The organism is Pseudomonas sp. LBUM1652 (assembly GCF_059716105.1).
This window is the reverse complement of sequence record NZ_CP166804.1, coordinates 1,280,929-1,508,245: the sequence shown is the minus strand read 5'-3', so window position 1 is coordinate 1,508,245 and position 227,317 is coordinate 1,280,929. Positions and strand designations below refer to the sequence as shown.

The 227,317-nt window shown below is 59.3% G+C and carries 224 protein-coding genes and 3 tRNA genes (2 of these 227 running past the window's edge); 84 read left to right on the top strand and 143 right to left on the bottom strand.

The genetic code is table 11. The annotated features are described in order from the left end of the window. From uca to ACA069_RS06760, 7 genes are all read left to right on the top strand, one after another. On the top strand, positions 1-1,760 hold the end of the coding sequence (gene uca, locus ACA069_RS06790) for an urea carboxylase (RefSeq protein WP_497616806.1). The gene continues 1,873 nt to the left of window position 1, outside the view; only the last 1,760 of its 3,633 coding nucleotides appear in the window; the start codon falls outside the window, past its left edge; it ends in the stop codon at positions 1,758-1,760. A gap of 24 nt (positions 1,761-1,784) precedes the next feature. Beyond that, positions 1,785-3,557 (top strand): allophanate hydrolase, encoded by a 1,773-nt coding sequence (gene atzF, locus ACA069_RS06785; RefSeq protein WP_497616805.1) that lies wholly within the window; start codon positions 1,785-1,787, stop codon positions 3,555-3,557. A 151-nt stretch (positions 3,558-3,708) separates the two neighbouring features. Further along, the gene (locus ACA069_RS06780; RefSeq protein ID WP_497616804.1) at positions 3,709-3,939 is read left to right on the top strand and encodes a cysteine-rich CWC family protein; all 231 of its coding nucleotides are present in this window, start codon (positions 3,709-3,711) and stop codon (positions 3,937-3,939) included. Positions 3,940-3,972: 33 nt separating this feature from the next. Beyond that, a complete protein-coding gene (locus ACA069_RS06775; RefSeq protein ID WP_497616802.1) occupies positions 3,973-4,665 on the top strand; it encodes a pseudouridine synthase in 693 nt (230 codons plus the stop codon). A gap of 315 nt (positions 4,666-4,980) precedes the next feature. Continuing rightward, positions 4,981-5,865, top strand: coding sequence for an alpha/beta fold hydrolase (locus ACA069_RS06770; protein WP_187680138.1), 885 nt, complete (start codon positions 4,981-4,983; stop codon positions 5,863-5,865). Between the two features lie 159 nt (positions 5,866-6,024). Then, a tRNA-Gly gene (locus ACA069_RS06765) sits at positions 6,025-6,098 on the top strand. Between the two features lie 216 nt (positions 6,099-6,314). Then, on the top strand, positions 6,315-6,719 hold the full coding sequence (locus ACA069_RS06760; protein ID WP_497618200.1) for a type II toxin-antitoxin system HicB family antitoxin: 405 nt from the start codon (positions 6,315-6,317) through the stop codon (positions 6,717-6,719). 85 nt (positions 6,720-6,804) lie between these two features. On the opposite strand, the gene ACA069_RS06755 is transcribed toward ACA069_RS06760, so the two are convergent. Continuing rightward, positions 6,805-7,167: a DUF6124 family protein gene (locus ACA069_RS06755; RefSeq protein ID WP_497616801.1), complete on the bottom strand. Its 363-nt coding sequence runs from the start codon at positions 7,165-7,167 to the stop codon at positions 6,805-6,807. Positions 7,168-7,738: 571 nt separating this feature from the next. Here ACA069_RS06755 and ACA069_RS06750 point away from each other — a divergent pair. Next, the gene (locus ACA069_RS06750) at positions 7,739-8,467 is read left to right on the top strand and encodes a class I SAM-dependent methyltransferase (protein WP_497616799.1); all 729 of its coding nucleotides are present in this window, start codon (positions 7,739-7,741) and stop codon (positions 8,465-8,467) included. Positions 8,468-8,602: 135 nt separating this feature from the next. Here ACA069_RS06750 and tam read toward each other — a convergent pair whose 3' ends face one another. Continuing rightward, a complete protein-coding gene (gene tam, locus ACA069_RS06745; RefSeq protein WP_497616798.1) occupies positions 8,603-9,373 on the bottom strand; it encodes a trans-aconitate 2-methyltransferase in 771 nt (256 codons plus the stop codon). 165 nt (positions 9,374-9,538) lie between these two features. Here tam and ACA069_RS06740 point away from each other — a divergent pair, with 165 nt between their 5' ends. Then, a complete protein-coding gene (locus tag ACA069_RS06740) occupies positions 9,539-9,949 on the top strand; it encodes a low affinity iron permease family protein (RefSeq protein ID WP_187680130.1) in 411 nt (136 codons plus the stop codon). 46 nt (positions 9,950-9,995) lie between these two features. On the opposite strand, the gene ACA069_RS06735 is transcribed toward ACA069_RS06740, so the two are convergent. From ACA069_RS06735 to ACA069_RS06710, 6 genes are all read right to left on the bottom strand, one after another. Beyond that, positions 9,996-10,499 carry a DUF4142 domain-containing protein gene (locus ACA069_RS06735; RefSeq protein ID WP_497616797.1) on the bottom strand — a complete coding sequence of 168 codons (504 nt, stop codon included), beginning with the start codon at positions 10,497-10,499 and terminating at the stop codon, positions 9,996-9,998. Positions 10,500-10,574: 75 nt separating this feature from the next. Further along, entirely contained in the window at positions 10,575-10,733 is a 159-nt protein-coding gene (locus tag ACA069_RS06730) for a KGG domain-containing protein (protein ID WP_080762009.1), read from the bottom strand. A gap of 126 nt (positions 10,734-10,859) precedes the next feature. Beyond that, entirely contained in the window at positions 10,860-11,498 is a 639-nt protein-coding gene (locus ACA069_RS06725) for a LysE family translocator (protein WP_497616795.1), read from the bottom strand. 60 nt (positions 11,499-11,558) lie between these two features. Then, the gene (gene fos, locus ACA069_RS06720; protein ID WP_497616794.1) at positions 11,559-11,975 is read right to left on the bottom strand and encodes a fosfomycin resistance glutathione transferase; all 417 of its coding nucleotides are present in this window, start codon (positions 11,973-11,975) and stop codon (positions 11,559-11,561) included. A 4-nt stretch (positions 11,976-11,979) separates the two neighbouring features. Then, complete coding sequence (locus ACA069_RS06715; RefSeq protein WP_497616793.1) at positions 11,980-12,696, bottom strand: PA3715 family protein; 717 nt, start codon at positions 12,694-12,696, stop codon at positions 11,980-11,982. 37 nt (positions 12,697-12,733) lie between these two features. Next, positions 12,734-13,453 carry a PA3715 family protein gene (locus ACA069_RS06710; RefSeq protein WP_497616792.1) on the bottom strand — a complete coding sequence of 240 codons (720 nt, stop codon included), beginning with the start codon at positions 13,451-13,453 and terminating at the stop codon, positions 12,734-12,736. A 177-nt stretch (positions 13,454-13,630) separates the two neighbouring features. Here ACA069_RS06710 and relB point away from each other — a divergent pair, with 177 nt between their 5' ends. Beyond that, on the top strand, positions 13,631-13,870 hold the full coding sequence (gene relB / locus ACA069_RS06705; protein ID WP_401266189.1) for a type II toxin-antitoxin system RelB family antitoxin: 240 nt from the start codon (positions 13,631-13,633) through the stop codon (positions 13,868-13,870). After that, entirely contained in the window at positions 13,860-14,144 is a 285-nt protein-coding gene (locus tag ACA069_RS06700; RefSeq protein WP_497616791.1) for a type II toxin-antitoxin system RelE/ParE family toxin, read from the top strand. Before relB ends, ACA069_RS06700 begins: the two co-directional genes overlap by 11 nt. A 308-nt stretch (positions 14,145-14,452) precedes the next feature. Here ACA069_RS06700 and yiaY read toward each other — a convergent pair whose 3' ends face one another. Next, the gene (yiaY, locus tag ACA069_RS06695) at positions 14,453-15,601 is read right to left on the bottom strand and encodes an L-threonine dehydrogenase (RefSeq protein ID WP_489878392.1); all 1,149 of its coding nucleotides are present in this window, start codon (positions 15,599-15,601) and stop codon (positions 14,453-14,455) included. A 155-nt stretch (positions 15,602-15,756) separates the two neighbouring features. Here yiaY and ACA069_RS06690 point away from each other — a divergent pair, with 155 nt between their 5' ends. After that, entirely contained in the window at positions 15,757-16,776 is a 1,020-nt protein-coding gene (locus tag ACA069_RS06690; protein WP_497616790.1) for a DUF4917 family protein, read from the top strand. Between the two features lie 102 nt (positions 16,777-16,878). Here the strand turns inward: ACA069_RS06690 and ACA069_RS06685 are convergent, their stop codons facing one another. The 3 genes from ACA069_RS06685 to ACA069_RS06675 form a co-directional block, all read right to left on the bottom strand. Further along, complete coding sequence (locus tag ACA069_RS06685; RefSeq protein ID WP_401266114.1) at positions 16,879-17,223, bottom strand: YegP family protein; 345 nt, start codon at positions 17,221-17,223, stop codon at positions 16,879-16,881. 165 nt (positions 17,224-17,388) lie between these two features. Continuing rightward, entirely contained in the window at positions 17,389-17,694 is a 306-nt protein-coding gene (locus ACA069_RS06680; RefSeq protein WP_187680118.1) for a ribbon-helix-helix domain-containing protein, read from the bottom strand. A 13-nt stretch (positions 17,695-17,707) separates the two neighbouring features. Continuing rightward, positions 17,708-18,289, bottom strand: coding sequence for a DJ-1/PfpI family protein (locus ACA069_RS06675; RefSeq protein WP_497616789.1), 582 nt, complete (start codon positions 18,287-18,289; stop codon positions 17,708-17,710). Positions 18,290-18,558: 269 nt separating this feature from the next. Here ACA069_RS06675 and ACA069_RS06670 point away from each other — a divergent pair, with 269 nt between their 5' ends. Beyond that, entirely contained in the window at positions 18,559-19,449 is an 891-nt protein-coding gene (locus ACA069_RS06670; RefSeq protein ID WP_497616788.1) for a DMT family transporter, read from the top strand. Between the two features lie 3 nt (positions 19,450-19,452). Here the strand turns inward: ACA069_RS06670 and ACA069_RS06665 are convergent, their stop codons facing one another. The 4 genes from ACA069_RS06665 to ACA069_RS06650 all read right to left on the bottom strand — a co-directional run bounded on the left by ACA069_RS06665 (position 19,453) and on the right by ACA069_RS06650 (position 23,051). Next, a complete protein-coding gene (locus ACA069_RS06665; protein ID WP_187680115.1) occupies positions 19,453-20,670 on the bottom strand; it encodes a class I SAM-dependent methyltransferase in 1,218 nt (405 codons plus the stop codon). Between the two features lie 349 nt (positions 20,671-21,019). Further along, the gene (locus ACA069_RS06660; protein WP_489878388.1) at positions 21,020-21,637 is read right to left on the bottom strand and encodes a TPM domain-containing protein; all 618 of its coding nucleotides are present in this window, start codon (positions 21,635-21,637) and stop codon (positions 21,020-21,022) included. A 33-nt stretch (positions 21,638-21,670) separates the two neighbouring features. After that, a complete protein-coding gene (locus ACA069_RS06655) occupies positions 21,671-22,429 on the bottom strand; it encodes a TPM domain-containing protein (protein ID WP_401266122.1) in 759 nt (252 codons plus the stop codon). Between the two features lie 13 nt (positions 22,430-22,442). After that, on the bottom strand, positions 22,443-23,051 hold the full coding sequence (locus ACA069_RS06650) for a LemA family protein (RefSeq protein WP_187681176.1): 609 nt from the start codon (positions 23,049-23,051) through the stop codon (positions 22,443-22,445). Between the two features lie 261 nt (positions 23,052-23,312). On the opposite strand from ACA069_RS06650, the gene bglX reads away from it, so the two are divergent. Beyond that, positions 23,313-25,604, top strand: coding sequence for a beta-glucosidase BglX (gene bglX, locus ACA069_RS06645; RefSeq protein ID WP_401266124.1), 2,292 nt, complete (start codon positions 23,313-23,315; stop codon positions 25,602-25,604). A 131-nt stretch (positions 25,605-25,735) separates the two neighbouring features. Here the strand turns inward: bglX and ACA069_RS06640 are convergent, their stop codons facing one another. The 5 genes from ACA069_RS06640 to ACA069_RS06620 all read right to left on the bottom strand — a co-directional run bounded on the left by ACA069_RS06640 (position 25,736) and on the right by ACA069_RS06620 (position 30,055). After that, positions 25,736-26,893 (bottom strand): phospholipase D-like domain-containing protein, encoded by a 1,158-nt coding sequence (locus ACA069_RS06640; RefSeq protein WP_401266127.1) that lies wholly within the window; start codon positions 26,891-26,893, stop codon positions 25,736-25,738. A gap of 1 nt (position 26,894) precedes the next feature. Continuing rightward, the gene (locus tag ACA069_RS06635; protein WP_497616786.1) at positions 26,895-27,485 is read right to left on the bottom strand and encodes a YceI family protein; all 591 of its coding nucleotides are present in this window, start codon (positions 27,483-27,485) and stop codon (positions 26,895-26,897) included. A gap of 151 nt (positions 27,486-27,636) precedes the next feature. Beyond that, a complete protein-coding gene (locus ACA069_RS06630) occupies positions 27,637-27,933 on the bottom strand; it encodes an amidase (RefSeq protein ID WP_497616785.1) in 297 nt (98 codons plus the stop codon). Further along, on the bottom strand, positions 27,930-29,009 hold the full coding sequence (locus tag ACA069_RS06625; RefSeq protein ID WP_497616784.1) for a serine hydrolase domain-containing protein: 1,080 nt from the start codon (positions 29,007-29,009) through the stop codon (positions 27,930-27,932). The genes ACA069_RS06630 and ACA069_RS06625 overlap by 4 nt, the downstream gene beginning before the upstream one ends. Before the next feature lie 167 nt (positions 29,010-29,176). Then, entirely contained in the window at positions 29,177-30,055 is an 879-nt protein-coding gene (locus tag ACA069_RS06620) for an acyl-CoA dehydrogenase middle domain-containing protein (protein ID WP_497616782.1), read from the bottom strand. Positions 30,056-30,208: 153 nt separating this feature from the next. Here ACA069_RS06620 and olsB point away from each other — a divergent pair, with 153 nt between their 5' ends. Together olsB and ACA069_RS06610 are read left to right on the top strand one after the other, a co-directional pair. After that, positions 30,209-30,964, top strand: coding sequence for an L-ornithine N(alpha)-acyltransferase (gene olsB, locus ACA069_RS06615; RefSeq protein WP_187681165.1), 756 nt, complete (start codon positions 30,209-30,211; stop codon positions 30,962-30,964). Then, positions 30,964-31,755, top strand: coding sequence for a lysophospholipid acyltransferase family protein (locus ACA069_RS06610; protein WP_187681164.1), 792 nt, complete (start codon positions 30,964-30,966; stop codon positions 31,753-31,755). The genes olsB and ACA069_RS06610 overlap by 1 nt, the downstream gene beginning before the upstream one ends. Before the next feature lie 172 nt (positions 31,756-31,927). On the opposite strand, the gene ACA069_RS06605 is transcribed toward ACA069_RS06610, so the two are convergent. Beyond that, a complete protein-coding gene (locus ACA069_RS06605) occupies positions 31,928-32,512 on the bottom strand; it encodes an acyl carrier protein phosphodiesterase (protein ID WP_489878378.1) in 585 nt (194 codons plus the stop codon). A 170-nt stretch (positions 32,513-32,682) separates the two neighbouring features. Between ACA069_RS06605 and ACA069_RS06600 the strand changes: the two genes are divergently transcribed. The 3 genes from ACA069_RS06600 to ACA069_RS06590 are packed head-to-tail and all read left to right on the top strand — an operon-like array spanning position 32,683 to position 35,266. Next, entirely contained in the window at positions 32,683-32,985 is a 303-nt protein-coding gene (locus ACA069_RS06600) for an ArsR/SmtB family transcription factor (protein ID WP_497616780.1), read from the top strand. A 34-nt stretch (positions 32,986-33,019) separates the two neighbouring features. Beyond that, positions 33,020-34,186: an MFS transporter gene (locus ACA069_RS06595; RefSeq protein WP_187681162.1), complete on the top strand. Its 1,167-nt coding sequence runs from the start codon at positions 33,020-33,022 to the stop codon at positions 34,184-34,186. A gap of 30 nt (positions 34,187-34,216) precedes the next feature. Next, positions 34,217-35,266, top strand: a complete 1,050-nt coding sequence (locus ACA069_RS06590; RefSeq protein ID WP_187681161.1) for an alkene reductase — start codon at positions 34,217-34,219, stop codon at positions 35,264-35,266. Positions 35,267-35,484: 218 nt separating this feature from the next. On the opposite strand, the gene emhR is transcribed toward ACA069_RS06590, so the two are convergent. After that, positions 35,485-36,117 carry an efflux system transcriptional repressor EmhR gene (gene emhR, locus ACA069_RS06585; RefSeq protein WP_187681160.1) on the bottom strand — a complete coding sequence of 211 codons (633 nt, stop codon included), beginning with the start codon at positions 36,115-36,117 and terminating at the stop codon, positions 35,485-35,487. Positions 36,118-36,382: 265 nt separating this feature from the next. On the opposite strand from emhR, the gene emhA reads away from it, so the two are divergent. From emhA to ACA069_RS06565, 4 genes are all read left to right on the top strand, one after another. Next, positions 36,383-37,540 (top strand): efflux RND transporter periplasmic adaptor subunit EmhA, encoded by a 1,158-nt coding sequence (gene emhA, locus ACA069_RS06580; protein ID WP_401266152.1) that lies wholly within the window; start codon positions 36,383-36,385, stop codon positions 37,538-37,540. 3 nt (positions 37,541-37,543) lie between these two features. Further along, complete coding sequence (gene emhB / locus ACA069_RS06575) at positions 37,544-40,693, top strand: efflux RND transporter permease subunit EmhB (protein ID WP_401266154.1); 3,150 nt, start codon at positions 37,544-37,546, stop codon at positions 40,691-40,693. Further along, positions 40,690-42,150 carry an efflux RND transporter outer membrane subunit EmhC gene (gene emhC / locus ACA069_RS06570; protein WP_401266156.1) on the top strand — a complete coding sequence of 487 codons (1,461 nt, stop codon included), beginning with the start codon at positions 40,690-40,692 and terminating at the stop codon, positions 42,148-42,150. Before emhB ends, emhC begins: the two co-directional genes overlap by 4 nt. A 343-nt stretch (positions 42,151-42,493) precedes the next feature. Further along, a complete protein-coding gene (locus ACA069_RS06565) occupies positions 42,494-43,753 on the top strand; it encodes an OprD family porin (RefSeq protein ID WP_489878374.1) in 1,260 nt (419 codons plus the stop codon). Positions 43,754-43,915: 162 nt separating this feature from the next. On the opposite strand, the gene pcaC is transcribed toward ACA069_RS06565, so the two are convergent. The 11 genes from pcaC to pcaR form a co-directional block, all read right to left on the bottom strand. After that, on the bottom strand, positions 43,916-44,308 hold the full coding sequence (pcaC, locus tag ACA069_RS06560) for a 4-carboxymuconolactone decarboxylase (RefSeq protein WP_187679425.1): 393 nt from the start codon (positions 44,306-44,308) through the stop codon (positions 43,916-43,918). Between the two features lie 10 nt (positions 44,309-44,318). Then, complete coding sequence (gene pcaD / locus ACA069_RS06555) at positions 44,319-45,110, bottom strand: 3-oxoadipate enol-lactonase (RefSeq protein WP_497616777.1); 792 nt, start codon at positions 45,108-45,110, stop codon at positions 44,319-44,321. An 11-nt stretch (positions 45,111-45,121) separates the two neighbouring features. Continuing rightward, positions 45,122-46,486: a 3-carboxy-cis,cis-muconate cycloisomerase gene (locus tag ACA069_RS06550; RefSeq protein ID WP_497616775.1), complete on the bottom strand. Its 1,365-nt coding sequence runs from the start codon at positions 46,484-46,486 to the stop codon at positions 45,122-45,124. Between the two features lie 46 nt (positions 46,487-46,532). After that, the gene (locus ACA069_RS06545; protein WP_497616774.1) at positions 46,533-47,828 is read right to left on the bottom strand and encodes an MFS family transporter; all 1,296 of its coding nucleotides are present in this window, start codon (positions 47,826-47,828) and stop codon (positions 46,533-46,535) included. Between the two features lie 266 nt (positions 47,829-48,094). Then, positions 48,095-48,661 (bottom strand): protocatechuate 3,4-dioxygenase subunit alpha, encoded by a 567-nt coding sequence (gene pcaG, locus ACA069_RS06540; protein ID WP_497616772.1) that lies wholly within the window; start codon positions 48,659-48,661, stop codon positions 48,095-48,097. A 1-nt stretch (position 48,662) separates the two neighbouring features. After that, positions 48,663-49,367 carry a protocatechuate 3,4-dioxygenase subunit beta gene (pcaH, locus tag ACA069_RS06535; protein WP_187679430.1) on the bottom strand — a complete coding sequence of 235 codons (705 nt, stop codon included), beginning with the start codon at positions 49,365-49,367 and terminating at the stop codon, positions 48,663-48,665. A 36-nt stretch (positions 49,368-49,403) separates the two neighbouring features. Next, a complete protein-coding gene (gene pcaF / locus ACA069_RS06530) occupies positions 49,404-50,609 on the bottom strand; it encodes a 3-oxoadipyl-CoA thiolase (RefSeq protein ID WP_187679431.1) in 1,206 nt (401 codons plus the stop codon). Then, positions 50,606-51,385, bottom strand: coding sequence for a CoA-transferase subunit beta (locus tag ACA069_RS06525; RefSeq protein WP_187679432.1), 780 nt, complete (start codon positions 51,383-51,385; stop codon positions 50,606-50,608). The genes pcaF and ACA069_RS06525 overlap by 4 nt, the downstream gene beginning before the upstream one ends. Next, on the bottom strand, positions 51,385-52,242 hold the full coding sequence (locus ACA069_RS06520; protein WP_103307044.1) for a CoA transferase subunit A: 858 nt from the start codon (positions 52,240-52,242) through the stop codon (positions 51,385-51,387). Before ACA069_RS06520 ends, ACA069_RS06525 begins: the two co-directional genes overlap by 1 nt. A gap of 264 nt (positions 52,243-52,506) precedes the next feature. Then, positions 52,507-53,853, bottom strand: coding sequence for a 4-hydroxybenzoate transporter PcaK (gene pcaK, locus ACA069_RS06515; protein WP_497616771.1), 1,347 nt, complete (start codon positions 53,851-53,853; stop codon positions 52,507-52,509). A gap of 293 nt (positions 53,854-54,146) precedes the next feature. Next, the gene (gene pcaR / locus ACA069_RS06510; RefSeq protein ID WP_187679434.1) at positions 54,147-54,989 is read right to left on the bottom strand and encodes a pca regulon transcriptional regulator PcaR; all 843 of its coding nucleotides are present in this window, start codon (positions 54,987-54,989) and stop codon (positions 54,147-54,149) included. Between the two features lie 653 nt (positions 54,990-55,642). Between pcaR and ACA069_RS06505 the strand changes: the two genes are divergently transcribed. Together ACA069_RS06505 and ACA069_RS06500 are read left to right on the top strand one after the other, a co-directional pair. Beyond that, the gene (locus tag ACA069_RS06505; RefSeq protein ID WP_008080067.1) at positions 55,643-55,843 is read left to right on the top strand and encodes a hypothetical protein; all 201 of its coding nucleotides are present in this window, start codon (positions 55,643-55,645) and stop codon (positions 55,841-55,843) included. A 373-nt stretch (positions 55,844-56,216) separates the two neighbouring features. Beyond that, positions 56,217-57,692: an inorganic phosphate transporter gene (locus ACA069_RS06500; protein WP_187679435.1), complete on the top strand. Its 1,476-nt coding sequence runs from the start codon at positions 56,217-56,219 to the stop codon at positions 57,690-57,692. A 923-nt stretch (positions 57,693-58,615) separates the two neighbouring features. Here ACA069_RS06500 and ccoM read toward each other — a convergent pair. From ccoM to ACA069_RS06485, 3 genes are all read right to left on the bottom strand, one after another. Beyond that, a complete protein-coding gene (ccoM, locus tag ACA069_RS06495; protein ID WP_003222396.1) occupies positions 58,616-58,729 on the bottom strand; it encodes a cytochrome c oxidase subunit CcoM in 114 nt (37 codons plus the stop codon). A 147-nt stretch (positions 58,730-58,876) separates the two neighbouring features. Beyond that, the gene (locus tag ACA069_RS06490; protein WP_187679436.1) at positions 58,877-59,038 is read right to left on the bottom strand and encodes a hypothetical protein; all 162 of its coding nucleotides are present in this window, start codon (positions 59,036-59,038) and stop codon (positions 58,877-58,879) included. 100 nt (positions 59,039-59,138) lie between these two features. After that, on the bottom strand, positions 59,139-59,480 hold the full coding sequence (locus ACA069_RS06485; protein WP_497616770.1) for an aspartate-semialdehyde dehydrogenase: 342 nt from the start codon (positions 59,478-59,480) through the stop codon (positions 59,139-59,141). A 230-nt stretch (positions 59,481-59,710) separates the two neighbouring features. Between ACA069_RS06485 and rapA the strand changes: the two genes are divergently transcribed. Further along, positions 59,711-62,557 (top strand): RNA polymerase-associated protein RapA, encoded by a 2,847-nt coding sequence (rapA, locus tag ACA069_RS06480; RefSeq protein ID WP_187679438.1) that lies wholly within the window; start codon positions 59,711-59,713, stop codon positions 62,555-62,557. Between the two features lie 172 nt (positions 62,558-62,729). On the opposite strand, the gene ACA069_RS06475 is transcribed toward rapA, so the two are convergent. Continuing rightward, positions 62,730-64,079, bottom strand: a complete 1,350-nt coding sequence (locus ACA069_RS06475; protein ID WP_489878365.1) for a spinster family MFS transporter — start codon at positions 64,077-64,079, stop codon at positions 62,730-62,732. Between the two features lie 301 nt (positions 64,080-64,380). Here ACA069_RS06475 and ACA069_RS06470 point away from each other — a divergent pair, with 301 nt between their 5' ends. Then, positions 64,381-64,749: a YkgJ family cysteine cluster protein gene (locus ACA069_RS06470; RefSeq protein ID WP_497616768.1), complete on the top strand. Its 369-nt coding sequence runs from the start codon at positions 64,381-64,383 to the stop codon at positions 64,747-64,749. A gap of 148 nt (positions 64,750-64,897) precedes the next feature. After that, positions 64,898-67,180: a putative bifunctional diguanylate cyclase/phosphodiesterase gene (locus tag ACA069_RS06465; RefSeq protein ID WP_489878364.1), complete on the top strand. Its 2,283-nt coding sequence runs from the start codon at positions 64,898-64,900 to the stop codon at positions 67,178-67,180. On the opposite strand, the gene ACA069_RS06460 is transcribed toward ACA069_RS06465, so the two are convergent. Continuing rightward, complete coding sequence (locus ACA069_RS06460) at positions 67,071-67,967, bottom strand: NAD(P)-dependent oxidoreductase (RefSeq protein WP_497616766.1); 897 nt, start codon at positions 67,965-67,967, stop codon at positions 67,071-67,073. The genes ACA069_RS06465 and ACA069_RS06460 overlap by 110 nt on opposite strands. Positions 67,968-68,161: 194 nt before the next feature. Between ACA069_RS06460 and ACA069_RS06455 the strand changes: the two genes are divergently transcribed. After that, positions 68,162-70,360, top strand: a complete 2,199-nt coding sequence (locus ACA069_RS06455; RefSeq protein WP_497616764.1) for a hypothetical protein — start codon at positions 68,162-68,164, stop codon at positions 70,358-70,360. A gap of 293 nt (positions 70,361-70,653) precedes the next feature. Here the strand turns inward: ACA069_RS06455 and ACA069_RS06450 are convergent, their stop codons facing one another. After that, positions 70,654-70,959, bottom strand: a complete 306-nt coding sequence (locus ACA069_RS06450; protein WP_187679443.1) for a DUF2288 domain-containing protein — start codon at positions 70,957-70,959, stop codon at positions 70,654-70,656. 352 nt (positions 70,960-71,311) lie between these two features. Between ACA069_RS06450 and ACA069_RS06445 the strand changes: the two genes are divergently transcribed. The 5 genes from ACA069_RS06445 to ACA069_RS06425 all read left to right on the top strand — a co-directional run bounded on the left by ACA069_RS06445 (position 71,312) and on the right by ACA069_RS06425 (position 76,313). Beyond that, positions 71,312-72,439 (top strand): branched-chain amino acid ABC transporter substrate-binding protein, encoded by a 1,128-nt coding sequence (locus tag ACA069_RS06445; RefSeq protein ID WP_401272245.1) that lies wholly within the window; start codon positions 71,312-71,314, stop codon positions 72,437-72,439. 231 nt (positions 72,440-72,670) lie between these two features. Continuing rightward, positions 72,671-73,594, top strand: coding sequence for a high-affinity branched-chain amino acid ABC transporter permease LivH (gene livH, locus ACA069_RS06440; protein WP_007918526.1), 924 nt, complete (start codon positions 72,671-72,673; stop codon positions 73,592-73,594). Next, positions 73,591-74,847, top strand: a complete 1,257-nt coding sequence (locus ACA069_RS06435; protein ID WP_187679445.1) for a high-affinity branched-chain amino acid ABC transporter permease LivM — start codon at positions 73,591-73,593, stop codon at positions 74,845-74,847. Before livH ends, ACA069_RS06435 begins: the two co-directional genes overlap by 4 nt. Further along, on the top strand, positions 74,844-75,611 hold the full coding sequence (livG, locus tag ACA069_RS06430) for a high-affinity branched-chain amino acid ABC transporter ATP-binding protein LivG (protein WP_497616762.1): 768 nt from the start codon (positions 74,844-74,846) through the stop codon (positions 75,609-75,611). Before ACA069_RS06435 ends, livG begins: the two co-directional genes overlap by 4 nt. Beyond that, positions 75,612-76,313 (top strand): ABC transporter ATP-binding protein, encoded by a 702-nt coding sequence (locus ACA069_RS06425; protein WP_187679447.1) that lies wholly within the window; start codon positions 75,612-75,614, stop codon positions 76,311-76,313. Positions 76,314-76,487: 174 nt separating this feature from the next. Here the strand turns inward: ACA069_RS06425 and ACA069_RS06420 are convergent, their stop codons facing one another. Further along, positions 76,488-77,726 carry a DUF2599 domain-containing protein gene (locus tag ACA069_RS06420; protein WP_401270518.1) on the bottom strand — a complete coding sequence of 413 codons (1,239 nt, stop codon included), beginning with the start codon at positions 77,724-77,726 and terminating at the stop codon, positions 76,488-76,490. A gap of 34 nt (positions 77,727-77,760) precedes the next feature. After that, positions 77,761-79,482: a DUF2599 domain-containing protein gene (locus ACA069_RS06415; RefSeq protein WP_497616760.1), complete on the bottom strand. Its 1,722-nt coding sequence runs from the start codon at positions 79,480-79,482 to the stop codon at positions 77,761-77,763. 451 nt (positions 79,483-79,933) lie between these two features. Here ACA069_RS06415 and ACA069_RS06410 point away from each other — a divergent pair, with 451 nt between their 5' ends. From ACA069_RS06410 to ACA069_RS06395, 4 genes are read left to right on the top strand one after another with little or no spacing between them, the layout of a single operon-like run. Then, the gene (locus tag ACA069_RS06410; protein WP_187679448.1) at positions 79,934-80,239 is read left to right on the top strand and encodes a BufA1 family periplasmic bufferin-type metallophore; all 306 of its coding nucleotides are present in this window, start codon (positions 79,934-79,936) and stop codon (positions 80,237-80,239) included. Between the two features lie 25 nt (positions 80,240-80,264). Continuing rightward, positions 80,265-81,152, top strand: coding sequence for an MNIO family bufferin maturase (gene bufB, locus ACA069_RS06405; protein WP_497616759.1), 888 nt, complete (start codon positions 80,265-80,267; stop codon positions 81,150-81,152). Further along, entirely contained in the window at positions 81,149-81,907 is a 759-nt protein-coding gene (locus tag ACA069_RS06400; RefSeq protein WP_497616757.1) for an HvfC/BufC N-terminal domain-containing protein, read from the top strand. The genes bufB and ACA069_RS06400 overlap by 4 nt, the downstream gene beginning before the upstream one ends. Further along, positions 81,904-82,377: a DoxX family protein gene (locus ACA069_RS06395; protein ID WP_497616755.1), complete on the top strand. Its 474-nt coding sequence runs from the start codon at positions 81,904-81,906 to the stop codon at positions 82,375-82,377. The genes ACA069_RS06400 and ACA069_RS06395 overlap by 4 nt, the downstream gene beginning before the upstream one ends. On the opposite strand, the gene ACA069_RS06390 is transcribed toward ACA069_RS06395, so the two are convergent. Continuing rightward, positions 82,374-83,282 carry a LysR family transcriptional regulator gene (locus ACA069_RS06390; RefSeq protein ID WP_497616754.1) on the bottom strand — a complete coding sequence of 303 codons (909 nt, stop codon included), beginning with the start codon at positions 83,280-83,282 and terminating at the stop codon, positions 82,374-82,376. The genes ACA069_RS06395 and ACA069_RS06390 overlap by 4 nt on opposite strands. Positions 83,283-83,386: 104 nt before the next feature. Here ACA069_RS06390 and ACA069_RS06385 point away from each other — a divergent pair, with 104 nt between their 5' ends. The 3 genes from ACA069_RS06385 (at position 83,387) to ACA069_RS06375 (ending at position 86,410) form a co-directional block, all read left to right on the top strand. Beyond that, positions 83,387-83,986, top strand: a complete 600-nt coding sequence (locus ACA069_RS06385) for a short chain dehydrogenase (RefSeq protein WP_497616753.1) — start codon at positions 83,387-83,389, stop codon at positions 83,984-83,986. 59 nt (positions 83,987-84,045) lie between these two features. Continuing rightward, complete coding sequence (locus ACA069_RS06380) at positions 84,046-84,699, top strand: COG3650 family protein (protein ID WP_497616752.1); 654 nt, start codon at positions 84,046-84,048, stop codon at positions 84,697-84,699. A gap of 97 nt (positions 84,700-84,796) precedes the next feature. After that, positions 84,797-86,410, top strand: coding sequence for an NAD(P)/FAD-dependent oxidoreductase (locus ACA069_RS06375; protein WP_401270532.1), 1,614 nt, complete (start codon positions 84,797-84,799; stop codon positions 86,408-86,410). Positions 86,411-86,525: 115 nt separating this feature from the next. Here the strand turns inward: ACA069_RS06375 and ACA069_RS06370 are convergent, their stop codons facing one another. After that, positions 86,526-87,620 (bottom strand): PLP-dependent cysteine synthase family protein, encoded by a 1,095-nt coding sequence (locus tag ACA069_RS06370; protein ID WP_257357222.1) that lies wholly within the window; start codon positions 87,618-87,620, stop codon positions 86,526-86,528. Between the two features lie 251 nt (positions 87,621-87,871). Here ACA069_RS06370 and nhaA point away from each other — a divergent pair, with 251 nt between their 5' ends. The 3 genes from nhaA (at position 87,872) to ACA069_RS06355 (ending at position 90,684) form a co-directional block, all read left to right on the top strand. Next, complete coding sequence (nhaA, locus tag ACA069_RS06365; protein ID WP_401270536.1) at positions 87,872-89,062, top strand: Na+/H+ antiporter NhaA; 1,191 nt, start codon at positions 87,872-87,874, stop codon at positions 89,060-89,062. 182 nt (positions 89,063-89,244) lie between these two features. After that, positions 89,245-90,417 (top strand): S-type pyocin domain-containing protein, encoded by a 1,173-nt coding sequence (locus ACA069_RS06360; protein WP_497616751.1) that lies wholly within the window; start codon positions 89,245-89,247, stop codon positions 90,415-90,417. An 18-nt stretch (positions 90,418-90,435) separates the two neighbouring features. Then, positions 90,436-90,684: a pyocin S6 family toxin immunity protein gene (locus tag ACA069_RS06355; RefSeq protein WP_489878350.1), complete on the top strand. Its 249-nt coding sequence runs from the start codon at positions 90,436-90,438 to the stop codon at positions 90,682-90,684. 90 nt (positions 90,685-90,774) lie between these two features. On the opposite strand, the gene ACA069_RS06350 is transcribed toward ACA069_RS06355, so the two are convergent. Then, positions 90,775-91,239 carry an outer membrane lipoprotein gene (locus ACA069_RS06350; protein WP_007969461.1) on the bottom strand — a complete coding sequence of 155 codons (465 nt, stop codon included), beginning with the start codon at positions 91,237-91,239 and terminating at the stop codon, positions 90,775-90,777. A 167-nt stretch (positions 91,240-91,406) separates the two neighbouring features. Here ACA069_RS06350 and ACA069_RS06345 point away from each other — a divergent pair, with 167 nt between their 5' ends. Next, entirely contained in the window at positions 91,407-91,643 is a 237-nt protein-coding gene (locus ACA069_RS06345; RefSeq protein ID WP_401270545.1) for a hypothetical protein, read from the top strand. 5 nt (positions 91,644-91,648) lie between these two features. Here ACA069_RS06345 and pdxH read toward each other — a convergent pair whose 3' ends face one another. The 5 genes from pdxH to dinG form a co-directional block, all read right to left on the bottom strand. Further along, positions 91,649-92,296, bottom strand: a complete 648-nt coding sequence (gene pdxH, locus ACA069_RS06340) for a pyridoxamine 5'-phosphate oxidase (protein WP_305441765.1) — start codon at positions 92,294-92,296, stop codon at positions 91,649-91,651. Between the two features lie 24 nt (positions 92,297-92,320). Then, positions 92,321-93,424, bottom strand: coding sequence for an OmpA family protein (locus ACA069_RS06335; protein ID WP_497616749.1), 1,104 nt, complete (start codon positions 93,422-93,424; stop codon positions 92,321-92,323). Positions 93,425-93,537: 113 nt separating this feature from the next. Beyond that, positions 93,538-94,683, bottom strand: a complete 1,146-nt coding sequence (locus ACA069_RS06330; protein ID WP_497616748.1) for a serine hydrolase domain-containing protein — start codon at positions 94,681-94,683, stop codon at positions 93,538-93,540. Between the two features lie 182 nt (positions 94,684-94,865). Beyond that, complete coding sequence (locus tag ACA069_RS06325) at positions 94,866-97,361, bottom strand: beta-galactosidase (RefSeq protein WP_497616746.1); 2,496 nt, start codon at positions 97,359-97,361, stop codon at positions 94,866-94,868. A gap of 95 nt (positions 97,362-97,456) precedes the next feature. Beyond that, positions 97,457-99,601, bottom strand: coding sequence for an ATP-dependent DNA helicase DinG (dinG, locus tag ACA069_RS06320; RefSeq protein ID WP_187679466.1), 2,145 nt, complete (start codon positions 99,599-99,601; stop codon positions 97,457-97,459). A gap of 99 nt (positions 99,602-99,700) precedes the next feature. On the opposite strand from dinG, the gene ACA069_RS06315 reads away from it, so the two are divergent. Beyond that, positions 99,701-100,165, top strand: a complete 465-nt coding sequence (locus tag ACA069_RS06315) for a CopD family protein (RefSeq protein ID WP_497616745.1) — start codon at positions 99,701-99,703, stop codon at positions 100,163-100,165. Between the two features lie 220 nt (positions 100,166-100,385). Here the strand turns inward: ACA069_RS06315 and ACA069_RS06310 are convergent, their stop codons facing one another. The 4 genes from ACA069_RS06310 to ACA069_RS06295 form a co-directional block, all read right to left on the bottom strand. After that, complete coding sequence (locus ACA069_RS06310) at positions 100,386-101,144, bottom strand: collagen-like protein (RefSeq protein WP_497616743.1); 759 nt, start codon at positions 101,142-101,144, stop codon at positions 100,386-100,388. Continuing rightward, positions 101,137-101,418 carry a DUF1145 domain-containing protein gene (locus ACA069_RS06305; protein WP_489878345.1) on the bottom strand — a complete coding sequence of 94 codons (282 nt, stop codon included), beginning with the start codon at positions 101,416-101,418 and terminating at the stop codon, positions 101,137-101,139. Before ACA069_RS06305 ends, ACA069_RS06310 begins: the two co-directional genes overlap by 8 nt. Positions 101,419-101,579: 161 nt before the next feature. Next, a complete protein-coding gene (locus ACA069_RS06300; RefSeq protein WP_401270565.1) occupies positions 101,580-102,302 on the bottom strand; it encodes a PA1041 family peptidoglycan-binding anchor lipoprotein in 723 nt (240 codons plus the stop codon). 89 nt (positions 102,303-102,391) lie between these two features. Beyond that, complete coding sequence (locus ACA069_RS06295) at positions 102,392-103,087, bottom strand: PA1041 family peptidoglycan-binding anchor lipoprotein (protein ID WP_489878343.1); 696 nt, start codon at positions 103,085-103,087, stop codon at positions 102,392-102,394. Between the two features lie 199 nt (positions 103,088-103,286). Here ACA069_RS06295 and ACA069_RS06290 point away from each other — a divergent pair, with 199 nt between their 5' ends. From ACA069_RS06290 to ACA069_RS06275, 4 genes are read left to right on the top strand one after another with little or no spacing between them, the layout of a single operon-like run. Next, on the top strand, positions 103,287-103,784 hold the full coding sequence (locus ACA069_RS06290; protein ID WP_187679472.1) for a DUF6231 family protein: 498 nt from the start codon (positions 103,287-103,289) through the stop codon (positions 103,782-103,784). A gap of 4 nt (positions 103,785-103,788) precedes the next feature. Further along, on the top strand, positions 103,789-104,265 hold the full coding sequence (locus ACA069_RS06285; protein ID WP_210700995.1) for a YchJ family protein: 477 nt from the start codon (positions 103,789-103,791) through the stop codon (positions 104,263-104,265). Between the two features lie 41 nt (positions 104,266-104,306). Beyond that, positions 104,307-104,801, top strand: a complete 495-nt coding sequence (locus ACA069_RS06280) for an LEA/WHy family protein (RefSeq protein ID WP_489878342.1) — start codon at positions 104,307-104,309, stop codon at positions 104,799-104,801. Continuing rightward, positions 104,798-105,007, top strand: a complete 210-nt coding sequence (locus tag ACA069_RS06275; protein ID WP_008083915.1) for an SEC-C metal-binding domain-containing protein — start codon at positions 104,798-104,800, stop codon at positions 105,005-105,007. The genes ACA069_RS06280 and ACA069_RS06275 overlap by 4 nt, the downstream gene beginning before the upstream one ends. A 140-nt stretch (positions 105,008-105,147) precedes the next feature. Here the strand turns inward: ACA069_RS06275 and ACA069_RS06270 are convergent, their stop codons facing one another. Next, on the bottom strand, positions 105,148-105,705 hold the full coding sequence (locus ACA069_RS06270) for a cysteine hydrolase family protein (protein ID WP_497616741.1): 558 nt from the start codon (positions 105,703-105,705) through the stop codon (positions 105,148-105,150). A gap of 192 nt (positions 105,706-105,897) precedes the next feature. Here ACA069_RS06270 and ACA069_RS06265 point away from each other — a divergent pair, with 192 nt between their 5' ends. The 10 genes from ACA069_RS06265 to pdeM all read left to right on the top strand — a co-directional run bounded on the left by ACA069_RS06265 (position 105,898) and on the right by pdeM (position 119,166). Next, on the top strand, positions 105,898-108,348 hold the full coding sequence (locus ACA069_RS06265; protein WP_497616740.1) for a penicillin acylase family protein: 2,451 nt from the start codon (positions 105,898-105,900) through the stop codon (positions 108,346-108,348). A gap of 191 nt (positions 108,349-108,539) precedes the next feature. Further along, positions 108,540-109,574 (top strand): ligase-associated DNA damage response exonuclease, encoded by a 1,035-nt coding sequence (locus ACA069_RS06260; protein WP_497616738.1) that lies wholly within the window; start codon positions 108,540-108,542, stop codon positions 109,572-109,574. Next, the gene (locus ACA069_RS06255; protein WP_497616737.1) at positions 109,571-111,259 is read left to right on the top strand and encodes an ATP-dependent DNA ligase; all 1,689 of its coding nucleotides are present in this window, start codon (positions 109,571-109,573) and stop codon (positions 111,257-111,259) included. Before ACA069_RS06260 ends, ACA069_RS06255 begins: the two co-directional genes overlap by 4 nt. Before the next feature lie 390 nt (positions 111,260-111,649). Beyond that, on the top strand, positions 111,650-112,432 hold the full coding sequence (locus tag ACA069_RS06250) for a transporter substrate-binding domain-containing protein (protein ID WP_187679479.1): 783 nt from the start codon (positions 111,650-111,652) through the stop codon (positions 112,430-112,432). Positions 112,433-112,488: 56 nt separating this feature from the next. Further along, positions 112,489-113,217, top strand: a complete 729-nt coding sequence (locus tag ACA069_RS06245) for an ABC transporter permease (protein WP_187679480.1) — start codon at positions 112,489-112,491, stop codon at positions 113,215-113,217. Continuing rightward, the gene (locus ACA069_RS06240; protein WP_305441743.1) at positions 113,214-113,924 is read left to right on the top strand and encodes an ABC transporter permease; all 711 of its coding nucleotides are present in this window, start codon (positions 113,214-113,216) and stop codon (positions 113,922-113,924) included. The genes ACA069_RS06245 and ACA069_RS06240 overlap by 4 nt, the downstream gene beginning before the upstream one ends. 10 nt (positions 113,925-113,934) lie before the next feature. Beyond that, positions 113,935-115,053 (top strand): succinylglutamate desuccinylase/aspartoacylase family protein, encoded by a 1,119-nt coding sequence (locus ACA069_RS06235; RefSeq protein WP_497616735.1) that lies wholly within the window; start codon positions 113,935-113,937, stop codon positions 115,051-115,053. A 13-nt stretch (positions 115,054-115,066) separates the two neighbouring features. Continuing rightward, positions 115,067-115,831 (top strand): ABC transporter ATP-binding protein, encoded by a 765-nt coding sequence (locus ACA069_RS06230; RefSeq protein WP_497616734.1) that lies wholly within the window; start codon positions 115,067-115,069, stop codon positions 115,829-115,831. 192 nt (positions 115,832-116,023) lie between these two features. Next, entirely contained in the window at positions 116,024-118,513 is a 2,490-nt protein-coding gene (locus ACA069_RS06225; protein WP_497616733.1) for a ligase-associated DNA damage response DEXH box helicase, read from the top strand. Further along, positions 118,510-119,166, top strand: a complete 657-nt coding sequence (pdeM, locus tag ACA069_RS06220) for a ligase-associated DNA damage response endonuclease PdeM (RefSeq protein WP_187679485.1) — start codon at positions 118,510-118,512, stop codon at positions 119,164-119,166. Before ACA069_RS06225 ends, pdeM begins: the two co-directional genes overlap by 4 nt. A gap of 46 nt (positions 119,167-119,212) precedes the next feature. Here pdeM and ACA069_RS06215 read toward each other — a convergent pair whose 3' ends face one another. Next, positions 119,213-119,422, bottom strand: coding sequence for a hypothetical protein (locus tag ACA069_RS06215; RefSeq protein WP_497616732.1), 210 nt, complete (start codon positions 119,420-119,422; stop codon positions 119,213-119,215). Between the two features lie 107 nt (positions 119,423-119,529). Then, the gene (gene dcd / locus ACA069_RS06210) at positions 119,530-120,096 is read right to left on the bottom strand and encodes a dCTP deaminase (RefSeq protein WP_007904652.1); all 567 of its coding nucleotides are present in this window, start codon (positions 120,094-120,096) and stop codon (positions 119,530-119,532) included. A gap of 353 nt (positions 120,097-120,449) precedes the next feature. Here dcd and ACA069_RS06205 point away from each other — a divergent pair, with 353 nt between their 5' ends. Then, positions 120,450-120,659 carry a cold-shock protein gene (locus ACA069_RS06205; protein WP_002554837.1) on the top strand — a complete coding sequence of 70 codons (210 nt, stop codon included), beginning with the start codon at positions 120,450-120,452 and terminating at the stop codon, positions 120,657-120,659. Positions 120,660-120,785: 126 nt separating this feature from the next. On the opposite strand, the gene ACA069_RS06200 is transcribed toward ACA069_RS06205, so the two are convergent. After that, positions 120,786-121,793, bottom strand: coding sequence for a DUF481 domain-containing protein (locus ACA069_RS06200; protein WP_187679486.1), 1,008 nt, complete (start codon positions 121,791-121,793; stop codon positions 120,786-120,788). A gap of 163 nt (positions 121,794-121,956) precedes the next feature. Here ACA069_RS06200 and ACA069_RS06195 point away from each other — a divergent pair, with 163 nt between their 5' ends. The 4 genes from ACA069_RS06195 to ACA069_RS06180 all read left to right on the top strand — a co-directional run bounded on the left by ACA069_RS06195 (position 121,957) and on the right by ACA069_RS06180 (position 126,729). Next, positions 121,957-122,310 (top strand): MGMT family protein, encoded by a 354-nt coding sequence (locus ACA069_RS06195; RefSeq protein ID WP_187679487.1) that lies wholly within the window; start codon positions 121,957-121,959, stop codon positions 122,308-122,310. A 43-nt stretch (positions 122,311-122,353) separates the two neighbouring features. Then, the gene (locus ACA069_RS06190; protein ID WP_497616731.1) at positions 122,354-123,913 is read left to right on the top strand and encodes an AmpG family muropeptide MFS transporter; all 1,560 of its coding nucleotides are present in this window, start codon (positions 122,354-122,356) and stop codon (positions 123,911-123,913) included. Between the two features lie 129 nt (positions 123,914-124,042). After that, positions 124,043-125,758: a proline--tRNA ligase gene (locus ACA069_RS06185; protein WP_497616730.1), complete on the top strand. Its 1,716-nt coding sequence runs from the start codon at positions 124,043-124,045 to the stop codon at positions 125,756-125,758. Positions 125,759-125,775: 17 nt separating this feature from the next. After that, positions 125,776-126,729, top strand: coding sequence for a hypothetical protein (locus ACA069_RS06180; RefSeq protein WP_305441728.1), 954 nt, complete (start codon positions 125,776-125,778; stop codon positions 126,727-126,729). Between the two features lie 119 nt (positions 126,730-126,848). Here the strand turns inward: ACA069_RS06180 and dinB are convergent, their stop codons facing one another. After that, positions 126,849-127,910 carry a DNA polymerase IV gene (gene dinB / locus ACA069_RS06175; RefSeq protein WP_497616729.1) on the bottom strand — a complete coding sequence of 354 codons (1,062 nt, stop codon included), beginning with the start codon at positions 127,908-127,910 and terminating at the stop codon, positions 126,849-126,851. A 280-nt stretch (positions 127,911-128,190) separates the two neighbouring features. Here dinB and ACA069_RS06170 point away from each other — a divergent pair. The 6 genes from ACA069_RS06170 (at position 128,191) to ACA069_RS06145 (ending at position 138,399) form a co-directional block, all read left to right on the top strand. Beyond that, positions 128,191-128,267, top strand: a tRNA-Met gene (locus ACA069_RS06170). Positions 128,268-128,488: 221 nt separating this feature from the next. Further along, positions 128,489-128,565, top strand: a tRNA-Met gene (locus ACA069_RS06165). 279 nt (positions 128,566-128,844) lie between these two features. Then, positions 128,845-131,484, top strand: a complete 2,640-nt coding sequence (gene mprF / locus ACA069_RS06160; protein WP_489878333.1) for a bifunctional lysylphosphatidylglycerol flippase/synthetase MprF — start codon at positions 128,845-128,847, stop codon at positions 131,482-131,484. After that, a complete protein-coding gene (locus ACA069_RS06155; protein WP_497616728.1) occupies positions 131,484-132,779 on the top strand; it encodes a virulence factor family protein in 1,296 nt (431 codons plus the stop codon). The genes mprF and ACA069_RS06155 overlap by 1 nt, the downstream gene beginning before the upstream one ends. Positions 132,780-132,962: 183 nt before the next feature. Further along, on the top strand, positions 132,963-135,695 hold the full coding sequence (locus ACA069_RS06150; protein ID WP_497616727.1) for a P-loop NTPase fold protein: 2,733 nt from the start codon (positions 132,963-132,965) through the stop codon (positions 135,693-135,695). 70 nt (positions 135,696-135,765) lie between these two features. Further along, positions 135,766-138,399, top strand: a complete 2,634-nt coding sequence (locus tag ACA069_RS06145) for an adenosine deaminase (protein WP_497616726.1) — start codon at positions 135,766-135,768, stop codon at positions 138,397-138,399. A 135-nt stretch (positions 138,400-138,534) separates the two neighbouring features. On the opposite strand, the gene ACA069_RS06140 is transcribed toward ACA069_RS06145, so the two are convergent. The 3 genes from ACA069_RS06140 to ACA069_RS06130 all read right to left on the bottom strand — a co-directional run bounded on the left by ACA069_RS06140 (position 138,535) and on the right by ACA069_RS06130 (position 141,129). Then, the gene (locus ACA069_RS06140) at positions 138,535-138,753 is read right to left on the bottom strand and encodes a type II toxin-antitoxin system RelE family toxin (RefSeq protein WP_497616725.1); all 219 of its coding nucleotides are present in this window, start codon (positions 138,751-138,753) and stop codon (positions 138,535-138,537) included. 11 nt (positions 138,754-138,764) lie between these two features. Beyond that, positions 138,765-139,055 carry a type II toxin-antitoxin system Phd/YefM family antitoxin gene (locus ACA069_RS06135; RefSeq protein ID WP_187679495.1) on the bottom strand — a complete coding sequence of 97 codons (291 nt, stop codon included), beginning with the start codon at positions 139,053-139,055 and terminating at the stop codon, positions 138,765-138,767. Positions 139,056-139,227: 172 nt separating this feature from the next. Further along, the gene (locus ACA069_RS06130; protein ID WP_489878327.1) at positions 139,228-141,129 is read right to left on the bottom strand and encodes a potassium transporter Kup; all 1,902 of its coding nucleotides are present in this window, start codon (positions 141,127-141,129) and stop codon (positions 139,228-139,230) included. A gap of 290 nt (positions 141,130-141,419) precedes the next feature. On the opposite strand from ACA069_RS06130, the gene rimO reads away from it, so the two are divergent. From rimO to tsaA, 6 genes are all read left to right on the top strand, one after another. Further along, positions 141,420-142,757 carry a 30S ribosomal protein S12 methylthiotransferase RimO gene (gene rimO / locus ACA069_RS06125; RefSeq protein ID WP_401270030.1) on the top strand — a complete coding sequence of 446 codons (1,338 nt, stop codon included), beginning with the start codon at positions 141,420-141,422 and terminating at the stop codon, positions 142,755-142,757. A 223-nt stretch (positions 142,758-142,980) separates the two neighbouring features. After that, positions 142,981-143,454 (top strand): GNAT family N-acetyltransferase, encoded by a 474-nt coding sequence (locus ACA069_RS06120; protein WP_497616724.1) that lies wholly within the window; start codon positions 142,981-142,983, stop codon positions 143,452-143,454. A 102-nt stretch (positions 143,455-143,556) separates the two neighbouring features. Next, positions 143,557-144,267 (top strand): rRNA pseudouridine synthase, encoded by a 711-nt coding sequence (locus tag ACA069_RS06115; protein ID WP_221732514.1) that lies wholly within the window; start codon positions 143,557-143,559, stop codon positions 144,265-144,267. 72 nt (positions 144,268-144,339) lie between these two features. Then, positions 144,340-144,810, top strand: coding sequence for a YehS family protein (locus tag ACA069_RS06110; protein ID WP_497616723.1), 471 nt, complete (start codon positions 144,340-144,342; stop codon positions 144,808-144,810). A gap of 129 nt (positions 144,811-144,939) precedes the next feature. After that, the gene (locus ACA069_RS06105) at positions 144,940-145,710 is read left to right on the top strand and encodes an SDR family oxidoreductase (protein ID WP_489878325.1); all 771 of its coding nucleotides are present in this window, start codon (positions 144,940-144,942) and stop codon (positions 145,708-145,710) included. Positions 145,711-145,794: 84 nt separating this feature from the next. Beyond that, the gene (tsaA, locus tag ACA069_RS06100) at positions 145,795-146,493 is read left to right on the top strand and encodes a tRNA (N6-threonylcarbamoyladenosine(37)-N6)-methyltransferase TrmO (protein WP_497616722.1); all 699 of its coding nucleotides are present in this window, start codon (positions 145,795-145,797) and stop codon (positions 146,491-146,493) included. A gap of 165 nt (positions 146,494-146,658) precedes the next feature. Here tsaA and fpr read toward each other — a convergent pair whose 3' ends face one another. Continuing rightward, positions 146,659-147,438 (bottom strand): ferredoxin-NADP reductase, encoded by a 780-nt coding sequence (fpr, locus tag ACA069_RS06095; protein ID WP_002554680.1) that lies wholly within the window; start codon positions 147,436-147,438, stop codon positions 146,659-146,661. A 142-nt stretch (positions 147,439-147,580) separates the two neighbouring features. Between fpr and ACA069_RS06090 the strand changes: the two genes are divergently transcribed. Continuing rightward, the gene (locus ACA069_RS06090) at positions 147,581-148,507 is read left to right on the top strand and encodes a LysR family transcriptional regulator (RefSeq protein WP_187679092.1); all 927 of its coding nucleotides are present in this window, start codon (positions 147,581-147,583) and stop codon (positions 148,505-148,507) included. Here the strand turns inward: ACA069_RS06090 and ACA069_RS06085 are convergent. The 3 genes from ACA069_RS06085 to ACA069_RS06075 all read right to left on the bottom strand — a co-directional run bounded on the left by ACA069_RS06085 (position 148,504) and on the right by ACA069_RS06075 (position 150,560). Continuing rightward, complete coding sequence (locus ACA069_RS06085; RefSeq protein ID WP_129390014.1) at positions 148,504-148,866, bottom strand: diacylglycerol kinase; 363 nt, start codon at positions 148,864-148,866, stop codon at positions 148,504-148,506. The two genes, ACA069_RS06090 and ACA069_RS06085, sit on opposite strands and share 4 nt — an antisense overlap. Before the next feature lie 74 nt (positions 148,867-148,940). After that, positions 148,941-149,591 carry a response regulator transcription factor ErdR gene (gene erdR, locus ACA069_RS06080; RefSeq protein WP_042557931.1) on the bottom strand — a complete coding sequence of 217 codons (651 nt, stop codon included), beginning with the start codon at positions 149,589-149,591 and terminating at the stop codon, positions 148,941-148,943. 222 nt (positions 149,592-149,813) lie between these two features. After that, positions 149,814-150,560 (bottom strand): tRNA-uridine aminocarboxypropyltransferase, encoded by a 747-nt coding sequence (locus tag ACA069_RS06075; RefSeq protein ID WP_187679093.1) that lies wholly within the window; start codon positions 150,558-150,560, stop codon positions 149,814-149,816. Positions 150,561-150,749: 189 nt separating this feature from the next. Between ACA069_RS06075 and ACA069_RS06070 the strand changes: the two genes are divergently transcribed. Continuing rightward, the gene (locus ACA069_RS06070; RefSeq protein WP_187679094.1) at positions 150,750-151,175 is read left to right on the top strand and encodes a PA3611 family quorum-sensing-regulated virulence factor; all 426 of its coding nucleotides are present in this window, start codon (positions 150,750-150,752) and stop codon (positions 151,173-151,175) included. Here ACA069_RS06070 and ACA069_RS06065 read toward each other — a convergent pair whose 3' ends face one another. Then, positions 151,176-151,370, bottom strand: a complete 195-nt coding sequence (locus tag ACA069_RS06065; RefSeq protein ID WP_401270014.1) for a hypothetical protein — start codon at positions 151,368-151,370, stop codon at positions 151,176-151,178. It abuts the gene before it with no gap. A gap of 351 nt (positions 151,371-151,721) precedes the next feature. Here ACA069_RS06065 and ACA069_RS06060 point away from each other — a divergent pair, with 351 nt between their 5' ends. Continuing rightward, positions 151,722-152,840, top strand: a complete 1,119-nt coding sequence (locus ACA069_RS06060; RefSeq protein WP_497616719.1) for an LOG family protein — start codon at positions 151,722-151,724, stop codon at positions 152,838-152,840. A gap of 57 nt (positions 152,841-152,897) precedes the next feature. On the opposite strand, the gene recX is transcribed toward ACA069_RS06060, so the two are convergent. From recX to ACA069_RS05835, 45 genes are all read right to left on the bottom strand, one after another. Then, positions 152,898-153,365: a recombination regulator RecX gene (gene recX, locus ACA069_RS06055; protein ID WP_103302971.1), complete on the bottom strand. Its 468-nt coding sequence runs from the start codon at positions 153,363-153,365 to the stop codon at positions 152,898-152,900. 9 nt (positions 153,366-153,374) lie between these two features. Further along, positions 153,375-154,433: a recombinase RecA gene (gene recA / locus ACA069_RS06050; RefSeq protein ID WP_187679098.1), complete on the bottom strand. Its 1,059-nt coding sequence runs from the start codon at positions 154,431-154,433 to the stop codon at positions 153,375-153,377. Between the two features lie 83 nt (positions 154,434-154,516). After that, positions 154,517-155,017: a CinA family protein gene (locus ACA069_RS06045; protein ID WP_187679099.1), complete on the bottom strand. Its 501-nt coding sequence runs from the start codon at positions 155,015-155,017 to the stop codon at positions 154,517-154,519. A gap of 68 nt (positions 155,018-155,085) precedes the next feature. Then, positions 155,086-155,604: a lysis system i-spanin subunit Rz gene (locus tag ACA069_RS06040; RefSeq protein ID WP_401270006.1), complete on the bottom strand. Its 519-nt coding sequence runs from the start codon at positions 155,602-155,604 to the stop codon at positions 155,086-155,088. Beyond that, a complete protein-coding gene (locus ACA069_RS06035) occupies positions 155,583-156,149 on the bottom strand; it encodes a glycoside hydrolase family 19 protein (protein WP_187679101.1) in 567 nt (188 codons plus the stop codon). The genes ACA069_RS06040 and ACA069_RS06035 overlap by 22 nt, the downstream gene beginning before the upstream one ends. 33 nt (positions 156,150-156,182) lie before the next feature. Beyond that, on the bottom strand, positions 156,183-156,401 hold the full coding sequence (locus ACA069_RS06030) for a hypothetical protein (RefSeq protein ID WP_187679102.1): 219 nt from the start codon (positions 156,399-156,401) through the stop codon (positions 156,183-156,185). A gap of 9 nt (positions 156,402-156,410) precedes the next feature. Then, positions 156,411-157,613 carry a carbohydrate binding domain-containing protein gene (locus tag ACA069_RS06025; protein WP_489878323.1) on the bottom strand — a complete coding sequence of 401 codons (1,203 nt, stop codon included), beginning with the start codon at positions 157,611-157,613 and terminating at the stop codon, positions 156,411-156,413. Positions 157,614-157,641: 28 nt separating this feature from the next. Beyond that, positions 157,642-158,073 carry a phage tail assembly chaperone gene (locus tag ACA069_RS06020; RefSeq protein WP_489878322.1) on the bottom strand — a complete coding sequence of 144 codons (432 nt, stop codon included), beginning with the start codon at positions 158,071-158,073 and terminating at the stop codon, positions 157,642-157,644. Between the two features lie 2 nt (positions 158,074-158,075). Further along, positions 158,076-158,816 carry a gp53-like domain-containing protein gene (locus ACA069_RS06015; protein ID WP_489878321.1) on the bottom strand — a complete coding sequence of 247 codons (741 nt, stop codon included), beginning with the start codon at positions 158,814-158,816 and terminating at the stop codon, positions 158,076-158,078. A gap of 30 nt (positions 158,817-158,846) precedes the next feature. Then, positions 158,847-159,314: a phage tail assembly chaperone gene (locus tag ACA069_RS06010; protein ID WP_497616714.1), complete on the bottom strand. Its 468-nt coding sequence runs from the start codon at positions 159,312-159,314 to the stop codon at positions 158,847-158,849. Then, positions 159,314-160,237: a glycine-rich domain-containing protein gene (locus tag ACA069_RS06005; protein WP_497616713.1), complete on the bottom strand. Its 924-nt coding sequence runs from the start codon at positions 160,235-160,237 to the stop codon at positions 159,314-159,316. Before ACA069_RS06005 ends, ACA069_RS06010 begins: the two co-directional genes overlap by 1 nt. Before the next feature lie 22 nt (positions 160,238-160,259). Next, positions 160,260-160,826 (bottom strand): tail fiber assembly protein, encoded by a 567-nt coding sequence (locus ACA069_RS06000; protein WP_497616711.1) that lies wholly within the window; start codon positions 160,824-160,826, stop codon positions 160,260-160,262. A gap of 8 nt (positions 160,827-160,834) precedes the next feature. Continuing rightward, on the bottom strand, positions 160,835-161,926 hold the full coding sequence (locus ACA069_RS05995) for a phage tail protein (RefSeq protein ID WP_497616709.1): 1,092 nt from the start codon (positions 161,924-161,926) through the stop codon (positions 160,835-160,837). A gap of 176 nt (positions 161,927-162,102) precedes the next feature. Beyond that, the gene (locus ACA069_RS05990) at positions 162,103-162,504 is read right to left on the bottom strand and encodes a phage tail assembly chaperone (protein ID WP_497616707.1); all 402 of its coding nucleotides are present in this window, start codon (positions 162,502-162,504) and stop codon (positions 162,103-162,105) included. Positions 162,505-162,506: 2 nt separating this feature from the next. Then, the gene (locus tag ACA069_RS05985) at positions 162,507-163,442 is read right to left on the bottom strand and encodes a hypothetical protein (protein WP_497616705.1); all 936 of its coding nucleotides are present in this window, start codon (positions 163,440-163,442) and stop codon (positions 162,507-162,509) included. A 14-nt stretch (positions 163,443-163,456) separates the two neighbouring features. Next, entirely contained in the window at positions 163,457-164,056 is a 600-nt protein-coding gene (locus ACA069_RS05980) for a YmfQ family protein (RefSeq protein WP_489878314.1), read from the bottom strand. Beyond that, on the bottom strand, positions 164,044-165,090 hold the full coding sequence (locus ACA069_RS05975; protein WP_497616703.1) for a baseplate J/gp47 family protein: 1,047 nt from the start codon (positions 165,088-165,090) through the stop codon (positions 164,044-164,046). The genes ACA069_RS05980 and ACA069_RS05975 overlap by 13 nt, the downstream gene beginning before the upstream one ends. Then, positions 165,080-165,478: a phage GP46 family protein gene (locus tag ACA069_RS05970; RefSeq protein WP_187679114.1), complete on the bottom strand. Its 399-nt coding sequence runs from the start codon at positions 165,476-165,478 to the stop codon at positions 165,080-165,082. Before ACA069_RS05970 ends, ACA069_RS05975 begins: the two co-directional genes overlap by 11 nt. Beyond that, the gene (locus tag ACA069_RS05965; RefSeq protein WP_401269992.1) at positions 165,478-165,987 is read right to left on the bottom strand and encodes a phage baseplate assembly protein V; all 510 of its coding nucleotides are present in this window, start codon (positions 165,985-165,987) and stop codon (positions 165,478-165,480) included. Before ACA069_RS05965 ends, ACA069_RS05970 begins: the two co-directional genes overlap by 1 nt. A gap of 135 nt (positions 165,988-166,122) precedes the next feature. After that, on the bottom strand, positions 166,123-167,172 hold the full coding sequence (locus tag ACA069_RS05960) for a phage baseplate assembly protein (protein ID WP_497616701.1): 1,050 nt from the start codon (positions 167,170-167,172) through the stop codon (positions 166,123-166,125). Between the two features lie 3 nt (positions 167,173-167,175). Further along, complete coding sequence (locus tag ACA069_RS05955; RefSeq protein WP_497616700.1) at positions 167,176-168,411, bottom strand: DNA circularization protein; 1,236 nt, start codon at positions 168,409-168,411, stop codon at positions 167,176-167,178. Continuing rightward, complete coding sequence (locus ACA069_RS05950) at positions 168,398-169,978, bottom strand: phage tail protein (RefSeq protein WP_497616699.1); 1,581 nt, start codon at positions 169,976-169,978, stop codon at positions 168,398-168,400. The genes ACA069_RS05955 and ACA069_RS05950 overlap by 14 nt, the downstream gene beginning before the upstream one ends. A 130-nt stretch (positions 169,979-170,108) precedes the next feature. Then, a complete protein-coding gene (locus tag ACA069_RS05945) occupies positions 170,109-170,405 on the bottom strand; it encodes a phage tail assembly protein (protein WP_007908778.1) in 297 nt (98 codons plus the stop codon). Beyond that, positions 170,402-170,749 carry a phage tail tube protein gene (locus ACA069_RS05940; protein WP_007908779.1) on the bottom strand — a complete coding sequence of 116 codons (348 nt, stop codon included), beginning with the start codon at positions 170,747-170,749 and terminating at the stop codon, positions 170,402-170,404. Before ACA069_RS05940 ends, ACA069_RS05945 begins: the two co-directional genes overlap by 4 nt. A gap of 67 nt (positions 170,750-170,816) precedes the next feature. Next, the gene (locus ACA069_RS05935; protein WP_497616697.1) at positions 170,817-172,313 is read right to left on the bottom strand and encodes a phage tail sheath subtilisin-like domain-containing protein; all 1,497 of its coding nucleotides are present in this window, start codon (positions 172,311-172,313) and stop codon (positions 170,817-170,819) included. Then, positions 172,313-172,495, bottom strand: a complete 183-nt coding sequence (locus ACA069_RS05930) for a DUF2635 domain-containing protein (RefSeq protein WP_095188872.1) — start codon at positions 172,493-172,495, stop codon at positions 172,313-172,315. The genes ACA069_RS05935 and ACA069_RS05930 overlap by 1 nt, the downstream gene beginning before the upstream one ends. Then, positions 172,492-173,076, bottom strand: coding sequence for a phage tail terminator protein (locus ACA069_RS05925; protein WP_497616695.1), 585 nt, complete (start codon positions 173,074-173,076; stop codon positions 172,492-172,494). Before ACA069_RS05925 ends, ACA069_RS05930 begins: the two co-directional genes overlap by 4 nt. A gap of 146 nt (positions 173,077-173,222) precedes the next feature. After that, a complete protein-coding gene (locus ACA069_RS05920) occupies positions 173,223-174,239 on the bottom strand; it encodes a phage late control D family protein (protein ID WP_497616693.1) in 1,017 nt (338 codons plus the stop codon). A 9-nt stretch (positions 174,240-174,248) separates the two neighbouring features. Then, positions 174,249-174,461 (bottom strand): tail protein X, encoded by a 213-nt coding sequence (locus ACA069_RS05915; RefSeq protein WP_100847353.1) that lies wholly within the window; start codon positions 174,459-174,461, stop codon positions 174,249-174,251. Further along, complete coding sequence (locus ACA069_RS05910) at positions 174,454-174,837, bottom strand: phage tail protein (RefSeq protein WP_401269971.1); 384 nt, start codon at positions 174,835-174,837, stop codon at positions 174,454-174,456. The genes ACA069_RS05915 and ACA069_RS05910 overlap by 8 nt, the downstream gene beginning before the upstream one ends. After that, complete coding sequence (locus tag ACA069_RS05905; protein ID WP_497616691.1) at positions 174,834-177,038, bottom strand: phage tail tape measure protein; 2,205 nt, start codon at positions 177,036-177,038, stop codon at positions 174,834-174,836. Before ACA069_RS05905 ends, ACA069_RS05910 begins: the two co-directional genes overlap by 4 nt. A 129-nt stretch (positions 177,039-177,167) precedes the next feature. Further along, positions 177,168-177,749 (bottom strand): phage tail assembly protein, encoded by a 582-nt coding sequence (locus tag ACA069_RS05900; RefSeq protein ID WP_497616689.1) that lies wholly within the window; start codon positions 177,747-177,749, stop codon positions 177,168-177,170. A 154-nt stretch (positions 177,750-177,903) separates the two neighbouring features. Further along, positions 177,904-178,410 (bottom strand): phage major tail tube protein, encoded by a 507-nt coding sequence (locus tag ACA069_RS05895; protein WP_497616688.1) that lies wholly within the window; start codon positions 178,408-178,410, stop codon positions 177,904-177,906. Continuing rightward, on the bottom strand, positions 178,410-179,576 hold the full coding sequence (locus tag ACA069_RS05890; RefSeq protein WP_497616686.1) for a phage tail sheath protein: 1,167 nt from the start codon (positions 179,574-179,576) through the stop codon (positions 178,410-178,412). Before ACA069_RS05890 ends, ACA069_RS05895 begins: the two co-directional genes overlap by 1 nt. 2 nt (positions 179,577-179,578) lie before the next feature. Beyond that, a complete protein-coding gene (locus ACA069_RS05885; protein WP_003222199.1) occupies positions 179,579-179,764 on the bottom strand; it encodes a hypothetical protein in 186 nt (61 codons plus the stop codon). A 101-nt stretch (positions 179,765-179,865) separates the two neighbouring features. Continuing rightward, positions 179,866-180,411 carry a DUF4376 domain-containing protein gene (locus ACA069_RS05880; RefSeq protein ID WP_497616684.1) on the bottom strand — a complete coding sequence of 182 codons (546 nt, stop codon included), beginning with the start codon at positions 180,409-180,411 and terminating at the stop codon, positions 179,866-179,868. Positions 180,412-180,420: 9 nt separating this feature from the next. Then, positions 180,421-182,880 carry a phage tail-collar fiber domain-containing protein gene (locus ACA069_RS05875; protein WP_497616682.1) on the bottom strand — a complete coding sequence of 820 codons (2,460 nt, stop codon included), beginning with the start codon at positions 182,878-182,880 and terminating at the stop codon, positions 180,421-180,423. Continuing rightward, a complete protein-coding gene (locus tag ACA069_RS05870) occupies positions 182,881-183,516 on the bottom strand; it encodes a phage tail protein I (RefSeq protein ID WP_187679130.1) in 636 nt (211 codons plus the stop codon). Continuing rightward, positions 183,513-184,508 (bottom strand): baseplate J/gp47 family protein, encoded by a 996-nt coding sequence (locus ACA069_RS05865; RefSeq protein ID WP_497616680.1) that lies wholly within the window; start codon positions 184,506-184,508, stop codon positions 183,513-183,515. The genes ACA069_RS05870 and ACA069_RS05865 overlap by 4 nt, the downstream gene beginning before the upstream one ends. Then, complete coding sequence (locus ACA069_RS05860; RefSeq protein ID WP_095188860.1) at positions 184,505-184,837, bottom strand: phage baseplate protein; 333 nt, start codon at positions 184,835-184,837, stop codon at positions 184,505-184,507. Before ACA069_RS05860 ends, ACA069_RS05865 begins: the two co-directional genes overlap by 4 nt. Positions 184,838-184,851: 14 nt before the next feature. Next, positions 184,852-185,460 carry a phage baseplate assembly protein V gene (locus ACA069_RS05855; RefSeq protein WP_497616678.1) on the bottom strand — a complete coding sequence of 203 codons (609 nt, stop codon included), beginning with the start codon at positions 185,458-185,460 and terminating at the stop codon, positions 184,852-184,854. Between the two features lie 3 nt (positions 185,461-185,463). After that, positions 185,464-185,985, bottom strand: coding sequence for a hypothetical protein (locus tag ACA069_RS05850; RefSeq protein ID WP_497616677.1), 522 nt, complete (start codon positions 185,983-185,985; stop codon positions 185,464-185,466). A gap of 70 nt (positions 185,986-186,055) precedes the next feature. After that, the gene (locus ACA069_RS05845) at positions 186,056-186,394 is read right to left on the bottom strand and encodes a phage holin family protein (protein WP_038357950.1); all 339 of its coding nucleotides are present in this window, start codon (positions 186,392-186,394) and stop codon (positions 186,056-186,058) included. Positions 186,395-186,546: 152 nt separating this feature from the next. After that, positions 186,547-186,963 carry a tail fiber assembly protein gene (locus tag ACA069_RS05840; protein WP_489878298.1) on the bottom strand — a complete coding sequence of 139 codons (417 nt, stop codon included), beginning with the start codon at positions 186,961-186,963 and terminating at the stop codon, positions 186,547-186,549. Positions 186,964-187,480: 517 nt separating this feature from the next. After that, positions 187,481-188,215: a LexA family transcriptional regulator gene (locus ACA069_RS05835; protein WP_095191963.1), complete on the bottom strand. Its 735-nt coding sequence runs from the start codon at positions 188,213-188,215 to the stop codon at positions 187,481-187,483. Positions 188,216-188,423: 208 nt separating this feature from the next. Between ACA069_RS05835 and mutS the strand changes: the two genes are divergently transcribed. Together mutS and fdxA are read left to right on the top strand one after the other, a co-directional pair. Further along, on the top strand, positions 188,424-191,006 hold the full coding sequence (mutS, locus tag ACA069_RS05830) for a DNA mismatch repair protein MutS (protein ID WP_497616675.1): 2,583 nt from the start codon (positions 188,424-188,426) through the stop codon (positions 191,004-191,006). A 163-nt stretch (positions 191,007-191,169) separates the two neighbouring features. Continuing rightward, the gene (gene fdxA / locus ACA069_RS05825; protein WP_054047139.1) at positions 191,170-191,493 is read left to right on the top strand and encodes a ferredoxin FdxA; all 324 of its coding nucleotides are present in this window, start codon (positions 191,170-191,172) and stop codon (positions 191,491-191,493) included. 485 nt (positions 191,494-191,978) lie between these two features. Here the strand turns inward: fdxA and rpoS are convergent, their stop codons facing one another. The 8 genes from rpoS to ACA069_RS05785 all read right to left on the bottom strand — a co-directional run bounded on the left by rpoS (position 191,979) and on the right by ACA069_RS05785 (position 199,197). Further along, positions 191,979-192,986 (bottom strand): RNA polymerase sigma factor RpoS, encoded by a 1,008-nt coding sequence (gene rpoS / locus ACA069_RS05820; protein ID WP_489880874.1) that lies wholly within the window; start codon positions 192,984-192,986, stop codon positions 191,979-191,981. 106 nt (positions 192,987-193,092) lie between these two features. Beyond that, on the bottom strand, positions 193,093-193,974 hold the full coding sequence (locus ACA069_RS05815) for a peptidoglycan DD-metalloendopeptidase family protein (protein ID WP_489880873.1): 882 nt from the start codon (positions 193,972-193,974) through the stop codon (positions 193,093-193,095). A gap of 211 nt (positions 193,975-194,185) precedes the next feature. Then, positions 194,186-194,821 carry a protein-L-isoaspartate(D-aspartate) O-methyltransferase gene (locus ACA069_RS05810; RefSeq protein WP_177327338.1) on the bottom strand — a complete coding sequence of 212 codons (636 nt, stop codon included), beginning with the start codon at positions 194,819-194,821 and terminating at the stop codon, positions 194,186-194,188. 41 nt (positions 194,822-194,862) lie between these two features. Continuing rightward, positions 194,863-195,612: a 5'/3'-nucleotidase SurE gene (surE, locus tag ACA069_RS05805; protein ID WP_187679138.1), complete on the bottom strand. Its 750-nt coding sequence runs from the start codon at positions 195,610-195,612 to the stop codon at positions 194,863-194,865. After that, complete coding sequence (gene truD, locus ACA069_RS05800) at positions 195,600-196,658, bottom strand: tRNA pseudouridine(13) synthase TruD (RefSeq protein WP_497616673.1); 1,059 nt, start codon at positions 196,656-196,658, stop codon at positions 195,600-195,602. Before truD ends, surE begins: the two co-directional genes overlap by 13 nt. Beyond that, on the bottom strand, positions 196,655-197,128 hold the full coding sequence (gene ispF / locus ACA069_RS05795) for a 2-C-methyl-D-erythritol 2,4-cyclodiphosphate synthase (RefSeq protein ID WP_187679140.1): 474 nt from the start codon (positions 197,126-197,128) through the stop codon (positions 196,655-196,657). The genes truD and ispF overlap by 4 nt, the downstream gene beginning before the upstream one ends. A gap of 45 nt (positions 197,129-197,173) precedes the next feature. Beyond that, positions 197,174-198,019, bottom strand: a complete 846-nt coding sequence (fghA, locus tag ACA069_RS05790; RefSeq protein WP_497618198.1) for an S-formylglutathione hydrolase — start codon at positions 198,017-198,019, stop codon at positions 197,174-197,176. Positions 198,020-198,084: 65 nt separating this feature from the next. Further along, positions 198,085-199,197, bottom strand: coding sequence for an S-(hydroxymethyl)glutathione dehydrogenase/class III alcohol dehydrogenase (locus tag ACA069_RS05785; RefSeq protein WP_008081726.1), 1,113 nt, complete (start codon positions 199,195-199,197; stop codon positions 198,085-198,087). Between the two features lie 116 nt (positions 199,198-199,313). Here ACA069_RS05785 and ACA069_RS05780 point away from each other — a divergent pair, with 116 nt between their 5' ends. Continuing rightward, positions 199,314-200,210 carry a LysR family transcriptional regulator gene (locus tag ACA069_RS05780; protein ID WP_497616671.1) on the top strand — a complete coding sequence of 299 codons (897 nt, stop codon included), beginning with the start codon at positions 199,314-199,316 and terminating at the stop codon, positions 200,208-200,210. 13 nt (positions 200,211-200,223) lie between these two features. On the opposite strand, the gene ispD is transcribed toward ACA069_RS05780, so the two are convergent. From ispD to rpsB, 23 genes are all read right to left on the bottom strand, one after another. Beyond that, positions 200,224-200,931, bottom strand: coding sequence for a 2-C-methyl-D-erythritol 4-phosphate cytidylyltransferase (gene ispD, locus ACA069_RS05775; protein WP_489880871.1), 708 nt, complete (start codon positions 200,929-200,931; stop codon positions 200,224-200,226). Then, on the bottom strand, positions 200,928-201,206 hold the full coding sequence (ftsB, locus tag ACA069_RS05770; protein WP_095189352.1) for a cell division protein FtsB: 279 nt from the start codon (positions 201,204-201,206) through the stop codon (positions 200,928-200,930). The genes ispD and ftsB overlap by 4 nt, the downstream gene beginning before the upstream one ends. A 171-nt stretch (positions 201,207-201,377) precedes the next feature. Next, positions 201,378-202,667, bottom strand: a complete 1,290-nt coding sequence (gene eno, locus ACA069_RS05765; protein WP_042557893.1) for a phosphopyruvate hydratase — start codon at positions 202,665-202,667, stop codon at positions 201,378-201,380. 156 nt (positions 202,668-202,823) lie between these two features. Further along, positions 202,824-203,669 (bottom strand): 3-deoxy-8-phosphooctulonate synthase, encoded by an 846-nt coding sequence (gene kdsA / locus ACA069_RS05760; protein ID WP_187679144.1) that lies wholly within the window; start codon positions 203,667-203,669, stop codon positions 202,824-202,826. 5 nt (positions 203,670-203,674) lie between these two features. Then, positions 203,675-205,306, bottom strand: coding sequence for a CTP synthase (gene pyrG, locus ACA069_RS05755; protein ID WP_489880870.1), 1,632 nt, complete (start codon positions 205,304-205,306; stop codon positions 203,675-203,677). A 274-nt stretch (positions 205,307-205,580) separates the two neighbouring features. Further along, entirely contained in the window at positions 205,581-206,909 is a 1,329-nt protein-coding gene (gene tilS, locus ACA069_RS05750; RefSeq protein ID WP_497616668.1) for a tRNA lysidine(34) synthetase TilS, read from the bottom strand. Between the two features lie 133 nt (positions 206,910-207,042). Beyond that, positions 207,043-207,990, bottom strand: coding sequence for an acetyl-CoA carboxylase carboxyltransferase subunit alpha (locus ACA069_RS05745; RefSeq protein ID WP_187679147.1), 948 nt, complete (start codon positions 207,988-207,990; stop codon positions 207,043-207,045). A gap of 140 nt (positions 207,991-208,130) precedes the next feature. Continuing rightward, entirely contained in the window at positions 208,131-211,652 is a 3,522-nt protein-coding gene (gene dnaE / locus ACA069_RS05740) for a DNA polymerase III subunit alpha (RefSeq protein WP_497616667.1), read from the bottom strand. A 76-nt stretch (positions 211,653-211,728) separates the two neighbouring features. After that, entirely contained in the window at positions 211,729-212,355 is a 627-nt protein-coding gene (rnhB, locus tag ACA069_RS05735; protein ID WP_187679177.1) for a ribonuclease HII, read from the bottom strand. Positions 212,356-212,366: 11 nt separating this feature from the next. Continuing rightward, complete coding sequence (lpxB, locus tag ACA069_RS05730; RefSeq protein WP_497616665.1) at positions 212,367-213,497, bottom strand: lipid-A-disaccharide synthase; 1,131 nt, start codon at positions 213,495-213,497, stop codon at positions 212,367-212,369. Between the two features lie 2 nt (positions 213,498-213,499). After that, the gene (gene lpxA / locus ACA069_RS05725; RefSeq protein WP_187679149.1) at positions 213,500-214,276 is read right to left on the bottom strand and encodes an acyl-ACP--UDP-N-acetylglucosamine O-acyltransferase; all 777 of its coding nucleotides are present in this window, start codon (positions 214,274-214,276) and stop codon (positions 213,500-213,502) included. Continuing rightward, positions 214,273-214,713 (bottom strand): 3-hydroxyacyl-ACP dehydratase FabZ, encoded by a 441-nt coding sequence (fabZ, locus tag ACA069_RS05720; RefSeq protein WP_003222142.1) that lies wholly within the window; start codon positions 214,711-214,713, stop codon positions 214,273-214,275. The genes lpxA and fabZ overlap by 4 nt, the downstream gene beginning before the upstream one ends. Positions 214,714-214,819: 106 nt before the next feature. Beyond that, entirely contained in the window at positions 214,820-215,875 is a 1,056-nt protein-coding gene (gene lpxD, locus ACA069_RS05715) for a UDP-3-O-(3-hydroxymyristoyl)glucosamine N-acyltransferase (protein ID WP_497616662.1), read from the bottom strand. Positions 215,876-215,878: 3 nt separating this feature from the next. Beyond that, on the bottom strand, positions 215,879-216,382 hold the full coding sequence (locus tag ACA069_RS05710) for an OmpH/Skp family outer membrane protein (RefSeq protein ID WP_042557882.1): 504 nt from the start codon (positions 216,380-216,382) through the stop codon (positions 215,879-215,881). A gap of 45 nt (positions 216,383-216,427) precedes the next feature. Beyond that, positions 216,428-218,803 (bottom strand): outer membrane protein assembly factor BamA, encoded by a 2,376-nt coding sequence (gene bamA / locus ACA069_RS05705; protein ID WP_187679151.1) that lies wholly within the window; start codon positions 218,801-218,803, stop codon positions 216,428-216,430. Between the two features lie 74 nt (positions 218,804-218,877). Continuing rightward, positions 218,878-220,230 (bottom strand): sigma E protease regulator RseP, encoded by a 1,353-nt coding sequence (gene rseP, locus ACA069_RS05700; protein ID WP_187679152.1) that lies wholly within the window; start codon positions 220,228-220,230, stop codon positions 218,878-218,880. A gap of 54 nt (positions 220,231-220,284) precedes the next feature. Continuing rightward, the gene (ispC, locus tag ACA069_RS05695; protein WP_497616660.1) at positions 220,285-221,475 is read right to left on the bottom strand and encodes a 1-deoxy-D-xylulose-5-phosphate reductoisomerase; all 1,191 of its coding nucleotides are present in this window, start codon (positions 221,473-221,475) and stop codon (positions 220,285-220,287) included. Further along, a complete protein-coding gene (locus tag ACA069_RS05690) occupies positions 221,472-222,278 on the bottom strand; it encodes a phosphatidate cytidylyltransferase (RefSeq protein ID WP_497616659.1) in 807 nt (268 codons plus the stop codon). Before ACA069_RS05690 ends, ispC begins: the two co-directional genes overlap by 4 nt. After that, a complete protein-coding gene (gene uppS, locus ACA069_RS05685; RefSeq protein WP_103303033.1) occupies positions 222,278-223,033 on the bottom strand; it encodes a polyprenyl diphosphate synthase in 756 nt (251 codons plus the stop codon). The genes ACA069_RS05690 and uppS overlap by 1 nt, the downstream gene beginning before the upstream one ends. 14 nt (positions 223,034-223,047) lie before the next feature. Further along, positions 223,048-223,605 carry a ribosome recycling factor gene (frr, locus tag ACA069_RS05680; RefSeq protein WP_187679155.1) on the bottom strand — a complete coding sequence of 186 codons (558 nt, stop codon included), beginning with the start codon at positions 223,603-223,605 and terminating at the stop codon, positions 223,048-223,050. Further along, entirely contained in the window at positions 223,602-224,345 is a 744-nt protein-coding gene (gene pyrH, locus ACA069_RS05675) for a UMP kinase (RefSeq protein ID WP_003222124.1), read from the bottom strand. Before pyrH ends, frr begins: the two co-directional genes overlap by 4 nt. Before the next feature lie 207 nt (positions 224,346-224,552). Next, positions 224,553-225,416: a translation elongation factor Ts gene (gene tsf, locus ACA069_RS05670; RefSeq protein ID WP_187679156.1), complete on the bottom strand. Its 864-nt coding sequence runs from the start codon at positions 225,414-225,416 to the stop codon at positions 224,553-224,555. 192 nt (positions 225,417-225,608) lie between these two features. Further along, the gene (gene rpsB / locus ACA069_RS05665) at positions 225,609-226,346 is read right to left on the bottom strand and encodes a 30S ribosomal protein S2 (RefSeq protein ID WP_187679157.1); all 738 of its coding nucleotides are present in this window, start codon (positions 226,344-226,346) and stop codon (positions 225,609-225,611) included. Between the two features lie 373 nt (positions 226,347-226,719). On the opposite strand from rpsB, the gene map reads away from it, so the two are divergent. After that, on the top strand, positions 226,720-227,317 hold the 5' portion of the coding sequence (gene map / locus ACA069_RS05660) for a type I methionyl aminopeptidase (RefSeq protein WP_187679158.1). 185 nt of this gene lie beyond the right edge of the window; only the first 598 of its 783 coding nucleotides appear in the window; the start codon lies at positions 226,720-226,722; its stop codon lies off the right edge, out of view.

Here is a 227,317-nt window from a genome sequence, read left to right as displayed (position 1 = left end):
CTGCGTTGCCAGCATTGCGGCAGATTCGTGTGATCTACGGCCCGCACGGGGCGCCTGAATACTTCACCGAAAACTACATCGGCACCTTCTTCGCCACTCAGTGGGAGGTGCATTTCAACTCCAGCCGCACCGGCGTGCGCCTGATCGGGCCCAAACCCGAGTGGGTTCGTGCCGACGGCGGCGAGGCCGGCCTGCACCCTTCGAATATCCACGACAATCCCTACGCCATCGGCGCGGTGGACTTCACCGGCGATATGCCCGTGATCCTCGGCCCGGATGGCCCCAGCCTGGGTGGTTTCGTCTGCCCGGTCACAGTGATCGAAGCGGATCTGTGGCAGCTCGGCCAGCTCAAGGCCGGGGACAAGATCCAGTTCATCCCGGTCGACCTCAAAACCGCCCGCGATCTCGCCAGCTATTGGGATACCTGTGGGAGCTGGCTTGCCAGCGATGGGGCCCGACCCGACACCGCATCAACTTCATCGCTGGCAAGCCAGCTCCCACAGGGGCTTTTGTCGCCTGTGGTTCTTGAGTTGGGTCAGGGTGATATGCGCCTCGTTGGGCGCGTATCCGGCGATACCCATCTGCTGCTGGAAATCGGCGCACCCGAGCTCGATCTGGTTCTGCGCTTCCGCGCCCACGCCCTTATGCAGGCTCTGGAAAGCAAAGCCCTGCACGGCGTGATCGACCTCACCCCGGGCATCCGCTCGTTGCAAGTGCACTACCAGCCCGAACAACTGCCGCTGGCGGATCTGCTCGGCATTGTCGCCGGAGAATGGGATGCGGTGTGCGCCGCCAAAGACTTGCAGGTGCCGTCACGGATCGTCCATTTGCCGCTGTCCTGGGATGACCCGGCCTGCCAGTTGGCCATCGAAAAATACATGACCACCGTGCGCAAGGACGCGCCCTGGTGCCCGAGCAATCTGGAGTTCATCCGCCGTATCAACGACCTGCCCAACCTCGACGAAGTCCAGCGCACGGTGTTCGACGCCAGCTATCTGGTGATGGGCCTTGGCGACGTTTATCTCGGCGCGCCAGTGGCCACGCCGCTTGATCCGCGGCACCGATTGGTCACCACCAAATACAACCCGGCGCGCACCTGGACCGCCGAGAACTCGGTGGGCATCGGCGGCGCTTACATGTGCGTGTACGGCATGGAAGGCCCCGGCGGCTACCAGTTCGTCGGGCGCACGTTGCAGATGTGGAATCGCTACCGCGACGTCGCGGCATTCGACGGCAAACCATGGCTGCTGCGCTTTTTCGATCAGATCCGTTTTTACCCGGTCAGCGCCGAAGAACTGCTGCGCATCCGCCGGGATTTCCCCCTCGGCCGATTCGATCTGAACATCGAACACAGCCAGCTCAACCTCGCCGATTACCAGGCCTTTCTCAATCGTGAAGCCGAAGGCATCAGCGCGTTTCGTAGCCAACAACAGAGCGCATTCAGCGCCGAGCGCGAACGCTGGATCGCCAGCGGCCAGGCACATTTCGACAGTGAAGAAGCCGTGCCCGAATCAACCGAAGACGTACCTTTGGCCGACGGTCAGCAGAGTGTCGACAGCCACATCGCCGGCAACCTCTGGCAGGTGCAGGTCGCGGCCGGCAGCCGTGTCGCGGCCGGCGATGTGCTGGTGATTCTGGAGTCGATGAAGATGGAAATTCCGCTGCTCGCACCGATGGCCGGCGTGGTGCGCGAGATTCGCGTGCAGCCGGGTTCGGCGGTACGCGCCGGACAACGGGTCGTGGTGCTGGAACTCGACTGAACCCATTTGGAAAAGGATCAACTGATGAATCTGCAACTCGATGCGCTGCGCCAGGCCTACCGCAACGGCGACACCACACCGCGACAACTGCTGGCGATGCTGCGCGACAAAGCCGCCGCGCTGAATCCTGACTATCACCTGTTCATCCACCTGCTCAGCGTAGAAGAACTGGAACCCTACCTCGCCGCCCTCGACGGTCGCGAACCGGACAGTCTGCCGCTGTACGGCGTGCCGTTTGCGATCAAGGACAACATCGATCTGGCCGGCATTACCACCACCGCCGCATGCCCGGCGTTCGCCTATGTAGCGGAGCGCTCGGCGACCATCGTCGAGCGGTTGCTGGCATTGGGCGCGATTCCGCTGGGCAAGACCAACCTCGACCAGTTCGCCACCGGCCTCAACGGCAGTCGCTCGCCGTATGGCGCTTGCCCCAACAGCGTGTTGCCGGAGTATCCGTCCGGCGGCTCCAGCGCCGGTTCGTCACTGGCAGTGGCGTTGGGCGTCGCGAGTTTTGCCTTGGGCACCGACACCGCCGGTTCCGGCCGGGTGCCGGCGGCGCTGAATAATCTGGTCGGATTGAAGGCCAGCAAAGGCCTGATTTCCACGGCGGGAGTGCTGCCGGCGTGCCGCACGCTGGATTGCGTCACTACGTTTACCGCGACTGCGCGCGAGGCCAGTCAGTTGCTGGCGTTGACGGCGACACACGATCCGCGCGACGAATACAGCCGCCGCAATCCGGCATGGAACGACGGCTCGGCGTTCGGCGCACCAAGGCTTTTTCGCTTGGGCGTACCGCGCGCGCAGGACCTTGAATTTTTCGGCTGCGTCGAAGGCCCGCTGCTGTTCGGCGATGCCATCGAACGGCTGAAAGCGTTGGGGGGTGAAGCGGTCGAACTGGACTTGTCACCGTTCCTTGAAGCCGCACGTTTGCTGTATGACGGGCCGTGGGTAGCCGAACGTTACAGCGTGGCTGGGGAACTGATGGAGGAAAATCCCGAAGCGGTGTTGCCGGTGATCCGTGCGGTACTGGCCAAGGCCCCGGCGGTGAGCGGCGTGCAGACATTCCGTGCGCAGTATCGATTGCAAGCCCTCAAAGCCCTGTGCGATGAGGCACTCGAAGGCCTCGATTGCGTGCTGACCCCGACCATCGGCCGCCCCGTGACACGGGCCGAACTGGACGCCGAACCGGTGCTGCGCAACTCAGAACTGGGTTACTACACCAATTTCATGAACCTGCTCGATTACGCCGCCGTCGCCGTGCCGAGCGCGTTCATGGCCAACGGCTTGCCGTGGGGCGTGACGTTGTTTGGCCGAGCCTTCACCGATCAGTATCTGTTGAGCGTGGCGGATGCATTGCAGCGCCAGCAAGACGCCAGCCTGCCGACGCCTGCAAACGTGGCGCGCCACGACCGGGCACGACTGGTGGTATGCGGCGCACACCTGCAAGGGCTGGCATTGAACTGGCAACTGACGCAGCGCGGCGGACAACTTATCGAAGCAACCCACAGCTCACCGGATTACCAGTTGCATGCCCTGGCGGGCGGTCCGCCGTTGCGTCCGGGCATGGTTCGCGTCAAGAACGGCGGCGTGGCGATTGCCGTGGAAGTCTGGGAGTTGCCGAGCAGCGAGTTGGGATCGTTCCTCACCGGTATTCCGGCCCCGCTCGGACTGGGCAAGGTGCAACTGGCGGATGGCCGTTGGGAGAGCGGGTTTATCTGCGAGCCCTATGGTTTGGAAGGCGCCGTGGATATCAGTCATCTGGGCGGGTGGCGGGCGTATCTGAAAACCCTGAACTGATCCTGTAGGAGTGAGCCTGCAAGGATGCCATTTAGCCGGTGATCCGGCGATGACACCTTGCACACTCCGCTGTCACGGGCCGATCATACGGTGTACCGGGCCAAGCAATCCGGCCGTAACCGCACCTGCGTGGAAATGCCTCACTCGACTTATGCCTGAATCCGACGTTAAACCCGACCTCTGCCCGGCCTGCGGCGCCCGCAACGACTGCACACTGGCCGACCCGCGCAGTGCCAACCGCGCCTGCTGGTGCTACGGCGAGAGCATCGACCCGGCGGTGCTCGAGGCCTTGCCGCCAGCACTGCGCGACAAATCCTGCCTGTGCCCGCGTTGCGCGCAGGTTGAGGCGCAACTGCAAGCGGCCAAACCGGCGATCCCGTAAGATGCGCGCCCCTTCATTCCTCGAATTCTGAACATGCGCGTCGACCGTTTCCTCAGCAACCTGCCCCGCTACAACCGTCAGCAGGTTCGCCTGTTGCTGGTGGAAAAGCGCGTGCGCGTTGACGGAAAAGTCGTCAGCGACCCGCACAGCGAAGTGCTGGAATTCAGCCGCGTCGAAGTCGATGACGACGTGCTGCAACTCGGCAAACCAGCGCGCTACTTCATGCTGCACAAACCGCCGGGCTGCGTCAGCGCCACTCGTGACCCGCAACACCCAACCGTGCTTGACCTGATGGATGAGCCGGACAAGGACGACTTGCACATCGCCGGACGCCTGGATTTCAACACCACCGGATTGATGCTGATCACCAACGACGGCACCTGGTCGCGGCGTCTGACCCAGCCGCAAACCAAACTGCCGAAGGTCTATTACGTCGAAACCGAGCAGGACATCACCGCTGAATATGCGCTCAAGTTTGCCGAAGGGATCTACTTCGCTTTCGAGGATCTGACCACGCAACCTGCGCAACTGGAGCTGCTCGGCCCGAGGTCGGCGCGACTTAGCATCGTTGAGGGTCGTTACCACCAGGTGAAGCGCATGTTTGGTTACTTCAACAACAAAGTCCTGCGCCTGCACCGCGAATCCATGGGCCCGTTGCTGCTCGATAACGCGCTAAAACCGGGCGAGTACCGTGCTTTGCGCACCGAAGAGATTCATTTGTTCTAAGCAGGCGACCGCTCAGCAGAAGTTGTCGAACAATCTACCGACGGCACTTGCGCGATCCCCCCGCCCCTGCTTGAATCAGGACGTCGGCCAGATTGTGACCGATGAGTCACAACATACATCCAAGAAACTTTTTGCCGGTAGAGAACCCTCAGGTTCCGCCTTCCCCCGGCAAACTGCCCGCCAATAACAATACCCGTCGACCGTTGTCATGGATCGACATGGGCCAGCAAATTCCAGGCGTATGCCTACCTGTCACAAAGCTCGTGCAATCTCTATTTGCGCGCATACCCGCTTGCTTGCCAGGAGTCTTATGACATGAGGCCAGAAATCGCTGTGCTGGATATACAGGGTCAGTATCGGGTTTACACGGAGTTCTATCGCGCAGACGCCGCAGAAAAGACCATCATCCTGGTCAACGGCTCGATGGCCACGACTGCGTCGTTTGCACAAACCGTGAAAAATCTGCACCCGCAATTCAACGTGGTCTGCTACGACCAGCCCTACGCGGGCCGGTCAAAAGCCCACAACCGCCACGAGAAACATCTGACGAAGGACGTCGAAGGCCAGATTCTGCTGGAGCTGATCGACCACTTCGCCGCCGAGCACGTGCTGTCGTTCTCATGGGGCGGCGCTGCAACCCTGGTTGCCCTTTCGCACCAGCCACGGCGCATCGAAAAAGCCGTGATCAGCTCGTTCTCACCGGTGATCAACGCGCACATGCTCGATTACCTGGAGCGCGGCGTCGATTACCTCGGCCAACGCGACGGCGACCGGGTCGGCGAACTGGTCAACAGCACCATCGGCAAACACCTGCCGTCGCTGTTCAAACGCTTCAACTACCGCCACGTCAGCAGCCTGGCCGAGCACGAATACGGGCAGATGCACTTCCACATCAGCGACGTACTGCACAGCGATCGTCAGTGCTACCTGAACGCGGCGCAAAAGATCAACGTGCCAGTGCTGTTTCTCAACGGCGAATGGGACGAATACACCGCCGCCGACGATGCGCGCCTGTTCGGCAACCACGTGGCGCAAAGCACCTTCACCACCCTGCAAGCAACCGGGCACTTTCTCGACATGGAGCACAAGGCTGCGTGCCGCGATAGCCAGAACGCCCTGCTCGGCTTTCTGAAACCGGCGCCGCAGGCTAGCCGAACGCGTTACTCGTTTGTTCAGGATCACCATGCACTGGCCATTTGAAAAAGCGTCGTCGCGAGCAAGTCTGCCGGTATGAGATGTGTGCATCTGTGCACGCGTCGGGCTTGCCCGCGATTGACCGTTTTCAACGTTGCAACGCCATGCGAGCAAAAGAAAACTTCAAATCCGTGGCCGAGTCTGGTACAAAGTCAGCCGCTCTGAGCGGGTGTCGTATAATGGCATTACTCCAGCTTCCCAAGCTGATAACGAGGGTTCGATTCCCTTCACCCGCTCCAATCGAATTTTGTCTCACGTTGTTTTTGACGGGGGATGCAGAAACAGAAAAAACCGGCCTTGATGGCCGGTTTTTTTGTGGCTGGGATTTGGGGTTGGTCATTTGGGCAGCGCAGAACGATTCAGAAACACACCGTTGGTTGCAGATACGCCATCCCCCTTTACCCTTTGATCTCTCTAACGACAAGAAGCGCTGCGTGCTCAAGGGGATGATCCAGATGCTCTATCCAATCGCAATCTCTGCCAGTGACGGTGAATGTGCCTGGGGTGTTGAGGTGCCGGATCTGCCGGGATGTTTTTCTGCAGGAGAGGATCAAGAGAATGCCATTGAGATGGCAAAAGCGGCCATAGAGACCCACATCGAGATTCTGGCCGAAAGCGGTGCAGCCATTCCGGTCGCTGGGAAACTCGGAACTCACTTTTCCAATCCGAAATATGCAGGCTGCGTATGGGCGTTGGTGGATGCGGATGTCAGTCGGTGCCTCGGAAGTCCGCAGAAAGTGAGTATTACGCTGCCGGGCTACTTGCTGGAGCGGATTGATCTTCACGTTCACCATCATCCGGAGGAGAAGGACCGTTCGGCGTTTTTGACTTCGGCGGCGTTGCGGATGTTGGCGCCTTGAATCGTGAGTGTTCGTAGGCGTAACTACAAAAAACCGGCCTTTAGAGCCGGTTTTTTGGGTCTGCTACAAATCGACGATTTTGTGATTACCCCGCCGGCACAACCTTATCCAGGGCCTGATTCACTGCCAATTCACCCAACATCACGACCTGCGCAATACCCAGTGCGGTCTTGCGGTGTGAGGTGTCGAGTTGCGCGGCGAAGTTGTTGAGCAGGGTGGTGGCCGAGCCGAGGGTTTCGCTGGCGTTGGCCAGCAGGGACTCGGTGTCGTACTTCGGGTTGGCGAGGAACATCGGTTCGGGTTCGTTGGTTGAGCCCATGATTTGGGCGGCGGGGCTGAGGTAGTGGTCGAGGGCGCGTTCAGCGGCTTCGTGGAATTTCTTCGAACCGGGCGATTCGTAGGGGGATGCCGGATCGGTGTCTGGCGGGTTTGGCGTAATTTTGAACATTGGATTGGTCCTATCGTAGGGCCACAACCCGTCTCGCTACTAAACGGAAGGGTGGCAGCTGTGCGCAAGTTAGTAGACCGGACACCAATCCAAATCCGGCGCGCCCTAGAGCACCATGCGCACAGCCACCATCAAGCACAGGCTTTAGCCCGACTGAATGACACTTGTGCAACCGTTATGAATCAGTATTCCGGGCTACTAAACCCGTTCACTGGAAATCAGTGACGCGAACCAAGTTACCGACCGCCCCCAAGGCGCACAAGCCGGCGGATTCTGGCGTAGCGGTAGGCAACGGCGCAAGGATTTGTAGGCTTCAGGACGTAACATCGAACGCCTTTAAACGCAGCCAGCAGAAAGCGTTTACACACCCTGAAAAAACGGCGAATCGTCCGACATTACAGATCAACAACACTCCCCCGGTTCTCACTTTCCAACCGACCCGCTAGCATCTCCCCATCAACCACCACCCTCCCCCTGCGCGGCCATCGACGAATACGCGTCATCACTTTCGAGGGAATCCCAATCGCGGCCGCTGTGCCGCTGACGAACGAACTCAAAAGAGCACTCCCCCATGACTCAAAACATCTACGACGATCCCGAATTTTTCCAGGGCTACAGCCAGATGAACCGCTCCATCGGCGGCCTCGATGCCGCGCCGGAATGGCCCGCGCTCAAAGCCTTGTTGCCCTCCATGCACGGCTTGAACGTGGTGGATCTGGGTTGCGGCTACGGCTGGTTCAGTCGCTGGGCCAGTGAACACAGCGCCGCGAGCGTCCTGGCCCTGGACGTTTCAGAGAAGATGCTGGCACGCGCCCGTGAAACCACCTCGGCGGCGAACATCCGCTATGAACGCGCCGACCTGGAACAACTCGACTTGCCCGCCTGCAGTTTCGACCTGGCCTATAGCTCTCTGGCGCTGCACTACATCAAGGATCTGCCGGGGCTGTTTGCGCACCTTTATGCGGCGCTGAAACCGGGGTCACACTTTGTGTTTTCCATCGAACATCCGATCTTCATGGCGCCGCGCAATCCCGGTTGGCTGGTCGACAGCGAAGGCCGCAAACGCTGGCCGCTGGACAGTTATCAGAGGGAGGGCGAGCGGGTGACCAATTGGCTGGCCGACGGTGTGATCAAGCAGCACCGTACTGTCGGCACGTTACTGAATTCACTGATTGGCGCTGGATTTACCATTCGCCACGTCAACGAATGGGGGCCGAGCGATGCGGAAGTGGCGGCGCAACCGGCGCTGGCTGAAGAGCGTGAGCGGCCGATGATGATGTTGGTGGCGGTGCAGCGCTAGGAACGATCAATCACAACTGTGGCGAGGGGATTTATCCCCGATGGGGTGCGCAGCGCCCCCCAAAAAAAGGCCTGCTGCGCAGTCCATCGGGGATAAATCCCCTCGCCACAGATTCAGTACGCCTGAGGATTACCCTCAGCGCGTCGCGACGATAAACAATCGCGGAAACGGCAACAGCACCGAACCATCGGCCAACGCGGGATAAGCTCGCGCAACTTCCGCCAGATACTGCTCCAGATACTGCGCCCGCTCGCTTTCAGTCAGCGGACTCAAAAACGGAATCAACCCACTGCCCTTGAACCACTCCACCACCCCCGCCGCCCCGCCGGGCAACTGGTGGTGATAGGTGGTGCGCCACACATCGACCCGCGCGCAGCACGGTCGCAGCATCGAGAAGTATTCGCTGGCACTGGCCATCTCGGTACGCTGCCCCGCCGCACCGGCGAGTTTGCCGGCCCACGGGCCGTTCGCGGCGACTTCGCGCATCAGCCGGTGGGATGGCTCGTTGAGGTTGTCCGGCATCTGGATCGCCAGACTGCCCCCCGCCGACAACTTGCCCGCCAGCGCCGGCAGCAAAGACGCGTGATCCGGCACCCACTGCAACACCGCATTGGCAAAGATCACATCGAACGGCCCTTCATCGGCCCATTGATCAATCTCGGCGACATCAAACTGCAACTGCGGCAGGCGCTTGCGCGCGGCGTCGATCATGTCGGGCGAACTGTCCAACCCACTGACTTTTGCCCCTGCAAAACGCTGCACCAGCAACTCCGTCGAGTTACCAGGGCCGCAACCGATATCGACCACTGACCGCGCGTCAGCCGTGGGAATCGCCGCGAGCAGATCGCGGGCCGGGCGGGTGCGTTCATCTTCGAAAGCGACGTATTGTTTGGCGGACCAACTCATTGCGTTCTCCTGTCGGGGGCGAAAAGCGAGTGCCGCCACGATACAGCTAACGGACAAACCTGGCCTCCCTACCAACGTCGAGCAACGTTCGCGGAGTTGTCATTAGAATTTTCACACCTCAGCAGAGGTCTGTATTTCATGCGCTTACCAATAAGGAATACAGCCATGAAATTCGCCAAGATCTCGCAGAAACTCGCTCTCTGGGCCGGTAGCCCCTCGACCTTCATGGGGGCGTTGATCCTGATTGCGATATGGGGGATGAGCGGGCCGGTTTTTCAGTTCAACGACACCTGGCAACTGGTCATCAATACCTCAACGACGATCATCACGTTCCTGATGGTGTTCCTGATCCAGAACACGCAGAACCGTGACACCGACATCCTGCATTTGAAGATTGATGAATTGCTGCGGGTAACCAAAGAGGCACAGAACGCCATGCTGGGCCTGGAAGCGCTGGATCTGAAGCAGCTGGAAGCGTTGCGCAAGCACTACCGGACGATGGGTGAGGGAGAGGTTTTCAATCTTGAGGGGTTGGGTGAGAAGAGCAAGCCGAAGCAGGATTTGAACGAGTGTTGAACAACAAAAACGGCGCCAAGGCGCCGTTTTTATTTGAAGTTTGAGATTAACGGCTGGCTTGCAGCGCCCGGGCCATTTGCAGATGGTTTTGCAGCTTGGGCAAGGTCTCATCGGCGAAGGCTTTAATCTCCGGCACGTCAGTGGTCTGCGCTTGCTGCTGGATCTGCTGAATGGCTTCTTCCGTGGCTTTCACCTGACTGGCCGCGTAGGCCTGATCAAACGTCGCGCCATCCTTCACTTCAGGAATCATTTCCTTGGCCTTGTCGGCCATTTCGTCACGCGGCGCGACGGGCAGGTCGAGCTTCTTGGCGATTTTCGCCAGGTGCTGATTGGCCGTGGTGCGGTCGTTGATGACGACGATGGTGTAGTCCTTGACCTCTTTGGATTCGGACTTCTGGTGCGCCAAGCGGCTGGCTTCGATGTCGGCCATGCCTTTGGCTGAAGCATCATTGATGAATTCGGCAGGCGACTGGGCAAAGGCGCTGCTGGCGAATAACCCTAAAATGGTGACAAAACTTAAACGACATACGTGGGTGGCCATCCGGCTCATGGTCGCGCCCTCCTTCTTGCTGAATTCAAGCGGGAGCTTGCGCCCCCGCCTCTCAATCAAAACTACCTTCACCGACTACTTCGATTTCTGAGCAGGCTTGCGGCCCGTTTCTGTTTTCGCAGGCTCTTTATCGACCGTCGTTGTGGTGGTTTTCCCACCTTTGCGACCGGCTTCAGACGCCTTCGTTCGATCGTTGGCGAAGTTTCCCGAGTTCGAGTTTCTTGAATTAGGCATGATTCTCTACCTCTTGGTATTGATCGCGGCGAGCAGGTGCCCGCCTAGATTGAGAATTTTCTGCCAGGCAAAGGTTTAGAAAAATTGCCGCCTGCGCGACGAACGGTGAACCCCGAGTCGCGAAAATCAAGCCTTGTTCGGCAGCAATCCTGGCAGCGCATGCATCAGCGCATTGATGGCGAAACCAATGAACATCACGCCACACAACCGCGTGATGAGCAGTTCGTGCCGCTGATAGATCGTGCGTACCCGCTGCGCGCCGACCACGCCGATGAGAATCGCGTAGGCAATTAATCCGCCGAGGAAACTCAGGGCGATCAGCGCCGGCAGCATCGACCAGTTGAGCAGTTCGGCGCGGCTCGACAACAGCGCGGTAAAGGTCGCCACTGCCACTGGATAGGCCTTGGGGTTGGTCAGGCCGAACAGGATGCCGTGCCAGAACGGATTGCGCGCTGCGCCCTGCGGTTCATCATCGCTGCGACGCTGCGCACGCACGGCACGCCAGCCGAGCCAGAACAGGTACAGGCCGCTGAGCACGCCGAGCACGTCGAACGCCGTGCTGCCGATTTCCCGTGCGCCAACAATCGCGATCAACGCGGTGCTGCACCAGACCACATCGCCGAGCAGATGCCCGCAGAGAAACCCCGCACCGGCCCGTCGCCCATGCGCTGCGCCAATGCCGAACACCGCCAGCACGCCCGGCCCGGGAGTGATGCCGTAAATGAAACCCGAGGCCAGCACGGCCATTAGCAACGATGGAGTCATGGAAAACCTGCAAGCGCCAGAATACGTGGCGGCCAGTCTATATCAGCCGATTGAGCGAGTTCACGGCTCGTCGTAAAAACGCATGCCGGCATACGGCTTCAGCCGACACGCCGCCAGTCGCGACGCGAGATCGCCGACGTGGGCTTCGAGCTTGTGGCCGTCGGGGTCGAGAAAGTAGAACGACGCACCTTCGCTGCGGTTGTCCCGCCATTCCCGCACGCTGGCCGCTTTTAGCTGTTCGACGAACAGCGGGAAATCCGCCGCACCGAGGCTAAAGGCGTAATGGGTGTAGTCCGCGCACGGCTCGGCCGTGCGCTGCGAATCGAACGACAGGCACAACCACAGACCCGGCAACGACAGATAGGCGCCAGCGTCCCACGTGGCTTCGACGCGCAGACCCAACACATCGCGATAGAACCCGAGGCTGCGGTTGAGATCGCTGACGGCGAGGGTCAGGTGGTTGAGGCCGGTGAGCATCGGATCAGTAGCCTCGCAGGTCTTCGGGGACGGTGTATTGCTGGCCGTCGTAGGTCAGGGTGATTTGGGTCTTTTTCAGCACGGTATCTTTCGAAACGCACTGTTTTCCCGACTGGGTGTTTTTCATCTTGCTGCCGCTGGTGGTGATGATCAAATCGGCGAAACCGTTGTGACTCGTGGTGCCGATGTCGACTGTCCGGCGAATTTTCTTCATGTAGCCTTCGCAGTCATTCATGAACTCACCGTTGTTCTTGTAGATCACCAACCCTTCCAGCACCGGGCGCAGCTTATCGCCTTCGCGAACATACAGCGCCAGATCGGTTTTCTCGTAGGGAATGGCGTGGGAACTGTGGGTGAACTTCGAACGCAGGCCAAAAGCCCGCACGTCCGACGCCAGTCGGTAGCGGCCCGTGTCGACGCGAAGATCGTCAAACCGCACGGCATCGGAGTTGTAGGCGCCCGGTTTACGGTAACTGGCGATGGGGTTGGCGTTGCTGGCATTGACGAGCGCCAGATCCAGATCGAACACCCCGGCCTCGTCGTCGCCGGGGTCGGCCAGGTACGTGGATTTGACCGCAATCGCCTGCGCCGGGAAGGCTGGCCAGACGATGCAGCGTGACAGTGATTGGCCGTCGAAGGTCTTGGTGGTGCAGGCGGCCTGGGCTTGGGCAGCGATGGCCAGAAAACCGAGGGCGATAAGGAGTCTGGTTGGGCTGAGCATGGTTCTTCCTTGATATAAGTCGTGTTTGGCAGATCAGTCAGAGACCTTTGAAACCGGGTGGCAAAACGTAAGTTTTTCCGTCGTAGTGCAAGGTTGTCAAAACCGGTTGGTAGACGTTGGATTTATCATCACAAGCGTCCGCATCCCCCACACTTGTCGTGTCTGTTTGCTGGGTTTTAACGATCAAGTCTGCGTAACCGTGGGAGCTTGTTTTAGCAATTTCGACGGTTCTTGAAATCTCGAAACGCTCGCCAGCGCAGTTGTCATCCCACTCGCTGCCATACTCATAAACCAACAACTGACGCAGGACCGGACGCAACTTTTCGCCCTCCATCACGTAGAGCGTCAGTTGGCTTTCATCTCTGGGATTGAGGCGCGAACCATTAGTGAGTCGTGCGCGTACTCCAAAGGCTCGAAGGTCGGGGGTGAGTTTGTAGCGCGCAGTGTCGAGTGTCATTTCTTGCAAGTGGACGCCATCCATTACGAAGGCAGCGGCCTGCTGATAAGCGGCAACCGGATTCGGTTGACCATCCTTCAGAACAGACAAGTCCAGATCATGAGCACCGAGCGCGTCAGCGGTGCCACGCACAAACCGCGTCTTGGCGCTGAGGGTCAGCCCTGGGTAAGCCGGCCAGTCCTTGCAGACAGACACATCCTCCGCAGTTACCGTCGCCGGCGTGCACTCGGCAAACACCTGCCCCGCCATCAACCCTGCGCACAGCGCCACACACCCGATCAATCCAGGCTTCACTGTCACGTCCCGCTCCTTGATGACTTTTCAGCCGCGCACTATCCCCTTCTCAACAAACTGTTTCAACCGAGCAAATGCTAAATGGCCATCACTCTCAGCGGTTCAGATAGACAAATGGAGCTAGCCGTTGCTACGCACGACACTGTAGTGTTGTGTAATACAAACCACTACATCGAGTTCGCCATGTCCGTCATGTCTCTACGTATCCCCGATGAAATTGCAGACACCCTCGCCAACCTCGCCAAAGCCACTGGCCGTAGCAAGTCTTACCTGGCAGTGGATGCATTGCGCGAATACCTGACGCGCGAGGCTTGGCAGATAGAAGAAATTCAACAAGCGCTGAAGGAAGCCGACGCCGGTGATTTCGCTTCTGCTGATGAAGTCAGGGCCATCGCCGAAAAATGGGATGCCAATGCGCGTTGAGTGGCTGAAAACTGCATTAAAGAATCTCGATGACGAAGCTTCCTACATTGCGATTGAAAATCCGAAGGCTGCCTCAGAGTTTGTTCAGGCCATTCTTGCCAGCGTTGATCACCTCGTCCGGTTTCCTGCCTCTGGACGAAAGGGGCGCTTAGCCGGAACACGAGAATGGGCTCTTCCTGATCGCCCCTATTTGATTCCGTACAGGGTGCGTCAGGGCTGTTTACAGGTTTTGCGTGTCTTCCATACCCGTCGACTCCCACCCAGCAAGTGGTAGAACGCGTTCATGCGCCGCTGATCAATGTCCCGCAGGCCCTGCCGACGACACCGTCAGAATCAGGTCCGTGCCGCTGGTGAAGGTGGTGTTGATTGAGTGGGGTGTTTGGGAGAAATGTGGCGGTTGTCGGGTGATGTGAGAACTCGGGGGATTTGTAGTGCCTGGAAGCCAGTTTTCGCGGGCAAGCCCGCTCCCACAGGGAGCGGCATTGGACACAGCATTTGTATGTCACCGCGGACACTGTGGGAGCGGGCTTGCCCGCGAAAGGGCCGGCCCGGTCATCGAAATCTTTCCCGCAAACGCTGCTCTCAAAACGCGTTGCGGAAAATCTCTTCGATCTGCCGCTGATCCGCCACACGCGGGTTGGTCAGACCGCAGGCGTCTTTGAGGGCATTGGCGGCGAGCATCGGGATATCGGTGAGTTTGGCGCCGAGCTCACGCAAACCGCCGGGAATCTCGACATCTTTGGCCAGGCTACGGATCGCATTGATCGCCGCTTGGGCGCCCTCTTCCGGACTGAAACCATGAACATCTGCGCCCATCGCGTGGGCCACATCGGTCAGGCGATCGGCACACACCAACGCATTGAACGTCTGCACATGTGGCAGCAATACGGCGTTGCACACTCCGTGCGGCAAGTCGTAGAACCCGCCCAACTGATGCGCCATCGCGTGCACGTAGCCAAGGGACGCATTGTTGAACGCCATGCCGGCAAGGAACTGCGCGTAGGCCATGTTCTCCCGCGCCGCGAGGTCGCTGCCGTCGCGCACAGCCAGGCGAAGGTTGTTGCTGATCAGGGTCATGGCCTTCAGCGCACAGGCGTCGGTGATCGGGTTGGCGGCAGTCGACACATACGCTTCGATGGCGTGGGTCAGTGCGTCCATGCCGGTGGCGGCGGTCAGGCTTTTCGGCATGGCGACCATCAGTGCCGGGTCGTTGACCGACAACAGCGGTGTGACGTTACGGTCGACGATGGCCATTTTTACGTGGCGCGATTCATCGGTGATGATGCAGAACCGGGTCATCTCGCTGGCGGTGCCGGCGGTGGTGTTGATCGCGATCAGCGGCAGTTGCGGCTTGGTTGATTGATCGACGCCTTCGTAATCGCGAATCTGCCCGCCGTTGGTCGCGCACAGCGCAATACCCTTGGCGCAGTCGTGGGGCGAACCGCCGCCCAGCGACACCACGAAATCACAGCGACTTTCCTTGAGCAGCCCCAGGCCGGACTCGACGTTGGCGATGCTCGGGTTCGGTTTGGCGCCATCGAAGATCACCGAGTCGATGTCCTGCATGGCCAGTTTCTCGGCGACCATGGCCGCCACGCCGGCCTTGGCCAGCCCCGCGTCGGTGACGATCAGTGCCTTGCGAAAGCCGTAGTTGCGGATCGCGACCATGGCTTCGTCGAGGCAACCGCTGCCCATGATGTTGACCGCCGGAATGAAAAAGGTGCTGCTCATCGTGTCTCTCCTGACTGGGGCCAAATCGACAGCTGCGATCCGACGGGTACACACAGCATCGACCGATCGGTCATGGCGTATGTTGATCTGGCTCAATGCCCGCTCGTGATAAAGTCGCCGCCCATCAGCCCCTATGTTTTGAGATGTGCCAAGCAATGAGCGATTTTCTGGATGTCGACGCCACCCTCGAAGACTGGAGCAGCCTGCGCGCCGCGACCGATTTCAAGGGTTTGCTGGTGGGGAACGGCGCCAGCCGCGCGGTGTGGGACGACTTCGGTTATGACTCGCTGTTCGAAAACGCCCGTACCGTGGAAGACAAACCCCTGAGCCCATCGGAACTGGCGGTGTTCGACGCGATGCAGACGCGCAGCTTCGAACAAGTGCTCGGCGCACTGAAAACCACCAGCCGGGTCAACAAGGCGCTGGCCGTCAGCTCGGCAGCGCCGCGCAATCGCTACTACGCAATCAAGGAAGCGCTGATCAACAGCGTGCACGCCATCCATATTCCGTGGCGACTGGTGCAGGCCTCGACGCTGGCGACGCTCAATGAAGAACTGGCGCGCTATCGCACGGTGTTCACCACCAATTACGACTTGCTCAACTACTGGGCGCTCCAGCACCGCAGCGAAACCATCGACGATCTGTTCAATGGCCCGAATGCGAGTTTCGACCTGAGCGCAAGCGCCACGAAAAAACCGCGTTTACTGTACCTGCACGGCGGTCTGCATCTGGTGCGCAACCAGGATGGCACCGCGCGCAAACTGACCTCGACCGAAGGCACGCTACTCGGCAGCTTCGCGATCAACAACACGCTGAAGACGCTGGACGACGTGCCGCTGTTCATCAACGAAGGGCCGAGTGCCGAGAAACTCAGGACCATTCGCAGCTCGGATTATCTGTCGTTCTGTTACGAGCAGTTATTGGGCCATGGCGACAGTCTATGCATCTTCGGCCATGCCCTGGCCGAGCAGGACAGCCACATCGTGCGGGCCTTGCGTCTAGCAAAACCGAAGGTGGTGGCGATCTCGATTTATCCGCGCAGTGCGGCGTTCATTCAGCATCAGAAGCGGCATTACGCGAAGGTGTTTGAAGGGACTGGGGTGGCGTTGCGGTTTTTTGATGCGAAGACGCATGCGTTGGGGAATCCGAAGTTGTCGGTGCCGGTCGAGGTTTAGCGGCGAGGCTTTTGACGTCATCGCCAGCCGGCTAGCCCACACAGGGGAATGTATTCCGATGTGGGAGCTAGCCGGCTCGCACAGTTTGGTTTTCAGTGTTTTCTAGAGAACCGGCAGGGTCTTGTCCTTGATGGTTTTGGTCGAACCGTTGGCCTTCACGCTGGCAATGCCTTTGTCGCACGCTGCATCCGAGGAATACGCTTCGCTGCTGCCGATGATCTGGTGATTGGCGGCTTTGAGATTGAAATAGGGATGACCGTCCTTGGTGGTTTTCTTCTCGTAACGCTCATCCAGCGGGCTGTTGGTCTGCACCGAGGCGATGCCGCCGTCGGCTGCCGCGCGAGTGGTGTAGAGCTCACTGGTGAGAATGGTTTCGGCGTTGGCTGCCTTGAGTACAAACCTGAACTGGCCGTTGCTGCTTTTACTGACTTCGTACCATCCGGACATGCTCGTTTCTCCTTGGCGATTAAGAGGTTTCGCGCCTCAGAGTAAAGACCAGTCCAGAACATCTGTCGCCTGAACCGCCCCCTTCGCGAGCAAGCTCGCTCCCACATTGGAATGCATTTCCCTGTGGGAGCCAGCCTGCTGGCGATGGCGTCTGTCCGGTCTCGGCTATTTCACCACCGCCCGCACCACCGACAACTCAGGCGCAGCACTACGCCGCTGCGAAAGATACCGCGTACAACTTACCCGCAGGAACGACGCAAAGTTCACCACTTCCCCGCGATAATCCATCACCTCTTCATACAGCTTGGCGATCAGTTGATTGGTGGTCATGCCATCGACTTCGGCGATTTCGCTGAGGATGTCCCAAAACTGGTTTTCCAGGCGCAACGTCGTCACCACCCCGCAGATGCGCAGCGAACGCGAGCGCGATTCGTAGAGAATCGGGTCAGCCTTGACGTAGAGCTCGCACATGGGCGAATCCTCGTTACAGGGTGATTTTGGTGCCGAGCAAACCGAGGAAACCGGCCAGCCAGTTCGGATGCGCCGGCCATGCCGGGGCGGTGACCAGATTGCCTTGAACGTGGCCGTCGGTCACGGGAATGTCGATGTACGTGCCGCCCGCCAGTCGGACTTCCGGCGCGCAGGCCGGGTAGGCGCTGCATTCGCGCCCTTCGAGAACCCCCGCCGCCGCCAGCAACTGCGCGCCGTGACACACCGCTGCGATCGGCTTGCCAGCCTTGTCGAAGGCGCGTACCAGTTCGAGGACTTTTTCATTCAGTCGCAGGTATTCCGGCGCACGACCGCCCGGAATTACCAGTGCGTCGTAATCCGCCTCGCGGACCTTGGCGAAATCAAAATTGAGGGCAAACAGGTGACCCGGTTTTTCGCTGTAGGTCTGGTCGCCTTCAAAGTCGTGGATGGCGGTGCGCACGGTTTTGCCGGCGGCCTTGTCCGGGCATACCGCGTGGACGGCGTGGCCGACCATTTGCAGGGCCTGGAACGGCACCATCACTTCATAGTCTTCGACGTAATCGCCGACCAGCATCAGGATCTTTTTCGCGGCCATGGGGCGGACTCCTCTGGAAATTGCCTGGGAGTGTTCAAGGTAGACCCATTCCGGGCCGGCAGGTAATAACCGGGTACTACCGAGTTATCGTTCATCGCGAGCAGGCTCACTCCTACAGGGGAACGCATTTCAACTGTAGGAGTGAGCCTGCTCGCGATGGCGCCCGCAAACTGTACGCCTAACTCTGCGCCTGGCTGTACCAGCCCGAATGGCCCGGTTTATGGCTTGATGAAGGCAATCCCCTGCCACCTTCGATTCTGGTTCTCATCATGTCTTCGCGCGAAAACACCGGCATGGCCCTCGGCCTGCTCGGGGTTGTGATTTTCAGCCTTACCCTGCCCTTCACCCGCATCGTCGTGCAGGAACTGCATCCCTTGCTCAACGGCTTAGGCCGCGCCTTGTTCGCGGCGATTCCGGCAGCGTTACTGTTGTTATGGCGACGGGAGAAGTGGCCGACCTGGGCGCAGGTCAAAGGCCTGAGTCTGGTGATCGTCGGGGTGATTCTCGGTTTCCCGGTGTTGTCGGCCTGGGCCATGCAGACGTTGCCGGCGTCCCACGGTGCACTGGTCAACGGATTGCAGCCGTTGTGCGTGGCGCTTTATGCCGCTTGGTTGTCCCACGAACGGCCGTCAAAAGCCTTCTGGGCCTGCGCCGCGCTGGGCAGTGCGCTGGTGCTCGGTTATGCGTTGTTTACCGGGGCCGGCAGCATTCAGGCCGGGGATTTATTGATGCTCGGCGCGATTGCCGTGGGAGGTCTGGGCTACGCCGAGGGCGGCCGGTTGGCCAAGGAGATGGGCGGCTGGCAGGTGATCTGCTGGGCGCTGGTGCTGTCGACACCGCTGTTGATCGGCCCGGTGTTGTACCTGGCGCTGCAACATCAGGGCGCGGTGTCAGCCAAGGCATGGTGGGCGTTTGGGTATGTGGCGCTGTTTTCGCAGTTTCTCGGCTTCTTCGCCTGGTACGCCGGGCTGGCCATGGGTGGCATTGCCCGGGTCAGTCAGATCCAGTTGCTGCAGATCTTCTTCACCATCGCGTTTTCGGCGCTGTTCTTTGGGGAACATGTGGAGCCGATCACCTGGGTGTTTGCTTGCGGGGTGATTGCGACCGTCATGCTCGGTCGCAAGACCGCCGTGCAGCCAGCAAAGGCTGCCACTGCGTGAGATTCAGCTCAGATAACCATCCGCGCGCAGCAAGGTTTCCAGACAGTGCTCGCTGATGTTGTAGAACGCCTTCAATTCCTCAATCTTCACCAACAGCTGAGCCGGGTCTACCGGCTCGGCGCGTTTCACCGCCAGAATCATCTTGTTCTTGTTGGTGTGGTCCAGTGAAATGAACTCGAACACCTTGGTCTCGTAACCACAGGCCTCGAGGAACAGCGCACGCAAGCTGTCGGTGACCATTTCCGCCTGCTGGCCGAGGTGCAGACCGTATTGCAGCATCGGCTTGAGCAGCGCCGGGCTCTGGATTTGCAGGCGGATCTGTTTGTGGCAGCACGGCGAGCACATGATGATCGACGCGCCCGAACGAATGCCGGTGTGGATCGCGTAATCGGTGGCAATGTCGCAGGCATGCAGGGCGATCATCACGTCCAGCTCGCTCGGCGCCACGCTGCGCACGTCACCGCACTTGAACACCAGCCCCGGATGATCCAGCTTCGCCGCCGCAGCGTTGCACAGGTTGACCATCTCTTCGCGCAATTCGACGCCGGTGACTTCACCCTCGGCCTTCAAGGTGTTGCGCAGGTAATCGTGAATCGCGAAGGTCAGATAACCCTTGCCCGAACCGAAATCTGCGACCCGCACCGGCTTGTCCAGCGCCAGCGGGGACGAGGTCAGGGCATGGCTGAAGACTTCGATGAACTTGTTGATCTGCTTCCACTTGCGCGACATCGCCGGGATCAGCTCTTGTTGCGCATTGGTCACGCCCAGATCCTTGAGGAACGGTCGGCTCAACTCCAGAAAGCGGTTTTTTTCGCGGTTGTGTTCGGCGGACGGCGCTTCGCGCAGTTGCTGGGGTTTGCTCTTGAACAGCGAACTCTTGCCTTTTTTGCTGTATTCGAGCTGTGCTTCATCAGTCACGGCCAGCAAATGCGCATTTTTGAACGAGGCCGGCAACACCTCGGCAATCATCGCCACGCCTTCGGCCAATGGCAGGTTCTTGGTGATGTCGCGGGTCTTGTAGCGATAGACGAAAGACAGGTTTGGCTGCGCCTTCACCGTCACCGGTTTGATGATGACCCGCTGCAGATCCGTTTCTTCACCGACGTATTTGGCCAGCACCAGTTTGATGAAACCGTTCTGCTCGAGGCTGGTTTGCAGCAGCTCGATGAACTGGGCGTGGTGATCTGGCGCCGATTTGGCGGATGGGGCGGTAACGGACATGAACAAGCGGCCTCGGGGGGCGAATCGGGAATGGCGGGTATTTTAGGGGGCATAGGGGTTGGGGACACGCTCTTATTTACCGAACGGTTTTAAATGAGGCCCTCACCCTAGCTCTCTCCCAGAGGTAGAGGGGACCGATTGGGGGATATTTGAGAAATTTACCGACTTGAAAGACTGGCGCTGAATCCATGATCGACCCGATTCTTGCTTGGCAGTGAATCCATCATAGACCCGGTTTTTCCTCGGATCTGAATCCATAATCGACGCGATCATTCAGGTCGATGGATAGCGACGGACACCTCGGTCGGCCCCCTCTCCCTCTGGGAGAGGGCTGGGGTGAGGGTTTTCCTCATGCCAACACCACCAACCGATTCGGCAACTCATTGCGCACCTGCGTCACCGGCACATGCACCTTCAACAGCTCCCCACACGCCTCGACGCACTGCACAAACCCCTCAAGTGTGCGCCCCTGCCGCACTTGTTCGGTAAACGCCGCGACAATCGCATCCCAGTTTTTATTGTCCAGCCGACTGGAGATCCCCTCGTCCACCAGAATCTCCACGTAGCGTTCGGCCTCGCAGACAAAAATCAGCATGCCGGTGCTGCCCACCGTGTGATGCAGGTTTTGCTCAAGAAACTGCCGCCGCGCCAGATTCGAGGCGCGCCAGTGCCGCACGCGGCGCGGCACCAGGTGGGTGGTGATTTTCGGCAGACGAAACAGCAGGCACAGCACAATGAACAAGCCCCATTGCACCAACAGCAAACTACGCAAGGTCAGCCAGCCGGTCAGGTAATGCACGACGCCCGGCACCACCAGCGCCAGCAAACTGGCCCACAGCAACGGGATGTACGCGTAATCGTCGGCGCGGGCGGCCAGCACTGTCACCAGTTCGGCGTCGGTGTCGCGCTCGACCCGGGCGATTGCCTCGGCGACTTTGCGTTGTTCGTGTTCAGTCAGTAATGCCATGTCAAAGAGTGCCTGCTCATTATTGTTGTGTGCTCACCAGCCGCCGGACGAACCACCGCCGCCGAAACTGCCCCCGCCACCGCTGAAGCCCCCGCCTCCACCGCCGCCGCCAAATCCACCACCACCGCCGAAGCCGCCGCCCGATCCACCGGAGCCGCCACGGCCGGCGGGAAGGATACCGAGCATCTGGCAGACAAACACCGTCAGGATGAACAACATCACCAGAAACACGAACAAGGCCGGGTGCCGGGAAACGAAATCGCTCTGCGGATCACCGCTCGATTCATACACCGTCGACGGCTCGTCCAGCGGATTGCCGCCCAACACCACCAGCATCGCCGCCACGCCGTCGCTGATGCCCTTACTGAAGTTGCCCGCCTTGAACGAGGGGGTGATGACTTGATGAATGATCACCGAAGTTTGCGCATCGGTCAGCCGATCCTCCAGGCCATAACCGACTTCGATGCGCAGTTTGCGCTCGTCCCGGGCGACGATCAGCAGCGCGCCATTGTTTTTGTCCTTTTGACCGATGCCCCAGTGTCGGCCCAGTTGTACGCCAAAATCCTCGATGGTGGTGCCCTGCAGATCCGGCAGTGTGACCACGACCAATTGCTCGCCCGTGGCCTGCTCGTGGGCCTGCAACTGTTGGCTCAGTTGCGCACGCACCGAGGGCTCGAGCATCTGCGCCTCGTCCACCACCCGCCCGCTCAGCGCCGGGAATGTCAACTCGGCCCGGGCGCTGACGGCGAACAGCCACAGCATCAGCACCAGGCCCATCTTCAACACACGCATGGATAACCTCAGATCAGAACTTCACTTCCGGGGCCTTTTCCGCGCCGGGCGTAGTGGCTTCGAAGGTCTCGCGGATCGACAAGTCGCTGTACATCACGCTGTGCCAGAGGCGACCGGGGAAGGTGCGGATCTCGGTGTTGTATTTCTGCACCGCCAGAATGAAATCGCGTCGCGCCACGGCGATACGGTTTTCCGTGCCTTCAAGCTGCGATTGCAGGGCGAGGAAGTTCTGGTTGGCCTTCAGGTCCGGATAACGCTCGGACACCACCATCAAGCGACTCAACGCGCCGCTCAACTGATCCTGCGCCTGCTGGTACTGCTTGAGCTTCTCGGGATTGTCGAGGGTGCTGGCATCGACCTGGATTGACGTGGCCTTGGCCCGGGCCTCAATCACCGCGGTCAGGGTTTCCTTTTCGTGGGCGGCATAGCCCTTCACCGTTTCCACCAGATTGGGAATCAGGTCGGCGCGGCGCTGGTACTGGTTCTGCACCTGGCCCCACGCAGCCTTGGCCTGCTCGTCGAGGGTCGGGATGTTGTTGATGCCGCACGCGGTCAGCAACATCGCCAGCACCAGTAACGAGGCGACCTGCAAGCGTGAGCGAGTGGTAGGACTTACATTCATGGCAGTGATGCTCCCTGGCACATTTCATTTTAAAAACCGCCCGCGAAACACTCGGGGCCGGCTCTTGGGGCATAATCGGCCGCGCTACTGGATTGCTACGGGCCGATGGGCTAAAAAGAGGCCCTGCGCAGACGCGGCCAACTGTCCGCTGTCGTTTTTTGGCTCTGCGTTTTTGCGCCTGCACCCGAACAACAATAGTCGCTCCCTAAATTTTGGCTGGCCGGCATTGCATTGCCGTTTGCGCCCTTGAGAAAAACATTCATGAAGAAGCTGTGTTTGCTGGGCCTGTTCGTCAGCCTGGCCAGTCATCAAGTATTGGCCGCTGAGACCCCGGTACCCCTGGAAAACAAGGACGCTTTCATCAGTAACCTGATGAAGCAAATGACCCTCGACGAGAAGATCGGCCAGTTGCGCCTGATCAGCATCGGCCCGGAAATGCCGCGCGAGTTGATCCGCAAGGAAATCGCCGCCGGCAACATCGGTGGCACGTTCAACTCGATCACCCGCCCGGAAAACCGGCCGATGCAGGACGCCGCCATGCGCAGCCGCCTGAAGATTCCGATGTTTTTCGCGTACGACGTGATCCACGGTCACCGTACGATATTCCCGATTCCACTGGCCCTCGCTTCGAGCTGGGACATGGACGCCATCGGCCAGTCCGGTCGCGTTGCTGCCAAAGAAGCCGCCGCCGACAGCCTCGACATCACCTTCGCGCCGATGGTCGACATCTCCCGCGACCCGCGCTGGGGCCGCAGCTCTGAAGGCTTCGGTGAAGACACCTACCTGACTTCGCGCATCGCCAGAGTCATGGTCAAGGCCTATCAGGGCGAAACCCCGAGCGCGGCCGACAGCATCATGGCCAGCGTCAAGCACTTCGCCCTGTACGGCGCGGTCGAGGGCGGTCGCGACTACAACACCGTGGACATGAGCCCGGTGAAGATGTACCAGGACTACCTGCCACCCTACCGCGCGGCGATCGACGCCGGCGCGGGCGGTGTGATGGTGGCGTTGAACTCGATCAACGGTATCCCGGCCACCGCCGACACTTGGCTGATGAACGATTTGCTGCGCAGGGACTGGGGCTTCAAGGGCCTCGCGGTCAGCGACCACGGCGCGATCTTCGAGCTGATCAAGCACGGCGTTGCCCGCGACGGTCGGGAAGCGGCGAAGCTGGCGATCAAGGCCGGCATCGACATGAGCATGAACGACACCCTGTACGGCAAAGAGCTGCCGGGGCTGCTCAAGTCCGGCGAGATCGAACAGAAACACATCGACAACGCCGTGCGCGAAGTCCTCGCGGCCAAGTACGACATGGGCCTGTTCAAGGACCCGTACCTGCGCATCGGCAAGGCTGAAGACGATCCGGCCGACACCTACGCCGAAAACCGTCTGCACCGCGCCGATGCCCGTGAAGTGGCACGCCGCAGCATGGTGCTGCTGAAGAACCAGAACGAAACCCTGCCGCTGAAGAAAACCGCGAAAGTCGCACTGGTCGGTCCGTTGGCCAAAGCGCCAATCGACATGATGGGCAGTTGGGCCGCCGCCGGCCGTCCGGCGCAATCGGTGACGCTGTTCGATGGCATGAGCGCAGTGATCGGCGACAAGGCGAACCTGATCTACGCCCGTGGCGCCAACATCACCGGCGACAAGAAGGTGCTCGACTACCTGAACTTCCTCAACTTCGATGCGCCAGAAGTGGTGGATGATCCGCGTCCGGCCAACGTGCTGATCGACGAAGCGGTGAAAGCCGCCAAGGACGCTGACGTGATCGTTGCAGCGGTGGGCGAGTCCCGTGGCATGTCCCACGAGTCCTCCAGCCGTACCGACCTGAACATCCCGGAAACACAGCGCGAGTTGATCCGCGCCCTGAAGGCGACCGGCAAACCGTTGGTGCTGGTGTTGATGAACGGCCGTCCGCTGACCATTCTCGAAGAGAACCAGTCGGCCGACGCGATTCTGGAAACTTGGTTCAGCGGCACCGAAGGCGGCAACGCCATCGCTGACGTGCTGTTCGGCGACTACAACCCGTCGGGCAAACTGCCGGTGACCTTCCCGCGCTCCGTGGGCCAGATTCCGACCTACTACAACCACCTGAGCATTGGCCGGCCATTCACGCCGGGCAAACCGGGCAACTACACCTCGCAGTATTTCGATGACACTACAGGTCCCCTGTTCCCGTTCGGCTATGGCCTGAGCTACACCGATTTCAGCCTGAACGACATGGCGCTGTCGTCGACCACCCTGAACACCACCGGCAAGCTCGACGCCAGTGTCATGGTGAAGAACACCGGCAAACGTGACGGCGAAACCGTGGTGCAGTTGTACATTCAGGACGTCACCGGCTCGATGATCCGCCCGGTGAAGGAACTGAAGAACTTCCAGAAAATCATGCTCAAGGCCGGCGAACAGAAAGTCGTGCACTTCACCATCACCGAGGATGACCTGAAGTTCTACAACGCCCAGCTCAAATACGCGGCAGAGCCTGGCAAGTTCAACGTGCAGATCGGCCTGGACTCGCAGGATGTGAAGCAGCAGAGTTTCGAACTGCTGTAATCATCAGAACACCGCAATAACTTGTGGGAGCGAGCCTGCTCGCGAAAGCGGTCATTCAGATAAAACAATGCTGACTGACATACCGACTTCGCGAGCAGGCTCGCTCCCACAGTGGTTTTTGGGCATGGCTGCTAGCCGCGTCTATCGAGGATGTTGACCACCAACCGATCCACCCACCCCCAAACCCGCTGCTTGACCCGCCGCCACAACGGCCGCTTTCGCCACTCCTCCAGACTCACCCGCTGGCTCAAACCGAAGTCTTTCTCGAAACTCGCCACCACCGCTGCCGTCAACGACGGGTCCAGCGCTTCAAGGTTCGCCTCCAGATTGAAACGCAGATTCCAGTGATCGAAGTTGCACGAACCGATGCTCACCCAGTCATCCACCAGCACCATTTTCAGGTGCAGGAAACACGGCTGGTATTCGAAGATCTGCACCCCGGCCTTGAGCAGGCGCGGGTAGTAGCGGTGCCCGGCGTAGCGCACAGACGGGTGATCGGTGCGCGGCCCGGTCAACAGCAGCCGCACGTCGACACCGCGAGCGGCGGCTTTGCGCAGGGAGCGGCGGATATTCCAGGTGGGCAGGAAGTACGGCGTGGCCATCCAGATGCGTTTCTGCCCACTGTTCAAGGCACGAAACAGTGATTGCAGAATGTCGCGGTGCTGGCGGGCATCGGCGTAAGCCACGCGCCCCATGCCCTCGCCCATGTCCGGCACTTTGGGCAAGCGTGGCAGGCCGACATGCGCCGACGGTTTCCACGCTCGGCGATGGCGGTTGGCGATCCATTGGCGGTCGAACAGCACCTGCCAGTCGAGCACCAGCGGGCCGGTGATTTCCACCATCACTTCGTGCCATTCGCTGGTCTCTTTTTCAGGCGTCCAGAACTCATCGGTGACACCGGTGCCGCCGACCACGGCAAGACGCTGATCGACCAGCAGCAGCTTGCGGTGATCGCGATAGAAGTTGCCGAGCCAGCGCCGCCAGTGCAGGCGATTGTAGAAACGCAATTCAACCCCGGCGTGAGTCAGACGCTGACGCAGGTTGAGGGTGAACGCGAGGCTGCCGTAATCATCAAACAGGCAACGCACCCGCACGCCACGTTCGGCGGCTTGCACCAGCGCTTGCACCACGGCTTCGGCACAGGCGCCCGCCTCGACCAGGTACAACTCCAGTTCGACTTGCTCTTCGGCGCGGGCAATCTCCACCAGCATGCGCGGGAAAAATTGCGGGCCGTCGATCAACAGCTCAAAGCGATTGCCGTCACGCCAGGGGAAGATCGCGCCGCGCATGTCAGCGCGCCGTGAAGATCAGCACCGCACCCACCGGCACCGACAGACTGATGGCCGACAGGTCAGCCAGTTTGCGCAGGCTTTCCAGCCCCGGGACGAGATCGAAATCCTCGGCGTTGATCACCAGCGGCTCCAGGGTCACCACTTGAAAGCGCCGGTCATCGAGACGCGTCGCCAGCAGTTCGGCCGGGTATTCGTGCTGCTTGCCGTGCAGGTTGACGGTCAGCGGCAGGCGCAATTCAAGCTGCGCGCCAGGGGCCAGGTCGTTGATCGGGCGCAGGTCGATCTGAGTGGTGATGGTCGCGTCGGAAAACTGCTCGATCTGGAACAGTTCCTTGCGCATCCGCTCATCGCGCAGCGGGATGCCGCTGTTGATCGAGTCCAGTTCGACTTCGACCTTGGCGCGACCGTTAGGGTCGACTTTGCCGTGCAGCACCAGAAAGCGCTGCACTTCGGAAACATGGGCGTTTTTCGTGCTGACGAACGACAGCCGCGATGACTCGCCGTCCAGATACCAATTGGCCTGCGCCGGCAGCGCGGCGGCGGCCAGCAGCAGGCTGGCGAAGGCATTACAGAGGGAGCGGTTGAACATTGAAGACTCGTGGGGTCGATAAACCTGCACGAACCTTAACTGCCCGCAGAGTTATTGCAAACTATCCGTCACCACCAATCTTTCCATTGATGAACGCCCTGTGAGAGCTGGCTTGCCACAGGGTTGTCTATTGACTGGAGGATCGAGGCTTTCAGGGACTGAGGCGGCAGCCCTGGCGCTCGCTCAACCATTGCGCGCTGTTGCTGCGGCCCATGCCGCTGACGGTGATGGTTTTGCTCGAAGGCTCATCGGCAAAGCGGTTGGTCGGCAGCCACTGTTTCACATAGCCACGGCAATACTCGGCGTCGTTATTCATCACGTAGCGGCACGAACAATATTCCTTGGCGGTGTAGGCGCTGATGATGTCGGGGAAGGCCCACAAATTTTCGCGCTCGTACCCGATCCAGCCGAGCAACAGCACAAGCAACACCAGCAACAAGCGCTTCATGGCTGCACCGCCGCGAGCACACGCTTGAGCAATTCGTTGTGCCGGTAGCTGCCGTCACGATCATCGGCGTAGCGCACGATCACCAGTTTTTCGCTGGGAATCACGTACAGCGCCTGCCCCCAATGGCCGAGGGCGGCGAAGGTATCGGGCGGTGCGTCGGGCCAGGGCGGGGCGGTGCCATCCACCGGGCGATTGAGCCACCACTGGCCGCCGGGTACGGCTTCGTCCTGCTGGGCCTTGTAACCGGCGAACGGCTTGAGGTTGAAGGCGACCCAGTCCTTGGGCAGCAACTGCCGATCATTCCAGCGTCCGTCGCGGGCCATCAACAGACCGACCCGTGCCAGATCCCGCGCGGTGAGATAGGCGTAAGACGAAGCGACAAAAGTGCCGCTCGCATCCGTCTCCCACACCGCGCTGCGAATACCCAAAGGCTCGAACAGGGCTGTCCACGGATAGTCGGGATAACGCTGCGGGCCGACGATGGATTTCAACGCGGCCGCCAGCAGATTGCTGTCGCCACTGGAATAACGGAAGGCCTGCCCCGGTGCCGCAAAGGTGTCGTGATCGGCAGTGAACGCAGCCATGTCGCGATGGCCACGGGTGTAAAGCATCGCCACCACCGAGGATTTCAGCGGGGCGTATTCGTAGTCTTCCTGCCAGTCGATCCCCGAGGCCCAGTGCAGCAGATCCGCGAGGGTGATGGCTGGGTGTTTTTCCAGCGCCGGGTAGAACTTCACGGCGGCGTCTTCAAGTTTGAACAGACCTTCGCCGTAAGCCACACCGAGCACGGTGGCCATCAGGCTTTTGCTGATCGACCAGGTCAAGTGCGGGGTGTCGGCGGTGGTCGGGCCGGCGTAGCGTTCGTAGATGACCTGGCCGTCGCGGATGATCAGCAAGGCGTCGGTGCGGATGCCTTGGCGGGTGGTGTCGTCGCGGGGTGGGAAGGCGTAGGTCTCAAGGTCTTTAATCGCTGTAATCTGCGGGCCGACCGGCCATTGCTCGCCGGGCCATTGCACATTGGAGGCCTGAACCGTGGAGCTGATCAGCAGCAGAAGCAGGGACAGGCCTTTGAACATGGTGAGGGCTCTTGGGGAGAACCTGCTGAGGGTAGTCGGGGTTTATGACAGATGTTTGGTGATGTTGAGGCCGCCTTCGCGAGCAGGCTCGCTCCCACAGTTCGATCGCATTCCAACTGAAGAAACTCGGTTAACTGTGGGAGCGAGCCTGCTCGCGAAGAGGCCGGTCAGGCCTGCGCCAAAGCCTTGGCCAGCCGCTTGGCCCTGGCGCCCGAAGCCAATTGCATCACCGACTGATCGCGCTGCCACATCGCCGCCCACTCCGGATTGCCTCCAGCCAACGCCTGATCAATCTCCGGTTTCAACGAATCAAACTGCGCAAATAATCCACCCAACAACACATGCCCGGCCGGATTGTTCGGCGGCTGCCGACTCATTTCCGCGCACCCGGCCAACAACGCCAGCAAACGCAATTGCAGTATCTGTGGCCAGTCGCTGTCCTGCCCGACGCCATACAGCCAAGCGGTCATCGCACTCAGCACATAGACATCTTCCAGCGTGCGAAACGGTTTGACGTAAGCATCCCAACCGTCCCCCGCAAGTAACTCGCACAAGGCGCCATCGAGGTGCAGCCGGCCATGGCTGATGTCCGGCATCAGCGGCAGTGGCGGGAGTTTTCCCACCGTCACGCCGGGCTCGCCGGGATACACCACCGCCAGACTCAGACGCGGCGTTTCGCCGGGTTCTTCGCTGCGCGCGGCAATCAGCAGCCAGTCCGCCGCATCGCCGGCGGTGACGAAATCCTTGCGGCCGCTCAGGCGCAAATCAGTCAGCCGGGTCTGCATATCGGCCGGGCGCAAGCTGCGCTGTTCTGTCGCACACAACGCTCCAAGGCTCAGCGGCGCGCTCGGCCAGAGCATGCGCAACGCCGCTTGATAACCGACCAGAAACGCCAGCCCCGGCGTGGCCATCCGCCGCCCGCCCGCCACCGCCAATTCGAATGGCGTGACGTTGCCCAGTTCATGCAACAACGTCGCAAAACCCTCCGCCAGGTCAGCCACGGCGGGCAATCGTTCGCGGCTTTCGAGCAGATCTGACCAGGGCATAAGAGGCTCCTTGTGGGCTGTCATATAAGCATCACCAAACTTTCATGGCGATGACACCGGGGCTACATAGCCTGACTTTGCACAACACGGCTGCATAAAGAAAGTCGATCGGCTGCAACCCACGACGGGTTAAAGGCCCGTACGGAGATTCACATGACTCAGATCGCCCGCATCAGCGACACCGGCAATGAACGCCGTCTGCAAGCCGAACGCCTGATCGGCGCCGAGGCCTTGCAGCAAGCCCAAGCCTTGCGATTCAGCGTATTCAGCGGCGAATTCAACGCCAAGCTGAAAGGCGCAGAACTGGGCCTGGACATGGATGATTATGATGTTCACTGCAGCCACATCGGCGTGCGAGACCTGAACACCGGGCGCCTGGTGGCGACCACGCGGTTGCTTGATCACACCGCCGCCAGCACCCTGGGCAAGTTCTACAGCGAAGAAGAATTCAGCCTGCATGGCCTCGCCCATTTGAAAGGCCCGATCCTCGAAATCGGCCGCACCTGCGTCGACCCGGCCTACCGCAACGGCGGCACCATCGCCGTGCTGTGGGGCGAACTCGCCGAAGTGTTGAATCAGGGCGGTTACAGCTACCTGATGGGTTGCGCGAGCATTCCGATGCAGGACGGCGGCGTGCAGGCCCACGCGATCATGCAGCGTCTGCGTGAACGTTATCTGTGCACCGAACACTTGCGCGCAGAGCCGAAAAAGCCGTTGCCGACTCTGGATATTCCATCAAACGTGATCGCCGAAATGCCACCGCTGCTCAAAGCCTATATGCGTCTGGGCGCGAAGATCTGCGGCGAGCCGTGCTGGGATGAAGATTTCCAGGTCGCCGACGTGTTCATCCTGCTCAAGCGCGACGAGCTCTGCCCACGCTACGCCAAACACTTCAAGGCGGCCGTGTGATGAGTCGCCTGCGGGTGTACGCGCGGATCGCGCGAGTGCTATTGGTGGTCTCGCTGGGCTTGAGCATGGCCACTGTCTTCGGCGTGTTCGAACGCATTGGCCTGGCGCATTCGATGGAACGCCGCCAACGCTGGTCGCGCTTCTTCATGGCGCGCCTGAGCAATGCCCTGCCCTTTCGTGTGAGCGTTCACGGTGAGCTGCCAAAACAGCCGATGCTGTGGGTCAGCAACCACGTTTCCTGGACGGACATTCCGCTGCTCGGCATGCTCACGCCGCTGTCGTTTCTGTCCAAGGCCGAAGTACGCACCTGGCCGGTGGCCGGTTGGCTGGCGGCCAAGGCTGGCAGCCTGTTCATCCGTCGCGGTTCGGGCGACAGCCAGTTGATCCGCAAGCAGATGACCCGTCACCTGCAAACCGATCACTCGCTGCTGATGTTCCCGGAAGGCACCACCACCGACGGCCGTTCGCTGCGTACCTTTCACGGTCGCTTGCTGTCGGCGGCGATTGATTCGCAAGTGATGCTGCAACCGGTGGCAATCCGTTATCTGCGTGACGGCGAAATCGATGCGCTGGCGCCGTTCATTGGTGACGATGATTTGCTGTCGCACCTGATGCGCTTGTTCAGCAATGATTGCGGCGATGTCGAGGTGCACCTGCTCAAGCCGATTGCCTGTCAGGGCCGAGAGCGCGCGGCGCTGGCGTTTGAAGCGCAGCAGGCGGTGCAGAAGGTGTTGTTTGGGGCGATCCCGGAAAAACAACAAGCCCCGATGCGTCCGGCTATCGCGGCCTGAATACCCGACCGCATACGCATGATCATTGTGGGTAGGGGATTTATCCCCGATCGGCTGCGCAGCAGTCGCAAATTTATGCACGCGATTTACCTGGCGAACCGCGATTGCAGAATTTGGGGCCGCTGCGCGACCCGTCGGGGATAAATCCCCTCACCACAGGCTCATTCCTACATTAGATTTTCTGTAATCCGCAGTTCTGGGCAAAATCCTGAAGCTGCGGGTAGAACAACGCAAAGTCTCCACTGAGCGGCTCATACAACCGCCGCAACTCCTGCATCGCCCCCGCCAACTCTTCCGGCCGGGTCAGGCGCCGGGAGATCCCGCGCAACACCTGCTCCAGCACTTCAAACTCCTGATACGACCCCAACCAGTCATTGGCGACCATGTGCGGCGCAATCTTCGCCAGTCGCTCGGGCAGTTGCTGCTCGCGAGACAACACGCGATAAACATCAGCGGTGAACTGCTCCAACGGCTGATCGGCGTACAACCTCCAGTCCCGCGCCAGGCAATGGTCGAAAAACACATCAAGGACGATCCCCGCGTAACGTCGCCGGGTCTCGGAAAATCGCCCCAGCGCGATATCCACCAAAGGATGGCGATCGGTAAAAACGTCAATCCGTCGGTGCAGTTGAATGGCCGCCTCGAGCTCCGGAGCAAACTGCCCTTGCAGCCGACCTTTGACGAAATCGCCATACAGGCTGCCGAGTAATTGCTCGGGGCGCTGGCCACCGAGGTGCAAATGTGCGAGATAGTTCATGGGCGCAGCTTAGCACTGCGCCTTCGTTTCAATACACTCAACGCATCGTTATAACCCGATATACCGATTTACGCGGTCGTAAGATCAAATTCATATTGGTATATCGCGAAGTACCGATTTAAAGTTCGCCTCATCGCGATATAGCGCTACAGACATCACGAGCCCAAGCCATGAACATCGACCTCGACGAAATAATAAAAGCCCTGGCACACCCAGTACGGCGAGACATCCTCATCTGGCTGAAAGACCCCAAAGCCCAGTTTCCGGAACAGATTCACAACCACGAGTACGGCATCTGCGCCGGGCAAATCGATCAACGCTGCGGCCTGTCGCAGTCGACGGTTTCCGCCCATCTGGCAACCCTGCAACGCGCCGGGTTGATCAGCAGCCAGAAAGCCGGTCAATGGCACTTTTTCAAACGTAACGAGGACGTGATTCAGGCGTTCCTCAGCACCCTCAGTAAAGAGCTCTGACCCTTAACGTCAGCCAGCCCACAAGGAATCAACGATGCCCCTCTCGCTACTCATACTCGCCTTGAGCGCCTTCGCCATCGGCACCACCGAGTTCGTCATCATGGGCTTGCTGCCCGATGTGGCGGCCGACCTCGGTGTGTCGATCCCCGGCGCCGGCTGGCTGGTGACCGGTTACGCCCTGGGCGTGGCCATTGGTGCACCGTTCATGGCACTGGCCACCGCCAAACTGCCGCGCAAGGCTGCTCTGGTAGCGTTGATGGGCATTTTCATCGTCGGCAACCTGCTTTGCGCCATCGCCAGTGACTACAACGTGCTGATGTTTGCCCGTGTCGTCACCGCGCTGTGCCACGGTGCGTTCTTCGGTATCGGTTCGGTAGTGGCCGCAGGTCTGGTGGCACCGAACAAACGCGCTTCGGCAGTCGCTTTGATGTTCACCGGTTTGACCCTGGCGAACGTCCTTGGCGTGCCGCTGGGCACCGCGTTGGGTCAGGAAGCCGGCTGGCGCTCGACCTTCTGGGCAGTGACGGTGATTGGTGTGATCGCACTGATCGGCCTGATCCGTTTCCTGCCGGCCAAGCGTGACGAAGAAAAACTCGACATGCGCGCCGAACTCGCCGCCCTCAAAGGCGCCGGTATCTGGCTGTCGCTGAGCATGACCGCGCTGTTTGCAGCTTCCATGTTCACCCTCTTCACCTACGTTGCCCCGCTGCTCGGCGATGTCACCGGTGTCTCGCCAAAAGGCGTGACCTGGACCCTGCTGTTGATCGGCCTCGGTCTGACTGTTGGCAACATCATCGGCGGCAAACTGGCGGACAAACGCCTGGGCGCCACGCTGATCGGCGTGTTCGTGGCGATGGCGGTGGTTTCCACCGTGCTGAGCTGGACCAGCGTCGCGCTGATCCCGACTGAAATCACCCTGTTCCTCTGGGCCACCGCTTCTTTTGCTGCCGTACCGGCACTGCAAATCAACGTAGTGACCTTCGGCAAGGCGGCGCCGAACCTGGTGTCGACCCTGAACATCGGCGCGTTCAACGTCGGCAACGCCCTCGGTGCCTGGGTCGGTGGCAGCGTCATCGCCCACGGTTTCGGCCTGACCAGCGTGCCTCTGGCCGCAGCAGCTTTAGCGGTACTCGCCCTGCTGGTGACCCTGATTACTTTCCGTCAGAACGGCAATGCCGATCTGGCCCCCGCTACCCACTGATTAACCACTTCACTGACGAGGGTTGTAGACATGGCAACTATTTTCGATCCGATCAAACTGGGCGACGTCGAGCTGTCCAACCGCATCATCATGGCGCCGCTGACCCGCTGCCGCGCCGACGAAGGCCGAGTGCCGAACGCGCTGATGGCCGAGTACTACGTGCAACGCGCCTCGGCTGGCCTGATCCTCAGCGAAGCCACTTCGGTGACGCCGATGGGCGTCGGCTACCCGGACACCCCGGGCATCTGGTCCAACGATCAGGTGCGCGGCTGGTCCAACGTGACCAAAGCCATTCACGGCGCTGGCGGCAAGATCTTCCTGCAACTGTGGCACGTCGGCCGGGTCTCCCACCCGTCGTACCTGAACGGCGAAGCGCCGGTCGCCCCAAGCGCCATCCAGCCTAAGGGCCACGTCAGCCTGGTGCGCCCAATGGCCGACTACCCAACCCCACGTGCTTTGGAAACCGCTGAGATCGCCGACATTGTCGACGCCTACCGCACCGGTGCCGAAAACGCCAAAGCCGCCGGTTTCGACGGTGTGGAAATCCACGGTGCCAACGGCTACCTGCTCGACCAGTTCCTGCAAAGCAGCACCAACCAGCGCACCGATAACTACGGTGGCTCGCTGGAAAACCGTGCCCGCCTGTTGCTGGAAGTGACTGACGCCGCCATCGAAGTCTGGGGCGCCGGCCGTGTCGGTGTGCACCTGGCACCGCGTGCCGACTCCCATGACATGGGCGACGACAATCTGGCTGAAACCTTCACTTACGTGGCTCGCGAGCTGGGCAAACGTGGCATCGCCTTCATCTGCTCCCGTGAGAAAGAAGGCGCCGACAGCCTCGGCCCGCAACTGAAAGAAGCGTTCGGCGGCCCGTACATCGCCAACGAGCGCTTCACCAAGGACAGCGCCAACGCGTGGCTGGCCAGCGGCAAGGCTGACGCCGTGGCGTTCGGTGTGCCGTTCATTGCCAACCCGGATCTGCCGGCGCGTTTGAAGGCCGATGCGCCGCTCAATGAAGCTCGCCCAGAACTGTTCTACGCGAAAGGCCCGGTCGGCTACATCGACTACCCGACGCTGTAAGCCTTATTCAGTACGAGGCAGGCAGAAACACAAAAGCCCCGACTCGCAAGAGCCGGGGCTTTTTCTTGGGCGCCCGATAGGCAGGCAGCTAACAACCGTTCACACACACGACACAAAATCCCTACAAAATACGTAGCTCGCTACATATAAACTGCGCGCCGCGAACGTATATAAAAGCAGGCCAATTGACACAAGCTGTGCCAATTACGCATTTTGTTTCATTTGCGCAGGCTGGGGCTCAGGCGCAGCATGTCCAACCCTGTATCGACCCAGCGCTCGGCTTCGGCGTGCAGTTCAAAGCTGTCTGGCGCCAACAGCCATCCATAGAGGAGGCCATCAATATAGGCATGAATGCTGATGGCTGCGCGGGCAGTGTCGAGATCGTCCGGCAACTGGCCGCGATTCACCGCATTACGCAGGGTCAGCCCGATACGCAGATTGCAATCGAGACTGGCCGCCCGGCGCTGTTGGCGCAAATCGCACATTTCATCGGTGAACTCGCACTTATGAAACAGAATTTCGTTGATGCGCCGGGTCTTCGGATCCAGCGCAACTTGATGAAACAAATGAATCAGCAATTTGCGCATGCAGCCCAGCGGGTCGAGTTCGTCCTCGCTTTCACTGGCTTTGGCCAGTTCATCCAGCGGCTCATGCAAGCTGTCGAGCATGGCCTGGACCAGATCGGCCTTGTTGCTGAAATGCCAATAGATGGCGCCGCGAGTGACACCGGCCATTGTCGCGATATCCGCCAGGGTCGTGCGGGCCACGCCTCTTTCATAGAAGGCTTTCTCCGCCGCTTCCAGAATCTGGCTGCGGGTTTCTTGAGCTTCCTCTTTGGTACGACGGACCATGGCAGTAAAACCTCAAACAGGATGTCTCAGGGATGTCTGAATATCCGCTGAATAAAGAGGGGGCGATCTCTCGCGAATCGGCTCCCCGGCCTACAATTTCAAACCTTGCAACGACTTTTGTAACAGGGTGGGTACGCAGCCAAGGTATTTACAAACAACCATGAACGTAAGTATATTCCTTAGCAAGCTACTTATCCACCCAGCAAAATTTTTTACCCTTACACACTTCTTGTGCGCTTCTCGCGCGCCTGACCCGAGGATCTTCATGCAATTCAAGCCAGCTGTTACCGCTCTGGTCACTGCCGTCGCCCTGGCATCGCTGCTCAGCGGATGTAAAAAGGAAGAAGCGGCCCCAGCCGCTCCGCCTCCTCAGGTCGGCGTCGTCACCCTTCAACCCCAAGCGTTCACACTCACGTCTGAACTGCCGGGCCGCACCAGTGCGTTCCGCATCGCTGAAGTTCGACCGCAGGTCAATGGCATCATTCTCAAGCGTCTGTTCAAGGAAGGCGGCGACGTCAAAGCCGGCCAGCAGCTGTATCAGATCGATCCGTCGGTCTATGAAGCGACCCTGAAAAGCGCCGAAGCCAGCCTGCGTTCGACCAAGTCGATCTCCGACCGCTACAAGCAACTGGTCGATGAACAGGCCGTGAGCCGTCAGGAATACGACACCGCCGTGTCCAACCGCATGGAATCGGAAGCGTCGTTGCAGAGCGCGCAGATCAACGTGCGTTACACCAAGGTCTACGCACCGATTTCCGGCCGTATCGGTCGCTCTTCGGTCACCGAAGGTGCGCTGGTCAGCAACGGCCAGACCGATGCGATGGCGACGATCCAGCAACTCGACCCGATCTACGTCGACGTCACCCAGTCCTCGGTGGAATTGCTGGAACTGCGCCGTGAGCTGGAAAGCGGTCGTCTGCAGAAGGCCGGCGACAACTCGGCGGCGGTAAAACTGACTTTGGAAGACGGCAGCCAGTACAAGCTCGACGGTAAGCTGGAATTCTCCGAAGTCACGGTCGACCCGACTACCGGCTCCGTGACCCTGCGTGCGGTATTCCCGAACCCGGATCACACTCTGCTGCCGGGCATGTTCGTCCGCGCCCAGTTGCAGGCCGGCGTCAACGCCGCCGCCATTCTGGCGCCGCAACAAGGCGTGACCCGTGACCTCAAAGGTACCCCGACCGCACTGGTCGTCGGCGCCGACAACAAGGTGGAGCTGCGTCAGCTCAAGGCCAGCCGCACCGTCGGCAGCCAGTGGCTGATCGAAGACGGCCTCAAGGCCGGCGATCGTCTGATCACCGAAGGGCTGCAATACGTCCGTCCGGGTGTGCAGGTGAACCCGAGCGAAGCGACTAACGTAGGCACCAAGAACCCGGCCCCCGCTCAAGCAGCTGACAAAGCCGCTGGCGGCAAAGGGGAGTAACTCATGTCGAAATTTTTTATCGACCGTCCGATTTTCGCCTGGGTAATAGCGCTGGTGATCATGCTGGTCGGGGCTCTATCGATCCTCAAGTTGCCGATCAACCAATACCCGAGCATTGCGCCACCGGCCATTGCGATCTCCGTGACCTACCCGGGCGCTTCGGCGCAAACCGTGCAGGACACCGTGGTTCAGGTGATCGAGCAGCAACTCAACGGTATCGACAACCTGCGTTATGTGTCGTCGGAAAGTAACTCCGACGGCAGCATGACCATCACCGCGACCTTCGAGCAAGGCACCAACTCCGACACCGCGCAGGTGCAGGTTCAGAACAAGCTGAACCTGGCCACCCCGCTGTTGCCGCAGGAAGTGCAGCAACAAGGTATCCGCGTGACCAAGGCAGTGAAAAACTTCCTTCTGGTGATCGGCGTGGTCTCGCGTGACGGCAGCATGAACAAGGACGACCTGTCCAACTACATCGTGTCGAACATGCAGGATCCGATCTCGCGGACTGCCGGTGTCGGTGACTTCCAGGTCTTCGGTGCCCAGTACGCGATGCGCATCTGGCTCGACCCGGCCAAGTTGAACAAGTACAACCTGACCCCGTCTGACGTGAGCACCGCGATCTCGGCGCAGAACGTTCAAGTTTCCTCCGGTCAACTCGGCGGTTTGCCAGCGCTGCCTGGCCAGCAACTGAACGCCACCATCATCGGCAAGACCCGTCTGCAAACGGCCGAGCAGTTCAAGGCGATCCTGCTGAAGGTCAACCAGGACGGTTCGCAAGTACGTGTCGGCGATGTCGCTGACGTGGGCTTGGGTGGTGAAAACTCCAGCATTTCTGCTCAGTTCAACGGCAGTCCGGCTTCCGGTCTGGCGGTGAAACTGGCCAACGGTGCCAACGCCCTCGACACCGCCAAAGCGCTGCGCAAGACGATTGACGATCTCAAGCCGTTCTTCCCGCAAGGCATGGAAGTGGTGTTCCCATATGACACCACGCCGGTGGTGACCGAATCGATCAAGGGTGTGATTGAAACCCTGGTCGAAGCGATCGTGCTGGTGTTCCTGGTGATGTTCCTGTTCCTGCAGAATTTCCGCGCCACCGTCATCACCACGATGACCGTACCAGTGGTATTGCTGGGTACGTTCGGCATCCTCGCCGCCGCCGGTTTCAGCATCAACACCCTGACCATGTTCGGTATGGTGCTGGCCATCGGCTTGCTGGTGGACGACGCCATCGTCGTGGTGGAAAACGTCGAGCGGGTGATGGCCGAAGAAGGCCTGTCACCGAAGGAAGCGACCAAGAAGTCCATGGGCCAGATCCAGGGCGCACTGGTCGGTATCGCCCTGGTTCTGTCGGCGGTACTGCTGCCGATGGCGTTCTTCAGCGGTTCCACCGGTGTGATCTACAAGCAGTTCTCGATCACCATCGTCTCGGCCATGGCCCTGTCGGTACTGGTTGCACTGATTTTCACCCCGGCGCTGTGCGCCACCATGCTCAAGCCCATTGCGAAAGGTGAGCACGGTACGCCGAAAAAAGGCTTCTTCGGCTGGTTCAACCGCAATTTCGACCGTGGCGTCAGAAGTTATGAGCGCGGTGTCGGCAATATGCTGCAGCGCAAGGCCCCGTACCTGCTGGCGTACTTGCTGATCGTCGTCGGCATGATTTGGCTGTTCACCCGCATCCCAACCGCGTTCCTGCCGGAAGAAGATCAGGGCGTACTGTTCGCTCAGGTACAAACCCCGGCCGGCTCCAGTGCCGAACGTACTCAAGTCGTGATCGACGAGATGCGTACCTACCTGCTGGATAAAGAAGCGGGTGCGGTGTCCTCGGTGTTCACCGTGAACGGCTTCAACTTTGCCGGTCGTGGTCAGAGTTCCGGTCTGGCGTTCATCATGCTCAAGCCTTGGGGCGAGCGTGACGCAAACAACAGCGTGTTCGCACTCGCACAGCGTGCCCAGCAACACTTCTTCAGCTTCCGCGATGCGATGGTGTTTGCTTTCGCCCCGCCTGCGGTACTGGAGTTGGGTAACGCCACCGGTTTCGACGTGTTCCTGCAAGACCGTGCCGGTATCGGTCACGAAAAACTGATGGAAGCACGTAACCAGTTCCTCGGCCTGGCGGCACAGAGCAAGGTGCTCTACCAGGTGCGTCCGAACGGCCTGAACGACGAACCGCAATACCATCTGGAAATCGACGACGAGAAAGCCCAGGCCCTTGGCTTGAGCCTCTCCGACATCAACAGCACCCTGTCGATCTCCTTCGGTAGTAGCTACGTCAACGACTTCATCGACCGTGGTCGGGTGAAGAAGGTTTACGTGCAAGGTCAGGCCGGTGCTCGCATGAGCCCTGAAGACCTGAAGAAATGGTACGTGCGCAACAGCGCCGGGACCATGGTGCCGTTCTCCGCTTTCGCCAAGGGCGAGTGGATCTACGGTTCGCCGAAACTGGCCCGATATAACGGCGTGGAAGCGATGGAGGTGCTCGGTTCTCCGGCACCGGGTTATTCCACCGGTGATGCGATGGCCGAAGTCGAAGCGATTGCCAAGAAGTTGCCGGCCGGTGTCGGTATCTCCTGGACGGGTCTGTCCTATGAGGAACGTCTGTCCGGCTCGCAAGCGCCTGCGCTGTACGCCCTGTCGCTGCTGATGGTGTTCCTGTGTCTGGCGGCGCTGTATGAAAGCTGGTCGATTCCGATCGCGGTCATGCTCGTGGTGCCGTTGGGGATCATCGGTGCGCTGATGGCCACCAGCCTGCGCGGTCTGTCCAACGACGTGTACTTCCAGGTGGGCCTGTTGACGACCATCGGTCTTGCGGCTAAAAACGCCATTCTGATCGTCGAATTCGCCAAAGAGCTGCACGAGCAAGGGCGCAGTCTGCGCGATGCGGCGATTGAAGCGTGCCGCATGCGTCTGCGACCGATCATCATGACGTCGCTGGCCTTCGTACTCGGTGTTGTACCGTTGGCGATCTCCACGGGCGCCGGCTCAGGCAGTCAACATGCGATCGGTACTGGCGTAATTGGCGGTATGCTCACGGCCACAATCCTGGCGATCTTCTGGGTCCCACTGTTCTTCGTCACTGTGTCGTCCATAGGCCAGCGCAAAAACGCCGACCAGGATGACACCAAAGAAACTCCTAAAGAGGCTGGCCAATGAGCAAGTCGCTACTCTCCATCGCAGTCGCCGCCTTCGTGCTGAGCGGTTGCTCGCTGATACCTGATTATCAGCAGCCCGAGGCTCCGGTCGCAGGCCAGTACCCGCAAGGGCCGGCGTACTCGCCGGCCCAGGCACCGGCGCAGGCCGCTGCCGAGCAGGGCTGGAAGCAGTTTTTCCATGACCCTGCCCTGCAACAGCTGATCCAGGTTTCGCTGGAAAACAACCGCGACCTGCGCGTCGCGGCACTGAACATCGACGCCTACGCGGCTCAATACCGCATCCAGCGCGCCGACCTGTTCCCGGCAGTTTCAGCCAATGCCAGCGGCAGCCGTCAGCGGGTGCCGGCGCGTGCCTCGCAGACCGGTGAAGCGGGCATCACCAGCTCCTACTCCGCCACTGTCGGCATCAGTGCCTACGAACTCGATCTGTTCGGTCGGGTTCGCAGCCTGAGCGAACAAGCGCTGCAACAATACTTCGCCACTGAAGAAGCACGCCGCAGCACCCAGATCAGTCTGGTTGCCAGCGTCGCCAATGCCTACTTGACCTGGCAGGCGGACAAGGAACTGCTCAAGCTGACTCAGGACACCCTCGGTGCCTTCGAAGAAAGCTACAAGTTGACCAGCCGCAGCAATGAAGTCGGTGTCGCGTCGGCACTGGACCTGGCGCAGTCGCGTACCTCGGTTGAAAACGCTCGTGCTCAACTGGCGCGTTATACCCGTCAGGTGGCTCAGGATGAAAACAGCCTGACCTTGCTGCTCGGCACCGGTATCCCGGCCAATCTGCAAGCGGCCAAACCGCTGTCTGACGACCTGCTCAGCGACGTGCCGGCCGGTCTGCCATCGGATCTGCTGCAACGTCGTCCGGACATCCTGCAAGCCGAGTACAACCTGAAGGCCGCCAACGCCAACATCGGCGCAGCCCGTGCAGCGTTCTTCCCGAGCATCAGCCTGACCGCCAACGCGGGCAGCCTGAGCCCGGACCTCTCCGGTCTGTTCAAGGGTGGTTCGGGGACGTGGCTGTTCCAGCCGCAGATCAACCTGCCGATCTTCAACGCCGGCAGCCTGCGCGCCAGCCTCGACTACGCCAAGATCCAGAAGGACATCGGCGTGGCGAACTACGAGAAGGCGATTCAAACCGGCTTTCAGGAAGTCGCCGACGGCCTGGCCGCGCGCCAGACCTACACAGAGCAGTTGCAGGCACAGCGTGACTTTGTGCAGGCCAACCAGGATTACTACCGCCTGGCCGAACGTCGCTATCGTATCGGCGTCGACAGCAACCTGACCTTCCTCGATGCCCAGCGTCAGCTGTTCAGCGCCCAACAAGCGCTGATCACCGACCGCCTCGCGCAGCTGACCAGTGCGGTCAACCTGTACAAGGCCCTGGGGGGGGGCTGGAATGCGCAAACCGCGCAGAACGAACCGCTGAAAGAAGAAGCACCGAAGATGAAGTTGTTCTGATTATCGGGTGAACACAAGGAGCCCACCGTTTGGTGGGCTTTTTGTTGTCTACCAGAAAGTGATGTTGCCTGGGCTGCCCCCTTCGCGTCACCACAAAACCCGGCTCAATCTTGCGTTCGATAATCGCCCAAAACCCGCTTTCCCCGATTGAAACCCCGCCTCCGCGCCCCGCACCATTCGCTTCACAAAACCAATAACAACAGGTTCGACACCATGCCCCCGCGCCCTGCCCTGTCCGGCTGATCGCCGCCGCTTTATCCCCGAATCTGCAACTTCATGTTTGCCCCCGAAAGCGGCGGCAACGGATCCCGTTCGACTCAAAAAAACAAAAAGAGAATCTGCAATGACACATCCCACTGCGCCGTACGCATTACCCAGCCTGATCGCGCTTGCACTGGCCGGCGTCGCCCTGCCCGCCGCGGCTGAAGAAGCCGGGTTTGTCGAGGGCGCCAAGGTCAATCTGAACCTGCGCAACTTCTACATCAACCGCAACTTCACCAACCCGACCAAGGCCCAGGGCAAGGCTGAAGAGTGGACGCAGAGCTTCATCCTCGACGCAAAATCCGGCTTCACCCAAGGCACCGTTGGGTTCGGCATGGACGTACTCGGTTTGTATTCGGTGAAGCTCGATGGCGGCAAAGGCACCGGCGGCACCCAGTTGCTGCCGCTGGATCACGATGGCCGCCCGGCAGACAATTTCGGCCGTACCAACGTTGCGTTCAAGGCCAAGCTGTCGCAGACCGAATTGAAGGTCGGCGAGTGGATGCCGGTACTGCCGATCCTGCGTTCGGACGACGGTCGCTCGCTGCCGCAAACCTTTCGTGGCGGCCAGATCACCTCGAAGGAAATCGACGGCCTGACCCTTTACGGCGGCCAGTTCCGCGCCAACAGCCCGCGCGACGACAGCAGCATGAGCGACATGTCGATGACCGGCAAAGCCGCGTTTACCTCCGATCGCTTTAACTTTCAGGGCGGCGAATATGTGTTCAACGAAAAACGCACGCAGATCGGTCTGTGGAACGCCGAACTCAAGGACATTTACAGCCAGCAGTACGTCAACCTGATCCACAGCCAGCCACTCGGCGACTGGACGCTAGGCGCCAACCTCGGCTTTTTCTACGGCAAGGATGACGGCAGCGCCCGCGCCGGTGATCTGGACAACAAAACCTGGTCGGGAATGTTCTCGGCCCGATACGGCGGCAACACCTTCTACGTCGGCCTGCAGAAACTCACCGGCGACAGCGCGTGGATGCGGGTCAACGGCACCAGCGGTGGCACCCTGGCCAACGACAGTTACAACGCCAGTTACGACAATGCGCAGGAACGCTCATGGCAGGTGCGTCACGACTACAACTTTGTCGCCCTCGGCATTCCCGGCCTGACCTTGATGAACCGCTACATCAGCGGCGACAACGTGCACACCGGGACCATCACCGACGGCAAGGAATGGGGACGCGAATCGGAACTGGGCTACACCGTGCAAAGCGGCGCGCTCAAGGACTTGAACGTCAAATGGCGCAACTCGACCATGCGCCGCGATTTCAGCAACAACGAGTTCGATGAGAACCGCTTGATCGTCAGCTATCCGATCAGCTTGCTGTAAACCCAAGTCCTCTGTAGGAGCTGCCGCAGGCTGCGATCTTTTGATCTTGATCTTAAAAACAAATCAAAAGATCGCAGCCTGCGGCAGCTCCTACAGGGAAAGTTGGTATACGCAGAATAGCCATTGTCTGGCTTGCCAGCGATGGCGTGAGCTCAGGCACTATCACTCCCGGGATTCAACCCCCAACTCATCCCACACCGATTCGGCCAGATGGAACGTCGCATTCGCCGCCGGAATCCCGCAATAGATCGCGCTCTGCATGATCACTTCCTTGATCTCGCTCCGGCTCACGCCGTTATTGGCGGCGGCGCGCAAATGAAGTTTCAGCTCACCTTCGCGGTTCATGCCGATCAGCATGGCGATGGTGATCAGGCTGCGGGTATGCCGAGGCAAACCCGGGCGTGTCCAGATATCGCCCCAGGCGTGGCGGGTGATCATCTCCTGGAATTCCGAGTTGAACTCGGTCAGCGTGGTCAGGCTGCGATCGACATGGGCATCGCCCAACACCGCGCGGCGTACCTGCATGCCATCGTCGTAACGTTGTTTCTCGTCCACAAAAACTTCCTCACTTAGCCTGCAAAAACGCCAACACGCGATCACTGAAATCAGCGCCGGCTTGCACGTTGGACAAATGCGCCGCATAGAACTCGGCATACTCGGCGCCGCGCACATGCTCCTGAATGAAATGCCCGCCGGACGGCGGTGTCACCGCATCTTCAGTGCCGGCAATCACCAGCAGCGGCACATTGATCGAGGACAACTGCTCGCGGAAATCCGCATCACGTACCGCCGCGCAATTGGCCGCGTAGCCTTCAGGATGAGTAGCCGCGAGCATGTCGGTAATCTGCTTGGCCGCGGCCGGATGAGCCTGCGAAAAATCCGGCGTAAACCAACGCGCAATCGACGCGTCACGCAGGGCAACCATGGCTGCCGCGCCGTCGCGCAGTACGGTTTCAATGCGCGGGTTCCACACCGATGGATCGCCGATTTTCGCTGCGGTGTTGCACACAATCAGCTTGTTCAGACGCTCGCCGGCATTGATCCCCAGCCACTGTCCGATCAAGCCGCCCATCGACAATCCGCAAAAATGCGCGCGCTCGATGTGCAGCGCATCCAGCAAGCCAAGCACGTCATGGCCCAATTGCTCGATGCTGTAAGGCCCCGGCGTCACCAGCGATTGGCCGTGGCCACGGGTGTCGAAACGCAGCACGCGAAAGTGTTCGGTAAACGCCGGCATTTGCGCGTCCCACATGTGCAGATCGGTGCCCAGCGAGTTGGACAGCACCAGCACCGGCGCATCGACCGGGCCTTCCAATTGATAGTGCAGTTCGCCATCGGCGAGTTGAACGAAAGCCACAGCCCTCTCCTTCAGACAGTCAACGCGTTGTGTTCGGCCACCACTCGCTCGACCCAGACTTGCGCCTGGCCGAGGTAATGGGCGGGGTTCAAAAGATGATCCAGTTCAGCGGCGCTAAGCTCGGCGGTGACTTTCGGCTCGTCACCGAGCACGGCACGCAAGTGGCGCTTTTCGGCCACCGCACGTTTGCAGCATTGTTCGAGCAGATGATGCGCGGTGTCGCGGCCGACCCGTTGCGCGAGGACGATGCTCACTGCTTCGGCCAGCACCAACCCTTGGGTCAATTCGAGATTGCGCGCCATGCGTGCGGCGTCGACTTCCAAACCGTCGGCCAATAATCGCGCCTGTTGCAGCGATCCCGAAACGAGGCAGCAGATTTCCGGCAGGGTTTCCCATTCGGCATGCCACAAGCCGAGGCTGCGTTCGTGCTCTTGTGGCATGGCACTGAACAATGTCGACACCAGCCCCGGCATGCGCGTCGCCGCGCCGATCAAGACCGCCGCGCCCACCGGATTACGTTTGTGCGGCATGGTCGAGGAACCGCCCTTGCCCGGTGCCGACGGTTCGAAGACTTCCGCCGCTTCGGTCTGCATCAACAAACTGATGTCGCGACCGAGCTTACCGAGGCTCCCGGCGATCAAACCAAGCGCCGCGCCAAACTCGACGATGCGATCACGCTGGGTGTGCCATGGCTGTTCCGGCAGGGTCAGTTGCAGTTCCTCAGCCAAGGCCTGAGCGATCGGCAATGCCTGCTCGCCCAGCGCCGCGAGGGTGCCCGATGCGCCGCCGAATTGCAGCACCAGCAGACGCGGCTTGAGTTCGCGCAGACGCTGACGGCTGCGAGTCACGGCCCCCAGCCATCCGGCGATTTTCATGCCTAGGGTCACCGGTGTCGCGTGTTGCAACCAGGTGCGCCCGGCCAGCGGCGTAGCCGCATGACGCTGCGCTTGAGCGGCGAGTGAATCGGCGAGTTGCGCCAATTCCCCTTCGATCAAACCCAGCGCCTGACGCAATTGCAGAACCAGCCCGGAATCCATCACATCCTGACTGGTTGCGCCCAAATGCACATAACGCTCGGCCTCGGCATCGGTGGCAGCAATCTGCTTGCCCAGCGCCTTGACCAGCGGAATGGCCGAATTACCGGCTGTGGCAATTGCCTCGCCCAGCGCCGCGAAGTCGTACAGCTCAGCGCTGCACGCGTTGGCTATCGGAACGACAGCGGACGCTGGAATCAGTCCGACCCGAGCCTCGGCCCGGGCCAGCGCTGCTTCGAAGTCGAGCATTGCCTGGACGCGGCCCTGATCGCAGAACACCTCGCGCATATCGCGGGCAGTGAAGTAGGCATCAAACAATTGATTGCCCGGTCGCTGAGTCATAAACAGTCCTTGCCGGCGCGGGCCATGGCGGCCCGCGCGCATCGGTTTAGAGATCGTGGTGCAAATATTTCGCCTGTTTCGGCAGACGCAGACTGAACAGGAGTGCCACCGCCATCATCAGCGTGACGTACCAGTAAAAGGCGTTTTCCATGCCGCCGGCCTTCAGGCTCAGGGCAACGAATTCCGCCGACCCACCGAAGATCGCGTTGGCCACCGCATACGCCAGGCCCACGCCAAGGGCGCGGACTTCCGGCGGAAACATTTCGGCTTTCACCAGGCCGCTGATCGAGGTGTAGAAACTGACAATGGCCAGCGCAATGGTGATCAGTACAAAAGCCAGAAACGGACTGCTGACGCCCTTCAGGCTGAGCAGGATCGGCACGGTGAACAGCGTACCGAGCGCGCCGAACCAGAGCATCGAGTTACGTCGGCCAATTTTGTCGGCAAGCATGCCGAACAGCGGTTGCATGCACATATACAAGAACAGCGCGCCGGTCATGATGTAGCTGGCGGTCTTGGCGTGCATGCCGGCAGTGTTCACCAGATATTTCTGCATGTACGTGGTGAAGGTGTAGAAAATCAGCGAGCCACCGGCGGTATAACCCAGCACAGTGATAAACGCGGCTTTGTGATCGCGAAACAGCGCACGGATGCTGCCGGCGTCCTTGTTCTCGCGCATTTCTTTGCTGGTGGTTTCTTTCAGCGAACGACGCAGGAACAGCGAAATCAACGCCGCCACCGCACCGACCACGAACGGAATCCGCCAGCCGTAGGCGCGCAGGTCATCTTCGGTGAGGAACTGCTGAAGCACCACCACCAGGGACACCGCCAGCAATTGCCCGCCAATCAACGTCACGTACTGGAACGAGGCAAAGAACCCGCGCTGGCCCTTGAGCGCAACTTCACTCATGTAAGTCGCGGTGGTGCCATATTCGCCACCCACCGACAAACCTTGCAGCAGACGCGCGAACAGCAACAGCACCGGCGCCCAGACGCCGATGTCCTTGTAGGTCGGCAGACAGGCGATCAGCAATGAGCCGAAGCACATCATCAGAATCGAGATCAGCATCGAGTTCTTGCGCCCGTGCTTATCCGCCACGCGCCCGAAGATCCAGCCACCAATCGGTCGCATCAGAAACCCGGCAGCGAACACACCGGCGGTGTTGACCAGTTGTACCGTCGGGTTGTCGGAAGGGAAAAACGCCGGGGCAAAATAGATCGCGCAGAAGGCGTAGACGTAGAAGTCGAACCATTCGACGAGGTTGCCGGACGAAGCGCCGACAATGGCGAAGATGCGCTTGCTACGCTCTTCGCCGGTGTAATGGGCTGTGGTGGTTGTCATTGTTTTTCACTCGATAGGGACAGTGAGAGTCTAGACACACTTTGCAACAGTCCCGTTCCACATTGGCTCGGCAACACAGGCCACGCCTATGAAAGCGGGCTTTGTGGCGAGGGGATTTATCCCCGATGGGCTGCGAAGCAGCCCCAAGACCGGCGATCACGGTGCAATAGATTTACCGCGCTCTGGGGTTTTGCGAGTGCTGCGCACTCGGTCGGGGATAAATCCCCTCACCACAAAACTCACTCCACTGGAATAGCGGTGTTCTTTCAATAATCGAAGAACACCGTCTCGGCATCTTTGCCCTGCAGAATCACATTCCACTGGTACACACCCGACGCATCGGGCTTTGCCAGCAACGTCGTGCGGCGCTCGGCCGGCACACATTCCAGCAGCGAGTCATTCACGTTCGCCGGCTCGCCGTCAAAATAGATCCGCGTCAACAAGTGCTTCACCAACCCGCGAGCAAACACCAACACCACCAGATGCGGCGCCTGGGTCGAGCCCTTCAAACCCTCGACCGTGCCTGGCTTGATCGTGGTGAACCGAAAACGCCCTTCGGCATCCACCGGCACCCGACCAAAACCTTCGAAGTGCGGGTCCAACGGTTTGTCCTGCTCGTCTTCCGGATGGTCGTATTTGCCGGCGGCGTTGGCTTGCCAGACTTCGAGCATGGCGTCATTAACCACATCGCCGTTGCCATCGACGACTTGTCCGGTGATCGCCACACGCTCGCCGAGGGTCAGTTCATTGGCGAGATTTTCACGGTTCAGCCAGGTCAGACCGATGTGGTAGTAAGGCCCGACGGTGTGGGACGTGGTCGCATTCAGGGTCATCTTATTTCTCCATCGGCGTGGCATCACGGCCGCGCAGCACGATGTCCCAACGGTAACCGAGGGCGTAGGACGGAATGGTTTTTTCCAGATCGAAAGCAGCGATCAGGCGTTCCTTGGCGGACGTATCCGGTACGCAGTTGTAGATCGGGTCGTAGGCCAGCAACGGGTCGCCGGGGAAATACATCTGCGTCACCAAGCGGGTCAGTATGCTCGGCCCGAACAGCGAGAAATGGATGTGCGCCGGGCGCCAGGCGTTGTGGTGGTTACCCCACGGATAGGCGCCGGGCTTGATGGTCTGGAACTGATACCAGCCATCGGCGTCGGTCACGGTGCGACCGGTGCCGGTGAAGTTCGGGTCCAGCGGCGCGTCGTGCAGGTCGCGCGGGTGGTTGTAGCGGCCGGCGGCGTTGGCCTGCCAGATTTCTACGAGAATCCCCGGCACCGGCAAGCCGTTTTCGTCGAGCACACGGCCGTGGATGATGATCCGCTCGCCCTGTGGTTCGCCGTCATGCTGGGCGGTCAGGTCGTTGTCCTTTTCGGCCACACGCTCGGCGCCGATGGTCGGGCCGGTGATTTCCGACAGCGAGTGGGGCAGAAACACCAACGGCTTGGAGGGCGAGCGCAAATTGGTGGATTGATACGTCGGGTGCAGGTACTCAGGCTGGGTGCCTTCCTGCGGACGACGGTAGCCAGGCTTGTCAGTCATTTCGCTTTCCTCTGTTCTTATTCGTCACGGCTTGCGTCAGACGCGTTCGATGGCCAAGGCAAGTCCTTGGCCGACACCGACGCACATGGTCGCCAGACCTTTCTTGCCACCGGTCTTTTCCAGCTGATGCAGCGCGGTCAGCACCAGGCGCGCACCGCTCATGCCCAACGGGTGACCCAAGGCAATCGCGCCGCCATTCGGGTTGACCTGCGCGGCGTCGTCCGCCAAGCCGAGTTCACGCAGCACCGCCAAACCCTGGCTGGCAAACGCTTCGTTGAGTTCGATCACATCGAAATCGCTGACCGCCACACCTAGACGCTCGATCAGTTTACGCACCGCTGGCACCGGGCCGATGCCCATTACCCGTGGCGCGACACCGGCACTGGCCATGCCCAGCACTTTGGCGCGGGCGGTCAAACCGTGTTTTTTCACGGCTTCGGCCGAGGCCAGAATCAGCGCGGCGGCGCCGTCGTTCACGCCCGAGGCATTTCCGGCGGTGACAGTCTTGTCCGGGCCGTTGACCGGTTTCAGTTTGGTCAGCGCTTCGATCGTCGTGTCAGCGCGCGGGTGTTCATCCTGGCTGACCACCGTTTCGCCCTTCTTGTGGGCGATCCGTACTTCGACGATTTCTTCAGCGAAGTAGCCGGCGGCCTGCGCGGCGGCTGTCCGTTGCTGACTGCGCAGGGCGAAAGCGTCCTGATCCTCGCGGGAAACTTCGTAATCGTCAGCGACGTTGTCGGCGGTCTGCGGCATCGCGTCGACGCCGTACTGGGCTTTCATCAACGGGTTGATGAAGCGCCAGCCGATGGTGGTGTCTTCCAGTTTCATATTGCGTGAGAACGCTGCATCAGCCTTGCCCATCACGAACGGTGCGCGGGACATCGACTCGACGCCGCCGGCAATCGCCAGCTCCATCTCGCCGCTGGCGATGGCGCGAAACGCCGTGCCGATCGCATCCATGCCCGAAGCGCAGAGGCGATTGAGGGTCACGCCGGGCACGGTTTCCGGCAGACCTGCCAGCAGCAGCGCCATGCGTGCGACATTGCGGTTGTCTTCGCCAGCCTGGTTGGCGCAGCCGAGGAACACCTCGTCGATTGCACTCCAGTCCACCGACGGGTTGCGTTCCATCAGCGCCTTGATCGGCACAGCGGCCAGATCGTCGGCGCGAACGGCGGACAAACCACCGCCGAAACGGCCGATGGGGGTACGAATCGCATCGCAGATATAAACGTCACGCATCATGCTTCTCCCGGTGCCTGACCGTGCGCCGCAGCGGTGCGCGCTTCGAGATCACGCAACGCAGTCAGCTCGACCTCGGTCGGCTCGGCGGTTTGTTCAACGTTGTCGGCAAAGCGGATCGCCCAACCGGTGGCGGCAACCACTTGCTCGCGAGTCACGCCCGGGTGCAGTGCGGTGACCACGAATTCGTGAGTGCCTTCCTCCGGTTCCATGATGCACAGGTCGGTGATGATGCCGACCGGACCGGCGCCCGGCAGGCCCAGTCGCTTGCGCGAATCGCCGCCCTCGCCATGGCCGACCGAGGTGATGAAATCGAGCTTGTCGACAAACGAGCGCGCCGACTGTTTAAGGATGATCAGTACACTCTTCGCCGAGCCGGCAATCTCCGGCGCTCCGCCGGCTCCCGGCAGACGCACTTTCGGCGAATGGTAGTCGCCGACCACAGTGGTGTTGATGTTGCCGAAACGGTCGACCTGCGCCGCGCCGAGAAAACCGACGTCGATGCGTCCGCCCTGCAACCAATAGCGAAAAATCTCACCGGTCGGCACGACGGTGTCAGCGGTTTCCGCCAACTCGCCGTCACCGATGGACAGCGGCAGTACGCTTGGTTTGGCGCCAATCGGGCCGGATTCGTAAATCAGCACCACGTCCGGCGATGAAGTCAGGCGCGCGAGGTTGGCGGCTTTCGACGGCAGGCCGATGCCGACGAAGCACACCGAGCCGTTCTTCAGGCGACGGGCTGCGGCGACGGTCATCATTTCATTAGTGGTGTAAGTCATTACTTGGCCTCCGAAGCAGCGGCCAACTTGGCCTGGAACTCGCTGAAATCAGCGCAGCCATGGATGTATTCGTTGATCCACGCGGTAAACGTCTCACGGTCGCGGGCAATCGGGTCCCACGCCTGATAGAAACGATTGTCACGCTCGGTGTAACCGTGGGCGTAGGAAGGATGCGCGCCACCCGGGACGTGACAGACCGCGCTCAAGGCCCAGGTCGGCAGCACGCAGGCGTTCATCGGTGCGTTGAGGTTGTCGACGATTTCCTCGACGGTAACGATGCAGCGTTTGGCGGCCAGTGCGGCTTCTTTCTGCACGCCGAGAATGCCCCACAGCAACACGTTGCCTTGGCGGTCGGCTTTCTGCGCGTGGATCACAGTGACGTCCGGGCGCACCGACGGCACCGCCGCCAGCACTTCACCGGTGAACGGGCAGGTGACGGATTTGATCAGCGGGTTGACCTTCGGCAGGTCGGAGCCGGCGTAGGCGCGCAGCACAGCGAACGGCAAGCCGGAAGCGCCGGCGACGTAGGCATTGGCCAGGTCGGCGTGGCTGTGTTCTTCGATTTCCAGCGGGTGCGGCCATTGTTTCTCGACGGCATCGCGCAGACGATGCAGCGAACCCACACCCGGATTGCCACCCCATGAGAAGATCAGCTTGCGCGCGCAACCGGCGCCGATCAGTTGGTCGTAGATCAGGTCAGGCGTCATCCGCACCAGGGTCAGATCTTTCTTGCCCTGACGAATGATTTCATGACCCGCTGCCGTAGGGATCAGGTGAGTGAAGCCTTCGAGCGCAACGGTGTCGCCGTCGTTGACGAATTGCTTCACCGCGTCGTGCAGCGAAAGGATCTCAGCCATGGAGCGGGCTCCCGTTTTTGTAGTGGATCGCCAGTGATAAAAAAGGCGCGAGGTTCAGCGCCGGAGTCACTGCAGATTAAGCCTGGGAAATGTGCCAAACAATCCGATAATCGACTCAGTGTTCGTTTATCGAACAGATTGTTGTCAGCCTAACTTTGTGTGTTGTCTGCAAAAGATCGCAGCCTGCGGCAGCTCTCTACAGGGGTATGTATTCCAATTCAGGAGCCGCCGCAGGCTGCGATCTTTTCAATCTACAGCGCGATATCAAGTCGCATCCGCATGACTCACCATGCCTTTGATCACCACCGCCGTGGTCGCCAACGCTGCCGGAATCACCAGCGCCGTCAACACCTGCTCGAAATTCCAGCCCAACCCCAGCAGCGTCGCGCCCATCCACGCGCCGAGAATCGCGCCGAAACGGCCAATCCCCAGCATCCATGAGACGCCGGTTGCCCGGCCCTGCGTCGGATAGAACCGCGCCGCCAACGAAGGCATCGCCGATTGCGCACCGTTCACGCACATCCCCGCCACCAACACCAAGGTCGCCAGCAATGTGATGTTGCCCAGGCTCTGCCCCACCGCGTAGGCAAAAACCCCGGCCAGCAGGTAGAAAATGCCGATGACCTTGTGCGGATTGAAGCGATCCATCGCCCATCCCACACCGACCGCACTCAATACCCCGCCGAACTGGAACAATGCGCCGATAAACGCGGCCTGCTCCATGCTCGCGCCGCTGTCACGCATCAGCGTCGGCAGCCAACTGGTCAGCAGGTACACAATCACCAGGCCCATGAAGTACGTCAGCCACAACAGCAGCGTGCCGGCGCTGTAGGTGCCGGAAAAGATCACTGCGAACACGTTACGCGCCTTGACGGTTTTCTGTTCCGGAACGCTGAAACTCGAAGCCTGCGCGACCACCACCGGATCAATCGGCGCCAGTGTCTTGCGGACTTTGTCAGTGCCACGGTTACGCACTACAAGGTAGCGCGCCGATTCCGGCAGCCAGAACAGCAGCACCACGGCGAGGATCAAAGGCAAAATGCCGCCGATCAGCAACAGGCTGTGCCAGCCGAACGCCGGGATCAACTTGGCGGAAATGAACCCGCCACCGGCCATGCCAAGGTTGAAACCACAGAACATGCTGGTCACCAGAAGCGACTTCTTGCGCTCCGGAGTGTATTCCGACAGCAGCGTCGTCGCGTTCGGCATCCCCGCGCCCAGACCGAGGCCGGTCAAAAAGCGCAGCACCAGCAATTGTTCGACGTTGGTGCTGTACGCCGATGCCAGGCTGAAAGCGCCGAACAGCACAACCGCGCCAACCAGTACGACTTTGCGCCCGAAGCGGTCAGCCAGAGGCCCGGAACCGAGTGCGCCGAAGACCATGCCGATCAGCGCGGCACTCATCACCGGGCCAAGGCTGGCGCGGTCGATGCCCCAATCCTGCGACAGCGCCGGGGCAATGAAGCCCATCGCTGCGGTGTCGAGGCCATCAAGAAACACAATCAGGAAACACAGGATCACCACCCGCCACTGATAGCGCGAGATCGGTTGGGCGTTGATAAAGGACTGCACGTCGAGGCAGTTACCTACAGCGGACTGAGGCTGGTTCATTGTTTTTATTCCACGCAAAAAACGCAGTCGAACGGCGACCGGCCAAGGAGCGGCACGGTGACAAGAATAGAAGGTTGCAATCAGGCGTTGCGGGGAACCCGGCAACAGGAACTGGGGCGGCGACAGTCGGGGAACGTGCGCATGGGGAGTTGCCTCTTGTCATTATTATGGGAGTCGGCAGTCCGGCTGACGCTTTCGCTCAGCGCCGGATGACGCTGCCGCGACATTAATGATCCGAGGGTTTTAGCGTCAATTCGATAAACGCAACACTGTGCGTTTATCGAACAGCTTCATCAGGCAAACAACTGCGCGCTGAGGTCGCGGCTGGCACTGAGCAGGCCCGGCAGAAAGCGCTGCTCCAGCTCGGTGCGGCTGACTCGGCCGGCGTGGGTGCTGACGTTGAGCGCGGCCACCACTTGCCCCGAGGCGTCGTAGACCGGCACGGCAATCGAGCGCAGGCCTTGTTCCAGTTCCTGATCGACAATGCACCAACCCTGCTGCCGCACTTCTTGCAGGCATTCGAGCAGTGCGTCGGGGGTGTGAATCGTGCGGCTGGTCTTGGCGACCAGTTCGGCGTGATCGAGGTATTCGCGTAGCGTCGTGTCGTCCAGCGCGGCCAGCAGAATCCGCCCCATCGACGTGCAATAGGCCGGCAAACGTCCGCCCACCGAGAGATCCACGGAGATCAGTCGCTGAGTCGTCGCCGATCGGGCGATATAGAGAATGTCGTCGCCCTCAAGCGTGGCCATGTTGCAAGCTTCGTGCAGTTGCTCACTCATGCGGTCGAGGTAGGGCTGCGCGGAAACGGCCAACGGCGTCGAGGATAAATAGGCATGGCCAAGGGTCAGTACTTTCGGCAGCAGCGAATACGTGCGGCCATCGGTGGTGGCGTAGCCGAGTTTGATCAAGGTGTGCAGGCATCGGCGCACCGCAGCGCGGGGAATTTCCGTGCGGTGGCTGATCTGGGCGATGGTCAAATGCCTTTTGCGCTCCTGAAATGCCTGCACCACCGCCAGGCCACGGGCCAGCGAGGTCATGAAATCCGGATCGCCTGTCAGCGCCTGGATCCGTTTGGCCGGCGAAGCGACGATCGGCGGCGCCACGGAGGTGAAGGAGTTGCGCATTTGGTCGTTCATTTCAGGTCCTTTATCCGGCTCGGATCACGGGCTATACAATCGGCTCACAGGGAGATGCACAAGGGTAAGGCCAACAACATTGGGCGATTATCGAACCGTCGACCGATAATCGCAATCGAGCACACAGCGCAGGTTCGGCCGCGTGAGCGGTTTGCGCAACTTTGAACGCACACTGAATCAGCGTTTTTAGTTGTTCGACTTAATGGCGCCAAAAACAGATCGCTTGGCAAATAACGGTTTGCCCGTGAGGCAACTACCGATAAAAGTTGTCAGTAACATAACGATCACACATCCAGAACCTTTTTTAACTTGGCAAAGATAGTCATTCCCGAATCGACCGCTATAATGCACCTCAGTGGGACCGCCGTTCTTTACTTGCCGTGGTCGCCACCCGCTGACGCGATGTCCATCGCCGACAGCCCGGCCAGCGCCTGACGCAAATGACTCATGCAACGCCAGCGCTCGCTGAAACAGGAAGCTGATGCTACGTCAGTTTTAATCTGGTGCCGTAGCCCGCCTGCAACATGGAAGTCTTGATCGCCCTGCCGATTACATCAATGCCTGTTCAGGTATTGGCACTCGACGGACCCGCTCAATCGATTTGTTGCCGTGCGTTTCACCAGACATTTAACTCAACTCAAACAGGTAGCACTGTGACGAAAGACGAACTGCGCGCGGAACTTGAGCGCCAGGAACAACGTTACAAGGAAGTTTACGGCGGGGAAGTCACCACCTACGCCGCTCAGCCAGAACCGGAACGCAAGGCATGGCGTAAACGCCCCACCGTTCAGGATCAGGTCTTCAAGCAAGAAATTGAAAAGATCGAAAAGGAACTCAAAGCCGAAGAGCCATGAGCCACGGGTTTTGATCATTTCCAAGGCAGCCGTGCGCACCGTTACAAACGCGGTGTATCGACGATGCCATGCGCGCCCGCTACCCGCGGGCAGCGGCTATCTCCCCGTCATGAACGCTAATGGGGAGCTACATAAAGGTTTCAAAGATATTTCAGACAAGCGTTTGAGCCCGCGATCTCCACGGAAAAAGGTGCGCTTCCGAATACTTTTCCATTGAAAATCAACAGGTTGAAAAACCCTGCGTGACACTGGGTTTTAACGCGCTGCAACAAATTAAATCGAAGAAGAATGTTACCGATGAGCAGGGAGGGCATCGATTTCGAGACTTTTCTGGCATAATCGCGCCCCCTTACGACCGGGTCAGAAAACCTTCATGATCGATTTATTCAGCGGACTGGATGCTTGGGTGCTTGTGAGCCTCTTGCTCGCCCTGACGTTTGTCCTCGCCTTCGAGTTCATCAATGGATTTCATGACACCGCTAACGCGGTAGCCACTGTTATCTACACCAAAGCCATGCCGCCTCACCTGGCGGTGTTCTTCTCCGGTGTGTTCAATTTCCTCGGCGTGCTGCTGGGTGGCGTTGGCGTGGCGTATGCCATTGTCCACTTGCTGCCGGTTGAGCTGCTGATCAATGTGAACACCGGCCATGGCCTGGCGATGGTGTTCTCGTTGCTCGCCGCGGCAATCGCCTGGAACCTTGGCACCTGGTACTTCGGTATCCCGGCGTCCAGTTCCCATACCCTGATCGGCTCGATCCTCGGTGTTGGCCTGGCCAACGCCCTGATCAACGACATACCGTTGGCCGACGGCGTGAACTGGCAGAAAGCGATCGACATCGGCGCCTCGCTGGTGTTTTCGCCGATGGCTGGTTTCCTGATCGCCGCACTGATACTGATCGGCCTGAAATGGTGGCGGCCGCTGTCGAAGATGCACAAGACGCCGGAACAGCGCCGCAAGATCGACGACAAGAAGCACCCGCCGTTCTGGAACCGCCTCGTCTTGGTGATCTCGGCCATGGCCGTCAGCTTCGTGCACGGCTCCAACGATGGTCAGAAAGGTATCGGCCTGATCATGCTGGTGCTGATCGGTATCGTCCCTGCGCAGTTCGTACTCGACCTGAACAGCACGACCTACCAGATCGAACGTACCCGCGATGCGACCCTGCATCTGAGCCAGTTCTACCAGCGCAACGCCGACTCCCTCGGTGAGTTCCTGGCCCTGGGCAAGAGCGTAGAAGGCGATCTGCCGGAGAAATTCCGCTGCAACCCGCAGCAGACTGAACCGACCATCTCCGCCCTGCTCCACACCCTCAAAGGTGTAGCGGACTACCATTCGCTGTCGTCGGAAAGCCGCATTGAAGTGCGTCGCTACCTGCTGTGCCTGGACGACACCGCGAAGAAAGTCGGCAAGTTGCCTGGCCTGGAACCCCGTGAAAAGGCTGACCTGGACAAGCTGCGCAAAGACCTGACCACCACCACCGAATACGCGCCGTTCTGGGTGATTCTGGCGGTTGCACTGGCCTTGGGCCTGGGCACCATGGTTGGCTGGAAACGCGTGGTACTGACCATCGGCGAGAAGATCGGCAAGCAAGGCATGACCTACTCCCAGGGCATGTCGGCGCAGATCACCACCGCCACCCTGATCGGCATGGCCAACATCTTCAGCCTGCCGGTGTCCACCACCCACGTCCTCTCCTCGGGCGTGGCCGGCACCATGGTCGCCAACAAAAGCGGCCTGCAAGGCGGCACGGTGAAAACCATCCTGCTGGCCTGGGTACTGACCCTGCCGGCGACCGTGGCACTGTCGGCCGGGTTGTTCTGGCTGGCGTCGAAGGCGCTGGGTAGCTGATAGATAGCTGGAAATGAAAAAGGCGCGATTCGAGAGGATCGCGCCTTTTTTTTTGGATTTTGGGTTTGGGTTTGGGATTGGGGGCATATCCGTTGCTGCGGGTGTTGCCGCTGGCGGTTTCGCTCTTACAGCGACTCACTTTTCCAAACGCCGAAAAGTAAGCAAAAGGCTTTGCCCCCGGCGTACGGCACTTCGCTAAGGCTCAGTGTTCCCTCGCTACGGTGTCCATCCGGGGGCATCGCTTCCGGTTTGCTTCGCTGCACCTCCTTTCGATGGATGCGGCTTCGCCGCACGGCGCTGCGCGCCTCCCCCCTGATGAACACCTTCGCTCGGCCTGCCGATGGGGGCAAAAGAGCAAAAGCAACATCAAGAGCCAAAGCCAAAGCCAAAGCCAAAGCCAAAACAGATCAAAAAATCGCAGCTTCGGAAGCTCACAAGGAATGAGTACACCCACCAGAGCTTGGTCGGCTGTCAGGCCGCCATCGATCCCACAAGGATATGAATACCCCCCACACGCGGCGCATGCCGCCCCACTCAACACAATGAGCGTTAGCTCGAGTACCGCTTTTGATCTCAGAGCCCGTCGGAAGGCTGAGTGGAGGGATTGATCCGGGGGGTGGGAGCGCAGCGACCGTTTGGCGAAGCCAAACACATCGAAAGGAGGTGCAGCGAAGCAAACCGGAAGCGATGCGCCCGGATCAATCCCGGAGCGAAGGAACCCGAGCCACAGCGAGGGCCGAACGTCAGGGCAAAGACCTTTGGTTACTTTGGGGCGTTTGCCAAAGTGACCCGCCGTAAGGGCGGAACCCTAAGCGGCCGTTACCGCAGCAACGGATATTCACCCAAAACCCCCAACGCGCAGGCAAAAAAAAGGGCAACCGAAGTCGCCCAAAATGCCTTGCGTGCCCATCAATCCAGAAGAACTACTTCTTGCGCTTATTCGCATCCTTCCAGATAAAAAATCCAAACCCTGCAAAAAACAGAACCATGAGCCCAACCGTCAGAACCCCGGCAAACACCACGTTATCGAAAAACATGACTGTGGCCTCCTGGCCCCTGCTCTGCTGCGATGGAGCTAAGTTAACCAATCACGCAGGCGCAGAAATTGACCAGGATCAAGTCCGGTCAACACAGCAAGCAAAGGCGGGAAAATAACTGACCTGCATCAACGGATGCAGGGGAGATCAACGCTTTTTCGGTTTGTTTTTCGACTTTTTCTTGGCTTTTCCCAACGGCATGGCCTGTTCGAAGGCATTGCGCACTTCGTTCAGACGCTTCTCGTTGAGGTCATGCACACGCTTGGCGCGTTCGGTACTGAGGTCGATCAGTTTGTCGTCTTGGCTCATGGCGTTCGGTGCATCACTTGAGGAAATCACAACTGCCACAACATGGGCAGGACTGCGCCAATAATGCAGCCTGGCGCCTGCGCTGACCAGTCGGCACACCTCAAATCTCGATATCGACCCACAAGCCCTGACGCGGCTGATCTTCCATCAGCGGCACCACCGGCACCGTGTTGTCTGCATTGAGTGCCGTACCCGGCACGGCGAGGTGTTCCTCAGGGTCTTCATCGGCTTCGCGGCGCCGACGATCACGCTCCTGCTGGCGACGCTGTTCTTCGCGCAGCAGCAGCCCGTCCTCTTCAGGATCGCGTTTTTGCAGATCGATCGTGCTTTCGTTGGAGCTTTCCTGCACCGGTTCCACCGGAGGAATGTCCGGCCGCTGGCGGATCGGATCCTGCTGGGAAGTGATCGGCACGGCGCTCAGGGGGAGCATCGGTGGCAGCATATAAAGGGTCTCCTGTGAGCAGGCTATCGGCTTGGACGTGGACGGCTTGAGCCGCCGGTCGCAAACTTGTGACCGGGTTGGCACTCACTGGTGCCCTGCTCCCGCGCAAATCCGACGCATGACCTAATCTTCCCTTTGCAGTTAAAAGCCGGCCACGGCTCCTAATCCTTTGGCCTCGGGGCCTCATTCCGTTAAGATAGCCCGCTTTTTCAAGGTGGGAGTCAGGCAGCATGGCGCAGCAGTATCAACCGGGGCAACGCTGGATCAGTGACAGCGAAGCAGAGCTTGGTTTAGGCACCGTTCTGGCACAGGACGGCCGCTTGTTGACCGTGCTTTACCCGGCCACTGGCGAAACCCGCCAGTACGCGCTACGGAATGCGCCCCTGACCCGCGTGCGGTTCTCGCCGGGTGACAGCATTACCCACTTCGAAGGCTGGAAGATGACCGTGCAGCAAGTCGACGATGTCGACGGGCTGATGGTCTATCACGGTCTCAACGGGCAGAACGAAGCCGTCACCTTGCCGGAAACCCAGCTGTCGAACTTCATTCAGTTCCGTCTGGCCAGCGACCGTCTGTTCGCCGGTCAGATCGACCCGCTGGCGTGGTTCTCCCTGCGCTACAACACCCTCGAACACACCAGCCGCCAGTTGCAATCTTCGCTCTGGGGCCTGGGTGGCGTTCGCGCACAGCCGATTGCGCACCAGTTGCACATTGCCCGTGAAGTCGCTGACCGTATCGCGCCGCGGGTTTTGCTGGCGGACGAAGTGGGTCTGGGTAAAACCATCGAGGCCGGTCTGGTCATACATCGCCAACTGCTCTCGGGCCGCGCCAATCGCGTGCTGATCCTGGTGCCGGAAAACCTCCAGCACCAGTGGCTGGTGGAAATGCGCCGCCGCTTCAATCTGCAGGTCGCGCTGTTCGACGAAGAACGCTTCATCGAGAGCGATGCCGCCAACCCGTTCGAAGACACTCAACTCGCGCTGGTTGCGCTGGAATGGCTGGTCGACGACGAAAAGGCCCAAGACGCATTGTTCGCCGCTGGCTGGGACTTGATGGTGGTCGACGAAGCGCACCACTTGGTCTGGCACGAAGAAAAGGCCAGCCCCGAGTATTCGCTGGTCGAACAACTGGCCGAAGTGATTCCGGGCGTGCTGCTGCTCACCGCCACCCCGGAACAACTTGGTCAGGACAGCCACTTCGCCCGTCTGCGCCTGCTCGATCCAAACCGTTTCCATGACCTGGCCGCGTTCCGCGCCGAGAGCGAAAACTATCGCCCGGTGGCCGAAGCCGTTCAGGAGCTGCTGGACAAAGGCCGCCTGTCGCCTGAAGCACACAAGACCATTCACGGTTTCCTCGGCAACGAAGGCGAAGCCCTGTTGACCGCGGTCAACGATGGCGACACCGAAGCCAGCGCCCGTCTCGTGCGTGAACTGCTCGACCGCCACGGTACCGGCCGCGTGCTGTTCCGTAACACCCGCGCCGCTGTGCAAGGTTTCCCGGAGCGCAAACTGCATCCGTACCCGCTGCCATGCCCGGACGAATATCTGGAACTGCCGCTGGGCGATCATGCCGAGCTGTATCCGGAAGTCAGCTTCCAGGCCCAGCCGGACGCCAGCGAAGAAGAGCGCTGGTGGAAATTCGATCCGCGCGTCGAGTGGCTGATCGATCAGCTGAAAATGCTCAAACGCACCAAAGTGCTGGTGATCTGCGCTCACGCCGAAACCGCGATGGACCTGGAAGACGCCCTGCGCGTGCGCTCCGGCATCCCGGCCACGGTGTTCCACGAAGGCATGAACATCCTTGAGCGTGACCGCGCCGCCGCCTACTTCGCCGACGAAGAGTTTGGCGCGCAAGTACTGATCTGCTCGGAAATCGGCAGTGAAGGTCGCAACTTCCAGTTCGCGCATCACTTGGTGCTGTTCGATCTGCCGTCGCACCCGGACCTGCTTGAGCAGCGTATCGGTCGTCTCGACCGGATCGGCCAGAAACACATCATCGAACTGCACGTGCCATACCTGGAAACCAGCCCGCAAGAGCGTCTGTTCCAGTGGTACCACGAAGCGCTTAACGCCTTCCTCAACACTTGCCCGACCGGCAACGCCTTGCAGCATCAGTTCGGCCCGCGCCTGCTGCCGCTGCTTGAAGAAGCCGACGACAGCGAGTGGCAAGCGCTGATCGACGAAGCGCGCACCGAGCGCGAGCGTCTGGAAGAAGAGCTGCACACCGGTCGCGACCGTCTGCTGGAACTCAACTCCGGCGGCTCGGGTGAAGGCGATCAGTTGGTCGAGGACATCCTGGAGCAAGACGATCAGTTCGCCCTGCCGATCTACATGGAAACCCTGTTCGACGCGTTCGGCATCGACAGCGAAGACCATTCGGAAAACGCCCTGATCCTCAAGCCGAGCGAAAAAATGCTCGACGCCAGCTTCCCGCTGGGCGATGACGAAGGTGTGACCATCACTTACGACCGCAACCAGGCGCTGTCGCGCGAAGACATGCAGTTCATCACCTGGGAACACCCGATGGTGCAGGGCGGCATGGATCTGGTGCTGTCCGGTTCGATGGGCAACACCGCCGTCGCGCTGATCAAGAACAAGGCGCTGAAGCCGGGCACCGTGCTGCTGGAGCTGCTTTACGTCAGCGAAGTGGTTGCCCCGCGCTCGCTGCAACTGGGCCGTTACCTGCCGCCGGCGGCCCTGCGCTGCCTGCTCGATGCCAACGGCAACGACCTGTCGGCCCGCGTCTCGTTCGAAACCCTCAACGATCAACTGGAAAGCGTGCCGCGCGCCAGCGCCAACAAGTTTATTCAGGCCCAGCGCGATCAACTGACGCCACGGATCAACGCCGGTGAAGACAAGATCGCCCCGCGTCACGCCGAGCGCGTGGCCGAGGCCCGTCGCCGTCTGGCGGCCGACACCGACGAAGAACTGGCGCGCCTGACCGCGTTGCAAGCGGTCAACCCAACCGTGCGTGACAGCGAACTGGTTGCCTTGCGTGAACAGCGTGAGCAGGGTCTGGCGCTGCTGGATAAAGCGGCACTGCGACTGGAAGCGATTCGGGTGTTGGTGGCGGGTTAACGTTCCCCCTGCTGCACCGCTAAAAAAGAAGGCCCGCAGCGATGCGGGCCTTTTTGTTTGCCTGTTATTTATCCGGTGATGCTACTGGCCCTTTCGCGAGCAGGCTCGCTCCCTCAGGGATTGTGTTCACGCTGGAGAACCACTGTGGGAGCGAGCCTGCTCGCGAAGGCGGTTATGCAGTCGCCGCAGCCACCTCTGGCTCAACCACCGCCACCAACCCCTCCTTCATCCGCTTCGCATCCTGCACAAAACACCGCGACGCCAGAAACAGAAACACCATGGTCAGAAACAGCGCCACCGGGATCAGGTACATCGCATCATGCAGCCCGACCGCCTTGAACGCCTCGGTCATCTGCTCCGCCCCCGCTGCAACCATTGCCGACTTGGCAAAGTGATCCGACAGCCCACCCACCACCACCGGCCCAAGACCACCGCCCAGCAGATACAAGCCGGCAAAGAACAAGGCCATCGCCGTGGCGCGCAGACGCGGTTCGACCACGTCCTGAATCGCCGTGTACACGCAGGTGTAGAAGTTATAGGCAAATAGCCAGCCGAGGCTGAACACCGCGACAAACACACCGATCTCGATACGCCCGGCATGCAGCGCCCACGCCGTGCACACCGTCGAGACAATCAGGCTGAATGCGGCAAACAGCAGCCGCCCATTGGCCACACGCTGGTGGATCTTGTCGGCGATCCAGCCACCCAGAGTCAAACCGACCAGCCCGGTGACGCCGACAATCACACCGGTCGCCACCGCCGCTTCCTGCAATGGCATCAGGAAATAGCGCTGCAGCATCGGCACCAGAAACGAATTGCAGGCATAAGTCGCGAAGTTGAAACACAACCCCGCCATCACCAGCCACAGGAACGTCGGCACGGCGAGAATCCGACGGATCGGCTTGTCGACTTTCTCCTGTGAGACCTGCACGGTTTCCGCCGCGCCGCGCTTGGGTTCCTTGATGAAAAACATGAAGATCGCGAGGAACAGCCCCGGTACGGCGGCGATGAAGAACGGTGCGCGCCAACTGTCGAAAGCCTTGACCATCCAACCGATGGTGAAGAACGCCAGCAACAGCCCCAGCGGCAGCCCCAACATGAAAATGCCCATGGCCCGCGCCCGACGGTGCGCCGGGAACAAGTCGCCAATCAGCGAGTTGGCCGCCGGCGCATAACTGGCCTCACCGATGCCGATCCCCATGCGCACGATGAGGAAACTCCAGAAACTGCCCACCAGCCCGTTGACGGCGGTCAGCGCGCTCCAGGTCGCCAGACCCCAGCCCATCAGTTTGCTGCGTGAGCCGGTGTCGGCCATGCGCCCCAAGGGCAAACCGGCAATCGCGTAGACAATGGTGAATGCGGTGCCGACGATACCCAGTTGAAAGTCGCTGAGGTGCCATTCCATGCGGATCGGCTCGATGATGATCGCCGGGATGGTGCGGTCGAAAAAATTGAACAGGTTGGCGAGGAACAGCAGGAACAGAATGCGCCAGGCATTCGCCGCTTGGGTCGAGTTCTGCATGGGTCCGTCTCTTTATTGTTATAGGGCTTCACTGCCAACGCATTCGAGCCCGGAACCTGCAATCTAGTCAGCCAGACAGGGGCTGTCTGTGATCATTCGTCTGCCTGATATCGGGCCATGGCACTGTAACGAAACGTAAGCCCTTGATAAGTCTGTAATCCCCCGAAAACCGGGGCTTTTGCGGCAAAACCTTGCCACAAAAAAATAGTTTCGCGCCCCCCTTCCCAAGTCCGTGGCGAAGCCTAGAATGGCCGCCGTATCCGTCCGGATCTCCCGATCAATCCCTTTGATGCCCTCGCCCATGTCCGAAGTCAGTCCGTGTCTGAATTGCGGTGCCTGCTGTTCCCATTTTCGTGTGTCTTTTTTTTGGGGTGAGTGCTCATCTTCCGGGGGGACGGTGCCCGATGAACTGGTTACACAAATCAGTCCCAGTCGGGTGGCAATGAACGGCACCGACTGCAAATCGCCGCGTTGCACGGCATTGGTCGGCGACGTCGGGAGTACAGTGCACTGCTCGATTTATGAAAAACGTTCCAGTCCCTGCCGGGAATTCGAAGCTTCCTGGGAGAACGGCGAACAGAATGTCGATTGCGATAAGGCCCGCGCCCGTTTTGGTTTGCCGCCCCTGCAATCGGACTGGGCTGAAATCCCTTTCGATAAAAGCGCCTGACATTTAGCACCAATCGCTATGACGCTAATGACGAAATCGTTAGCGCCAATGTGCCACTACCCCTTGCACCCCGAAAACGGCCTCTATACTCCTGTCATTCGCCTGCGTTAACCGCGCGGTTAGGACGACTTCAGAGACGGGGCATGCTATGGAGTGGCTTGGTTTGCAGTTTGTTACCGAGCTGCCGGAGAGCGGGCAGGTCATTCTTGATTGCACACATAATCCCTTGCTGGTGCTGGTGGCCTATCTGGTGGCCTGCGCCGCGAGCTTCGCTACGCTCGATATGGCCGAGCGGGTCGGTCACGCCGAAGACCTTGGTTCGCAACGCCTATGGCGCTGGATCGGCGCGACCTGCCTGGCCGGCGGGATTTGGGCCATGCACTTTATTGGCATGCTCGCTTTCCAGGCGCCGATCGAAATCCATTACGACCTGCCGGTCACCCTGTTCTCCCTGCTGATCGCCCTGCTCGCCTCGTGGCTGGCGATGCACACGCTGAGCGAGGCACAGCCGAGTCTGGTGCATTACCTGAAAACCGCTGTGGTCATCGGCCTCGGTATTGCCGGCATGCATTACGTCGGCATGGCCGCCATGGAGTCGAGCGCCACCGCCTACTACCAACCGACCTTGTTTGCGCTGTCGATCGCCATCGCCATCGGCGCCAGTTTCGCCGCGTTATGGGTCGCAGGCTACTTGCGCGAAGGCAGTGGCCTGGCTCATCAGATGCTCAAGTACAGCGCCGCACTGATTCTCGGCGCGGGCATTTTCAGCATGCACTTCACCGGGATGGCCGCACTGCAATTGGTGTTACCGGAAGGCAGCGCACCGGACCTGTCGGCCGAAACCAGCCATTTGCAACTGGGCCTGACAGTGGCGCTGATCATCCTGCTGATTCTCGGCAGCGCGATCAGCGCGGCGCTGGCCGACAAGAAACTGCAAAGCAAGGAACACGATCTGCGCCGGGTCAACGCCCTGCTCAGCCAACTCGATCAGGCGCGCATGTCATTGCAGCAAGTGGCCAACTACGACGCCCTGACCAATCTGATCAACCGCCGCGGCTTCAACCAGATCTTCGCCGAGAAACTCAGCCAGAAAACCACCGAGGGCGGCATGCTCGCGGTCATGTTTCTCGACATCGACCACTTCAAACGCATCAACGACAGCCTCGGCCACGATGCCGGCGACGCCCTGCTCAAGGTCATTGCCAATCACATCAAAAGCTCTGTGCGCAGCCATGAAGACGTCGTCGCGCGTTTTGGTGGCGACGAGTTCTGCATCCTGATCGGCCTGCGCGATCGCGAAGAGGCGCGCACCATGGCCCAGCGCATCATGCTGAAGATGAAGGAGCCGATAGAACTGGCCGGACGCCGGATGGTGATGACCACCAGCATCGGCATCAGCCTGTTTCCCGAAGACGGCACTACCTGCGAAGAACTGCTCAAGCACGCGGATCTGGCCCTGTATCAATCCAAAGGTGCCGGGCGCAATGGCCTGCACTTTTTCAATTCCAACCTGAAAAACCGCGCGACTCTGGAACTGCAACTCGAAGAAGAACTGCGCCACGCCCTGCGCGAAGAAAACGGTCTGATGCTGTATTACCAACCGATCTTCGAACTGAAAACCGGTCGGGTCACCAAGTTAGAGGCGCTGATCCGCTGGCAACATCCGCTTCACGGACTACTGACACCGGATCGTTTCATCAGCATTGCCGAAAACAACGGTCTCATCGCCGAACTGGACAACTGGGTGCTGCGCCGGGCCTGCCGGGACCTTGGCGAACTGTCGAACCACGGCTGCGCAGAGCTGAAAATCGCCTGGAACTGCTCGCCGCTGAATCTGGCTCGGGAAGAGTTGGCTGACGAAATCGAAAGTGCGCTGCGCACCGCCGGCGTCGCGCCGGAACGGCTGGAACTGGAAGTCACCGAAAACGCCCTGATGGGTAACATTGCCAACACTCTGGTGCTGCTGCGGCAGATCCGCGCCCTCGGTGTGTCACTGTCGATCGACGACTTCGGTACCGGCTATTCATCGCTGGCCTACCTCAAGCGCCTGCCGCTCAACACCCTGAAGATCGACCGCTCGTTCATTCTGGACATTCCCAAAGCCACGGCGGACATGGAGATCGTCCAGGCAATCATCGTCATGGCCCATACCCTGCATTTGCAGGTGGTCACCGAAGGCGTGGAAAGCCTGGAGCAATACGAATTCCTTGAGCGTTCCGGCTGCGACTTTATCCAGGGTTACCTGCTCAGCCGTCCGGTGCCGCTGGACGAACTGCGCCCGGTGCTGGAAGAAATCAATCAGCGTAAACATTCACATGCGGTCAATCCGTTGATTCTGGCGCGCGGTACATTTGCACCAGTGTCGCTGGATCCTTCGCCAAAAAGCCCTGGGCCCCATGCAGGCGCATCAGTTGTGCGGCCAATCCGCTGATCGGCGTCGCCGAGCCTTGCTCGCGGGAGAATTTCACCGCTGTGTCGAGATCCTTGAGCAACGTGCGTACGTGCCATTTGATCGGTTCGAAACGGCTTTCGGCCATTTGCGGAGCGAGGATCTGCAACGGTTTCGAATCGGCAAAACCGCCGGCCAGCGCTTCGGCGATCAGACTCGCATCAACACCCGCCTGCTCGGCCAGCGCCACCACTTCGGCAATCACCAACGCATTGCAGGCAACTATCATCTGGTTGCAGGCCTTGGTCACTTGCCCGGCGCCGATGCCGCCCATGTGCGTAACGCGTTGACCGAGATTGAGCAACACCGGGCGCACGCGCTCAAGGTCGGCTGCATCGCCACCGACCATGATCGCCAGACTGCCGGCCTCGGCACCGACCACGCCGCCGGAAACCGGTGAATCCATCCAACTCATACCGGTTTCACTTTTCAGCTGCGCCGCCATCTCACGAGTAGCCGTCGGTTCAAGACTGGAAAAATCCACCAGCAACTGACCGCCCTTCGCACCTTCGGCAACACCGGCCGGGCCGAACACCACTTCGCGCACCACCGCCGTATCGGCCAGACACACCATCACCACGTCGGCGTGCTTGCACAGCTCGGAGGGGCTCGCCACCTGCCGGGCACCGGCCTCGACCAGTGGCGCGCACTTGGCCGGGTTACGGTTCCACACGGTCAACGGATAACCCGCGGCCAACAGGCGCCGGCACATCGGCAAGCCCATCAGACCGATTCCGGCGAATCCCAACGAAGGTAGCGTTGACATCATTTTGCCTCTTTTCGATTAAAGATCGCCGAATAATGGCCGATTCATCAACGATCAGGAAAGGATTCCCCCAAGCGACAGTCAGGCCAAGTCCCTGACGCTCGGGCCTAATTCGCGCAAAAAAGACGCGAGATCTTATTCCGTGAGGTTCGCTGACATCAGTCACCGAGCCAACCAGTCCAGGTATATGGCGCAAAATGACTTCTAAAAATAATCCCGCCACTGCGGTATCCGATCTGACCCTGAGCCCCGCTGCGAACAGCCCGTCACCGTCGAAGCCATTGCACCCCTCGCGTCCGCTGGGTACCCAGCAATACCTGTACTTCACCGAAACCAACACCGATCGCATCCTCGACAACCTCGATGGCCTGCGTGATCTGGTGTTCCCGCGTCCGCCGCACCTGGAAGGCGATAACGAACAGCACAACGATCAGGAATTCCCGTCGGTGTGCCTGATCGGCCTCGGTCGCTGCGGCTCCAACATCGCCCTCGACGTGGCGGAGTTGGTGTACAACGCACGCAGGTTCTACCTCAACGAATTCAATAACGAAGATCGGGCAGCCGATCGGCGCCTGGCCGACAAGGGTTACAGCCCGGCACAGTGGATCAAGAACAACCTGCGGATCGGCCCGAACAAGTCGACCAAACCGGTGTTTCTGGTCGAGCCGCTGGTGATGCTCGGCGACCTAGACAAAGACATCGCCGGGCGTATCCGTTTCTCGCGCAAGGGCGAGAAAAGCGGTTTCCTGCGCGACTACAGCAAAATGAAGATCATGGACTTGTCCGAAGTCCACGCCGGTGGCGCCGGTAACGCGCCGATCCTCGGCCAGTACCTGGCGAAGATCATCCTCAACAAGGACACCCAGCGTTTTTCCAGCCCCGACTGGAAAATGATCCACTCGTACCTGATCGACAGCTGCGGCATCAAGGCCAACCAGTCGCGTCTGTACTTCTCGATCTTCAGTGCCGGCGGCGGTACCGGTTCGGGCATGGCCTCGGAATTTGGTCTGGCCCAGCAGCACTCGTACATGAACAAGACGTTCGACACCAAGCCGATGGACGAACATGACGGCAAGAGCGGTCATTCGTTCGTGTTCGAACCGATCTTCACCAGCGGCATCTGCGTGCTGCCGAACATTTCCGACCACCGCAGCGAAATGTCCGAGGCGCTGCACATCAACGCCGGTCGCCTGCTGTGCAAATACCTCTCGGAAGAATGGGATTTCTCCTACAACTTCGCCAACGAAGACAGCAGCGAAGCCAGCGTCATGGGCCGTATCCGCCCGTGGAACGCAATGATGCTGATCTCCAACGACATCATGCGTTACGCCGAAGAGAGCGACGACGGCAACATCCAGAACATTGATGTCAATGCGATGGAGAAGCACGCCAACCAGTACATCTCGCAGCAGATTTTCAACATTCTGACGGCGCAGGCAGTCACGACTGACTACGACCAGAACTACTTCCGTCGCGCCGGCATCGACATCGGCGAAACCATTCGCCTGGACGCCAACGACCTGTTCATGAGCCTGGCCGGCCCGGTGGCGATTGCCTACGCCGAATCGGTGGTGCCGGAAACTCCACCGCCGAGCAGCGACAAGTTCAAGGTGTTCGACAAAGAGCCGCAGCGCCTGAACATCGACGATTTGTTCTTCCGCTCCATCGACCTGCCGCACTTCAACAAGGTCACCCAGGCCATCGAAGGCATCAGCCTGTTGCCAATCGAATCCAAGCGTTATCGCGCCTCGCTTGAGCAGTACAAGAATTCCGGCTACGACGCCGCCGCCCTGCACGATCTGCATTTCTTCAAGAACTGCTCGTCGGTGGTCTCGATCGTTTCGCTGCCCAAAGACTACAAGTTGTCGTACATGGACCTGAACCGGTTGAAGACGCACCTCAACAGCCTGTTCCCCAACACCACGCTCAAGCGCTATGCACTGGTGATCGGCGCCTCGGCCAACCTGTCGCTGACCACATTGATTGCGAAGAGCCCGTGCCTGTCGGACGACTTCCTGACCTTGATCGTCGCGTTCATCAAGCGTTGCTTCGCGAAGACCCCGTACCGTTTTGACGAGACGCTGGACAATTCGATCCTCGACTTCATCATCAATGAGGACTTCGACGAAGAACGCATTGATGACCTGCTCAACGAATTCGAAAACCCGGCGAAGATTCTCGACACCAACTGGTACGCGATCAAACCGATGTACGAGAAGAAGTACCGCGAGCTGATCAACGACAAAGAGAAGTTTGTCTCGATCAACGACATTCGCCTGTCGCGCGATTGCGTGAAGAAGTCGATCAAGTACCTGCGCGAGATCTATCGTCACCGGATTGGCAAGACCAAGGTTATTTCCCTCAATAACCATACCGGCAAGTCTTACTCGGTCTAATCCAGGAACGAGTCGCCCCATTCGCGAGCAGGCTCGCTCCCACAGGGGGATGCATTCCAAATGTGGGAGCGAGCCTGCTCGCGAATGGGGCCACTCCAGACACCGCAAACCTTCATTGCCAACATCCAGAAACAATTAAGCAGCCGTTAGGCTGCTTACTAAACTGTTCCCGTTACGTTTACGTCACCGTGAGCCACCCTCGCTTGTGGCGTTTCTCTACGGCAACGTGCCATCACGCTACTCGGCTACCCACTTTTCAACAATGATGACACGCACTACAAAGGTGCAAGCCGTCAGACCTGCGCCCTTTCCTGGATCAGAATCCACGGCGAAACCACCACCGCCCACAGCTGCGGATCACGTTCAAAAAGATCCAGCGCCCGCGTTTCAGACAGCTTGGCGACCTTGTCTTCGGCCAGCCAGGCAGCGACTTTCTCGCCCTCATCCGACGCCACGGCCTCGGCAGCGGCGATCAAATCAAGGTCAGGGTCGACCCACAATAGGGCACCCTTGGCGAAGAACGGCTCCAGCTCTTTCCAGGTAATAGATGCGGTTTCACCAAGCAGCTTGGCATAGAGGGTGCTAGGTTCTTGATTCATGGGAACTGTCCGGAAAAGAAATCGACGCGAATGATAACGTCGGTGATCCGCCAGAAAAACCCGGTTGCAAATGGCTTTACCGAACGAAAAGAGCAGGAACGCCAAGGAATGCTGCTGATTGGGATATATGCCCACGAACGCCCCGCCGCAATTCTGTCTTTTTCATTCAAAAATGCGACACCCCCAAGTTTTGCCCCTCGGCGCCCGCTTCCCAGGCTGACAACCGGCGCTCTACACTGTACCGGTACAGTTGCCGGGGGCATTTCCGGAGGGTATCGCAAAGATATCTGACCCGGTTCTGCTGCTACGGCGCCAGAACTCAAAAAAATTACAACAGTAAGAGTGGAGCACTATGACTAAGGCTACTAAGCAGATTTCCAAACTGTTTGCCGCTATGGTTCTGGCCGGGGTTGCCAGCCATTCGTTCGCAGCTGACACCATCAAAATCGGTATCGCCGGTCCAAAAACCGGTCCTGTAGCCCAGTACGGCGACATGCAGTTCAGTGGCGCGAAAATGGCCATCGAGCAGATCAACGCCAAGGGCGGCGTCGACGGCAAGAAACTCGAAGCCGTTGAATACGACGATGCCTGCGATCCGAAACAAGCGGTAGCTGTTGCGAACAAGGTCGTCAACGACGGCGTCAAGTTCGTGGTCGGTCACCTGTGCTCCAGCTCTACCCAACCTGCTTCGGACATCTACGAAGACGAAGGCGTGATCATGATCACCCCGGCTGCCACCAGCCCGGACATCACCGCCCGTGGTTACAAAATGATCTTCCGTACTATCGGTCTGGACAGCGCCCAGGGCCCTGCCGCCGGTAACTACATTGCCGATCACGTCAAACCGAAAATCGTCGGCGTCCTGCACGACAAGCAGCAGTACGGTGAAGGTATCGCTACCGCCGTCAAATCGACCCTTGAGAAGAAAGGCACCAAAGTTGCCGTATTCGAAGGCGTCAACGCTGGCGACAAAGACTTCTCGGCCATCATTGCCAAGCTCAAGCAAGCCAACGTCGACTTCGTTTACTACGGCGGCTACCACCCTGAGCTGGGTCTGATCCTGCGCCAGGCTCAGGAAAAAGGCCTGAAAGCCAAGTTCATGGGTCCGGAAGGCGTGGGTAACGACTCGATCACCCAGATCGCCAAAGACGCTGCCGAAGGCCTGCTGGTGACCCTGCCGAAATCCTTCGACCAGGACCCTTCCAACATCGCCCTGGCTGATGCATTCAAAGCGAAGAAAGAAGACCCGAGCGGCCCGTTCGTGTTCCCGGCCTACTCGGCCGTGACCCTGATCGCCGAAGGCATCAAGGCTGCCAAGTCCGAAGACCCGGCCAAAGTGGCAGAAGCCATTCACGCCGGCACCTTCAAGACCCCGACTGGCGACCTGAGCTACGACGCCAAGGGCGACTTGAAAGACTTCAAATTCGTAGTCTACGAGTGGCACAACGGCAAACCTAAAACTGAAGTTTCGCCTCAGTAAGGCATTGCCGAACTGACTGCCAATAAAGCCCACGGCGTGCCGTGGGCTTTGTTTTACGAATGTATAGGGCCGCGCTGGCGTGATCCGCCAGTCTCCCCACCTGAAAATCTCAAAACCGTCATCAGCGGTTCGCTGGCAAAACCCGGATTCGAAGTGGATAAAGATCCACGGGGCCGGGCGGGAAAATGACTCCACCAGTGAAATGCGTATCAGGTTTTTAGGAGCGCTGTAATGCCTGACATCTATCACTTCTTCCAACAGCTGGTTAACGGCCTGAACGTTGGCAGCATGTATGCCCTGATCGCCATCGGCTACACGATGGTTTACGGCATCATTGGAATGATCAACTTCGCCCACGGCGAGGTGTACATGATCGGCTCCTACGTGGCGTTCATCGCCATCGCCGGGCTGACCATGATGGGACTCGACAGTGTCCCGCTGTTGATGACGGCGGCGTTCATCGCCAGCATCGTCGTGACCAGCTCCTACGGTTACAGCATCGAACGCATTGCCTACCGCCCTTTGCGCGGCAGCAACCGTCTGATCCCGCTGATTTCCGCCATCGGTATGTCGATCTTCCTGCAGAACACGGTTCTGCTGGCGCAAGACTCCAAGGACAAAGCTATCCCCAACCTGATTCCGGGCAACATTGCCTTCGGCCCAGGTGGCGCACAAGAAGTGCTGATTTCCTACATGCAAATCGTGGTGTTCGTGGTGACCCTGATCGCCATGCTCGGCCTGACACTGTTCATCTCCCGCTCTCGTCTGGGCCGCGCCTGCCGCGCCTGCGCCGAAGACATCAAGATGGCCAACCTGCTGGGTATCAACACCAACAACATCATCGCCCTGACCTTCGTCATTGGTGCTGCGCTGGCGGCCGTCGCGGCCGTACTGCTGAGCATGCAATACGGGGTGATCAACCCGAACGCCGGTTTCCTTGTCGGCCTCAAAGCCTTTACCGCTGCGGTACTCGGCGGCATCGGCAGCATCCCCGGCGCCATGCTCGGCGGGCTGGTGCTTGGGGTGGCGGAAGCTTTCGGTGCCGATATCTTCGGCGACCAGTACAAGGACGTCGTGGCTTTCGGCTTGTTGGTTCTGGTGCTGTTGTTCCGTCCGACCGGCATTCTGGGCCGTCCGGAGGTTGAGAAAGTATGACTAGGAATCTTAAACAGGCACTGTTCAGTGCTTTGCTGGTGTGGGCCGTGGCCTACCCGGTACTGGGTCTGAAACTGACCATCGTCGGCATCAATCTGGAAGTGCACAACACCAGCCCCGCTGTTCTGGCGACCATCGCCATCTGCTCGGTACTGATGTTTTTGCGCGTGCTGTTCAACCAGCAGATCAGCAAGGCCTGGCGTTCGTCGCCGGGCATGCCGCTGATCCCGGCCAAGGCCAGCAACTTCCTGACCCTGCCGACCACCCAGCGCTATTTCATCATTGGGCTGATCCTGCTTGCGCTGGTGTGGCCGTTCTTCGGTTCCCGTGGCGCGGTGGACATCGCCACGCTGATCCTGATCTACGTGATGCTCGGCCTGGGCCTGAACATCGTCGTCGGTCTGGCCGGTCTGCTCGACCTGGGTTACGTCGGCTTCTACGCCGTCGGCGCCTACAGCTACGCGCTGCTGTCGCACTACTACGGCCTGAGCTTCTGGATCTGCCTGCCGATTGCCGGCCTGATGGCGGCGACGTTCGGCTTCCTGCTGGGCTTCCCGGTCTTGCGACTGCGCGGTGACTATCTGGCGATCGTGACCCTTGGCTTCGGCGAGATCATCCGTCTGTTCCTGCGTAACCTGACGGACATCACCGGTGGCCCGAACGGTATCAGCAACATCGAGAAACCGACGTTCTTCGGTCTGACCTTCGAACGTAAAGCCGCAGAAGGGATGCAAACCTTCCACGAGTATTTCGGCTTGCAGTACAACTCGATCAACAAGGTGATCTTCCTCTACCTCGTTGCCCTGTTGCTGGCGCTGGCGGCACTGTTCGTCATCAACCGTCTGCTGCGCATGCCGATCGGCCGTGCGTGGGAAGCGCTGCGTGAAGACGAAATTGCTTGCCGCGCGCTGGGTCTTAATCCAACCGTGATCAAGCTTTCCGCGTTCACCCTCGGTGCTGCATTCGCCGGTTTTGCCGGCAGCTTCTTCGCTGCCCGTCAGGGTCTGGTGACGCCGGAATCCTTCACCTTCATCGAGTCGGCGATCATCCTCGCCATCGTCGTGTTGGGTGGCATGGGCTCGCAGCTCGGCGTGATTCTCGCGGCCGTGGTGATGATCCTGTTGCCGGAAATGATGCGTGAATTCAGTGAGTACCGCATGTTGATGTTCGGTGCCCTGATGGTGTTGATGATGATCTGGCGTCCACAAGGTCTGCTGCCGATGCAACGCCCTCACATGGAGTTGCGAAAATGAGCCGCGAGATTCTTAAGGTCGAAAACCTGAGCATGCGCTTCGGCGGCTTGCTGGCGGTCAATGGCGTGGCCCTGACCGTGAAGGAAAAACAGGTGGTTGCGCTGATCGGGCCGAACGGCGCGGGCAAGACCACCGTGTTCAACTGCCTGACCGGTTTCTATCAGCCAACCGGCGGCAGCATCCTTTTGGACGGCGAGCCGATTCAAGGCCTGCCGGGCCACAAGATCGCGCTCAAAGGCGTGGTGCGCACCTTTCAGAACGTGCGGTTGTTCAAGGACATGACGGCGGTCGAGAACCTGTTGATCGCCCAGCACCGTCACCTGAACACCAACTTCCTGTCCGGCCTGTTCAAGACCCCGGCGTTCCGCAAAAGCGAGCGCGAGGCGATGGAATTTGCCGGGTACTGGCTGGAGAAGGTCAACCTCAAGGAGTTCGCCAACCGTACTGCCGGCACCCTGGCATACGGTCAGCAACGTCGTCTGGAAATCGCCCGCTGCATGATGACCCGTCCACGGATCCTGATGCTCGACGAACCGGCCGCCGGCCTCAATCCGAAGGAAACCGAAGACCTCAAAGCGCTGATCGGCATGCTGCGTGAAGAGCACAACGTCACCGTGCTGCTGATCGAACACGACATGAAACTGGTCATGAGCATTTCCGACCACATCGTCGTGATCAACCAGGGCACGCCTCTGGCCGACGGCACGCCGGAACAGATCCGCGACAATCCTGAAGTGATCAAAGCCTACCTGGGGGAAGCGTAAATGCTGCAGTTCGAAAACGTTTCCACCTTCTACGGCAAGATCCAGGCCCTGCACAGCGTCAATGTCGAAGTCCGTCAGGGCGAGATCGTGACCCTGATCGGCGCCAACGGTGCCGGCAAGTCCACGCTGCTGATGACGCTGTGCGGTTCGCCGCAGGCGCACAGCGGCAGCATCCGTTACATGGGTGAGGAACTGGTCGGCCAGGACTCGTCGCAGATCATGCGCAAAAGCATCGCTGTGGTGCCGGAAGGCCGTCGGGTGTTTGCCCGTCTGACCGTCGAAGAAAACCTGTCCATGGGCGGCTTCTTCACCGACAAGGGCGACTATCAGGAACAAATGGACAAGGTTCTCGGACTTTTCCCACGCCTGAAAGAACGCTTCAGTCAGCGCGGCGGCACCATGTCCGGCGGCGAACAGCAGATGCTTGCCATCGGCCGCGCGCTGATGAGCAAGCCGAAACTGCTGCTGCTCGACGAGCCGTCGCTGGGCCTGGCACCGATCATCATCCAGCAGATCTTCGACATCATCGAACAACTGCGCAAGGACGGTGTGACCGTGTTCCTGGTCGAGCAAAACGCCAACCAGGCGCTGAAAATCGCCGACCGTGCGTACGTTCTGGAGAACGGCCGCGTGGTGATGCAAGGCACCGGTGAAGCGCTGCTGACCGACCCGAAAGTGCGCGAGGCGTACCTCGGTGGTTGAGCGATTGCGGTAAATAAAAAACGGCCTTCGGGCCGTTTTTTTGTGCCTGCCACAATCTTCGTATCCTTCAAATCCCTTATAGGAGTGAGCCTGTTAGCGATGGTGGTATGTCATTCAACATCATGGTGTCTGACACGACGCCATCGCGAGCAGGCTCACTCCTACAGTGGGGGATTAGAACGGATTGCAGTGCTGCGCTACCGCCGTGGCCTGATCGACGTAAGGCCGGGCCGGTTCAAGGTTCCATTCGGGTTTGTTCCTCACAGGCTTGCCGTCGTAGACGGCCGCGAGATGACAAACCATTTGCCGGCGCAAAGACCCACCGTTGATGCTGTACTGGCGCCATTGCGGATCGTCTTTGTGCTTGTTGTACAACTCGGCAAACATACGATCGGTCTGATCATCCTTGATCGCCCGGCCACATGCGGTCGGCACGACGGAGAGCGACCAGGTATCCGGCCCCAGTTTCGGATCTGACCGTTGTTCCCAGGTGGTTGATTCGAAGTAGCTGGTACAGAACTGTTGCGCCGGTGGAGCGGCGGTCTGGATGCACGAGAAGCTGGCCTTGGCGACCGGGGTTCTCGGGAAATCGATCTTGATGATGTTGCGATCCTTCCCGGTCCTGGCTTTGTAATCGCGCTGGTTGGCCAAGGCATCGTTCAAGCCCCGCTGATCGCTGTAGAAAAACGCCAGAACTGGCAGTTCATCGGTTTTCGGGTTACCCAAACGCAGTTCTGTCTGGGTTTGGAACTCGCGACTGTTGATGACTTTGCGTGCGCCCATAAAATTGCGGAAGGCGTCGACGCGCTCCTTGCTGCTCATGGGGTTACGCATATTGAAACCACACTGCAACTGATCCTGCTGGCGGTTGTTGTTGAATTGGATGAAGTGCGCGACCCAGGCATTCGGGTTCGAAACAGGCGGCGCCATGGACTGGCAAACGGCCTCTTTCGGGGCGGTGTTTTTGCTGTCCCCACAGCCGCGATCATCTCGAAAGTCGGTCCAGGCATCGTTGGGAAACGCGCAATAGACATGCACCGGCGTTTCCGGATCGCGCACCAGATCCCTTGGTGTAATGAGATAGCCATTCTGCGTGCTCATGCCAGGGTCTTCATAACTGATGCCGTCTGCACGCATGTATGAAGCGGCAAACGTACCCAGCTCGACGGCTTTCGGACTGGGATTCCAGACATCCCATTTCTGCCCCTTGGCCGGATCGGCGCGGTGCGTTCCTCGAACCAACAGTCCCGAACAGTCCGAAGCGGGATCCTGACCGCAGCTTTCGACGGTTTTGTTGTACAACGATTCAACCTTTTTCAGCGTCTCGTCGCATGACTCGGCGTACGCACCTGTGGCTTGCACCAGCAGTGGCAGCATAAGTAATGGAACGACCCTGCACAGACTTTTCTTCATGGCTCGCATCTCCTTGATTAGCCAATACACACCGTCAACGCGGGACCGGGTTGCAACCCGTGGCCCGCATTTCGTTGTCCGATAACGCCGGCCGGAAAGGCTCGAGATTCCATGGCGTCTTGTTGCGATAGTTGTTCAGGACACAGTTCAATTGCTGGCGCATGCTGCCGGCGGAATTTTCGTTGTCTCGCCAGTTGCTGTCCGCGCCCTTGAGGGCGAACAACTGGTCGTACAAAGCGCCGATCTGTTCGTTGGGCAAGGCCCGCCCCACCGCCGTGGGCACAATGCTCAGGCTCCACTCATCCTTGCGGGTGCCGGGGTCGTAACGTTTGACCCAGTCGGCCGAGGCGATGTATTGCGGGGCCTGAACCGGCACTGGATTGCAACCGGCCCTGGCCGCTTCCTGCGGACTGACGGTAGGTCGAAACGGTTCCAGATTCCACTCGGTCTTGGCTGGATAGTTCTGCACCAGACACGCCAGTTGCTGACGCATGCTGCCCGCTGATTTTTCGTGGTCGTGCCACTGGCTGTCAGCGCCATGCAGCGCGAACAGCTCCTGATACAAGGCATTCTGATCACTGGCCTGTATCGCCTTGCCCTGGGCGGTCGGCGTGACGTTGAGCGACCATTCGTTTTTCTTGCTGCCCGGATCGTAACGCTCGACCCAGGTCGCGCTGGCAATGTAGTTCGATGTCGGCGCAACCACTGGTGGCTGAACACCACCCGCCGCTGTCAGGTCGATCGCCTGATCGGCGGCGACGTAGCTGAAGCGCTGCTCCGCCGGCTGGGTGAAATCCAGTCGCAGGATCGGCACGCTGTAGCCCTGAGCCTGGAGTTTCTTCTGAAAGTTGCGCGCACTGTTCAGGCCGTTTTCCGGTTTCGGCGGCGCCTGATCGCCGCGGGTGGCGAAGTTCTGCGTACTATTGACGTTGTAGATGAAGGCATCGATGTACTTCATGTTCTCGCTGCCATCGTTGGTCGCGGTGGCATTCTTCAACATGAACTCGTTGACCTGAGCACTGAAGGCAAACGGGTCCTTATTGGTGGTGTTTGGTCGGGATTCATGAACCCGGATCATAGCGTTCCAGTCACTGGGTTTCTCCGCATTCCAGGAACACTGCCCGTACTGGATCGGCCCTTTCATCAGCCCGGTATATTTCTGCGTCCATTGCTCAGCAGTGCTCACCCCGGCTTCCGCACAGGTGCCGTAAGCCAGCGCGGCATTGCGATTGTCCATCCCCCCTTGGGCCGTACGTGGCGGTTCACGACTGTCGAAAAAGCCGCAGCCATACCACTTGCGTTCTGGTCCAGTACCACCATCGAAAGCGTAAATGCAGGTGAAGCCCTGCTCCTTGACCGGTAGATTCAGGGCGGCAGCATCGGTTGGGTTTCGCAAAACAAACCCGGCCGGATGGATCAGGATCCGGGTGCTCAGATCCTTGCGAATCCACGAGTAAGACGTCGCGCCGATCTTGATCGCGTAAGGGCTGTAATCCCAAGGATTGAACGGCCCGTCATTGACCATTCGCAAGGTCACGCCGCTGCAGTAATAGAGCCCGCGCGCGGCACCGGTATCGGGTTCCTGGCAGGAATCCTTGAGAGTATTGTAGTTGTGGTTGATGCGCTTGAGCGTGTCCAGAGGTTCCGGTTGCGGCTGGGCGCATACCGTCCCGAACAGCAAGGGCAGCGTGCCGGCGAGAGCCAAAGATAAAGTTCTGCGCAATGGCACAGCAGAAGCTGAGCAATCCTTCGACATAAGATACCGTCCTGGTAAATCGGCCTGTGAGGGTGGCCGTTGAAATGACTATAGAGCACGGGTGACGGCCTGGAAAAAACTGGCAGAAACCGGCATCTGGGGGTGAGCGATTGTGGTAATCAAAAAACGGCTTTCGGGCCGTTTTTTGTGTCACAGGCGCCTATCTGGTTTTTAGATTCACTGTCGCATAGTCGATTGCCTGTTCAGCCCTGGTCATGATGTTGCTCCTGTCATTCACCTGCCACGTTCGGAATCTACCGACCCACTTAAGCGTTTCCTACTGTCAGAAATTACAGGTCTCTAGAACCATTCACGATCAGAACGACGCAGTTATTCCATTCGCTGTAATTTTTTTCTCACTGGCGCTGTAACGCATCGCCATGCCGTTTCTCTAGAGGGACAAGCAAGCGCAAATCGCTTGTAAAACCCAAGCTAAAATCGGAGAAACATCATGACTGCTACCACCCGCACCCTGTCCGCTACCGCCCTGGTTCTGGCCCTTGGTTCTGCCCTGAGCATCGCAGCCGTTTCCACCGTTCACGCTGCCGACGCCAACATGGAAAAATGCTTCGGAGTGGCCATGAAAGGCAAGAACGATTGCGCTGCAGGCGCAGGCACCACCTGTGCCGGCACCGCAAAAATGGACTATCAGGCCAACGCCTGGAAACTCGTTCCGAAAGGCACCTGCGCCACCACCGAAAGCAAAACCTCGCCTACCGGTTTCGGTCAAATGGAAGCGTTCAAAGCCAAGTCCTGATCAGTCGGCTGCCTGAGTGACGATCATGTTCACACCTAACGACCATGCCCACTCCTGCACTCAGGCAGCCCGTTCAGGGCTCCCTCCCCGTGCCGGGTTGGGGCTCAAGACCGGGCACTTGCGTGAAGTGCTCGGCTCATTACCGGACATCGGCTTCTTCGAAGTCCACGCCGAAAACTACATGGTGGCCGGCGGCCCGTTTCATCATTTTCTGGGATTGATTCGCGAGCAGTATCCGCTGTCGCTGCACGGCGTCGGATTGTCCATCGGGGCTGAAGGCCCGCTGGACGTTCAACACCTGCAACGCCTGAAGGATCTGATCGAGCGTTATCAACCCCACTCCTTTTCCGAACACCTGGCCTGGTCCAGCCACGGCCCGGTGTTCCTCAATGACCTGCTGCCACTGGCCTATGACGCACCGACGCTGAACCGCGTCTGCGAACATATCGATCAGGTGCAGAACGCCCTCAAGCGGCCAATGCTCCTGGAAAATCCGGCGACCTATCTGGCCTTTGAACGTTCGACCCTCGACGAGGCTGACTTCATTGCCGAAGTCATTCGCCGCAGCGGCTGCGGTTTGTTGCTGGACGTCAATAACGTCTACGTGTCGTGCATCAATCATCTGCGCGATCCATTGGCCTATCTCGATGCCTTGCCATTGCACGCCGTCGGTGAGATTCATCTGGCCGGTTTTGCCGAAGATTGCGACAGCCTCGGCGACCGTTTGCTGATCGACGATCACGGCGCGCCGATTGATCAAGCAGTCTGGCATTTGTACCGGCAAGTGCTGGAGCGCATCGGCCCGGTGGCGACGTTGATCGAGCGTGACAATCAGGTGCCGGCATTCGACGTCTTAATGGCCGAGGCGCAGCAGGCCGAAGTGCTGTTGAAGTACGCGGGGGATCGATCATGAGCTCTCAAGCCGCGTTCACGGCAGCGTTGCTCAATGTGCAGTTGCCCTGCCCCGAAGGCCTTTACAGCGCCAACGGTGCGGATCCCGCCAGCCGTTTCGCGGTGTATCGCAACAACGTGCAGAGTTCGCTGATCAACGCACTGGGCGACAGTTATCCGGTGGTTGCGCAGTTGGTTGGCGAGGAATTCTTCCGAGCCATGGCGGCTGTATTCGTACAAAGTCAGCCACCACAAAGTCCGTTGATGAGCCTTTACGGCGAAGGGTTTGCGGACTTCATCGCTGCGTTTGAACCGGCCTCAAGCGTGCCGTATCTGGCCGATGTGGCACGCCTTGAGCAGTTACGCACCCTCGCCTATCACGCCGCCGACGCAAACCCGATCCCGCCGGAACAGATCGCCGCTGCGCTGAGTGACCCGCAAGCCCTGAGCGAACTTGGCTTCGAACTTCATCCGTCCCTGTACCTGCTCGATTCAGGCTATGCCGTGGTTGCGATCTGGGCCGCACACCAGCGAGAGGCGACGCTGGAAGGCATCGAACTCAATCGTGGACAGCAGGCATTGGTGTTGCGCAATGGCCTCGATGTCGAGGTGTTTGCCCTTGATCACGGCGCCGGCGTTTTCATCCGCCATTTGCTCGATGGCCAGCCGCTATTGGCAGCCGCAGAAAACAGCCCGCCGTTCGATCTCAGCCAGACCCTGGCCTTGCTGATCGCTCATAACGTCATCACCCATCTGAACTTCAAGGAATTGCCATGAATACGCTGATCACCCGCGCCATCTCGCTGCTGGAGAAAATCCCCCACAGCCTGATTGCCTTTATCGCGCGTTTTTCGATTGCCGCGGTGTTCTGGAAGTCCGGGCAGACCAAGGTTGAAGGCCTGGCCATCGACCTGTTCGACGGCAACTTTGAGTTGGGCTGGCCACGCCTGGCCGATTCGACGATTCCGTTGTTCACCAGCGAATACCACGTGCCGCTGCTGTCGCCGGAAATCGCCGCGTACATGGCCGCGTTCGCCGAGCACTTTTTCCCGATTCTGATTCTGATTGGCTTCGCCACACGATTTTCGGCGCTGGCGTTGCTGGGGATGACCCTGACCATTCAGTTGTTTGTGTATTCGGATGCCTACCCGACACACGGCACTTGGGCAGCGGTGCTGCTGTATCTGATGACGACCGGACCGGGGAAATTGTCGATCGATCATCTGATCGCCAAGCGCTACCGCTAAAGCCGATCCAGCGCCTCGCCGCTGCGTTTGAACCAACCTATCAGATAGTCCGCCAATACCTGAGTGCGTTTCGGTAATCCACCCTGATACGGATGCACCAGATACATCGGCATGCGCCGGGTCTGGTAATCGCGCAGGAGCCAGCGCAAGCGCCCGTCAGCCAATTCCGCTTGCAGCAGGTACGAAGGCAATCGAGCGACGCCGGCACCGGTCAGCGCCGCTTTCTTGAGCAGGTTGTAATGGTTGCTGGCGAACGGCCCCGAGACGCGTACCCGCAACAATTCGTGCTGCTGGTGATACAGCCATTCCTCGCGACCGCTGTAGTGGCTGTTGAGCAAACAACGGTGCTCGGTCAACGCCTGCGGCGTCAGCGGCTCGCCGAAGCGCTCGAGATAGGCCGGGCTGGCGCAGGTCATTTCCTGCCAGGCCAGCAGCGGCTTGGCCACCAGCCGCTCGTCGTTGGCCACCTCGCTGCGGATCGCCAGATCAAAGCCGTCCCGGGACAGATCGCGATAGCTGTTATTCAGCTCCAGTTCGATCTGCACCTCGGGATACTTTTGCGAAAACTCCAGCAGCAGACCATCGAAGAAGGTTTCTCCCAGGGACACCGGAACCGTCATACGCACCGGCCCGGCCATGTCGTCCTTCAATCGCGCCAATGCCTGACGCGCTCTCTCGACTTGGACTACAAGGGCCTGGGCTTGTGGCAACAACGCCGCACCGGCAGCGGTCAGGCTCAAACGCCGGGTCGTGCGTTGCAGCAGCACCACGGAAAAGCGCGTTTCGAGTTGGCTGATCCGCTTGGACAACTGGCCCTTGCTGCACCCGAGTTGCTGCGCCGCCAACGTGAAACTGCCCGCTTCGATCAGCACTGCAAACGCGGCCAGATCATCCATCTCGCTCATGGATTGTTTCCATTTGAAAACCAAAGGTTGCCCATTAGCGCGCTTATCCACAGAAAAAACCACTCTAGACTGAAGCCTCGTTCAATCACTTGAGGCACAACACGATGAAAATTCTGTTGATAGGCGCGGGCGGCACCATCGGTTCGGCCGTGGACAAAGAACTGTCGCAACGCCACAAAGTTATTCGTATCGGCCGCAAAAGCGGCGATTTGCAGGTGGATATCAGCGACAGCGGGTCGATCCGAAAACTGTTCGAACAAACCGGCAAGTTCGACGCACTGGTCTGCGCCGCTGGCAACGTGACCTTCGCACCGTTGGGTGAAATGAACGAAGACAGCTTCGCCCTGGGCTTGAAAGACAAGCTGATGGGCCAGGTCAACCTATTGCTGATCGGTCGCGAGTTTGCCAACGACGGTGCTTCGTTCACCTTCACTACCGGCGTGCTCAGCCATGATCCGATCCGCAGCGGCGCCTCGGCTGCAATGGTCAACGGCGCCCTCGACAGTTTTGTTCGCGCGGCCGCCATCGAACTGCCACGCGGTTTGCGCGTGAACTCGATCAGCCCGACCGTTTTGCTGGAAGCCATGGGCAGCTACGCCCCGTATTTCCGTGGCTACAAGCCGGTTCCTGCAGCAGATGTGGCGTTGGCCTACGCCAAAAGTGTCGAAGGCCTGCAAACCGGTCAGACTTTTCACGTCGGCTAAACCCTTGTGATGAACGGTCAGCCTGCGTAACGTGGCGGCACTTGTCTGGAGAGCCGAAGATGCGTGTTGCCCGTTCGTTAGTCCTTGTTGCCCTGCTGCCGTTGTTTGCCGCCTGCCAGTTGTTCGATGGCCCGCGAGAAAGTGCCTCGCACGTGGGGCAGACACGGATGCAGGGGCAACTGACCGCTGCCGACGGCAAGCTGGTGTTCCAGCCGTGTCAGGATCAACGCCAATACGTGGTCAACGACATTGGCGGCACCAGCGTCTTGCAAGAGGCCGCGACCCTGGCCGATGACCAGGGCAAGTTGTTCGCCGACGTGCGCGGCAAGATCGCCGGTGACCGCCTCGATCTTGCCCAGCTCTATCGCGTCGAACGTTCGGGCACCGCGTGTGACGATCCGAATTTCAAGCTGCTGATTCTGCGCGCCGCCGGCCATGGCCCTGAGTGGAACGTCAAGGTCAGCAGCAAAGGCATGGTCATCGACCGCGACGGCCAGCCCCCGCTCGCCGTCCCATACGTTGAAGAGCAATTGGGCGACGGTCGCTTCAATCTCAGCAGCGAAGCCAACAACCAGCGCATCGAATTGTGGGTCGCGCCGCAACGTTGCGTCGACAGCAGCACCGGCAGCGTGCAGCACATGAGCGCCGAACTGCGCATCGACGGTCAGGTGCGGCGTGGCTGCGGGTATTTCGGCGGTTCGCGTAACGACTGATCGTTTTACCCTCACCGGATCCGGCGGTTGCGGCTTATAATCGCGGCCTTCAAACGCCCTGGCGCAGTTGTGCGCCCCGCGAACCCGGATCCTCGCCATGTTACGAATCACTGAACTCAAGCTGCCAATCGACCATCCCGAAGAAGACCTGCGCGTTGCCATCGTGCAACGTCTGGGCATCGCCAGCGATGACTTGCTCGATTTCACCTTGTTCAAGCGCAGCTACGATGCGCGCAAAAAGTCCTCCGAACTGTGCTTCATCTACACCATCGACCTCACCGTACGCGACGAGGCCAAAGTGCTGGGCAAGTTCGCCGACGACCGTAACGTCAACGTGGCGCCGGATGTCAGCTACAAATTCGTAGGCGAAGCACCAAGCGACCTGAGCCAGCGACCTATCGTCGTCGGATTCGGCCCGTGCGGGATCTTTGCCGGCCTGTTGCTGGCACAGATGGGCTTCAAGCCGATCGTCCTCGAACGCGGCACCGAAGTGCGTCAGCGCACCAAGGACACCTGGGGCCTGTGGCGTAAAAGCGTGCTCAACCCCGAGTCCAACGTGCAGTTCGGCGAAGGCGGTGCGGGCACGTTCTCCGACGGCAAACTGTACAGCCAGATCAAGGATCCGAAGTTCCTTGGCCGCAAAGTCCTGCACGAGTTCGTCAAGGCCGGCGCACCGGAAGAAATCCTCTACGTCAGCAAGCCGCACATCGGTACGTTCCGTCTGACCGGCATGGTTGAAAACATGCGCGAACAGATCCGAGATTTGGGCGGCGAAGTGCGCTTCCAGGAGCGCGTCAGTGATGTGCTGATCGAAGACGGCCAACTGGTCGGGGTCCAACTGGCCAGCGGCGAGACTCTGCATTCGAAACACGTGGTTCTGGCCCTCGGCCATAGCGCCCGCGACACCTTCCGCATGCTCCACAGCCGTGGCGTGTTCATGGAAGCCAAGCCGTTCTCGGTGGGTTTCCGCATCGAACACCCGCAGTCGCTGATCGACCGTGCGCGTCTGGGCAAATACGCCGGCCACCCCAAGTTGGGAGCCGCCGACTACAAACTGGTGCACCACGCCAAGAACGGCCGTTCGGTCTACAGCTTCTGCATGTGCCCGGGCGGCACCGTTGTCGCCGCGACGTCCGAGCCGAACCGTGTGGTCACCAATGGCATGAGCCAGTACTCGCGTAACGAGCGCAATGCCAACTCCGGCATCGTCGTCGGCATCACCCCGGAAGTAGATTATCCGGGCGGCCCGCTGGCCGGGATCGAGTTACAGGAGCGTCTGGAATCCCACGCCTTTATCCTCGGCGGCAGCGACTACAAGGCCCCGGCGCAACTGGTTGGCGACTTCATCAACAACATTCCTTCGACCGAACTGGGTGAAGTCGAGCCGTCCTACAAACCGGGCGTGGCGCTGGGCGATCTGGCCCTGGCATTGCCAGACTTCGCGATTGAGGCGATTCGTGAAGCGCTGCCGGCGTTCGAGAAGCAGATTCGCGGCTACTCGCTGCACGATGCGGTGTTGACCGGGATCGAAACGCGCACGTCTTCGCCGCTACGCATTACTCGTAATGAGTCGCTGCAGAGCATGAACGTGAAGGGTCTGTTCCCGGCCGGTGAAGGCGCGGGTTATGCGGGCGGGATTCTGTCGGCGGGTGTGGACGGGATTCGGATTGCCGAGGCTGTAGCGCGCGACATCCTGGGTATTACCGACTGACACAAAACCCTGTAGGAGTGAGCCTGCTCGCGATTGCGGTAATCCAGTCAACATTGCTGTTGAATGTTATTACGCCATCGCGAGCAGGCTCACTCCCACATTTGATTTCGGTGTGTCAGATATTGGCGCGCAACACCGAAGTCGGCAGCGCCTCTCCCCGCTCGGCACTCGCCGCCACAGCCTCAATCAATCCGCTCAACTCATAGCCCTGCGCCTTGAGCCAGTCCTGATCGTAATAGGTGTCGGCATAACGCTCGCCGCCATCGCACAGAATCGCCACGATCGACCCCGACTCCCCCGCCGCTTTCATTTGCTGCGCCGCCATCAATGCGCCAATCAGGTTGGTGCCACTCGAACCGCCAACATGCCGCCCCAGCCGTTGCGCCAGGTAATGCATGGCCGCCAGCGACAAGGCGTCCGGCACCTTGACCATCGCGTCGATCACCTTCGGCAAGAACGACGCTTCCACTCTTGGCCGGCCAATGCCTTCGATCCGCGAACCGCAATCCAGACGCAAACTGGCGTCGCCGGTCTGGTAGTAATCGAAGAACACCGAACGCTCGGCATCAGCGCACAACACGCGGGTGCAGTGCTGGCGATAGCGCACGTAACGACCGAGGGTCGCGGTGGTGCCGCCGGTGCCGGGGCTGGAAATCAGCCAGCTCGGTTCGGGATGTTTCTCGTAGCGCATCTGCTGGAAGATCGACTCGGCGATGTTGTTGTTCGCCCGCCAGTCGGTCGCCCGTTCGGCATAGGTGAACTGGTCGATGAAATGACCGCCATGCTCTCGAGCCAGACGCTCGGATTCGGCATAAATCTGCGTCGGATCTTTTACCAGATGGCTCTGGCCACCGTAGAAGGCAATCTGGGCAATCTTCTCTTTCGACGTGGTCGCCGGCATCACCGCAATGAACGGCAGCCCCAGCATCCGCGCGAAATACGCTTCGGAAATCGCCGTCGAACCGCTGGACGCCTCGATTACCGGCGCGCCGGGCTTGAGCCAGCCGTTACACAGCGCATAGAGAAACAGCGAACGGGCCAGCCGATGTTTAAGGCTGCCGGTCGGATGACTCGACTCGTCCTTGAAGTACAACTCGATGCCCGCAAAACCTGGCAGCGGCAAGGGAATCAGATGGGTGTCGGCGCTGCGCTGAAAATCCGCTTCGATGATACGGATGGCTTCGCGGGCCCACTGTCGGTTGTCGCTCATGGTCATGGTTCTCGTTGAATCGGGCAGGAGATTGGCCTCCTGAAAAGGCTCATCCGTCAGCTTAGGAAAAAACCTACATCGCGCACAGATACAGCTGAGTCTCAATATGTCCGGCAACTGCTAGGCTCAGCGTGGTTCGGGGTAAAGGCGTTGTAACGACATATAACAAAAAAGAATATAACTTTTGTTTTAACAACTAACCGTACGGGTTAGGGTGTCCCACCTTTTTGACTCATCGATGGAGAGCGACCTTGCCTCTGCGTAGCACTTTCACGCGTTTCTTTCAGTTGGAAGCTGCCAGCGGTCTGTTATTGATCGCCGCGGCCATCCTCGCTTTGATTATCAACAACTCGCCATTGTCGTGGCTGTACACCGGTTTGCTCGACACCCCGGTGGTAGCGCAGATCGGCGCGTTGAAAATCGCCAAACCCCTTTTGCTGTGGATCAATGACGGCCTGATGGCTTTGTTCTTCCTGTTGATCGGCCTGGAGGTCAAGCGCGAAGTGCTCGACGGCCAGTTGTCGAAGCCGTCGCAGATCGTCCTGCCGGGTGCGGCCGCTGTCGGCGGCATGCTGGTGCCGGCGCTGATCTACTGGTTCCTCAATCGCGACAATCCGGCCGCCCTGAGCGGCTGGGCAATCCCTACCGCCACCGACATCGCCTTTGCCCTCGGCGTACTGGCCCTGCTCGGCAAGCGTGTGCCTGTGTCGCTGAAGCTGTTCCTGATGACCCTGGCGATCATCGATGACCTCGGTGCCATCGTGATCATCGCGATTTTCTACTCCGGCGAACTCTCGACCCTGTCGCTGGGCCTCGCGGCCGCTTGCATTGCGGCGCTGGTAGCGATGAACCGGCTCGGCGTGGTCAAGCTCGGGCCATACATGATCATCGGCTTGATCCTGTGGGTTTGCGTACTGAAGAGCGGCGTCCATGCAACGCTGGCCGGTGTGACCCTGGCCTTCTGCATCCCGCTACGGACGAAAAACGCCGAGCCTTCGCCGTTGCTGACGCTGGAACACGCGCTTCATCCATGGGTCGCCTACGGCATTCTGCCGCTGTTCGCCTTCGCCAACGCCGGCCTGTCGCTGAGCGGCGTCACCGTCGAAAGCTTCACCCACCACGTACCGATGGGCATCGCGGTCGGCCTGCTGCTCGGCAAGACCGTCGGCGTATTCGGCCTGACATGGCTGGCCGTGAAGATCGGTATCGCCGCCCTGCCCCAAGGCGCCAACTGGGGTCAGGTGCTGGGCGTGGCGATTCTGTGCGGCATCGGATTCACCATGAGCCTGTTTGTCGGCTCTCTGGCCTTTGTTCCGGGTGCAAGTGAATACGCGGGCATGGACCGGATGGGTATTCTGACGGGGTCGATTCTGGCGGCGTTGATCGGTTATGCGGTGACGGCGGCGGCGAGTCGTCGAAACAACACTTTGCCTACCGCATAGAACACTTGTGGCGAGGGGATTTATCCCCTCGCCACAAATTTACCTTCAAGCCATTCTCCTGCAACAAAGCGAACAATCCCCTCGCCTTTAGAGACGCGTCCTACAGCCACAAAATTCCTGCTTCGTTAACGTCGTGCAGCCCCTTCCGAGGGGCTGTCGATGGATGAACGGAAGGACGATCAGTGGCTGGCAGCAAGGACATTCCCAGGGTTCCCAACCCACCGGCGGGCGACGGGCATCACGTCACCTACCGCTACATGACAGCCACAGAACTGGCCGAGCGCGAAGCCAGACAAAACGCTTACGACGCCATGCTGGCGCGGCAGGAGGCGTTTGAGCGCAATCGTGAGGTTGCAGCCAAAAAGCCTGATCCAGTGCGCGCCGGATGCGTGTTTGCCAAGTCCTGCAAGTTGCCGGACGCGATCATTGATTACTCCAATCCTCCGGGGATGGTGCCGACCGATAGTTTGAAAGACTACGGCGACCTGATCCTGCTCGGTGCCCGCGAAGCCGATGCCAACGGTGCCGTCGCGCTGAAGAAAATCAGCGCGACGGCCATCCCGACAGGACTCGGCAATTTTGCTCTGGCCGGATCTGCATTCGAAGCGTTGCCTGCCGTTGCCGCCAGCACTGCTGCTGCCACGTTGGTTGGGTTGGTCGCGCTGTTCATGCCCTCGAGCCTTGGCGACAGCGCCCTCTACACCGACGATCAACTGCTCGCCCTGAAACAGGCCCGTACCCGCGTTCGACTGCGGGTCGAGCAACAGGCCGACGGCAGCCTCAAGGGTTACGGTTTCTACACCGGTAAGAATCGTGATTGGGAAATGGTTGATGTCGTGCAATTCACTTCGCGCGGCAGCCAGTTCATTGCTGACTTGGGTGAAGGCGTCGAACTGATCTGGACACCCGCCGTGGATGGCTCTGACATTCTCGACATCCCCGCGCTGGAGGCAGCTCCGCAGGCGCCGCATATCTGGGTGTATCCACCGACGAAAGCGGCAGAGGGGATTCTGGTGAATCCGGTTTATCCGCCGGAGTACAGGGACTTCATTCTGGTGTTTCCGGCGGATTCGGGGGTCAGGCCACTCTATATTGTGGTTGCGCGTCCGGTGTCTGGTGACCACGACTACCATATGCCACCCAAGTTACTTCCGGCCTTCCCCGATGCAGTACCGGTTCGTAAAAAAGGACATCGCAAGCGCTGGGAGAGCAAAAAGCGTATTTATGAGTGGGACCATCAACATGGTGCTGTCGAGGTTTATAACTGGGAAGGAGACCATCTCGGCGAGTTCGATATAAAAACGGGTGAGCAAACTGGTAAAGCAAAACCCGAAAGACGCACCACGACCAAGTGAAAAATTGAGTATTCGAGAATGATTTTTTTAGCGCTTTCCGGGTTTTTCCCTGAACCAAATCCAGACAACTCACTGCAATATGATAAAGATGTCCCACAAACTTCAGAGCAGGCGGTTCTTAACGTCATGGGGTGGGAATCTCTGAAAGATGTACCGATGGGTGAACATGATCTAACGGAAACTCAAGCCAGAGAAATCATGCAAATCGTCAATACGCCCTTCAGGGACGATTTGACTTACTGCATCGGGCTTTGTCGCGAAGACTGACAAGCCTGATTCAGAAAAGCTGAAAAGCCACCGACAAAAAAACCCCGACCAGTCACCTGATCGGGGTTTTCTTTTGCCGCTCGCTCCCGCTTAGTGCGAAACGCGGCTGGTCCCGCCAACGGTCGAAATCCGCACACGCTCGCCAACGCGGAACACTTCATTCTCCTGAACCTGCTGCACATAGGCGCGCATGCTGCCGTCGTCTTCGCGCACGGTGATTTCCACACCTTGGGTACGCGTCAGGCCTTCTTCGGTCGCCGAGCCGATCAGACCACCCGCCACCGCACCGATCACAGCAGCGACGATGCTGCCTTTACCGCCACCGATGGCGCTGCCGCCGACACCGCCGACCACTGCGCCTGCTGCGCCGCCGATCGGGGTCTTGGTGCCTTCGATTTTCACCGGACGCAGGGATTCGATGGTACCCATGCGAATCGTCTGCACGCGACGCGCTTCGTCACGGGAGTAGGAGTCACCGGTCAGGCTCGATTGGCAGCCGGTAAGCAACATCGCCATCGTGGAAAAGGAAGCAACCAGCAGAACAGACTTACGCATAGCATCAACTCCAAAGGACAGGTATTCATTAAACTCCGCAGCTTGACGCCTGTCACGACGCAGCTCGGATAAAATTGCTTTCATTCAGGCCCGGTACAGGCGCCCTGCGAACTCACCCAACATTAGCGCCAAATTCCATTTCTTGCGCCGCCGACCCAAGGATTTTCATGGATTACTTCATCATTGTCGTCACCACCGTCGCCGGTCTGTACTTCCATGGGTGGCTGTACGTACGGATCAAACGCTGGGTTGATCGCGACCTGGCACTGTCGCTGGCCGGCAAGGATGAAGGCAAACGCGCTTTTATGCTTGAACAATTGGCCCATGCACATGCGCAGAAGATCAAGCGTCGGGACCTGCCGAAGTGGCTTGAGGCCGCTGCGGCAGGGTATCCCGCTCGGTAGACTGCTTAAGGTGCCAGACGTTCAAGAATCCAGTCGGCGCCCTGCAAACGGTAGTTGAGGCGATCGTGCAGGCGGCTCGGACGGCCCTGCCAGAATTCGATGCGCTCGGGCAGCAAGCGATAACCGCCCCAGTGTTCCGGACAATCTGGCTGAGTATCGCTGAAGCGTTGCTCGGTCGCCTTGAGCAAATCCTCCAGTTCCCCGCGCCCGTTGATCACCCGGCTCTGCGGTGATGCCCAGGCACCGAGGCGGCTGCCCAGTGGACGCACCTGGTAATACGCATCGGACTCTTGCGGTGTGACCTTCACCACCCGCCCTTCGATGCGCACCTGGCGCTCCAGGGTCGGCCAGAAGAAGGTCATGGCGGCAAACGGATTGGCCGCCAGATGCTGGCCCTTGGCGCTGTCGTAATTGGTGAAGAAGGTGAAACCCTGCTCGTCCAGGCCCTTGAGCAGCAGAATGCGGCAATGCGGACGCCCGTCCGCATCGACCGTGGCCAGGGTCAAGGCGTTGGCTTCCACCGGCGCCTGCTCGGTTTTCACCGCGTCGGCGAACCATTGGTGGAACAGCGCAAACGGCTCGGCCGGGGCTTGTGCCTCGGTCAAACCGTCCCGGGTGTAATCACGACGCATATCTGCCAGAGCCTGGGTCATGGCGCATTCCTTTTCGTTAGCGGATCACTTCTTGGTGGCATCGGTCGCGGCGACTTTCTTGTCGGTCGCGGCGGCTTTGGCTGGAGCGGTTTTCTTCGCTGGAGCCTTCGCCGGTGCCTTCTTGGCTGGAGCCTTGGCGGCGGCTTTCTTCGCAGGGGCTTTCTTGGTGGTCGGTACAGCAGCTTTTTTCGCGGCTGGCGCCGGGGTTACCGGTTTGGCCACTGGCTTGGCGTCCTGCGCAGCAACCAGGGTCACTGGCTTCGGCGCTGGCATGTTGTATTTGCTCAGCAGCGCAACCATGGTGTTCTGCGGAGTCACCAGCATTTCAACGCGACGGTTGAGGGCACGACCTTCAACGCTGTCGTTGGCGGCACGTGGCGCTTCAGAACCCATGCCGCGCAGCATCAGGCGATCACGCTGCAAGCCGCTGAGACGGAAGATCGCCGCAATGGCTTGAGCACGTTCCTGACTCAATTTGATGTTGGCCGGCGCAGCGCCGCTGGAGTCGCTGTGACCGAGTACCAGCACGGCGGTTTTCGGGTCGGCTTCGAGGATTTTCGCCACGCGGGTAAACGGGCCAAGCGTGACTGGCAGCAGCATCGCCGGACGATCCGGGTTGAATGAGCCTTCGACCGGCGCGGTGACGACTAGCACATTGTCGCGGCGCTCGAGTTGCAGATTGCTGTCCTGAATGGCAGTACGCAGGCGCGGTTCGTAGTCGTCAAGCCAAGCCTGAGTGACTTTCGGATCCGGCATCGGCACTACTTTGGCGGTGTCCTGATCCTTGCCGCCAAACGGCCACCACCACTTGCCGCCCTTGTCAGCCTCGGCTTTGGCCACGGCGACCGGTTTGGCTTCAGGCTTCACTTCAGGCTTGGCATCTGCCTTGGCGGTCGAATCGTCGGAGCCGAACGGCCAATACCATGGATTGCTGCTTTCAGTTTTGGCAACCGGCGCAGTAGCAGCAGGTTTCAACGGTGCTGGGGCCTGTGCCGGCTCTTTGGCCGCCACTTTGTCGGAAGAACCAAACGGCCACCAACTGCCGCCGTCCGCATCATTTTTAGGAGTCTGTGCACAACCGGTGATCGCAACACACAGGGCCAGGGCGAGTGTCTTTTTAGATGACATTGAAAATCCACAAAATGAAGTAATGAAAAATCAGAGCACTTTCGCCCGGATAAACTGTCGCTTTGAATCGAAAAACCTTTCGAGGTTCCGGCCCTGGAACCTCTGATGACGCTTTACAGACAAGTGGCAAGCACCCGCGCGAGCTTTTGCGCGCGCGGATCCATCAAGACGTACGGCCCAAGGGTATTTGTCACAAAACCAAACGCAACATCATGCTCAGGGTCAGCAAAACCGATCGAGCCGCCCGCGCCCGGATGCCCGAACGCACGCGGGCCGAGGCCGTAGGTGGCATTCGGTACGTCGGGTTGATCAAGCATGCAGCCCAGACCGAAACGGGTGCGAGTCAGCAGGGTCTTGTCCTCGCCGATACTGTGTTCGCGGGTCAGTTCTTCAAGCATGTCGCTTTCGAGCAGGCTGCCGTCGAGCAAACCGGCGTAGAACCCGGCCAGACTCCTTGCATTGCCGTGGCCATTGGCCGCCGGCTGCTGCATGCGCCGCCATTCCGGTTTGTTTGTGCTGGTCAGCACCGACGGTGGATTGGTAAAGGCGCGGGTGGTCATGGCGGTCGGCTCGCGCATCGTCACTTGCAGCAGACGCTGAGCGGCGGCGTCGCCGGCATTGCCCTTGCCGCGGGCGATGTGCGCCACACGATGGAATTCTTCGTCCGCCAGACCGACGTGAAAATCCAGACCCAATGGTTTGGCGACACGGGCAACGATCGATTCCCCCGGCCCGCGACCATCGGCACGACGGAGCAGTTCGCCGATCAACCAACCGTAAGTGATCGCGGCATAGCCGTGACCGGTGCCCGGCACCCACCAGGGTGCTTCGGCCGCGAGGGCGTCGACCATGGTTTGCCATTCATAGAGCGCTTCGGGGGCCAGCAGCTCGCGCAAAGCCGGCAGGCCGGCCTGATGGCAGAGCAATTGGCGCAGGGTAACGGACTCTTTGCCAGCGGCGGCGAACTCCGGCCAGTAGCGGGCAACGGGAACATCCAGGTGCAACTTGCCTTCGGCGACCAATTGCAGAGCCGTGACGGCGGTAAAGGTTTTGGTGCAGGAGAACAGGTTGGCGATGGTGTCGCTGTGCCAGGCCTCGGCGCCGTCCTTGTCGGCGGTGCCGGACCAGAGGTCGAGGACGGTTTCTCCGCCGACCTTGATGCACAAAGCTGCGCCGCGTTCCTGGGGATCGTCGAACAGTGCGGCGAATGCCTCGCGCACCGCTTCGAATTGAAGCTCGTAATGTCCCTGAATCTGCACCCGCAACTCCCCCGCGAAAACGCTCTACAAAGTGGCCCGCATTGTTCCAGCCCTTGAGGGTTTTGGGAACAGCTGTGGGCTAGGCGGTCGGATCAAAAGCAAGATCACCTGCGGCGGCTCCTACAGAGAAGCGTGTCCCATGCAGGAGCTGCCGAAGGCTGCGATCTTTAGCGCATCACGCCTTAATGACCATTGCCCGAATGCCCACCGGCATGGCCAGCGCCCTGCCCCGGGCCTTTGCCGGCCTCACCTTTCCTGCCGCCTTCGGCTTCATGGACCGCTGCGGCTTTCTCCGCCTGTTTGCCAAGTTGATCAACCGCCTGCAAATTGCTCTTGCGTACCGTCTCGACAAAGCTCTGATACGGCAGATCCGTCACCCCGACCAAACCGAAGTGGCCGTTCTCGCCATCCAGTAGACGCCCGGTCACCGGTTGGTCCAGATACTGGAACCAGTGCACGCCGACAATCGACGGCTCGCTCAGCGCCTGTTTGAGGAAGTTGGCGTACGCCGCACCGCGATCCTCTTCCTTGGCCAGTTGCGTCACGCCGCCCCAGAACGGGCCGCGATCAGCAGAGCCGAAGTTGAACTCGGTAATCAGCACCGGTTTGTCCATAGCGTTCAACGCGGCGAAGTCATAGCCGTCTTGCGGCTTGAGGGTGTACATGTTGAAGCTCAGCACATCGCAATACTGCGCGCAGGAGGCCACGGCTTCCGGGGTGCTGATGGCAAAACGGCCGCCGAGCAGCAGTTGATTCGGCGCGTGCCATTTCAGCGAGTCGGAGATGGTCTTGAAGTAGGTATCGGCGAAGACCTTCTGGAAGTATTTGAAGTCAGCCTCGATCTCCGGGTGCTCCGGATTCGGCAGCGGCGGCACGAAGCCCGGATCTTCCATCAACTCCCAGGCCGGCAGGTCAATGCCCCAGGCTTTCGACAGCCCCGCCTGATTGCGGTATTTGTCGCGCAGTTGCTTGAGAAACGCGCGCTTGGCCGGCACGTCAGTGGTCATTTTCAAGGTGCCGTAAGCCAGTGCGTAGCGCGATTGCGGATCGTCGCCCGCGCCTGCCCAGGCCAATTCGTTATCGGCGAAGTAACCGATCAGCCAAGGATCGTCGCGGTGATCGCGGGCCGCGATGGCCACGGCGCGCTCGGTGGCCATGGCGAAACGCGGGTCGAACGGGTCAGGCATGGCGCCCCACCAGTCGTTGCCGGTACTGATGCTGGCGTAATCGCCGACGATCGCCAGCGGCAAGGTGTAGGGCACGCGTTCCGCGTCGCTCAGCGAGTCAGCACTCCAGTTGCCGACCGTGTTGAAGCCCCAGGCTTGCAGCCGATCAAGGGCGTGGCTGGCCCACTTCTGCTCATCGACCGTGGCGGTGCACGGAGTCGTAACGGGTTGATCAGCGGCTTTTTCTGCCGTCGTCGCCACGGCGTCGGTTTTCGCCGCTTCGGCGACACCGGCCTTCGGTTCGCTTGACTGTGCCGCAGGCTCGGCGGCTTTCACTGCGGTTTCTTCAACTGCGCCAGCCTTGGCCGCTTCAGCGACCCCGGCCTTGCTGTCGCTATCCGGTTTGCAGGGCTCGCCGTAAACCCGCTGCAGGTTAGCGCCGTAGAAGTCATACCAGCGCCCATTGCCGTAGCCTCGGCCCTGATCGGCGCCGTTGCCGCCACGGTTGTCGCCCTCGCCAAAGTGACTGGCGAGCGGTTCGTCGGGCTTTGGCAGGGACTCGAACATCCACTCGCGCCCGGCCACGTAGGTCTGGTTGACGTCGGGGGTGACGGTGTTGACGCCCAGGGAATAGAACGGATGCCCCTCAGGCGTGACCAGATACCAACGGCCATCACGTTTTTCGGTGCGGAAGAAACCGCTGGCCTTGAACGCCGGGCCTTTGCTCCAGCCGCCGAACTTGTCCAGCGAGGACTTTTCGCGCTCGGCCAGCCAGGTTTTCAGCTGTTGCTGCTCTCTGGCGGCGGCGGATTTGAGTTGTTCGTCACTGGCAATTTTTTCCGGCCATTTGCTGCGGGTCGATTGCCCGTAAGCGTCAACCAGATTGCCGTACACCGCTTGCGTGACCGCCTCACCGTCCTGCACACCAAAGCGCTCTAGCAGCAAACTCTGGGCAACTTTCGGCTGTTCCATCGACAGGCTCACCGACACCACTTGGCTGCGATCGATTTCCCCGCTGCTGCTGGCAAGCAGAATCCGCTGGCCATCAACGGTCATTGGCATCGGTGGCCCGGCTTTCATGCCCTTGCTAAGCGGCGTGGTCGCCACCAACGGCACCAGCAAGGTTTGCGCAGGGCCGGCCGGCAGGTCGACGCGGCTGGTCAATGTCTGGCCATTGTTGCTCTGGATCTGCACGTAGACCGTCACGGCCCAGTTCATTGCGCTCTGAATGCGCAGGCTCATCATGCCGGACTGCGACCAGTCCCAGGCACCGGTTTGCGGGGTCAGGCGCAAGGTCGGGCGGGCCGCCGGGTTGAAAGTCACGCGTCGCAGCACTTCACCTTCCGGGGTTTGCTCGGCGTTGGCTTGCGGCAGGTCGGCGTTTTCAGTGGCGATTTTCACCACGTCGGCGGGACGGACAAAGTTGAACAGTGTTTGCGGCGCAGCAGGCGCCGCCAGCAACGGGGCAGCGAAGATCAAGGCAAACACGGCAGGCAACGAACGGCGGATCATAAGAACGGAGTTCTCCCTAACGACCAACAATGGCCAATGGAAAAGCGATGGCAGAGAGATAGACAACAAAGTGGGCAAAACTGCCCACCTATGTCTCAGGAAATTTCACGACGGAAAGGAGGCAACGCATTGAGGATCGCCTTGCCATAGCGCTGGGTGACCAGACGCCGGTCGAGCAAGGTGATGGTGCCGCGATCTTCTTCAGTGCGCAGCAGACGACCGCAGGCCTGAACCAGTTTCAGCGAGGCATCGGGCACGGAGATTTCCATGAACGGATTGCCGCCCCGGGCTTCAATCCACTCCGAGAGCGCCGCCTCAACCGGATCGTCCGGCACCGAGAACGGAATCTTGGCAATCACCACGTGTTCGCAGTACGCGCCGGGCAAGTCCACGCCTTCGGCGAAACTGGCCAGACCGAAGAGCACGCTGGAATCGCCGCCATCGACACGAGCCTTGTGTTTGTTCAGGGTTTCCTGTTTCGACAGGTTGCCTTGAATGAACACTTGCTTGCGCCAGTCGCGGTCGAGGCCGTCGAATACGTCCTGCATCTGCTTGCGCGAAGAGAACAACACCAGCGTGCCGCGCGAGCCTTCCACCAGATCCGGCAACTCGCGAATGATCGCGGCCGTGTGAGCGGCGGCGTCGCGTGGATCGGCCTTCAGATCCGGCACCCGCAACACGCCAGCGTCGGCATGGTGGAACGGGCTCGGCACCACGGCGGTGACGGCTTTTTTCGGCAGGCCGGCGCGCATGCGGAAACGGTCGAAAGTGCCGAGCGCGGTCAGGGTTGCCGAAGTCACCAGACAACCGTACGCCACGTTCCACAGGCTGCGGCGTAAAGTTTCAGCCGCGAGGATCGGGCTGGCGTTGACCTCGATGTCGAACAGCGAACCGCTCTCCGCCAGGGTCAGCCAGCGGGCCATCGGCGGGCTGTCTTCCGGGTCTTCGGCGGTGAACGCCGTCCACAGTTCCCAGTTGCCCGACGCACGGGACAACAGGCTGCCGAACAGCGGATACCACTCTTCGGCCTGGTTGCTGGCAATGCCGATGTTGACCTCGCCGTCCATGCCTTCCTTGAGCAGGTCGGTCAGACGGGTGAACAAATCGTTGAGACGGGAGAAGCCTTTTTTCAGCTCGATGCCCATTTCGCGCATGTGCTCGGGAATCACCCCACCGACAAAGCGATGGCGTGGCCGTTCGCGACCTTCGACGTCTTCACCGGGTTTGAAATCGGCGATCTGCTCACAGGCGCTGAACATGAACTGCTGCTGGGTCTTGATCTCCCGCGCCAGTTCCGGCACCTGCTCGATCAATTTGCCGAGATCGCCCGGCAGCGGATGCTGGGCCAGCAGTTTGGTGAGGTTCTTGGCGGTGGTTTCCAGCCAGTCGGCGGTGGAACGCAGGCGCGTGTAGTGAGCGAAGTGGCCGATCGCCTTGTCCGGCAGGTGATGGCCTTCGTCGAACACGTAAAGGGTATCGCGCGGATCCGGCAGCACGGCACCGCCGCCCAATGCGAGGTCAGCCAGAACCATGTCGTGGTTGGTGACGATCACGTCAACCTTGCCCATGCCTTCACGGGCCTTGTAGAAGGCGCACTGGCCAAAGTTCGGGCAATGGCGGTTGGTGCACTGGCTGTGATCGGTGGTCAGCCGCGCCCAGTCAGCGTCTTCCAGAGCATTGGGCCAACTGTCGCGGTCGCCATCCCATTTATTGCCGGCGAGCTTTTCGATCATGCTGGTGAAAAGCTTCTGACTGGCCTCATCGACCTCGATCTTGAAGCCTTCTTCTTCGAACAGCTGGGCTGTGGCGGTCTGCGCGTGGCCTTCCTGCAACAGCATGTCGAGCTTGGACAGGCACATGTAGCGGCCACGGCCCTTGGCCAAGGCAAAGCTGAAGTTCAGCCCGCTGTTGCGCATCAGGTCGGGCAAATCCTTGTAGACGATCTGCTCTTGCAGGGCCACGGTCGCGGTGGCGATGACCAGACGTTTGCCGGCCAGTTTCGCCGTCGGGATTGCCGCGAGGCTGTACGCCACGGTCTTGCCGGTACCGGTGCCGGCTTCCACCGCAACAATTGCGGGGTCGCCACTGCGCCGGCCTTCGTCGTCGGTATCGATATCACCGAGGACTTTGGCGATTTCAGCGATCATCAGGCGCTGGCCGTAACGCGGCTTGAGGCTCTTGGCCTCTAGAAAACGCGAGTAGGCGCCCTGGATCGTGGTTTTGAGTTCAGTGCTGATCATGGATTGTCGGGCGCAAAAAACGCTGGATAAATTTTCAGTGGTTTCGGATGGCGGCTATCATACCCCGCTAATTAATCCCGCGCAGAACGGAGTGCCCCAATGACACCTTTTAGCCTCGTTTATCCGCTGCATGTCCTGTCCGCTCTGGTCTGGGTCGGCGGCATGTTTTTCGCCTGGATGGTCTTGCGTCCGGCGGCTGTGAAGGCCTTGGACGGCCCTGCCCGGCTGACCTTGTGGGTGGAAGTGTTTCAAGGTTTTTTCCGCTGGGTCTGGGTCGCGGTGATTCTGTTGCCGATCAGTGGTGTGGGTATGTTGCATTTGCAGCAGGTCGGGTTTGAGACCGCGCCAAAGTATGTGCAAGTGATGATCGGGCTGTATGTGGTGATGACGGCGCTGTTTATCCGGATTCAGGGGTTGATGCTGCCGGAGTTGCGTAAGGCGGTTGAAGCGAAGGACTGGGCGGCGGGTGCGGCAGTGCTGGGGCGAATCCGGCGGGTGGTGGGGATTAATTTGATTGTCGGGTTGGTGCTGGTGGCGATTGCGGCGGCGAGGCCGATGATTTGAAGATCGGGGATTAGATCAAAAGCCCCTCACCCTAGCCCTCTCCCGGAGGGAGAGGGGACTGAGTGGGGGATATTGAAGAGCTACGCCGACTTGAAAGATTGGCTTTGAATCCATAATCGACTCGGTTTTTCAGGTCGATGGATAGCGTGAGTCACCTCGGTCGGCCCCATCTCCCTCCGGGAGAGGGCTGGGCGGGCGGCGTTCCGATGAGGGTCTGCTTTTACAAGCGCTGCACCGTCACAGCCCCCGCCGCCCCCACTGGCCCAGGCTGCCCATCAGCCCCCGCCTTGCCACTCTTGCCGCCATCGGCGCGATACACCAGGCAGCCCTTGGATTTGCCGCCCTTGCCTGCCTTGCCGCCAACACCCGCCGGGCCGCCAGCACCGCCGGCGACGTTGACCTTGATTTGCTCAACCGGGAAGTCGCGCGGCACTTCCAGCCGCACCAGCGCACCCGGAGCACCTGGCTGACCGTCGCCACCGTCACTGCCATCCGCACCATGTCCAGCCGAGCCATAGGTGCACCCTGGATCTTCACCGTTGCCGCCATCGAGACCGACAAAACCCGGCGCACCGGTACCGCCACGGGCATCGACCAACAGTTGCGGCGCGTTCAGTGCCTTGAATTGCAGATTCAGATTGCGCCCGGCACGGGCGGCTTTTTCGTAGGTGCCCGGCGCACCGCGCGCGGTGATCTGACTGCCTTCGCTCAAATCTGCACGAATGACCTTCATCTCAAAAGCCTGTTCACCCGGAACGATAGCGATGCGTGCTTCATGACCGAGGCGCAATTCGCCGACACTCAGTTCGGTCACGTTGGCCGGAACCAGCAAGGTGCCATAATCGGCCACTTCCAGTCGTTCGAGCTGCAAAGTGCCGGCGGTGTTGGGCAGACGCATCAGGGAATTGGTTTCGACGCTGACCACCTGGGCGCAGGCCAAAGGGCTGATAAAAGCAGCGAGCAGACACAATTTACGCATGGGAAGAAGCCTCCGGAGCGGCCGGGGCCGGGATGGTTTGCAGATGGAATACGCCGAACAGCAGGATGCGGCCACGATCACGCCAAGGGTGCGCGCGCCCCTTGAGGCTGCGATTGCACAGCAGCACTTCGAACACATGGATCAGCAACAGCAGAGCGCCGGCCAGATTGACCAGCAGATGCAGCGGATGTACGAACGGCACCAGCTGATTGGCCAGTACCACGCAGCAGAACAGCAGGGTCAATAACCGCCCCAGCCCCCAGAACACTTTCATACGCTCCCCCGTGTTGCGAATTATTCTTTGGGCGCACAGTAACGGCTTCTGCGGGGGATAAGCCAGAGGGAAAAATGAAAAATCTTCGCCGAGCCGCTAAATGGCTGCCGGATCGACGATGATCGCCCCGGCAGCTCTAGCTCGCGGACTACAGACACCTCCTAACGATTGATGTGCAGCTCCACGCGACGGTTTTGCGCGCGCCCCTCGTCGGTTGCGTTATCGGCCACCGGCTCACTCTCGCCTCGTCCTTCACTGGTCAGTTTGTTCGGTGCCAGCCCCTGACTCAGCAAATAAGCCGCGACACTGCTGGCGCGCCGTTCCGACAATGCCTGGTTATAAGCATCCGAGCCTTTGCTGTCGGTATGACCGATGACCTTGATGCTGACCACGTCGGCATTGCGCAATTTGTCCATCAGCGTATCAAGTTGGGCTCTCGCGGCGGGCGTCAGGTCGGACTTGTCGAAATCGAACAGTACGTTGCCGGCATCGCTCAACGTGATGACTTCGGTTTGCGGGGCCGGTTCGACCGGTTTCTCTACGACCGGATATTGTGGCAGCGGGCAACCACGGTGATCGACCGGGGTATTGGCCGGAGTATCGGGGCAACGGTCGCGGCGGTCGAACACGCCGTCATCGTCTTTATCGCCGTCCTGGGCATAACAGATCAGTCCGCCGGTAAGTATCCCCAGCGCTGCGCCGCCAGCGGCCCAACCGCCACTTTCAATGGCGCCGAGGCCGCCACCGACCAGCCCGCCGAGAAGGCTGCAGATCGGCCACGTACGTTGATTGAGGGGTGCAGTGCCATCGCTGTGGGTGGCGCAACCGGTGAGCAAGCTGCCAAGCAGCAGCACCGGCAAGACGGACCTTGAGAAAACAGTCATTGTGAAAGCTCCTGTGTCACCGGCCCATACCGGTTACACAGGAGTAAAGACCCGCATCCGCGACTGCACAAGCCGCGGATGCGAGAGGGCTAGCGGTTGATTTTGATTTCTGTACGACGGTTCTGCGCACGGCCGTCAGCGGTTTTGTTGTCCGCGACTGGCTGGCTTTCACCGGCGCCGGTCACCGAAACGAAGCTGCTTTGCGGCACGCCGCTCTCAACCAGGTACTTGACCACCGAGTGCGCGCGACGATCAGACAGTTTCTGGTTGTAGGCATCGCTGCCGACGCTATCGGTATGACCGGTGACGGTCAGTTGCGCGGTCGAGGATTCCTGTTTCAGGCGCGTAGCGACCTTGTCGAGCACTTGTTTGTCGGCACCGGTCAGCGTGGCTTTGTCGAACTGGAAGTGAACATCGCGAATGACAATGGTTTCTTCCTTGACCACGACAGCTTCTTCAACCACGGGTGCAGGCGCTGGTGGAGGGCAACCGTCAGCATCGACCTGAACGCCTTTTGGCGTGCCCGGGCACTTGTCGCGACTGTCCGGCACACCATCGCCGTCTTCGTCGCCATCACCGTGTACCCAGCAATAGGCTGCTGCCGTACCACCGACAATCAGCGCACCGTAGCCCGCCCATGCCGAACTCTCCGTCGCGCCAAGACCGGCACCGACGACACCGCCGACCGCCGCACAGGTCGGCCAGTCGGTTTTCTGCAAACCTGCGCAACCAGTCAACACACTGGTTAGCAGAACCAAGGGTAATGCTGTCCGAACTATGCTCATCTAGTTTTCTCCTGAGGGATCGGCTTAAAACCGATTCAGGGAGTAAAGACCGGAGTTTTAATCTCCGCCAGCAATAGGCCATTGCTGTTTGCGACCGTGTTCACAGGACTTTGGCGCATTTGCCGCAAACCTGCGTGGTCGGGCTCTTTGCCGCCGCAGTCAGGCAGGCTAGTCTTGGCGGTCTGATTGAGGAGCTTCGATGAACGTCGCCATTTCTTCCCGTACGCCGCAACAGGCGTTGGCCGCTTTGCTGGATCGTTACGCCCCGGCGCGTCTGCTGTTGATCGGCGCCAGTGAATTCCCGGCGCTGACTGCTTTTAAAGAAGCGCATCCGGACACCATCGTCGCCCACGCCGCGCCCGGTGCCTTGCCTGCCGAGCTGGCGGCGCAACGTTTCGATCTGGCGCTGGTGGTCGATTGCCTGGAACATTTGCCCAAGCGTGACGGCCTGAATCTGTTGGGCGGGATCCGCAACCTCAACGCCAGTCGCATTGCGGTGCTGGCGGATCTGTCGGCCAGCGGCTGGCAGGAAACCGATTTTTACTCGCTGGCACTGCAAGCCAGCGAACGCTTCCAACGCGACGATCAAGTGCTGACCCTGTTCACCTATGATCTGCTTGACTACAAACAAGTCCCCGACTGGCTCAATTCAAGGTTCTGGGCCAATCCGGAAAACTTCGGGAAATACTGGTGGTAATGCAATGAGTACAGCCATTTGCCCTTGCGGCAGCGGCAATCTGCTGGATGCCTGCTGCGGTCACTATCACGAAGGCCTGCCGGCGCCGTGCGCGGAAGCCTTGATGCGGTCGCGCTACAGCGCTTATGTGCTGGGGCTGATCGACTATCTGGTGGCGACCACCCTGCCTGCTCAGCAAGCGGGGCTGGATCGCCAATCGATCAGTGCCTGGAGCGCGCAAAGCACCTGGCTCGGCCTCGACGTCGAAAGCTCGGAAGTCTTCGGCGGCCAGCCGGAACACGCCTTCGTCACCTTCACCGCGCGCTGGCACGACAGCCAGGGCGAACACAGCCACCGCGAACGCTCTTCATTTGTGCAGAACGCCGGGCGCTGGTACTTCATCGACCCGACTGTGCAATTGAAGCTGGGGCGCAATGACAGCTGCCCGTGCGCAAGCGGGCAGAAGTTCAAGAAGTGCTGTGCGGGGTATTTCGGCGCGTAAAGACAGCGGCAACTAGACTGGAGCACAAAGGGAGTCACTCGATGCTCGGTCAACGCCACACACTGCGATTGTTTGTTCTGATGCTGATGCTGAACCTCGGCGGCTGCGCGTCGTGGTTCAGCGATGACCGCGTCGACCCCGCCGTGCACCTGGTAAAAGTCGAAGTGGTGCGCGCCAAGTTGCTTGAGCAGAAGTTCATCCTGCACTTTCGCATCGACAATCCAAACGACAGCGACTTGACCGTGCGCGGCCTGGAATACCGCATTCATCTGGCCGACATGTTGCTGGCTGAGGGCGAGCATGAACACTGGTTTACCGTCGGGCCCAAACGCAGCGCGTACTTCAAAGTGCCGATCCGCACCAATTTATGGCCGAAGGTGAAGGACGTGGTGAAAATGCTGAAAAAACCGGACCAGCAGATCCCCTATCGTTTGCAGGGCGAAATGGAAACCGGTTTATTCATCGCTCACTACGTGCACCTTGAGCGCAATGGCGTGATAATCCCTGCCGATTTAATTCCGGAGCAACACCGATGACTCAGCAACCTCATGTCCATGGCCCTGACTGCAACCACGATCATGATCATGACCATCACCACGATCATGACCATGGCCACGTCCACGGCCCGAACTGCGGCCACGCTCACCAGGAACCGGTGCGCAACGCCTTGAAAGACGTCGGCCGCAACGACCCTTGCCCATGCGGCAACGGCAAGAAATTCAAGAAGTGCCACGGGGCTTGATGCTTCGGGCGAAGATCATCATCGCCTGATCAATCGCCTTCGCGAGCAGGCTCGCTCCTACAGGTTAATCAGCGTCTGTCACAAATTTTGTGTACATCGCGATCCTTGTGGGAGCTGGCTTGCCAGCTCCCACAGAGTTCTCAGGCGACGGCCAGAATCTGTCCGGCACTGACCACCGTCGCATACTCCCCATGCAGATTGCCCAGCGACATCCCGTGCACCTCTTCGGCTGAACGCGGCGTACCGAAATAATCGGCCTTGTCGAAGGTGAAGCACGCATCCTCCGCGACCCACGTATCAAACCCCAGATTGCCCGCTGTACGCGCCGTGGATTCCACCGAGTTATTCGTGGCCACGCCAACGATGATCAACTGCCCGATCCCGGCCTGCCGCAACCGTGCTTCCAGTTCAGTGGCACAAAACGCATCCGGCACCTGTTTCTGAATCAGCCACTCGCTGTCCTGCGGCAAAAACCTCTCCTGAAATTCCACCCCGGATTGCTCCGGCCAGAACACCGAATCCGGCGAACGTGACAAGTGCTGCACATGAATCACCGGCCGCCCGCTGCGGCGCCAAAGCGCCAGCAGATCAAGGATTCGTTCTTCAGCCTGCGGATTGTTCCTGCGCCCCAATCGCGGCTGCAGGATGCCTTTTTGCTGGTCGATGATGATCAGTGCAGCGTTGGCCTGCAGCTCCATAGAGGTCTTCTCGCAAGGGTCATTTGATTGGCCGCACTTCAACATCCCTCCCTTCACCTAAGCAAGTCATGAAACGATCATCGATCAGTGGCAAGAAATAACCACTCGCCCCGCTTGCGCGGCCACCTCCCGCTCACTAACGTAGCGGCTTTATTGCGCCCCCAGCCTCGACACCCCCGCAGGAGCTTTGCCATGGCCTCGCCAGCCCTTACACATTTTCTTCCCCGGTTCGGCGTTGCCGCAGCAGTGACCAGTGTTTTGAGCCTGTCCGGTTGCCAGACCTGGAACGCTCAGGACACCCTCCCTCCCAACTCCGGCGTGCAACCGCTCAAAGGGCTGGCGCAGAACGTTTCGGTACGCCGCAATGCCATGGGCATGCCGTTGATCGAAAGCAACAGCTTCCACGACGCGCTGTTCGCCCTCGGCTATGTCCACGCCAGCGACCGCATCAACCAGATGGTCACCCTGCGCCTGCTCGCTCAGGGCCGTATGGCGGAAATCTCCGGCGCCTCGATGCTCGACGCCGACCGCTACATGCGCGCGGTCAATCTGAAAAAAAGCGCCGCCGAGCTCTACAAGGCCTCGTCACCGCGGCTCAAGCGATTCTTCGAAGTCTATGCGCGCGGCGTCAACGCCTACCTGTTCCGCTATGCCGACAAACTGCCGGGCGACCTCGCTGCCAGCGGCTACAAGCCGGAATACTGGAAGCCGGAAGATTCCGCGCTGATTTTCGCCCTACTGAACTTCAGCCAATCGGCCAACCTGCCGGAAGAAATCTCGTCACTGGTGCTCGCGCAAACCGTGACCACCGACAAACTCGCCTGGCTGACCCCGTCCGCCCCGGACGAAAATCTGCCGCTGGCCGAAGCCGACAAGCTGCAAGGCCTCAAGCTCAGCGGGCAAATCCCCGGTCTGAGCGAACTGAGCAGCGCCAGCCAGCAACTGTCGACGCTAAACCTGCTCGGCACCCCCTCTTCGAACAACTGGGCGATTGCCCCGCAACGCAGTCGCAGCGGCAAAAGCCTGCTGGCCAGCGACAGCCATGGTCCATTGGCCGCGCCGTCGCTCTGGAGCTTCGTACAGATTCGTGCGCCTAAATATCAGGCTGCCGGCGTGACCGTAGCCGGTTTGCCGATGGTGCTGGGTGGTTTCAACGGCAAAGTGGCGTGGAGCATGGCCAGCGTGCTCGGCGACAACCAGGACCTGTTCCTGGAAAAAATCCGTCGTCAGGGCAGCACCCTTTCCTACGAAGTAAATGGCAAATGGCAGCCTGTAGGCGTGCGCAACGAAACCTATTTCGTCAAAGGCCAGCGGCCGATTCGCGAAGCGGTGTACGAAACCCGCCACGGCGCGTTGCTCAACAGCGCCCAGGCTGCCGCACAAGGCAACGGTTATGGCCTGGCCTTGCAGACGCCGAGCTTCACCGACGACAAAACCCTGGACGCATTTTTTGATCTGAGTCGTGCGCAGAACGTTGAGCGCGCTTCGGACGCGAGCCGGGAAATCCGCGCCATCGCGCTGAATCTGGTATTCGCCGACGCCAGCAATATCGGCTGGCAAGTCACCGGCCGCTTCCCCAACCGTCGCGAAGGCGAAGGCCTGCTGCCGTCGCCGGGCTGGGAAGGTCGTTACGACTGGGACGGTTATGCCGACCCGATGCTGCACCCATACGATCAGGACCCGGCGCAAGGCTGGCTCGGCACCGCCAACCAGCGCGTGATTCCTCACGGTTACGGCATGCAACTGTCGAACTCCTGGGCCGCGCCGGAACGTGGTGAGCGTCTTGCTGAACTCGCCGGCAGCGGCAAGCACGACAGTCGCAGCGTGATTGCCATGCAGTACGACCAGACCACCACGTTTGCCGCCAAGCTGAAAAAAGTGTTCGAAGCGCCGGGGATGAAACAACCGCTGAAACAGGCGATCGACGCCCTGCCGGAAACCGATCGCAGCAAAGCCCGCGAGGCGTTCACCCGATTGATGGCGTTTGACGGCAAACTCAGCCCGACCTCGGCGGATGCGGCGATTTATGAACTGTTCCTGCAAGAAAGCATGAAGCAGATCTTCCTCGACGAACTAGGCCCAGAGTCCAGCGCGGCGTGGAAAGCGTTTATCGCCAACGGTGATTTGTCCTACGCCGCGCAAGCCGATCATCTGCTGGGGCGCGAGGACAGTCCGTTCTGGGATGACCTGCGCACGCCGCAGAAAGAGGACAAAGCGGTGATTCTCGCCCGCAGCTTCGCGGCAGCGATTGCCGCTGGTGACAGCCAGTTGGGTGGCGATCACAAAGCCTGGCAATGGGGCAAATTGCACACCTACGTGTGGAAGAACGCCAATGGCCAGACTGTTCGTGGGCCGCTCGCGGCTGGCGGCGATCACACCACACTGAACACCTCGGCGTTTACCTGGGGCCAGGACTTCACCACCACGCGTGCGCCGTCGATGCGTTTTATCGTCGACTTCGGTCAGGCCGAACCGCTGATGGGACAGAACGGTACGGGGCAATCGGGTAATCCGGTCAGCCCGAACTACCTCAATGGCATTGATCAGTGGCTCAAGGGCCAGTACATCGGGTTGCCGATGCAGCCGCAGAACTTTGATCGGGTGTATGGCAAGACGCGCCTGACCCTCACCCCCGGCAAATAAACGCCGATCACTTGTGGGAGCGAGCCTGCTCGCGAAGACGGTGGCACATTCAGAATCGATGTGTCAGATAAACCGCTTTCGCGAGCAGGCTCGCTCCCACAATGGCTTTCTATCCCTCCGCAAAAAATCCATAGAACTTCTGACCCCGCCCAAACCTCATAGCTAACAAGCCCCCCATTTCTGGTAACGACATGGACCTTGTTATCGCCCGCCCCGAAGGTTTGTACTGCCCCGCCGGGGATTTTTATATCGATCCGTGGCGGCCGGTGGAGCGTTCGGTGATTACACATGCCCATGGCGATCACGCCCGCACCGGCAATCAGCATTATCTGGCCAGCAGCGCCAGCGAAGGGATTCTGCGCGCGCGTCTGGGTCAGGACATCAACCTGCAAACCCTCGCCTACGGCCAACGCCTCACCCACCATGGCGTCACCCTGAGTTTCCATCCAGCCGGGCACGTGCTCGGTTCGGCCCAGGTGCGTGTGGAATACGGCGGCGAAGTCTGGGTTGCCTCAGGCGATTACAAGATCGAGCCGGACGGCACCTGCGCACCGTTCGAACCGGTGCGCTGCCACACCTTTATCACCGAATCGACGTTCGGCCTGCCGATCTACCGCTGGCAGCCGCAAGCGCAGGTGTTCAGCGAGATCAACGAGTGGTGGAAAGCCAATATCGCCGTGGGCAAGGCCAGCGTGTTGTTCTGTTACTCGTTCGGCAAGGCTCAGCGCATTCTCCACGGCATCGACGAAACCCTCGGCCCGATCCTCAGTCACGGCGCGGTCGAGCCGTTGAACCGGGTTTATCGCGAAGCAGGGGTGTATCTGCCGCCGACGATCTACGCCGGTGACGTGAAAAAAAGCGATCCGATCATGCGCCAGGCCTTGGTCATCGCCCCGCCATCGGCAGGGGGCAGCACCTGGATGCGGCGGTTCGGCGACTTCAGCGACGGGTTCGCCAGCGGCTGGATGCGTTTGCGCGGCACCCGCCGGCGGCGCGGGGTCGATCGCGGTTTCGTGCTGTCCGATCACGCCGACTGGCCGGGTCTGCTTTGGGCGATCAACCAGACCGGCGCCGAACGAGTGATGGTCACCCACGGCTCGATCGGCGTGCTCGTGCGGCATCTGCGCGAACAAGGCCTCGATGCCAAAGGCTTCAACACTGAATACGGCGATGACGAAGAAGAAAACATCGCCTCTGCACCGACCGTCGCCGAGATGCAAGTATGAAGGCCTTCGCCGAGTTGTACGCAGAACTCGACGCCACCACGTCCAGCAACGCCAAACTGGCAGCGATGCAGGCTTATTTCGCTCAGGCCGAACCGCAGGATGCGGCATGGGCGGTGTACTTTTTGTCCGGTGGTCGGCCACGGCAACTGGTGCCGGTGCGGATCCTGCGTGAACTGGCAGTCGAGGTGTCCGGGCTGACGCCATGGCTGTTCGAGGAAAGCTATCAAGCGGTCGGCGATCTGGCGGAAACCATTTCGCTGGTGCTGCCGGAAAATCCGCACAGCTCCGACGCCGGCCTGGCTGAATGGATCGAGGACAGACTGCTGCCATTGCGCGGTGAAACACCGGAGTTCCTGTCACGGCAACTGCCAGCACTTTGGGCGCTGCTGGATCGACCAAGCCTGATGCTGTGTATCAAGCTAATCACCGGCAGCTTTCGCGTCGGTGTGTCGAAACTGTTGGTCACCCGGGCACTGGCCTCGATGGCCGGGCTCGACAGCAAGCGCGTGGCCCAGCGTCTGGTGGGCTACACCGACCTGTCCAACCGGCCGAACGCCGCCAGCTATCTGAAGTTGATTGCGCCAGAGTCTGCTGACGAGCATGCCCAGCGCGGCGGCCAGCCGTACCCGTTTTTCCTCGCGCACGCCTTGGCACAACCGGTCGAAGAGTTCGAAGCATTGATCGGCCCTGCAAGCAATTGGCAGGTGGAGTGGAAGTGGGATGGCATCCGCGCGCAGGTGGTCAAGCGTGACGGGAAATTGTGGGTGTGGTCACGGGGTGAAGAACTGGTCACCGAGCGCTTCCCCGAACTTGATGTACTGGTGCACGGTTTGCCCGATGGCACGGTGATCGACGGTGAAATCGTGGTGTGGAAAAGCACCCACCCACTGACTGAAGACGCCTTTGATCCGCAGTCGCCGGAACCGCCAGCGGTGCAACCGTTCGCCCTGCTGCAACAACGGATCGGCCGCAAAACCCTCGACAAGAAAATCCTCGAAGAAGTACCGGTGGTGGTGCTCGCCTACGACTTGCTGGAATGGCAGGGCGAAGACTGGCGCAACGAGCCGCAGGCCAAGCGGCGCGCGCAGTTGGAAGACGTCATCGCCCGCTGCAACAGTCCGGTGCTGCTGGCTTCCCCGGTGCTGACCGGTACGGATTGGTTCGACCTCGCTCGCCAGCGCGAAGCCTCCCGACGCCTGGGCGTCGAGGGCATGATGCTCAAGGCCCGCGACTCGCTGTACGGAGTCGGTCGCACCAAAGATATGGGCGTTTGGTGGAAGTGGAAGGTCGATCCGTTCAGCGTCGATGCCGTATTGATTTACGCGCAACGCGGGCATGGCCGTCGCGCCAGTCTGTACAGCGATTACACCTTCGCCGTTTGGGATGGCCCGCCCGATTCCAGCGAGCGTGCGCTGGTGCCGTTCGCCAAAGCCTATTCGGGTCTGACTGACGAGGAAATGCGCCAGGTCGACAGCATCGTGCGCAAGACCACTGTGGAAAAGTTCGGCCCTGTCAGCAGTGTCAAGCCGAGCCTGGTGTTCGAACTGGGCTTCGAAGGCATCGCCCTGTCACGGCGGCACAAGAGCGGGATTGCCGTGCGTTTCCCGCGGATGCTGCGCTGGCGGCAGGACAAGACTGTCGATGAGGCGGACAGCCTGGCCACGCTACAAAACCTCCTTGCCTGACCCCCTTTCCCGGGACACTGATCATTTGAATTGAATGACTACCTGTGGCGAGGGGATTTATCCCCGATCGGCTGCGCAGCAGTCGCAAAACCTGAGCATGCAATTCTCCCTGATGAATGCTGGGGGCTGCTTCGCAACCCATCGGGGATAAATCCCCTCACCACAGGGAATGCAGCGCCCGCGAAATCCCAACATCGAACTGAAATGGTGCAAGGTTTTTACGACGCCCGTTTCCGTGCATCAATCCCCTCCTCATCTACCAATCCCCACCTTTTAAAACGCTTGTTCGGGACTCTGGTTCGGAAATTGCTACTTTCTATAGGTCGTACGCGTTCCAGTAACAATAATTCTGCGCCACAAGCGCTCATATTGGTTCTTAGGGATTGAATAATGAAAAAAGCATTGCTGACCCTTTCTGCACTGGCGTTGTGCATGGCCGCTGGCTCCGCGCTGGCCAAGGAATACAAAGAGCTGCGCTTTGGCGTTGACCCTTCGTATGCACCGTTTGAGTCGAAAGCGGCCGACGGCAACCTGGTGGGCTTCGACATCGACCTGGGTAACGCGATCTGCGCCGAACTGAAGGTCAAGTGCAAGTGGGTCGAAAGTGACTTCGACGGCATGATTCCGGGCCTCAAAGCCAATAAATTCGACGGTGTGATCTCGTCGATGACCGTGACCCCAGCCCGCGAAAAAGTCATCGACTTCTCCAGCGAGCTGTTCTCCGGCCCGACCGCTTACGTGTTCAAGAAAGGCTCGGGTATCACCGCAGACGTTGCGTCTTTGAAAGGAAAAACCGTCGGCTACGAGCAAGGCACCATTCAGGAAGCCTACGCCAAAGCCGTGCTGGACAAGGCCGGCGTGAAAACCCAGGCCTACCAGAACCAGGATCAGGTGTATTCCGACCTGACGTCCGGCCGTCTCGACGCCGGCATCCAGGACATGCTGCAAGCCGAATTGGGCTTCTTGAAGTCGCCAAAGGGCGTCGACTATGAAGTCAGCAAGCCGGTCGATAGTGAATTGCTGCCGGCCAAAACCGCTGTCGGTATTAAGAAAGGTAACACTGAGCTGAAAGCGCTTTTGGATAAAGGTATCAAAGCGTTACACGATGATGGCACCTACGCCACCATCCAGAAGAAACACTTTGGCGATCTGAATCTGTACAGCGGCAAATAATGCCCCGGCGCCCATCCTCGATGGGCGCCTTTTCCATCCGCTCAGGTTGCTGATTTATGTTCGAAAACCTCCTGCAAAATCTGGGGCTATCCGCCTTCAGCCTCAAGGGTTTCGGCCCGTTGCTGCTGGAAGGCACCTGGATGACCATCAAATTATCGGCGTTGTCGCTGCTGGTGGCCGTGTTGCTCGGCCTGCTCGGCGCCAGTGCCAAGCTGTCAAAAGTCAAAATGGTGCGCCTGCCTGCCCAGGTCTACACCACGTTGATTCGCGGGGTGCCGGATCTGGTGCTGATGCTGTTGATCTTCTACAGCCTGCAAACCTGGCTGACCTCGCTCACCGATTACATGGAATGGGAATACATCGAGATCGACCCGTTCAGTGCCGGGGTGCTGACCCTGGGCTTCATTTACGGTGCGTACTTCACCGAAACTTTCCGTGGCGCGATCCTCTCGGTGCCGCGCGGTCAGGTTGAAGCCGCCACGGCATATGGCCTCAAACGCGGCCAGCGCTTTCGCTTCGTGGTGTTCCCGCAAATGATGCGCTTCGCCCTGCCAGGCATCGGCAACAACTGGATGGTGATGCTCAAGGCCACCGCGCTGGTGTCGATCATCGGTCTGGCCGATCTGGTCAAAGCCGCGCAAGACGCCGGTAAAAGCACCTATCAACTGTTTTACTTCCTGGTTCTCGCCGCGTTGATCTATCTGCTGATCACCAGTGCCTCGAACATCATCCTGCGCTGGCTCGAACGCCGCTACGCCGCCGGTGCCCGGGAGGCCGTACGATGATCGAACTCTTGCAGGAATACTGGAAAGCCTTCCTTTATACCGACGGCAATAACATCACCGGGCTGGCGATGACGATGTGGCTGCTCAGCGCCTCGATTTTCTTCGGCTTCCTCGTGTCCATACCGTTGTCGATTGCCCGTGTGTCGTCGCACTTTTACGTGCGCTGGCCGGTGCAGTTCTACACCTACCTGTTCCGCGGTACGCCGCTGTATATCCAACTGCTGATTTGCTACACCGGCATCTACAGCCTCGCCGCCGTGCGCGCGCAGCCGATTCTCGACAGTTTCTTTCGCGATGCGATGAACTGCACGATCCTCGCCTTTGCCCTGAACACCTGTGCCTACACCACGGAGATTTTCGCCGGGGCGATCCGCAGCATGAACCACGGCGAAGTCGAAGCGGCCAAGGCTTACGGTCTGACGGGCTGGAAGCTGTATGCCTACGTGATCATGCCTTCGGCCTTACGCCGTTCGTTGCCTTACTACAGCAACGAAGTGATCCTGATGCTGCACTCGACCACCGTGGCCTTCACCGCGACCATCCCCGACATCCTGAAAGTCGCCCGGGACGCCAACTCGGCGACCTTCCTGACCTTTCAATCGTTCGGCATTGCCGCGCTGATCTACCTGGCCATTACCTTTGCGCTGGTCGGCCTGTTCCGCCTCGCCGAACGCCGATGGCTGGCCTTCCTCGGGCCGACTCACTAGGAACCTTGTAATGCGACACCAGATCCATGACCTGCTGGCCCCACTGCCGGGGACCGCACGACAGATCCACAGCTTCCACTTCGGCCCGCAGCAGGCCAAAGGCAAGATCTACATCCAGTCGTCGCTGCACGCCGATGAATTGCCCGGCATGCTAGTGGCCTGGCACCTCAAGCAGCGCTTGGCTGAGCTGGAAGCCGCCGGGCGCCTGCGCAGCGAAATCGTGCTGGTGCCGGTGGCCAACCCGGTCGGCCTCGAGCAAGTGCTGATGGACGTGCCGCTGGGCCGCTACGAACTGGAGAGCGGGCAGAACTTCAATCGCTGGTTTGTCGATCTGAGCGAAGAAATCGGCAACGACATCGAGGGCAAGCTCGGCGATGACCCGCAGGGTAATCTCGAACTGATCCGTGCCAGCCTGCGCAACGCCCTCGCCCGTCAGACCGCCAGCACGCAACTGCAATCCCAGCGCCTGACCCTGCAACGGCTGGCCTGCGACGCGGACATGGTGCTGGACCTGCATTGCGATTTCGAATCGGTGGTTCACCTCTACACCACGCCCGAAGCGTGGCCGCAGGTCGAGCCGCTGGCGCGTTACATCGAGTCGCAGGCCAGTCTGTTGGCCACCGATTCCGGCGGGCAGTCGTTCGATGAATGTTTCACGCTGCTGTGGTGGCAACTCAAGGAGCGTTTCGGCGAACACTTCGAGATTCCGTTGGGCAGTTTCTCGGTGACCGTCGAGTTGCGCGGCCAGGGCGATGTCAATCACCCGATGGCCAGCCGCGACTGTCAGGCATTGATCGATTATCTGATCCAGTTCGATGCGATCGTCGGCGAGACCCGACCACAGCCGCCCTTGGCCTTCCCTGCCACGCCGCTGGCCGGGGTGGAACCGGTGACTACGCCGGTCGGCGGCTTACTGGTCTACACCGCCACGGCGGGGCAATACCTGGAGGCCGGGCAACAGATTGCCGAAATCATCGATCCGATCAACAACCGGGTCACGCCTGTTCATTGCACCACGGCCGGCCTGATGTATGCCCGCTCGCTGCGGCGCATGGCCACCGCCGGCATGGTGATCGCCCACGTCGCGGGCGCCGAAGCCTATCGCAGCGGCTACTTACTTTCGCCTTGAGGATGTCTGTCCCATGTACAAACTGACCGTTGAAGGCCTGCACAAAAGCTATGGCGACCATCAGGTGCTCAAAGGCGTTTCGCTCAAGGCCAAGACCGGCGACGTGATCAGCCTGATCGGCGCCAGCGGCTCGGGTAAAAGCACCTTTTTGCGCTGTATCAATTTTCTCGAACAACCCAACGACGGCGCCATGAGCCTGGATGGCCAAACGATCCGCATGGTCAACGACCGCCACGGCATGCACGTCGCCGACCCGGACGAACTGCAACGCCTGCGCACGCGACTGGCGATGGTATTCCAGCATTTCAACCTGTGGAGCCACATGACCGTGCTGGAAAACATCACCATGGCCCCGCGCCGGGTGCTGGGTTGCAGTAAACAGGAAGCCGAGGATCGCGCCCGGCGCTATCTGGACAAAGTCGGTCTGCCGGCCCGCGTGGCAGATCAGTACCCGGCGTTTCTCTCCGGCGGTCAGCAGCAACGCGTGGCGATTGCCCGCGCGTTGGCGATGGAGCCGGAGGTGATGCTGTTCGATGAACCGACGTCGGCGCTGGACCCGGAACTGGTGGGTGAAGTGTTGCGCGTGATTCAGGGCCTGGCCGAGGAAGGCCGGACGATGATCATGGTGACTCACGAAATGAGCTTCGCGCGCAAAGTCTCCAGCCAGGTGTTGTTTCTGCACCAAGGGCTGGTCGAAGAGGAAGGCGCGCCTGAAGAGGTACTCGGCAATCCGAAGAGCGAACGCCTGCGGCAGTTCCTCAGCGGCAACCTCAAGTAACCTGCACACATAAAACCTGTGGGGCCGAGCCTGCTCGCGAAAGCGGTCGGTCAGTCAACGATGATGTTGAATGTGACAACGTCTTCGCGAGCAGGCTCGCTCCCACAAGGATATTCATCTACTGACGAAATTAAACTTGTTAGCGGGCACTGCGGTCATTGGAAGAACACCTCCAGAGCGCGCGCAGCAGGCATGGCGAAATCCCCCGACCTCGCAAAAACCTGGTTCAGCGCTCGCGGCTGGAAGCCGTTCGCTTTTCAGAAACAGGTATGGGCCGCCGTCAAAAATGGCGAGTCTGGATTGCTGCACGCCAGCACCGGCGCCGGTAAAACCTATGCGGTGTGGTTTGCCGCACTCAATCGTTTCGCCAAATCCGCGCCAATCGTAGAAACATCGCGTAAACGCAAACCGCCGGCCGAACCACTGACTGTGTTGTGGATCACGCCCATGCGCGCCCTCGCCGCCGACACCGCGCGCGCCTTGCAAACCCCTGTCGATGATTTGCAGATCCCGTGGAGCATCGGCCTGCGCACCGGTGACACCAACAGCAGCGAACGCGCGCGCCAGAGTCGACGCCTGCCAACTGCGCTGATCACCACCCCGGAAAGCCTGACCCTGCTGCTCGCTCGCGCCGATGCGCGCACAGCGCTGTCGACCCTGCGCATGATCGTGGTGGACGAATGGCACGAATTGCTTGGCAACAAACGCGGTGTGCAGTTGCAACTGGCCCTCGCCCGTCTGCGCCATTGGCAACCCGACTTGATCGTCTGGGGCGTCTCCGCGACGCTCGGTAATCAATCCCACGCCGAACAGGTGCTGATCCCACAGGGCGGAGGCATTAGCGTTCAGGGCCAGAGCGAAAAGTCCCTGGAGGTCGACACCCTGCTCCCACCGACTATCGAACGCTTTCCATGGGCCGGGCACATCGGTCTGAAGATGCTGCCGCAGGTGGTCACCGAACTCGATGCCTGCGCCAGTAGCCTGGTGTTCACCAACACCCGGGCGCAGTCGGAAATCTGGTATCAGGCGTTGCTTGAGGCGCGCCCGGACTGGGCCGGGCTGATCGCCTTGCATCACAGCTCGCTGTCCCGTGACACCCGCGATTGGGTCGAACAGGCGTTGAAGGACGGTCAGCTTAAAGCCGTCGTGTGTACGTCGAGTCTCGACCTAGGGGTGGATTTCCTGCCGGTGGAGCGTGTGCTGCAAATCGGTTCGGCCAAAGGTGTCGCGCGCCTGATGCAGCGCGCCGGACGTTCGGGTCATGCGCCCGGGCGCACCTCGCGGGTGACGTTGGTGCCGACTCACAGCCTCGAGTTGATCGAAGCGGCTGCCGCTAAAGACGCCGTGGAGCAACGGCGCATCGAACCGCGCCTGTCGCCACACAAACCGCTGGATGTGCTGGTGCAACATCTGGTCAGCATGGCGCTGGGCGGCGGATTCTTACCCGACGAGCTGTACGAAGAGGTCCGCGGTGCTTGGGCTTATCGTGACCTGACACCTGAGGATTGGACCTGGGCGCTGGCTTTCGTACGCCATGGCGGAATGTCTCTGACAGCCTATCCGGATTACCGCCGAGTCGAACCGGACGAGCACGGCGTCTGGCGCGTGCCCGATGCGCGCCTTGCCCGGCGCCACCGTATGAGCATCGGCACCATCGTCAGCGATGCAAGCATCCAGTTGAAATTCTGGAGCAAGGGCGGTGGTGGCAAACAATTGGGCAGTGTCGAGGAAGGTTTTATCGCGCGGCTTAAACCGGGTGATGGTTTTCTGTTCGCCGGACGTTTGCTGGAGTTGGTGCGCGTGGAAAACATGACGGCCTACGTCAAACGCAGCACCGCGAAAAAAGCCGCCGTACCGCGCTGGAATGGCGGGCGCATGCCGCTCTCCAACGAGTTGGCCGAGGCGGTGGTGGCGCGCTTTACCGCCGCCGCGCGGGGTGAGTTCGTTGGGCCGGAAATGCAGGCGTTGCGGCCACTGCTGGAAACCCAGGCCCGCTGGTCTGGCCTGCCCACCACCGACAGCCTACTGGCCGAGGTGCTGAAATCCCGCGAAGGCTGGCACCTTTTCCTTTATCCGTTTGCCGGGCGTCAGGTGCATTTGGGGCTGGCCAGCCTGCTCGCGTGGCGGGTCAGTCAGCGTCAACCGGTGACATTTTCGATCGCGGTAAACGATTACGGTCTGGAGCTGCTCAGCGCAACGCCGGTGGACTGGTCGCAACAACTCGATACCGAACTGCTCAGCCCCGATCATCTGTTGCGGGACGTCCTGGCCAGCCTCAACGCCGGCGAACTGGCGCTGCGACGCTTTAGGGAAATTGCCCGGATTGCCGGACTGGTGTTCGCCGGTTACCCCGGCGCGCCGAAAAATACCCGGCAAGTGCAGGCCTCCAGCGGCTTGTTCTTTGAAGTGTTCAAACAATATGACGCCGACAACCTGCTGCTGGCGCAGGCCGGGGAAGAAGTCCTACGCGAAGAACTGGATATTCGGCGCCTGGAACAGACACTGGCGCACATCAATCAGATGACACTAGAGGTACATCAGATCAAACGTCCTACACCCTTGGGGTTTCCGCTACTGGTGGAACGCATGCGCGAGAGCATGAGTTCGGAAAAACTTGCTGACCGGATAAGACGGATGGTCGGTGATCTGGAGAAATCCGCAGACAAGGGCAAGCGCACATGAACGCGCCCTACCCGGTGCGTCTGGCTGGCGAGGAACTCTGGCTGCTGCCGGAGAAAGCCCTGTATTGGCCGGAACAACAGGCGCTGCTGATCGCCGACGTGCATTTCGGCAAGGCGGCTGCCTATCGCAGCCTCGGGCAACCCGTCCCGCAAGGCACGACGGCGAGCAATGTCGCGGTGATTGATCGGCTGCTGGCGAAACTGCCCTGCCGACAACTGATATTTCTAGGCGACTTCCTGCATGGGCCTGGCTCGCATGCAGCGGGCACTTTAAGCGCGTTGGCTGAATGGCGGTCACGCCACGCGGATCTGCCGATGACGCTGATTCGCGGCAATCACGACAAACGCGCAGGCGACCCACCGGCGTCGCTGAACATCCGCGTGGTGCCGGAACCGTTGCTGCTCGGGCCGTTCGCCTTGCAGCATGAACCCGATCCCCATCCCGAAAGGCACGTGCTGGCCGGGCATGTGCACCCGGTTTATCGGCTGCATGGCAAGGGGCGGCAGAGTTTGCGCCTCGCATGCTTCAGGCTGGGTGAACGCATCAGTGTGATGCCGGCATTCGGAGCCTTCACCGGCGGCTATCCGGTCGAGCGCGACGAGTCATGTAGGATCTTTGTCATTGGTGACAACGAAATATGGCCAGTCAGTTGAAGTCTTGCCGGACTTCAACTGACTGGCCATTCATTTCCCATCGGGATCAGGCAACTGGCGCCGGTGGTGGCTCGTCGGGAAGGGTCGGCTCGCCCGGCTCGGTCGGTTGTTCATTGGGGGTATCGGGATCAGGCTGGCCAGGAATTCCGCCGGCCATGCTGATGGGCGGGTGTGCCAACAAGGACCAGGCTAAAACGCCAATCTGATTGGGTTCAAGACTTGCCAGTTCGGCACTGATATGCGGATCGATCTTCATAGGGCACTCCTCGGCGAAGGCCCGTTTCAGCAGACGCAAAAACGGGCAGTACACCCCATAGAGTGTCTGCCCGCCAAAGAATTCCCGACAATTGCCGGATGGGCGAATCAGGTACGCGGCAGAGTTACGCCACGCTGGCCCTGGTACTTGCCGCCGCGATCCTTGTAGGAAACTTCACATTCCTCGTCGGATTCGAGGAACAGCATCTGCGCCACGCCTTCGTTGGCGTAGATTTTCGCCGGCAGGTTGGTGGTGTTGGAGAACTCAAGAGTCACGTGACCTTCCCACTCAGGCTCAAGCGGAGTGACGTTAACGATGATGCCGCAACGTGCGTAGGTGCTTTTGCCCAGGCAGATGGTCAGTACATTGCGCGGAATACGGAAATATTCGACGGTGCTGGCCAGGGCGAAGGAGTTCGGCGGAATGATGCACACGTCGCTATGGATGTCGACGAAGCTGCCGGCGTCGAAGTTTTTCGGGTCGACAATGGCCGAATTGATGTTGGTGAACACCTTGAAGTGGTTGGTGCAACGCACGTCGTAGCCGTAGCTCGACACACCGTAGGAGATCACCCGGCTGTCGTCGCTGCCGCGCACCTGGCGCTCGACGAACGGTTCGATCATGCCGTGTTCCTGCGCCATGCGGCGAATCCACTTGTCCGATTTGATGCTCATGGCGGGTGTCCTGAATAGCGAGGTGGAAAAATTCTGTCCGGCATCTTACCGGTCGCGCCGCCGGGTTCAAAGTGCGCGCTGCAATTCTCGCCGAACACCCATGAAATACGGGCTTTGGCGACGAACCGTCACACCGCCGATCCCGAAAACAGAGAAACCTTCGCAAGAAGCATTGGCACTTCTCGGAAAAAGGGTTAAGGTGGCGTCACTGTGTTGCTTGTGTCACTGAGAATCTCTACACGATATGTTGAATTTCGATCCAACCATCTACAAGAATTTTTCCTGCTCTTTGCACTCAGTCTCGGCCAGGGTTCTTCCTGAGTCGCAGTTATCTTTGTTCAAGGAGTTACACCATGTCTAATCGCCAAACCGGTACCGTTAAGTGGTTCAACGATGAAAAAGGCTTCGGCTTCATCACCCCACAATCCGGTGACGATCTGTTCGTTCACTTCAAAGCTATCCAATCCGACGGCTTCAAAAGCCTGAAAGAAGGCCAACAGGTTTCTTTCATCGCTACCCGCGGTCAGAAAGGCATGCAAGCTGAAGAAGTACAAGTTATCTAACTTGTAGCTTCTTTAGAAAAGAGCCCCGCCCTCAAAGCGGGGCTTTTTTGTGGGCGTCTGTTTTTAAGGCGCTAAAAAAAACGCAGCCTGATCAGGCTGCGTTTTTTATTGAAGCCGCTACCGGCCTTACCAGGCCACGCCAAACCCTGCGGTGTAACGGGTTTTGTTCAAATCGGCATCGTTGGTGCCGCTGATGATGTCCCGCTCGGCTTTCAGATTCAGCGACGCCCAGTCGGTGACCTTGTAGCGCAGGCCCAATTCAGCATCCAGCGCGTAGTCCGCCACACCGGACAATGGCTTGCCGACTTCGCCATTGGTGAAGAACTCGACCTTCTTGCCGATCAGGTAGCGGTTGTAGTCCCACTTCATCGCAACGGAATAGAAGTTGTCCTTGCTGCCATCTTTGTATTCATAGTCGGTACGGTTCAACAGCGAGCCGAGCGAGAACGCACCCAATTCGTCATCCCAAAACTGGTAACCCGGACCTGTACCGACGACTCGCTGACGGGCCAACTCTTCAACGTGGTCGCGCTTGTAATTCAGGCGCCCTTGCCAGAACCACTTATCCGTCAGGAAGCGGTCGAGTGCGTACTCGGCGCGCCAGTTGTCGGTGGTAGTCACTTCATCCTGCACTTCGCGGTTGTATTCACCCTCGGCGGTGTGCCGCCAGCGACCGTGGCGCGCCGTAGTCTTGAAGCCGACGTCGTAATCGTCGGTGTCTTTTTCTGCGCGCTGATAATCCAGCGCCAGATCGACATTACCCTTCCACACCAGATCCTCGACCACCGGTTTCGGCTTGAGGATTTGCTGGATGCTCGCCAGCTCTACGGTTTTCGGCGCTTCACCGTTGGCCAGCGTGACCTTGCCGTCATCGGCAGCGGTCAACGATTTGGCTTTCTCGCCATTATAGGCATCCTGCTTGACCAGCAATTCCTGGTCACTTTCCAGGGTCTTGACCTCTTTCCAGTCGATCGAGACAGCGCCGGCGTACTGGGTCTGAACCAACAGTTTGCCGCCATCGAACACGGTAATTTTGCCGCTCAACTTGTCACCGTTCTTCAACCAGACGGTGTCGGCAAGCAGGGGCGTGGACGCACTGAAAACAGCAAGGCACAGCAAGGTTCTGGAAAACATAAGCGAGTCGGGGGCTCAAGTTTGCGAAAAAGAACGGCATTATCCGTAGGAATAAGACCATGACAAGGACTGACCGGACTATTTCTATTGAGTTCATTTCTCAATTGACCGATGAGGGATTACGCTTAAGCCATCCATAAGCTCCTTTTCAGGAACCGCGTACGTGACAGACCCGAACCACGATGGCGAGAGCGAAGCGCAAATCCGACGCACGGCGCTCTACTCGACCCTCGCTCAAGTGCCCGAAGGCAAGGTCGTCAGCTATGGTCAATTGGCTGACCTTGCCGGGTTGGGACGCGCTGCCCGCTGGGTCGGGCGAACCTTGAGTCAATTGCCCGGCGACACCAAACTGCCTTGGCACCGTGTATTGGGCGCCGGCGGGCGAATCAGCCTGCCGGTGGGCAGTCCATCGGGTGATGAACAGCGGGCGCGTTTACGCATGGAAGGCATCACCGTCCTGAACAATCGTGTGGATATTCAGCGCCATGGCTGGCGTCCGGTAGAGCACAGCGGTTAGAGTGCGCGCTTTGTTTTCGCAATCTTGAGGCAGACTTCAGCCCATGCCCCGTAAAACCTGGCGCGCCGCGCTCGCCGCCTATGCCAGTCCTTCGACGCTCGTGCTGTTGTTGCTCGGTTTCGCCGCCGGCCTGCCGTACATGCTGGTGTTTTCAACGCTTTCGGTCTGGCTGCGTGAAGCAGGTGTGGCCCGTGAAACCATCGGCTACGCTAGCCTCATCGGCCTGGCTTACGCGTTCAAATGGGTCTGGTCACCGCTGCTCGATCAATGGCGCTTGCCGTTGCTGGGCAAGCTCGGCCGTCGCCGCTCGTGGCTGGTGCTCTCGCAAGCACTGGTGATTCTCGGCTTGATCGGTATGGGTTTCTGCGATCCGCAGAAGCACCTGTCCTGGCTGATCGCCATCGCCGTCGTCGTTGCGTTCGCCTCCGCCACCCAAGACATCGCGGTAGACGCCTATCGCCTGGAAATCGCCGACGACAGCCGCCAGGCCGCACTAGCCGCCAGTTACATGTCCGGCTACCGCATCGCCGCGCTGCTCGCCACCGCGGGCGCGTTGTTTTTCGCCGAAGGTTTCGGCTCTACCGGTTTCAACTATCAACACTCAGCCTGGGCCGGCACTTACGCGCTGTTCGGCGCACTGATGATTCCTGCGCTGCTCACTACCCTGCTGATGCGTGAGCCGCCTGTGCCGTTGCGCACCCAATTGCAAGCGGGCCGCTATACCTTCATGCACCAACTGATGTCGGTATTCGTACTGATCGTGCTGCTGGTGTCCGTGCCGGCGATGTTCACCCAGCTCTACAACACCGATTTCGCCAGCGTTTTGTTCGAAGGCGTCAGCCCGCTCGACCTGCTGCTGGAAGACCGCGCCTTCCTGCGCGCCATTCTTTATACCTTGCTCACCTGGATGTGCCTGTCGGCCATGGGTCGCCGCGGGCTGGCGCCGGTCCTGACGCCGGTCAACGACTTCATCCTGCGCTACCGCTGGCAGGCGCTATTGCTGCTCGGGCTGATCGCCACCTATCGGATGTCGGACACGGTCATGGGCGTGATGGCCAACGTGTTCTACATCGACCAGGGGTTCACCAAGGACCAGATTGCCAGCGTCAGCAAGATCTTCGGCCTGATCATGACCCTCGTCGGTGCGGGCATGGGCGGCCTGCTGATCGTGCGCTTCGGCATCCTGCCGATCCTGTTTATTGGCGGCGTGGCATCGGCGGGCACTAACCTGCTGTTTCTGATGCTGGCCGACATGGGGCCGAACCTGAAGATGCTGGTGGTGACCATTTCCCTCGACAACTTCAGCTCGGGACTCGCGACTTCGGCGTTCGTTGCCTACCTGTCGAGCCTGACCAACCTTAAGTTCTCCGCGACCCAGTACGCCCTGCTCAGCTCGATCATGCTCCTGCTGCCGCGCCTGATCGGCGGCTATTCCGGAGTGATGGTGGAGAAGTTCGGTTACCACAACTTCTTCCTGATCACCGCCATGCTCGGTGTGCCGACGCTGGTGCTGATCGCCCTGCACTGGTTCCAGGAAAGCCGCCGCGAAGGCCCTACACCAACGCCTGAGCCTGTGCCGACGCCGCTTGTGGAAGAATCGTAAGACGTTTCGCCAAGGGCGGGAAGATTCCCGCCCTTGTGTCCCTCCGCCGGCCGCACTTCTGTACGTCAGCAAAACTCGCCGGTACACTGCTCCGTCATTTCCAGTCATAGCAACCGACAACGGCCAACCATGCGCACCAGTCAATTTTTGCTCGCCACACAGAAAGAAACGCCTTCCGACGCGGTCGTAATCAGCCACCAGCTGATGCTGCGCGCCGGCATGATCCGCAAACTCGCCTCAGGTCTGTACACCTGGCTGCCCATGGGTCTGCGAGTGATGCGCAAGGTTGAAGCCATCGTTCGTGAAGAAATGAACGCTGCCGGCTCTCTGGAAGTGTTGATGCCGAGCACCCAACCGGCCGAGCTGTGGCAGGAATCGGGACGCTGGGAAGAATACGGCCCTGAGCTGCTGCGCATCAAAGACCGCCACGGTCGCGACTTCTGCGCGGGCCCGACCCACGAAGAAGTGATCACCGATCTGATGCGCAACGAATTGAGCAGCTACAAACAGCTGCCAATCAACCTGTACCAGATCCAGACCAAATTCCGTGACGAAATCCGCCCACGCTTCGGTTTGATGCGCGGCCGCGAATTCATCATGAAGGACGCGTACTCGTTCCACGCCGATCAGGCTTCGCTGCAGGTCACCTACGACCGCATGCATCAGGCGTACTGCAACGTGTTCACCCGTCTGGGCCTGAAATTCCGCCCGGTTGAAGCGGACAACGGCTCGATCGGCGGCGCCGGTTCCCACGAATTCCACGTACTGGCCGAGTCCGGCGAAGACGATATCGCCTTCAGCAACGGCTCCGACTACGCGGCGAACATCGAGAAAGCCGAAGCGGTGCCACGGGAAACTTCCCGTCCTGCACCGGCTGAAGAGCTGCGTCTTGTCGACACTCCGGACACCAAGACCATCGCTGCGCTGGTGGAAAAATTCAGTCTGCCGATTGAAAAGACCATCAAGACCCTGATCGTGCACGCGGAAGAAGAAGGCAAGCTGATTGCCCTGGTCATCCGTGGCGACCACGAACTGAACGAAATCAAGGCAGCCCAGCAACCAGGCGTGGCCAGCCCGCTGGTCATGGCGTCCGATGCCGAACTGCGTGACGCCATTGGCGCCGGCGCTGGTTCCCTCGGCCCGCTCAACCTGCCGCTGCCAATCATCATCGACCGCTCGGTCGAACTGATGAGCGACTTCGGCATCGGCGCGAACATCGACGACAAGCACTACTTCGGCGTGAACTGGGAGCGCGATCTGCCGGTTCCGACCGTGGCTGACCTGCGCAACGTGGTTGCCGGCGACCCAAGCCCGGACGGCAAAGGCACGCTGGAAATCAAACGTGGCATCGAAGTCGGGCACATCTTCCAGCTGGGCAACAAGTACAGCAAGGCGATGAAGTGCGAAGTGCTGGGCGAGAACGGCAAGCCAGTGACCCTGGAAATGGGCTGCTACGGCATTGGCGTGTCCCGCGTGGTGGCTGCCGCGATCGAGCAGAACAACGATGCGAACGGCATCATCTGGAGCGACACCCTGGCGCCGTTCCAGATTGCTCTGGTACCGCTGCGTTACGAAACCGAGCAGGTTCGCGAAGCCACCGACAAACTGTACGCAGAACTGACTGCGGCCGGTTTCGAAGTGCTGCTGGATGATCGTGACAAGAAAACCAGCCCGGGCATCAAGTTCGCGGACATGGAGCTGATCGGCATTCCACACCGGATCGTGGTCAGCGACCGCGGCCTCGCCGAAGGCAACCTGGAATACAAGAGCCGTACCGAAGGCGAGGCGCAAGCGCTGCCGGTGGCTGACGTATTGTCCTTCCTTCAGGCTCGTATCCGCCGCTGAAACCAGATAGAGACGTCATGTTCAAGCGAAACACCTTGGGCCTCGGAGGCACCGCCCTGTGCGGTGCCCTGCTGGTCAGCGGCTGTGCCAATCACATGTCACAGCGCAGCGAGCACGAAGAGCGTGTCGAGCGAAAGTTGCTCGATCACACTTTGCAGATCGATGTCGGTGAGCCCAAGGAACTTGAGCTCCCGCAGCGACGCGTGAAGATCAACGAGCAGAAGACATTCGAAGTCACCGAATTCGAAGTCACCCGCCGTTACGACCGCTACACGCCTTACCAACCCTGGCGGGAAGTCTACGAGATTCCGCTGGGCGCGGTGGCGGTGGTCGGTGGCGTCGGCGCGAACGTGGTCAACGTCTTTGCGCTTGGCAATTTGCCGGACAGCGTGACCAAGGACTGGCTGAGCTACGGTTTTGCCGGGCTCAATCCGTTCATGAACGTGCAGTCCAACGGTCGTGCGCAACAGAATCTGGCCGGCATCGATGAAATCCAGCGCGACAAGCGCACGGAGTATTCGAGCCTGCCGTGGAGCGAGCGACCGGTGCAAGTCAAGGCCGGCAAGCAGACATTCGACATGACCACCGACCGTAACGGCGTGCTGCGTCTTAACCTGCTCGACAGCCCGTTTGCCGAAAATGATCTCAATCATGTCGGCAAATTGCAGATCAGCGTCGAAGACGCCAAGGATGAAGTTCACTCTGACTCAACCTTGATGATCAGCAGCCACCTGCGGGGCAAGTTGCTGGAAGCTCACGGGCTGATTTACGACGACCTGGAAGACGACGAAGTGAGCCAATGGGTACACCGGGTCAAACGTCTGTCGGAATTGGGTCTGGAAGAAGAAGCCAGCGAGCTGGAACAAAGCCTGATCGAACTGACGCGTAACGATCCAGAGTTACAGGCTGAGTTTCTCAAGTCGCTGACCAAGGATGCCGGACGCTTAGTCGCGGATCCGGGACCGAATTAACAGCAAAAGCTAAAAGCTTCGTCGGAACGCCGCCCGGAGCCAGCTCGCTCCCACGTTGGAATGCAATCTAATGTGGGAGCGAGCCTGCTCGCGAAGAGGCCCTGACAGGCACCGCAAAACTACCGCTCAAACAACTCCATCTGCTCAAACCCGCCACGCAAATCCTCCAGTCTCACCCCAACCCCAAGCAACCGCACCGGTTTACCCCCGCGATTGAACGCCTGCGTCAGCATCAACTGATAACTGCCCAGATCCCGACCTGCCCCGGCCTGCTCCAATGTGGTCTGGGTAAAATCGTGGAATTTCACTTTGACGAACGGCTTACCCGGCCGATAGCTGCTGTCGATCCGCGCCATGCGGGTCTTCAGGGTTTCCAGCAGCTCCGGCAATTTGTCCAGGCAACTGCGCAGGTCCGGCAGATCGACATCGTAGGTATTTTCCACACTGATCGACTGACGGCGACTGTCGTTGTGCACCAGCCGATCATCGATCCCACGCGCCAGACTCCAGAGGCGCTCGCCAAAACTACCGAATTCACGCACCAGCGCCAGCTTGTCCCATTCACGCAGCTGCATGCAGTCGACGATACCGAGCTTGCCCAACTTGTCTGCGGTGACCTTGCCGACGCCGTGCAGTTTGTTCACTGGCAACCCGCTGACGAAATCCTCGACTTGATCCGGTGTGATCACGAACAAGCCGTTGGGCTTTTTCCAGTCGCTGGCGATCTTCGCCAGAAACTTGTTCGGCGCCACGCCAGCAGAAACCGTGATGTGCAACTGATTGGAGACCCGGCGACGAATATCCTGGGCAATGCGCGTGGCACTGCCGCCAAAATGCGCGCTGTCCGACACGTCCAGATAGGCCTCATCCAGCGACAGCGGCTCGATCAGGTCGGTGTAATCGGCAAAGATCGTGTGAATTTCCTTTGAGGCTTCGCAATAGGCATCCATACGCGGTTTGACAATGGTCAGATCCGGGCACAACTTCAAAGCATGCCCGGATGCCATTGCCGAGCGCACGCCATAGGCACGCGCCTCGTAATTACAGGTGGCGATCACCCCACGCCGATCCGCCGAACCACCCACCGCCAACGGCTTGCCGGCCAGACGCGGGTCATCGCGCATCTCGATGGCGGCGTAGAAACAGTCACAGTCGATGTGGATGATTTTTCGCTGAGTCATGTCAGAAAAGGAAACGTGGCGAGCCGGGTCGGCAGTATCTCACTGACACCTGTATATAGCACCAGTGGTGCTAATGTTCTTTTATGACTGTAGGAATCGTCCTGTGAATTTATTTTCTCAATCGAAAAGCGACCTTCAATAGAGCTGAAAGCCTTGCCCCACCTGCCCTGCGGCTTCTTTCAAGTACCGACAAAGAGCGCTAACCGATTGAACCTCAACAGTTTTATCCGGATTGAAGGTTGACAGCCCAGCGATCCTCTGTAGAATGCCGACACACAGACGCGGGATGGAGCAGTCTGGTAGCTCGTCGGGCTCATAACCCGAAGGTCGTCGGTTCAAATCCGGCTCCCGCAACCAAACATCAAAAAAGGCTACTCGAAAGAGTGGCCTTTTTTGTGCGCGCTTGTTTTTCAGGTTCAGACCTCTTCACCCAGAGAATAGCCAAACAGGAACTCGTTTCATTTCCGAAACTTAACGCGTTACCTGCGACCGTTTGACGCGATTCCACACTTATTTGACCCTTTACGGGATTAGCGGTTGACACCTCGCCGTTCGCCTGTAGAATGCCGCCACACAGACGCGGGATGGAGCAGTCTGGTAGCTCGTCGGGCTCATAACCCGAAGGTCGTCGGTTCAAATCCGGCTCCCGCAACCAAACATCAAAAAAGGCTACTCGAAAGAGTGGCCTTTTTTGTATCTGTGGAAAAAGTCCTTTCGCAACAATGATCTGTCACTGTGCAGTGAATCGTCCAGGATCTTCAGAACCGCCGTGTTGCGACTATGCTTTGAGTCGCGGGCAAGAGGTCTGCAATCCATGACTGCCCTCGCCGATACCTGGTGAGAGGCGTAGTATTTTGTGATTATTTTTTTCTACAGGGATTGGTAACTTGGCTGGATACCTCCATCCTGTCGCGCACAATCCAAGAGGTGATTGATGCGCGCCAACTCGTCTGATCCACAAGACACCGTCACAGCGAAGCAACCGATCAAACCCGAGCGCCTGCGCTTGCTGGATCGGTTAAGCAAATACCGTCAACCGATCGGTCTGGCGGTCACTCTGCTGTTGTTTGCCATTGCCCTGATTGCCTGTCGCCACTTGCTCGCCGAACTCGATCTCGATGCTTTGCACGACTCGATTCTCGACGTACCGAAACCCGCCCTGCTCGGCGCATTCGCAGCGACCGTGGTCGGCTTCATTATTCTGCTGGGCTATGAATGGTCGGCCAGCCGCTATGCTGGCGTGACATTGCCACCGCGCACACTGGCCCTCGGCGGCTTCACGGCGTTTGCGATTGGCAACGCGATCGGTCTGTCGCTGCTGTCCGGCGGTTCGGTGCGCTACCGTTTATATGCACGACTGGGTCTGGGAGCGTCGGAAGTCGCGCACATGACCTTATTCGCCAGCCTGTCGCTGGGCTGTGCCCTGCCGCCACTGGCTGCTCTAGCGACGTTGAGCGACCTGCCCGCTGCATCTCAGGCACTCGGCCTCTCGGAAGGCTTGCTCGGCACTGTTGCCGTGACCGTGCTGCTGCTCGGCGCCATCCTGATGATAGGCATCTATCGCCGTCGCCTGCCGGAACAACCCTACCCCGATAACCTGCTGGTCAAGGCCGGACGCCGCACCTTGCGCCTGCCGGGTCGACGCCTGACCTTCCTGCAACTGGTGATCACCGCCCTCGACGTCGCGGCGGCCGCCACCGTGCTTTATCTGTTGCTGCCAGAAGCCCCGCCCTTCGGCGCGTTTTTGCTGGTGTACCTGCTGGCGCTGGCCGCTGGCGTACTCAGCCATGTACCGGGTGGCGTTGGCGTGTTCGAAGCGATCCTGCTCGCCGCATTCGCCGACAAGCTCGGTGCCGCGCCACTGGCCGCTGCATTGCTGCTGTATCGCCTGATCTACGTGGTGCTGCCGCTGCTGGTGGCTTGCGTACTGCTGCTGATCAACGAAGGCCAGCGCCTGTTTCAGACCCAGACCATGCGCGCGGCGTCCGGTCTGGCTGCGCCGATTCTGGCGGTACTGGTGTTCCTGTCCGGTGTGGTGCTGCTGTTTTCCGGTGCCACGCCTGAAATCGATACGCGTCTGGAGCACATCGGCTTTCTGATCCCACATCGCTTGGTCGACGCCTCGCACTTCGGCGCCAGCCTGATCGGCGTGCTCTGCCTGATGCTGGCGCAGGGCCTGCGCCGTCGCTTGTCGGCCGCGTGGATGCTGACCACCATTCTGCTGCTGGTTGGCGCCCTGCTCTCCCTGCTCAAGGGTTTCGACTGGGAAGAAGCCTGTTTGATGACCCTCACTGCCGCGCTGCTGGGGGTATTCCGTCGCTCGTTCTATCGTCCGAGCCGTCTGACTGAGTTGCCGTTCTCGCCGCTGTATCTGGTGGCCAGCCTGTGCGTGCTCGGTGCTTCGGCCTGGCTGCTGCTGTTCGCCTATCAAGACGTGCCGTACAGCCATCAATTGTGGTGGCAGTTCACCCTTGATGCCGATGCACCGCGCGGCCTGCGCTCGCTGCTCGGCGCCGCCGTACTGCTACTGGTGATTGCCCTGACCTGGCTGCTGCGCACTGCGCGCCCGGTCATTCACCTGCCGACCCCGGACGAACTCGACCGCGCGGCGAAGATCCTGATGGCGTCGTCGCAACCCGATGGCGGCCTCGCATTGACGGGTGACAAGGCGTTGCTGTTTCACCAGAACGACGAAGCGTTCCTGATGTACGCCCGCCGTGGCCGCAGTCTGGTGGCGCTGTACGACCCGATCGGCCCTGGCCAGCAACGCGCCGAGATGATCTGGCAGTTCCGCGACCTGTGCGACATCCATCACGCTCGCCCTGTGTTCTATCAAGTGCGCGCGGAGAACCTGCCGTACTACATGGACATCGGCCTGACCGCGATCAAACTCGGCGAGGAAGCCCGGGTCGATCTGCATCGCTTTGACCTGGAAGCCAAGGGCAAGGAGATGAAAGATCTGCGTTACACCTGGAACCGTGGCACCCGTGACGGCCTGTCGCTGGAAATTCACGAGCCGGGTCAGGCGCCGATGGATGAGCTCAAGGTGATTTCCGATGCCTGGCTGACCGGCAAGAACGTGCGCGAGAAAGGCTTCTCCCTCGGCCGCTTCAGCGACGATTACCTGAAGCATTTCCGCATTGCGGTGATTCGCTTCGAGGGGCGCCCGGTGGCGTTCGCCAACCTGCTCGAGACCTACAGCCATGATCTGGCCAGTCTCGACCTGATGCGCGCACACCCGGATGCCCCGAAACTGACCATGGAATTCATGATGGTCGGCCTGATTCAACACTATAAGAGTCACGGATACGCGCGCTTCAGCCTGGGCATGGTGCCGTTGTCGGGGTTGCAACCCCGGCGTGGTGCACCGCTGACCCAACGTCTGGGCTCGATGGTTTTCCGCCGTGGTGAGCAGCTGTACAACTTCCAAGGCTTGCGCCGCTTCAAAGACAAGTTCCAGCCTGACTGGGAACCCCGTTATATGGCCGTGCCCGCCGGACTCGATCCGCTGGTGGCGCTGGCCGACACTGCTGCCCTGATCGCGGGCGGCTTGACTGGATTGGTGAAACGCTGATGATTCAACGCTCCCTGAAGTACATCCTGGCCGCACTGATCGTGCTGGCCGTGATTGCCGGCGGCGGTTTCTGGTACCTCAAACGTCCGGCACCGGAACCGACCGTCGAACAGCTGACTCCGGCCGATGGCCCGGCCATGACCCGTGTGATTCCCGGCACCAAGCCGAAAGCTCAGGTGCTGGTCGCCGTCAATGACGACCAGAAGCTCAGTGAAAAGCAACTGACCACCCTGAGCCGCAGCGCCTCGGCGCAAATCGTTCAGGTGATTCTGCCCAAGGACTGCCTGCTGCAAAGCCGCGCTCTGCAAACCGGTCTGCGCGAACTGAACGGCCCGGCCACGCTGGTCAGCGGTATCGGCCCCGGCGCTGTGCTGGCCTGGCGCTGGTTGGCCGAGCAAAAGGACGACAAGGCCCAAGCGATTTCCGTGGACCTGGCACTGGAAAAAGGTGGCTGCACGCACCTGCTGCCCAAATCTGCCACCCACGGTCACTGGCTGGCGGCATGGAACGACAACCCGGACGACGCCAGCGCAGGTTTCGTGCGTGATCAACCGAACGCCGAAACCAGCATCAGCGACTACGACATCAACCTGCCGCAAGTGCTGAACAACGAGCTGCGCAAGATCCTCGTCGGCGGTGACAAGGCCAACGGCGGTCTGGCGATACCGGTGGTTGAAGTACCTGCCGGTCAGGCCAAGGACACCGTGACCCTGTTCCTTTCCGGTGACGGTGGCTGGCGCGACCTCGACCGCGACGTGGCGGGCGAAATGGCCAAGATCGGCTACCCGGTGGTCGGCATCGACACCCTGCGCTACTACTGGCAGCACAAGAGCCCGGAGCAAAGCGCCCTGGACCTGACCGAACTGATGCAACACTACCGGCAGAAATGGGGCACCAAGCGCTTCATCCTCACCGGTTACTCGTTCGGTGCCGACGTTCTGCCAGCGATCTACAACCGCCTCCCGGAGACCGAGCAGCAACGTGTCGACGCGATCATCCTGCTGGCCTTCGCCCGCACCGGCAGCTTCGAAATCGAAGTCGAAGGCTGGCTCGGCAACGCCGGCAAAGAAGCCGCCACCGGCCCGGAAATGGCCAAGCTGCCACCGGCCAAGGTTGTGTGCATCTATGGGGAAGAAGAGACGGATGAAAGTGGCTGCACGGACAAGACTGCCGTTGGCGAAGCAGTGAAACTGCCCGGCGGCCACCACTTCGACGAGAACTACCCGGCGCTGGCCAAGCGCTTGGTGGACTTGATCGAGAAGCGTCAGGCGGCGAGCCAGGTCGCTGAAGAGTGATCTGAAGCCGTCTAGCAAAAAGCCCCCACAGCGCAAGGCTGCGGGGGCTTTTTTGTGGGTAAGTGGTTTGCTGTCGGGTCGAAATACAGGTTTTGCCTGGTAAAAAAAGGCGCTTAAGCCATTACCTCGCCATCATTCGTTTCTCCAAGTAAACTCCCTTTATTTTTAGGAATGGAAGCCGACATGAGTGAGAAGCCGCTGGTAATCAACCTATCCAAAAGCGAAAAGGAAAGGCTGGAAAAACCTGATGACATTTTGCAGGTGGCCGCGCTTGAGCGTCTGGATGAACTGCTCAGCGAACAGTTGGGCGGCATTCCCACTCAACGTTACGCTGAGTACAACGAAAACTCTTTAAGCTATCCACGCCCACATAATGCAATCCTTGTTCAGGGCGGCCGTGGCAGCGGTAAAACCACTTTCCTTCTAAATGCACTCCAACGTCTGCACGATGGAAAAGATGAAGATATTGCCAACATAGCAAGTGATCTCCATGTACTGCCCATGATTGATCCAACGCTGATTGAAACCAAAGAAAATATCATCATCGTCATTCTGTCGATGATTGAAGCTGCGATTAAAGACTTGGCAGACAAAAATGACGTAATGCAAGCGGCACGACATTCGCTTTCTGAAGGTCTAGGGTTGCTCGACGGAATTGGATCAAGCTCGGCTTACGGTAGTGAATGGGAGGACGCGGACTGGGTAATGAGCCGCGGTTTGCATAAAGCAAAAAAGGGACGATTGTTCGAGCTAAAGTTTGGTGTTTATCTCGAGACAGCACTGGACATGCTGAAAAAGAAAGCATTCGTGCTCGCCTTTGACGACGTCGATACCAACTTCACCCATGGGCACACGATTCTCGAGACCATTCGCAAATATCTAACCTCTCCCCGACTAGTTCTGCTTCTTTCAGGCGACCCGGATCTGTACGGGCGATTGTTGCGACGAAATATCTATCGCACGTTTGGCGAACAAGTTTTGAAATATGACTCCGAGATCATCGCGGGCGACAAACAAAACCTCGGTCAAGCGGTGCTCGAGTTGGAGGAACAGTATCTTCTGAAGATAGTACCTCCACAGAACCGGGTCGCGATGCTGCCTCTGGGCGGTATCATGTTGGGATCGAAGGTAGTCGTAAATCCAGGCAAGAAGCAGGAGACTCAAGCAGAACTGGCAGTTTGGGCCAACGAGCAGATAAGGAAACTATTGCTCGAGAAGGAGGGTCAGCCACAGCGGTTCTTCGACTTCATCTCCATGGAACATCTTCGGTTGGTAATTGGCTACCTGCGGGCACTAAATCAAGATGATCCTAAAGCCAGTCGCCAGATGATTCTGAGAGTATTTGAAACTCGTTTAAGAACTAGCAAAGTCCCTACAAACCTTCTTGAACGAGGCAATTTCGACTACGCGCTGAGATCTGCTTTCGAGTGGCTGTGCGAACAGGACGACGCATCCGATTTGTTGGCGTTCGGGGTGCCGGTTGATCCGGTTAGGGCTGTCGTACTTCATTGCTTGGCGCTGGCGCTTGCCCAAGGCATTGAGGCGCATGACGGTGGCTCCTTGCGGGCACTGTTCGCGCTGGCGCTGCCCGTTACGATGATGCGACGTCCAGAAAACCTAGACAAAGGGACTCGAACATCCATCTTCCATTTTCTCTGGAGCAATTCATCTCCCTCGCTATCTGAAATCGCTGCACGCATAGGCACCATTGACAGGTCTCGCCGTCACGACGTGGGGAAGGTACCAGCTAGCTCATTCGGCTCGGTTGGACTGACTAACAGGCTGACTCAAAAAGAAAATCTGCTTCGTTTATATGGTTTGACCGCCCCGGTGAAAGCGGGCGATCGCCCAACTGTCTCAGATTTCCACAATCTAAATGAACCAGAAATTAACATCGCAGCCGCAAATTGGATTTCGCACGTGTATCACGCGGGATTTGGCGAATTGCAGATCCGTCAAAATGTGAGTTGGTTTTCAATCGACGACCTGATACAGGATCGAAGTGGAAAATTCAGCGAAGTTCTGAGGCTGACCTTCTACAAACGCTTCAGTCCGCGCGGCGAAATGTTTCGGTCATTGTCAGCTCTCTCACTTTTCGCCGTGATTGGAGACATGCTGATGTCCAGCGACATTGGCGACCTGACTTCATACGCTGTATCCGCCACCATTCCTCCATTCAAACGCGAAAAAACTCAAGACGAGCTTAACTTTTCGACCGAAGACGACGACGAGTCGAGCGACGAGGAATTGGGAGACGAGAAGCACAGGCGCGAAGATTCAACCGATGAAGCCTTCAACACTTTTATGCAAAACCTCAAAGACTGGCACGCCTTCGCTCGCAACGACCGTCTGAAGGCCGGTGTTTCTCCAGCAATGCTGGGAAGCATTGCTTCGCGCATTCATGACGACCTGATGGACTTGGATGAAAAGGTCACGTCTTCCTGGAAAAGCGGACAGATCCTGCATCGGCAGATCACCAACATCCTGCACGGAATTCTCGTAATCACCTCAGGTTTACCTGGTCGCAAGGGAAGTCCAAAAGCTTCTGACCGACCACTGCTCGAGGCACTAGGGCGTATCCAGGAAGCCAAAACGGACGCATATCTTCATCCTTTAGCAATCATTGTCCTGTCGTGCCCGCTAGTTTGGACTTTCCTAAACCCCCACGATGATGACAATCATGATAAATGGGACATTAACCCACTGAATGTGGCCGCATGCGACGCATTGAAAAACTGGAGCGACAATCAGGAAGTGGACAGTTTCAAGGTAAATGCAAACTTTGAGAGCTGGATAGTACCGCCTACGATCCCGATTAAAATTGGTCCAATGGTTCAGTCCGGCAACCAGCGCTCAGTGCCGGTTGCGGGCTTTTACCATGTCCTGAACGTCGTGCCACGCAATGTCACGAAATAAGCCCGAGCAATCCTCGCCCTTCGCCAAAGAGCTGTTTGAGGCCCGTGAGCTGGTCGACTACGCCAAATGCGTGCTGTCCAATCTGGAGCTGTTGCGCGGATTTGAGCGTCTGTCTAAATCGGCGCCGGGCAAGGACAACAGGGTCGCGGAATACTTCACGCCAGAGCACAGGCTCAATCTGAACAGAGAGCACGAATGTGGTCGTTTTGTTCAGATGCGCCGCCTGCATCCCTCGTTGACTGACGAAGGGGCGGAGAACCGCATCGCGCGGATCGTGAAACGGATCAACGGCAGAACGGCATTGCCCGATCAGTATCCCGGCAGTCTGCACTTGGGTCACCCGCAGAAACCGCAGACCGGGACATATGATGATCTGAATGGCAACTTGCCTGAGTTGCTGTCCTGCCTCGGAGAAATGTTTTTGTGCGAAGGCAACGACCGTTCGATCCGGGTTCGGACTCGTCTGCTCGAGCCTTGGCAGGACCTGGTGCTGGTGGTTCCGCCACTGCTGATCACGTCAGCCTGGATGGCGCAACGCTTGCGCTTGTCCGATGCCACGCCGTCAGTCGATGAGCTGCAGCGCGCCGTTAGCCGGATCAATCTATGGCTGTGCGATTCCACCCTGCCGGTGGATGACGATCCGTTTCTCGATCACCTGTGCCGGACCGAGGGCCTGGACGAAACCCATATGCACCTCAACGGCACCACCGAGGCAGAGAAGGTCTGGTGCGACGCGCTGGAACGTCCGGAAAAGGTCGTGGGCGGGCTCACGGCGAAGACCATCAAAGACGACATCGGCATCAAAGTACCGATCGGTAACGGCGTGAAGCGCTTGCTGCAGCAGGAAGATCTCGAGCTGACACCGCAACGACTGATGCAACGGGTCAAAGATGCCGCCGCGCTGAAGGCGCTTCTATTGCACCATGCAGCAGCGGACGTTGACTGGACGTTTAGCGAGCCTGCGGTCGCGGCTTATCGCCGTGCGCAGGAAAACTGCCTGCGGCGCCTTCCGGCGCGGACGCCCAAAGTGGTTAGGGAAGCTTGGCAACTGGTAACTCTGTTCAAGGGTTTTGACGAAAACCGTCTGGATAACACTGCCGGCTTGCGCTTCTGGCACTACGCGCTGCTGCGCGCGCAATTCTGTCGCCTGCTGATCCAACAATCGAATCAGAAAGGTTTCGACCAGTTCCAGCACATCACGCTCAACGAATTGCGTGAAGCAACCGAAAAGGATTATGCCGAGCGCTTTCGCCAGATCGAGCGCGGCCAGCAAAAAGGCGTGGATTTTCTCGAAGGCCGGTTCACCCCGAAAATGACTCCCGATGAAACCGCAAAATTGCTCGGCCTGATTCTGCGCGGTTACCTCGAGTTTCTCGGCGAGGGTGTTGCGCGGCCGACGGGGGCGATGCGCGAAGCACGCGAGTATCGTTCGCTGTCGGACTTGCTCTCTCGGGTCCGGAGCCTAGAGGGCGACGATCAATTACTCGACAAGCGGCAACACCACCCTAACCAGAACGATATCCGCCGCTCGTCTCGACGCCTGCGTCTGGGACTGGTGCCGCACTTCGTCAAACAGACGCATAAAAACGAGCGCGAAGACTTCTTCGGCGGGGAGAAATTGCGCGCGAGTTGCCGGGACGCGAAAGTGCGCCGCGATTCCGATCAGCGTGCTCGGGCGCTCGTGGCGTTAATCCAGCGCACACCTGGACTCGAAACGCTGATTCGCGGCATCGATGCCGCCAGTAATGAACGGCATGCAGGCCCCGAGGTTTTCGCCCCGGTGTTTCGGCGCATGCGCCATGCCGGCATCCGCCGCTTTACCTATCACGCCGGCGAAGACTTCGGGCACATCGTCTCCGGGATCCGCGCGATCCACGAGGCGGTGGTCTTTCTCGACTTCGATGCAGGATGCCGGATTGGCCACGGCACAGCATCGGGGCTGGACCCGAAGGCATGGTGGCAAGCCGTCAGCGGCTACGTGGTCATGCCGGCAGAGGAGCGGCTGGACGATTTGGTCTTTGCCAGAGAAATGCTGCTTTCGACCCGAACACACATTGATCGCCTGCCATTGATCGAAGCCGAGATTCAGCGCCTGTCGATGAGGATCTGGAACGAACCACGTATCACCCCTGACCTGCTCGCAGAAGCTTGGAAACTACGCTCCCTTGACCCTCTGGCGCAAAACGTAGGTGTGCATGATGTGGACCCCAACCGCAGGTTCGAAGCGTGCTGCTTTGCCAACGCCCGTGAACGCAACTCCATTGCACTCACACATTTCCTGCGCCGACACGGCATAGGCGCCAGCGCTGAAGAGCTGAAGGCTGCACGCGAGGACGTGGTCGTCTCACAGGAAAACGACGTGTTGCGGCCCAAAGTCATCCGTGCCATTCAGAACGCGGTACTGCGCTTATTGCGTGAACGCTCGATTGCGATTGAGACGCTGCCAAGCAGTAACGTGCGGATCAGCATCCACCAGTGCTACAACGATCATCACGCGCGCAATTGGCTGGGTCTTGGCAAACATCCCGTAGACGGCCCCGTCAGCGTGGTCATCGGCTCAGACGATCCGGGCATCTTCGCGACCGGCCTGCGTTTGGAGTACGCGCACCTCTCACGGATGCTGCACGCGCATGTCATGTCGCCCGAAAGTGCCAAGGATTTGCTCCGCCGGATGTGCGTGGAAGCCAAGCAATACCGCTTCTGAAAACCCAGGTCGGACGCAAAAAACAAAAAGCTCCCGCCAGTCGCAAGGCTGACGGGGGCTTTTCGTTTAGAGGCGGCGCTCTGCAGCGTCTTACACCTCTTCGTCACGCCGCGCGCCAACAGCGACGATCAACACCTAGATGGCCTTGCCATCAACTCGATATACGATGCGTGTGTCGCCAACTCGAATCTTTCTACAACCGGCAAGACTAGCTCTGAGCGGTTTACTGCTTTTGTCGGGCTCGCCGTTGATGATCTGCTCCTCGATAACATCAAGTATCCGGTTGGCAGCCGCCGATCCCAGTTGATCCAGATCTCCTTGGACCTCCGGATGATAAATTACTCCCCAAACCATCCAGCGCTCCTTTAATCCTTCTTGGCATACCTTGCCCGCATAGCGTCATGGCTGACTGCTCTGGTTTGATCAAAATTGCTCAGACGCTCACGAGCTGCCGCCTCGATGCGAAGCTCCTCAAGCTCATCCAGCATTTCTTGGTAGGCCTGCACATTGATAATGACCGCTGCCGGTTGATTGTCCTTGAAGATAACCAGACGCTCAGTGGCACGACTGGAAATCTCCTTGAGCCTCGCACTGAAGCTCCTGACCATGGCAGTCACGGAAATAGCCTGGTCAGCACGTTCTAATAATGCCGTCATAATCACCTCTTGCTCAGTTGCTGCAGCGCAGAATAATGCACAGAGTATTGCGTTGAATTAAACACCCTGCAACTTTGTATTTCTTTTGACTGACCAAATGAAAATCCGCCGGGCGCCCACAAAAAAGCCCCCGCCAGCCGCAAGGCTGACGGGGGCTTTTTGATGATGCGGGCTACATCTCCACCTGCGTCCCCAACTCAATCACCCGGTTCAGCGGCAGATTGAAGAACCGCAAATTGCCATTGGCATTCTTCAACATGAACGCGAACAGCGCTTCACGCCAACGCGCCATACCCTCGAGCTTCGAGGCGATGACCGTTTCACGGCTGAGGAAGTAAGTCGTGCGCATCGGGCTGAAATCCAGATCATCCAGATGACACAGCTTCAAGGCTTGCGGCACGTCCGGCTCGTCGGTGAAGCCGAAGTGCAGGATCACCCGGAAGAACCCCTCCCCGTGCGCTTCCACTTCGAAGCGGCGCGATGGTGGCACGCGCGGGATGTCTTCGTAGACCACGGTCAGCAGCACCACTTGCTCGTGCAGTACCTGGTTGTGCAGCAGGTTGTGCAACAAGGCGTGGGGCACGGCGTCGGAGCGCGCGGTGAGGAACACGGCAGTGCCCTGCACGCGGTGCGGTGGTTGCACGCGGATGCTGCTGATAAAGATCGGCAGCGGCAGCGCGCCTTCGTCGAGACGATCGACCAGCAGCTCCTTGCCGCGCTTCCAGGTGGTCATCAGGACAAACAGCACAATACCCGCCAACACCGGGAAGGCACCGCCCTGGATGATCTTCGGTACGTTGGCAGCAAAGAACAAACCATCGACCAACAGGAACCCGAGCAGAATCGGCACCGCCAACAGCGGTGGCCATTTCCACAGCAGCAGGATCACCGCCGACACCAGGATGCTGGTGATCAGCATCGTGCCGGTCACCGCCACACCGTAAGCAGACGCCAGCGCGCCGGAGGATTCGAAGCCGATGACCAGCAGGATCACGCCCACCATCAGCGCCCAGTTCACCGCGCCGATGTAAATCTGGCCCTGTTCGGCACTGGAGGTGTGCTGAATGTGCATGCGCGGAATGTAGCCGAGCTGGATGGCCTGACGAGTCAACGAAAACGCGCCGGAAATCACCGCCTGCGAAGCAATGACCGTGGCCAGGGTCGACAGCACCACCAGTGGTACCAGTGCCCAGCTCGGCGCCAGAAGGTAGAACGGGTTACGCGCCGCTTCCGGGTTTTCCAGCAGCAACGCGCCCTGACCGAAGTAGTTCAGCACCAAAGCCGGCAGCACCAGAATCAGCCAGGCGCGTGCGATAGGCTTACGGCCGAAGTGACCCATGTCGGCATACAACGCTTCAGCACCGGTCAGCGCCAGAACTACCGCACCGAGGATCGCTACGCCCATACCAGGATGTACGATGAAGAAACGCACGCCCCACACCGGGTTCAATGCGCTCAGCACTTCAGGGTGTTTGACGATACCGTTGACACCCAAAGTGCCCAGCACCAGAAACCACGCCACCATCACCGGGCCGAACATCTTGCCGATGCGATCGGTGCCGTGTTTCTGAATCAGGAACAAGGCAACGAGCACGATCAACGACAGTGGCACCACCCAACGCTCAAGTCCGTCGAAGGCCAGCTCGAGGCCTTCAACCGCCGACAATACGGAGATGGCGGGCGTGATCATGCTGTCGCCGTAAAACAGCGCTGCACCGATCAGCCCCAGAATCACCAGCACCGTTTGCAGTTTCGGGTAGCGGCTGGATGCACGTCGCGCCAGAGCGGTCAGCGCCATGATCCCACCTTCCCCCTGGTTGTCAGCGCGCAGTACGAACAACACGTACTTGATAGTGACGACCCAAATCAGCGACCAGAAAATCAACGACAGAATCCCGAAGACTCCATCGTGATTGACCGGCACACCATAATGACCGGCGAAGACTTCTTTGAGGGTGTACAGCGGGCTAGTGCCGATGTCGCCGTAAACCACCCCGACCGCGGCGACCAGCATGCCGATCGGCTTTGCCGTCGAATGCTCGGCGCCCGCCGCCTGACTACTTGCCTGACCCATCCAACACTCCTACTTCTCAGAACCGGCTTCTTGGAATGAAGCACTATGCTTTGTGGTGCAGCATGCGCTGTTTTACCTGCTGTTACAGACGTTTTGTTGACTGTAAATAATCGGTAAAGCTCAACGGCGCGAAGCATAGCGCAGCACTCGTCGCATTTCCCGGCATAAAGCTGGTCAAGTGCGCTCCTCGCCGCTAGAATTGCGCACTTTTTGATCAGAGGCGCGCCCTAAGCGCCCATCCGTCGGCTTTCCCACACGGCAAGCGGCGTCACAAAATACCGAGGTTAGACATGTCCACCACTCCTGCGCCGGCCAATCCAAAGGTTGGCTTCGTATCTCTGGGTTGCCCGAAAGCACTGGTCGACTCCGAGCGCATCCTGACCCAGCTGCGCATGGAAGGCTATGACGTGGTGTCCACCTATCAGGACGCCGACGTCGTGGTGGTCAACACCTGCGGCTTCATCGACTCGGCCAAGGCTGAATCTTTGGAAGTGATCGGCGAAGCGATCAAGGAAAACGGCAAGGTGATCGTCACCGGCTGCATGGGCGTGGAAGAAGGCAACATACGCAACGTGCACCCGAGCGTGCTGGCCGTGACCGGTCCGCAGCAGTACGAGCAAGTGGTCAACGCTGTGCACGACGTCGTGCCGCCACGCAAAGACCACAACCCGCTGATCGACCTGGTGCCACCGCAAGGCATCAAGCTGACCCCGCGTCACTACGCGTACCTGAAGATTTCCGAAGGCTGCAACCACAGCTGCAGCTTCTGCATCATCCCGTCGATGCGCGGCAAACTGGTCAGCCGTCCGGTCGGTGACGTGCTCGACGAGGCCCAGCGCCTGGTCAAATCCGGCGTCAAAGAGCTGCTGGTGATCTCCCAGGACACCAGCGCCTACGGCGTCGATGTGAAATACCGCACCGGTTTCTGGAACGGCGCGCCGGTGAAAACCCGCATGACCGAGCTCTGCGAAGCGCTGAGCACCTTGGGCGTCTGGGTCCGTCTGCACTACGTTTACCCGTACCCGCACGTTGACGAGCTGATCCCGCTGATGGCCGCCGGCAAGATCCTGCCGTACCTGGACATCCCGTTCCAGCACGCCAGCCCGAAAGTGCTGAAGTCGATGAAACGCCCGGCGTTCGAAGACAAGACCCTGGCGCGCATCAAGAACTGGCGCGAAATCTGCCCGGATCTGATCATCCGTTCGACCTTCATCGTCGGCTTCCCAGGCGAAACCGAAGAAGACTTCCAGTACCTGCTGAACTGGCTGACCGAAGCCCAGCTCGACCGCGTCGGCTGCTTCCAGTACTCGCCGGTTGATGGCGCACCGGCCAATGACCTCGATCTGGACATCGTGCCGGACGACGTCAAGCAAGACCGTTGGGACCGCTTCATGGCGCACCAGCAAGCGATCAGCTCTGCGCGCCTGCAAATGCGCATCGGCCGTGAAATCGAAGTGCTGGTGGACGAAGTCGACGAGCAAGGCGCGGTCGGCCGCTGCTTCTTCGACGCCCCGGAAATCGACGGCAACGTGTTCATCGACAACGGCAGCAATCTCAAGCCGGGCGACAAGGTCTGGTGCAAGGTGACTGACGCAGACGAATACGATCTGTGGGCTGAGCAGATCTAAGCATCACCCAGTACCTGTGGGAGTGAGCCTGCTCGCGAATGCGGTGGGTCAGTTGCTGAAATTGTTGACTGAACCAACGCCTTCGCGAGCAGGCTCGCTCCCACAAGGGGAATAGTGTTGTATTGAAAAGCCCCGCTCTTTTTACGAGATGCGGGGCTTTTTTACGTCTATCGTTTGCTGAGGGAAGGATCCTCATCAAACCAGGCACAAGAGGCACACAGGCATGCGTCACCATTCGGTCATCCACACGCCGAAACTCAGCGATTATCAGGAACTGACCCGGGTCTGGGAGGCCTCGGTCCGCGCTACCCATGATTTTCTGCCGGACAGCTATATCGAATTGCTGCGCAACCTGGTGCTGACCCGCTACCTCGACTCCGTGATGCTGATCTGCACTAAGGATCGCGAGCAACGCATCACCGGTTTCGCTGGTGTGGCGGCGGGCAAGATTGAAATGCTCTTTATCGATCCCGACCATCGCGGCCAGGGTCTGGGCAAAAAGCTGTTGAATTACGCCATGCAGCATCTGAACGCCGATGAACTGGACGTCAACGAGCAGAACCCGCAGGCGCTGGGGTTCTACTTCAAGCAGGGGTTCGAGGTGATCGGCCGTTCGGAGGTGGATGGCATGGGCCAGCCGTATCCGTTGCTGCACATGCGATTGCGCCAAAACCAGCAGCGCTCGAGCAATGGCTGATACACCACAACTCCCGCATGATTTCACTGCCTGCAAATGGAACCGGGCTTAACCGGCGCCACACAGGTACAATGCCCACCCCTTTTTTGTTACGGCCCTGTCATGACTGACCCGATTCGCCTCTCCAAACGCCTCATCGAACTGGTGGGTTGCTCCCGCCGCGAGGCCGAGCTGTTCATTGAGGGCGGCTGGGTCACCGTGGACGGCGAAGTGATCGACGAACCGCAATTCAAGGTCGGCGACCAGAAGGTCGAGCTCGACAAGGACGCCAAGGCCACTGCGCCGGAGCCGGTGACCATCCTGCTCAACGTGCCGGCGGGCATGGATGCGGACAGCGCGATGCAAACCCTGAGTGCCGAAACCCTCAGCGAAGAACATCGCTTCAGCAAACGCCCGTTGCGTGGCCATTTCCTGCGCCTGACCGCCAGCACCGACCTGCAGGCCAAGGCCAGCGGCCTGCTGGTGTTCACTCAGGACTGGAAGATTCTGCGCAAGCTTACCGCCGACTCGGCCAAGATCGAGCAGGAATACATCGTTGAAGTCGAAGGTGACATGGTCGCCCACGGCCTCAACCGCTTGCAGCACGGCCTGACCCACAAGGGCAAGGAGCTGCCGCCGGTCAAGGCCAGTTGGCAGAACGAAAATCGCCTGCGCTTCGCCATGAAGAACCCGCAGCCGGGCATCATCGCCCAGTTCTGCGAAGCGGTAGGCCTGAAGGTTGTCGGCATCCGCCGCATCCGTATCGGCGGCGTCTCGATCGGCAAAGTCCCGGTCGGCCAATGGCGCTACCTGTCCGGCAAAGAGAAGTTCTGACACTTCCACTGCCGCCACACATTCCGGCAGTGCGCCCGCGCGCTGCCCACAACGCTTATCAGGATTACTCACATGATTCATAACGACGTATTGCGCAGCGTGCGCTACATGCTCGACATCAGCGACAAGAATGTTGTCGAGATCATCAAACTCGGCGGCATGGACGTAACCCTCGCCGACGTGATCACCTGGCTCGACAAGAAAGAAGAAGACGAAGAAGGTTTCGTGCGCTGCCCGGACGAAGTCATCGCGCACTTCCTCGATGGCCTGGTGATCTTCAAGCGTGGCAAGGACGAAAGCCGTCCGCCACAGCCGATCGAACTGCCCGTGACCAACAACATCATCCTGAAAAAGCTGCGCGTGGCCTTCGAACTGAAAGAAGACGACATGCACGCGATCCTCAAGGCTGCCGAGTTCCCGGTGTCCAAACCTGAGCTGAGCGCACTGTTCCGCAAGGTCGGCCACACCAACTACCGTCCGTGCGGCGACCAGTTGCTGCGCAACTTCCTCAAGGGCTTGACCCTGCGCGTTCGCGCCGCCTGATGCCCTTCTGCGGTGGCGACTGATGGTCGCCGCCGCAGCGCATAACCGCTCATTCCCTTCGAAAATAGTGGCTCCGCTTTTCGCGGCTGGCGACTAGGGTGTATTGATCCCTAGCCCTCAGGACTCGCCATGCACCCCTACTTTTCCCTGCAAGGCCGCACCGCTCTGGTGACCGGCGGCACCCGTGGTATCGGCAAAATGATCGCCAAGGCCTTTGTCGAGGCCGGCGCCCGTGTTTTCGTCTGCTCTCGGGACGCCGAGGCCTGTCATCAAACGGCGCAAGAACTCAGTGCCTTGGGCACTTGCCACGGCGTGGCGGCGAATCTGGCGACTGAAGAAGGCGTACAGGAACTGGCCGCACGATTGGGCGAGCAGATCACCCATCTGGATATTCTGGTGAACAACGCCGGCACCACTTGGGGCGCGCCGCTGGAAAGCTACCCGGTCAAGGGCTGGGAGAAAGTCATGCAGCTCAACGTGACGTCGGTGTTCAGTTGCATTCAGCAGTTCCTGCCGCTGCTGCGCAAAGCAGGGTCAGAGGCGAATCCGGCGCGGATCATCAACATCGGTTCGGTGGCGGGTATTTCGTCTTTCGGCGAGCAGGCGTATGCCTATGGGCCGAGCAAAGCCGCGCTGCATCAACTGTCGCGGATTCTCGCGCGGGAACTGGTGAGCCAACACATCAACGTTAACGTGATCGCTCCAGGGCGTTTTCCGAGCAAGATGACCCAGCATATTGGTAATGATCAGCAGGCATTGGCCGAGGACACGGCACTGATCCCGATGAAGCGTTGGGGGCGTGAGGAAGAGATGGCGGCGTTGGCGATCAGTCTGGCGAGTACGGCCGGGGCGTACATGACGGGGAATATCATTCCGCTGGATGGTGGGTTCAGCCTCTGAGATCGGCGGCGCGGCCATCGCTGGCAAGTCACCACCGTACTCGGGTTATCATGCCCGCCCTGATTCCCGCCTCGACTGCAAACCATGACTTACAGCGTCTCTCCCATCGGCTTCGTGCGCTCCTGCTTTAAGGAGAAGTTCGCCATCCCCCGCCAGCCGCAACTGGCCCCCGCTGCCCGGGGCGTGCTGGAACTGGTGGCGCCGTTCGATCAGGGTGACGCGGTGCAGGGTCTGGAACAGGTCAGCCACGTCTGGCTGCTGTTCCTGTTCCATCAGGCGCTGGAAGAAAAACCGCGCCTGAAAGTCCGCCCTCCCCGCCTCGGTGGCAACAAGTCCATGGGCGTCTTCGCCACCCGCGCCACCCACCGCCCGAATGGCATCGGCCAATCCGTGGTGAAACTCGACAAGGTCGAAGCCAATCGCCTGTTCATCTCCGGCATCGACTTGCTCGATGGCACGCCGATTCTCGACATCAAACCCTACGTGCCTTACGCCGACATCATCACCAGCGCCTCCAACAGCATCGCCAGCGCTGCGCCGCTGTTGATTGACGTGCAGTGGACGGACGCAGCCTTGCAACAGGCTCACACCCACGCTCAGCGCCTTGCCGAGCCTCTGGTCGAGTTGATCGAGCAATGTCTGGCCCAGGATCCGCGCCCGGCGTATCAGACCCCGGCGCCGGAACGTGAATATGGCGCACAGTTCTGGGATCTGGATGTGCGCTGGCACTATCCGACCCCTGAACAGATTCGCGTCCTCGAAGTCATCCCCGCCAGCACCTAAACCCGCGCCCAATGTAGGAGCTGCCGCAGGCTGCGATCTTTTGATTTTGCTCTTCAAAAGCAAGATCAAAAGATCGCAGCCTGCGGCAGCTCCTACAGGTGAATGTCGCGGGCATAAAAAAGCCCCCATTGCCAATTCAGACAATGGGGGCTTTTTCAGTGGGGCTTACTTCTCGACGAACGCACGCTCGATCAGGTAGTCACCCGGCTCGCGCATACGCGGCGACACGGTCAGACCGAAGCTGTTGAGCACTTCGCTGGTCTCGTCGAGCATGCTCGGGCTGCCGCACAACATGGCGCGGTCGTCCTGCGGGTTGATCGGCGGCAGGCCGATGTCGCTGAACAGTTTGCCGCTGCGCATCAGGTCGGTCAGACGGCCTTCGTTCTCGAACGGCTCGCGAGTGACGGTCGGGTAGTAAATCAGCTTGTCGCGCAGCGCTTCGCCGAAGAACTCATTCTGCGGCAGGTGCTCGGTGATGAATTCGCGGTAAGCGACTTCGTTCACGTAACGCACGCCGTGGCAAAGGATGACTTTTTCGAAACGCTCGTAGGTTTCCGGATCCTGGATCACACTCATGAACGGCGCCAGTCCGGTACCGGTGCTGAGCAGGTAAAGGTGTTTGCCAGGCTTCAAATCGTCCAGCACCAGCGTGCCCGTAGGCTTTTTGCTGATGATGATCTCATCGCCTTCCTTCAGATGCTGCAACTGCGAGGTCAGCGGGCCATCAGGTACTTTGATGCTGAAGAATTCCAGATGCTCTTCCCAGTTCGGGCTGGCAATCGAGTAAGCGCGCATAAGCGGGCGGCCGTTTGGCTGCTGCAGGCCGATCATCACGAACTGCCCGTTCTCGAAGCGCAGGCCCGGATCGCGGGTGCACTTGAAGCTGAACAGGGTATCGTTCCAGTGATGAACACTGAGGACACGCTCGTGGTTCATGTTGCTCATGTACGTTTGACTCCTGGATATTGGCTCTGCGCTTGCTCTGGGCTGAATAAATGCCGATGGTGCGCAATTGCATCGCATTCTAATAGCGCCGACAATATCTGTTAACTGGATTATTAAGATAAGGGTTATCGGTTATATCGATATGCGATTTACTCTCCGTCAACTGCAAGTCTTCGTCGCTGTCGCCCAGCAGGAAAGCGTATCCCGTGCTGCGGGTCTGCTCAACCTCTCGCAATCGGCGGCAAGCACCTCGATCACCGAACTGGAGCGCCAGTCCAGCTGCCAGCTGTTCGACCGTGCCGGCAAACGGCTGAGCCTCAACGCCCTGGGTAAACAGCTGCTGCCGCAAGCCGTGGCGCTGCTGGATCAGTCCAAGGAAATCGAAGACCTGCTCAACGGCAAATCCGGTTTCGGCTCGCTGTCGGTGGGCGCAACGCTGACCATCGGCAATTACCTGGCAACCCTGCTGATCGGCAGTTTCATGCAGCGCCACCCGGAAAGTCAGGTGAAGCTGCACGTGCAGAACACTGCCAATATCGTGCAACAAGTCGCTCACTACGAAATTGATCTGGGTCTAATCGAAGGCGATTGCAGCCACCCGGACATCGAAGTGCAGAGCTGGGTCGAGGATGAGCTGGTGGTGTTTTGCGCGCCGCAGCATCCGCTGGCCAAACGCGGCAGCGCGACCATGGAAGAGTTGACGCATGAAGCGTGGATTCTGCGCGAACAGGGTTCCGGCACGCGCCTGACCTTCGATCAGGCCATGCGTCACCATCGCAGTGCACTGAATATCCGTCTGGAGCTGGAGCACACCGAAGCGATCAAACGCGCGGTGGAGTCGGGGCTGGGGATTGGCTGTATCTCGCGGCTGGCGCTACGTGATGCCTTCCGCCGTGGGAGTCTGGTGCCTGTGGAGACGCCGGATCTGGATCTGGCGCGACAGTTCTACTTCATTTGGCACAAGCAGAAATACCAGACCTCGGCCATGCGCGAGTTTCTCGATCTGTGCCGCGCTTTCACCGCCGGGGTGCAGCGCAGCGACGAGATCGTCTTGCCCACTATCGCTTAAAGCAGAATCACCGCCCAAACCAGAGCGATCATGGTCAAGGCCACGAATTGCGCGGCGCTGCCCATGTCCTTGGCGTTCTTGGACAGTGGGTGCAGTTCCAGGGAGATACGGTCAATGGCCGCTTCCACCGCCGAGTTCAGCAACTCGACGATCAGCGCCAGCAAGCACACAGCGATCAACAGTGCCTGTTCGACGCGGCTGACATTGAGGAAGAACGTCAGCGGAATCAGCACTACATTAAGCAGCACCAGTTGGCGGAACGCCGCTTCACCGGTGAAGGCTGCACGCAGACCGTCCAGCGAGTAACCGGAAGCGTTGAGGATGCGTTTCAGGCCGGTCTGGCCCTTGAAAGGTGACATAAAGTGGAAACCAACTGAAAAGGAGTGAGAAAGCTAGATCAACGAAAGTCAAAAAAGCGTGAATACGCCAATAGTTATTGGCTCGGAATTGACTCAAGTTGTTGCAGCAGTAAAGCCGCTTGCGTACGAGTACGCACATTCAACTTGCGAAAGATCGCTGTGACGTGGGCCTTGATGGTCGCTTCCGACACGCTCAATTCATAGGCGATCTGCTTGTTCAGCAAGCCTTCGCAGACCATGGTCAGCACGCGAAACTGTTGCGGAGTCAGGCTGGCGAGGCCATCACTGGCAGCCTTCGCTTCGGCGGAAACGCTGACCGCTTCGAACGCCTGCGGCGGCCAGAACACATCGCCATCGAGCACTTTGCGCACCGCTTCCTGAATCACGCTCAGGTCGCTGGACTTGGGAATAAAACCACTGGCACCGAATTCACGGGATTTGACCATCACCGAGGCTTCTTCCTGCGCCGAGACCATCACCACGGGAATCTGCGGGTATTGACCGCGCAACATCACCAGCCCGGAAAACCCGAACGCGCCGGGCATATTCAGATCCAACAGGACCAGATCCCAATCAGCTTTTTCGGTGAGACGGGTTTCCAGTTCGGCGATGCTCGCCACCTCCACCAGCCGGACGTCCGGGCCAAGGCCCAGCGTCACCGCTTGATGCAGGGCGCTACGAAACAGGGGGTGATCATCGGCAATCAGGATGTCGTATGTGGCCATTTTTCAAATGATCCTGTTTTTGATGGCTGACCCGGTGTATTCGGGGTTCGCCAAAGCAACTCAAGATGCGCGTTTAAGCGGCATCCACAGGGGCACGTTCAACGCCAATAACCAGCAAACACGGCGTTTCAAACCTTGGCCGCACCCTAATCGGCGCCAAGCATGCCCAGCGAAGACGGGGTGGTCAAGCAGCACGGCCGCCGCCGCGTACAGTATGGGCCACTATTGGGCCAACTCCGGCTGCGGCTTTCGTATATAGGGTTGCAACTCGGCGTGAGCGGGCGTGGATTCATTCATGTCCAGCTGCTGTTTGGCGCCCAGATAATGCTGGCTGAACACGTCGAAATAGGCGTCCAGCGCCGAGGCCGCGTCACTGTCGCCCGCCAGTTCCAGGCACAGCGCCGCGACCTCAGCGGTGCACAGGTGCTCGCTACGGGTCGAACGACGCAAGCGGTAGCGCGAAAGTTTGTCGGGCAACAGGCTGAGGATCGGCAGGCTGTCGAAGTACGGGCTCTTGCGGAAGATCTTGCGCGCTTCCGTCCAGGTCGCGTCCAGCAGAATGAACAGCGGCCGCTTGCTGTTATCGAGGGCGACGGTATTCGTCACGCGCGAAGGCTCGACGTATTCGCCGGGAAACACCAGATACGGCTGCCATTGCGGGTCGTTGAGCAGCGCCAGCATCTGCGGGTCCGGCTCGGTGCGCGACCAGATGAACGCGTGGTTATCGCGCACCACATCGGCAATCAGCCAACCGGTATTGCTCGGTTTGAACACTTCCTTGCCGGTCATGATCAGGCACACGCCGGAACGGGTTTCCACGCTTGGCCGCCAGGCGCACAGGCAATGACTGATGATCACCCGGCAGTCGCGGCAACGTTCGGAGCGAAAGCCCCGGGCCTGAATCGGCTTGATGCCCTCGTCCTCGCGCTGATCGCGCAGGCGGGCTACGGCGTTGGGGGCATGGTTCATCGCAGGCAAGGCCGGCAGACAGGGAAACTCGACACGAACAACACTCGGCAGGGCAATAAAGGTCGGCAGTTTACCAGAGCAACGGGCACAAGCCTGTACCGTCCAGACCGGCTCCCCTATAATTCGCCGCCACTGAACGCACAGTCACGTGGCTGGTCGAACCACCAGTCACTGAACCAGGAGAGTTTCATGCTGCGCCTTATCGTTCCCACCGCTGCCATTCTGCTGGCGTCGTCCTTCACCGCTCAGGCCGCGTCCTTGAGTGAGCAGAATCTGAACAGAGAGCTGCGCAACGTCGCCGCCCAAAGCAGCGTCGGCACGCCTCGGGCAATCAATGAAGACATTCTTGATCAGGGCTACACCGTTGAAGGCACTCAGTTGATCAACCACCTGAGCGTGCAAAAGAGCCACGCCGACAAGATGCGTGCTGATCCAAAAGCCGTGTATTTCCAGCTCGGCGCCTCGGTCTGCAACAACCCGTCGTACCGCAAGCTGATGGCTAAAGGCGCGGTCATGCGTTACGACTTCACTGAAGTGAAAACCAATAAGGCGATCGGCTCCGCCAGCTATCAGGACTCGGATTGCCCGAAAGCCGCCCCGGCGAAGAAGAAGTAATCATCGCGAGTTGGCGCGCCGCTGTTCATCCTCGGCGCGCAGTTCGGCCACCAGTGCCTGTAAATAACGCGAACGGCGTTCCCCGCCTGCCAACCTGCGGCAGCACTCCTCTTCGAGACTCACTTGGTTGGTCTCGGCCGATGCTTTCAACATCCGATACAGCTGCGTATCGATCTCCAGAATCACTCTGGTCATGTTCCCTCGCCTCCTTGCCACCCGCAAATCCTTGAATCGCATGCACCTTGCGTATGGTGATTGACGCAAAATTTGCATGGTGCCTGTCAGAGAGTTAATCAGAGGGTTTGCCGTCCGGCACACGTTCGGACGAGCGGTGGTGCAATTGGCTGAAAAACAATAAGCGGTTGCCAGTCAGGACTTTGCAGCGCAATGATCAAGTCAGCGCAAATGCGTGCAAGGGTCTAGATTCAAAGTATTCCCGCTCACTTTTTCAAGGCAGGAAAGGAACTGCCGATTGTGTGTTTTTTTGCAGCGCGGCACTGACGCCGCTCGTCAGGGCCACCCGCTCTGTGCAGAAGGAGACGTTGAATGCCTTACCAACCGAATGACCTGCTCAGCCGTCATTTTCAGGAAAGCGGCCCCGACCTCATCAGCCAGGTTGAAGAGCAACTCAACCGTGTTTCACCCAACAGTCCGAATATTCCCATCTATCGCGACATGATCCTGACCGTGCTGCGCATGGCCCAGGAAGACCACAACCGCTGGAACGCCAAGATCACCCTGCAAGCTTTGCGCGAGCTGGAGCAGGCGTTTCGCGTATTGGAGCAATTCAAGGGGCGGCGCAAAGTCACCGTGTTCGGCTCGGCGCGCACTCCAGTCGAACATCCTCTGTATTCGATGGCTCGGGAACTCGGTGCGGCGTTGACGCGTTCGGACATGATGGTCATCACCGGTGCCGGTGGCGGCATCATGGCCGCCGCGCATGAAGGTGCCGGACGTGATCACAGCCTCGGGTTCAATATCACCCTGCCCTTCGAGCAACATGCCAATCCGACGGTGGGCGGCACAGGTAATCTGTTGCCCTTCCACTTCTTCTTCACCCGCAAGCTGTTCTTCGTCAAGGAAGCTGATGCATTGGTGCTGTGCCCGGGCGGGTTCGGCACGCTGGACGAAGCACTGGAAGTGCTGACGCTGATCCAGACCGGCAAAAGCCCACTGGTGCCGGTGGTCTTGCTGGATGCGCCGGGTGGCACGTTCTGGCAGGGGGCGATGGATTTCATCCACCAGCAACTCGCGGACAATCACTACATTTTGCCAACCGACACGAAGCTGATGCGGTTGGTCTACACCGTCGAGGAAGCGGTGGAACAGATCACCCAGTTCTACAGCAACTTCCACTCCAGCCGCTGGCTCAAGCGCCAATTCGTGATCCGCATGAATCACAAACTCAGCGACCAGGCGCTGGAGCATATGCAGGAAGCCTTTGCCGATTTGTGCTTGAGCGACCAGTTCCATCAACACGCCTACGCCGGCGAAGAACACGATGAAGCGCAGTTCAGCCACCTGACGCGGCTAGCCTTTGCTTTCAACGCCCGGAATCACGGGCGTTTGAGGGAGCTGGTGGACTACATCAACTTGCCGGACAACTGGGCCGACTCCAAACCACCGACCGCGCAACGCAGCCGAGAACCGTCGAAAGTCATTTAAAAGGCAAAAAAAAAACGGCCCGCTATTTTCATAGCGGGCCGTTTTTGTTTAACCGTTTTAATCGTCCATCCCTCTGCCGCTGAACAAGCGGTTGATCATCTCCATCGAGAAACCTCGATAGGCCAGGAAGCGGCCTTGTTTGGCTCGTTCCTTGGCATCAATAGGCAGATGTCCGGAGAACTTTCGCTGCCACGTTTCCTGGAGTTGCTCCTGCCAACTGATACCGCTTTCGCGCAGGGCGAGTTCGATATCGGCACGTTGCAAACCACGCTGGCTCAACTCCTCGCGAATTCGCAGAGGCCCATAGCCTGAACGGGCTCGGTAAGAAACAAAGCTTTCCAGGTAACGGGCTTCGGAAAGCAGCCCTTCTTCCGTCAAACGGTCGAGGGCTGTTTCGATCATCTCCGCCTCAGCGCCACGCTGACGCAGTTTACGCGTCAGTTCGACTCGACCGTGCTCGCGACGTGCGAGCAGGTCCATGGCGGTTCGTCGCACCGCGACGAGGGTATCGAGTACAAGAGTCATTCAAAAACTTCAAACGTCGATGTCGGCCTCGGCCATATCGTCGACCTTGTCACGGGTCGCCAAAGCCTTAACGTCTGCTGCTGGCGCCAGCAGTTTGTCACGCAGTTGCTTCTCGAGCTTGGCGGCGATTTCCGGATTGTCTGCCAGGAACTTGGCCGAGTTGGCCTTGCCCTGACCGATCTTGGTGCCTTCGTAGGCATACCAGGCGCCGGATTTTTCTACGAAGCCGTGCAGTACACCCAGGTCGATCATCTCGCCGTTGAGGTAGATGCCCTTGCCGTAAAGAATCTGGAACTCGGCCTGACGGAACGGCGAAGCCACTTTGTTCTTCACAACCTTGACGCGGGTTTCGCTGCCGACCACTTCGTCGCCTTCCTTCACCGCGCCGGTACGGCGGATGTCGAGACGAACCGATGCGTAGAACTTCAGCGCGTTACCACCGGTGGTGGTTTCCGGGCTACCGAACATCACGCCGATTTTCATGCGGATCTGGTTGATGAAGATCACCAGGCAGTTGGCGTTCTTGATGTTACCGGTGATTTTACGCAGCGCCTGGGACATCAGACGGGCTTGCAGGCCCACGTGCATGTCGCCCATTTCGCCTTCGATTTCAGCCTTCGGCACCAGTGCAGCCACGGAGTCGACGATGATCACGTCAACGGCGTTGGAGCGCACCAGCATGTCGGTGATTTCCAGGGCTTGTTCGCCAGTGTCCGGCTGGGAAACCAGCAGGTCGTCGACGTTGACGCCCAGCTTGCCGGCGTACTCAGGGTCGAGGGCGTGTTCAGCGTCGACGAATGCGCAGGTCGCGCCAGCCTTTTGAGCCTGGGCGATCACGGACAGAGTCAGTGTGGTTTTACCGGAAGATTCAGGACCGTAGATTTCAACGATACGGCCTTTTGGCAGGCCGCCAATGCCGAGTGCAATGTCCAGACCCAGAGAGCCAGTGGAGATGGATGGGATCGCCTGACGGTCCTGATCGCCCATACGCATTACGGCACCCTTGCCGAATTGACGTTCGATCTGACCCAGGGCCGCAGCCAAGGCTTTCTTCTTGTTGTCGTCCATTAAAGTCCTCACGTAATCAATAAGGCCTGACGGCCAACACCTGTATAAGTAGCCAGTATTATTCCACAGCGTTCGCGGATCGCCTACCCCTGATTTTCGATTTCTCGTGCCGCCAGTCGCAGGAGCCCCTCTAGCGCGGCCTTCACCGTTTGTCGGCGGACTTCATCGCGGTTGCCGGGAAAGTGCTGCACCTCGCTGGAAACCACATCGTCGACACCCCAGGCCAGCCACACCGTGCCCACCGGTTTGTTCGGCGTGCCGCCGTCGGGGCCGGCCACGCCGCTGACCGCCACGGCGAACCGTGCCAGGCTTTTCTCCTGAGCGCCGCCCACCATCGCCTCGACCACTTCGCGACTGACCGCCCCCACCGTGCCGAACAGCTCGGCCGGCACGTTGAGTTGCTGGGTTTTCTGCCGGTTGGAATAGGTCACGTAACCGGCCTCGAACCACGCCGAGCTGCCCGGAATCCGCGTAATGGCTTCGGCAATCCCGCCACCGGTACAAGACTCGGCCGTAGTGACGTGGGCATTGAGCACTTGCAGACGTCGGCCAAGTTCGGCGGCCAGTTGAGTGATCTCTTTCACGGTGCGCTCCGGATCGGGTGGAATGGGTCCCACCGTACACGAGCCGGTTGCGCTTTCAATACACAAGCTTATTCAAAATGTGCGGGCGCCAATGCTCTGACATAGGCCTGACAGGCTTGCAAGGCAATCAGTCCGCGGTCGCCGGTGTCGGTGATGGCGACAATTCGTTGAGCATGCGCCGGGTCAAGTCGGGCGCGTACGGTTGCATGATCCACGCCGCCGGTGCCGGCGGTGGCTGGCACCGTACAGCCGGCGGCAACGTCGCCGGCGTCGAGAAGGACTGACAGGCGCACATCAGCAGTGGCAAGGCGATCGCGCAGGCGATCCTGATCACGTTGGGCATCGGTCATGGCTCGAAAATGGTTTTGTTCACTGGCCGCGAGCCGTTGCTCCAGGGCCAGACGTTTATCCTGCTCGGTCTGTTGTGCGGTGGCGGCGGCAATGGTCTGTTGATTAAGGGCTTCGGCGTTTAACCGAGCCTGCTCGGCCAACTGCCGACCATACCGCCAGTCCTGAAACTGCCAGGCCAGCGCCGCCGCCCCGGCGGCGAGCAAAACAACGCCAATCACTCGCCAGGGGATTGGCATAGCACCGCCCTCGCCCGCGCCCAGATTTCCAGCCGATCCTGCAAACCGTTCAACCCGCCGTTGATGCGCCGGGTGATCGTGTTGAACTGGTCGCGGTCGGCCAGTTCGTTCAAGCCGTTCTTTTCCCAGAACCATGCAGCGGATTCGGCGGCCCATTGCGGTTGTTCCAGCAGTTCCGGCAAGGACAGCAAACGCTCATCGCCGAACAAGCCGAGGCTGCATTGGCGATAGTTGGCGCGACCGGTGATCTGGATCAGCCCGCGACCGCGGTACTTTTGGCCATCGCCATCGGCCTCAGGCGTGTTGCCCAGCCGTAACGCCAAGGTGCCGGTGTCGTACTTGCTCAGGTACTGGTTGTTGCCCAACTCGCGCACGTACCGCAACTGGCCCGACTCGTGGCCGATTTGCGCGAGGAATGCAGCGATACGTTTGGGCGTATCGATACGACGGTTGGCCATGGCGCTGTTGAGCGCAGAAACAAAAACGCCCGCTTGGGTGCGGGCGTTGGGCATGATGTTGATAAGGTTGTTTTCAGTTATTTGCATAATGCGTAATCCTCCCTGGATGCCCGGATTGAATCATGGTTGGGCACTGATGCCTGCCAACCATTTTTTTGCCAGAGTTTTCACGGAGCTGTCCGGAGCAGCCTTTTCAAGTGATTCATTCAAAGGCAGGACCTGTCCGCCTGAGAGCAACCAATCCTGATACTCAAGCCAGTCGCGATTGGTCGGATCCTGCGGGATAAACGCTGAATCACTCACCCGCAGCACGCCACACATCGTCAGTTGATAACCCATGTTGCACTCCTAGAGTTCAGCATCTGCTGTCCATTCAATCTGCAAGCCGTTGCCGGGCTGGCTGTTTACAGGCGTCACCGTGCCAACTGCGAAACTACGCTGTGTCACACTTTGTACAATTGTTCCCGTGCAGGCAGCTCCAATCGAGTAGTTCCAAACCTGGTTACTAACATTTGCAGGGCAATAGAGCACGACAGTAGGCTGCACTCTCTTTTGCACCTGCATGTCTACGGCCATACCGTATTGACCGACATTTGCAGCCGCTGCCTGGGTAAACGTGACAATGCATGTACCCGTGCCATTGTTCGCGCCAATCGTTAAACGGTCGGCAAAAGACTTCTCGAAATAACGCCGACAAAGCACGAATTCTTCAGCCATAGGGCGGTACTCGAATGGCGTGGAGACTGGTCCCTCCTCCAACTGCACTCTTGCCAGATCAACTGTTTGCAAGACGTTCAGCGGAAGATCGAAAGCAAGTCTCAGGCAATCATTCGCACCGAGCATTTTTCCCGCAATGACCGGCACCTGAAACGTTGCGGTGTATCTGGCCCAGGCGGTGCTCAATTGAAAGACGTCGACCGCTTTCACAACGGCCTCCGAACCGCCAGCCCCAAAAAACTGGCCTATCGTCACCTTCAACGGCCGTGCGGCATCGGATCGCGCCCAAAAGGTCACAGTGGCGGTTTTCCCGGCCAATGTTCTGACCGATTCAATGCTCTGGGAAACTGTATGCGTGGTCGCACCGACACCCGCCGTGGTTTGTTGCCAGCGCAAAAAATAGCTCGGCTCGCCGGACACTTCTGCCTGGCCGGGGGCGAAGTCCTGGCGAGAGATGGTCACGGCGGCATTGCCATTCCAGTCACAGCGAAAACGGTCGGCTACATAACCGCCAATACTTGGCCCTTGGTTGGTCGTACCACGCTGCCAGATATCGAATCCACCATTGATCAACAAATTCCTGCGGTACACCTGCACCGGAAACTGTTGCAACGGATCGGGTTTGGACAATTGCCGGATAGCCTGAGCCAATTGATCAGTCTGTTGCTCGTCCGGTTTCAAACCAGCCGCGATAATCGCGCTGAGTATTTCCTGAGTAACACTATTGCCCCAGACCGCCGGAATCAGCGATCCCGGCGTTCCGGCTATCGCATCTTCATCAACAAACTTGCCGTCGACCAGACCGGAGCTGGCGACACTTCTTGGATAATCCACGTTAATTCCTCTTCAGGTCAGCGACGGCTCAACCGTTGACTCGGAGCAAGCTTTCCAGCCAGTCGGGGTTGACCGGGCGGGAGCGTGCCTCCGGAAAGTCCGGATCGTTTGGCCAGTCGCGCAACGCTTGTCGATACGCCAGCAGTTGTTTGAACTCTTCGACGCGCAAGGTTGTGCCCTCGCCCATTTCCAGTTCTTCGCTATCACGAAGGACCAACCACTGAGTCAGCTCCAACGCTTTGTCTCGCCACGCTCGCTCTTGCGCGTCGCTGGACGGTTCCGCTAAAAATATCCGCTCCGGTCGTCCTTCAGTATTCAGTGAAAGAACCGTACCTTTTGGAGCATTCGATACCAGCCCGCAGTAGTCACCTTCGCTTAGTGCAAACGCGTCGGAAGGAATACTCACTCCATGTAAATCCGAATGATAAAAACCAGAAGTTGCCGGCGAGAAATAATACATAGTCAGTACCCTATTCCTATGATTCGGGCGGAGATGGACGAATTGGAATAATCAGGACAGCGCACATTGATGCCCACTTGCCGACTCACTGTAGAAACAGCATTCCATGTCAGAAACGTTGCTGTTGAAGTGCCTTCATGGGTGGCAACTGCAAGAAACAGAGCATTAGGAAATGCCAATGGCCATAGATTCAGATCACCGTAGTTGTTATTGCCTGACTGACTGGCGCTGCCGTTAATCCACTGGATGATCAAGCCACCCATCCAGGACGGAAAAACGATGTAGCCTGAAATCCCCTGCTTCACCATGAATCCAAGTCTGAGTTTTTTCGGAGTCACAATAGACGCGTCGCTAGCGCCAGCATTGACCTCTGCCTGAGAAGCAACTTTTGCAATGCCTACGATGGACTCTGTCGCCTGTTGGATTTTTTTCGCAATGGATTGGACTACGCGCAACGGTGTCATCAACTTGGTAGTACTCGCAGCAGACTCCGCATCCTCCTGACTCGCCAAGCTTTCGCTGTATTTCTTCGAGATCAGCGTATTGATAGCTGCTCTTAACTGAGTGTTATCAGCTTCGTCCGCGACTGCTCCTGAGCTTCTGATAACTTCAAGAATTTCCTGCGTGACGCTATTGCCCCAAGTTGCCGGAATCAACGAGCCCGGCGTTCCGGTGATTGGGTCTTCGTCTACGAATTTGTTATTGATCAGGCCGGCACTGGGCACACTTTTCGGGTAATCCATCACGCTACTCCATGTTTAAAAAATAAGACGTCAGCCATGAAATCCTGCCATCCACACCGGTGCTGACGGGCGGAAAACTTCTGCCGGGAAATGATCCGAATCGGGCCAGTCACGCAAGGCCTGCCGGTACTCCAGCAGCTCCAGATATTGCTGGGCCTTAAGTGTCGTGCCGCGGCCGAGTTCCTGTTCATCGCGATGACGCGTCACCCACCACTCGGTGGACGAAAGGCTCGTCTGCCGCCAAGTGCGCGCAGCCGCCAATGGCTCTTCTTCCTCCGCTGCGACTTGCGGGATAACCAAAGGATTTTCTGTTACGAGCAACGACTCGTTGCCCTGGCGAAGTTCGCCGACTGGCCCACCGATTTCGACCTCCATGCCTTCCGGCACCTGCACCATTGTCTCGACGAAGGCTGGGGCGAACAGTTGGGTAATCAGGTAATCACCGGTATCGATCAGTTCGACCACGACACCGTTTTCCACTCGTGCATAACGGGCCATTATTCGTACTCCCAGATTTCACAGAAGGCGTTGCCGCCAGCGCCGCTGACCACTGAGGCGGACGGGTTGACCGAGCACGAACCACTGCCACCTGAGCCGCGGATGCCGGCGTTGCCAGCCGTGTTCGATCCGGTGAAAGGGGCCCCGCCATCGAACGGACTGGCGGCTCCGCAACCGGAGAGCAAACCCCAATTTGCATTGCTCATTCCAAATCCGCCGGAGAGTCCCCGAGCACTGCAAAGATTGCCCCCCGTGACCGCTCCGCCGACCCCGCCTTGTATAAATCCGGACGAGGTGGCTGTGGTTACAATCGCAAGCTTCTGCCCGCCGCCGCCTCCCGAAACACTCATGTAAGCGCCAAAAGAAGCGCCGCCGCCCGATAAGCCCGTGCTGTTGCTCACAGCCCCGCCCGCGCCCAAGGAGACAGGTACACCGCTGAGCATTTGCGCAGTCACGTCATACAGGCTTTCGGCATAGGCACCGGACCCACCGCCGCCGCCCAGGATTTGATTACCCGCCGCAACGGGCATGCATCCGCCGCCCGATCCACCTGCGCCGACTAACCGCACACGAATGCGTTTGGCTCTCGGGTTTGGCACATAAACCGTGATCCCGACCGTCTCGATCTGCCTGACCGCCAGCAGCCGCCCCACCGCATCAGTGATGCCGTAACCCGCCAGCGTGGTCGGGGTATTTTTCAGTTTGTTGAAGTCGACCAGCGCGCCAATGGCGGTTGCCAACTGGTCGGTTTTCGCCTCATCCGGCGTCAGCCCGGCGGCCTTGATGGCATTGAGAATTTCTTGCGTGACACTGTTTCCCCACTCGGCAGGGATCAACGATCCCGGAGTTCCGGCGACGGGGTTTTCATCGACGAAACCGCCGTTGACCAAGCCGACACCGGGGATGCTTTTTGGATAGTCCACTGTTTTACTCCCTGTGCAGCGATCAGCTGTCTACAGTCGCGCCAGGCGCAGTCGGCCAAGTGATTTGTTCGGGGAAACCGACCTGTTTGTCGATGCGATTGAGCTCTACCCTGTAGAGCTTCCATTCAATTAGCAGCAACTGTTCGTCATGGCTGGCATCGCCGATGTGTTCGGCGTATTGCAGGGGGGCGATGCGCAGGACGGCGTCACGCAGCAAGGTGTCACGCAGAGCAATCACTTTGGCCTTTAAGTCCGCCAGACGCAGGGGTTCATTCAGCACCCATGCGTTGTCCTGCCAGAGATGAAATTCGTCGGGGCACGGCTCGGCAGTGAGGTCTTCCGGCAGGGCTCCCAATTCACTCCAGGTCTGTTTCGCACCGTTATCTTTGCGATAGACGGTGCCACGCAGGTCGATCAGCTCGCGAGGCACACCGTTGGCCATCGCCCAGGTACGCCCCTGTTCCGCTTCTGGCAATTCGTAAGCCAGTTGAACCGCGTTAGCGGGCAATTGAACGCCGATGCCTGGCGTCACAAAAAACTCCACCGGCCCCACAAGAGCGCCGGCGTCATCCATTAAGTAATTGAACATGCTGAGCCTCAGATAACCTTGATGCGGCCGGGATAGGCGACGTTGCGGGGACGGGACGTAAACGTATACAAAAGCGTGTTGGCAGCGTCCTGCTGGCAACTGGTGCCTGCGGGAAAAATCGGGCCGCCGTTGCTCGGTTTGACCCATGTTTGATTTTCGTGAGTCTGCTGCCCCACCGCAGAAAGGCTGTCAGACCAGCGCGAACCCACCGTCCCGGCGCCGTTTGCCCCCAAGGCATACGAATGCACCGTGCCGGCTTGATTGGTACCCATGACGCGGCCGACGTCAGCGTTACGCCCCTCGTCCAGAACCCGCAGGAATTCGCCGCGCAGTTCCGGGCCTCGAAAGGTCAACGCGCCATCACCTAGCGTCCAGTTACCTTCATTTCCAGCACGGGTTGCCTCGGTATTGAGCATTCCCGAACGTTGGGCGTGATCCCACAGCCATGGCCACTCGGCACGATTCATCAACGTGCCGTTGAGCGCGCCATAACCACCGGGGCTCAGCACCACGGTGGTCTCGAAAAACGGCCTGCCTAACGGGGTGTTGTCGAAGCGACCAACCGGCCACCAACTCCCCGCACCATCACTGCGCAAATGCCACCAGTCCCCACCGCCCATCAGTACGAAGAATGGATAACCATTCGGCGAAAGGTGCGTATGAAAACGGATGCGGTCAGTGCCGGATGCCTGGATCACCAGGCGATTGCCGCTGTTGTCCACACGACGAACAATCACGTCGCGTACACCGAGTGCGACGTTGACCGCCGGTAACAGTAAGGTCATCGGCGCCGGGCTACCGTCGATCAACACGAGACCGAGCTCTTGCTCGGTCAGCGTTTTGGAAGCAGCCAGTCGAGTGATGACCGAACGCATCGGGCTGGCATTACCGACAATCGCCTGAATCGCTTTGAACAACTGATTGTTGTCCCCTTCAGAAGCCACCAGCCCGCCACCGGAAATCACACTCAGGATTTCCTGAGTAACGCTGTTACCCCACACCGCCGGAATCAACGACCCCGGCGTTCCCGCCACCGGGTTTTCATCAACGAAGCGGCCATCGACCAGGCCGACGCTGGGGACGCTTTTTGGATAATCCATAGGTCTTTCATTCCTCTGAAATACAAATGAACCGCGTCCCGAGCGCTGCCATTGCAACCTCGTCCACGGTCAGTTTCTGAAAATAAAAAAGCCCACTTTGGAGTGGGCTTTGGTGATACAGCACGAAGGGATCGCAACTGATTGATCGGATAACCGATCTTGATCGGAGCAATATTTCAAGCCACTCGTTGAGACAACCGGGCAAGCCACTTAGGCGTTTGTGGGCGCGACGCGGTATCAACGGCATCGCTTGCGGCGGGCCAATCACGCAGGGCTTGGCGATAGGCGAGCAACTTCGCAAACTGCTTGGAACTCAAACTTGTTTGTACTCCGGCGTCTAGTTCATCGCGATGACGGATCACCAGCCAGTCAGACTCGATGAGCACTGCGGTGCGCCATTGGCGCTCCGCTGTTGCTGCTGCGTCCTGCGAAACGGTCACGGCGGCAGGCTCACTGAAGGTGTCGTCCTTATAGATCCAACCGGTGGAGACCGGCTTGCCAATGGGAATCACAACGCCGCAATCGACGTCTCCGTTCACCAAAGCAGTCACCAAACCGTTTTCGATAATGGCTTTCATAGTCAAACCTCCCAACGCACGCGCGCATTGATGACACCTGCCGCACTAAGGTTCTGCGCCCACGCGACAATTAACACGCGTCCCATATAACGGTCCGTAAATCCACCCTCTGGTACAACCTGCGTCCCTGACACAGCTACCCCGATCTCTTCACTGACCACGCCATAATCGGTTTTCACGTTGCCGTCAAAATCGTAGATCCCTGCAATGTACGCGCGCGGTTTACGGGCCCAGTTCAACGTTACCGAGTAACTGCCACTGGCAGCGGACCAGACCCCTACGGCTTCAAGCCGCGCCTTGTTCGCCAACAGCGTCAGCTTGGGCGCCGTCCCTGCGCCTGCAGTCACCACTTTGGCTACAAGCATGTCGATACAGGTGGAGTCGAATCCGCCACCGCTGCCCCCGGTTCCGCCCTTCAATGCCGCTGGGATCGCATCGGTATCGGCACCTTTTTGCATGTAGCAAACCAGTGCCCCGTCACGCACCTGCAATCGCAGAAAATAAGTGCTGTTGATATCAAGCGCAGGCGATGCCCAAGCTGTCGTCAACAAGCCACGCGGCCGAGCTGTCATGCCAACGGTCACTTCTTCGCAGAGACTGACCAGAACACCGCCCGGTACCGACACGTTGCCTCCCGCCGAGCCGCTCGCAGCGGTCACTGCGATGCGGCCATCAACCGTAGCCACCGTCGGAAATGCCAGCGCGGCGAAGGGCAAGGCATCCTGGGACAGCACGGTTTTGAGTGACTTGAGCAGTTGGTTCGACTCACTCTCGGAAGGCACCAGACCTGCCGCGCGAATCACGGTCAGCAGCTCCTCGGTCACCGCATTGCCCCAGGTGGCCGGAATCAACGAGCCCGGCGTGCCGGTCAACGGGTTCTCATCGACAAACATGCCATTCACCAGACCGGAACTGGGCACGCTCTTCGGATAATCCATATCGTCATTCCTCCCTAGTCATAATTGATGTGCACCTTGGTATGCGCTGGCGCGCTGCGGTGGATCAGGCATTCCAGCGCCGAGCCCGGGTTCACGCCGAAGCGTTCGCCCCAGTAACTTGCACCGAAACGCCGACCGAGCAACAGGCGACCGCCGGTGTTGAGCGTCCACATGAACTGCGCCTCCCACGTGCCCCAATGCGCAGCACCGAACCGTGCACGACCCATGCGTGGGGCTTCGTGTTCGGTGATGCTGGCGTTGGGGTAGCCCTGGCTTTTGGCGATTTCGAGGTAGTAGCCGACGGCCTGGCTGCCGACCGCGAGCAAGCGGCGGCGCACGGCGAGGCGACGGTCGTCGAACAGTGGCGTGGCGCCCAGGCATGGGTCGGGCAGGTCCATCACCCGCTCCCAGTCCGGCACCAGTTCGCTGACGCCGGCCGGGTCCATTTCGTTGAGCAGGTCGGCGGCGCGGGCGTCGAGGCGGGCCAGTTCGACGGCGACGCCTTGCAGCACTTCCTCCAGTTCCGGCACTTGTTCCGGGTCCCATGCGGGACCTGCAGGCAACAGCGCACGCAACTGCGCCTGATATTGCGCGACGGTTCTTATGCCCCCCATACGCAACCTCCGAAGGTCAGCAGTTCACTTTGCCCGGCCGGCACGTCAGCCGAAGGCGCGGTGAGCGTGTGATCGTATTCGCCACCGGCGCTGCTGATGGCTTCGCGAATGTGGCTGATCAGCAACGGCACGCCGAGGTCGGCCTCGCGGTTATGCAGATCGCGCAACTGCGCTTCGACGGCGGCGCGCACGGCGGTGGTGTCCGGGTTGACGCTCTTGAAGCGATATACCACCGGCACCTGAACCGGTCGCTGCACATGCACTTCGGCGGTGACCGGGCGCAGCGGTTCGATGTATTCCTGAACCTCGGCCAGTTGCTCGTCATTGGGCACCGGTTGCGGATCCTCGTCGCGCATGATGAACACCGTCACTGTGCCCGGCCCGAGCAAGCCGCCACGGCACCAGGCGCGGGTCACGCCCGGCACTTCCAGCGCCCAGGTTTCGTAGTCGCTGGCCGAGCCGCCGTGCGGGATCACACGATAGGAACGAATCACCCGCGAGCGCAGCGATTCCAGGCTTTCGCGCGCCACGCCGCCACTGAGCCCCGGCGCCAAGACGATGAAGCTGTTGCCGACGATGCCGGCGATCGGTTGTACCGGGGTCAGCGCCAGACCCGCGTCGGCATTGCCCAGGCTGCCGGCATCCAGTGCAGCGATGGTGGTGCTGTTGCCGCCATTCACCGTGGTGCGCGAAGCGGTGACTTTGTAAGTACGACCGTCGCTCGATTGCAGCAACGTATCGACGTCGAGCACCGCACCGGCGGTCGCAGTAAAACTGACGCTACCGGTGGCCACTTGCGCGGGTTTGCGTGGCTGGTTCAGGCGCAATGCAGCGATGCGCTCCAGGGTCGATTCATCGGCCTTGTCCGGCAGGATCTGCTCGGCAATCCAGTCGAGATAACCGTACAGGCCATAAGCGGCGCCACCTAAGGTGCGGGCCAGCACTTGCGCATCGGACTGGCGCAGCGAATCGCCGGCCAGGTCGCTTTGGGTGCGCTTGATCAGCACCGGTAGCGAAGGGGTTTCAAACGGCATAGATCACCTGCCAACTGTTATCGGGGTTGATGTCCAGACGTTCACCGTCGGCCAGGGTCAGGACCGTGCGCAGGTTCAGGCGCTGGGCGTCGAGGCGTTCGCTGATGATGTCGATGGCGCTGCAGTGGCCGTCGTCGATCAGCCATTGCAAGGCTTCACGGGCATAGAACTCGGCATCCATCTGGGTCTGTCGGGTCAGCTTGACCCGGCGCAAAAGCCACAGCCGCGAGCCGATACGGTCGTCGGCGACGGTGGGAAACGTATCGCCCCACCAGCCGTAGCGTTCGTCGTCGTCGAGGGCGTCGTCATCGGCGGCACGGCGCCAGGTGAACAGGCTGATGAGCACGGCACGGGTCAGCGCGGCATGGAGGTTCTGGCTGATGAACATCACTTGCCTCCTGCCGGCGCACCGGTCTGGCCGTTGCCGGCCTGCACGCCGACGTGCACGTGTTTGATCTGGCTGATGCCGCCGGCGAGTTGATCGCCAGTGGAAACGATTTTCCCGGTCTGATTAATGACTGGTGTATCGAAGTTCACAGCGGTACTGGCGCGGATATTCAGCGTGGCGGTTTCGATGTCGATGATCCGCCCGCGCTTGAAGTGAATCTTGTCGCCCTCGTCGGTGTAGATCGCCACTTCACCGGCGGCCAGCGATTGCAGGCGATAGCGGCGGTCGGCGACTACCAGGGCGATGGCGTGGGAACGATCACCGCCGAGGAAGGTGACGACGCCCTCGGCGCCAGCCAGCGGGTGGCTGGTGAAACCGTAGGGTTCGAAGTGCTCGAGGTCGTCGTTGACTTCCCCGGCGGTGAGGCGCATTTGCAGCGATTGCAGCTTGGATGCCGAATTGGCGAGCACGACAGTGCCGCGCGCCAGCAGGCGTGTCAGTAGGCTCATGAATTGTCCTTCAAAAGATGGGCACGACGCGGTCAACTGTAGGAGTGAGCCTGCTCGCGATGGCGTCAGTGCAGTCGACCTTTCAGTGGCCGGTCTACCGCTATCGCGAGCAGGCTCACTCCTACAGGGGCGGTGTCAGGCCGAAGTTTTTTTCGGTGGGATTGGATCAGGATCGAAGGTATGCGGCGGCGCGACTTGCAGGGTCGTCACCGCCCCCTGCGCCGACAGTGAATAAGTCACTTTCGAAATCAGCATGTCGCCCTCAAAATCGAGCACCGGATCCGTGACCTTCACCAGCGTGTTGTGGCGCCACAGATCACCGTTGGACTGACGCCAGCCCTGCACTTGATAAGTGGTGGACTGCGCCCGGCCCATTCGGGTGGCACTTTCCCATTGGGCGCGCTGCTGAGCCAACTCAAAGGTCAGCGCCGTACCTTCGTTAATGATGGTGGTGCGCCGACGCTTGAAGGTCAGGTCAGCCGCCGTCGATTCAACCTCGCTGACCGCCGCCCCGCTCTTCTTGTCGGAGCCTTTCTGCTGGCCGATCACCCGGTATTCGGAAAACACTTGGCTTTGATCCATCGGCGCGTTGGCCGACAAAATGTTCTTGCCCAGCTCCAGCGCATCACTGGCCCGACCACCACTGCCGGGCTTGGCCAGCACCAGCCGGCCCTGCTCGTCATCGGTGGAAAACACCCGGAAAAGAGAGAGCAAACGGTCGATCGACTGAAACACCGTTTCACCCGGCACAATCGTGTGTTTGGCCAGCCGCGATGTCTCGGGGATCTCGTTGACGACCATCAGCGAGTACTCCATCGCCAGCGCCTGTACGATGGTCAGCAACGGTTGTTCCTGCCATTGACCGGGCCGGTTGGTGGCAGCGCAATCGACCAGGTCCTGAGTCTTGGAACTGCCTTCGATACTCAGGCTGATCTGCCGGCCGTCATAACGAATCGGCGCCTTGAACACGTAACCGGTGAGTACCAGATCCTTGCCGATCTTCACTTCGCACGGGTCGCCCGGTTTGATCCGCTGATCGACCGTCTGCCCCGGCCATTGCCAAGTGATGTCGAGTTTGAAGGTACGGAACTGGCGCTCCAGATCAGCGCTGATTTCCACGCTTTTCCAGCCGCCGTATTCCATGTTGTTGACCGTCAGCGTGACGCGGTTATCCATCTCGCTCATGGTTTACTCCCTGGACACTTTCACGTCGTTGGGTGAAAAGCCCGGATGGTTCATCTTGTTGCTCTGAGTCACTTGAGTCACCCGTGTGGCATCGGCAAATTGCTTGTAGGCCACGACCAGCGCCGGCAGGCTTTCCTGGAACGATTTACTGACCTGCCGCACACCGGACGACGCCACTGCCTTGAGATGCGCAAGCAGCGCTTCCTTCACATCATTGATTGCCTGGTGATGCTTGGGATCAGCCTTGTCCAGCATCGGATCAATAGCCACCCCGATAGCCTTCTGCAGAGCTTTCATCTCATCGGTCACCGGCACTTCCTGACGGGTCACCGGTTGATCCGCCTGCTGAGCCACCGACGGTGTCGATGACAGTTTCACCGCAGGGGTCGCTATCGGCATCGACGCCACCCATTGCGCCACTTTCACCAGCAGGGTGTCCTGCACCAGATCGGCCATGGCTTGCGCCGCCGCGTTGGTGTCCTTGCCGGTGGTGATCTTCGGCGCATCAGCCTTACGGATGGCTTCGAGTTGTTGGGACACGTCGGCAATCACGCCACGGTAGCCTTCCTTCGCGAATTCCTTGAGCTCCTTGATATCGCCGAGCAAGCCCTTGAATTCCGCCGACACTTCTTTGGGCAATTCCTTGACTGCTTTGACCAACTCAGTGATCTGTTTGTATTGCGCAATCAGCGGTTTGAGCTGCTCCTTGATCACCTCGTATACCCCGGTGAGGCTGTTGCGCAGATTGGCAATGCCGATCCGCGCAGCCTTGATCAGCGTCATCGCCTGTTCAAAGCGCGCCACCGCAGAACCCAACAGCGTGTCGGCTTTCGACAACAAGACCTTCTGGGTGCTGACGGTGGCGGTCGGAAATGGCAGCGGCTGATCGGGATAGAACTTCAGCGCAAACGTGACCAACCCGCCGTCCTGGCGGGTGTGGGTCATGTCGCACTCGCCGACCTTGACTTGCAGGCGGCCGAGCCACGGATGCACCAGTTCACCACTGCCCGCCTCCAGTGCCTTGAGCAGCTTGTCGCGCTGCTCCAGGCAATCAGGGCCGATGATGAACGCCGTCAGATCGTGGGTCTTGGCCTGCTGGCCGAGGTCCTCGAAAAACGGCAGGTCACGCTGCGGGTACTCATGCAACTGACCTTTGCGACCGACCGGGGTTTTCGCCTGATCGATCCAGAACCCGACACCGCGAAAGGATGCCGGCAACAAACGGTCACGCCAGTTCATTGGAACCTCCTGCCGACAGCGAGCGATAGCCGATGCGCGAAGACAGCGCCAGGCCCGGTTGATTGGTTTGCGGTTGATCAGTACGCAGCCCCGCCGGCGCATTTTCGAAGCGCACGGTCAGGCCGCCTTCGAGTTGTGTGCGGTTGTTGGCGGCGCTTTGCTGGATCAGGGTATTGGAGGTTTGCGACAGTGAGCCGGCCTGCATAGGCGGTTTTTCCGGCAAATGCCCCGGTGTTGCCAGGTTTCCCGGTACCGACAACTCGCTAGAGGTCGATTCACTGCTGCCCTTGAAAAACACCGGCGCCAACTCGCCTTTGCCTTCGGCATTAGTCTTCAGCTGAGCCTGAGTGAAGACATCCACGCGGGCCTTGGCATCGGCAATCAGCTCGCCGAAACCGCCGTTGAAAAACGCCTTGATCGGTGCGATGGCGTCCTGAAACTTCTGCGCCCACTTTTCGATCCAGGCGGTAACGGGTGCCCAGTTCTCGATGATTTTTTCCAGTGGCGACCAACCCAACTGCTCTCGAATAATCGCGTACATCGCCAGGAACGGCAGCTTGATGTAATCCCAGATCGCCGTGAACACACTGACCACTGCGCCCCAGATTGCCTGGATCACCTCAAGCGGTGACCAATCGAAGAAGCTCTTGAGAAAGGCCTGCACGGGTACCGACACCGCCCTGAGCAAATCCCAGATCGATGAGAACAACCCCACCAACGGCATCCAGTTATTGATGATCAACCCTTGCGGCGAGTAGTTGAACCAGGTCTTGAAGAACTCGATCACCGGCACGGCAACAGCCTTGACGCCCTCCCACAACACAGAGAAAAACGCCGTGACTGGCCCCCAATTGCTGATCAACTGTCCCAGCGGCGTGTAGCCGAACATGGTCTTGAAAAACTCCGCCATCGGGATGACAACCGGGGCAATCTTTTGCCAGAGGCCGATGAAAAACGTCGAGATCGGTTTCCAGTAAGCCACGATCAAACCGGCGGCCAAGGCAATGCCTGTGGCAATCAGCATGATCGGGTTGGCCTTCATCACCATGCTCATGACATCGAACACCTGGGTCGCTCCGGCCACGGCGGTTTGCATCGCTGAAAACGCGATGGCCCCCGCCGCCAGCCCCTGCACCAGCTCCGGGTTGTCATCGAGCAAACTGCCGAACCCCGTCAGCATCGGCTCAAGTCCAACGACCACGGCACCGACCGCCGGCACCAGCGCGGCATTCACCGCATTGGAAACCTTCTCCATCGAAGCACTGAACACGTTCATGTTCTGCGCCGCGACTTTCGGCGCGCCAGGCAGGTCGACGGTTTTCGCCGTCTCGCTGACTTCAGTCAATTTCCCCTGAAAGGCTGCCGCCGATTTGATGCCGTCCACGAACGGCGTGATCACGCTGCCGCCCTTGAACAACCCGCTGATATCGAGTTTGCCCAGACCGGTCTGCTCGAGGTTTTTCTTGAAGCTCTCGACCTTGGCCCGAAGGGCACCGAGTTTGGGCGACAGCTCATCGATGCCAGTAATCAGCACCGAGGTTTTCGGTTTGCTATCTGTGTCTGCCATCACTGCACCTGCTGCATCGCATTGATCCGTTGCGCGTGCTCCAGCGATTCGCGGAGCACATCCAGTGGCCTGGCCATCATCTGTTCGGGGTCAACCTTCCAGAACCAGGCCAGGTCATAGGCGACTGCGATCAGGTCGGTGATGGCGCCGACGCCGCACTCATGAAAAAACTCGCAACAGCCCAGCTCAGCGCGTTGAGGTCAGCCAGATCGAGCTGGTTGACCGACGACGGCGGAATGCCGGCGCACACGGCGATGTATTTGGCCGCGACGTCCATGTCGAGGCTGACCTCTTCGCTCTTGTCGATCTTGTACGGCAGCGCCTTGATCGCTCGCACTTCCTGCACCGTCGGACGGCGCAGGACGAGTTCGGTCAGGGGCTCGCCGTGAGCTTCGATCGCAACCTGAAGCTTCACGGCGCCACTCATTGCCAGGTCCCCTTGATGCCTTCGAATTTCAGTTCGATGGTGGCGTCATCGCCTTTGGAGACTGGCTCTTCAACCAGGTACGCACCGGCCAGCACGTAGACTTTGCCGTTGCTGAATTCGCAGGTGACGGTGATGTCGGTGCCTTCGATGAGCTTCTTCAGCGGGAAGTCGGCGGTGTGCAGCGCGGTCACTTTGAACGACGGTGCGATGTCGGTTTCCTTGTAGAAGCCGGGTACGACGGTTTCGCGTTTTACGGCCATCAGCGGGGCTTCGCAGCCGCCGTTGATAGTCAGTTGCGCGCCGTCGACCTTGACGTAGCAGGTGCCTGCAATCAGTTGACCCATGGTGTTACTCCCTTGAATAAAAAAGCCCACGCGAGGTGGGCTGAATGCTTGACGCTAAACGCGGTTATCAAGCCGCGTCGTCGTACTGCAGACGGAATTGGTTGAGCAGTGCGAACACGCGCAGACCGTTGATGTAATCAGGCGGGAACAGCACGTTCACGCGGCTCGGGTCCTGCACGTCGCGCTCGACGATCAGGTGCTCGGCGAACAGTTCGGCGTTCTCGACGTGGCCTTCCAGTTCGAGTTTGGCGTACTGGGCGATCAGCTCACCGCGAATGGTGCTCGGGGTGACGATGGGCTGACCGGCGCCGAAGCGGGTGCCGTCGGAGGCCAGTTTGTGCCGACCATATTTGCTGGTGATCACGCTTTGCAGACGACGCACGATGAACGCCGACTGGTGCATGGTTTCGCTGTCCAGATAGGAGTTGTCGGCCTGGCCGTAAGCGTTTTTCTGGTAGGTGGTGATCGAACGCTGGATGCGCACGTAACCGCCTTCGTAGTACGCAGTGGCGATGCCGTAGTTGAGCAGCGACTGACGCTCGGTCAGGGTGAAACGCTCGCTCGCTGGCGCAGGATCGACACCCGGCAGGCTGCCGCTCTGGGTCGGACGGCTGGCGTCGGCGGAGATGAACACCGCAGTGCGCGCAGCAAGTGCAGCAGCTTGTACCCAGAACGGTTGCGGAACACCCGGCTCCAGCGCCTGAATGGTCATGTGCTGGTCGTTACGCGCCTGACCGGCCGCCACCAGAGTGCCGACGGTGCCGCGCTTGGCGCTGTAGACATGACCAAACAGTTGCTTGGCCCACGACCAGCGACCGGTGCTGTCATCCATGACCGCTTGCCAGGTGTTGAGGGTCGACAGATCCGACCACGGCAGTGCGATGAACTCGAATGGCTCGTCACCCAGTGCCGCAACGGCAGCGATCTGATCCGGCACGCCGGCGCCGCCGGTCATGGCGGTGATTGCGGAGGTCAGGCCGGCCGGGGTCTCTTCGCCATTGCTCTTGCCCAGGCGATTGAATTGCAGGCTGATGTCGTTGCCGCTGTCGCCAGTCCATTTGGCGTTCAGGGTCACGACGCCTTCGGCAGCCGCAGCGCTCACCGGCAGATCGGCCGTGGCGTTGATTTTCTGCGCCAGCGCAGTCGCTGCTTGAGCGGCGGTAGCACCGTTGACCACGGTGGCTTGCACACGCACACCACCAACATACAGGTTGAGTACGCCAGCCTGAGTCGCGGTGCCGGTCAGGGTCAGCACGCCTTTGGCGATGGCGCCTTCAGCGTTGTGCAGCGGCAGGCACCAGATCTCGCCGATCGGGTCGGCCTTGCGGAAGGTCTCGTACATCGAGGCGAGCATCGAGCCCTGGCCACCGATGCTTTTTGCCAGCGCCACGCTGGAGACCAAAACCAGTTTGCCGACTTCAGTCGGGGCGATGTTGTCGTTGACCTGAGCCACGATCAAACGGCGCATGGTCGAGCTCGCGCTATTGGCGGCCGAGTTGTCCATTTCGGCATAGAACAGCGGTACACGAATGTCCGCGGGGATGTTGCTGAATCCGATCGCCATTATTTGGCTCCCTGTGGTTTAGCCGCTTTTGCGGTTTTGAGTGTGATGTCGCCGTCGGCCAGACGTCGGCGCCACCAGGCGCTGTCCAGCACTTCACGGCCTTCGAGAGGCAGCAGATCGCCCGCCTCCGGATCTGGCACGGCACGGCCAGCGGCCGGCACTACGGTGATGCGATTGCTCATGGGGTTACGTCTCCAGAGAAAGTCAGTTCCACGCGCCCATCGGGGCCCGGGCGTTTCAGGTTGGGGTCGGCCGGGTCGATCGCATCGACCCGCACGGTGGCCCCGGTAAAGGACGACAAACCGTCCAGTTCACGTTCGTGCCAACTCTCCGCAGGCTGACTCGGCAGATTGCGACCGAGCTGGAACTCGGCAAAAAAGCGCAGCCGATAAAAGGCGCGGCTGCTGTTGATCGAGACCAGTTCACCGCCGTCATAGGCGATGACGCTGTAGTCGGTATCGGGTTTGAAACCCACCAGTGCGCGCCACAGTTCGGCGCGCAGGTCATGCAACAGATCCAGCGCTTTTGTCGCGTCGGTGGCGTCAAGCACCAGGACAATTTCGAAGCGATCGCGGATCGGTTGCCAGGTGAGGTTTTGTGCGGTGCTGTTGCTGGCCAGATCGGCCAGCGGTGTGACGTGGGCCGAAGGTGTCGGCAGATCGGGCTTGCCTTGCAGCAACACCAGGTCGACACCCACCGCGATGTGATTGGCAAGGCTTGGGCATTGCGCACGCAGTTGCGTGAGGATCGGGGTGATCTTCATGTTGGTGTTCCGGAATTAGAGGGAGTTAACGCAGAACCCAATGTGGGAGCGAGCCTGCTCGCGAAAGCGCTGGGTCAGTCGCCATCAATGTTGGCTATGCCGGCCTCTTCGCGAGCAGGCCGCTCCCACAGGATGTTGTGGAGGGATCAGGCTTTGGGATCGAGGCCGGTTGCCTCGATCAAGCAGCGGTAGCTTTCCTCACGCTTGCCGCTGGCGGTGACTTTTTCGATCGACCAGCGACCGCGCATGAAGTCTGGCCAGGTGTCATCGAGCACTAACAGGCCTTCGGCAGCCAGCAGCGGATCGCCCGGACAGGTGACCCTCAGCTTGTATTTCTCGCGCAGCATCTTGCGCACCTCGGCTTCGCCGATAGCTTTGGCTTCTGCTTCACTGGCCTGTTTCTGGCGAATGACCTTGTAGGGCTCGGAACCGGTTATCACCTCGCGCAGTTTGCCGGCGGCGATGTCCCAGAAGCAGGTCTTGCAACCCTGATTCTGAGTACGAGCGGTCTCTTCCAGTGTGGCGCTGATGAAGGCGTGATCACCCGGTCGATTGTTACTGGTCACCGACAGCCTGACGTCCGGTATCACTTGGCCCGACAGGTTTTTGAGCTGCGCAGGTTTCGCCAATACGTAGAGGTCGTTGTACGGTTTGGCCACCGCGTCGTACTTGAGCGCCAGTCGCGTGATGAAGCTCATGTCGGTTTCGTTCGACTGATCAACATGAGCAATCCGGATCAGCGCCAGTTCGGGATCGACGCGCGGCGAAAAACCGTGCGGCGAGACCAACTGGCGAAACAGTGCGCCAAGGGTTGTGGGGCCATGACTGGCCGTGCGCCGTTCCTTGAATCGGGTCTCATCCTTGCCGCTAAAAGGCGCTGCGGTAGCGACCAGCGTCAAGCGCAACGGAAACAGCGTCGGGGTCAGTCGAGTCACCTTGAACTGGCCCTTTTCGACCAGCCCGGACTCCAGATAGCCAACCCGCAGGCCGATTGTTCCGCCCAGAGTCGGCAAGCCTTCAAGGCCTTCCAGGTCGATCACCAATGTCAGTTGATCGGACTCCATCCCGGCAGCATCAATGTGCTCCCAACTGATCAGACGCTGGTTCAGCAAGGCGTGGTTGGCGCCGTAGATTTCGATCGCCGGTGTAAATCCCTGTGCCATGCAACCTCCTTAGTCCCAAGCCAGAACCGGCTTGATCGCGGCGGGTTTGCTGTCGAGTTCCGGCAGTGTCACCCAGACACCTGCCGGCAGGATCGAGCCGTGCTCGGCCAGGGTCGGGTTGAGTGTCCACAGGGCTTCTTCGGCGCTGTCATCGCTGCGACCGGTTTCGCGGTACAGCAACAAATTCAGCGAATCACCGGCCACGCTTCGTACCTTACGCATTGTTGAACTCCGACAATCCGATCACCCACTTGATCACCATCGCGGTGCCGTCATCGATGACCTCGCTCTGGTTTTCATCGATGCTGTTGATTCGCCACAAACCCCAGTTGCGACCAATGCCGTCAATCAACGGCAGCGGTACTCTCAACGCTTGCAGCGCACGCAGCTCATCGAGCCGCTCCATGGCCACGGCGTACATCGCTGTGCCGCCGATGGTCAGGGTTTCGGGCTTCTGTCCGGTCTGATGGGATTTGGGTTTACTGGTGAGAATTGGCAGTTCCGTCCAGCCACCGTCGGACTTTCGCGCCAGCGTGCTGTAGGCGAAATTACGCGACAGGCCGAAGATGAAACTGCCCAGCGCCATTTGTTGTTTCATGTACCGGCTCCGTCAGTCAGGGCTGCATCACGACGCGTCCCGAGTGGGTTACCGCCCATCAGCAGCGGCATGAATTGGCCATGGAATTGACCGGAAATCTGTTGCTCGATAATCGAATGAATCTGTTGGGCAGTGTCGGGGGCAGGACAGGTGACCTGGATCGTCGGAGAGAAGGAAACCTGCTGATTTTGCGTCTGTGCGCCAGCCAGGTCTTTGGCGACTTCGGCCGGCGGGGCGAGTTTGTCCGGCGCGGTAGTCATCAGTTTCTCCCCCAAAAAACCTCCCCCTTCAAAGCCCAGCCATCCCCCGATCAGTCCACCAATGACACTCCCAAGTGCCATGCCCGGCGCCAGCCCGGGACTTCCCAGGGTCGCGCCCATCGAGCTACCGGTAAGCGCGCCGGCCCACGCACCACCGGCGGCGCCGAGGCCTTTGCCAATCTGTTGTTTGTCACCGCTGGCAACACCTTCGGCGACCATGGAGGCCCCCATCAGCGCCTTCATCGGCCCGGGCATTGCACGCGACACCGGCTGTATCGAGGCAACCAAAGGCTCCAGCCTCGGAGCAGCAGACCTTGCAGTCTGTTCCAGTATCTTCAAACCGTTGCCGGCATTTGCTGTCCGGCTGGCAAGAGCAGCGCCCTGCGTTTCAGCCACGCCGGTCACTGCAGCTGCTGCGGATGGGGCGAGCCCTGAACGACCGGGGAGCCGACTGGCAGCTTTATCCACGATCCCTTTGCCAACCCGATCTTTCAGCTCCCCGACAACTGCATCGAGCACGAAATCGAACACCGGTTTGATCCAGGCTGCCGCCGTCAGAGCCACTCCCGTGGTTTTCGGATAGGTTTCGGCCAGTTCGCTCAGTTGGTCTACCGAATGACTCTCACCCGGCGTTTCGATATCGGGCGCCAGCGCATTGCCTTTGGCGACCGACAAGCGCTCCTCACGGGCATTTTTTATGTTCAACTGCCCCTGCTGGGTATTGGCAAGGGCCATCGCGGACTCTCTGACCGAGCCTTTTTCCTTGAGCTTCGATGTCGCGTACAGGCTCTTGTCGCTCACCTGCAAGAAGGCATCATTCACCTTGCTCAAGTCCCCGGACAACGAGAGCGCCGCACTGCCACTGTCCGCAAACAATGTCCGGGACAACGTCGAGCGCTCTTCCGGTGATTTGTTATTCAGAGCCGCCAGTACCGAGATAACGGCGCCTTTCTGCAAGCCCTTGTGCTCGGGATCGCGCATGGCTTGCGCGACTGCCTTGGGATCCAGGCCTAATTGATTCCAAGCAGCCTTTTCAGCCTCGGACGCTTGATCGCCCTTGGCCAACGCATCGGAAATGTTCTTCAGTGCGCTACCGGCATCGTCTTTCTTCAGGCCGCTGTTCAACAACGCCGCCGACAACGCCGCCGCTTGTTCGGGTTGAAAGCCTGCGCCGACGGCAGCTTCACCCGACTGCTGCAAGACAGAACCGATAGCCCCTGCCTGGACATCTCCGGGCATTTTGCCGAGATGATTGGCCGCATCCGCCAAATCAAGGGCTTGATCGCGCGAAAGCTTCATCGAGGTGCGCCAGACCTTCAACATTTCGCCGGCTTCCAGCCCCGTAACCTTGAATGCCGATGCAGTGATGGCCGCATCGCTGGCAAACGTCAGCAATTCGCGTTTCTTGCCCTCGTCGTTTACCGCTTCGCTGCCGACTCCCGCCTTGGCTGCCAGGGTTTCAATCTTGACCAGCTCGACCCCGGTAGTGCCTCCGGCAGCCACCAAGGTGGCACTGGCCATTTTCAGGCTCGTGAGTGCCATGTCTTTCCCGTCGTCGCGGGAAAGCTGCGCCACACTCGCAAGAGTGGCCGCAGCCGAATCCATGGCAATCGCTGCCTTGCGCGTCTCGGGAAGCTCAGCTCCCGTGGAAGATTTTTCCGGTGTTTTCTGCCCACCGGATGACTCACTCTTCGCTTCGGCACTCGCTGCCTGTGGCAACGCACGCAATGCGGACAGAGTCACGCTCAATGCATCGATTGCCGTCGTCAGCAGCACGATTCTTCCGCTGGCCGTCAGCAATGCCTGGCGCAGCCCGCTGATCTGCTCCACGGCAAGCCGCCCCGCACCTGCGTTCAGCGCGGCAACGCTCAGGGTGATACTGCCAAATCCTGCGCCGGCGCTGTCACCGACATTCATGGGCGAAAATTTGCTCTCTGCCATTGCCGCTCTACTCCTGTTTCACGCCAAGGCGAGTGATCGCTATGTCGTAGCGGCGCAACGCCTTTTCGGCGTCCCATTCCAGAATTTCCGCCTCACTTACCGGGTAAATGAGCGGGACGATATCGAGGATTACTTCGATGTCGCGTTCCGAAAGTAGGCCGCCGGCTGGTTTAAAAAATCGTCTATGCGCACCTGTAGCTGAGTCCAGTCAGGGACGGTCAAGTGGGCCAGATCCGGGATCATCAGACCGGTGCAATGGGCGGTGATGAACTCGGCGCGTTCCTTGGCCGTTTTCAGTTTCTTCATCACTTTGGTGGCGCGCAATGCCGGCATTTCCAGCGACAGCGAAGTCACGGTGCGGCCGGTTACGGCGAGCGGTTGCAGCAGTTGCACCTCATCCGGATCGTCGGTTTTTTCCGCGTCTTCGACCTGGTCGCGGAAGTACGACGCCGGCCGGGTCGACATCTCGTGTACGTACTGGGCAATGCTCACGTAGTCCGGGCGTTTGAGCTGGTCGAGTTCCTTGATCGACAGGCCGGTGGCCAACAGCGCCAGCTCGAAGAACTGATCGTCTTCGTCATCGCCGGCGCGTTCCAGCGCTTCTTTCTGCGCGGCGTAGAACAGCGGTTTGAGTTGGATCTGCTCGATCTGCGCGCCGTCATCGCCGGTGATTGGCGACAACAGGTCATGCTTGGGTGGCATCCACGACATGAATGAATTCCTTGGTGATTCTTGAGGGGTGTAGCAATTCCCTTGTAGGAGTGAGCCTGCTCGCGACAGCGGTCTTTCAGGCACATTGATGTTGAATGTGCTGGCCTCATCGCGAGCAGGCTCACTCCTACAGGGTTATGTGGTGATGGGAGGGTTACGGCATCAGCACCGCACGACGGGCATCACCGAGGATGTCGACGCCGTTGAGCACGAACTTCTGGGTGCGCACGTCGATGTCGATCACCGGGATACCGTTTTCCAGGCGGTTGTAGGTGCGGCAGGACAGCTCAAGGTTGGTCTTGGGTTTTTCGCCCATCTTCACCGCGGTTTCCTCAAGGGATTTCAGCTTGCCGCCGACGGTGTGATAGGTGAACCAAGTGTTGCCGTCCTGATCCTGACCAGCCTCACGCACGTTCAGCAGGATGTCGTCGCCCAGTTTCACGCCCAGTGCGAGCATGACTTCTGTGCCCATGCCTTGCAGGGTCAACTTGGCGTTGAGCGCTTTGCCACCCTTGACCATTTCTTCAACAATGAAGCGGCCGCCACGCATCTCTTCCACATCGAATTCGATCTTCGGCGGAGTAAATTCTTCTACGGTCGCCGACAGCGGCAGGCCTTGCAGGGTGGCCGCGATGGCCTGTCTTACGCGGTTGGTAAACATTAGAGAACGTCCTCCAGGAACTGCTCGATGATTTCATCGCGGGCGTTGAGTTGATAAACCATGTGTTCGTTCGGCGCGTAGCGGCCGTAGTCGATGACCACGTACCAGGTGCCGTTCTTGTACTTCTCGACGCTGTTGAGTTCCGGGTGCAGATACACGCTGCCGCCAGGAATGGTTTCGTCGGCGACCAGGGTTTGCAGCCAGTCGTTGATGCGCTTGACCTCTTGATCCATGAACGACTTGGTGAGGTTCTTGGCCATGGCTTTCTGGCCGGCCTTGACCAGCTTGCGGCTGATCGCATCTTCGAGGCCGACGTAGCTGATGAACTTGCCGGTGATCGAGCGGTTACCCAGCAGCGAGAAGCCGCCGAGCACGGTGCGGGCGTAGTAGCTGACGCCGTAGCGGTTGAGCAGATCGCCTTCGGTGGAGGTGTCGAGGATGTTGTATTCCACGACGCGGGAAACGTCTTCGGCGTAGGTCACCTGGTTGCCCGGGCTCTCCCACTGCTTGACCTTGGCCAGCGCAGCAATCGCCAGGCTGGACGATGCAATGAAGACGTTTTTCTTCGCCGCTTTCGAGTACACGGCCGGCATGTTGTGCACCACCAGGCAACGGTCGAAACCGAGATCGGCGCCGCCGAGTTCCTGGCTGTACAAGACTTGGTCAGCGACCGAGGCGTCCTTGCCATCCAGCACCACACGAGCCTTGATGCGCTTGCCGAACGAGGCGAACTCGCTGGCCACCGCTTTGGTGCCGGTGAAGCCCGGCGCGCCGATGATGGTCAGGTCTTCCGGGACACTGCCCAGTGCCGCCAGACCGAGCTTGCGGCCAGTCGCCGGCTCGACGCCGCCGATCACTGCGTTGACGGTGTCGGCCGGAGTCGCGCCCGCTTCGACAATCACCACATACACCGGCACCTTGACCACTTTGAGGATCTGGTAAACCGCGTGATACAGGGTGCCCTCTTCCGAACCGGTCGGATCGAGCAGCGCATGGGTGGTGAAGCTGTTGATGCGGAACGGGGCGTTACGCGGAATCAGCGGATCAGCCTTCGGCGCGGTGCCGACCAGACCGATGACGTTGTCACCCAGGCCACCCATGGCCTCGGGGGATTCAGTGGCATTGACGGTAATGCCGTTGTGCTCGAAGTTCAGAACCTCAGCCATGTTCAGTCAGCCTTCTTGGCAGCGGCCTTTTTGGCCTGGGTGGTAGGTGTTTTCAGTTCCAGTCGACCGGCGGTGTGCAGGGCACTGGCCTCGACGTCGAGCAGATCAAGGTCTTGACCGACGCTCGACCAGTGCCCACCGCCGGTGGGGAATGGGACGAGCACGGTGTAGGTTTGGCGGGTTGCCATTTTTCGTTTCTCCATAAACGGGAAAGCCCCTCGAAGGGAGGGGCTTGGCGGGTGTTGAGTGTTTTTGGGCGGATAAAAAAACGCCCCGGGGTGCGGGGCGTTTATTTGAGCGTTGGGGTTATGTCGGTTGGCGCAGAGTCCGGCCAACCTTCGTTGAGCATTTCATCTGAAAAGGTGCCCTCCTCGATTGCTCGGAGCAACTCCCGTTCGCGGTCAAAGCAAGCCTGGACGTGCGCCCTGACTGCCTTGGCAATCGCGAGAATCTGCTGCGCTCCGATTTCTACGAAACCATCGAGGGATTTGAAGTTGCAGCGATAGTCAGGATCAAGGATAGCCGAGAGCCCTGCGCCGTAAATCAGGCCTGCGCTTTCGCGCGAGGTCGAAACTGACAGGCCGTCGACTGACACAACAGAATCTTCACGCTCAAAGCGTTCAGCGGCGAGCAGCGGCGCATAGTCAGGTATCACTTCCGGGAAAGGCTCTTTGACAATCTCATCGCCCACCAAACGCCAGATTCCATCAGTTTCTTGCGTCAACCTGAGAAACAGGGTTTCTTCGACTTTCACTGCTGATGCGGGGATTGGATGTACCCCCGCAATCAGACAGGTTTGCAAATTTGAATTCTGGTCAAACAGTGCGTATTTCATGATCTCTCCTTAACTTCCCACCGCGACCCAATGAAACACCGTGACCCCAGGAAACGTATGTTTTCCATAAAATGCCGTGAGGCTCGATACGCCGACGTCAACATATCCGTTTACTGCCGACCCCGGCGTGTAGTTCAACGTGGCGTTCAGGCTGTACATGGCGTTTGGGAAGGCAATCGGAAAGGCCGTCGAGAGATCCGTACCGCCATTTCCAGAGACTCTGCCCCACTGGATGATCAAACCGCCCAGCCACGACGGGAACACGATATATCCGTTGATGGCCTTGAGAATCTGAAATCCCCAGCGAAGTTTTTTCGGTGTCACGATTGTGCCGTCGTCAGCCCCGGCGTCAGCCAGTTCCTGGGTGGCGATCTTGGCCGTCCCCTGTTTGATCTCGGTGGCCTGCTGAGCCAGAACGGCCAACGCAGCGACATCAATGTTTCCCTGATTGATCGGGGCGTTCCAGGCTTTGATGCACCACATCACGGCGAGGTTGCGCGGGCGGGTTACACCTAACGCACCATCGCTAACAGGCCCGGCACCAGTGGTAAAAACTGAGTTACTGATCGGGTAATCCGACTGCGAATGAGCATCGAGGCCATGCGCCTGCGCGATGCCCGCATTGGACGCAGTGTTATGCCATAGACCGGATACGGCCAAGCTCTCGTTGGATGGATCAAAGGACTGCAAACTGCCCTTTTGCCAACTCCCCAGAATCCGCCCCGCATCCACGCCACGTCCATGATCCCAGCCCCGGAGGAACTCACCACGCGATTCCGGCAGCCGGAAGTTGCCTGCACCCTCATTCCCCTTGTTGTAAGCGGTTCCGAGATACGCGGCCAAGTCCGGATAAGTCGCAATGCTCTGCACACTGCCATCCAGCTCAAGAAAGCCGGGAGGTACGATCCCGGTCGGAAATGCCAGGACAGCACCCACCGGAACGGCAGATCCGAGACGGGAGACTTCCTTCACCAGCGCCGCTACATCGATGTTTCCCTGATTGATCGGTGCGTTCCAGGCTTTGATGCACCACATGACCGAAACGTTGCGGGGACGGGTTTCAGTACCGCCAGCGTTGACCGTGTTCTGGGCATTCACCAGTTGCATAGTAGTGCCGCTATCTACCGGGGAAAGGAATGCACCCCCTGAGATACTCGCTGCCGCGCCATTAATCGTTCCTGCCTGCCAATTACCTGCAGGGTCGAAAGTCGCAGCAGTTCCATCAAAGTAACGATGGTTATGCGCAGCAAATGCCTCCGTCTGACTTGAACCGATTCCCCTCCCAGTATCCACGCCTCTACCATGATCCCACCCACGCAAAAACTCCCCACGCGTCTCAGGCAAGCGGAAGTTACCAACCCCCTCATCGCCCTTGTTGTACTTGCCGCCCAGATAAGCGCTCAAGTCCGGGTAAGTCGCACTGCTTTTGACGCTGTTATCCAGTTCCAGAAAGCCCGGCGGTGGTGCATCAACCGGGAACGCGACAATCGAACCCACCGGCAACGCCGACGCCTTGGCAATCAACGCTTCAACTTCAGCCTTGGTGTACGAATCCTTGATGCCAAACCCGGCCAGCGTCTCAGGGTTCGCACCCGCCGTCGCGCGGCCATATTCATCAACGGTCAGACTCTTGTAAGTCCCGGCAGTAATCCCTGTGCGCCCCGCCAACATCTTGAACGTCAGTGCAGTAGCACCGAGGGTGATCGGCGCATTGGTGGTCAGGTGCCACAGCGAATCGCCGTTCGCCGTGCCCTCCTCCACCATCACCGTCAGCCCCGGAGTGACCTTGGCGCTGCTGTTGGCATCGCTCGCCCGCACCCAGTCTCCGTTGGCAACAATCCACAGGCCGTTGTCCTTGGCCAAGGTCTGATTCGCCAGCAGCACGCGGTCACCAGCAATCACTGCCACACCGTCAATCTGCTGCGCACCGCTCAACACGATGTTGCTGGATGCTGCAACACGCACCGACTGCTTGCCATCCAGTTTGCCGAGTTCTTCGGCGAGGTAACTCATGACCCACGCACGGGTAGCCTTGACCACCGTGTCATCAATCAACAACGTCACCAGCGACGCATTGCTGGTCTCGAAAATCGAGCGAATGTAGAACTCTTTACCCGAACCCGACGTCGCCAAAACCGGTTTGAACGACTCCGGGTATTTGACGATGGCATAGAGAACGCCAGTGTCAGTCCACAGCCCAGCCTCACGCACATACCAACCGCCAACATCCGGCGGAATGGTGACTTCGGCGAGCAGCCAGCTCGGATTCTTCTCGTCCTGGAAGAGTGCATTGAGCGGCCCGCGCCAGACTTCGCGTTTCAGCGCAGTGGCGGTCGCGGCCGGGTTGTAGACGGAGCCGCCGCCGTCGCCGACGGAAATCTGCGTCAACTTGATCGGCACGCCCGCGGCCTTGCACGCCGTTTCGTAGGCAATCCCTGCGTTGGTGAGCAGGGTGTAATAGTCAGCCATTCAGGCCCCCTGAGGATAAATAGTGGATGTTTCGACGGTGTACATGCCTGCGGCCATGAACGCCTCTCCCGAGGTTTCGAGCCCTTCGATGAACACCGGATAAACCGTGGTCAGTTCGCCGCAGAAGGTCGCTGCGCCGATGTAATGGCTGCCGAATGCGCTCAACCCGACCGAGACCGACAGCACATCCCGTTCGCTTTTGGCATCGGCCAGGCGTCGGTCGAGACGGGCGTCGATTTCTTCGCTGTAGGGTTGTTCGCTGAAGGCTCGTACGGAAAAGCTGTAAGGCGCGCCGGGCGGCGTCTGTTCGTACCAGGCGCGGATTTCCGGGCGCAGTTGCAAACCCTTGGCGGCGTTTTCCAGTGCCTTGCGAGTGCCGGCCTGACGCGCAGTCGGCCAGGCGAGTTCGACGGTCAGGCGTTTTTCCGTTTCAGGCGCGGCGGTGCTCCATTCGGCGACGCCGCGATCCGCTGCGAGATACGGCAGAAATGCGACCGGCGTTTCGCTCGGGTTCATCAGTTCGGGAAACGGCGGCGCGATGCGATCAAGCAATGCGCCGAAGCCCAGATCAAGCCCTCGCTCAAGTGCCGAGCTGTTGGCCGGCAGCAACGTCGGGCGCTGAGTTTTTTCACTCATAGCGTCAGCACCTCAACCTCGACCGCCGTGCAATACGGCGCTTGAAACGCGGTGGTCACGATCGGCGCCAGCGGTTCCAGAATCTGCAGTTGCACGGCGCCAGCGCTGTGCAGCGTGTAGTCGATCCAGCTAGGATCCACCCGCCCTTCGAGGCGATGGCAACTGTCGGCGTAAGCCTGCAATTGTTGCTGCGCAGCGACTTGGGTCAGGCCCGAATCGGGGCCGGAATTGATCTTGGCAACGATGCGAATTTTGTAGCGCTGGATCTCGGCAGCCTTGACGGTGACGAGGTCAGTTTCCGGTCGCACATCCGGTCGGGCGAAGTGCTGGCGAACGCCTGCAAGCAATGCCTCGGATGGCGTGCCGTCAGCGTTCCGCGCAAGCACGGTGACCTGTACTTCGCCCGGCGCGGTGCGGCGTCCATTGCCGTCCTTGACCTGCGCGGCGAGGCCATCCGGGTTGAAGGTGTAAGTGACACTCACCACACCGGCATCAGTAGATTCGACTTTCACCGTCGGCCGCTCGCCGAGGGTGAACACCTCGCGGCGATACTGCATCCGCGACCCCGCCGCCGGCGCATGGGGCGCCAGGTAATAACGCAACCGGGCGTCGTCGTCGCTCTCGTAAATCGCCGGCACCGGCGGGAAGGCCGCGGGGTCACCGGGATCGAGCAACTGCCGTTCCAGGCCCATGTCCGCCAGCCGCGCATCGAGGTTGCTGCCGGTGGCCCACCACGCCAGCATCTGCTTGATGCGGGCGTTGTATTTACGCTCGTGGGTTTGTAGCCGAACGCAGAAGGCTTCAAGCGCCAGGGTCAGCAGCTCGCTTTCGTTTTCCAGGCTGGTCTTGAGTTTCGCTGCGCTGTCCGGCGAGCGGGCGCCGACGTATTCGATAACGAAGCTTTTGAACTCGGCGAGCAGGTCTTCGAAGGCGTCGACGGCGATCAGCGCGGGTTCGGCCAATTGGTTCTGGCCGGGGATCAACATGCTCATGTCACGACCTCGAAGGTTTGTTGACGGTTTTTCCAGGTGCCGGCGAAACGCAGCAGCAGACCGGCGCCCTGACGGCTGGCGACAATCACTTGCGGCTGAAAATCATCGATACCGTTTTGCTTGTTGTAGAACGCTTGCGCTGCGTGGCTCTGAGCCAGAAGCAAAACGTCGTCGCCGAGGTTCTGTCCGAGTAGCGAGGGGATCAGCGAGCCATACAGGGGCCGTTTTTGCCGGGTGCCCAGCGGCGTGGTCAGAGCCCGGGTCGCGCGCTGCACAAATTGCAGCCAGTCGTCGACCGTGGCCCCGCTGTCTCTATCGATTCCGATCATGGAAGGCTCTTGAATCAGGGGCTGATGACGCGGCCCTGGTGATCGACCAGCGGGCCGCTGAAGTGAACGCCCGAAGCGTCGATGGTCAGGCCGACGGCGCCCAGTTGCAGGTTGATGGCCTGCGGGGTCAGCGCCAGTCGCGCCGGGCCGATACTCAGCTCCAGCGATTCGCGAGAACCGCTGAACGCTGCCGGACCGTTCTGCCAGTGAAGGGTGTGCGAGGCGTCGTCGTAACCGCTTTCACTGCCGTCCTGATGCACGCGGCGCGTCAGCGTCGGTACGGTCGAAGTCGGCGGAAAGCGATCACTGTTCAGACCGAACAACGCCACCGATTGCGCACCGCTTTCACCGCTGCCGTAGTTGAACAGCAGACACTGCTCACCCACGGTCGGGATCCGCGATTCGCTCTGCGCTCCGGCGCTCGGATTGAAGAACTTGATGGCCGGCGTGAGCAGTCCACCGTGGCTGACCGTGCAGGTGTTGCTCGCCGCATCGACTGTCTGGCAGACGCCGATGCGGCAGTAGCTCTCGGCACGCCGATGCAGGTCTTCGATTTCCGCTTCCATTTCGGCCAGGCGTTCGATGATCGGGCCCAGTTGCATGCGCAGTAATGCGTCGAACATCGGTCAGGCCTCCAGCGCGGTGTATTGGTCGGGATCGTCGATGTTGCTGACTTCCCAGGTACGGGCGAATTTCGGCGTGCCGAGTGGATCGTCGAGCAACGTCGGGCCGAGGTAGAGGGTCTGGTTGAACGTCAGCGTCCAGGCCTTGTATTGCTGATCAGCGCGGACGAGTAGTGAAGGCAAGCCGTCAATATTCATCGGCAAATCGCATTGATCGCCAGGCAGATTCCAGCGGTTGTCGGTGATCAGGTTTTTCAGCACGGCGATCAGATCGCAGGCGGCAAATGCCGTGGCGGAAAGCGCCGGGATGACTTGCAGCGACAACGTCATGACATGAGCAATTCGCCCATCGGCGGAGCGAACTCCCGACGCATTTCGATCGAAGTCGATCAGCACCCAGGCCTGATCGCCGGGAGCATTGAAATCATCTTGATTGCCGAAACTGAGGGTGAGTCCTGCGGTGTTGCGCAACGTCGTCGCAATGGCTGTGAACAGTTGCGACGGCTGCTGGATCGGTGTGGGCATACATGACCTCCTTTTCAATCGTCCACGCGAAGCCCTGCCGCCAAAATGGCGGCACGGAAAACAGTCAGGGTTAAGGCTGGTCGCGCGGCGGGACTTCGCAGACGCCAATGCGCTTGGCGGCCCAGCGCTCGTAAAGACCTATAGCGACGTCGGCGCCAGCCATTGCGGTCAGGCAACCAAAGGCGCCGGCGGCCCAGATCGACAATCCTGCGGCATACAGCAGCATGATTGCCGAGACGCCGCAGATCATGCAGGCGCCGGAGCGCAGGGCCAGGCGCCGCAGCAATGACCAGCCGCGGGCGCCTTCCTTGTCGGCGCGCCACATTTCGCCGGACACCCCGCCCACTACGGCGAGTAGGATGACCAGCCAGATCGGCATGTCCGCCAACGCTTGTTGCTCGCTTGTCATGTCACGCCTCCTGGGGGTGATTGATGAGTGGTGTGTGTTGGGTTCAATCGTTTTCTCTTGAGGTAGGCATTCCAAAAAGCCCGGCAAATCCGCCGGGCTTTTCAGTAATGCGCTCCGGTTCAAGCAGAGAAAGCAAATGCATCAACCCGGATTCAAGGAACTTCAGGCCAGGTGACGGTCAGCGGATAACCCGGCTGTTTGTTGACGTTGCTCATGTCGATGAAAAACTGCTTGTAGGCCAGCAATGCGGCTTCATCGGCTGGCGTAGCCAGACCCAGCTCAACCTTGTACGCCAGCGCACTGGAAGCCAAAGTGTTATTGGCTCGTTCGAGTCGTGGCGTTCTTGCGCTACGCAGTTCGTTAGAAAGCTGCGACGGCTGCCCCCACATATCGCTGTCGGTAAACTTCCAGACACCGTCGGTTTTTACTGCGTTCCAGGAGTAATCAATCTTGGGCAAAGCAGTGACATCTACCCAGACCTGATTGGCGGGAAACTCATCGGTGATCGGGTTATCGGTTTCAAAAATATTGTCGACCTGACCAGCAACTACACGTGCGTACTTTTTCATGCTCATCTTCCTTATTGATTGCCGGCATCCCGGCCTTTCAGTTCCTGCCCGGGTAGGCATTCCAAAAAGCCCGGCAAATCCGCCGGGCTTTTCAGTAATGCGCTCCTTCGCCTTCCTTTAAGTCCTTTAGTCAAAAAAGGAAGCTGACTTTTCGGCGCTACTGGCGCGGTACGAGTCCGTTCAAATTGTTTTTCCGACCGCGGTCCCTGCCCGTCGGATAACTGCTTCTGGTGCTTTACGCTGCACACCCGGGTCAGTTGCCAACCCTCTGAACCGTTGAGGCCGGTTCATCGCTGCCTGTTCTTGTGGAACTAAAGAGCTTTCGTTTCCAGCCGCTTTGTCGAGCGGCTTGGTGGCAATAATATGCATGGATGCATATACAGTCAATGCGTAAATGCATTTATTTATGCGGAAGAAATGCACTGGCGCATGCATGCCGCATAAATCGTGGCGTTGAGGGTTTTGCGCAGGCGAAAAAAAACCCGCCGATGGCGGGTTTTATCTGACCGGGGTCTGCTTAGCGGGCGTACATGCCCCACCAGAAGACGTGACCGAGGATGACGATCTGCTCTTCCTGGATTTCCTGGAAGGTGTAGTCCTCGTCCGGATGTTCGTCGCGATTGAAGCTGCGCAGGCGGATACCGGTAGGCAGCCGATAGAGTTGCTTCACCCGCAACTGGCCGTTGTGGTTGATTGCATAGAGATCGCCATCGATGATGTCGCCAATACCGCACTTGCCCGCGTTCACGCCGACCGTGGCGCCGTCACGCAGCACCGGTAACATGCTGTTGCCACGCACCGTCACGCACTTGGCCTGATCGAATTGCACGCCGTTATGGCGCAGGCTGCGCTTGCCGAAGCGCAGGCTAGAGCGCTCGCTCTCTTCGATGACGAATCTTCCTGATCCCGCTGCCAATTCAACCTCACGAAGGAAGGGCACCGACACCTCGTCATCATCGACAGGCGTGTCGTCGTCCCACAGCATTATGTCCTTGAGTTCCGCATGCACGTCATCACGCGCAGCACCGGCAGACGGCGCAACATCCGCGCGCCCGCGCAACTGATCGGTGCTTACATTGAAGTACTCGGCGATTTTCGAAATGTGTTTATCCGAAGGATCGACGATCTTCCCGCTGAGAATCCGCGAGAGAGTGGATTGAGGCACGCCGGTGCGACGATGGAGCTCCGTGGGGGAGATCCCGTGCTGGTCGAGCAGTGCTCTTAAGACGGAGGATACGTTGCGTTTTTGCATAACGCGCATAGTGCTTGAAGTTTTTCGCGAAGACAAATGCTGATTTGCATAAATTGTGCATAAACACACAAATCATGGGCAAAAGTGTCAGCGGGCCGTCATGCCTGCGTCGGATAGACCGCCATGGTAATCTTGCGCCCATCGCGGAAAAGCCCGGCGGATGCCCCGCTTTTGCCCTACACCTTTGAACGAGTTGCCTGACAATCCGATGAATAAAGCCGTCTCCGACCTGTCCTCCCACACTCCGATGATGCAGCAGTACTGGCGCCTGAAGAACCAGCACCCGGATCAGCTGATGTTCTATCGCATGGGCGATTTCTACGAAATCTTCTATGAAGACGCGAAGAAGGCAGCCAAGTTGCTGGACATCACTCTGACAGCGCGCGGGCAGTCGGCGGGGCAGGCGATTCCGATGTGCGGGATTCCTTACCACGCGGCGGAAGGGTATCTGGCGAAACTGGTCAAGCTCGGCGAGTCGGTGGTGATCTGCGAGCAGGTTGGCGACCCGGCCACCAGTAAAGGCCCGGTAGAGCGCCAGGTTGTACGAATCATCACGCCGGGAACGGTCAGCGACGAGGCGCTGCTGGATGAGCGCCGCGACAACCTGATCGCTGCGGTACTGGGTGACGAGCGTCTGTTCGGTCTGGCGGTGCTGGACATCACCAGCGGCAACTTCACCGTGCTGGAGATCAAGGGCTGGGAAAACCTGCTGGCGGAACTGGAGCGCGTCAACCCGGTTGAGCTGCTGATTCCGGACGATTGGCCAAGGGATCTGCCGGCGGAAAAACGCCGTGGCGTGCGTCGTCGTGCGCCTTGGGATTTCGAGCGTGACTCGGCGCTGAAAAGTCTCTGCCAGCAGTTTTCCACACAAGACTTGAAAGGCTTCGGCTGCGAAACCCTGACCCTGGCCATCGGCGCCGCCGGTTGCCTGTTGGCCTACGCCAAGGAAACCCAGCGCACCGCCCTGCCCCACTTGCGCAGCCTGCGCCACGAACGTCTCGACGACACCGTGGTACTGGACGGCGCGAGCCGGCGCAACCTGGAACTCGACACCAACCTGGCCGGTGGACGCGACAACACTCTGCAATCGGTGGTCGATCGCTGCCAGACCGCCATGGGCAGCCGCCTGCTGACCCGTTGGTTGAACCGTCCGCTGCGCGATCTGACTGTATTGCTGGCGCGCCAGACCTCGATCACCTGCCTGCTCGACGGTTACCGCTTCGAAAAGCTGCAACCGCAGCTCAAGGAAATCGGCGACATCGAGCGCATTCTTGCGCGGATCGGTCTGCGCAATGCCCGTCCGCGTGACCTCGCGCGCCTGCGTGATGCCCTCGGCGCGCTGCCGGAACTGCAAGTGGCGATGACCGATCTCGAAGCGCCACACCTGCAACGCCTGGCAACCACCACCAGCACTTACCCGGAACTGGCAGCGCTGCTGGAAAAAGCCATTATCGATAACCCACCTGCGGTAATCCGTGATGGCGGCGTGCTGAAAACCGGTTACGACAGCGAACTGGATGACCTGCAATCGCTGAGCGAAAACGCCGGGCAGTTCCTGATCGATCTGGAAGCGCGGGAGAAAGCCCGCACCGGGCTGTCCCACCTGAAAGTCGGCTACAACCGCATTCACGGCTACTTCATCGAGCTGCCGAGCAAACAGGCTGAATCGGCTCCGGCAGACTACATCCGTCGCCAGACGCTCAAAGGCGCCGAGCGCTTCATCACGCCGGAACTGAAAGAGTTCGAAGACAAGGCGCTATCCGCCAAGAGCCGCGCCCTGGCGCGCGAGAAGATGCTCTACGAGGCGCTGCTGGAAGATCTGATCAGTCAGTTGCCACCGTTGCAGGACACCGCTGGCGCGCTGGCTGAGCTGGATGTGCTGAGCAATCTCGCCGAACGTGCGCTGAACCTTGATCTGAACTGCCCACGTTTTGTCAGCGAGCCATGCATGCGCATTACCCAGGGTCGCCACCCGGTGGTCGAGCAAGTGTTGACCACGCCGTTCGTGGCCAACGATCTGAGTCTGGATGACAACACGCGAATGCTGGTGATCACTGGCCCGAACATGGGCGGTAAATCCACCTACATGCGTCAGACTGCTCTGATCGTGCTGTTGGCGCATATCGGTAGCTTCGTGCCGGCTGCCAGTTGCGAACTGTCGCTGGTCGATCGGATCTTCACCCGGATCGGTTCCAGCGATGACTTGGCCGGTGGCCGTTCGACCTTCATGGTGGAAATGAGCGAAACCGCCAACATCCTGCACAACGCGACCGAGCGCAGTCTGGTGCTGATGGACGAAGTCGGCCGCGGTACCAGCACCTTCGACGGTCTGTCGCTGGCATGGGCGGCGGCTGAGCGTCTGGCGCACCTGCGTGCCTACACGCTGTTTGCGACTCACTATTTTGAACTGACTGTTCTGCCGGAAGCCGAGCCGCTGGTGGCCAACGTGCATCTCAACGCCACCGAGCACAACGAGCGCATCGTGTTCCTGCACCATGTGCTGCCGGGGCCTGCGAGCCAAAGCTACGGCTTGGCGGTTGCACAACTGGCAGGTGTGCCAAGCGAAGTGATCGTGCGTGCCCGCGAGCACTTGAGCCGCCTGGAAGATACGGCATTGCCGCATGAGGCACCGAAACCAGCCGCCAAAGGTAAACCGGCCACGCCACAACAGAGCGACATGTTCGCCAGCCTGCCGCATCCGGTACTGGATGAGTTGGCTAAACTGGATATCGACGACATGACGCCACGCCGTGCGCTAGAAATGCTCTATGCACTGAAGAACCGGATATAAGCACTGAAGAAGCGGATATAACGCAAACGGCTTCAAGCTGTTAGAATCTCGCGCGGTTTGGGATGCTGCTGGCTAATAGCCTGGCCAGCAGGCATCGCTCCCGAACCTGGCGACCCCAACCGTGAAGGGGCAACGCTGCCGCCGCCTGAGGAGAAAATTAGAAATGACCTTCGTCGTCACCGACAACTGCATCAAGTGCAAGTACACCGACTGCGTAGAAGTCTGTCCGGTGGACTGCTTTTACGAAGGCCCGAACTTCCTGGTCATTCACCCGGATGAGTGCATCGACTGCGCCCTGTGCGAACCAGAATGCCCGGCCGTAGCCATTTTCTCCGAGGACGAAGTTCCGGAGGAGATGCAGGAGTTCATTCAGTTGAACGTCGAGCTGGCCGAGATCTGGCCGAACATCACAGAGAAGAAAGAATCGATGCCGGATGCCGAAGAGTGGGATGGCGTCAAAGGCAAGATCAAAGACCTCGAACGCTGATCTGCCCCGCGTTCAATAAAAAGGCCCCTTGCGGGCCTTTTTGCTTTTCCGGGATTGCTTTTTTGCAGACAAAAAAAGGGGCGGTTTGACCCGCCCACATTTTTTCCCTATTCCCTGTGTTCCTTTTCATCGTCCTGATGAATCGCGTCCTGCGATGTCCTTTCCCCTCGTCCTTGAAGGGCGTGTCTGTCCGTCGACACAACCCAGATACTAAAGAGTTCCCTGCCAAGAGCAATTGGCGCTGGAGACTGGAATGGGCTGTCATAAGCACTTCATATTAATAAATAAATATATAAATCAATAAGTTAGAAAAATACCGCAATCAGAATAGACGTCTGCCTCCGTGCAAATCTTGCGAACACTTACGAAAGAGTAAGCCGAAGCTTACACCGAGAGACTACAAATGATGGAAATGCTGACCGTATGTCCGGCAACAAAAAACCCCGAACCAGTCGGGGCTTTTTGTGGGCGGTGGTTCGATGCGTTTACTGGAACAACGACTCGCTCGACAGGCCATTCTTCTCGAGAATTTCCCGAAGGCGCTTGAGGCCCTCCACCTGGATCTGTCTCACCCGTTCCCGGGTCAGGCCGATCTCAAGGCCTACGTCTTCCAGTGTGCTGCTCTCGTGGCCGCGCAGACCGAAGCGGCGTATGACCACCTCGCGCTGCTTGTCGGTCAGCTCCGACAGCCATTGATCGATGCTCTGCGACAAGTCGTCATCCTGCAGCAGTTCGCATGGATCGGTTGGCCGATCATCCGTCAGGGTGTCCAGCAGGGTTTTATCCGAATCCGGACCCAGCGAGACGTCGACCGAAGAAACCCGCTCGTTCAGGCCCAGCATGCGCTTGACCTCGGCCACTGGTTTTTCCAGCAGGTTGGCGATTTCTTCGGGTGAAGGTTCGTGGTCGAGCTTTTGCGTCAGCTCCCGTGCAGCCCGCAGGTACACGTTGAGCTCCTTGACCACATGAATCGGCAGCCGAATGGTCCGGGTCTGATTCATGATGGCGCGCTCGATGGTTTGACGAATCCACCAGGTCGCGTAGGTCGAGAAGCGGAAACCGCGTTCGGGATCGAACTTTTCCACCGCGCGGATCAATCCGAGGTTGCCCTCTTCGATCAAATCCAGCAGCGACAACCCCCGATTGACGTAACGCCGGGCGATTTTGACCACCAGCCGCAGGTTACTTTCAATCATGCGCTTGCGCCCGGCGGGATCGCCACTTTGCGACAAGCGCGCAAAATGAACTTCTTCCTCCGGGGAGAGCAATGGGGAAAAGCCGATTTCGTTGAGATACAACTGCGTGGCATCGAGTGCCCGCGTGTAGTCGATGTACTTATGTTGTTTAAGTGAAGCGGAGTGTTTGGATTTGGAACGAACGGAAGGTGGAGCAGCCCCTTCATCATTCGACATCGAATCCGAATCGATGCCGGCCTCCATAAGGAGAACCTCATCGTCGATGTCAAACTCCGGCACTTCTTTACTGAGAGCCATTGTTATAGTCCTTTGGTGAGTTCGACCCCAAGCTCAAGCGACGCCTTTATCCTTGGCAGCGCTGGAGCCTGTCCCCTCTACGTGACGGAACAGGCTGGCTTACAAATCAACGTCTTGGCAGGAACTGCAGCGGATCTACAGGTTTACCTTGTCGGCGAATCTCAAAATGCAGTTTCACCCGGTCTGTACCCGTTGACCCCATTTCGGCAATTGTCTGTCCGACCTTGACCTGCTGTCCCTCCCGAACCAACAGCCGACGGTTGTGACCGTAAGCACTGACGTAGGTTTCGCTGTGTTTGATGATGACTAATTCGCCGTAGCCCCTTAAGCCACTCCCGGCGTATACCACCGTCCCATCAGACGCAGCTAAAACAGGCTGTCCCAAATCCCCGGCGATATCAATTCCTTTATTCAAACTACCGTTTGAAGAGAATTTTCCAATCAGAATGCCATTAGATGGCCATCCCCAGCCGGTCGGGGCTGGACCCGCTGGAGGCAGTGGAGCTTGGGTTTGCTTGTTGGCGACGGACGGTACTGCACCAGTAGAACCGCCCGCAGAACCGGTGGTTGTAGTGGTGGTCGTGCCATTTGCCTGACGCCGGATTACCGTAGTTTTGCTGGATGATGAAGGCGAAGAACTGGCGTTGCTTACCACCGCCGTGGACGTTGAACCGGCGCGGCCGTCGAAGCGAATTGTCTGACCCGGATGGATCGTATACGGCGTAGGAATATTGTTCCGGGCTGCGAGGGCTTTGTAGTCCCAACCGTAGCGAAAAGCGATGGAAAACATCGTATCGCCCGGACGGACTACATATTGCCCGGTCGTCACTGTAGGACGCTGCGCGACTGCATTGTTGCGATCGACTACCCGGACATTGCTCGATTTGGTGCTGGAGCAACCCACCAGCAAGGTGCTCAAGACAAGGCCAGTCACCAGGCGCTGAAAGCTCGTGTTACCCATACGCTGCGCAATGACTGTGAGACTCACCCGCCGCTCCCTTTGTGGTGGCTGAAAAATTTTGAATGCCGGATTTCGGCATAAGTGTCGCAAGTATAACGGGCCGAATCGGCTTTACCTTTAATGAAGCGAAATCGCTTCGCGCACACGTTTGCAAGCTGACAATCTGCGCCGTTTAAACCATCGTCGCCGGAGTAAGACCGAGGCGAACGAAAGGAATTCAGCGCCTGTGCATAAATGCTCAGGCCAACGGCCCATTGAGCAAAGGCACGAAGCGAACAGCGCCCAAAACGTGTCGTGAGAAACCGTGCTCTTCACGCACGATCAGCATCAATTGCTGTACTTCCCCCGAGCCTACCGGGATCACCAGACGTCCACCCGGAGCCAACTGATCGAGCAATGCTTGCGGCACGTCGGTGGCCACGGCTGTAACGATAATGCCGTTGTAAGGCGCCAGGGCCGGCCAGCCTTCCCAACCGTCGCCCCAACGAAACACCACGTTGCGCAAGTTCAACTCGACCAGACGTTCCTTGGCGCGATCCTGCAGAACCTTGATGCGCTCAACCGAGAACACCCGCTCCACCAGTTGCGACAACACGGCCGTCTGATAACCCGAACCGGTGCCGATCTCCAGTACCTTGTCCAGCGGACCGGCCTCAAGCAGCAGCTCGCTCATGCGCGCCACCATATAAGGCTGGGAAATGGTCTGGTTATGGCCAATGGGCAGCGCCGTGTCTTCATAAGCGCGGTGCGCCAGTGCTTCGTCGACAAACAGGTGTCGCGGCGTGCGGCGAATCACTTCCAGCACCTTGGCGTTGGACAAGCCTTCTTCGTACAGGCGCTGGATCAGACGTTCCCGCGTGCGCTGGGACGTCATGCCGATGCCGCTGCGCATTCTGTCTTCGTGTTCACGAGCCATCAGCGCAGTCCCTCCAGCCAGCCGTCAAGACTTCTGAAGGCATCGTTGAAGGTGCGATCGAGCTGCAAAGGGGTGATGGAAACATAGCCTTGCATCACGGCATGAAAGTCCGTGCCCGGCCCGCCATCTTCAGCATCGCCAGCGGCAGCAATCCAATAACCGGCTTTGCCGCGTGGATCGACGACTTTCATCGGCGCCGCCGCCCGGGCACGATGGCCAAGTCGGGTCAGCTGAATACCGCGAATATGGTCGATGGGCAGATTAGGAATGTTCACGTTGAGCACCGTGCGCGGCGGCAGATCGAGCCCGGCATGGGCCTCGACCAGTTTGCGCGCAAAGTAGGCCGCCGTAGGAAGATTATCCACCTGACGTGAGACCAGCGAAAAGGCAAACGACGGACGTTCGAGGAATCGCCCTTCAAGGGCGGCCGCCACTGTCCCGGAATACAACACATCATCGCCAAGATTGGCGCCGAGGTTGATACCGGAAACCACCATGTCCGGCTCACGTTCCAGCAGACCATTAAGGCCCAGATGCACGCAGTCGGTCGGTGTGCCATTGAGGCTGATAAAGCCGTTGGCCAGATATTGCGGGTGCAACGGACGGTCGAGCGTCAGCGAACTGCTGGCGCCGCTTTTGTCCTGCTCCGGGGCGATAACCACGCACTCGGTGTAATCTGCCAGCGCAGCATAAAGCGCGGCGAGACCGGGTGCGGTTACCCCATCGTCGTTAGAAATCAGAATACGCATGGGCTGTCCGTCTGCCCCACCGGCACCAGATCAACGAGTTCGCGCACCAATACGGTGGCGAAGCATCCGGCCGGGAGGACGAATTCCAGTTGCAGAATGTCAGGCTGGGGATAATGCCACGTCAACCCGCCAATGGGCAGCCGCAGGATGCGACGTTCGTGGCTCATGCCGGCGTGAATCAACCAATCTCGCAGATCCGCTTCACGGGCGGCAATCCCCTGCTCCAGATCATGGACAGCGCCAGCCGCCGGGGAGTCACCTTCGCCCCACTGCGGGCCGGTGGGATGCAGGTCGAGAATCGCCAGACGCGGATCGCTGCATTCAGCTTCACCGGCGGGAAAAAAGCTGCGGCTGTCGGTGAATGCCAGCAGGTCGCCAACCAGCGCGCGCTGCCAGGTGCCATCGGCGACCCGCGCCGCCAGCACCTGATTGAACAGAAAACTGCGTGCCGTCGACAGCAGTCGCGAGCGCACATTGCGTTGCTCAGGCAACGCCTTGCGCGCCGCCCACGCACGCGCATCGATGACGTTGCCGCCGTCATGGCCGAAACGCTGAGCGCCGAAATAATTGGGAATGCCTTGCTTGGCGATCAGTTGCAGACGCTCTTCAATAGCCGCTTTATCGCCGGCGAATTGGGTCAGGCGCAGGGTAAAACCATTGGCCGAATGCGCGCCGCGTTGCAGCTTGCGCTTGTGGCGGGTGGTTTTGAGAATCTTCAGCGTATCGTTTTCCGCTGCCGACAGATCCGGATCAGCCTTGCCCGGCAGCTGCACGCTGAACCACTGACGGGTCAGCGCCTGACGATCCTTCAGCCCGGCATAACTGACCGTGCGCAGAGGCACACCGGCAGCCTTGGCGATGCGCCGTGCAGCCTCTTCAGTATTGAGGCCGCGTTTTTCGACCCAGATCCATAGGTGTTCGCCGTCACCGCTAAACGGAATATCGAGGACTTCATCGACCTGGAAATCTTCAGCGATGGCTTTCAGTACTGCGGTGCCGAGGGGTTCGCCATAGGCCCGCGGGCCGAGCAATTGCAGTTCATTCATGCGCGCAGCAACAAGGCAACGGAGTGCACGGCAATGCCTTCTTCGCGACCGACAAAGCCAAGCTTCTCGGTAGTAGTAGCTTTCACGTTCACTTGGTCCAACTCAACTTGAAGATCCGCAGCGATCAGCGCGCGCATCGATTCGATATGCGGGGCCATTTTTGGTGCCTGCGCGACGATGGTGTTATCGACGTTGCCGACTTTCCAGCCTTTGGCGTGGATCAGTCCGACCACATGGCGCAACAACGCACGGCTATCGGCGCCCTTGAATTGCGGATCGGTGTCCGGAAAGTGTTTGCCGATATCACCCAGCGCAGCGGCACCGAGCAAGGCATCGCTCAAGGCGTGCAGCAGGACGTCACCGTCGGAATGAGCGAGCAGCCCGAAGCTGTGTGCGATTTGCACGCCGCCCAGAGTAATGAAATCGCCTTCAGCGAAACGGTGCACATCATAGCCGTGGCCAATACGCATAAGAAAAAACGCCCCGATTTTTGTCAGGGCGTGATTCTACCTGCATTAACCGCGCAGAGCGCGTGCGTGATGCTGCAAGTGGTCGTCTATAAAGCTTGAGATGAAGAAATAGCTGTGGTCGTAGCCCGGTTGAGAGCGCAAGGTCAGCGGATGGCCCGCTTGTTTTGCTGCTTGTTGCAGGGCTTCCGGTTTGAGTTGGGTGGCGAGGAAGTCGTCGCGATCACCTTGGTCAACCAGCAGCGGCAGCTTTTCATCGGCCTCGGCGATCAGCGCGCAGGCATCCCATTCTTTCCACTTCGAACGGTCTTCGCCCAGGTAACGGGAGAACGCCTTCTGCCCCCACGGGCAATCCATTGGATTGTTGATCGGCGAAAATGCCGACACCGATTGGTAACGCCCCGGATTGCGCAATGCACAGACCAACGCACCGTGACCGCCCATAGAGTGCCCGCTGATGCTGCGCTTATCGGACGCCGGGAAATGCGCTTCAACCAGTGAAGGCAATTCCTGCACGACATAGTCATGCATCCGATAGTGCCGCGACCAGGGTTCCTGCGTGGCATTCAGATAAAAACCGGCACCGAGACCGAAATCCCACGCGCCATCCGGATCGCCCGGGACATCAGGGCCGCGCGGACTGGTGTCCGGCGCCACGATGATCAAGCCCAGCTCGGAGGCCATGCGCATGGCGCCAGCCTTCTGCATGAAGTTCTCATCGGTGCAGGTCAGACCCGACAGCCAATACAACACCGGCAGCTTGCCGCCCTGCTCCGCCTGCGGCGGCAGGTACACGGCAAATACCATGTCGCAACCGAGCACGTCGGATCGGTGGCGATAGCGCTTGTGCCAACCACCGAAACTTTTCTGACAGGAGATGTTTTCCAGACTCATGTAAAGACTCCTACGCGGCCACAGCAACAAGCCTTCACGACTTGTTGCCATGTCACCACGATTGATCAGAAATGAATGACGGTGCGAATGCTCTTGCCTTCGTGCATCAGGTCGAACGCCTTGTTGATATCTTCCAGGCCCATGGTGTGGGTGATGAAAGTATCCAGCGGGATTTCGCCGCTTTGCGCCATGTCGACATAGCTTGGCAACTCGGTACGGCCGCGCACGCCACCGAACGCCGAACCGCGCCAGACGCGACCGGTGACCAACTGGAATGGACGGGTAGAAATTTCCTGACCCGCGCCGGCAACACCGATGATTACCGACTCGCCCCAGCCTTTATGGCAGCACTCAAGGGCTGCGCGCATCAGTTGCACGTTGCCGATGCATTCGAAGGAGAAGTCGACGCCGCCATCAGTCATGTCGACGATCACTTCCTGGATCGGACGATCGAAGTCTTTCGGGTTCACGCAGTCGGTGGCGCCGAGCTGCTTGGCGATTTCGAATTTGGCCGGGTTGATATCGATAGCGATGATGCGTGCTGCTTTGGCTTTCACTGCTCCGATCACCGCCGACAAACCGATGCCGCCCAGACCGAAAATCGCCACGGTGTCACCCGGTTTGACCTTGGCAGTATTGAGCACCGCACCAATACCGGTGGTGACACCGCAACCGAGCAGGCAAACCTTTTCCAGTGGCGCATCTTTAGAGATCTTGGCCACGGAGATTTCCGGCAACACGGTGTATTCCGAGAACGTCGAAGTACCCATGTAGTGGAAAATCGTTTCGCCCTTGTAGGAAAAGCGCGAAGTGCCATCCGGCATCAGGCCTTTGCCCTGAGTCGCACGAATCGCCTGACACAGGTTGGTCTTGCCCGACTTACAGAATTTGCACTGGCCGCATTCCGGGGTGTACAGCGGAATCACGTGATCGCCGACGGCAACTGACGTCACGCCTTCGCCGATGGCTTCAACGATGGCGCCACCTTCGTGGCCGAGGATCGACGGGAAGATGCCTTCCGGGTCAGCGCCGGACAGGGTGTAAGCGTCAGTGTGGCAAACGCCGGAAGCCACCACGCGCAGCAACACTTCACCAGCCTTGGGCATGGCGACATCGACTTCTACGATTTCCAGCGGCTTCTTGGCCTCGAAGGCAACGGCGGCGCGCGACTTGATCATGCTGACTCTCCAGTGAATCCATTGAATAAAAAACCAGACAAGGAGTGTAATACATGGCTTTACGATGAATAATCAGGCCAAAAGCAAAACATTATTGCCACACAGGGATAATCCCGATGTCCGAAAACCGCTGGGAAGGCATCGACGAGTTCGTCGCCGTCGCCGAATGCAGCCAGTTCACCGCCGCTGCCGACCGTCTTGGGGTTTCTTCCTCGCACATCAGTCGACAAATCGTACGACTGGAAGAGCGCTTGCAGACACGCCTGCTCTATCGCAGCACACGTCGCGTGACGCTGACCGAAGCCGGGCAAACCTTTCTCCAGCACTGTCAACGATTGCAGGACGGTCGCGAAGAAGCCTTGCGCGCGGTCGGTGATTTGACCAGCGAACCGAAGGGCATGCTGCGCATGACTTGCGCGGTGGCCTACGGCGAACGTTTTATCGTGCCGCTGGTGACGCGGTTCATGGGGCTGTACCCACAACTGCGCATCGACATTGAATTGAGTAACCGCCAACTCGATCTGGTGCATGAAGGGCTGGATCTGGCGATTCGTCTGGGTCGACTACAGGACTCGCGCTTGGTCGCCACACGGCTGGCGCCAAGGCGCATGTATTTGTGCGCATCACCGTCCTATGTCGAACGGTACGGACGCCCACACAGCTTGTCGGAATTGAGCCGGCACAATTGCCTTATCGGCAGTTCGGACATCTGGCAGCTTGAGCAAAACGGCCGGGAATTTTCCCAGCGGGTGCAGGGAAACTGGCGCTGCAACAGTGGGCAAGCGGTGCTGGATGCCGCGCTACAAGGGGTTGGATTGTGTCAGTTGCCGGATTATTACGTGCTGGAGCATCTGCACAGTGGCGCGTTGATTTCGTTGCTGGAGGCGCATCAGCCGCCGAACACGGCAGTGTGGGCGCTGTATCCGCAGCAGCGACATTTGTCGCCGAAGGTGCGCAAGTTGGTGGATTTTCTCAAGGAAGGATTGGCCGAGCGGCCGGAGTATCGAATTTAAAGGCTTTGATCTTCTAGCGGCGGTTAGTCCAACGCTGCCGCAACCATTCCAGATCTTCAGGACGGGTGACTTTCAGGTTGTCCGCCCGCCCTTCGATCAGACGCGGCGCCAGGCCCGCCCATTCCATCGCCGAGGCTTCATCGGTGATCACGGCATCCGCCACCAGGCTGTCCGCCAGCGCCCGATGCAACGCGCCAAGACGGAACATCTGCGGCGTATAGGCCTGCCAGATCACACTGCGATCCACGGTTTCGACCACACGACCGTTTTTGTCGACCCGTTTCAGCGTGTCGCGCGCAGGCACTGCGAGCAAACCACCCACCGGATCACTCGCCAGTTCAGCGAGTAACTTGTCGAGGTCATCGCGACTCAGGTTGGGCCGTGCCGCATCGTGCACCAGCACCCAATCCTCATCATCGGCACCTTGGGCATGCAGATGCAGCAAGGCATTGAGCACCGAACCGGAGCGCTCGGCACCGCCCTCAACCCGCTGAATACGCGGATCGTTGACGCAGGCGAGGTTCGGCCAATAAGGATCATCAACAGCAAGACTGACCACCAAGCCCTTGAGGCTCGGGTGATCAAGAAAACAGCCGAGGCTGTGTTCGAGAATTGTGCGCCCGCCCAGTTGCAAGTATTGCTTGGGACGGTCCGCGGCCATACGGGCACCGACGCCCGCGGCAGGAATCACGGCCCAGAAGGCCGGCAGGGAATCGATCATTGGGCCAACTGGTAAAGGGTTTCGCCGTCCTTGACCATGCCCAGCTCATGACGAGCACGCTCTTCAACGGTCTCCATGCCTTTCTTCAGCTCGCTGACTTCTGCGTCCATCACCCGGTTGCGCTCCAGCAAACCTTCGTTCTCGGCATGTTGCTCAGCAATCTGCTGATTCAGCTCGGCGACTTGCGCCAGACTGCCATTGCCCACCCACAGGCGGTACTGCAGACCGGCCAGCAGCAAGAGCAAAACGAGAAACAACCAGTAAGGACTGCGCATCGAATATCAGGTATCCAGTGAAAAAAGACAGCCACGCCAAAACTTTGAAACGTCTGATAGCACGAAGCCTGGAAGATCCAGGCTTGTGCTGTTAAGGCATCAGATTAGTGGCAAATCCATCGCTGTCACGACTTTTCCGACACAATCCGGTGTCTTTTTACCATTTACAACTTAGCCGCGGAACTCGGAGCGACCGTTGTACTTGGCTTTACCATTCAACTGCTCTTCGATACGCAGCAGTTGGTTGTACTTGGAAACGCGGTCGGAACGGCACAGCGAACCGGTCTTGATCTGGCCAGCCGAGGTGCCCACAGCCAGGTCGGCAATGGTCGAATCTTCGGTTTCGCCGGAGCGGTGCGAGATCACGGCGGTGTAACCGGCAGCCTTGGCCATCTGGATGGCTTCCAGGGTTTCGGTCAGGGTGCCGATCTGGTTGAACTTGATCAGGATCGAGTTGGCGATCTTTTTATCGATGCCTTCTTTCAGGATCTTGGTGTTGGTCACGAACAGGTCGTCGCCTACCAGTTGAACCTTCTCGCCGATCTTGTCGGTGAGGATCTTCCAGCCAGCCCAATCGGACTCGTCCAGACCGTCTTCGATGGAGATGATCGGGTAACGCTCGGTCAGGCCTTTGAGGTAGTCAGCGAAACCTTCAGCGGTGAACACCTGGCCTTCGCCGGACAGGTTGTACTTGCCGTCTTCGTAGAATTCGCTGGCCGCGCAGTCCAGTGCCAGGGTCACGTCGGTGCCCAGTTTGTAACCGGCGTTGGCCACGGCTTCGGAGATCACTTTCAAAGCGTCTTCGTTGGACGCCAGGTTCGGTGCGAAACCGCCTTCGTCGCCAACGGCAGTGCTCAGGCCACGGGCCTTCAGCACAGCTTTGAGGTGATGGAAAATCTCGGTGCCCATGCGCAGACCTTCCGAGAAAGACTTGGCGCCAACCGGCTGAACCATGAATTCCTGGATGTCGACGTTGTTATCGGCGTGCTCGCCACCGTTGATGATGTTCATCATCGGCACCGGCATCGAGTAAACACCCGGTGTGCCGTTCAGGTTGGCGATGTGTGCGTACAGCGGCAGATCCTGATCCTGTGCAGCAGCCTTGGCCGCAGCCAGGGACACGGCGAGGATGGCGTTGGCGCCCAGGGTCGCTTTGTTTTCAGTACCGTCGAGCTTGATCATCGCGTGATCCAGCGCTTTCTGGTCGCTTGGGTCGGTGCCCAGCAGCAGATCGCGGATCGGACCGTTGATGTTGGCTACCGCTTTGAGCACGCCCTTGCCCAGGTAACGGCTCTTGTCGCCATCACGCAGCTCGAGTGCTTCACGCGAGCCAGTGGATGCACCGGACGGCGCGCAAGCGCTGCCGATGATGCCGTTGTCGAGAAGCACGTCCGCTTCCACGGTGGGATTGCCACGGGAGTCGAGAACTTCACGACCTTTGATGTCGACGATTTTTGCCATTGTTGTAAACACTCCAAAGTTGACGAAAACGACGCAGCTAGAGGAAATCTTTTTACCGTCGGCAAGGGGTGTACGGCGGGCAGCTTGCAGACGATAACGCTCATGCCCGAGGGCATGAGCGACAAATCGTGCGGTACTTTACCGGAGAATTGAGGTTTACGCGGTTTCTACCGTCGGAAAACTCTTCACCAGCTCGTCCAGAGCTTTGAGCTGGGCCAGGAATGGCTCCAGTTTGTCCAGACGCAAGGCGCAAGGGCCGTCGCATTTGGCGTTGTCCGGATCCGGGTGAGCTTCGAGGAACAGACCTGCCAGGCCTTGGCTCATGCCAGCCTTGGCCAGATCCAGAACCTGCGCACGGCGACCGCCGGCGGAGTCGGAACGACCGCCAGGCATTTGCAGCGAGTGGGTCACGTCGAAGAATACCGGGTACTCGAACTGCTTCATGATGCCGAAGCCGAGCATGTCGACCACGAGGTTGTTGTAGCCGAAACTCGAACCACGCTCGCAGAGAATCAATTGATCGTTACCCGCTTCCACGCACTTGTTCAGGATGTGCTTCATTTCCTGAGGCGCGAGAAACTGGGCTTTCTTGATGTTGATGACAGCATTGGTCTTGGCCATCGCGACGACCAGATCGGTCTGGCGCGACAGGAAGGCCGGCAGTTGAATGATGTCGCAGACCTCCGCGACGACCGCAGCCTGGTCAGGCTCGTGGACGTCGGTGATGATCGGCACGCCGAAGGCTTGTTTGATGTCCTGGAAGATGCGCATGCCCTCTTCCAGGCCAGGACCGCGATAAGAGGCGACAGAAGAACGGTTGGCCTTGTCGAAACTGGCCTTGAACACGTAAGGGATGCCGAGTTTTTCGGTGACCTTCACGTACTCTTCGCAAACCTGCATGGCCATGTCACGGCTTTCCAGCACGTTCATGCCGCCGAACAGCACCATGGGTTTGTCGTTGGCAATCTCGATGTCGCCGACGCGGATGATCTTCTGTGCCATCGGGGTTACGCCTTCTTCTGGTGTTGAGCCAACGCTGCTTTGACAAAACCGCTGAACAGCGGATGGCCATCACGTGGTGTCGAGGTGAACTCAGGGTGGAACTGGCAAGCGACGAACCATGGATGATCCGGTGCTTCGACCACTTCAACCAGCGCAGCATCGGCGGAACGACCGGAGATTTTCAGGCCAGCTTCGATGATTTGCGGCAGCAGGTTGTTGTTCACTTCGTAACGGTGACGGTGACGCTCGACAATCACGTCCTTGCCGTAGCAATCGTGCACTTTGGAACCGGCTTCGAGCAGGCAGTCCTGAGCACCGAGGCGCATGGTGCCGCCCAGGTCAGACGATTCGGTACGCACTTCAACGGCGCCGGTGGCGTCTTCCCACTCGGTGATCAGACCGACAACCGGGTGACCGCTGGCGCGATCGAACTCGGTGGAGTTGGCGTCTTTCCAGCCCATCACGTTACGGGCGAACTCGATGACCGCCACTTGCATGCCGAGGCAGATGCCGAGGTAAGGAACCTTGTTTTCGCGAGCGTACTGAACGGCAGTGATCTTGCCTTCCACGCCACGCAGACCGAAGCCACCCGGTACCAGAATCGCGTCAACACCTTCCAGCAGCGCAGTGCCCTGGTTTTCGATGTCTTCGGAATCGATGTAGCGCAGGTTGACCTTGGTACGGTTGCTGATGCCGGCGTGACTCATCGCTTCAATCAGCGATTTGTAGGCGTCCAGCAGTTCCATGTACTTGCCGACCATGGCGATGGTGACTTCGTGTTCCGGGTTCAGCTTGGCATCTACGACCGCTTCCCACTCGGACAGGTCAGCGCTGCCGCATTGCAGGCCAAAACGCTCGACAACGAAATCATCCAGACCCTGGGAGTGCAGGATGCCCGGGATCTTGTAGATGGTGTCGGCGTCTTCCAGCGCGATCACCGCACGTTCTTCAACGTTGGTGAATTGCGCGATCTTGCGACGAGACGAAATGTCGATCGGGTGATCGGAACGGCAAACCAGTACGTCTGGCTGCAGGCCGATCGAACGCAGTTCCTTGACGGAGTGCTGGGTAGGTTTGGTCTTGGTTTCGCCAGCAGTGGCGATGTACGGAACCAGGGTCAAGTGCATCAGCATCGCGCGCTTGGCGCCGACTTCGAAACGCAACTGGCGGATGGCTTCGAGGAACGGTTGCGACTCGATGTCACCCACGGTGCCACCGATTTCGACCATCGCCACGTCAGCGTCACCGGCACCCTTGATGATGCGGCGCTTGATTTCGTCGGTGATGTGCGGAATCACCTGGATGGTTGCACCCAGGTAGTCACCACGGCGCTCTTTGCGCAGCACGTGCTCGTAGACACGGCCGGTGGTGAAGTTGTTGTTCTGGGTCATGGTCGTGCGGATGAACCGCTCGTAGTGGCCCAGGTCCAGGTCGGTCTCGGCGCCGTCGTGGGTGACGAACACTTCACCGTGCTGGAACGGGCTCATGGTGCCCGGGTCGACGTTGATGTACGGATCCAGCTTAAGCATGGTGACCTTAAGCCCCCGCGCCTCCAGGATGGCCGCCAATGAAGCCGAGGCAATGCCTTTCCCCAATGAAGAAACAACACCGCCCGTGACGAATATGTAGCGCGTCATGAAAAACCCTAGAAGTCTGCGTTAAAGCGGTACGAGCCGCCGGGGAAAGCGAAGGAAGGCCGAAGCCCCCGATCACCTGCATTAATCACAGTGCACCTTTCAAAAAAACCGCCGCGTTGGGACAGACCGGCAGATGAAACACCGGTACGTTGCTCGCTACACATTTTTTGGAATCGCCCAGCAAAGACTGCTTGGTAATCGGCAACTCCTGCAATTCAGGCGAATCCACAGAAGTTGTATCAAGAAGGGAGCGTAGTCTACCGGAATGCCCCTTTCATCTCAAACCTTGATCTTCGTCTGTTGGCTGCCAATGCAATTGCCAGCCGTCCTGCCCATTGCCATCAAGACCCGGCAGGTTCGCCACCGCGAGCAATTCTTCGCCGCGAAACAGCAGCGGCAATCTGCCACGCACGAAGCCCGGCACCGCGCGTTCATTGAGCAGCCGCTTAAGATCGCGACGGCCGCGATCCGCGAGATGCATCACTTCGCCGCCCTGACGATAGCGGATCTGCAACGGCCCGACGGGAGTCTGACCGCTGAACATGACACGTCCGTTATCGGGCAAGCGTAGCGGTGACGACAGGTCATGCCAGTCGCAACCGATCACCGGCGCACTCAGCCAGAGGCCGCTGAGCCACCACAGACGGCCGGCGCTGCGGTGCAATTCGCCATCGGCCAGACGCCAGACCGGTGAAGCGTCGAGAGAGGCCTCGCAAAGATTTGTCCAACCCGACCAATGGTCAGTGTCGGGCAAGCGTGTCAGTGGTTCGAGCCAGTGGCTCAGTGCATTGCGCTGACGGGCGGCGGAAAGATTTGCCAGCGGCGCCAGTTCCAGCGACGGCAGGCCTAGCCAGTCAAACTCACTTGGAAGGGTGGCCTCGGCCAGATCGATGTGCGCCAATTCGTCGAGCAAGCCTTGCGCTTCACGCAGATGCGCGGCGCTGCGGGCCATGTTGGCCTGAGCTTTTGGCCAGCGTTCACTCAGTAGCGGCATGACTTGATGGCGCAGATAATTGCGCGAAAGCTGCGAATCCTGATTCGACGGGTCTTCGATCCAGCGCAACTGTTGACTCTTTGCGTAGATTTCCAGCTCCGCTCGGGTGGCATCGAGCAACGGCCGAACCAAAGCCCCCTGCCCCAACGGACGCTGCTGTGGCATCCCCGAAAGGCCGCGCACTCCGGCACCGCGCATCAGACGAAAAAGCAGGGTTTCGGCTTGATCATCACGATGCTGACCGGTCAGCAAGACGTCATCAGACTGCGTCACCGAACTGAACACCGCATACCGCGCATCCCGCGCCGCCCGTTCCAGACTCGCCCCCGGTTGCACCGTCACCCGCTCCACTTGTAACGGAACCCCCAGCGCATCGCAGACAGACTGGCAATGCGCCGGCCACGCATCGGCCGCAGCCTGAAGGCCGTGATGGATATGGATGGCGCTTAGCGCCGGAAGGGATTCGGTTTTTGCGAGACAAGCGAGCAGATGCAGCAGGACAGTGGAATCGAGACCACCGGAGAAAGCGATGCGCCAATGAGCGGCATTGCGCCAAGGCTCAAGACTCAGCAGAAGCCTTGCAGGCAAATCAATCGATGATCGATCCATATCTTTCTCTTTGCCCAAATCAAATGTGGGAGCGAGCCTGCTCGCGATAGCGGTGTAACAGCCAACACATTGGTTGAATGTTACCCCCTCTTCGCGAGCAAGCTCGCTCCCACATGGGTATTGCGCAGTCGACTTAGAGACCGTAGCTCATCAGTCGATCATAACGGCGCTTCAACAGCGCTTCGTTGTCGAACTTCTTCAGCATCGCCAGTTGCGAGCTCAGCTCGGCACGGATCGAAGCCGCAGCGCTTGCCGGATCACGGTGCGCGCCGCCCAGAGGCTCGCCAATCACCTTGTCGACAATGCCCAGGCCCTTCAGACGCTCGGCGGTGATGCCCATCGCTTCAGCGGCATCCGGCGCTTTTTCGGCGGTTTTCCACAGAATCGACGCGCAACCTTCCGGCGAGATCACCGCATAGGTCGAGTATTGCAGCATGTTCAGCTGATCACAGACACCGATCGCCAAAGCACCGCCGGAACCACCTTCACCGATAACAGTGGCGATGATCGGGGTCTTCAGGCGCGACATGACCCGCAGGTTCCAGGCAATCGCTTCGCTCTGGTTGCGCTCTTCAGCGTCAATGCCAGGGTAGGCGCCCGGGGTGTCGATGAAGGTCAGGATAGGCATTTTGAAACGCTCGGCCATTTCCATCAGGCGACAGGCCTTGCGGTAGCCTTCCGGACGCGGCATACCAAAGTTGCGGCGTACCTTCTCGCGCACTTCACGGCCCTTCTGGTGACCGATGATCATCACCGGTTGATCGTCCAGACGGGCGATGCCGCCAACGATCGCAGCGTCGTCGGAGAAGTGACGGTCGCCGTGCAGTTCGTCGAACTCGGTGAAGATGTGCTCGATGTAATCGAGGGTGTACGGGCGTTTCGGGTGACGCGCCAGGCGTGCGATCTGCCAGCTGGTCAGCTTGCCGAAGATGTCTTCGGTCAGCGTTTTGCTCTTGTCCTGCAGGCGGGAGATCTCATCGCCGATATTCAGCGAATTGTCATTACCGACCAAGCGCAACTCTTCAATCTTGGCTTGCAGGTCGGCGATCGGCTGTTCGAAATCTAGAAAATTCGGGTTCATAGGCGTCCGTCTTGGGTCGTGTCCCAAATGAGCTTGGGCCGGCCGGTTGTCTATTCGCGCCCTACCTTAAGGAAAAGGCGCGCTAAGGTCGAGATTAAAAATTCAGGTCGCGGGCAAGGCGCTTGATGGCACCCTGCCGGTCAACGGTATTGGAGGAAGACGTTGTCTCGCCCGAACCGGTCACGCAGGGCTTGAATCAACGCATCCGCCGGGTCGATCCGCCAGGTCTCGCCGAACTGCAGCAAGGTCTTCGCATCAGGACTGGTGTACTCCATGGTGATCGGGCACGCCCCGCGGTGACGCTTGAGCAAATCACCCAACCAGCGTAGCTGATCGCCTTTCAGGTCCTGGGTCTGCAGTTTCAGACGCAGGCTCTCGGCAAGGTTGGTACGCGCATCTTCCATGCTCATCACCCGCTTGACCCGCAGGCGCAGGCCGCCGGAGAAGTCGTCGTTGCTGACCTCGCCTTCAACCACCACCATCGCGTCGGTCTGCAGCAGCGACTGTGCGGAATGGAACGCTTCGGCAAACAGCGACGCCTCGATCCGCCCGGAGCGGTCGTCAAGGGTGATGAAACCCATCTTGTCGCCCTTTTTGTTCTTCATCACCCGCAGGGCAATGATCATCCCCGCTACGGTCTGCGTATCGCGGGCCGGTTTCAGGTCGATGATGCGCTGACGGGCAAAACGGCGGATCTCGCCTTCGTATTCGTCAATCGGGTGACCGGTCAGGTACAGGCCCAAGGTGTCTTTTTCACCCTTGAGGCGTTCCTTGAGGGTCAGCTCCTTGGCCTTGCGATGAGTCGCGTAAACGTCGGCATCTTCCTCGACAAATAGCCCGCCAAACAGGTCGGCGTGACCACTGTCGTGGGTGCGAGCGGTTTGCTCGGCAGCCTTGATCGCCTCTTCCATCGCCGCCAGCAGCACGGCGCGGTTGCGGTCGATGTTGGCCTGATAAGCCTTTTGTTCGTCGTGGAAATACGGCCCAAGACGATCCAGTGCGCCGCTGCGGATCAGACCGTCGAGGGTGCGCTTATTAATGCGCTTGAGGTCGACACGGGCGCAGAAATCGAACAGATCCTTGAACGGGCCTTCCTGACGCGCCTCGGTGATCGCTTCCACCGGACCTTCGCCGACACCTTTGATCGCGCCGAGGCCATACACGATGCGGCCGTCGTCGTTCACCGTGAACTTGAATTCCGAAGTATTCACATCCGGCGCGTCGAGACGCAGCTTCATCGTGCGAATTTCTTCGATCAAGGTCACGACCTTGTCGGTGTTGTGCATGTCCGCCGACAGTACCGCAGCCATGAATGGCGCCGGGTAGTGGGTTTTCAACCAGGCCGTCTGGTACGACACCAGACCATAAGCGGCAGAGTGAGACTTGTTGAAGCCATAACCGGCGAATTTTTCCACCAGGTCGAAAATGTTACCGGCGAGGTCAGCGTCGATATTGTTGGTCTTGCAACCTTCAATGAAGCCGCCGCGCTGCTTGGCCATCTCTTCGGGTTTTTTCTTACCCATTGCCCGACGCAGCATGTCCGCACCGCCGAGGGTGTAACCGGCCATGACCTGAGCAATCTGCATCACCTGTTCCTGATACAGGATGATGCCGTACGTCGGCGCCAATACCGGCTTGAGGCCTTCGTATTGGTAGTCGGAGTGCGGATACGCCAGTTCGGCGCGACCGTGCTTACGGTTGATAAAGTCGTCAACCATGCCGGACTGCAGCGGGCCCGGACGGAACAGGGCCACCAGTGCGATCAAGTCTTCCAGACAGTCGGGCTTGAGCTTTTTGATCAGCTCTTTCATGCCGCGGGATTCAAGCTGGAAGACCGCTGTGGTTTCAGCTTTTTGCAGCAGCGTGTACGTCGGCTTGTCGTCCAGCGGGATAAACGCGATATCCAGCGGCGGCTCGTCGACCTTGGCGCGGTCACGGTTGATGGTCTTCAGAGCCCAGTCGATAACCGTGAGGGTGCGCAGACCGAGGAAGTCGAACTTCACCAGACCGGCCGCTTCAACGTCGTCCTTGTCGAACTGGGTTACCAGACCGTCACCGGCCTCGTCGCAATAGATCGGCGAAAAGTCAGTCAGCTTGGTCGGTGCGATCACCACACCACCGGCGTGCTTGCCGACGTTACGCACAACGCCTTCAAGCTTGCGCGCCATCTCCCAGATTTCCGCAGCCTCTTCATCGACCTTGATGAAGTCACGGAGGATTTCTTCCTGCTCGTAGGCTTTTTCCAGGGTCATGCCGACTTCGAACGGAATCATCTTCGACAGGCGATCCGCCAGGCCGTAGGACTTGCCCTGCACACGCGCCACATCTCGCACCACAGCCTTCGCCGCCATGGAACCGAAAGTGATGATCTGGCTTACCGCGTTGCGGCCGTATTTCTCGGCCACGTAGTCGATCACCCGGTCACGACCGTCCATGCAGAAGTCGACGTCGAAGTCGGGCATCGATACCCGTTCCGGGTTAAGGAAACGTTCGAACAGCAGGTCATATTCCAGCGGGTCAAGGTCAGTGATTTTCTGTACGTAAGCCACCAGCGAGCCGGCACCCGATCCACGGCCAGGACCTACTGGCACGCCGTTGCTCTTGGCCCACTGGATAAAGTCCATCACGATCAGGAAGTAACCCGGGAAGCCCATCTGGATGATGATATCCAGCTCGAAATTCAACCGGTCGACATAGACCTGACGTTTGGCCTCGTAATCTTCGGTGGTGTCTTTTGGCAGCAGAACCGCCAGTCGCTCCTCCAGACCGTCGAAGGACACTTTGCGGAAATACTCGTCGATGGTCATGCCATCGGGAATCGGGAAGTTGGGCAAGAAGTGCGTGCCCAGTTTCACGTCGATGTTGCAGCGCTTGGCAATCTCGACGGTGTTTTCGATGGCGTCGGGAATGTCGCTGAACAGCTCAGCCATTTCCTCGGCACTTTTGAGGTATTGCTGGTCGCTGTAATTCTTCGAACGCCGTGGATCATCGAGGGCGCGGCCCTCACCGATGCATACGCGGGTTTCGTGGGCAGCGAAGTCTTCCTGCTTGATGAAGCGCACATCGTTGGTGGCCACCAGCGGCGCGCCAAGCTTGTCAGCCAGGGCCACGGCGCCATGCAGTTGCTCTTCATCGTTGGGACGGTTGGTGCGCTGGATTTCCAGATAGAAGCGATCCGGGAACACGCTCATCCATTCGCGCGCCAGGGCTTCGGCTTCAGCCGGGTTGCCACCGATCAGCGCCATGCCGATCTCGCCTTCTTTGGCGGCGGACAGCATGATCAGGCCTTCGTTGGCTTCGGCGACCCACTGGCGCTCGATGATAATCATGCCGTTGCGCTGGCCGTCGATGAAGCCGCGCGAGATCAACTCGGTGAGGTTGCGATAACCCTTGGCGTTCATCACCAACAGACTGATTCGGCTCAGTGGCGCGTCCGGATCCTTGTTCGACAGCCAGAGGTCGGCGCCGCAGATCGGCTTGATGCCCGCGCCCATGGTGTTTTTATAGAATTTGACCAGGGAGCACATGTTGTTCTGATCGGTGACCGCCACGGCCGGCATGTTCATGCCGGTCAGCGCCTTGACCAGTGGCTTGATCCGCACCAGCCCGTCGACCAGGGAGTATTCAGTGTGCAGGCGTAGATGAACGAATGAAGCCGGCATAGTGATCCTGTCCAGTTACATAGAGACAACAAGGCCCGGATTGTACCGGGCCTCGAACAAAACATCAGCCTTGCGACTAAACCTGCGTCAGCCCTTCCAGTGCCTCGTATGCCTGACGCACCGGGGCGAACGAGCGCCGGTGAATCGGCGTCGGGCCAAGACGCACCAACGCTTCCAGATGAACGGGCGTCGGGTAGCCTTTATGGCCACCAATGCCGTAACCCGGGTAAATCAATTCGAATGCGGCCATCTCGCGGTCACGGCTGACCTTGGCCAGAATCGATGCCGCTGCGATGGCTGGAACCTTGCCGTCGCCCTGCACCACGGCTTCAGCGCGCATCGGCAATTGCGGGCAGCGGTTGCCATCGATCATCGCCAGTTTTGGCTGAATATGCAGGCCGGCCACGGCACGCTGCATGGCCAGCATGGTTGCGTGCAGAATGTTCAGTTCGTCGATTTCTTCGACCTCGGCACGAGCAATGCACCAGCTCAAGGCTTTTTCGATGATCTCGTCGTAAAGCTTTTCGCGTTTGGCTTCGGTGAGCTTTTTCGAGTCGTTGAGGCCAAGGATCGGCCGGTTTGGATCGAGAATCACCGCCGCCGTTACCACCGCACCGCACAATGGGCCGCGACCGACTTCATCGACACCGGCCACCAGCTCTTCGACTTCGGCGACCAGGGTGAAATCCAGGCCCATCTGCAGATCTTTTTTGCTCATCGTGTTTGACCGATCAGGTTGAGGACGGCATCCGCCGCCTGATTGGAAGCGTCCAGCCGCAGCGTGCGATGGATTTCGTCGAAGCCGCGAGTCTGCTCTTCACCGCCCTCGATCAGGGGCGAAAGGGTCTGTGCCAATGCCTCGACTGTCGCATCATCCTGCAACAGTTCCGGAACCAGCAGGCGCTGGGCCAGCAGGTTCGGCAGAGACACGTACGGGCTCTTGACCATGCGCTTGAGAATCCAGAACGTCAGCGGGGCCAGACGATAGGCCACCACCATCGGCCGCTTGTACAGCAAGGCTTCAAGGGTCGCCGTACCGGAGGCGATCAACACCGCATTGCACGCGGCCAGGGCCAGATGAGACTTGCCGTCGAGCAAGGTCACTGGCAAATCGCGGCCCGCGAGCAACTCTTCAAGTTGCATGCGGCGTTCTGCATTGGCGCAGGGTATGACGAAACGCAACCCGGGGCGCATGGCACGCAAACGCTCGGCGGTATCGAGGAAAAGCGCCCCCAGACGGGCGACTTCGCCACCACGGCTACCGGGCATCAATGCCACCAGCGGGCCGTCGGGCAGACCCAACTCGGCACGTGCAGCAGCGCGATCAGCCTCCAGCGGAATGGTATCGGCCAGCGTGTGACCGACGAACCGAACCGGCACGCCTTTCTCTTCGTAAAATTTTGCTTCGAACGGCAGCAGCGTCAACATCAGGTCGCAGCCTTCGCGAATCTTCAACACGCGCTTCTGCCGCCACGCCCACACCGACGGGCTGACGTAATGCACGGTCTTGATCCCGGCCTGACGCAGCTTGAGTTCGATATTGAGGTTGAAGTCCGGCGCATCGATGCCGATGAACACGTCAGGCTTTTCGGCGATCAGCGTGGCGATGAGTTCCTTGCGGCGCTTGAGCAACTCGCGCAACCGACCAAGCACCTCCACCAGCCCCATGACCGACAAGCGTTCCATGGGGAAGTAGGAGGTCAGGCCTTCGGCCTGCATCAACGGTCCACCGACACCGATAAATTCGACTGCCGGATGCTGTGCCTTTAGGGCGCGCATGAGACCGGCGCCCAGAATGTCACCGGAAGCCTCACCCGCTACCAGCGCAATACGCAGACTCGCCATGATCAGCGGGTGATGCCGCGAGTCGACGACTGGATCGAATCACGGAACACCGCGACTTCCGGGAACTGAGCAGCAGGTTCAGCCAGTTCGGCCAGTGCCTGCTCGACCGTCAGGCCTTGGCGATACACAGTCTTGTAGGCGCGACGCAGTGCGTGGATAGCGTCTTCGCTGAAACCACGACGGCGCATGCCTTCGAAGTTCATGCTGCGCGCTTCAGCCGGATTGCCAAACACGGTGACAAACGCCGGAACGTCTTTACCGATTGCCGTGCCCATACCGGAAAAGCTGTGGGCGCCGATGTGGCAGTACTGATGTACCAGGGTGAAACCGGAGAGGATCGCCCAGTCTTCGACGTGCACATGGCCGGCCAACGCGGTGTTGTTGACCAGGATGCAGTTGTTGCCGATGACGCTGTCGTGACCGATGTGGGCGTAAGCCATGATCAGGTTGTGATCGCCCAGCGTGGTTTCCGAACGGTCCTGCACGGTGCCACGGTGAATCGTCACGCCTTCACGGATGACGTTGTGGTCACCGATCACCAGACGAGTTTCTTCACCTTTGTATTTCAGATCGGGCGTGTCTTCGCCTACCGAGGAGAACTGGTAGATACGATTCTGCTTGCCGATGCGGGTCGGGCCTTTGAGGATCACATGCGGCCCGATTACGGTACCCTCGCCGATTTCCACACCTGCGCCGATGATCGACCACGGGCCGACCTCGACGCCGTCAGCCAGAACGGCCGACGGATCGATGATTGCGCGAGGGTCAATCAAACTCATAGCTTGCGTTCCGCACAGATGATTTCAGCAGAGCAGACTGGCTTGCCGTCGACCGAAGCCTGGCATTCGAATTTCCAGATCTGGCGCTTGCAGCTGATGAACTTGGCTTCGAGGATCAACTGATCGCCCGGCAACACTGGCTGGCGGAAACGCAGCTTGTCGGAACCGACGAAGTAATACAGGGTGCCGTCGGCCGGTTTGACGTCGAGCATTTTGAAACCGAGGATCCCGGCAGCCTGAGCCATCGCTTCGATGATCAGCACGCCCGGCATGATTGGGTGCGCAGGGAAGTGACCATTGAAGAAGGGTTCATTGATGCTGACATTCTTGTAGGCGCGAATGCGCTTGCCTTCAGTGTCCAGTTCCACCACCCGGTCCACCAGCAGGAACGGGTAACGGTGAGGCAGGTATTCGCGAATCTCGTTGATGTCCATCATTTCGGGGGGAAGCCTATGTAAAGATTGGGAGCGCGACTGACGCGCACTCCTCTAGCAAATCAAGGAGGCAGTCTAGAGGCTGTGCACACTTGATATGGAAATGGTATCAGCCATCTGATGAAGCATTGCCGTCAGGGGTCACTTCCCCTACGCGCTTTTCCAGCTGTTTCAAACGTCGCGCGATGTCATCGAGCTGACGGATGCGTGCCGCGCTTTTGCGCCATTCGGCAGCCGGTTGCATGGCTGTGCCGGAAGAATAGGCACCCGGCTCGGTAATCGAGTGGGTCACCATGGTCATCCCGGTCAGGAAAACGTTGTCGCAAATATCAATGTGCCCGACCAGACCGACACCGCCAGCGAGCATGCAATGCTTGCCGATTTTGGTGCTGCCGGAGATCCCGACGCACGCAGCCATGGCGGTGTGATCACCGACCTGGACGTTGTGGGCGATCTGGATCTGGTTGTCGAGCTTAACGCCATTGCCGATCACGGTATCGGCCAACGCACCGCGGTCGATGGCGGTATTCACGCCAATCTCCACATCGTCGCCGATGGTCACGCCACCGATCTGGGCGATTTTCTGCCAGATACCTTTTTCGTTGGCAAAGCCAAAGCCTTCCCCACCGAGTACGGCACCGGACTGGATAACCACACGCTTGCCGATGCGCACATCGTGATACAGCGTCACCCGTGGAGCAAGCCAGCCGCCCTCACCGATTTCGCTGCGTGCACCGACCACACAATGGGCGCCGAGCGTGACTTGCGCTGCAATCCGCGCACCGGCCTCGATCACCACGAAAGGACCGATGCTGGCGGTTGGATCAACCACCGCATCGGCAGCAATTACCGCCGAGGGATGAATCCCCGCAGTGGCTTTTGGCTTGGGATCGAACAAGTGAGAGATACGCGCATAGGCCAGGTAAGGATCCGGCACCACCAATGCATTACCGGCAAAACCTTCGGCATCCGCTTCCTTGAGCAGCAAGGCTGCAGCCTGCGAACCCGGGAGGTATTTGCGATATTGAGGATTTGCCAGAAAGCTCAACTGAGCTGGGCCAGCCTCTTGCAAAGTGGCTAGCCCAGTAATTTTCTTCTCCGGGTCGCCACGCAGGGTGGCGCCGAGGAACTCGGCCAACTGGCCGAGCTTGATAGTCACGGTCATGGGTTACTTCAGCTGATTCATGCGCTCGATAACCTGGCGCGTGATGTCGTACTGAGGTTTGACATCAATCACTGCGCCACGCTCGAACACCAGGTCAAAACCACCTTTCTTGATGACTTCTTCCACTGCGCCATCCAGTTTCGGCTTCAGTTGCTTGAGCATTTCGCGGTCGGCAACGGCTTTGGCTTCGTTGAGTTCCTTGGACTGGAACTGGAAGTCACGGGCCTTTTGCTTGAATTCCAGCTCCAGACGCTCGCGCTCACCTTGCTGCATCTTGTCGCCACCGGCCATCAGACGATCCTGAATGCCCTTGGCGCTGCTTTCGAGAGTTTTCAGCTTGGTCAGTTGCGGACCGAACTTCTTCTCGGCATCCACGGCGTATTTCTTCGCCGCGTCGGATTCCAGCAATGCCATCTGATAGTTCAGAACAGCGATTTTCATGTCGGCGAACGCCGGACCTGCCACCAGTACGGAGGCCAGAAGAACCAATTGAGTCAACTTACGCACGATGCACCCCTACAAAATCCATTGTCGTTATCTTGGGTCAGACGCTTAGAACGTCTGGCCGAGGGAGAATTGGAACACTTGAGTTTCAGCTTCATCCGGTTTCTTGATCGGCATTGCCAACGCGAAGCTCAGAGGACCCAGCGCGGTGACCCAGGTCACGCCTACACCGACGGAACTGGCCATGTTGCTCAGACTGATGTCGTTGCACTTGGTGTTCGACGACGAGCCGTTGGCGTTGGTGGTGTCCTTGCACTGCGAGTCGAAAACGTTACCCACATCCCAGAATACCGAGGTACGCAGGGAGCGCTGATCCTTGACGAACGGCAGTGGGAACAGCACCTCAACACCGCCCTGGATCAGGACGTTGCCACCGAACGGCAGTGGATCCTGGTCCGGGTCAGCAATGGTGCCCGGATTCGTGCCACGACTCGGGGTACTGCGCGGGCCCAGCGTACTGTCCTTGAAGCCACGTACCGAGTTGAAACCACCAGCATAGTAGTTTTCATAGAACGGCAAGCCGTCTGTGGAACCATAACCATCGCCATAACCCAGCTCGGTGTGCAGGCGCAGAGTGTAGTTTTCGCTGATCGGCTGGAACAGCTGACCACGGTAGTCAAGTTTGTAGAAAGACAGGTCGCTGCCCGGGATGGTGGTTTCCAGGGTCAGGCTCTGGGAACGACCACGGGTTGGCAGTACGCCTTTGTTCAACGTCGATTCGGACCAGCCGGCCGACGCCTTGAAGTTCAGGTACTGATCGCCTTCCTTGTTAACGAAGTCGAAAATCTCGTCAACGGTGTATTTACCGGTATTGATCTTGTCCTGCTGAGCAGACAGGCCGAAGGTCAGACGCGAAGTCTCACTGATCGGGTAACCAACGTTAGCGCCTACACCCAGACTGTCTACTGCGTAGCTCGAGATATCCGCGTCGAGCTCATCATAGTCAGTGGTGCGATAGAACGCGTTGTAACCTAGGCTCACGCCATCGGCGGTCCAGTAGGGGTCAACGTAGCCGAAGTTGTAGCGGCTCTGGTATTCGCTGCGGGTCAGGCCAACGCTGACGCGGTTACCGGTACCGAGGAAGTTGTTCTGGGTGATCGAACCACCGAGGATCAGACCGGCACTCTGGGCGAAACCGACACTGGCGGTAATCGAACCGGAAGCCTGCTCTTCAACGCTGTAGTTCACATCCACCTGGTCGTCGACACCTGGAACAGCCGGAGTCTCGACGTTCACTTCTTTAAAGAAGCCCAGACGCTCAAGACGGGTCTTGGACTGGTCGATCAGGTAGGTCGAAGCCCAGCCACCTTCCATCTGACGCATTTCGCGACGCAGCACTTCGTCTTCGGACTTGGTGTTGCCACGGAAGTTGATGCGGTTGACGTAGGCGCGCTTGCCCGGGTCGACAGCGAACAGGATGTCCACGGTGTGATCATCATCGTGCGGCTGAGGCACGCCGTTGACGTTGGCGAAGGTGTAACCCTCGTTACCCAGACGACGGGTGATCAATTCAGATGTGGTGGTCATCAGCTTGCGCGAGAACACCTGGCCTTTCTGCACCAGCAGCAAGGACTTGACTTGATCTTCAGGGACTTTCAGGTCACCGCTGAGTTTGACGTCACGAACGGTGTACTTTTCACCTTCGGTCACGTTGACGGTGATATAGACATGCTTCTTGTCCGGGGTGATGGACACCTGGGTCGAAGCGATATCCATGTTGATATAGCCGCGATCCAGGTAGTAGGAGCGCAGACGCTCCAGGTCACCGGAAAGCTTTTCACGGGCGTATTTGTCATCGTTCTTGAAGAACGACAGCCAGTTGGTGGTTTTCAGTTCGAACAGGTCGGTCAGGTCTTCCTCGGGGAAAACCGTGTTGCCCACCACGTTGATGTGCTGAATGGCCGCAACGGTGCCTTCGTTGATCTTCACTTTCAGACCAACACGGTTACGCGGCTGCGATACCACTTCGGTATCGACCGTAGCCGAATAGCGACCCTGCGCGACGTACTGACGTTGCAGTTCGTTACGAACACCTTCGAGGGTGGCGCGCTGGAAGATCTCGCCTTCGGACAGACCGGATTGTTTCAAGCCTTTCATCAGGTCTTCAGTGGAGATCGCTTTGTTGCCTTCGATCTCGATACTGGCGACCGACGGACGCTCGACAACCGTGATGACCAGAACGTTGCCTTCGCGGCCCAGCTGGATATCTTGAAAGAAACCGGTTTTGAACAACGCACGAGTGGATTCCACCAGGCGACGATCATCCGCCTGCTCACCGACGTTCAACGGCAAGGCACCAAAGACACTACCCGCGGAGACCCGCTGGAGGCCATTGACGCGAATATCAGAGATAGTGAAGGACTCGGCGTGAACTTCGGCGATCATCAATACGGTGAGAACCGCAGTTAGCAGCAGACGTTTCATGAAGTCCTTTCTTATTCCAACTGGCAATAAACAAACTGCCGCAAAATGCGGCAGATTCGCAATTCAGCGAAGCTTTACAGTCGACCCAGATCGTTGACCAGAGCAAGCAACATCACCCCGACCACCAAACTGATACCGATCTGTATCCCCCAACCTTGCACCCGATCCGACAAGGGACGACCACGCGCCCACTCGATCAGATAAAACAACAAATGCCCCCCATCCAGTACAGGAATGGGCAGCAAATTCAGAACTCCCAGGCTAATACTCAGATAAGCAAGGAAATTCAAGAAATCAGCGACGCCCGACTGGGCAGAAGCGCCCGCCACTTTAGCAATGGTTATCGGTCCACTCAAGTTTTTTACCGAGAGCTCGCCGAACAGCATTTTCTTCAGTGAATCCAGCGTGAGAATGCTCATGGTCCAAGTACGACGGGCGCCCTCGCCAATCGCGGCCAACGGCCCATAACTGACTTCGCGGATCATCTCCGGTGGCCAGTCGACAGCTTTTACACCCGCACCCAGATAACCGCTTGGCGACTTGCTTTCACCGCGCGCAGCCAAGGTCACAGGGACATCGATTGAAGCACCATCACGCTCGACACGCAGCACGATTTTGGTATCAGGACGCGTACGAACGGTATCGACCACTTGCTGCCAGTCGTTGAGCGCCTGGCCGTCGAGCGCCAGCAGACGATCACCGGTTTTCAGGCCGGCAGCCTGAGCCGGGCCTTTTGGATCAAGTTCGGCTAGCACCGGCGGCAAGGCCGGACGCCAAGGACGAATACCCAAAGAGCGAATCGGATCAGGCTCATCTGCGCCCTTGAGCCAGTTATCCAGCACCAGCTCACGTGGCGAATCAACGGTAGTGCCCTGCTCGCGCATCAGCAACTGCAACGAACCGCTTTCACCGAGTCGACGTACCAGCTGCAAATTGACAGCCGCCCAACCGGTCGTTGGCTCGCCATCAATCGCGACGATCTCCTGACCCGCACCCAAACCAGCCTTGGCGGCGATACTGCCGGACTCTACCGCACCGATGACCGGGCGGACCTGCTCGCTACCGAGCATCGCCAGCACCCAGAAGAACACCAGGGCCAACAGGAAGTTGGCAACAGGGCCGGCCGCTACAATAGCGATACGCTGACGAACGGACTTGCGATTGAACGACTGATCCAACTGATCGACCGGCACCTCGCCTTCGCGCTCGTCGAGCATCTTGACGTAGCCACCCAGCGGAATTGCAGCCACAACAAATTCAGTGCCCTGCTTGTCGTGCCAGCGCAGCAACGGCATGCCGAAGCCTACGGAAAAGCGCAGAACCTTGACGCCACAGCGACGCGCGACCCAGAAGTGGCCGAATTCGTGAAAGGTGACCAGCACACCCAAGGCGATCAGGGTGCCGGCAATCATATAGAGCGCGCTCATCTACTTTCTCCGCAATCCTGTTCAGTGCCGCTTATAGCCATTGTGTTGCAAAACCTATCGAGCGTGACGTTTTAGCCATTGCTCGGCCAGGACTCGCGCTTTGGCGTCTGCCGTGAACACGGCATCGAGATCATCCAGCGCCACAACTGATTCGAGGTTCAAGACCTCCTCGATGATACTCGCGATTTCCAGGTAACGAACCCGTCCGTCGAGAAACGCTGCCACCGCTACTTCGTTCGCTGCATTGAGCATTGCTGGTGCACTGTCGCCTGCCTCGGCAGCTTGCCGTGCGAGACGCAGACATGGGAAGCGCTCTTCATCGGGCGCCTCGAAGTCCAGACGCGCGATCGCAAACAGGTCCAACGGTGCCACACCGGAGTCGATGCGCTCCGGCCAGGCCAGTGCATTGGCGATCGGCGTGCGCATGTCAGGATTGCCCAACTGCGCCAGCACCGAGCCATCGACATAATCGACCAGAGAGTGAATCACGCTCTGCGGGTGAATCACCACTTCGACCTGCGAAGGTTTTGCATCAAACAACCAGCAGGCCTCGATCAACTCGAGACCTTTATTCATCATGCTGGCCGAATCGACTGAAATCTTGCGCCCCATGGACCAGTTTGGATGCGCGCACGCCTGATCAGGTGAAACATTCGCCAATTCACTCACGGGCGTCTGTCGGAACGGGCCACCAGAGGCTGTGAGTAAAATCCGACGGACACCGACACTGCTCAAACCACGAGCGAAATCCCGCGGCATGCATTGGAAAATCGCGTTGTGTTCGCTGTCGATCGGCAGCAGCACCGAACCGCTTTTGCGTACCGCCTGCATGAACAAGGCGCCGGACATCACCAGCGCCTCTTTATTTGCCAGGAGGATCTTCTTGCCCGCTTCAACGGCAGCCAAAGTCGGACGCAGACCAGCCGCACCAACAATGGCCGCCATGACTGCGTCAACTTCCGGAGCAGAAGCGACCTGACACAGGCCCTCCTCCCCCACCAGCACGCGGGTCGGTAAACCGGCGGCGCGCAAATCATCCTGCAGACCACGTGCTGCGGCGACTTCCGGCACCACGGCAAATTGCGGTACATGACGCACGCACAAGGCCAACAGCTCACTCAAACGCGTAAACCCGCTCAACGCGAAAACCTGATATCGCTCTGGATGACGCGCAATGACATCAAGGGTGCTCAGACCAATCGAGCCTGTCGCACCCAGAACGGTAATCTGTTGCGGACGGCTCACGGCGCAGCCATCCACAGCAATACGGCGAAGACTGGAATGGCCGCTGTCAGGCTATCGATGCGATCGAGCACGCCGCCATGACCCGGCAGCAGGTTGCTGCTGTCCTTGATACCGGACTGACGCTTGAACATGCTTTCGGTCAGGTCACCCACAACAGAGATGAACACGATCAGCGCAGCACCCATCAAGCCCTTGAGCAATTCAGCTACCGTCCAGTCACGCACCAGACCGACAATGGCGGTAATCACCAGACTCAGCGCCAGACCACCGTACACACCTTCCCAGCTTTTACCCGGGCTGACTTGAGGGGCCAACTTGCGCTTGCCGAATGCACGACCAGAGAAGTAGGCACCAATATCGGCACCCCAGACCAATACCATCACCGCCATGATCAGCCAGTTACCCAGCGGGTACTGCTTGATCTGCACCAGACCTTGCCAGGCCGGCAGCAGGATCAACAGACCGATCACCAGTTTGGTGGCGGCACCGGACCAATGCTCGCTGGACTTCGGATAGGTCAGCACCAGATACGTCGCGACCGCCCACCAAAGTACCGAAGCACCCAGCACCCAAGGCGCAAGACCGGGCAGCACATACATGACGAACAACATCAACGCGACGACGGCAGCAAAACCGACGCGAAACGATTGCGCGGTGAAGCCGGCCAGACGCGCCCATTCCCAGGCACCCAGACTTACGACCAGACCGATGAACAGCGCAAAACCGGAACCCTGGAGCAGGAAAAACCCACACAGGGCAATCGGCAGCAGGATCAGCGCAGTGATGATTCGTTGTTTAAGCATTAAACCCGGGCTCCAGCTTCAACCTGTTCGCTCGTTTTACCGAAACGACGTTGGCGCGAAGCGAAATCGGCCAGCGCATTGCGCATGGCATCGTGTTTGAAGTCCGGCCAGAACAGGTCGGAGAAGTACAACTCGGCGTATGCCAGTTGCCACAGCAGGAAGTTACTGATGCGGTGCTCGCCACCGGTACGGATGCACAGATCCGGCAACGGCAAATCGCCGGTCGCCAGACAGGTTTGCAGCAGATCAGGGGTGATGTCTTCCGGGCGCAGATGCCCGGCCTGAACTTCACGCGCCAGGCGCTGCGCGGCTTGCGCGATATCCCACTGACCACCGTAGTTGGCGGCGATCTGCAGGATGAAACGGTTGGCGCCCGCAGTCATCGCCTCGGCTTCGCGCATTGCGGTTTGAAGCTCCGGATGAAAGCGCGAGCGATCGCCAATGATGCGCAGGCTGATGTTGTTATCGTTGAGACGCTTGGCCTCACGACGTAACGCCTTGAAGAACAGATCCATCAAGGCGCTGACCTCATCGGCCGGACGCTGCCAGTTTTCACTGGAAAAGGCGAAAAGGGTCAGTACCTCAACCTTGGCCTCAGCGCACACCTCGATTACAGCCCGTACAGCATCAACGCCCGCTTTATGCCCGGCGACACCCGGCATAAAGCGTTTTTTCGCCCAGCGATTGTTGCCATCCATGATGATCGCGACATGGCGCGGCACCGCGGACGGCGCAGTCTGCTTGGTCTTGTCCATTAAAAGCTCGACCCTTATACGGCCATCAAGTCCGCTTCTTTTTGCTTGGTGGCTGCGTCGATATCAGCCTCAGCCTTGTCAGTCAGCTTCTGAATGTCCGCAGCAGCACGACGCTCTTCGTCTTCGCTGATTTCCTTGTCCTTGACCAGCTTCTTCAGCTCACCCAACGCATCACGACGAATGTTGCGCACGGCAACACGAGCGTCTTCAGCTGCACTGCGCGCCTGCTTGGTAAACCCCTTACGGGTTTCTTCGGTCAGGGCAGGCATGGAGATCAGCAGCAACTCGCCGAGGTTGGTCGGGTTGAGGTTCAGGCCGGCACTCTGGATTGCCTTGTCGACTGCCGCGAGCATGTTGCGCTCAAACGCCACGACTTGCAGGGTGCGCGAGTCTTTTACAGTGATATTGGCTACTTGGGTGATGGAGGTGTCTGCGCCGTAGTACGGCACCATCACGCTGCCCAGGATGCTTGGGTGTGCCTTGCCGGTGCGAATCTGACCGAATGCATGGGACAGGGAATCCAGGGACTTCTGCATGCGCTCTTGAGCGTCTTTCTTGATTTCATTGATCATTGTTGGCCTTCCTCGATCAGGGTTCCTTCTGCGCCGCCGTGAACAATGTTCAGCAGGGCACCAGGCTTGTTCATGTTGAATACGCGCAGCGGCATCTTGTGGTCGCGGCACAGGCAAATAGCAGTCAGATCCATTACACCCAGCTTGCGATCCAGCACTTCATCATATGTCAGATGATCGAACTTCTCGGCATGCGGGTCTTTGAACGGATCTGCGGTGTAGACGCCATCGACCTTGGTCGCCTTGAGCACAACATCGGCATCGATTTCGATTGCACGCAGGCAGGCTGCCGAATCCGTGGTGAAGAACGGATTGCCGGTACCGGCCGCGAAAATCACGACATCTTTGGAGTTCAGATGGCGCATGGCTTTGCGGCGATCATAGTGATCGGTCACGCCAACCATGGAAATGGCCGACATCACGATGGCCGAGATATTGGCACGCTCCAGCGCGTCGCGCATGGCCAGAGCGTTCATCACAGTGGCCAGCATGCCCATGTGGTCGCCTGTCACCCGATCCATACCGGCTTTGCTCAAGGCTTCGCCACGGAACAGATTGCCACCGCCGATCACCAGACCGACCTGTACGCCGATGCCGACCAATTGGCCGACTTCCAGCGCCATGCGATCCAGCACCTTTGGATCAATCCCGAACTCTTCCGACCCCATCAGGGCCTCGCCGCTAAGCTTGAGTAGAATGCGTTTATAGCGAGCCTGATAACCACTGCCCTGCTGAGCCATTGCGAATCTCTCCTGCGGCGTATTTAAAATTCTTTGCGAGCTGTTTACAGCTGGCGTTCACTCTAGCTTGGCGCTGCTTCAGCGCCATCGGAACATGGCTTTGTAAGTCAGTTCCAAGTGGAAACCAATAAAAATTGGCTACCCCATCTGAAAAGAGGCTGCGCGCGTGAGCGGGCAGCCTCTTTCGGGCGACAGTTGAAAACTGTCTTATTGCTTGGCGGCAGCCAGCTGGGCAGCAACTTCTTCAGCGAAGTTGTCGACCGGCTTCTCGATGCCTTCGCCTACTTTGAAGTAGGTGAAGGAAACGATTTCAGCACCCGCTTTCTTGGCCAGCTCGCCAACCTTGATTTCAGGGTTCTTGACGAACGCCTGCTCAACCAGGCTTGCTTCTGCCAGGAACTTGCTGATACGGCCTTTGACCATATTTTCAACAATGTTTTCTGGCTTGCCTTTGATTTTTTCTTCGTTCAGCTGCAGGAACACAGCTTTCTCGCGCTCGATAGCTTCAGCCGAAACTTCCGATGGCAGCAGGAACTCAGGGTTGCTTGCCGCTACGTGCATCGCGATGTCTTTGGCCAGCTCAACATCACCGCCCTTCAGAACAACAGCTACGCCGATTTTGTTGCCGTGCAGGTAACCACCAACAACATCACCTTCAACGCGAGTCAGGCGACGGATGTTGACGTTTTCGCCAACCTTGCCGACCAGTACCAGGCGATCAGCTTCTTGAGCTTCGATCAGCGGAGCAACATCAGTCAGCTTGTCGGCGAACGCTTTTTCAACGCTTGCAGCAACAAATGCCTTGAAGTCGTCCTGCAGAGCCAGGAAGTCAGTCTGCGAGTTCACTTCCAGCAGAACGGCGGATTTGCCGTCTTCTTTCAGCGCGATGGCACCTTCAGCAGCTACGTTACCTGCTTTCTTGGCAGCCTTGATCGCGCCCGAAGCACGCATGTCATCAATGGCTTTTTCGATGTCGCCGTCAGCCTTTTCCAGGGCTTTCTTGCAATCCATCATGCCTTCGCCGGTACGCTCGCGCAGTTCTTTAACCAACGCCGCAGTAATTGCTGCCATTTTCAAATTCCTCTTGGATAGGTTTTCAACCATTCCACCCGATCGAACGGGCGTTCAATTCTTCCCGAATTACCTTTGTTAGCCGCTGCACGTTACAGATGCTGTAGCTGCGCTGTTAACAAATGGTTTTCGAGGTGGCAAAAAGGGGGCCAAGCCCCCTTTTTGCTTACTGAGTCAACGCCAGGGCGTCAATTACTCAGCTGCAGCCTGAGTTTCTTCAGCTGCGAATTCTACAGTGCCGCCGGAAACATTGTTGCGACCACGGATAACTGCGTCAGCCATCGAACCCATGTACAGCTGGATAGCGCGGATTGCGTCATCGTTGCCTGGGATGATGTAGTCAACGCCTTCCGGGCTGCTGTTGGTATCGACAACGCCGATAACCGGGATGCCCAGCTTGTTGGCTTCGGTGATCGCGATGCGCTCGTGGTCAACGTCGATCACGAACAGTGCGTCTGGCAGACCGCCCATGTCCTTGATGCCGCCCAGCGAACGATCCAACTTCTCAAGATCACGAGTGCGCATCAGCGCTTCTTTCTTGGTCAGCTTGGCGAAAGTACCGTCTTCGGCCTGAACTTCAAGGTCACGCAGACGCTTGATGGAAGCACGAATGGTTTTGAAGTTGGTCAGCATGCCGCCCAACCAGCGGTGATCGACGTACGGCGAACCGCAACGTGCTGCTTCTTCAGCAACGATCTTGCCAGCGGAACGCTTGGTGCCGACGAACAGAATCTTGTTTTTGCCCTGGGCCAGACGCTCTACGAAAGTCAGAGCTTCGTTGAACATTGGCAGGGTTTTTTCAAGGTTGATGATGTGAATCTTGTTACGCGCGCCGAAAATGTACTTACCCATTTTCGGGTTCCAGTAACGGGTTTGGTGACCGAAGTGCACACCGGCCTTCAGCATATCGCGCATATTGACTTGGGACATGATAGTTCCTTAATAAGTCGGGTTTGGCCTCCACGTATCCCAATGACCAACCAGTGGCTTAAAGCCAAAAGCACCCAGGTCATCGTGTCGACACGTGTGTGGATTTAAGCTTTTCGGGGTATCCCCGGAAAGCGGCGCATTTTATACCACAGGGTGCGCAGAAACGGAACCCGAAATCTTTAATCACACCAAGGACATGGGCGCAGCCCCCTTGGAATCGACTCGGCGCGCACCATTGTAGAGAGAGAAGCGATGCAGGCAGGCGCGGATTTGCTCCTTTCGTCTGTTAGAATCGCGTTTTTCAGGGTCGCAAAACGAACACCTGCCGCCCTATCCGTATCAGCAAGCGCCGCCGAGCGCAGAGAGAGCCTGTATGACCGTCAACCTCAAAACCCCCGAGGACATCGCTGGCATGCGTGTCGCCGGCAAACTGGCCGCCGATGTGCTGGAAATGATTGCCGAACATGTAAAACCAGGCGTCACCACCGATCAACTGAACCAGATCTGCCACGACTATATCGTCAACGAGCAGCAGGCCATCCCTGCCCCGCTCAACTACAAGGGCTACCCGAAGTCGATCTGCACCTCGATCAACCACGTGGTCTGCCACGGCATCCCGAACGACAAACCGCTGAAAAACGGCGACACCCTGAACATTGACGTCACCGTTATCAAGGACGGTTACCACGGCGATACCAGCCGCATGTTCCATGTCGGCGAAGTGCCGGTCTGGGCCGAGCGCCTGTCGCAGATCACTCAGGAATGCATGTACAAGGCGATCGAGATCGTCAAACCTGGCTGCCGTCTGGGCGACATCGGTGAAGTCATCCAGAAGCACGCAGAAAAGAACGGCTTCTCGGTGGTTCGCGAGTTCTGCGGCCACGGCATCGGCAAGGTGTTCCACGAAGAGCCGCAGATCCTGCACTACGGCCGCGCTGGCACCGGCATGGAACTGAAGGCCGGCATGACCT

Bases quoted from the DNA above. Each gene is read 5' to 3' on its own strand.
- atzF (WP_497616805.1), top strand. From the start codon at position 1,785: ATGAATCTGCAACTCGATGCGCTGCGCCAGGCCTACCGCAACGGCGAC.
- ACA069_RS06780 (WP_497616804.1), top strand. From the start codon at position 3,709: ATGCCTGAATCCGACGTTAAACCCGACCTCTGCCCGGCCTGCGGCGCC.
- ACA069_RS06775 (WP_497616802.1), top strand. From the start codon at position 3,973: ATGCGCGTCGACCGTTTCCTCAGCAACCTGCCCCGCTACAACCGTCAG.
- ACA069_RS06770 (WP_187680138.1), top strand. From the start codon at position 4,981: ATGAGGCCAGAAATCGCTGTGCTGGATATACAGGGTCAGTATCGGGTT.
- ACA069_RS06760 (WP_497618200.1), top strand. From the start codon at position 6,315: ATGCTCTATCCAATCGCAATCTCTGCCAGTGACGGTGAATGTGCCTGG.
- ACA069_RS06755 (WP_497616801.1), bottom strand. From the start codon at position 7,167: ATGTTCAAAATTACGCCAAACCCGCCAGACACCGATCCGGCATCCCCC.
- ACA069_RS06750 (WP_497616799.1), top strand. From the start codon at position 7,739: ATGACTCAAAACATCTACGACGATCCCGAATTTTTCCAGGGCTACAGC.
- tam (WP_497616798.1), bottom strand. From the start codon at position 9,373: ATGAGTTGGTCCGCCAAACAATACGTCGCTTTCGAAGATGAACGCACC.
- ACA069_RS06740 (WP_187680130.1), top strand. From the start codon at position 9,539: ATGAAATTCGCCAAGATCTCGCAGAAACTCGCTCTCTGGGCCGGTAGC.
- ACA069_RS06735 (WP_497616797.1), bottom strand. From the start codon at position 10,499: ATGAGCCGGATGGCCACCCACGTATGTCGTTTAAGTTTTGTCACCATT.
- ACA069_RS06730 (WP_080762009.1), bottom strand. From the start codon at position 10,733: ATGCCTAATTCAAGAAACTCGAACTCGGGAAACTTCGCCAACGATCGA.
- ACA069_RS06725 (WP_497616795.1), bottom strand. From the start codon at position 11,498: ATGACTCCATCGTTGCTAATGGCCGTGCTGGCCTCGGGTTTCATTTAC.
- fos (WP_497616794.1), bottom strand. From the start codon at position 11,975: ATGCTCACCGGCCTCAACCACCTGACCCTCGCCGTCAGCGATCTCAAC.
- ACA069_RS06715 (WP_497616793.1), bottom strand. From the start codon at position 12,696: ATGCTCAGCCCAACCAGACTCCTTATCGCCCTCGGTTTTCTGGCCATC.
- relB (WP_401266189.1), top strand. From the start codon at position 13,631: ATGTCCGTCATGTCTCTACGTATCCCCGATGAAATTGCAGACACCCTC.
- ACA069_RS06700 (WP_497616791.1), top strand. From the start codon at position 13,860: ATGCGCGTTGAGTGGCTGAAAACTGCATTAAAGAATCTCGATGACGAA.
- yiaY (WP_489878392.1), bottom strand. From the start codon at position 15,601: ATGAGCAGCACCTTTTTCATTCCGGCGGTCAACATCATGGGCAGCGGT.
- ACA069_RS06690 (WP_497616790.1), top strand. From the start codon at position 15,757: ATGAGCGATTTTCTGGATGTCGACGCCACCCTCGAAGACTGGAGCAGC.
- ACA069_RS06685 (WP_401266114.1), bottom strand. From the start codon at position 17,223: ATGTCCGGATGGTACGAAGTCAGTAAAAGCAGCAACGGCCAGTTCAGG.
- ACA069_RS06680 (WP_187680118.1), bottom strand. From the start codon at position 17,694: ATGTGCGAGCTCTACGTCAAGGCTGACCCGATTCTCTACGAATCGCGC.
- ACA069_RS06675 (WP_497616789.1), bottom strand. From the start codon at position 18,289: ATGGCCGCGAAAAAGATCCTGATGCTGGTCGGCGATTACGTCGAAGAC.
- ACA069_RS06670 (WP_497616788.1), top strand. From the start codon at position 18,559: ATGTCTTCGCGCGAAAACACCGGCATGGCCCTCGGCCTGCTCGGGGTT.
- ACA069_RS06665 (WP_187680115.1), bottom strand. From the start codon at position 20,670: ATGTCCGTTACCGCCCCATCCGCCAAATCGGCGCCAGATCACCACGCC.
- ACA069_RS06660 (WP_489878388.1), bottom strand. From the start codon at position 21,637: ATGGCATTACTGACTGAACACGAACAACGCAAAGTCGCCGAGGCAATC.
- ACA069_RS06655 (WP_401266122.1), bottom strand. From the start codon at position 22,429: ATGCGTGTGTTGAAGATGGGCCTGGTGCTGATGCTGTGGCTGTTCGCC.
- ACA069_RS06650 (WP_187681176.1), bottom strand. From the start codon at position 23,051: ATGAATGTAAGTCCTACCACTCGCTCACGCTTGCAGGTCGCCTCGTTA.
- bglX (WP_401266124.1), top strand. From the start codon at position 23,313: ATGAAGAAGCTGTGTTTGCTGGGCCTGTTCGTCAGCCTGGCCAGTCAT.
- ACA069_RS06640 (WP_401266127.1), bottom strand. From the start codon at position 26,893: ATGCGCGGCGCGATCTTCCCCTGGCGTGACGGCAATCGCTTTGAGCTG.
- ACA069_RS06635 (WP_497616786.1), bottom strand. From the start codon at position 27,485: ATGTTCAACCGCTCCCTCTGTAATGCCTTCGCCAGCCTGCTGCTGGCC.
- ACA069_RS06630 (WP_497616785.1), bottom strand. From the start codon at position 27,933: ATGAAGCGCTTGTTGCTGGTGTTGCTTGTGCTGTTGCTCGGCTGGATC.
- ACA069_RS06625 (WP_497616784.1), bottom strand. From the start codon at position 29,009: ATGTTCAAAGGCCTGTCCCTGCTTCTGCTGCTGATCAGCTCCACGGTT.
- ACA069_RS06620 (WP_497616782.1), bottom strand. From the start codon at position 30,055: ATGCCCTGGTCAGATCTGCTCGAAAGCCGCGAACGATTGCCCGCCGTG.
- olsB (WP_187681165.1), top strand. From the start codon at position 30,209: ATGACTCAGATCGCCCGCATCAGCGACACCGGCAATGAACGCCGTCTG.
- ACA069_RS06610 (WP_187681164.1), top strand. From the start codon at position 30,964: ATGAGTCGCCTGCGGGTGTACGCGCGGATCGCGCGAGTGCTATTGGTG.
- ACA069_RS06605 (WP_489878378.1), bottom strand. From the start codon at position 32,512: ATGAACTATCTCGCACATTTGCACCTCGGTGGCCAGCGCCCCGAGCAA.
- ACA069_RS06600 (WP_497616780.1), top strand. From the start codon at position 32,683: ATGAACATCGACCTCGACGAAATAATAAAAGCCCTGGCACACCCAGTA.
- ACA069_RS06595 (WP_187681162.1), top strand. From the start codon at position 33,020: ATGCCCCTCTCGCTACTCATACTCGCCTTGAGCGCCTTCGCCATCGGC.
- ACA069_RS06590 (WP_187681161.1), top strand. From the start codon at position 34,217: ATGGCAACTATTTTCGATCCGATCAAACTGGGCGACGTCGAGCTGTCC.
- emhR (WP_187681160.1), bottom strand. From the start codon at position 36,117: ATGGTCCGTCGTACCAAAGAGGAAGCTCAAGAAACCCGCAGCCAGATT.
- emhA (WP_401266152.1), top strand. From the start codon at position 36,383: ATGCAATTCAAGCCAGCTGTTACCGCTCTGGTCACTGCCGTCGCCCTG.
- emhB (WP_401266154.1), top strand. From the start codon at position 37,544: ATGTCGAAATTTTTTATCGACCGTCCGATTTTCGCCTGGGTAATAGCG.
- emhC (WP_401266156.1), top strand. From the start codon at position 40,690: ATGAGCAAGTCGCTACTCTCCATCGCAGTCGCCGCCTTCGTGCTGAGC.
- ACA069_RS06565 (WP_489878374.1), top strand. From the start codon at position 42,494: ATGACACATCCCACTGCGCCGTACGCATTACCCAGCCTGATCGCGCTT.
- ACA069_RS06550 (WP_497616775.1), bottom strand. From the start codon at position 46,486: ATGACTCAGCGACCGGGCAATCAATTGTTTGATGCCTACTTCACTGCC.
- ACA069_RS06545 (WP_497616774.1), bottom strand. From the start codon at position 47,828: ATGACAACCACCACAGCCCATTACACCGGCGAAGAGCGTAGCAAGCGC.
- pcaG (WP_497616772.1), bottom strand. From the start codon at position 48,661: ATGACCCTGAATGCGACCACGTCCCACACCGTCGGGCCTTACTACCAC.
- pcaH (WP_187679430.1), bottom strand. From the start codon at position 49,367: ATGACTGACAAGCCTGGCTACCGTCGTCCGCAGGAAGGCACCCAGCCT.
- pcaF (WP_187679431.1), bottom strand. From the start codon at position 50,609: ATGATGCGTGACGTTTATATCTGCGATGCGATTCGTACCCCCATCGGC.
- ACA069_RS06525 (WP_187679432.1), bottom strand. From the start codon at position 51,385: ATGACTTACACCACTAATGAAATGATGACCGTCGCCGCAGCCCGTCGC.
- ACA069_RS06520 (WP_103307044.1), bottom strand. From the start codon at position 52,242: ATGGCTGAGATCCTTTCGCTGCACGACGCGGTGAAGCAATTCGTCAAC.
- pcaK (WP_497616771.1), bottom strand. From the start codon at position 53,853: ATGAACCAGCCTCAGTCCGCTGTAGGTAACTGCCTCGACGTGCAGTCC.
- pcaR (WP_187679434.1), bottom strand. From the start codon at position 54,989: ATGAACGACCAAATGCGCAACTCCTTCACCTCCGTGGCGCCGCCGATC.
- ACA069_RS06500 (WP_187679435.1), top strand. From the start codon at position 56,217: ATGATCGATTTATTCAGCGGACTGGATGCTTGGGTGCTTGTGAGCCTC.
- ccoM (WP_003222396.1), bottom strand. From the start codon at position 58,729: ATGTTTTTCGATAACGTGGTGTTTGCCGGGGTTCTGACGGTTGGGCTC.
- ACA069_RS06490 (WP_187679436.1), bottom strand. From the start codon at position 59,038: ATGAGCCAAGACGACAAACTGATCGACCTCAGTACCGAACGCGCCAAG.
- ACA069_RS06485 (WP_497616770.1), bottom strand. From the start codon at position 59,480: ATGCTGCCACCGATGCTCCCCCTGAGCGCCGTGCCGATCACTTCCCAG.
- rapA (WP_187679438.1), top strand. From the start codon at position 59,711: ATGGCGCAGCAGTATCAACCGGGGCAACGCTGGATCAGTGACAGCGAA.
- ACA069_RS06475 (WP_489878365.1), bottom strand. From the start codon at position 64,079: ATGCAGAACTCGACCCAAGCGGCGAATGCCTGGCGCATTCTGTTCCTG.
- ACA069_RS06470 (WP_497616768.1), top strand. From the start codon at position 64,381: ATGTCCGAAGTCAGTCCGTGTCTGAATTGCGGTGCCTGCTGTTCCCAT.
- ACA069_RS06465 (WP_489878364.1), top strand. From the start codon at position 64,898: ATGGAGTGGCTTGGTTTGCAGTTTGTTACCGAGCTGCCGGAGAGCGGG.
- ACA069_RS06460 (WP_497616766.1), bottom strand. From the start codon at position 67,967: ATGATGTCAACGCTACCTTCGTTGGGATTCGCCGGAATCGGTCTGATG.
- ACA069_RS06455 (WP_497616764.1), top strand. From the start codon at position 68,162: ATGACTTCTAAAAATAATCCCGCCACTGCGGTATCCGATCTGACCCTG.
- ACA069_RS06450 (WP_187679443.1), bottom strand. From the start codon at position 70,959: ATGAATCAAGAACCTAGCACCCTCTATGCCAAGCTGCTTGGTGAAACC.
- ACA069_RS06445 (WP_401272245.1), top strand. From the start codon at position 71,312: ATGACTAAGGCTACTAAGCAGATTTCCAAACTGTTTGCCGCTATGGTT.
- livH (WP_007918526.1), top strand. From the start codon at position 72,671: ATGCCTGACATCTATCACTTCTTCCAACAGCTGGTTAACGGCCTGAAC.
- ACA069_RS06435 (WP_187679445.1), top strand. From the start codon at position 73,591: ATGACTAGGAATCTTAAACAGGCACTGTTCAGTGCTTTGCTGGTGTGG.
- livG (WP_497616762.1), top strand. From the start codon at position 74,844: ATGAGCCGCGAGATTCTTAAGGTCGAAAACCTGAGCATGCGCTTCGGC.
- ACA069_RS06425 (WP_187679447.1), top strand. From the start codon at position 75,612: ATGCTGCAGTTCGAAAACGTTTCCACCTTCTACGGCAAGATCCAGGCC.
- ACA069_RS06420 (WP_401270518.1), bottom strand. From the start codon at position 77,726: ATGAAGAAAAGTCTGTGCAGGGTCGTTCCATTACTTATGCTGCCACTG.
- ACA069_RS06415 (WP_497616760.1), bottom strand. From the start codon at position 79,482: ATGTCGAAGGATTGCTCAGCTTCTGCTGTGCCATTGCGCAGAACTTTA.
- ACA069_RS06410 (WP_187679448.1), top strand. From the start codon at position 79,934: ATGACTGCTACCACCCGCACCCTGTCCGCTACCGCCCTGGTTCTGGCC.
- bufB (WP_497616759.1), top strand. From the start codon at position 80,265: ATGTTCACACCTAACGACCATGCCCACTCCTGCACTCAGGCAGCCCGT.
- ACA069_RS06400 (WP_497616757.1), top strand. From the start codon at position 81,149: ATGAGCTCTCAAGCCGCGTTCACGGCAGCGTTGCTCAATGTGCAGTTG.
- ACA069_RS06395 (WP_497616755.1), top strand. From the start codon at position 81,904: ATGAATACGCTGATCACCCGCGCCATCTCGCTGCTGGAGAAAATCCCC.
- ACA069_RS06390 (WP_497616754.1), bottom strand. From the start codon at position 83,282: ATGAGCGAGATGGATGATCTGGCCGCGTTTGCAGTGCTGATCGAAGCG.
- ACA069_RS06385 (WP_497616753.1), top strand. From the start codon at position 83,387: ATGAAAATTCTGTTGATAGGCGCGGGCGGCACCATCGGTTCGGCCGTG.
- ACA069_RS06380 (WP_497616752.1), top strand. From the start codon at position 84,046: ATGCGTGTTGCCCGTTCGTTAGTCCTTGTTGCCCTGCTGCCGTTGTTT.
- ACA069_RS06375 (WP_401270532.1), top strand. From the start codon at position 84,797: ATGTTACGAATCACTGAACTCAAGCTGCCAATCGACCATCCCGAAGAA.
- ACA069_RS06370 (WP_257357222.1), bottom strand. From the start codon at position 87,620: ATGAGCGACAACCGACAGTGGGCCCGCGAAGCCATCCGTATCATCGAA.
- ACA069_RS06355 (WP_489878350.1), top strand. From the start codon at position 90,436: ATGATTTTTTTAGCGCTTTCCGGGTTTTTCCCTGAACCAAATCCAGAC.
- ACA069_RS06350 (WP_007969461.1), bottom strand. From the start codon at position 91,239: ATGCGTAAGTCTGTTCTGCTGGTTGCTTCCTTTTCCACGATGGCGATG.
- ACA069_RS06345 (WP_401270545.1), top strand. From the start codon at position 91,407: ATGGATTACTTCATCATTGTCGTCACCACCGTCGCCGGTCTGTACTTC.
- pdxH (WP_305441765.1), bottom strand. From the start codon at position 92,296: ATGACCCAGGCTCTGGCAGATATGCGTCGTGATTACACCCGGGACGGT.
- ACA069_RS06335 (WP_497616749.1), bottom strand. From the start codon at position 93,424: ATGTCATCTAAAAAGACACTCGCCCTGGCCCTGTGTGTTGCGATCACC.
- ACA069_RS06325 (WP_497616746.1), bottom strand. From the start codon at position 97,361: ATGATCCGCCGTTCGTTGCCTGCCGTGTTTGCCTTGATCTTCGCTGCC.
- dinG (WP_187679466.1), bottom strand. From the start codon at position 99,601: ATGATCAGCACTGAACTCAAAACCACGATCCAGGGCGCCTACTCGCGT.
- ACA069_RS06315 (WP_497616745.1), top strand. From the start codon at position 99,701: ATGACACCTTTTAGCCTCGTTTATCCGCTGCATGTCCTGTCCGCTCTG.
- ACA069_RS06310 (WP_497616743.1), bottom strand. From the start codon at position 101,144: ATGCGTAAATTGTGTCTGCTCGCTGCTTTTATCAGCCCTTTGGCCTGC.
- ACA069_RS06305 (WP_489878345.1), bottom strand. From the start codon at position 101,418: ATGAAAGTGTTCTGGGGGCTGGGGCGGTTATTGACCCTGCTGTTCTGC.
- ACA069_RS06300 (WP_401270565.1), bottom strand. From the start codon at position 102,302: ATGACTGTTTTCTCAAGGTCCGTCTTGCCGGTGCTGCTGCTTGGCAGC.
- ACA069_RS06295 (WP_489878343.1), bottom strand. From the start codon at position 103,087: ATGAGCATAGTTCGGACAGCATTACCCTTGGTTCTGCTAACCAGTGTG.
- ACA069_RS06290 (WP_187679472.1), top strand. From the start codon at position 103,287: ATGAACGTCGCCATTTCTTCCCGTACGCCGCAACAGGCGTTGGCCGCT.
- ACA069_RS06285 (WP_210700995.1), top strand. From the start codon at position 103,789: ATGAGTACAGCCATTTGCCCTTGCGGCAGCGGCAATCTGCTGGATGCC.
- ACA069_RS06280 (WP_489878342.1), top strand. From the start codon at position 104,307: ATGCTCGGTCAACGCCACACACTGCGATTGTTTGTTCTGATGCTGATG.
- ACA069_RS06275 (WP_008083915.1), top strand. From the start codon at position 104,798: ATGACTCAGCAACCTCATGTCCATGGCCCTGACTGCAACCACGATCAT.
- ACA069_RS06270 (WP_497616741.1), bottom strand. From the start codon at position 105,705: ATGGAGCTGCAGGCCAACGCTGCACTGATCATCATCGACCAGCAAAAA.
- ACA069_RS06265 (WP_497616740.1), top strand. From the start codon at position 105,898: ATGGCCTCGCCAGCCCTTACACATTTTCTTCCCCGGTTCGGCGTTGCC.
- ACA069_RS06260 (WP_497616738.1), top strand. From the start codon at position 108,540: ATGGACCTTGTTATCGCCCGCCCCGAAGGTTTGTACTGCCCCGCCGGG.
- ACA069_RS06255 (WP_497616737.1), top strand. From the start codon at position 109,571: ATGAAGGCCTTCGCCGAGTTGTACGCAGAACTCGACGCCACCACGTCC.
- ACA069_RS06250 (WP_187679479.1), top strand. From the start codon at position 111,650: ATGAAAAAAGCATTGCTGACCCTTTCTGCACTGGCGTTGTGCATGGCC.
- ACA069_RS06245 (WP_187679480.1), top strand. From the start codon at position 112,489: ATGTTCGAAAACCTCCTGCAAAATCTGGGGCTATCCGCCTTCAGCCTC.
- ACA069_RS06240 (WP_305441743.1), top strand. From the start codon at position 113,214: ATGATCGAACTCTTGCAGGAATACTGGAAAGCCTTCCTTTATACCGAC.
- ACA069_RS06235 (WP_497616735.1), top strand. From the start codon at position 113,935: ATGCGACACCAGATCCATGACCTGCTGGCCCCACTGCCGGGGACCGCA.
- ACA069_RS06230 (WP_497616734.1), top strand. From the start codon at position 115,067: ATGTACAAACTGACCGTTGAAGGCCTGCACAAAAGCTATGGCGACCAT.
- ACA069_RS06225 (WP_497616733.1), top strand. From the start codon at position 116,024: ATGGCGAAATCCCCCGACCTCGCAAAAACCTGGTTCAGCGCTCGCGGC.
- pdeM (WP_187679485.1), top strand. From the start codon at position 118,510: ATGAACGCGCCCTACCCGGTGCGTCTGGCTGGCGAGGAACTCTGGCTG.
- ACA069_RS06215 (WP_497616732.1), bottom strand. From the start codon at position 119,422: ATGAAGATCGATCCGCATATCAGTGCCGAACTGGCAAGTCTTGAACCC.
- dcd (WP_007904652.1), bottom strand. From the start codon at position 120,096: ATGAGCATCAAATCGGACAAGTGGATTCGCCGCATGGCGCAGGAACAC.
- ACA069_RS06205 (WP_002554837.1), top strand. From the start codon at position 120,450: ATGTCTAATCGCCAAACCGGTACCGTTAAGTGGTTCAACGATGAAAAA.
- ACA069_RS06200 (WP_187679486.1), bottom strand. From the start codon at position 121,793: ATGTTTTCCAGAACCTTGCTGTGCCTTGCTGTTTTCAGTGCGTCCACG.
- ACA069_RS06190 (WP_497616731.1), top strand. From the start codon at position 122,354: ATGCCCCGTAAAACCTGGCGCGCCGCGCTCGCCGCCTATGCCAGTCCT.
- ACA069_RS06185 (WP_497616730.1), top strand. From the start codon at position 124,043: ATGCGCACCAGTCAATTTTTGCTCGCCACACAGAAAGAAACGCCTTCC.
- ACA069_RS06180 (WP_305441728.1), top strand. From the start codon at position 125,776: ATGTTCAAGCGAAACACCTTGGGCCTCGGAGGCACCGCCCTGTGCGGT.
- dinB (WP_497616729.1), bottom strand. From the start codon at position 127,910: ATGACTCAGCGAAAAATCATCCACATCGACTGTGACTGTTTCTACGCC.
- mprF (WP_489878333.1), top strand. From the start codon at position 128,845: ATGCGCGCCAACTCGTCTGATCCACAAGACACCGTCACAGCGAAGCAA.
- ACA069_RS06155 (WP_497616728.1), top strand. From the start codon at position 131,484: ATGATTCAACGCTCCCTGAAGTACATCCTGGCCGCACTGATCGTGCTG.
- ACA069_RS06150 (WP_497616727.1), top strand. From the start codon at position 132,963: ATGAGTGAGAAGCCGCTGGTAATCAACCTATCCAAAAGCGAAAAGGAA.
- ACA069_RS06140 (WP_497616725.1), bottom strand. From the start codon at position 138,753: ATGGTTTGGGGAGTAATTTATCATCCGGAGGTCCAAGGAGATCTGGAT.
- ACA069_RS06135 (WP_187679495.1), bottom strand. From the start codon at position 139,055: ATGACGGCATTATTAGAACGTGCTGACCAGGCTATTTCCGTGACTGCC.
- ACA069_RS06130 (WP_489878327.1), bottom strand. From the start codon at position 141,129: ATGGGTCAGGCAAGTAGTCAGGCGGCGGGCGCCGAGCATTCGACGGCA.
- rimO (WP_401270030.1), top strand. From the start codon at position 141,420: ATGTCCACCACTCCTGCGCCGGCCAATCCAAAGGTTGGCTTCGTATCT.
- ACA069_RS06120 (WP_497616724.1), top strand. From the start codon at position 142,981: ATGCGTCACCATTCGGTCATCCACACGCCGAAACTCAGCGATTATCAG.
- ACA069_RS06115 (WP_221732514.1), top strand. From the start codon at position 143,557: ATGACTGACCCGATTCGCCTCTCCAAACGCCTCATCGAACTGGTGGGT.
- ACA069_RS06110 (WP_497616723.1), top strand. From the start codon at position 144,340: ATGATTCATAACGACGTATTGCGCAGCGTGCGCTACATGCTCGACATC.
- ACA069_RS06105 (WP_489878325.1), top strand. From the start codon at position 144,940: ATGCACCCCTACTTTTCCCTGCAAGGCCGCACCGCTCTGGTGACCGGC.
- tsaA (WP_497616722.1), top strand. From the start codon at position 145,795: ATGACTTACAGCGTCTCTCCCATCGGCTTCGTGCGCTCCTGCTTTAAG.
- fpr (WP_002554680.1), bottom strand. From the start codon at position 147,438: ATGAGCAACATGAACCACGAGCGTGTCCTCAGTGTTCATCACTGGAAC.
- ACA069_RS06090 (WP_187679092.1), top strand. From the start codon at position 147,581: ATGCGATTTACTCTCCGTCAACTGCAAGTCTTCGTCGCTGTCGCCCAG.
- ACA069_RS06085 (WP_129390014.1), bottom strand. From the start codon at position 148,866: ATGTCACCTTTCAAGGGCCAGACCGGCCTGAAACGCATCCTCAACGCT.
- erdR (WP_042557931.1), bottom strand. From the start codon at position 149,591: ATGGCCACATACGACATCCTGATTGCCGATGATCACCCCCTGTTTCGT.
- ACA069_RS06075 (WP_187679093.1), bottom strand. From the start codon at position 150,560: ATGAACCATGCCCCCAACGCCGTAGCCCGCCTGCGCGATCAGCGCGAG.
- ACA069_RS06070 (WP_187679094.1), top strand. From the start codon at position 150,750: ATGCTGCGCCTTATCGTTCCCACCGCTGCCATTCTGCTGGCGTCGTCC.
- ACA069_RS06065 (WP_401270014.1), bottom strand. From the start codon at position 151,370: ATGACCAGAGTGATTCTGGAGATCGATACGCAGCTGTATCGGATGTTG.
- ACA069_RS06060 (WP_497616719.1), top strand. From the start codon at position 151,722: ATGCCTTACCAACCGAATGACCTGCTCAGCCGTCATTTTCAGGAAAGC.
- recX (WP_103302971.1), bottom strand. From the start codon at position 153,365: ATGACTCTTGTACTCGATACCCTCGTCGCGGTGCGACGAACCGCCATG.
- recA (WP_187679098.1), bottom strand. From the start codon at position 154,433: ATGGACGACAACAAGAAGAAAGCCTTGGCTGCGGCCCTGGGTCAGATC.
- ACA069_RS06040 (WP_401270006.1), bottom strand. From the start codon at position 155,604: ATGCCAATCCCCTGGCGAGTGATTGGCGTTGTTTTGCTCGCCGCCGGG.
- ACA069_RS06035 (WP_187679101.1), bottom strand. From the start codon at position 156,149: ATGCAAATAACTGAAAACAACCTTATCAACATCATGCCCAACGCCCGC.
- ACA069_RS06030 (WP_187679102.1), bottom strand. From the start codon at position 156,401: ATGGGTTATCAACTGACGATGTGTGGCGTGCTGCGGGTGAGTGATTCA.
- ACA069_RS06020 (WP_489878322.1), bottom strand. From the start codon at position 158,073: ATGTATTATTTCTCGCCGGCAACTTCTGGTTTTTATCATTCGGATTTA.
- ACA069_RS06015 (WP_489878321.1), bottom strand. From the start codon at position 158,816: ATGGATTACCCGAAAAGTGTGCCCAGTGCCGGCCTGATCAATAACAAA.
- ACA069_RS06010 (WP_497616714.1), bottom strand. From the start codon at position 159,314: ATGGCCCGTTATGCACGAGTGGAAAACGGTGTCGTGGTCGAACTGATC.
- ACA069_RS06000 (WP_497616711.1), bottom strand. From the start codon at position 160,826: ATGTTCAATTACTTAATGGATGACGCCGGCGCTCTTGTGGGGCCGGTG.
- ACA069_RS05995 (WP_497616709.1), bottom strand. From the start codon at position 161,926: ATGGATTATCCAAAAAGCGTCCCCAGCGTCGGCCTGGTCGATGGCCGC.
- ACA069_RS05990 (WP_497616707.1), bottom strand. From the start codon at position 162,504: ATGAAAGCCATTATCGAAAACGGTTTGGTGACTGCTTTGGTGAACGGA.
- ACA069_RS05985 (WP_497616705.1), bottom strand. From the start codon at position 163,442: ATGGATTATCCGAAGAGCGTGCCCAGTTCCGGTCTGGTGAATGGCATG.
- ACA069_RS05980 (WP_489878314.1), bottom strand. From the start codon at position 164,056: ATGGGGGGCATAAGAACCGTCGCGCAATATCAGGCGCAGTTGCGTGCG.
- ACA069_RS05975 (WP_497616703.1), bottom strand. From the start codon at position 165,090: ATGCCGTTTGAAACCCCTTCGCTACCGGTGCTGATCAAGCGCACCCAA.
- ACA069_RS05970 (WP_187679114.1), bottom strand. From the start codon at position 165,478: ATGTTCATCAGCCAGAACCTCCATGCCGCGCTGACCCGTGCCGTGCTC.
- ACA069_RS05965 (WP_401269992.1), bottom strand. From the start codon at position 165,987: ATGAGCCTACTGACACGCCTGCTGGCGCGCGGCACTGTCGTGCTCGCC.
- ACA069_RS05960 (WP_497616701.1), bottom strand. From the start codon at position 167,172: ATGAGCGAGATGGATAACCGCGTCACGCTGACGGTCAACAACATGGAA.
- ACA069_RS05955 (WP_497616700.1), bottom strand. From the start codon at position 168,411: ATGAACTGGCGTGACCGTTTGTTGCCGGCATCCTTTCGCGGTGTCGGG.
- ACA069_RS05950 (WP_497616699.1), bottom strand. From the start codon at position 169,978: ATGGCAGACACAGATAGCAAACCGAAAACCTCGGTGCTGATTACTGGC.
- ACA069_RS05945 (WP_007908778.1), bottom strand. From the start codon at position 170,405: ATGAGTGGCGCCGTGAAGCTTCAGGTTGCGATCGAAGCTCACGGCGAG.
- ACA069_RS05940 (WP_007908779.1), bottom strand. From the start codon at position 170,749: ATGGGTCAACTGATTGCAGGCACCTGCTACGTCAAGGTCGACGGCGCG.
- ACA069_RS05935 (WP_497616697.1), bottom strand. From the start codon at position 172,313: ATGGCGATCGGATTCAGCAACATCCCCGCGGACATTCGTGTACCGCTG.
- ACA069_RS05930 (WP_095188872.1), bottom strand. From the start codon at position 172,495: ATGAGCAATCGCATCACCGTAGTGCCGGCCGCTGGCCGTGCCGTGCCA.
- ACA069_RS05925 (WP_497616695.1), bottom strand. From the start codon at position 173,076: ATGAAGATCACCCCGATCCTCACGCAACTGCGTGCGCAATGCCCAAGC.
- ACA069_RS05920 (WP_497616693.1), bottom strand. From the start codon at position 174,239: ATGGCACAGGGATTTACACCGGCGATCGAAATCTACGGCGCCAACCAC.
- ACA069_RS05915 (WP_100847353.1), bottom strand. From the start codon at position 174,461: ATGCGTAAGGTACGAAGCGTGGCCGGTGATTCGCTGAATTTGTTGCTG.
- ACA069_RS05910 (WP_401269971.1), bottom strand. From the start codon at position 174,837: ATGAAACAACAAATGGCGCTGGGCAGTTTCATCTTCGGCCTGTCGCGT.
- ACA069_RS05905 (WP_497616691.1), bottom strand. From the start codon at position 177,038: ATGGCAGAGAGCAAATTTTCGCCCATGAATGTCGGTGACAGCGCCGGC.
- ACA069_RS05900 (WP_497616689.1), bottom strand. From the start codon at position 177,749: ATGTCGTGGATGCCACCCAAGCATGACCTGTTGTCGCCAATCACCGGC.
- ACA069_RS05895 (WP_497616688.1), bottom strand. From the start codon at position 178,410: ATGTTTACCAACCGCGTAAGACAGGCCATCGCGGCCACCCTGCAAGGC.
- ACA069_RS05890 (WP_497616686.1), bottom strand. From the start codon at position 179,576: ATGGCTGAGGTTCTGAACTTCGAGCACAACGGCATTACCGTCAATGCC.
- ACA069_RS05885 (WP_003222199.1), bottom strand. From the start codon at position 179,764: ATGGCAACCCGCCAAACCTACACCGTGCTCGTCCCATTCCCCACCGGC.
- ACA069_RS05880 (WP_497616684.1), bottom strand. From the start codon at position 180,411: ATGAAATACGCACTGTTTGACCAGAATTCAAATTTGCAAACCTGTCTG.
- ACA069_RS05875 (WP_497616682.1), bottom strand. From the start codon at position 182,880: ATGGCTGACTATTACACCCTGCTCACCAACGCAGGGATTGCCTACGAA.
- ACA069_RS05870 (WP_187679130.1), bottom strand. From the start codon at position 183,516: ATGAGTGAAAAAACTCAGCGCCCGACGTTGCTGCCGGCCAACAGCTCG.
- ACA069_RS05865 (WP_497616680.1), bottom strand. From the start codon at position 184,508: ATGAGCATGTTGATCCCCGGCCAGAACCAATTGGCCGAACCCGCGCTG.
- ACA069_RS05860 (WP_095188860.1), bottom strand. From the start codon at position 184,837: ATGATCGGAATCGATAGAGACAGCGGGGCCACGGTCGACGACTGGCTG.
- ACA069_RS05855 (WP_497616678.1), bottom strand. From the start codon at position 185,460: ATGTTCGACGCATTACTGCGCATGCAACTGGGCCCGATCATCGAACGC.
- ACA069_RS05850 (WP_497616677.1), bottom strand. From the start codon at position 185,985: ATGCCCACACCGATCCAGCAGCCGTCGCAACTGTTCACAGCCATTGCG.
- ACA069_RS05845 (WP_038357950.1), bottom strand. From the start codon at position 186,394: ATGACAAGCGAGCAACAAGCGTTGGCGGACATGCCGATCTGGCTGGTC.
- ACA069_RS05840 (WP_489878298.1), bottom strand. From the start codon at position 186,963: ATGAAAAAGTACGCACGTGTAGTTGCTGGTCAGGTCGACAATATTTTT.
- ACA069_RS05835 (WP_095191963.1), bottom strand. From the start codon at position 188,215: ATGCAAAAACGCAACGTATCCTCCGTCTTAAGAGCACTGCTCGACCAG.
- mutS (WP_497616675.1), top strand. From the start codon at position 188,424: ATGAATAAAGCCGTCTCCGACCTGTCCTCCCACACTCCGATGATGCAG.
- fdxA (WP_054047139.1), top strand. From the start codon at position 191,170: ATGACCTTCGTCGTCACCGACAACTGCATCAAGTGCAAGTACACCGAC.
- rpoS (WP_489880874.1), bottom strand. From the start codon at position 192,986: ATGGCTCTCAGTAAAGAAGTGCCGGAGTTTGACATCGACGATGAGGTT.
- ACA069_RS05810 (WP_177327338.1), bottom strand. From the start codon at position 194,821: ATGACGTCCCAGCGCACGCGGGAACGTCTGATCCAGCGCCTGTACGAA.
- surE (WP_187679138.1), bottom strand. From the start codon at position 195,612: ATGCGTATTCTGATTTCTAACGACGATGGGGTAACCGCACCCGGTCTC.
- truD (WP_497616673.1), bottom strand. From the start codon at position 196,658: ATGAATGAACTGCAATTGCTCGGCCCGCGGGCCTATGGCGAACCCCTC.
- ispF (WP_187679140.1), bottom strand. From the start codon at position 197,128: ATGCGTATTGGCCACGGCTATGATGTGCACCGTTTCGCTGAAGGCGAT.
- fghA (WP_497618198.1), bottom strand. From the start codon at position 198,019: ATGAGTCTGGAAAACATCTCCTGTCAGAAAAGTTTCGGTGGTTGGCAC.
- ACA069_RS05785 (WP_008081726.1), bottom strand. From the start codon at position 199,197: ATGATCAAGTCGCGCGCCGCCGTTGCCTTCGAGGCCAAGAAGCCGCTG.
- ACA069_RS05780 (WP_497616671.1), top strand. From the start codon at position 199,314: ATGTCCGAAAACCGCTGGGAAGGCATCGACGAGTTCGTCGCCGTCGCC.
- ispD (WP_489880871.1), bottom strand. From the start codon at position 200,931: ATGATCGATTCCCTGCCGGCCTTCTGGGCCGTGATTCCTGCCGCGGGC.
- ftsB (WP_095189352.1), bottom strand. From the start codon at position 201,206: ATGCGCAGTCCTTACTGGTTGTTTCTCGTTTTGCTCTTGCTGCTGGCC.
- eno (WP_042557893.1), bottom strand. From the start codon at position 202,667: ATGGCAAAAATCGTCGACATCAAAGGTCGTGAAGTTCTCGACTCCCGT.
- kdsA (WP_187679144.1), bottom strand. From the start codon at position 203,669: ATGGCACAGAAGATCATCCGCGTCGGCGACATCGAGATTGCCAACGAC.
- pyrG (WP_489880870.1), bottom strand. From the start codon at position 205,306: ATGACGCGCTACATATTCGTCACGGGCGGTGTTGTTTCTTCATTGGGG.
- tilS (WP_497616668.1), bottom strand. From the start codon at position 206,909: ATGGATCGATCATCGATTGATTTGCCTGCAAGGCTTCTGCTGAGTCTT.
- ACA069_RS05745 (WP_187679147.1), bottom strand. From the start codon at position 207,990: ATGAACCCGAATTTTCTAGATTTCGAACAGCCGATCGCCGACCTGCAA.
- dnaE (WP_497616667.1), bottom strand. From the start codon at position 211,652: ATGCCGGCTTCATTCGTTCATCTACGCCTGCACACTGAATACTCCCTG.
- lpxB (WP_497616665.1), bottom strand. From the start codon at position 213,497: ATGGCGAGTCTGCGTATTGCGCTGGTAGCGGGTGAGGCTTCCGGTGAC.
- lpxA (WP_187679149.1), bottom strand. From the start codon at position 214,276: ATGAGTTTGATTGACCCTCGCGCAATCATCGATCCGTCGGCCGTTCTG.
- fabZ (WP_003222142.1), bottom strand. From the start codon at position 214,713: ATGATGGACATCAACGAGATTCGCGAATACCTGCCTCACCGTTACCCG.
- lpxD (WP_497616662.1), bottom strand. From the start codon at position 215,875: ATGACCGTGACTATCAAGCTCGGCCAGTTGGCCGAGTTCCTCGGCGCC.
- bamA (WP_187679151.1), bottom strand. From the start codon at position 218,803: ATGAAACGTCTGCTGCTAACTGCGGTTCTCACCGTATTGATGATCGCC.
- rseP (WP_187679152.1), bottom strand. From the start codon at position 220,230: ATGAGCGCGCTCTATATGATTGCCGGCACCCTGATCGCCTTGGGTGTG.
- ACA069_RS05690 (WP_497616659.1), bottom strand. From the start codon at position 222,278: ATGCTTAAACAACGAATCATCACTGCGCTGATCCTGCTGCCGATTGCC.
- uppS (WP_103303033.1), bottom strand. From the start codon at position 223,033: ATGGACAAGACCAAGCAGACTGCGCCGTCCGCGGTGCCGCGCCATGTC.
- frr (WP_187679155.1), bottom strand. From the start codon at position 223,605: ATGATCAATGAAATCAAGAAAGACGCTCAAGAGCGCATGCAGAAGTCC.
- pyrH (WP_003222124.1), bottom strand. From the start codon at position 224,345: ATGGCTCAGCAGGGCAGTGGTTATCAGGCTCGCTATAAACGCATTCTA.
- tsf (WP_187679156.1), bottom strand. From the start codon at position 225,416: ATGGCAGCAATTACTGCGGCGTTGGTTAAAGAACTGCGCGAGCGTACC.
- rpsB (WP_187679157.1), bottom strand. From the start codon at position 226,346: ATGTCCCAAGTCAATATGCGCGATATGCTGAAGGCCGGTGTGCACTTC.